The 230,686-nt window shown below is 41.9% G+C and carries 224 protein-coding genes, 25 tRNA genes, 12 rRNA genes, 1 other RNA gene, 1 riboswitch and 4 other annotated features (1 of these 267 cut by a window edge); of the genes, 227 read left to right on the forward strand and 35 right to left on the reverse strand.

What is annotated here, in order from left to right; all coding sequences use genetic code 11:
• From dnaA to ACYX4O_RS00040, 8 genes are all read left to right on the forward strand, one after another.
• A complete protein-coding gene (gene dnaA, locus ACYX4O_RS00005; RefSeq protein WP_476353594.1) occupies positions 1–1,353 on the forward strand; it encodes a chromosomal replication initiator protein DnaA in 1,353 nt (450 codons plus the stop codon).
• A gap of 184 nt (positions 1,354–1,537) precedes the next feature.
• Positions 1,538–2,680, forward strand: a complete 1,143-nt coding sequence (dnaN, locus tag ACYX4O_RS00010) for a DNA polymerase III subunit beta (RefSeq protein WP_476353596.1) — start codon at positions 1,538–1,540, stop codon at positions 2,678–2,680.
• Positions 2,681–2,793: 113 nt separating this feature from the next.
• Positions 2,794–3,015, forward strand: a complete 222-nt coding sequence (yaaA, locus tag ACYX4O_RS00015; RefSeq protein ID WP_188651053.1) for a S4 domain-containing protein YaaA — start codon at positions 2,794–2,796, stop codon at positions 3,013–3,015.
• A 29-nt stretch (positions 3,016–3,044) separates the two neighbouring features.
• Positions 3,045–4,163 carry a DNA replication/repair protein RecF gene (recF, locus tag ACYX4O_RS00020; protein WP_476353598.1) on the forward strand — a complete coding sequence of 373 codons (1,119 nt, stop codon included), beginning with the start codon at positions 3,045–3,047 and terminating at the stop codon, positions 4,161–4,163.
• Positions 4,164–4,172: 9 nt separating this feature from the next.
• Positions 4,173–4,445: an extracellular matrix regulator RemB gene (gene remB / locus ACYX4O_RS00025; RefSeq protein WP_476353600.1), complete on the forward strand. Its 273-nt coding sequence runs from the start codon at positions 4,173–4,175 to the stop codon at positions 4,443–4,445.
• Positions 4,446–4,501: 56 nt separating this feature from the next.
• Positions 4,502–6,424 (forward strand): DNA topoisomerase (ATP-hydrolyzing) subunit B, encoded by a 1,923-nt coding sequence (gene gyrB, locus ACYX4O_RS00030; RefSeq protein ID WP_476357220.1) that lies wholly within the window; start codon positions 4,502–4,504, stop codon positions 6,422–6,424.
• Between the two features lie 149 nt (positions 6,425–6,573).
• Positions 6,574–9,114 carry a DNA gyrase subunit A gene (gene gyrA / locus ACYX4O_RS00035; RefSeq protein WP_476353602.1) on the forward strand — a complete coding sequence of 847 codons (2,541 nt, stop codon included), beginning with the start codon at positions 6,574–6,576 and terminating at the stop codon, positions 9,112–9,114.
• 78 nt (positions 9,115–9,192) lie between these two features.
• Positions 9,193–10,281, forward strand: coding sequence for an HD-GYP domain-containing protein (locus tag ACYX4O_RS00040; RefSeq protein WP_476353604.1), 1,089 nt, complete (start codon positions 9,193–9,195; stop codon positions 10,279–10,281).
• Positions 10,282–10,314: 33 nt separating this feature from the next.
• On the opposite strand, the gene ACYX4O_RS00045 is transcribed toward ACYX4O_RS00040, so the two are convergent.
• On the reverse strand, positions 10,315–11,277 hold the full coding sequence (locus ACYX4O_RS00045; RefSeq protein WP_476353606.1) for a YaaC family protein: 963 nt from the start codon (positions 11,275–11,277) through the stop codon (positions 10,315–10,317).
• Between the two features lie 136 nt (positions 11,278–11,413).
• Here ACYX4O_RS00045 and guaB point away from each other — a divergent pair, with 136 nt between their 5' ends.
• From guaB to ACYX4O_RS00075, 6 genes are all read left to right on the forward strand, one after another.
• A complete protein-coding gene (gene guaB / locus ACYX4O_RS00050; RefSeq protein ID WP_476353608.1) occupies positions 11,414–12,883 on the forward strand; it encodes an IMP dehydrogenase in 1,470 nt (489 codons plus the stop codon).
• A gap of 322 nt (positions 12,884–13,205) precedes the next feature.
• A complete protein-coding gene (locus ACYX4O_RS00055) occupies positions 13,206–14,507 on the forward strand; it encodes a serine hydrolase (RefSeq protein ID WP_476353610.1) in 1,302 nt (433 codons plus the stop codon).
• Between the two features lie 106 nt (positions 14,508–14,613).
• The gene (gene pdxS / locus ACYX4O_RS00060) at positions 14,614–15,498 is read left to right on the forward strand and encodes a pyridoxal 5'-phosphate synthase lyase subunit PdxS (protein ID WP_476353612.1); all 885 of its coding nucleotides are present in this window, start codon (positions 14,614–14,616) and stop codon (positions 15,496–15,498) included.
• A gap of 21 nt (positions 15,499–15,519) precedes the next feature.
• On the forward strand, positions 15,520–16,110 hold the full coding sequence (pdxT, locus tag ACYX4O_RS00065) for a pyridoxal 5'-phosphate synthase glutaminase subunit PdxT (protein WP_476353614.1): 591 nt from the start codon (positions 15,520–15,522) through the stop codon (positions 16,108–16,110).
• 38 nt (positions 16,111–16,148) lie between these two features.
• Positions 16,149–16,374, forward strand: a binding site (T-box leader).
• Between the two features lie 61 nt (positions 16,375–16,435).
• Positions 16,436–17,710: a serine--tRNA ligase gene (gene serS, locus ACYX4O_RS00070; protein ID WP_476353616.1), complete on the forward strand. Its 1,275-nt coding sequence runs from the start codon at positions 16,436–16,438 to the stop codon at positions 17,708–17,710.
• A 274-nt stretch (positions 17,711–17,984) separates the two neighbouring features.
• Positions 17,985–18,077, forward strand: a tRNA-Ser gene (locus tag ACYX4O_RS00075).
• A gap of 280 nt (positions 18,078–18,357) precedes the next feature.
• Here the strand turns inward: ACYX4O_RS00075 and ACYX4O_RS00080 are convergent.
• Positions 18,358–19,038, reverse strand: coding sequence for a deoxynucleoside kinase (locus tag ACYX4O_RS00080; protein ID WP_036780606.1), 681 nt, complete (start codon positions 19,036–19,038; stop codon positions 18,358–18,360).
• Positions 19,038–19,676 carry a deoxynucleoside kinase gene (locus ACYX4O_RS00085; protein ID WP_476353618.1) on the reverse strand — a complete coding sequence of 213 codons (639 nt, stop codon included), beginning with the start codon at positions 19,674–19,676 and terminating at the stop codon, positions 19,038–19,040. The genes ACYX4O_RS00080 and ACYX4O_RS00085 overlap by 1 nt, the downstream gene beginning before the upstream one ends.
• A gap of 211 nt (positions 19,677–19,887) precedes the next feature.
• Between ACYX4O_RS00085 and ACYX4O_RS00090 the strand changes: the two genes are divergently transcribed.
• A tRNA-Arg gene (locus ACYX4O_RS00090) sits at positions 19,888–19,960 on the forward strand.
• A 140-nt stretch (positions 19,961–20,100) separates the two neighbouring features.
• On the forward strand, positions 20,101–20,613 hold the full coding sequence (locus tag ACYX4O_RS00095; RefSeq protein WP_476353620.1) for a site-2 protease family protein: 513 nt from the start codon (positions 20,101–20,103) through the stop codon (positions 20,611–20,613).
• Here the strand turns inward: ACYX4O_RS00095 and ACYX4O_RS00100 are convergent, their stop codons facing one another.
• Positions 20,614–21,213 (reverse strand): hypothetical protein, encoded by a 600-nt coding sequence (locus ACYX4O_RS00100; RefSeq protein WP_476353622.1) that lies wholly within the window; start codon positions 21,211–21,213, stop codon positions 20,614–20,616. It abuts the gene before it with no gap.
• A gap of 173 nt (positions 21,214–21,386) precedes the next feature.
• On the opposite strand from ACYX4O_RS00100, the gene ACYX4O_RS00105 reads away from it, so the two are divergent.
• From ACYX4O_RS00105 to ACYX4O_RS00115, 3 genes are read left to right on the forward strand one after another with little or no spacing between them, the layout of a single operon-like run.
• Positions 21,387–22,133, forward strand: coding sequence for a gluconate 2-dehydrogenase subunit 3 family protein (locus ACYX4O_RS00105; RefSeq protein WP_476353624.1), 747 nt, complete (start codon positions 21,387–21,389; stop codon positions 22,131–22,133).
• 15 nt (positions 22,134–22,148) lie between these two features.
• Positions 22,149–23,861 carry a GMC family oxidoreductase gene (locus ACYX4O_RS00110; RefSeq protein WP_476353626.1) on the forward strand — a complete coding sequence of 571 codons (1,713 nt, stop codon included), beginning with the start codon at positions 22,149–22,151 and terminating at the stop codon, positions 23,859–23,861.
• Between the two features lie 25 nt (positions 23,862–23,886).
• Positions 23,887–24,078 (forward strand): twin-arginine translocase TatA/TatE family subunit, encoded by a 192-nt coding sequence (locus ACYX4O_RS00115; protein ID WP_476353628.1) that lies wholly within the window; start codon positions 23,887–23,889, stop codon positions 24,076–24,078.
• Between the two features lie 363 nt (positions 24,079–24,441).
• Here the strand turns inward: ACYX4O_RS00115 and queF are convergent, their stop codons facing one another.
• The gene (gene queF / locus ACYX4O_RS00120; RefSeq protein ID WP_476353630.1) at positions 24,442–24,939 is read right to left on the reverse strand and encodes a preQ(1) synthase; all 498 of its coding nucleotides are present in this window, start codon (positions 24,937–24,939) and stop codon (positions 24,442–24,444) included.
• Positions 24,940–25,005: 66 nt separating this feature from the next.
• Positions 25,006–25,050, reverse strand: a riboswitch (PreQ1 riboswitch).
• A gap of 141 nt (positions 25,051–25,191) precedes the next feature.
• Here queF and aldA point away from each other — a divergent pair.
• The 6 genes from aldA (at position 25,192) to ACYX4O_RS00150 (ending at position 32,398) form a co-directional block, all read left to right on the forward strand.
• Entirely contained in the window at positions 25,192–26,640 is a 1,449-nt protein-coding gene (aldA, locus tag ACYX4O_RS00125; RefSeq protein ID WP_476353632.1) for an aldehyde dehydrogenase, read from the forward strand.
• A 224-nt stretch (positions 26,641–26,864) separates the two neighbouring features.
• Positions 26,865–28,580 (forward strand): acetate--CoA ligase, encoded by a 1,716-nt coding sequence (gene acsA / locus ACYX4O_RS00130; RefSeq protein ID WP_476353634.1) that lies wholly within the window; start codon positions 26,865–26,867, stop codon positions 28,578–28,580.
• Positions 28,581–28,997: 417 nt separating this feature from the next.
• A complete protein-coding gene (locus ACYX4O_RS00135; protein WP_476353635.1) occupies positions 28,998–29,438 on the forward strand; it encodes an RrF2 family transcriptional regulator in 441 nt (146 codons plus the stop codon).
• A 204-nt stretch (positions 29,439–29,642) separates the two neighbouring features.
• On the forward strand, positions 29,643–30,959 hold the full coding sequence (locus ACYX4O_RS00140) for a lysine N(6)-hydroxylase/L-ornithine N(5)-oxygenase family protein (RefSeq protein WP_476353637.1): 1,317 nt from the start codon (positions 29,643–29,645) through the stop codon (positions 30,957–30,959).
• Between the two features lie 72 nt (positions 30,960–31,031).
• Positions 31,032–31,547 (forward strand): type 1 glutamine amidotransferase domain-containing protein, encoded by a 516-nt coding sequence (locus ACYX4O_RS00145; RefSeq protein ID WP_476356954.1) that lies wholly within the window; start codon positions 31,032–31,034, stop codon positions 31,545–31,547.
• Positions 31,548–31,639: 92 nt separating this feature from the next.
• Positions 31,640–32,398, forward strand: coding sequence for a DUF3891 family protein (locus ACYX4O_RS00150; RefSeq protein ID WP_476353639.1), 759 nt, complete (start codon positions 31,640–31,642; stop codon positions 32,396–32,398).
• A gap of 3 nt (positions 32,399–32,401) precedes the next feature.
• Here the strand turns inward: ACYX4O_RS00150 and ACYX4O_RS00155 are convergent, their stop codons facing one another.
• The 3 genes from ACYX4O_RS00155 to ACYX4O_RS00165 all read right to left on the reverse strand — a co-directional run bounded on the left by ACYX4O_RS00155 (position 32,402) and on the right by ACYX4O_RS00165 (position 35,059).
• A complete protein-coding gene (locus tag ACYX4O_RS00155; RefSeq protein WP_476353641.1) occupies positions 32,402–32,983 on the reverse strand; it encodes a DUF421 domain-containing protein in 582 nt (193 codons plus the stop codon).
• A gap of 186 nt (positions 32,984–33,169) precedes the next feature.
• Entirely contained in the window at positions 33,170–34,456 is a 1,287-nt protein-coding gene (locus tag ACYX4O_RS00160) for a glycosyl hydrolase family 18 protein (RefSeq protein WP_476353643.1), read from the reverse strand.
• Between the two features lie 69 nt (positions 34,457–34,525).
• A complete protein-coding gene (locus ACYX4O_RS00165) occupies positions 34,526–35,059 on the reverse strand; it encodes a cysteine hydrolase family protein (RefSeq protein WP_476353645.1) in 534 nt (177 codons plus the stop codon).
• A 74-nt stretch (positions 35,060–35,133) separates the two neighbouring features.
• On the opposite strand from ACYX4O_RS00165, the gene tadA reads away from it, so the two are divergent.
• From tadA to rsmI, 21 genes are all read left to right on the forward strand, one after another.
• On the forward strand, positions 35,134–35,613 hold the full coding sequence (gene tadA, locus ACYX4O_RS00170; protein WP_476353647.1) for a tRNA adenosine(34) deaminase TadA: 480 nt from the start codon (positions 35,134–35,136) through the stop codon (positions 35,611–35,613).
• 107 nt (positions 35,614–35,720) lie between these two features.
• Positions 35,721–35,986, forward strand: an RNA gene (gene ffs, locus ACYX4O_RS00175) — signal recognition particle sRNA large type.
• Between the two features lie 156 nt (positions 35,987–36,142).
• Positions 36,143–37,843, forward strand: coding sequence for a DNA polymerase III subunit gamma/tau (gene dnaX / locus ACYX4O_RS00180; protein ID WP_476353648.1), 1,701 nt, complete (start codon positions 36,143–36,145; stop codon positions 37,841–37,843).
• Between the two features lie 13 nt (positions 37,844–37,856).
• Entirely contained in the window at positions 37,857–38,171 is a 315-nt protein-coding gene (locus ACYX4O_RS00185; RefSeq protein ID WP_036780665.1) for a YbaB/EbfC family nucleoid-associated protein, read from the forward strand.
• 11 nt (positions 38,172–38,182) lie between these two features.
• A complete protein-coding gene (gene recR / locus ACYX4O_RS00190; protein ID WP_188651093.1) occupies positions 38,183–38,779 on the forward strand; it encodes a recombination mediator RecR in 597 nt (198 codons plus the stop codon).
• A 13-nt stretch (positions 38,780–38,792) separates the two neighbouring features.
• Positions 38,793–39,008 (forward strand): YaaL family protein, encoded by a 216-nt coding sequence (locus ACYX4O_RS00195; protein WP_476353651.1) that lies wholly within the window; start codon positions 38,793–38,795, stop codon positions 39,006–39,008.
• Between the two features lie 67 nt (positions 39,009–39,075).
• Entirely contained in the window at positions 39,076–39,339 is a 264-nt protein-coding gene (locus ACYX4O_RS00200) for a pro-sigmaK processing inhibitor BofA family protein (RefSeq protein ID WP_476353653.1), read from the forward strand.
• Positions 39,340–39,790: 451 nt separating this feature from the next.
• Positions 39,791–41,353 (forward strand): 16S ribosomal RNA (locus ACYX4O_RS00205).
• Positions 41,354–41,566: 213 nt separating this feature from the next.
• Positions 41,567–44,481, forward strand: a 23S ribosomal RNA gene (locus ACYX4O_RS00210).
• Between the two features lie 199 nt (positions 44,482–44,680).
• A 5S ribosomal RNA gene (gene rrf, locus ACYX4O_RS00215) occupies positions 44,681–44,796 on the forward strand.
• The 16S, 23S and 5S rRNA genes sit together here, the layout of an rRNA operon.
• 132 nt (positions 44,797–44,928) lie before the next feature.
• Positions 44,929–45,156, forward strand: a complete 228-nt coding sequence (locus ACYX4O_RS00220) for a sigma factor G inhibitor Gin (protein WP_476353655.1) — start codon at positions 44,929–44,931, stop codon at positions 45,154–45,156.
• Between the two features lie 81 nt (positions 45,157–45,237).
• Entirely contained in the window at positions 45,238–46,689 is a 1,452-nt protein-coding gene (locus ACYX4O_RS00225; RefSeq protein ID WP_476353657.1) for an aminotransferase class I/II-fold pyridoxal phosphate-dependent enzyme, read from the forward strand.
• Positions 46,690–46,701: 12 nt separating this feature from the next.
• Positions 46,702–47,325, forward strand: coding sequence for a dTMP kinase (gene tmk / locus ACYX4O_RS00230; protein WP_476356956.1), 624 nt, complete (start codon positions 46,702–46,704; stop codon positions 47,323–47,325).
• A 74-nt stretch (positions 47,326–47,399) separates the two neighbouring features.
• Positions 47,400–47,729, forward strand: a complete 330-nt coding sequence (locus ACYX4O_RS00235; RefSeq protein WP_188656084.1) for a cyclic-di-AMP receptor — start codon at positions 47,400–47,402, stop codon at positions 47,727–47,729.
• Between the two features lie 17 nt (positions 47,730–47,746).
• Positions 47,747–48,187: a YaaR family protein gene (locus ACYX4O_RS00240; protein WP_476353659.1), complete on the forward strand. Its 441-nt coding sequence runs from the start codon at positions 47,747–47,749 to the stop codon at positions 48,185–48,187.
• 13 nt (positions 48,188–48,200) lie between these two features.
• The gene (gene holB, locus ACYX4O_RS00245; RefSeq protein WP_476353661.1) at positions 48,201–49,187 is read left to right on the forward strand and encodes a DNA polymerase III subunit delta'; all 987 of its coding nucleotides are present in this window, start codon (positions 48,201–48,203) and stop codon (positions 49,185–49,187) included.
• 4 nt (positions 49,188–49,191) lie between these two features.
• Positions 49,192–50,019 carry a PSP1 domain-containing protein gene (locus tag ACYX4O_RS00250; protein ID WP_188656081.1) on the forward strand — a complete coding sequence of 276 codons (828 nt, stop codon included), beginning with the start codon at positions 49,192–49,194 and terminating at the stop codon, positions 50,017–50,019.
• 16 nt (positions 50,020–50,035) lie between these two features.
• On the forward strand, positions 50,036–50,383 hold the full coding sequence (gene yabA / locus ACYX4O_RS00255; RefSeq protein ID WP_036787251.1) for a DNA replication initiation control protein YabA: 348 nt from the start codon (positions 50,036–50,038) through the stop codon (positions 50,381–50,383).
• A 71-nt stretch (positions 50,384–50,454) separates the two neighbouring features.
• Positions 50,455–51,198 (forward strand): tRNA1(Val) (adenine(37)-N6)-methyltransferase, encoded by a 744-nt coding sequence (locus ACYX4O_RS00260; RefSeq protein ID WP_476353663.1) that lies wholly within the window; start codon positions 50,455–50,457, stop codon positions 51,196–51,198.
• Complete coding sequence (locus ACYX4O_RS00265; protein ID WP_476353665.1) at positions 51,188–51,490, forward strand: GIY-YIG nuclease family protein; 303 nt, start codon at positions 51,188–51,190, stop codon at positions 51,488–51,490. Before ACYX4O_RS00260 ends, ACYX4O_RS00265 begins: the two co-directional genes overlap by 11 nt.
• A complete protein-coding gene (gene rsmI, locus ACYX4O_RS00270; RefSeq protein ID WP_476353667.1) occupies positions 51,459–52,331 on the forward strand; it encodes a 16S rRNA (cytidine(1402)-2'-O)-methyltransferase in 873 nt (290 codons plus the stop codon). Before ACYX4O_RS00265 ends, rsmI begins: the two co-directional genes overlap by 32 nt.
• Before the next feature lie 54 nt (positions 52,332–52,385).
• On the opposite strand, the gene ACYX4O_RS00275 is transcribed toward rsmI, so the two are convergent.
• Positions 52,386–52,673 carry an AbrB/MazE/SpoVT family DNA-binding domain-containing protein gene (locus tag ACYX4O_RS00275; RefSeq protein WP_476353669.1) on the reverse strand — a complete coding sequence of 96 codons (288 nt, stop codon included), beginning with the start codon at positions 52,671–52,673 and terminating at the stop codon, positions 52,386–52,388.
• Positions 52,674–53,268: 595 nt separating this feature from the next.
• Here ACYX4O_RS00275 and metG point away from each other — a divergent pair.
• From metG to ytvA, 26 genes are all read left to right on the forward strand, one after another.
• Complete coding sequence (gene metG / locus ACYX4O_RS00280) at positions 53,269–55,227, forward strand: methionine--tRNA ligase (protein ID WP_476353670.1); 1,959 nt, start codon at positions 53,269–53,271, stop codon at positions 55,225–55,227.
• 271 nt (positions 55,228–55,498) lie between these two features.
• Entirely contained in the window at positions 55,499–56,269 is a 771-nt protein-coding gene (locus tag ACYX4O_RS00285) for a TatD family hydrolase (protein WP_476353672.1), read from the forward strand.
• A 208-nt stretch (positions 56,270–56,477) separates the two neighbouring features.
• Complete coding sequence (locus ACYX4O_RS00290) at positions 56,478–57,689, forward strand: ubiquitin-like domain-containing protein (protein ID WP_476353674.1); 1,212 nt, start codon at positions 56,478–56,480, stop codon at positions 57,687–57,689.
• 234 nt (positions 57,690–57,923) lie between these two features.
• On the forward strand, positions 57,924–58,481 hold the full coding sequence (gene rnmV / locus ACYX4O_RS00295) for a ribonuclease M5 (protein ID WP_476353676.1): 558 nt from the start codon (positions 57,924–57,926) through the stop codon (positions 58,479–58,481).
• Complete coding sequence (gene rsmA, locus ACYX4O_RS00300) at positions 58,478–59,356, forward strand: 16S rRNA (adenine(1518)-N(6)/adenine(1519)-N(6))-dimethyltransferase RsmA (protein WP_476353678.1); 879 nt, start codon at positions 58,478–58,480, stop codon at positions 59,354–59,356. Before rnmV ends, rsmA begins: the two co-directional genes overlap by 4 nt.
• A gap of 65 nt (positions 59,357–59,421) precedes the next feature.
• Positions 59,422–60,318: a sporulation peptidase YabG gene (gene yabG / locus ACYX4O_RS00305; RefSeq protein ID WP_476353680.1), complete on the forward strand. Its 897-nt coding sequence runs from the start codon at positions 59,422–59,424 to the stop codon at positions 60,316–60,318.
• A 323-nt stretch (positions 60,319–60,641) separates the two neighbouring features.
• Positions 60,642–60,908: a biofilm formation stimulator Veg gene (veg, locus tag ACYX4O_RS00310; protein WP_036787229.1), complete on the forward strand. Its 267-nt coding sequence runs from the start codon at positions 60,642–60,644 to the stop codon at positions 60,906–60,908.
• 175 nt (positions 60,909–61,083) lie between these two features.
• Entirely contained in the window at positions 61,084–61,263 is a 180-nt protein-coding gene (locus tag ACYX4O_RS00315; RefSeq protein ID WP_188656071.1) for a small, acid-soluble spore protein, alpha/beta type, read from the forward strand.
• A gap of 865 nt (positions 61,264–62,128) precedes the next feature.
• On the forward strand, positions 62,129–62,998 hold the full coding sequence (gene ispE / locus ACYX4O_RS00320; protein ID WP_476353683.1) for a 4-(cytidine 5'-diphospho)-2-C-methyl-D-erythritol kinase: 870 nt from the start codon (positions 62,129–62,131) through the stop codon (positions 62,996–62,998).
• Between the two features lie 54 nt (positions 62,999–63,052).
• The gene (gene purR, locus ACYX4O_RS00325) at positions 63,053–63,868 is read left to right on the forward strand and encodes a pur operon repressor (protein ID WP_476356957.1); all 816 of its coding nucleotides are present in this window, start codon (positions 63,053–63,055) and stop codon (positions 63,866–63,868) included.
• 215 nt (positions 63,869–64,083) lie between these two features.
• Entirely contained in the window at positions 64,084–64,380 is a 297-nt protein-coding gene (spoVG, locus tag ACYX4O_RS00330; RefSeq protein WP_036787219.1) for a septation regulator SpoVG, read from the forward strand.
• A 235-nt stretch (positions 64,381–64,615) separates the two neighbouring features.
• The gene (glmU, locus tag ACYX4O_RS00335; protein WP_476353685.1) at positions 64,616–65,995 is read left to right on the forward strand and encodes a bifunctional UDP-N-acetylglucosamine diphosphorylase/glucosamine-1-phosphate N-acetyltransferase GlmU; all 1,380 of its coding nucleotides are present in this window, start codon (positions 64,616–64,618) and stop codon (positions 65,993–65,995) included.
• A 16-nt stretch (positions 65,996–66,011) separates the two neighbouring features.
• Complete coding sequence (locus tag ACYX4O_RS00340) at positions 66,012–66,968, forward strand: ribose-phosphate diphosphokinase (protein ID WP_188656067.1); 957 nt, start codon at positions 66,012–66,014, stop codon at positions 66,966–66,968.
• Between the two features lie 92 nt (positions 66,969–67,060).
• Positions 67,061–67,714, forward strand: coding sequence for a 50S ribosomal protein L25/general stress protein Ctc (locus ACYX4O_RS00345; RefSeq protein WP_476353687.1), 654 nt, complete (start codon positions 67,061–67,063; stop codon positions 67,712–67,714).
• 177 nt (positions 67,715–67,891) lie between these two features.
• Positions 67,892–68,452, forward strand: coding sequence for an aminoacyl-tRNA hydrolase (pth, locus tag ACYX4O_RS00350; protein WP_476353689.1), 561 nt, complete (start codon positions 67,892–67,894; stop codon positions 68,450–68,452).
• Between the two features lie 88 nt (positions 68,453–68,540).
• Positions 68,541–68,771: an anti-sigma-F factor Fin gene (locus ACYX4O_RS00355; protein WP_476353691.1), complete on the forward strand. Its 231-nt coding sequence runs from the start codon at positions 68,541–68,543 to the stop codon at positions 68,769–68,771.
• 73 nt (positions 68,772–68,844) lie between these two features.
• Positions 68,845–72,372: a transcription-repair coupling factor gene (mfd, locus tag ACYX4O_RS00360; RefSeq protein WP_476353693.1), complete on the forward strand. Its 3,528-nt coding sequence runs from the start codon at positions 68,845–68,847 to the stop codon at positions 72,370–72,372.
• Between the two features lie 213 nt (positions 72,373–72,585).
• Positions 72,586–73,122: a stage V sporulation protein T gene (gene spoVT, locus ACYX4O_RS00365; RefSeq protein WP_036787266.1), complete on the forward strand. Its 537-nt coding sequence runs from the start codon at positions 72,586–72,588 to the stop codon at positions 73,120–73,122.
• Positions 73,123–73,211: 89 nt separating this feature from the next.
• Positions 73,212–74,804 carry a putative polysaccharide biosynthesis protein gene (locus ACYX4O_RS00370; RefSeq protein WP_476353695.1) on the forward strand — a complete coding sequence of 531 codons (1,593 nt, stop codon included), beginning with the start codon at positions 73,212–73,214 and terminating at the stop codon, positions 74,802–74,804.
• Positions 74,805–74,806: 2 nt separating this feature from the next.
• Positions 74,807–76,276 (forward strand): bifunctional methyltransferase/pyrophosphohydrolase YabN, encoded by a 1,470-nt coding sequence (gene yabN, locus ACYX4O_RS00375; protein ID WP_476353697.1) that lies wholly within the window; start codon positions 74,807–74,809, stop codon positions 76,274–76,276.
• Position 76,277: 1 nt separating this feature from the next.
• Positions 76,278–76,532 (forward strand): RNA-binding S4 domain-containing protein, encoded by a 255-nt coding sequence (locus ACYX4O_RS00380; RefSeq protein ID WP_036787192.1) that lies wholly within the window; start codon positions 76,278–76,280, stop codon positions 76,530–76,532.
• Between the two features lie 240 nt (positions 76,533–76,772).
• Complete coding sequence (gene yabP / locus ACYX4O_RS00385; protein WP_036787189.1) at positions 76,773–77,081, forward strand: sporulation protein YabP; 309 nt, start codon at positions 76,773–76,775, stop codon at positions 77,079–77,081.
• Complete coding sequence (gene yabQ, locus ACYX4O_RS00390) at positions 77,078–77,677, forward strand: spore cortex biosynthesis protein YabQ (protein WP_476353700.1); 600 nt, start codon at positions 77,078–77,080, stop codon at positions 77,675–77,677. The genes yabP and yabQ overlap by 4 nt, the downstream gene beginning before the upstream one ends.
• Before the next feature lie 9 nt (positions 77,678–77,686).
• Positions 77,687–78,067, forward strand: coding sequence for an FtsB family cell division protein (locus ACYX4O_RS00395; protein ID WP_476353702.1), 381 nt, complete (start codon positions 77,687–77,689; stop codon positions 78,065–78,067).
• Positions 78,068–78,141: 74 nt separating this feature from the next.
• Positions 78,142–78,582 carry a S1 domain-containing RNA-binding protein gene (locus ACYX4O_RS00400; protein WP_345244231.1) on the forward strand — a complete coding sequence of 147 codons (441 nt, stop codon included), beginning with the start codon at positions 78,142–78,144 and terminating at the stop codon, positions 78,580–78,582.
• A gap of 682 nt (positions 78,583–79,264) precedes the next feature.
• A complete protein-coding gene (gene ytvA, locus ACYX4O_RS00405) occupies positions 79,265–80,050 on the forward strand; it encodes a YtvA family blue-light photoreceptor (RefSeq protein ID WP_476353704.1) in 786 nt (261 codons plus the stop codon).
• Positions 80,051–80,153: 103 nt separating this feature from the next.
• Here ytvA and ACYX4O_RS00410 read toward each other — a convergent pair.
• Positions 80,154–80,225, reverse strand: a tRNA-Glu gene (locus ACYX4O_RS00410).
• Between the two features lie 24 nt (positions 80,226–80,249).
• Positions 80,250–80,326: transfer RNA gene (locus ACYX4O_RS00415), tRNA-Met, on the reverse strand.
• Positions 80,327–80,658: 332 nt separating this feature from the next.
• Here ACYX4O_RS00415 and spoIIE point away from each other — a divergent pair.
• The 100 genes from spoIIE (at position 80,659) to ACYX4O_RS00915 (ending at position 164,043) form a co-directional block, all read left to right on the forward strand.
• The gene (gene spoIIE / locus ACYX4O_RS00420) at positions 80,659–83,109 is read left to right on the forward strand and encodes a stage II sporulation protein E (protein WP_476353706.1); all 2,451 of its coding nucleotides are present in this window, start codon (positions 80,659–80,661) and stop codon (positions 83,107–83,109) included.
• 140 nt (positions 83,110–83,249) lie between these two features.
• Complete coding sequence (locus ACYX4O_RS00425; protein WP_476353708.1) at positions 83,250–83,990, forward strand: VWA domain-containing protein; 741 nt, start codon at positions 83,250–83,252, stop codon at positions 83,988–83,990.
• Positions 83,968–84,957 carry a serine/threonine protein kinase gene (locus ACYX4O_RS00430; RefSeq protein WP_476353710.1) on the forward strand — a complete coding sequence of 330 codons (990 nt, stop codon included), beginning with the start codon at positions 83,968–83,970 and terminating at the stop codon, positions 84,955–84,957. Before ACYX4O_RS00425 ends, ACYX4O_RS00430 begins: the two co-directional genes overlap by 23 nt.
• 82 nt (positions 84,958–85,039) lie before the next feature.
• Positions 85,040–86,440 carry a tRNA lysidine(34) synthetase TilS gene (gene tilS, locus ACYX4O_RS00435; protein ID WP_476353712.1) on the forward strand — a complete coding sequence of 467 codons (1,401 nt, stop codon included), beginning with the start codon at positions 85,040–85,042 and terminating at the stop codon, positions 86,438–86,440.
• A gap of 11 nt (positions 86,441–86,451) precedes the next feature.
• Positions 86,452–86,997: a hypoxanthine phosphoribosyltransferase gene (hpt, locus tag ACYX4O_RS00440; protein ID WP_476353714.1), complete on the forward strand. Its 546-nt coding sequence runs from the start codon at positions 86,452–86,454 to the stop codon at positions 86,995–86,997.
• 166 nt (positions 86,998–87,163) lie between these two features.
• Complete coding sequence (gene ftsH / locus ACYX4O_RS00445) at positions 87,164–89,188, forward strand: ATP-dependent zinc metalloprotease FtsH (RefSeq protein WP_476353716.1); 2,025 nt, start codon at positions 87,164–87,166, stop codon at positions 89,186–89,188.
• 265 nt (positions 89,189–89,453) lie between these two features.
• Positions 89,454–90,326 (forward strand): Hsp33 family molecular chaperone HslO, encoded by an 873-nt coding sequence (gene hslO / locus ACYX4O_RS00450; protein ID WP_476353718.1) that lies wholly within the window; start codon positions 89,454–89,456, stop codon positions 90,324–90,326.
• Between the two features lie 28 nt (positions 90,327–90,354).
• Positions 90,355–91,269: a peptidylprolyl isomerase gene (locus ACYX4O_RS00455; protein ID WP_476353720.1), complete on the forward strand. Its 915-nt coding sequence runs from the start codon at positions 90,355–90,357 to the stop codon at positions 91,267–91,269.
• A 124-nt stretch (positions 91,270–91,393) separates the two neighbouring features.
• Positions 91,394–92,323, forward strand: a complete 930-nt coding sequence (cysK, locus tag ACYX4O_RS00460; RefSeq protein ID WP_476353722.1) for a cysteine synthase A — start codon at positions 91,394–91,396, stop codon at positions 92,321–92,323.
• A 168-nt stretch (positions 92,324–92,491) separates the two neighbouring features.
• Positions 92,492–93,289 carry a dihydropteroate synthase gene (folP, locus tag ACYX4O_RS00465; RefSeq protein ID WP_476356959.1) on the forward strand — a complete coding sequence of 266 codons (798 nt, stop codon included), beginning with the start codon at positions 92,492–92,494 and terminating at the stop codon, positions 93,287–93,289.
• Entirely contained in the window at positions 93,282–93,650 is a 369-nt protein-coding gene (gene folB / locus ACYX4O_RS00470) for a dihydroneopterin aldolase (RefSeq protein WP_476356961.1), read from the forward strand. Before folP ends, folB begins: the two co-directional genes overlap by 8 nt.
• Positions 93,647–94,159 carry a 2-amino-4-hydroxy-6-hydroxymethyldihydropteridine diphosphokinase gene (gene folK / locus ACYX4O_RS00475; protein ID WP_476353724.1) on the forward strand — a complete coding sequence of 171 codons (513 nt, stop codon included), beginning with the start codon at positions 93,647–93,649 and terminating at the stop codon, positions 94,157–94,159. Before folB ends, folK begins: the two co-directional genes overlap by 4 nt.
• The gene (locus tag ACYX4O_RS00480) at positions 94,129–94,335 is read left to right on the forward strand and encodes a helix-turn-helix domain-containing protein (protein WP_476353725.1); all 207 of its coding nucleotides are present in this window, start codon (positions 94,129–94,131) and stop codon (positions 94,333–94,335) included. The genes folK and ACYX4O_RS00480 overlap by 31 nt, the downstream gene beginning before the upstream one ends.
• 233 nt (positions 94,336–94,568) lie before the next feature.
• Positions 94,569–96,053, forward strand: a complete 1,485-nt coding sequence (gene lysS / locus ACYX4O_RS00485) for a lysine--tRNA ligase (protein ID WP_476356962.1) — start codon at positions 94,569–94,571, stop codon at positions 96,051–96,053.
• A 667-nt stretch (positions 96,054–96,720) separates the two neighbouring features.
• Positions 96,721–98,283 (forward strand): 16S ribosomal RNA (locus ACYX4O_RS00490).
• A 213-nt stretch (positions 98,284–98,496) separates the two neighbouring features.
• Positions 98,497–101,411 (forward strand): 23S ribosomal RNA (locus ACYX4O_RS00495).
• Between the two features lie 134 nt (positions 101,412–101,545).
• Positions 101,546–101,661, forward strand: a 5S ribosomal RNA gene (rrf, locus tag ACYX4O_RS00500).
• A gap of 12 nt (positions 101,662–101,673) precedes the next feature.
• A tRNA-Val gene (locus ACYX4O_RS00505) sits at positions 101,674–101,749 on the forward strand.
• Positions 101,750–101,776: 27 nt separating this feature from the next.
• Positions 101,777–101,853 (forward strand) — tRNA-Thr (locus tag ACYX4O_RS00510).
• Between the two features lie 34 nt (positions 101,854–101,887).
• A tRNA-Lys gene (locus ACYX4O_RS00515) sits at positions 101,888–101,963 on the forward strand.
• A gap of 18 nt (positions 101,964–101,981) precedes the next feature.
• Positions 101,982–102,066, forward strand: a tRNA-Leu gene (locus ACYX4O_RS00520).
• A gap of 11 nt (positions 102,067–102,077) precedes the next feature.
• Positions 102,078–102,152: transfer RNA gene (locus ACYX4O_RS00525), tRNA-Gly, on the forward strand.
• Between the two features lie 12 nt (positions 102,153–102,164).
• Positions 102,165–102,253: transfer RNA gene (locus ACYX4O_RS00530), tRNA-Leu, on the forward strand.
• 13 nt (positions 102,254–102,266) lie between these two features.
• A tRNA-Arg gene (locus ACYX4O_RS00535) sits at positions 102,267–102,343 on the forward strand.
• A 10-nt stretch (positions 102,344–102,353) separates the two neighbouring features.
• A tRNA-Pro gene (locus tag ACYX4O_RS00540) sits at positions 102,354–102,430 on the forward strand.
• Positions 102,431–102,443: 13 nt separating this feature from the next.
• A tRNA-Ala gene (locus ACYX4O_RS00545) sits at positions 102,444–102,519 on the forward strand.
• Between the two features lie 108 nt (positions 102,520–102,627).
• Positions 102,628–104,190 (forward strand): 16S ribosomal RNA (locus ACYX4O_RS00550).
• Between the two features lie 213 nt (positions 104,191–104,403).
• Positions 104,404–107,318, forward strand: a 23S ribosomal RNA gene (locus ACYX4O_RS00555).
• Between the two features lie 69 nt (positions 107,319–107,387).
• Positions 107,388–107,503 (forward strand): 5S ribosomal RNA (rrf, locus tag ACYX4O_RS00560).
• 204 nt (positions 107,504–107,707) lie between these two features.
• Positions 107,708–108,397, forward strand: coding sequence for an MgtC/SapB family protein (locus ACYX4O_RS00565; RefSeq protein WP_476353727.1), 690 nt, complete (start codon positions 107,708–107,710; stop codon positions 108,395–108,397).
• A 155-nt stretch (positions 108,398–108,552) separates the two neighbouring features.
• A complete protein-coding gene (locus ACYX4O_RS00570) occupies positions 108,553–109,017 on the forward strand; it encodes a CtsR family transcriptional regulator (protein WP_476353729.1) in 465 nt (154 codons plus the stop codon).
• Between the two features lie 16 nt (positions 109,018–109,033).
• Positions 109,034–109,588, forward strand: coding sequence for a UvrB/UvrC motif-containing protein (locus ACYX4O_RS00575; RefSeq protein WP_476353731.1), 555 nt, complete (start codon positions 109,034–109,036; stop codon positions 109,586–109,588).
• Positions 109,588–110,652, forward strand: a complete 1,065-nt coding sequence (locus ACYX4O_RS00580) for a protein arginine kinase (RefSeq protein ID WP_476353733.1) — start codon at positions 109,588–109,590, stop codon at positions 110,650–110,652. Before ACYX4O_RS00575 ends, ACYX4O_RS00580 begins: the two co-directional genes overlap by 1 nt.
• Positions 110,653–110,673: 21 nt before the next feature.
• Positions 110,674–113,109: an ATP-dependent protease ATP-binding subunit ClpC gene (clpC, locus tag ACYX4O_RS00585; RefSeq protein WP_476353735.1), complete on the forward strand. Its 2,436-nt coding sequence runs from the start codon at positions 110,674–110,676 to the stop codon at positions 113,107–113,109.
• A 279-nt stretch (positions 113,110–113,388) separates the two neighbouring features.
• A complete protein-coding gene (gene radA / locus ACYX4O_RS00590) occupies positions 113,389–114,771 on the forward strand; it encodes a DNA repair protein RadA (RefSeq protein ID WP_188655941.1) in 1,383 nt (460 codons plus the stop codon).
• Complete coding sequence (gene disA / locus ACYX4O_RS00595) at positions 114,772–115,845, forward strand: DNA integrity scanning diadenylate cyclase DisA (protein ID WP_476353737.1); 1,074 nt, start codon at positions 114,772–114,774, stop codon at positions 115,843–115,845.
• 161 nt (positions 115,846–116,006) lie between these two features.
• Positions 116,007–117,119 (forward strand): PIN/TRAM domain-containing protein, encoded by a 1,113-nt coding sequence (locus tag ACYX4O_RS00600; RefSeq protein WP_476353739.1) that lies wholly within the window; start codon positions 116,007–116,009, stop codon positions 117,117–117,119.
• A 102-nt stretch (positions 117,120–117,221) separates the two neighbouring features.
• Positions 117,222–118,415, forward strand: coding sequence for a bifunctional 2-C-methyl-D-erythritol 4-phosphate cytidylyltransferase/2-C-methyl-D-erythritol 2,4-cyclodiphosphate synthase (locus ACYX4O_RS00605; RefSeq protein ID WP_476353741.1), 1,194 nt, complete (start codon positions 117,222–117,224; stop codon positions 118,413–118,415).
• Between the two features lie 97 nt (positions 118,416–118,512).
• Positions 118,513–119,982, forward strand: coding sequence for a glutamate--tRNA ligase (gene gltX / locus ACYX4O_RS00610; protein ID WP_476353743.1), 1,470 nt, complete (start codon positions 118,513–118,515; stop codon positions 119,980–119,982).
• Between the two features lie 43 nt (positions 119,983–120,025).
• Positions 120,026–120,244 (forward strand) — a binding site (T-box leader).
• Between the two features lie 94 nt (positions 120,245–120,338).
• Positions 120,339–121,010: a serine O-acetyltransferase gene (gene cysE / locus ACYX4O_RS00615; RefSeq protein ID WP_188655936.1), complete on the forward strand. Its 672-nt coding sequence runs from the start codon at positions 120,339–120,341 to the stop codon at positions 121,008–121,010.
• Positions 120,991–122,391, forward strand: coding sequence for a cysteine--tRNA ligase (gene cysS / locus ACYX4O_RS00620; protein WP_476353745.1), 1,401 nt, complete (start codon positions 120,991–120,993; stop codon positions 122,389–122,391). The genes cysE and cysS overlap by 20 nt, the downstream gene beginning before the upstream one ends.
• 1 nt (position 122,392) lies before the next feature.
• The gene (locus ACYX4O_RS00625; protein WP_476353747.1) at positions 122,393–122,806 is read left to right on the forward strand and encodes a Mini-ribonuclease 3; all 414 of its coding nucleotides are present in this window, start codon (positions 122,393–122,395) and stop codon (positions 122,804–122,806) included.
• On the forward strand, positions 122,803–123,546 hold the full coding sequence (rlmB, locus tag ACYX4O_RS00630; RefSeq protein ID WP_476353749.1) for a 23S rRNA (guanosine(2251)-2'-O)-methyltransferase RlmB: 744 nt from the start codon (positions 122,803–122,805) through the stop codon (positions 123,544–123,546). The genes ACYX4O_RS00625 and rlmB overlap by 4 nt, the downstream gene beginning before the upstream one ends.
• A 2-nt stretch (positions 123,547–123,548) precedes the next feature.
• On the forward strand, positions 123,549–124,058 hold the full coding sequence (locus ACYX4O_RS00635; RefSeq protein WP_476353751.1) for an NYN domain-containing protein: 510 nt from the start codon (positions 123,549–123,551) through the stop codon (positions 124,056–124,058).
• Between the two features lie 134 nt (positions 124,059–124,192).
• Complete coding sequence (gene sigH, locus ACYX4O_RS00640; RefSeq protein WP_229721305.1) at positions 124,193–124,798, forward strand: RNA polymerase sporulation sigma factor SigH; 606 nt, start codon at positions 124,193–124,195, stop codon at positions 124,796–124,798.
• Between the two features lie 60 nt (positions 124,799–124,858).
• Complete coding sequence (gene rpmG, locus ACYX4O_RS00645) at positions 124,859–125,023, forward strand: 50S ribosomal protein L33 (protein WP_476353753.1); 165 nt, start codon at positions 124,859–124,861, stop codon at positions 125,021–125,023.
• A gap of 38 nt (positions 125,024–125,061) precedes the next feature.
• On the forward strand, positions 125,062–125,235 hold the full coding sequence (gene secE / locus ACYX4O_RS00650) for a preprotein translocase subunit SecE (protein ID WP_036787619.1): 174 nt from the start codon (positions 125,062–125,064) through the stop codon (positions 125,233–125,235).
• A gap of 135 nt (positions 125,236–125,370) precedes the next feature.
• Positions 125,371–125,904, forward strand: coding sequence for a transcription termination/antitermination protein NusG (gene nusG / locus ACYX4O_RS00655; RefSeq protein WP_036787617.1), 534 nt, complete (start codon positions 125,371–125,373; stop codon positions 125,902–125,904).
• A gap of 144 nt (positions 125,905–126,048) precedes the next feature.
• Positions 126,049–126,474, forward strand: a complete 426-nt coding sequence (rplK, locus tag ACYX4O_RS00660) for a 50S ribosomal protein L11 (RefSeq protein WP_476353756.1) — start codon at positions 126,049–126,051, stop codon at positions 126,472–126,474.
• 112 nt (positions 126,475–126,586) lie between these two features.
• Positions 126,587–127,282 carry a 50S ribosomal protein L1 gene (gene rplA, locus ACYX4O_RS00665; RefSeq protein ID WP_207528825.1) on the forward strand — a complete coding sequence of 232 codons (696 nt, stop codon included), beginning with the start codon at positions 126,587–126,589 and terminating at the stop codon, positions 127,280–127,282.
• 48 nt (positions 127,283–127,330) lie between these two features.
• Positions 127,331–127,482 (forward strand) — a sequence feature (ribosomal protein L10 leader region).
• A 67-nt stretch (positions 127,483–127,549) separates the two neighbouring features.
• Positions 127,550–128,050, forward strand: a complete 501-nt coding sequence (gene rplJ / locus ACYX4O_RS00670; protein WP_476353758.1) for a 50S ribosomal protein L10 — start codon at positions 127,550–127,552, stop codon at positions 128,048–128,050.
• Positions 128,051–128,101: 51 nt separating this feature from the next.
• Positions 128,102–128,461, forward strand: a complete 360-nt coding sequence (rplL, locus tag ACYX4O_RS00675; protein ID WP_476353760.1) for a 50S ribosomal protein L7/L12 — start codon at positions 128,102–128,104, stop codon at positions 128,459–128,461.
• Between the two features lie 122 nt (positions 128,462–128,583).
• On the forward strand, positions 128,584–129,198 hold the full coding sequence (locus ACYX4O_RS00680) for a class I SAM-dependent methyltransferase (RefSeq protein ID WP_476353762.1): 615 nt from the start codon (positions 128,584–128,586) through the stop codon (positions 129,196–129,198).
• A gap of 323 nt (positions 129,199–129,521) precedes the next feature.
• The gene (rpoB, locus tag ACYX4O_RS00685; RefSeq protein ID WP_476353764.1) at positions 129,522–133,070 is read left to right on the forward strand and encodes a DNA-directed RNA polymerase subunit beta; all 3,549 of its coding nucleotides are present in this window, start codon (positions 129,522–129,524) and stop codon (positions 133,068–133,070) included.
• A gap of 64 nt (positions 133,071–133,134) precedes the next feature.
• Positions 133,135–136,752, forward strand: coding sequence for a DNA-directed RNA polymerase subunit beta' (rpoC, locus tag ACYX4O_RS00690; RefSeq protein WP_476353766.1), 3,618 nt, complete (start codon positions 133,135–133,137; stop codon positions 136,750–136,752).
• Positions 136,753–136,898: 146 nt separating this feature from the next.
• The gene (locus ACYX4O_RS00695) at positions 136,899–137,150 is read left to right on the forward strand and encodes a 50S ribosomal protein L7ae-like protein (protein ID WP_476353768.1); all 252 of its coding nucleotides are present in this window, start codon (positions 136,899–136,901) and stop codon (positions 137,148–137,150) included.
• A 107-nt stretch (positions 137,151–137,257) separates the two neighbouring features.
• Positions 137,258–137,671, forward strand: a complete 414-nt coding sequence (rpsL, locus tag ACYX4O_RS00700) for a 30S ribosomal protein S12 (protein ID WP_036787595.1) — start codon at positions 137,258–137,260, stop codon at positions 137,669–137,671.
• Between the two features lie 55 nt (positions 137,672–137,726).
• Positions 137,727–138,197: a 30S ribosomal protein S7 gene (gene rpsG, locus ACYX4O_RS00705; RefSeq protein WP_188655924.1), complete on the forward strand. Its 471-nt coding sequence runs from the start codon at positions 137,727–137,729 to the stop codon at positions 138,195–138,197.
• A 45-nt stretch (positions 138,198–138,242) separates the two neighbouring features.
• Positions 138,243–140,321 carry an elongation factor G gene (gene fusA / locus ACYX4O_RS00710; protein WP_036787786.1) on the forward strand — a complete coding sequence of 693 codons (2,079 nt, stop codon included), beginning with the start codon at positions 138,243–138,245 and terminating at the stop codon, positions 140,319–140,321.
• Positions 140,322–140,454: 133 nt separating this feature from the next.
• On the forward strand, positions 140,455–141,645 hold the full coding sequence (gene tuf, locus ACYX4O_RS00715; RefSeq protein ID WP_476353771.1) for an elongation factor Tu: 1,191 nt from the start codon (positions 140,455–140,457) through the stop codon (positions 141,643–141,645).
• Positions 141,646–142,055: 410 nt separating this feature from the next.
• Entirely contained in the window at positions 142,056–142,364 is a 309-nt protein-coding gene (rpsJ, locus tag ACYX4O_RS00720; protein WP_036787781.1) for a 30S ribosomal protein S10, read from the forward strand.
• A 30-nt stretch (positions 142,365–142,394) separates the two neighbouring features.
• Entirely contained in the window at positions 142,395–143,024 is a 630-nt protein-coding gene (gene rplC, locus ACYX4O_RS00725; RefSeq protein ID WP_188655923.1) for a 50S ribosomal protein L3, read from the forward strand.
• A 24-nt stretch (positions 143,025–143,048) separates the two neighbouring features.
• A complete protein-coding gene (rplD, locus tag ACYX4O_RS00730) occupies positions 143,049–143,669 on the forward strand; it encodes a 50S ribosomal protein L4 (RefSeq protein ID WP_476353774.1) in 621 nt (206 codons plus the stop codon).
• Positions 143,669–143,959, forward strand: a complete 291-nt coding sequence (gene rplW / locus ACYX4O_RS00735) for a 50S ribosomal protein L23 (protein ID WP_188655921.1) — start codon at positions 143,669–143,671, stop codon at positions 143,957–143,959. Before rplD ends, rplW begins: the two co-directional genes overlap by 1 nt.
• A 34-nt stretch (positions 143,960–143,993) precedes the next feature.
• The gene (rplB, locus tag ACYX4O_RS00740) at positions 143,994–144,824 is read left to right on the forward strand and encodes a 50S ribosomal protein L2 (RefSeq protein WP_476353776.1); all 831 of its coding nucleotides are present in this window, start codon (positions 143,994–143,996) and stop codon (positions 144,822–144,824) included.
• Between the two features lie 57 nt (positions 144,825–144,881).
• Positions 144,882–145,160: a 30S ribosomal protein S19 gene (rpsS, locus tag ACYX4O_RS00745; protein WP_036787770.1), complete on the forward strand. Its 279-nt coding sequence runs from the start codon at positions 144,882–144,884 to the stop codon at positions 145,158–145,160.
• 19 nt (positions 145,161–145,179) lie between these two features.
• Positions 145,180–145,521 carry a 50S ribosomal protein L22 gene (gene rplV, locus ACYX4O_RS00750; RefSeq protein WP_476353778.1) on the forward strand — a complete coding sequence of 114 codons (342 nt, stop codon included), beginning with the start codon at positions 145,180–145,182 and terminating at the stop codon, positions 145,519–145,521.
• A 3-nt stretch (positions 145,522–145,524) separates the two neighbouring features.
• A complete protein-coding gene (gene rpsC, locus ACYX4O_RS00755) occupies positions 145,525–146,163 on the forward strand; it encodes a 30S ribosomal protein S3 (RefSeq protein WP_476353780.1) in 639 nt (212 codons plus the stop codon).
• An 18-nt stretch (positions 146,164–146,181) separates the two neighbouring features.
• Positions 146,182–146,616 (forward strand): 50S ribosomal protein L16, encoded by a 435-nt coding sequence (gene rplP / locus ACYX4O_RS00760; protein ID WP_036787764.1) that lies wholly within the window; start codon positions 146,182–146,184, stop codon positions 146,614–146,616.
• Complete coding sequence (gene rpmC, locus ACYX4O_RS00765) at positions 146,606–146,803, forward strand: 50S ribosomal protein L29 (protein ID WP_036787762.1); 198 nt, start codon at positions 146,606–146,608, stop codon at positions 146,801–146,803. Before rplP ends, rpmC begins: the two co-directional genes overlap by 11 nt.
• A gap of 28 nt (positions 146,804–146,831) precedes the next feature.
• Complete coding sequence (rpsQ, locus tag ACYX4O_RS00770; RefSeq protein WP_036787760.1) at positions 146,832–147,095, forward strand: 30S ribosomal protein S17; 264 nt, start codon at positions 146,832–146,834, stop codon at positions 147,093–147,095.
• 43 nt (positions 147,096–147,138) lie between these two features.
• Positions 147,139–147,507, forward strand: coding sequence for a 50S ribosomal protein L14 (rplN, locus tag ACYX4O_RS00775; RefSeq protein ID WP_036787758.1), 369 nt, complete (start codon positions 147,139–147,141; stop codon positions 147,505–147,507).
• Positions 147,508–147,545: 38 nt separating this feature from the next.
• A complete protein-coding gene (rplX, locus tag ACYX4O_RS00780; RefSeq protein WP_476353784.1) occupies positions 147,546–147,857 on the forward strand; it encodes a 50S ribosomal protein L24 in 312 nt (103 codons plus the stop codon).
• A gap of 25 nt (positions 147,858–147,882) precedes the next feature.
• Entirely contained in the window at positions 147,883–148,422 is a 540-nt protein-coding gene (rplE, locus tag ACYX4O_RS00785; RefSeq protein ID WP_036787754.1) for a 50S ribosomal protein L5, read from the forward strand.
• 31 nt (positions 148,423–148,453) lie between these two features.
• Positions 148,454–148,639: a 30S ribosomal protein S14 gene (rpsN, locus tag ACYX4O_RS00790; protein WP_036787751.1), complete on the forward strand. Its 186-nt coding sequence runs from the start codon at positions 148,454–148,456 to the stop codon at positions 148,637–148,639.
• Between the two features lie 29 nt (positions 148,640–148,668).
• On the forward strand, positions 148,669–149,067 hold the full coding sequence (gene rpsH / locus ACYX4O_RS00795) for a 30S ribosomal protein S8 (protein WP_036787748.1): 399 nt from the start codon (positions 148,669–148,671) through the stop codon (positions 149,065–149,067).
• Positions 149,068–149,097: 30 nt separating this feature from the next.
• A complete protein-coding gene (gene rplF / locus ACYX4O_RS00800) occupies positions 149,098–149,634 on the forward strand; it encodes a 50S ribosomal protein L6 (protein ID WP_476353787.1) in 537 nt (178 codons plus the stop codon).
• A 32-nt stretch (positions 149,635–149,666) separates the two neighbouring features.
• On the forward strand, positions 149,667–150,029 hold the full coding sequence (gene rplR, locus ACYX4O_RS00805; RefSeq protein ID WP_036787742.1) for a 50S ribosomal protein L18: 363 nt from the start codon (positions 149,667–149,669) through the stop codon (positions 150,027–150,029).
• A gap of 20 nt (positions 150,030–150,049) precedes the next feature.
• Complete coding sequence (gene rpsE, locus ACYX4O_RS00810) at positions 150,050–150,556, forward strand: 30S ribosomal protein S5 (protein ID WP_036787740.1); 507 nt, start codon at positions 150,050–150,052, stop codon at positions 150,554–150,556.
• A 13-nt stretch (positions 150,557–150,569) separates the two neighbouring features.
• Positions 150,570–150,752: a 50S ribosomal protein L30 gene (gene rpmD, locus ACYX4O_RS00815; RefSeq protein ID WP_036787738.1), complete on the forward strand. Its 183-nt coding sequence runs from the start codon at positions 150,570–150,572 to the stop codon at positions 150,750–150,752.
• 32 nt (positions 150,753–150,784) lie between these two features.
• The gene (rplO, locus tag ACYX4O_RS00820) at positions 150,785–151,225 is read left to right on the forward strand and encodes a 50S ribosomal protein L15 (RefSeq protein ID WP_036787735.1); all 441 of its coding nucleotides are present in this window, start codon (positions 150,785–150,787) and stop codon (positions 151,223–151,225) included.
• Positions 151,225–152,517 (forward strand): preprotein translocase subunit SecY, encoded by a 1,293-nt coding sequence (secY, locus tag ACYX4O_RS00825; RefSeq protein ID WP_188655919.1) that lies wholly within the window; start codon positions 151,225–151,227, stop codon positions 152,515–152,517. The genes rplO and secY overlap by 1 nt, the downstream gene beginning before the upstream one ends.
• Positions 152,518–152,560: 43 nt before the next feature.
• Positions 152,561–153,214 carry an adenylate kinase gene (locus tag ACYX4O_RS00830; protein WP_476353790.1) on the forward strand — a complete coding sequence of 218 codons (654 nt, stop codon included), beginning with the start codon at positions 152,561–152,563 and terminating at the stop codon, positions 153,212–153,214.
• Entirely contained in the window at positions 153,211–153,957 is a 747-nt protein-coding gene (gene map / locus ACYX4O_RS00835) for a type I methionyl aminopeptidase (protein WP_476353792.1), read from the forward strand. Before ACYX4O_RS00830 ends, map begins: the two co-directional genes overlap by 4 nt.
• Positions 153,958–153,973: 16 nt before the next feature.
• The gene (locus ACYX4O_RS00840) at positions 153,974–154,309 is read left to right on the forward strand and encodes a KOW domain-containing RNA-binding protein (protein ID WP_476353794.1); all 336 of its coding nucleotides are present in this window, start codon (positions 153,974–153,976) and stop codon (positions 154,307–154,309) included.
• Positions 154,287–154,505 (forward strand): translation initiation factor IF-1, encoded by a 219-nt coding sequence (gene infA, locus ACYX4O_RS00845; protein WP_036787719.1) that lies wholly within the window; start codon positions 154,287–154,289, stop codon positions 154,503–154,505. Before ACYX4O_RS00840 ends, infA begins: the two co-directional genes overlap by 23 nt.
• 39 nt (positions 154,506–154,544) lie before the next feature.
• On the forward strand, positions 154,545–154,658 hold the full coding sequence (gene rpmJ, locus ACYX4O_RS00850; RefSeq protein WP_036787716.1) for a 50S ribosomal protein L36: 114 nt from the start codon (positions 154,545–154,547) through the stop codon (positions 154,656–154,658).
• A 24-nt stretch (positions 154,659–154,682) separates the two neighbouring features.
• The gene (rpsM, locus tag ACYX4O_RS00855) at positions 154,683–155,048 is read left to right on the forward strand and encodes a 30S ribosomal protein S13 (RefSeq protein ID WP_036787713.1); all 366 of its coding nucleotides are present in this window, start codon (positions 154,683–154,685) and stop codon (positions 155,046–155,048) included.
• Positions 155,049–155,073: 25 nt separating this feature from the next.
• On the forward strand, positions 155,074–155,463 hold the full coding sequence (gene rpsK / locus ACYX4O_RS00860; RefSeq protein WP_036787710.1) for a 30S ribosomal protein S11: 390 nt from the start codon (positions 155,074–155,076) through the stop codon (positions 155,461–155,463).
• Positions 155,464–155,645: 182 nt separating this feature from the next.
• Positions 155,646–156,590: a DNA-directed RNA polymerase subunit alpha gene (locus ACYX4O_RS00865; protein WP_036787707.1), complete on the forward strand. Its 945-nt coding sequence runs from the start codon at positions 155,646–155,648 to the stop codon at positions 156,588–156,590.
• A gap of 44 nt (positions 156,591–156,634) precedes the next feature.
• A complete protein-coding gene (rplQ, locus tag ACYX4O_RS00870; protein ID WP_036787704.1) occupies positions 156,635–156,994 on the forward strand; it encodes a 50S ribosomal protein L17 in 360 nt (119 codons plus the stop codon).
• A 174-nt stretch (positions 156,995–157,168) separates the two neighbouring features.
• The gene (locus tag ACYX4O_RS00875) at positions 157,169–158,008 is read left to right on the forward strand and encodes an energy-coupling factor ABC transporter ATP-binding protein (RefSeq protein ID WP_476353798.1); all 840 of its coding nucleotides are present in this window, start codon (positions 157,169–157,171) and stop codon (positions 158,006–158,008) included.
• Complete coding sequence (locus tag ACYX4O_RS00880) at positions 157,984–158,850, forward strand: energy-coupling factor ABC transporter ATP-binding protein (protein ID WP_476353800.1); 867 nt, start codon at positions 157,984–157,986, stop codon at positions 158,848–158,850. The genes ACYX4O_RS00875 and ACYX4O_RS00880 overlap by 25 nt, the downstream gene beginning before the upstream one ends.
• Positions 158,847–159,644, forward strand: a complete 798-nt coding sequence (locus ACYX4O_RS00885) for an energy-coupling factor transporter transmembrane component T family protein (RefSeq protein WP_476353802.1) — start codon at positions 158,847–158,849, stop codon at positions 159,642–159,644. The genes ACYX4O_RS00880 and ACYX4O_RS00885 overlap by 4 nt, the downstream gene beginning before the upstream one ends.
• 13 nt (positions 159,645–159,657) lie before the next feature.
• A complete protein-coding gene (truA, locus tag ACYX4O_RS00890) occupies positions 159,658–160,401 on the forward strand; it encodes a tRNA pseudouridine(38-40) synthase TruA (protein WP_476353804.1) in 744 nt (247 codons plus the stop codon).
• Positions 160,402–160,564: 163 nt separating this feature from the next.
• Positions 160,565–161,002: a 50S ribosomal protein L13 gene (gene rplM / locus ACYX4O_RS00895; RefSeq protein WP_036787689.1), complete on the forward strand. Its 438-nt coding sequence runs from the start codon at positions 160,565–160,567 to the stop codon at positions 161,000–161,002.
• A gap of 22 nt (positions 161,003–161,024) precedes the next feature.
• A complete protein-coding gene (gene rpsI, locus ACYX4O_RS00900; RefSeq protein WP_036787686.1) occupies positions 161,025–161,417 on the forward strand; it encodes a 30S ribosomal protein S9 in 393 nt (130 codons plus the stop codon).
• Between the two features lie 256 nt (positions 161,418–161,673).
• Positions 161,674–162,117 (forward strand): DUF2521 family protein, encoded by a 444-nt coding sequence (locus ACYX4O_RS00905; protein WP_476353807.1) that lies wholly within the window; start codon positions 161,674–161,676, stop codon positions 162,115–162,117.
• A gap of 63 nt (positions 162,118–162,180) precedes the next feature.
• A complete protein-coding gene (gene cwlD, locus ACYX4O_RS00910) occupies positions 162,181–162,894 on the forward strand; it encodes an N-acetylmuramoyl-L-alanine amidase CwlD (RefSeq protein ID WP_476353809.1) in 714 nt (237 codons plus the stop codon).
• Positions 162,895–162,993: 99 nt separating this feature from the next.
• Positions 162,994–164,043 carry an Mrp/NBP35 family ATP-binding protein gene (locus tag ACYX4O_RS00915; RefSeq protein ID WP_476353811.1) on the forward strand — a complete coding sequence of 350 codons (1,050 nt, stop codon included), beginning with the start codon at positions 162,994–162,996 and terminating at the stop codon, positions 164,041–164,043.
• Positions 164,044–164,084: 41 nt separating this feature from the next.
• Here the strand turns inward: ACYX4O_RS00915 and gerD are convergent, their stop codons facing one another.
• Positions 164,085–164,741 carry a spore germination lipoprotein GerD gene (gerD, locus tag ACYX4O_RS00920; protein WP_476353813.1) on the reverse strand — a complete coding sequence of 219 codons (657 nt, stop codon included), beginning with the start codon at positions 164,739–164,741 and terminating at the stop codon, positions 164,085–164,087.
• 145 nt (positions 164,742–164,886) lie between these two features.
• On the opposite strand from gerD, the gene ACYX4O_RS00925 reads away from it, so the two are divergent.
• Entirely contained in the window at positions 164,887–165,561 is a 675-nt protein-coding gene (locus tag ACYX4O_RS00925) for a KinB-signaling pathway activation protein (RefSeq protein WP_476353815.1), read from the forward strand.
• 14 nt (positions 165,562–165,575) lie between these two features.
• Here the strand turns inward: ACYX4O_RS00925 and pdaB are convergent, their stop codons facing one another.
• Positions 165,576–166,337: a polysaccharide deacetylase family sporulation protein PdaB gene (gene pdaB, locus ACYX4O_RS00930; protein WP_476353817.1), complete on the reverse strand. Its 762-nt coding sequence runs from the start codon at positions 166,335–166,337 to the stop codon at positions 165,576–165,578.
• Between the two features lie 147 nt (positions 166,338–166,484).
• Between pdaB and ACYX4O_RS00935 the strand changes: the two genes are divergently transcribed.
• The 18 genes from ACYX4O_RS00935 (at position 166,485) to rocF (ending at position 175,111) form a co-directional block, all read left to right on the forward strand.
• Complete coding sequence (locus ACYX4O_RS00935) at positions 166,485–166,706, forward strand: hypothetical protein (RefSeq protein WP_036787668.1); 222 nt, start codon at positions 166,485–166,487, stop codon at positions 166,704–166,706.
• A gap of 65 nt (positions 166,707–166,771) precedes the next feature.
• Entirely contained in the window at positions 166,772–167,428 is a 657-nt protein-coding gene (pgmB, locus tag ACYX4O_RS00940; RefSeq protein WP_476353820.1) for a beta-phosphoglucomutase, read from the forward strand.
• Between the two features lie 326 nt (positions 167,429–167,754).
• Positions 167,755–169,317, forward strand: a 16S ribosomal RNA gene (locus ACYX4O_RS00945).
• A 197-nt stretch (positions 169,318–169,514) separates the two neighbouring features.
• Positions 169,515–169,591: transfer RNA gene (locus tag ACYX4O_RS00950), tRNA-Ile, on the forward strand.
• A gap of 18 nt (positions 169,592–169,609) precedes the next feature.
• A tRNA-Ala gene (locus ACYX4O_RS00955) sits at positions 169,610–169,685 on the forward strand.
• 104 nt (positions 169,686–169,789) lie between these two features.
• A 23S ribosomal RNA gene (locus tag ACYX4O_RS00960) occupies positions 169,790–172,704 on the forward strand.
• A gap of 199 nt (positions 172,705–172,903) precedes the next feature.
• Positions 172,904–173,019, forward strand: a 5S ribosomal RNA gene (gene rrf, locus ACYX4O_RS00965).
• Positions 173,020–173,080: 61 nt separating this feature from the next.
• Positions 173,081–173,155, forward strand: a tRNA-Asn gene (locus ACYX4O_RS00970).
• Between the two features lie 4 nt (positions 173,156–173,159).
• Positions 173,160–173,232, forward strand: a tRNA-Thr gene (locus ACYX4O_RS00975).
• A gap of 21 nt (positions 173,233–173,253) precedes the next feature.
• Positions 173,254–173,328 (forward strand) — tRNA-Glu (locus ACYX4O_RS00980).
• Between the two features lie 15 nt (positions 173,329–173,343).
• Positions 173,344–173,419, forward strand: a tRNA-Val gene (locus ACYX4O_RS00985).
• Between the two features lie 16 nt (positions 173,420–173,435).
• Positions 173,436–173,512 (forward strand) — tRNA-Thr (locus ACYX4O_RS00990).
• Positions 173,513–173,582: 70 nt separating this feature from the next.
• A tRNA-Tyr gene (locus ACYX4O_RS00995) sits at positions 173,583–173,668 on the forward strand.
• Between the two features lie 5 nt (positions 173,669–173,673).
• Positions 173,674–173,748, forward strand: a tRNA-Gln gene (locus ACYX4O_RS01000).
• A 9-nt stretch (positions 173,749–173,757) separates the two neighbouring features.
• Positions 173,758–173,833, forward strand: a tRNA-Lys gene (locus tag ACYX4O_RS01005).
• A gap of 36 nt (positions 173,834–173,869) precedes the next feature.
• A tRNA-Gly gene (locus tag ACYX4O_RS01010) sits at positions 173,870–173,944 on the forward strand.
• A 5-nt stretch (positions 173,945–173,949) separates the two neighbouring features.
• Positions 173,950–174,022 (forward strand) — tRNA-Ala (locus ACYX4O_RS01015).
• Positions 174,023–174,211: 189 nt separating this feature from the next.
• Positions 174,212–175,111 (forward strand): arginase, encoded by a 900-nt coding sequence (gene rocF / locus ACYX4O_RS01020; RefSeq protein WP_476353822.1) that lies wholly within the window; start codon positions 174,212–174,214, stop codon positions 175,109–175,111.
• Between the two features lie 56 nt (positions 175,112–175,167).
• On the opposite strand, the gene ACYX4O_RS01025 is transcribed toward rocF, so the two are convergent.
• Entirely contained in the window at positions 175,168–175,320 is a 153-nt protein-coding gene (locus ACYX4O_RS01025) for an aspartyl-phosphate phosphatase Spo0E family protein (RefSeq protein WP_084599698.1), read from the reverse strand.
• Between the two features lie 208 nt (positions 175,321–175,528).
• Here ACYX4O_RS01025 and sigW point away from each other — a divergent pair, with 208 nt between their 5' ends.
• From sigW to glmS, 6 genes are all read left to right on the forward strand, one after another.
• On the forward strand, positions 175,529–176,092 hold the full coding sequence (sigW, locus tag ACYX4O_RS01030; RefSeq protein ID WP_188656201.1) for an RNA polymerase sigma factor SigW: 564 nt from the start codon (positions 175,529–175,531) through the stop codon (positions 176,090–176,092).
• A 14-nt stretch (positions 176,093–176,106) separates the two neighbouring features.
• Positions 176,107–176,718, forward strand: a complete 612-nt coding sequence (locus tag ACYX4O_RS01035) for a zf-HC2 domain-containing protein (protein WP_476353825.1) — start codon at positions 176,107–176,109, stop codon at positions 176,716–176,718.
• 164 nt (positions 176,719–176,882) lie between these two features.
• On the forward strand, positions 176,883–177,716 hold the full coding sequence (cdaA, locus tag ACYX4O_RS01040) for a diadenylate cyclase CdaA (protein WP_476353827.1): 834 nt from the start codon (positions 176,883–176,885) through the stop codon (positions 177,714–177,716).
• On the forward strand, positions 177,709–178,938 hold the full coding sequence (locus ACYX4O_RS01045) for a CdaR family protein (RefSeq protein WP_476353829.1): 1,230 nt from the start codon (positions 177,709–177,711) through the stop codon (positions 178,936–178,938). Before cdaA ends, ACYX4O_RS01045 begins: the two co-directional genes overlap by 8 nt.
• A gap of 39 nt (positions 178,939–178,977) precedes the next feature.
• The gene (gene glmM, locus ACYX4O_RS01050; protein WP_476353831.1) at positions 178,978–180,330 is read left to right on the forward strand and encodes a phosphoglucosamine mutase; all 1,353 of its coding nucleotides are present in this window, start codon (positions 178,978–178,980) and stop codon (positions 180,328–180,330) included.
• A gap of 509 nt (positions 180,331–180,839) precedes the next feature.
• Complete coding sequence (glmS, locus tag ACYX4O_RS01055) at positions 180,840–182,645, forward strand: glutamine--fructose-6-phosphate transaminase (isomerizing) (protein WP_476353833.1); 1,806 nt, start codon at positions 180,840–180,842, stop codon at positions 182,643–182,645.
• A 725-nt stretch (positions 182,646–183,370) separates the two neighbouring features.
• Here glmS and thiD read toward each other — a convergent pair.
• Complete coding sequence (gene thiD / locus ACYX4O_RS01060) at positions 183,371–184,195, reverse strand: bifunctional hydroxymethylpyrimidine kinase/phosphomethylpyrimidine kinase (RefSeq protein ID WP_476353835.1); 825 nt, start codon at positions 184,193–184,195, stop codon at positions 183,371–183,373.
• Positions 184,196–184,317: 122 nt separating this feature from the next.
• Here thiD and ACYX4O_RS01065 point away from each other — a divergent pair, with 122 nt between their 5' ends.
• The gene (locus tag ACYX4O_RS01065; protein WP_476353837.1) at positions 184,318–184,836 is read left to right on the forward strand and encodes a methyl-accepting chemotaxis protein; all 519 of its coding nucleotides are present in this window, start codon (positions 184,318–184,320) and stop codon (positions 184,834–184,836) included.
• Between the two features lie 41 nt (positions 184,837–184,877).
• Here ACYX4O_RS01065 and ACYX4O_RS01070 read toward each other — a convergent pair whose 3' ends face one another.
• From ACYX4O_RS01070 to ACYX4O_RS01080, 3 genes are all read right to left on the reverse strand, one after another.
• Complete coding sequence (locus tag ACYX4O_RS01070) at positions 184,878–185,885, reverse strand: S8 family peptidase (protein WP_476353839.1); 1,008 nt, start codon at positions 185,883–185,885, stop codon at positions 184,878–184,880.
• Positions 185,886–186,080: 195 nt separating this feature from the next.
• Positions 186,081–186,563, reverse strand: coding sequence for a sunset domain-containing protein (locus ACYX4O_RS01075; RefSeq protein WP_476353841.1), 483 nt, complete (start codon positions 186,561–186,563; stop codon positions 186,081–186,083).
• Positions 186,564–186,819: 256 nt separating this feature from the next.
• Positions 186,820–187,045 (reverse strand) — a binding site (T-box leader).
• 132 nt (positions 187,046–187,177) lie between these two features.
• Positions 187,178–187,813: a uracil-DNA glycosylase gene (locus ACYX4O_RS01080; RefSeq protein WP_476353843.1), complete on the reverse strand. Its 636-nt coding sequence runs from the start codon at positions 187,811–187,813 to the stop codon at positions 187,178–187,180.
• 113 nt (positions 187,814–187,926) lie between these two features.
• Here ACYX4O_RS01080 and ACYX4O_RS01085 point away from each other — a divergent pair, with 113 nt between their 5' ends.
• From ACYX4O_RS01085 to ACYX4O_RS01095, 3 genes are all read left to right on the forward strand, one after another.
• Positions 187,927–188,481 (forward strand): LOG family protein, encoded by a 555-nt coding sequence (locus tag ACYX4O_RS01085; protein ID WP_476353845.1) that lies wholly within the window; start codon positions 187,927–187,929, stop codon positions 188,479–188,481.
• Between the two features lie 155 nt (positions 188,482–188,636).
• Positions 188,637–189,035 (forward strand): DoxX family protein, encoded by a 399-nt coding sequence (locus ACYX4O_RS01090; RefSeq protein WP_476353847.1) that lies wholly within the window; start codon positions 188,637–188,639, stop codon positions 189,033–189,035.
• A gap of 128 nt (positions 189,036–189,163) precedes the next feature.
• The gene (locus tag ACYX4O_RS01095) at positions 189,164–190,180 is read left to right on the forward strand and encodes a cation diffusion facilitator family transporter (protein ID WP_476353848.1); all 1,017 of its coding nucleotides are present in this window, start codon (positions 189,164–189,166) and stop codon (positions 190,178–190,180) included.
• Between the two features lie 132 nt (positions 190,181–190,312).
• Here the strand turns inward: ACYX4O_RS01095 and ACYX4O_RS01100 are convergent, their stop codons facing one another.
• A complete protein-coding gene (locus tag ACYX4O_RS01100; RefSeq protein WP_476353850.1) occupies positions 190,313–191,746 on the reverse strand; it encodes a DUF2254 domain-containing protein in 1,434 nt (477 codons plus the stop codon).
• A 139-nt stretch (positions 191,747–191,885) separates the two neighbouring features.
• On the opposite strand from ACYX4O_RS01100, the gene ACYX4O_RS01105 reads away from it, so the two are divergent.
• The 6 genes from ACYX4O_RS01105 (at position 191,886) to ACYX4O_RS01130 (ending at position 197,594) form a co-directional block, all read left to right on the forward strand.
• Positions 191,886–192,338, forward strand: a complete 453-nt coding sequence (locus ACYX4O_RS01105) for a GNAT family N-acetyltransferase (protein WP_476353852.1) — start codon at positions 191,886–191,888, stop codon at positions 192,336–192,338.
• Between the two features lie 433 nt (positions 192,339–192,771).
• On the forward strand, positions 192,772–193,062 hold the full coding sequence (locus ACYX4O_RS01110; RefSeq protein ID WP_476353854.1) for a YkvA family protein: 291 nt from the start codon (positions 192,772–192,774) through the stop codon (positions 193,060–193,062).
• Positions 193,063–193,213: 151 nt separating this feature from the next.
• On the forward strand, positions 193,214–194,197 hold the full coding sequence (locus ACYX4O_RS01115; RefSeq protein ID WP_476353856.1) for an NAD-dependent epimerase/dehydratase family protein: 984 nt from the start codon (positions 193,214–193,216) through the stop codon (positions 194,195–194,197).
• A gap of 366 nt (positions 194,198–194,563) precedes the next feature.
• A complete protein-coding gene (locus ACYX4O_RS01120) occupies positions 194,564–195,373 on the forward strand; it encodes a ZIP family metal transporter (protein ID WP_476356965.1) in 810 nt (269 codons plus the stop codon).
• A gap of 91 nt (positions 195,374–195,464) precedes the next feature.
• Positions 195,465–196,775 carry a DUF2254 domain-containing protein gene (locus ACYX4O_RS01125; protein ID WP_476353858.1) on the forward strand — a complete coding sequence of 437 codons (1,311 nt, stop codon included), beginning with the start codon at positions 195,465–195,467 and terminating at the stop codon, positions 196,773–196,775.
• A gap of 15 nt (positions 196,776–196,790) precedes the next feature.
• Positions 196,791–197,594, forward strand: coding sequence for a DUF368 domain-containing protein (locus tag ACYX4O_RS01130; RefSeq protein WP_476353860.1), 804 nt, complete (start codon positions 196,791–196,793; stop codon positions 197,592–197,594).
• 425 nt (positions 197,595–198,019) lie between these two features.
• Here the strand turns inward: ACYX4O_RS01130 and ACYX4O_RS01135 are convergent, their stop codons facing one another.
• The 10 genes from ACYX4O_RS01135 to ACYX4O_RS01180 form a co-directional block, all read right to left on the reverse strand.
• Complete coding sequence (locus ACYX4O_RS01135; RefSeq protein ID WP_084599704.1) at positions 198,020–198,151, reverse strand: YjcZ family sporulation protein; 132 nt, start codon at positions 198,149–198,151, stop codon at positions 198,020–198,022.
• 52 nt (positions 198,152–198,203) lie between these two features.
• Positions 198,204–198,311: a YjcZ family sporulation protein gene (locus ACYX4O_RS01140; RefSeq protein ID WP_084599696.1), complete on the reverse strand. Its 108-nt coding sequence runs from the start codon at positions 198,309–198,311 to the stop codon at positions 198,204–198,206.
• 168 nt (positions 198,312–198,479) lie between these two features.
• Positions 198,480–198,917 (reverse strand): OsmC family protein, encoded by a 438-nt coding sequence (locus ACYX4O_RS01145; protein ID WP_476353863.1) that lies wholly within the window; start codon positions 198,915–198,917, stop codon positions 198,480–198,482.
• A 182-nt stretch (positions 198,918–199,099) separates the two neighbouring features.
• A complete protein-coding gene (locus ACYX4O_RS01150) occupies positions 199,100–200,527 on the reverse strand; it encodes a dihydrolipoyl dehydrogenase family protein (protein WP_476353865.1) in 1,428 nt (475 codons plus the stop codon).
• Between the two features lie 15 nt (positions 200,528–200,542).
• The gene (locus tag ACYX4O_RS01155) at positions 200,543–201,124 is read right to left on the reverse strand and encodes a CDP-alcohol phosphatidyltransferase family protein (protein WP_476353867.1); all 582 of its coding nucleotides are present in this window, start codon (positions 201,122–201,124) and stop codon (positions 200,543–200,545) included.
• Between the two features lie 20 nt (positions 201,125–201,144).
• Positions 201,145–201,798, reverse strand: coding sequence for a TVP38/TMEM64 family protein (locus ACYX4O_RS01160; RefSeq protein WP_476353869.1), 654 nt, complete (start codon positions 201,796–201,798; stop codon positions 201,145–201,147).
• Between the two features lies 1 nt (position 201,799).
• A complete protein-coding gene (locus tag ACYX4O_RS01165) occupies positions 201,800–202,786 on the reverse strand; it encodes an ABC transporter ATP-binding protein (protein WP_476353871.1) in 987 nt (328 codons plus the stop codon).
• Positions 202,783–203,592 carry an ABC transporter permease gene (locus ACYX4O_RS01170; RefSeq protein ID WP_476353873.1) on the reverse strand — a complete coding sequence of 270 codons (810 nt, stop codon included), beginning with the start codon at positions 203,590–203,592 and terminating at the stop codon, positions 202,783–202,785. The genes ACYX4O_RS01165 and ACYX4O_RS01170 overlap by 4 nt, the downstream gene beginning before the upstream one ends.
• 1 nt (position 203,593) lies before the next feature.
• Positions 203,594–204,454: an ABC transporter permease gene (locus ACYX4O_RS01175; RefSeq protein WP_476353875.1), complete on the reverse strand. Its 861-nt coding sequence runs from the start codon at positions 204,452–204,454 to the stop codon at positions 203,594–203,596.
• Positions 204,432–205,670, reverse strand: coding sequence for an ABC transporter substrate-binding protein (locus ACYX4O_RS01180; RefSeq protein ID WP_476353877.1), 1,239 nt, complete (start codon positions 205,668–205,670; stop codon positions 204,432–204,434). Before ACYX4O_RS01180 ends, ACYX4O_RS01175 begins: the two co-directional genes overlap by 23 nt.
• A gap of 424 nt (positions 205,671–206,094) precedes the next feature.
• On the opposite strand from ACYX4O_RS01180, the gene ACYX4O_RS01185 reads away from it, so the two are divergent.
• Positions 206,095–206,397, forward strand: a complete 303-nt coding sequence (locus tag ACYX4O_RS01185) for a thioredoxin family protein (RefSeq protein WP_476356967.1) — start codon at positions 206,095–206,097, stop codon at positions 206,395–206,397.
• A gap of 98 nt (positions 206,398–206,495) precedes the next feature.
• On the forward strand, positions 206,496–206,984 hold the full coding sequence (locus tag ACYX4O_RS01190; RefSeq protein ID WP_476353879.1) for a hypothetical protein: 489 nt from the start codon (positions 206,496–206,498) through the stop codon (positions 206,982–206,984).
• A 61-nt stretch (positions 206,985–207,045) separates the two neighbouring features.
• Here the strand turns inward: ACYX4O_RS01190 and ACYX4O_RS01195 are convergent, their stop codons facing one another.
• On the reverse strand, positions 207,046–207,669 hold the full coding sequence (locus ACYX4O_RS01195) for a Bax inhibitor-1/YccA family protein (RefSeq protein WP_476353881.1): 624 nt from the start codon (positions 207,667–207,669) through the stop codon (positions 207,046–207,048).
• 122 nt (positions 207,670–207,791) lie between these two features.
• Entirely contained in the window at positions 207,792–208,466 is a 675-nt protein-coding gene (locus tag ACYX4O_RS01200; RefSeq protein ID WP_476353882.1) for an SIMPL domain-containing protein, read from the reverse strand.
• Positions 208,467–208,581: 115 nt separating this feature from the next.
• Between ACYX4O_RS01200 and ACYX4O_RS01205 the strand changes: the two genes are divergently transcribed.
• On the forward strand, positions 208,582–209,253 hold the full coding sequence (locus tag ACYX4O_RS01205) for a class I SAM-dependent methyltransferase (protein ID WP_476353884.1): 672 nt from the start codon (positions 208,582–208,584) through the stop codon (positions 209,251–209,253).
• 14 nt (positions 209,254–209,267) lie between these two features.
• Positions 209,268–209,522 (forward strand): DUF2164 domain-containing protein, encoded by a 255-nt coding sequence (locus ACYX4O_RS01210; protein WP_476353886.1) that lies wholly within the window; start codon positions 209,268–209,270, stop codon positions 209,520–209,522.
• A gap of 77 nt (positions 209,523–209,599) precedes the next feature.
• Here the strand turns inward: ACYX4O_RS01210 and ACYX4O_RS01215 are convergent, their stop codons facing one another.
• Positions 209,600–211,249 (reverse strand): methyl-accepting chemotaxis protein, encoded by a 1,650-nt coding sequence (locus tag ACYX4O_RS01215; protein WP_476353888.1) that lies wholly within the window; start codon positions 211,247–211,249, stop codon positions 209,600–209,602.
• A 1-nt stretch (position 211,250) separates the two neighbouring features.
• A complete protein-coding gene (locus ACYX4O_RS01220; RefSeq protein ID WP_476353890.1) occupies positions 211,251–212,210 on the reverse strand; it encodes a BMP family lipoprotein in 960 nt (319 codons plus the stop codon).
• A 122-nt stretch (positions 212,211–212,332) separates the two neighbouring features.
• Here ACYX4O_RS01220 and ACYX4O_RS01225 point away from each other — a divergent pair, with 122 nt between their 5' ends.
• A complete protein-coding gene (locus tag ACYX4O_RS01225) occupies positions 212,333–212,842 on the forward strand; it encodes an N-acetyltransferase family protein (RefSeq protein WP_476353892.1) in 510 nt (169 codons plus the stop codon).
• Positions 212,843–212,882: 40 nt separating this feature from the next.
• On the opposite strand, the gene ACYX4O_RS01230 is transcribed toward ACYX4O_RS01225, so the two are convergent.
• Positions 212,883–213,872, reverse strand: coding sequence for an LLM class flavin-dependent oxidoreductase (locus ACYX4O_RS01230; RefSeq protein ID WP_476356969.1), 990 nt, complete (start codon positions 213,870–213,872; stop codon positions 212,883–212,885).
• A 208-nt stretch (positions 213,873–214,080) separates the two neighbouring features.
• On the opposite strand from ACYX4O_RS01230, the gene ACYX4O_RS01235 reads away from it, so the two are divergent.
• The 14 genes from ACYX4O_RS01235 to ACYX4O_RS01300 all read left to right on the forward strand — a co-directional run bounded on the left by ACYX4O_RS01235 (position 214,081) and on the right by ACYX4O_RS01300 (position 229,391).
• Entirely contained in the window at positions 214,081–217,326 is a 3,246-nt protein-coding gene (locus ACYX4O_RS01235; RefSeq protein WP_476353894.1) for a winged helix-turn-helix domain-containing protein, read from the forward strand.
• Positions 217,327–217,469: 143 nt separating this feature from the next.
• The gene (locus tag ACYX4O_RS01240; protein WP_476353896.1) at positions 217,470–218,726 is read left to right on the forward strand and encodes a substrate-binding domain-containing protein; all 1,257 of its coding nucleotides are present in this window, start codon (positions 217,470–217,472) and stop codon (positions 218,724–218,726) included.
• Positions 218,727–218,798: 72 nt separating this feature from the next.
• Positions 218,799–219,566, forward strand: coding sequence for an ABC transporter ATP-binding protein (locus ACYX4O_RS01245; protein ID WP_476353898.1), 768 nt, complete (start codon positions 218,799–218,801; stop codon positions 219,564–219,566).
• Positions 219,550–220,257, forward strand: a complete 708-nt coding sequence (locus tag ACYX4O_RS01250) for an ABC transporter ATP-binding protein (RefSeq protein ID WP_476353900.1) — start codon at positions 219,550–219,552, stop codon at positions 220,255–220,257. Before ACYX4O_RS01245 ends, ACYX4O_RS01250 begins: the two co-directional genes overlap by 17 nt.
• A gap of 15 nt (positions 220,258–220,272) precedes the next feature.
• A complete protein-coding gene (locus tag ACYX4O_RS01255) occupies positions 220,273–221,133 on the forward strand; it encodes a branched-chain amino acid ABC transporter permease (RefSeq protein WP_476353902.1) in 861 nt (286 codons plus the stop codon).
• A gap of 6 nt (positions 221,134–221,139) precedes the next feature.
• The gene (locus ACYX4O_RS01260; protein ID WP_476353904.1) at positions 221,140–222,141 is read left to right on the forward strand and encodes a branched-chain amino acid ABC transporter permease; all 1,002 of its coding nucleotides are present in this window, start codon (positions 221,140–221,142) and stop codon (positions 222,139–222,141) included.
• A gap of 13 nt (positions 222,142–222,154) precedes the next feature.
• Positions 222,155–222,349, forward strand: coding sequence for a hypothetical protein (locus ACYX4O_RS01265; RefSeq protein ID WP_476353906.1), 195 nt, complete (start codon positions 222,155–222,157; stop codon positions 222,347–222,349).
• Positions 222,350–222,352: 3 nt separating this feature from the next.
• Entirely contained in the window at positions 222,353–223,369 is a 1,017-nt protein-coding gene (locus ACYX4O_RS01270; protein WP_476353908.1) for a 3-oxoacyl-ACP synthase, read from the forward strand.
• A gap of 17 nt (positions 223,370–223,386) precedes the next feature.
• The gene (gene phaZ, locus ACYX4O_RS01275; RefSeq protein ID WP_476353910.1) at positions 223,387–224,286 is read left to right on the forward strand and encodes an intracellular short-chain-length polyhydroxyalkanoate depolymerase; all 900 of its coding nucleotides are present in this window, start codon (positions 223,387–223,389) and stop codon (positions 224,284–224,286) included.
• Positions 224,283–225,023, forward strand: a complete 741-nt coding sequence (gene fabG, locus ACYX4O_RS01280) for a 3-oxoacyl-ACP reductase FabG (protein ID WP_476353912.1) — start codon at positions 224,283–224,285, stop codon at positions 225,021–225,023. Before phaZ ends, fabG begins: the two co-directional genes overlap by 4 nt.
• Before the next feature lie 169 nt (positions 225,024–225,192).
• Positions 225,193–226,689, forward strand: a complete 1,497-nt coding sequence (locus ACYX4O_RS01285) for an acyl-CoA synthetase (RefSeq protein ID WP_476353914.1) — start codon at positions 225,193–225,195, stop codon at positions 226,687–226,689.
• 100 nt (positions 226,690–226,789) lie between these two features.
• A complete protein-coding gene (locus ACYX4O_RS01290; protein WP_476353915.1) occupies positions 226,790–227,896 on the forward strand; it encodes a hypothetical protein in 1,107 nt (368 codons plus the stop codon).
• A gap of 170 nt (positions 227,897–228,066) precedes the next feature.
• The gene (locus ACYX4O_RS01295) at positions 228,067–228,975 is read left to right on the forward strand and encodes a YegS/Rv2252/BmrU family lipid kinase (protein WP_476353917.1); all 909 of its coding nucleotides are present in this window, start codon (positions 228,067–228,069) and stop codon (positions 228,973–228,975) included.
• A gap of 11 nt (positions 228,976–228,986) precedes the next feature.
• The gene (locus ACYX4O_RS01300) at positions 228,987–229,391 is read left to right on the forward strand and encodes a FixH family protein (RefSeq protein ID WP_476353919.1); all 405 of its coding nucleotides are present in this window, start codon (positions 228,987–228,989) and stop codon (positions 229,389–229,391) included.
• Between the two features lie 99 nt (positions 229,392–229,490).
• On the opposite strand, the gene ACYX4O_RS01305 is transcribed toward ACYX4O_RS01300, so the two are convergent.
• Positions 229,491–230,108: a class I SAM-dependent methyltransferase gene (locus ACYX4O_RS01305; protein WP_476356971.1), complete on the reverse strand. Its 618-nt coding sequence runs from the start codon at positions 230,106–230,108 to the stop codon at positions 229,491–229,493.
• A 179-nt stretch (positions 230,109–230,287) separates the two neighbouring features.
• On the opposite strand from ACYX4O_RS01305, the gene ACYX4O_RS01310 reads away from it, so the two are divergent.
• Positions 230,288–230,686: the 5' portion of a MarR family winged helix-turn-helix transcriptional regulator gene (locus ACYX4O_RS01310; RefSeq protein WP_476353921.1), read on the forward strand. 60 nt of this gene lie beyond the right edge of the window; only the first 399 of its 459 coding nucleotides appear in the window; the start codon lies at positions 230,288–230,290; its stop codon lies off the right edge, out of view.

The following is a 230,686-nucleotide window of genomic DNA, read 5'->3' on the forward strand; positions in this document are numbered from 1 at the left end:
TTGGAAAATATCAACGAGCTTTGGGATAATACGCTCGCGAAAATAGAAGAAAAGATAAGTAAACCCAGCTTTGAGACATGGTTAAAAAGTACAAAAGCTGACTCTCTTAAAGATGATACACTCATAATCGTGGCACCCAATGAATTTGCTAGAGATTGGCTCGAAAGTCGCTATTCTAAACTAATATCTGATGCTTTATTTGAAGTTACAGGAGCTCAACTGCAAACGAAGTTTATTATTCCAGAGGCTAAAGATGTAACTCCTGATGATGTGAAACCAGCGATGAAACAAGTGCAAAATATGCAGCAAAATGAGCAAGAGGAATCTCCTCAAAGTATGCTCAATTCTAAATATACTTTTGACACTTTCGTAATTGGTTCAGGGAATCGCTTTGCCCATGCGGCCTCATTAGCTGTAGCTGAAGCACCAGCTAAAGCATATAATCCACTGTTTATTTATGGAGGTGTGGGGTTAGGAAAAACACACTTAATGCATGCTATTGGTCATTATGTTCTTGATCATAACCCTTCAGCCAAAGTCGTTTATCTTTCTTCAGAGAAATTCACAAATGAATTCATTAATTCTATTAGAGACAATAAAGCAGTTAACTTTCGTAACAAGTACCGGAATGTAGACGTGCTACTAATCGATGATATTCAATTCCTAGCTGGAAAAGAACAAACACAAGAGGAATTCTTCCACACTTTTAATACACTTCATGAAGAAAACAAACAAATTGTCATATCTAGTGACCGACCACCTAAAGAGATTCCGACTTTAGAGGACCGTTTGCGTTCTCGATTTGAATGGGGACTCATTACTGATATTACCCCGCCAGATTTAGAAACACGTATCGCTATTTTGCGTAAAAAGGCCAAAGCAGAAGGTCTAGATATTCCAAATGAGGTAATGCTTTATATTGCGAATCAAATAGATACAAATATCCGGGAATTAGAAGGAGCTCTCATACGTGTTGTAGCGTACTCTTCTCTCATTAATCGAGATATTGATGCTTCATTAGCAGCTGAAGCTTTGAAAGACATTATTCCAAGCTCTAAGCCAAAAATAATTACAATTCAGTCTATACAAGAAGTTGTAGCTGAAAAGTACAGTATTAAACTAGATGACTTTGCAGCTAAAAAGCGAACCAAAACAATAGCTTATCCAAGACAAATCGCCATGTACCTATCAAGGGAAATGACTGATTACTCACTACCTAAAATTGGTGAAGAGTTTGGAGGGCGTGATCATACGACAGTGATTCATGCTCATGAGAAAATTTCTAAGATGCTTAGCCAAGATCAACAACTACAAAAAGACTTAGAAGAGTTAAAAGAAACACTAAAATCGTAAAAATGAGCTGTGGATAGTCTTATAAGTTGTTCTTGAAGTTACACACAATCTATCCACATGTGAATAACCCCAGTTTCATGGGTTCAGTTACACTTATGCACATATTCACAGCCCTTACGACTACTACGACCTTTTTTATAATATAAATATAACTAATGGAATTCCATTTAGGAGGATTTGATTCATGAGATTTACAATACAACGCGATCAATTAATGAATAGCGTCCAAGATGTTATGAAAGCCATCTCTTCTAGAACGACTATTCCTATTCTTACAGGAATGAAAGTAGAAGCGACAGAATACGGAGTTAAACTGACAGGAAGCGACTCTGATGTAACCATTGAGTCCTTTATTCCAGTAGAGGAAGATGGGATCGTACTAGTTGAAAACATCGAACCTGGTAGCATTGTTTTACAAGCTAAGTATTTCCCAGATATCGTAAAAAAGTTACCTCAACAAACAGTTGAAATAGAAGTAGATGATCACTTTAACGTAAACATTCGATCAGGTAGTGCGGAATTTCACTTAAATGGCCAAGACGCAGAAGAATACCCACATTTACCGCAAATTCAAACGAACCAAAGTTTTGAAGTTCCCATTGATTTATTAAAAGACTTAATTCGACAAACTGTTTTCGCAGTGTCCACCTCAGAAACACGACCCATCTTGACAGGTGTAAACATGAAGGTGGAAAGTGATGACCTTTACTTTATTGCTACAGATAGTCATCGTCTTGCTTCAAGGAAAATCCCTATGGGGAATAATATTCAGCCATTATCATTTGAAAATGTTGTCATACCGGGTAAGAGTTTGACAGAACTTAATAAAATTCTTGATGATTCACAAGAAACCATAGAAATTAGTGTTACAGAGAATCAAATTTTATTCCGTACGAAGCACCTTTATTTCCTTTCACGCTTATTGGATGGCAATTATCCTGAAACATCACGCTTAATTCCAGATGAAGTAAAAACAACGGTTTACATTGATACTAAAGAGTTACTACAATCCATTGACCGTGCTTCTCTCTTAGCTAAAGAGAATCGTAATAGTGTGGTTAAACTTTCAACCAAAGAAAATAATCGAGTGGAAATTACAAGTAATTCTCCTGAGGTAGGTAATGTTGTGGAAGAAGTAACAGCTGAATCTTTAGAAGGGGAAGATCTTAAGATCTCCTTTAGTGCAAAATATATGATGGATGCACTGAAAGTAGTCGACTGTGAAAAAGTAAATATTCAATTTACTGGAGCTATGCGCCCATTTTTAATTCGCCCGAATGAAAATGATCAAATATTGCAATTGATTTTACCGGTTAGAACTTACTAATTTCTATTGATTTTAGAAATAAAAAGCAAGGGATGTCATCCCTTGCTTTTCTTATGGACAAATCTTTAGTAAAATAGGTAGAAGGTCAAGTCTGGAATTAGGGTGAAAAATACATGTATGAATCAATTGAAATAGAAACTGATATGATTCCTTTAGGGAAATTTTTACAGATTGCAAACGTCATTGAAACTGGTGGAATGGCAAAATGGTTTTTGTCTGAGTACCCAGTTTTTGTTAATGGAGAAAGAGAAGATCGTCGTGGTAAAAAATTATCTTTTGGAGATCTTGTAGAAGTTGAAGGTGTAGGTACCTTTAAGGTTGTATCAGAATCTTAATTTCCCAATTAAGTTGAAGGGGACTCCCTATGCATTTAGAACAACTAACTTTAAAACACTACCGTAATTATGAGCATTTAGATATAACGTTCGATGATAAGGTAAACGTTATTATCGGTGAGAATGCTCAAGGTAAAACAAACCTTATGGAAGCTATATACGTTTTGGCTTTTGCGAAATCCCATCGAACCCCACGTGATAAAGAACTTATCATGTGGGACCAAGAATATGCTAAAATTAAAGGGAGTGTGTTTAAGCGGAAGCGGCATTTTCCTTTAGAGATTGTAACGTCTACAAAAGGGAAAAAGGCAAAGCTTAACCATCTCGAGCAAAAACGATTAAGCGATTATATAGGCGCATTAAATATTGTCATGTTTGCACCTGAAGATCTAAACCTTGTAAAAGGGAATCCTCAGGTTCGTCGTCGTTTTATAGACATGGAAATTGGACAGATTCAGCCTGCTTATATTTATCATTTGGGACAGTATCAAAAGATTTTAAAGCAACGAAATCATTTATTGAAGGAATACCAGCGCAAGCAAAATCCTGATTTAACGATGTTGAGAATCTTAACGGACCAACTTGTAGAGCACGCTGCAACAATTGTTCAAAGACGATTTAAGTTTTTAAGTCTCCTCAGAGATTGGGCCATGCCAATACATGAAGGAATTAGTCGACAGCTAGAAAAGCTTGAAATTGAGTATAATCCTACAGCAGAAGTATCAAAAGATATGGATTTGTCTATGCTTGTAAGGGTATTTCAAGATAAATTTCAAGATATTGAAAAGCGGGAATTAGAGCGAGGTACTACTTTAATTGGTCCGCACCGTGATGATTTAATTTTTTATGTAAATGGTAAAGACGTTCAAACTTATGGTTCTCAGGGTCAGCAACGGACAACAGCTCTTTCTCTAAAACTTGCTGAAATTGAGTTGATCCATAGTGAAGTTGGAGAATACCCAATTTTGCTGTTAGATGATGTTTTAAGTGAATTAGATGATTATAGACAATCCCATCTATTGCATACCATTCAAGGAAAAGTCCAAACGTTTGTATCTACAACGAGCGTGGATGGCATTGAGCACGAAACACTACGAAAAGCGGACGTTTTTTACGTTCAAGAAGGTAGCGTAACTAGGCCGAATTGAGGTGGAACTTTGTTTATTCATATTGGTGAAGATCATGTCATTGAATCAGGAGACGTTATTTCGATAATTGACTATGAGTTGCTGAATTCGTCTTCTATTGTTGAAGAAATGATTCAGAATCAGCGACTGAACCAAAGAGTCTTTGAATCTCCAAATGCAGAGGCAAAGTCAATTGTCGTAACGAAAGACTATATTTACTTCAGTCCACTTTCTGTCTTTACTCTTAAGAAACGTGCCAACATGACTTCAACATTGAACAATATCGAAGACTTTGCAGAATGATCCATGGGAACGAAAGAATATAACCTAGGGAAAGAAATGTAGGTGAATGACTGATGATGGAAGAAAATCTACCAAACCAACAAGCGTATGATGAAAGTCAGATTCAGGTGCTTGAAGGATTAGAAGCTGTTCGTAAGCGTCCAGGAATGTATATTGGTTCTACAAATGAAAAAGGACTTCATCACCTTGTGTGGGAAATTGTTGATAACAGTATTGATGAAGCGCTAGCTGGGTATTGCGATCACATTACTGTAACAATCGAGAAAGATAACAGTATTACCGTAACAGACAACGGACGTGGAATTCCTGTTGGTATGCATAAAAAAGCGAATCGTCCAGCGGTTGAGGTAATTTTAACGGTGCTACACGCAGGAGGTAAATTCGGCGGTGGCGGTTATAAGGTTTCAGGTGGTCTTCATGGGGTTGGTGCATCTGTAGTAAATGCTCTGTCTAGCAGCTTGGAAGTATATGTGCACTTAGATGGCAAAATTCACTACCAACAGTATCGTCGTGGAGTACCGCAAGAAGATCTTAAAGTCATTGGCGAAACAGATGTAACAGGTACACGTATTCATTTTATGCCTGATGACGAGATTTTCAATGAAACAAAAGAATATAACTTTGATACGTTAGCGAACCGTCTTCGTGAGTTAGCGTTTTTAAATAAAGGGATTCGCATTACGATTGATGACAAACGTAATGAAGAACAAGAGGCGAAAGATTTTCTTTACGAAGGTGGAATTGTTTCATATGTGGAGCATTTAAACCGAACACGTGAAGGATTGCATGAGCCTTTCTATGTTGAGAATGAAAGTGAAGAAATTAGTGTAGAAGTTGCCTTACAGTATAACGATGGCTTTGTAAGTAACATTTACTCCTTTGCCAATAACATCAATACCTATGAGGGTGGTACGCATGAATCAGGTTTTAAAACCGCGCTTACAAGAGCTATAAATGATTATGCTCGCCGAAATCAAATGTTCAAAGAGAATGATCCCAATTTAACAGGTGATGATGTTCGTGAAGGTCTCACAGCTATTATTTCCATTAAACACCCAGATCCTCAATTTGAGGGACAAACAAAGACGAAACTAGGGAATAGTGAAGCTCGTACAGTGACGGATAATATCTTCAATGAGTACTTCTCTAAGTTTTTATTTGAAAACCCTGACTCAGCGAAAATGATTGTTGAAAAGGGCTTAATGGCTTCAAGAGCACGTTCAGCGGCCAAGAAGGCACGTGAATTAACAAGACGTAAAAGTGCATTAGAAATATCTAATTTACCAGGTAAGTTAGCTGATTGTTCTTCTAAGGATGCAAAAATCAGTGAATTATATGTGGTAGAGGGTGACTCAGCAGGAGGATCTGCCAAACAGGGACGAGATCGTCATTACCAAGCTATCCTTCCTCTTCGAGGTAAAATTATTAACGTTGAAAAAGCTCGTTTAGATAAGATCTTATCAAACAATGAGGTTCGTTCCATTATTACAGCGCTCGGCACTGGTATTGGCGAAGAGTTTGATATTTCTAAAGCAAGATACCATAAGATTGTTATTATGACAGATGCGGATGTTGACGGTGCGCATATTAGAACGCTTCTATTAACGTTCTTCTATCGCTACATGCGCCCACTCCTCGAATACGGATATATTTATATAGCTCAACCACCTCTATATAAAATTCAGCAAGGAAAAGCTATTCATTATGCCTTTAATGAAAAAGAGATGGAAGCTACATTGGCCCAGTTATCGAAACAGCCTAAGCCTAGCTTACAACGCTACAAGGGTCTAGGCGAGATGAACTCTGAACAATTGTGGGAAACGACAATGGATCCTGAAACGCGTACAATGCTTCAGGTTAGCTTGCAGGATGCAATGGAAGCTGATGAAGTATTTGAGATATTAATGGGAGATAAAGTAGAACCTCGTCGTAACTTTATTCAAGATAATGCCCAGTACGTGAAGAATTTAGACGTTTAAAATAAATAACAGCTTAGAACAACATACAAGCCGAACCCTTTTTCAAGGTGGTTCGGCTTGTAAGCTTAACATGAAATATGAGAACCAGTTGAATGAACTCCAAGAGATATTAAAGATCTCTTTTTCCTCATTGAATAGGAGGTATCACGATGGCGGATCAACAACGCCCGAACGTAAAAGAAATCAATATTAGCCAAGAAATGCGTACATCCTTTATGGATTACGCAATGAGTGTTATTGTTTCCCGTGCTTTACCAGACGTAAGAGATGGGTTAAAGCCTGTACACCGACGTATTCTATATGCAATGCATGACTTAGGCATGCATGCAGATAAAGCGTATAAAAAGTCTGCACGTATTGTAGGAGACGTTATTGGTAAGTACCACCCACATGGTGATTCTGCCGTTTACGACTCCATGGTCCGTATGGCGCAAGATTTTAACTACCGTGCTATGTTAGTAGATGGTCATGGTAACTTTGGTTCTGTTGATGGAGATGCAGCAGCAGCGATGCGTTATACAGAAGCCAGAATGTCAAAGATTTCAATGGAGCTTTTACGAGATATTAATAAAGATACCATTGATTACGCGGATAACTATGACGGTACTGAAAAGGAGCCTATTGTGCTTCCTGCTCGTTTCCCGAACTTGCTTGTCAATGGAGCAAGTGGTATTGCTGTTGGAATGGCTACCAATATTCCTCCCCATCACTTAGGTGAAGTAATTGATGGTGTATTGGCTGTAAGCCGCAATAGTGAAATTACAATCGATGAGCTTATGTCAGAACATATTTACGGTCCTGACTTTCCTACATCTGGTCAAATTTTAGGCAGAAGTGGGATTAGAAAAGCTTATGAGACAGGGAAAGGTTCTATTACCATCCGTGCGAAAGTAGACATCGAGGAAATGAAAAACGGGAAATCCCGTCTTCTAGTTTCAGAGCTTCCTTTCCAGGTTAATAAAGCCAAACTAGTGGAAAAAGTAGCAGAACTAGTACGAGATAAGAAAATAGAAGGAATTACAGATTTACGAGATGAATCTGACCGTGAAGGGATGCGTGTGGTTATTGAGCTTCGTAAAGATGTGAATCCTAACGTAGTTTTAAATAACTTATATAAACAAACTGCCCTTCAAACATCCTTTGGAATTAATATGCTTGCACTAGTAGATGGACAGCCTAAAGTTTTAAATCTAAAGCAATGCTTAGAGCATTACTTAGAACACCAAAAGGTCGTCATTCGTCGCCGAACAGAGTATGAGCTGCGTAAAGCAGAAGCGCGCGCTCATATTTTAGAGGGTCTTCGCATTGCACTAGATCATATTGATGAAATCATTGCGTTAATTCGTGAATCAGAAACAACAGACATTGCACGTGAAAATCTAATGACGAAATTTGAGCTTTCTGAAAAGCAGGCTCAGGCAATCTTAGACATGCGTTTGCAACGCCTAACTGGATTAGAGCGCGATAAAATTGAAAAAGAATATGAAGAACTTGTGCAGCTGATTGCTGAACTGAAAGCCATTTTAGCTGACGATGAAAAGGTTCTTGAGATTATACGAGAAGAATTAACTGAGGTAAAAGAACGCTTCACTGATGAACGCCGTACTGAGATTATAGCAGGAGGAACAGACTTTATTGAAGATGAGGACCTGATTCCTGAAGAAACAGTCATTGTTACATTGACTCATCAAGGGTATATTAAACGCCTTCCTGCAACTACGTATCGTTCTCAAAGACGTGGCGGACGTGGAGTTCAAAGTATGGGGACAAACGAAAATGATTTCGTTGAGCACCTCCTTTCAACTTCAACCCACAATACGTTACTGTTCTTCTCAAATAAGGGGAAAGTATACCGGGCAAAAGGGTATGAAGTACCTGAATTCAGTCGTACAGCTAAAGGGATCCCAATCATCAACATGCTAGAAATTGAAAAAGATGAGTGGATTAATGCTGTTATTTCCGTCGAAGACTTTGCGGACGATTGGTATCTATTCTTCACCACTAAACAAGGGGTATCTAAGCGTACCACACTTTCTGCTTTTGCTAATATTCGTCGTGGTGGACTAATTGCCTTGAATTTAAGAGAAGATGACGAGCTCATTTCAGTTCGTATGACTGATGGCGATAAACACATTATGATTGGTACTAAAGGCGGTTACCTCATTCGTTTCCCAGAAGAAGATGTTCGAACTATGGGACGTACAGCGGCCGGAGTTAAGGGAATTTCCTTACGTGAAGATGATGAAGTTGTTTCAATGGAAATCATCGAAGACGGCCTTCAGGTTCTCAACGTAACGACTAAAGGTTTCGGAAAACGAACACCGGCAGACGAGTATCGTATTACTGGACGCGGTGGTAAAGGTATTCGTACTTGCAATATTACAGAGAAAAATGGAGAAGTTGTAGCTGTTAAAGCTGTGACGGGGGAAGAAGACGTTATGATTATCACAGAAGCAGGTGTGCTAATTAGAATGGCTGTAGAAAGTATCTCCCAGACCGGTCGTAACACACAAGGTGTACGTCTAATTCGCCTTCAAGAGGGTGAAGAAGTAGCGACAGTAGCACGGATCCAAACTGAAGAGCAAGAAGATACGCTCGAAGAACCTAGTGAACAAGCCGAGGATCATGAGCAATTACCTACTGAGCAAGAAGAAATCATCGAAGAAAATCCAACATCAGAAGAAGAGTAGTCAAAGAAAAGGAGATGTACAAACATCTCCTTTTTCTTACATTAAATACTTTAAATGTCCAAATGGGAGGGGAAAAGCATGCGTATACACCCTGGACAGCTGACTCCTGGTTGTATTGTTATGAGTGATGTTATGGGAAAGACAAATAGCCCAATTGTACCGAAAAATACTGTTGTAAAGCCCATTCATATTACAATTTTACATAAGTTTTTAATTGAAGAAGTCGAGGTAGGACAGAAACTGTCAAACGGGAAGCCATTTTTACCTCATAAAGTTCAAAAAGAGCCTGAAGAACATGTGACTGTTCAAGAAATGACAGCCCCAGATTTTAAAGATCAGTATTTGTATGCAGTGCATTCCTATAAAAAAATGTTTCACCAATGGCAGTCAGGACTTGGAATTGATATTAGTGCTGTTCGACAAGTGATCGTACCCCTTATTGAACAAGTTTCCGATTATAAAAACGAAGTTTACTCACTACACCATTATACGAGCAAGGATGACTACTTTTACCATCATGCTGTAGCTGTTGCCTTACTATCAGCCCTTCTAGCTGAGCAGCTTCACTATTCAAAAGGTGATCAAATTCAAGTTGGGATCGCTGGTTTCTTAAGCGACTGTGGAATGTCTAAAATTAATGAGAAAATCACATCAAAAAAAGGCCCCTTAACTTCCTATGAATACAATGAAGTGAAAAAGCATCCAACCCTTTCTTATAGATTAGTCGAAAAAGTTCCTGCTCTAAAAAATGAGGTTAGACTTGGAGTTCTGCAACATCATGAGCGATTAGATGGAAGCGGGTATCCTTTAGGGGTTTCAAGCGGTAAGTTGCATACATTCGGTAAAATTATTGCTGTAGCAGATCTATACCATGCCATGACATCAGAAAGGGTTTATAGATCTAAACAATCTCCATTTAAGGTTTTAGAAGAATTATTACAGCAACAGTTTGGTAAATTTGATCCTACAATTATTCAAACGCTTGTACAAAGTATGACAAGCCTCTCATCAGGGATGAAAGTGCGATTGTCTGATAACCAAATGGCTGAGATTGTATTTATAGAATCTAAACACCCCACCAGACCTATGATTCGTTTGCATCATAGTGATGAAATTATCCATTTGAAGTACTACCGAGATCTTTATATTGAAGAGATTATTTCATAAATAAACGTCACCCATTCATTGAAGTGGGTGACGTTAGTTTTTAGTGACATGAGAAGCGAGGAAATCCGCTATTAACCAAGGTATTTTCGTTTTACTAATCTCTAAGAAAGTACGAATATAAACAAGATCTTCACTCGTGTATGAATGGAGAATGTCCCCCCACCATTCTGTTTCATAGCGAGAAAGCATACTTAGGTTATATAAAATTAAGTAGTGAGAAAGCAGTTCAGGTAATGGGTATTGTAACGATCGTTGATTTGGAATAAACAATTGTTCATCCTCATGGTTAACGTATAGGTAAGGATTGTGAATAGCAGCGATAGGCGATGTTAAAAAGACCTTTATAGAATTTTGTTCTATTTTTATTTCTTCACACTCCGGGAGAATGGAATGGATATGCTGTTTGAAATAATTCTCACTCCAATGATAATCATCAAGGATTGATATTGGTATTGTAAGTACTCTGCCTTCTTTTTGTCCTATATGATAACCGTTAGCGGGAGTATCTAAAAAACCATAGGTCTCTTTCATCTCAGGGATTCTTCTCAGCAGCTCATCCATAGTAAATTTTTCTTTAGGAAAATGTTCCATGTGAAACATATGCTCTGAAACGTATGAGAAAAGCCCTTTATTCTGTATTTTTACCTCGTCTTGTAGAAATGAGTAATTTTGCTTTTTTCTTTTTCTGCTCGTAACGCCATGTGCTAGTACGCTTGTGGATTCTGGATAATCTGGGCGCTTTGTTAAAATGGCTGCTTTAAGGAACTGCGCCATCCCATAAAAGTAAAGGATAGGCTGGACTGATAATGGAGACTGTTCTGCCTGCTTATAAAAGGTCTGGCCATGCTCTAAGTAATAGATCAGTCGATACGTATTATCATAGCTCTTACGTTCAGCGTCGACGTCGAGACTTTCATAACATTTTTGTAAGTATTGCTGTGAAAGTGGAGAAGATTGAAGTTTTGTATAAATGGACAGAATATTTCGGATATTCAATATAGAGACCTCACTTTCTTAAAAACAGTTGAAAATCCCCTTTTAATAACGTATTGTAATCTACAATATAACAACTTATAGGTTTTAGTTTGTCCTAATGAGCAGAAAACATGAATACTTGTCAGGAGGGTAATCAATGCGTGAAGATAAGTTTGCTAAAGAAAGTTTGACCTTTGATGATGTGCTTTTAATACCAGGGAAATCTGATGTTCTTCCAAGGAATGTTGAAGTGAAAACGGAGTTGTCTTCCACCTTGAAGCTTAACATACCACTAATGAGTGCAGGTATGGATACGGTGACAGAAGCAGAAATGGCTATTGCAATGGCTCGCCAAGGTGGAATTGGTGTCATTCACAAAAATATGTCCATTGAAGAACAAGCTGAACAAGTTGACCGTGTAAAGCGAAGTGAAAGTGGCGTTATTTCAAATCCCTTCTTTCTAACACCTGAACATCAAGTTTACGATGCTGAGTATCTAATGGGTAAGTATCGTATATCCGGTGTTCCGATTGTGAATAACGAACAAGAGCAACAATTAACAGGAATTATTACAAACAGAGACCTGCGATTTATTCAAGATTACTCTATTCAGATCTCCGAAGTTATGACAAGTGATAATCTTGTTACAGCTTCAGTTGGGACAACTTTAGATGAGGCTGAAAAGATTCTTCAAACTTATAAAATAGAAAAACTACCATTAGTAGACGATAATCGCGTACTAAAGGGACTCATTACAATTAAAGATATCGAAAAAGTCATCGAGTTTCCAAACTCAGCTAAAGATGAATTTGGTCGCTTATTAGCTGGTGCTGCAGTAGGAGTCACCGCAGATAGTGATACTCGCATTCAGAAACTGGTTGATGCCGGAGTTGATATGATTGTAATTGATACAGCGCACGGTCACTCTCAAGGTGTTATTGATCAAGTAACTTCTGTTCGTAACCTTTACCCTCATTTAAATATTGTTGCAGGAAACGTAGGCACTCCAGAAGCAACGCGCGATTTAATTGAAGCTGGGGCAAATATTATTAAAGTCGGAATTGGACCAGGTTCTATTTGCACCACACGTGTAGTTGCAGGTGTAGGTGTTCCTCAGATCTCTGCTGTATACGAATGCGCATTAGAAGCTAAGCAACATGGTGTACCTGTTATTGCAGATGGTGGCATCAAGTATTCAGGAGATATAGCTAAAGCTCTTGCTGCTGGTGCACATGCTGTTATGATTGGTAGTATGTTTGCTGGTGTATCAGAGAGCCCTGGAGAAACAGTCATTTTCCAAGGACGTCAGTTTAAGGTTTATCGTGGTATGGGCTCAGTAGATGCTATGAAGTCAGGATCTAAAGACCGATATTTCCAAGAATCCTCAGAAGCCAATAAATTAGTACCAGAAGGTATAGAAGGACGAGTACCATATAAGGGACCACTCGCTGACACAGTCCATCAATTAATTGGTGGTTTACGCTCAAGCATGGGTTACTGTGGAACTTCTGATTTAACAGCATTCCGTCAGAATTCACGCTTTACGCGAATTACCAATGCAGGATTACGGGAAAGCCACCCTCATGATGTTCAAATTACAAAAGAAGCTCCTAACTACTCTGTCTGATCAAGTCTTGGAATACAATGATAAGGAGCATATGTAGTGAATGAAGCTCAGATTATAATAATCTGAGCTTCATTCTTTTAATAAATTCCCCCTAGTTTTATCATTACTTAACTAGATGATTCCTATTACATATACCTTGGTCTAAAGTGAATGGGTAAGGAATGCTTGTTCAAACATATGACGTATAGTAGCCAGATTCCGCCATAACGGGCGGAAAGTCTGTTTCTCTATTAAGTCGTCCTATGATAAAATAGCGTCATATGTAAACTATCTTTTTGGAGGTTGAAGGACGTTGAAAACTAGATTAAAAGTACCCTTTATCATGCTAATAATGGTACTTGTATCATTTACTTCTATGCTAACGAAACCGATTACAACTTCGGCAGCTGTAGATGTGCAAGCTAAAACAGCCATTCTAGTAGACGCGGAAACTGGTAAAATACTATTTGAGAAAGACGCAGATGTAGCATTACCACCCGCAAGTATGACAAAAATGATGACCGAATACTTAGTATTAGAAGCCATTAAAGAAGGAAAGATTAGCTGGGATACGACGACGCAGATTACCGACTATCCATACAGCATTTCAGCTGACCCGGCTTTCTCTGGTGTTGGGTTAAAGCAGAATAAGGATTATACAGTCAGGGAGCTTTATGAAGCAATGGCGATTAATTCTGATAATGCAACGACGATTGCGTTAGCAGAACTTGTGGCAGGTTCAGAAGGCGACTTTGTTAAAATGATGAATGATAAGGCAGACGAGTTGGGACTCCCAGACGCAACGTTTGTTAACTCAACGGGATTGTCCAACACAGACTTAGGTGAAAATGTTCCAAAAGGGACGGACCCAGATGCCGACAACCTAATGTCAGCTCGTTCTGCAGCATTGTTAGCCTACCGTTTAATTAACGATCACCCAGATGCTCTTGAAGTCTCTAGTATGACGACTACCGAGTTCGAAGGAGATCGAATTGAGAACTTAAACTGGATGCTTCCTGAGATGCCTGGGTACTTATCCCAATATGGATACGATGGCATGGACGGATTGAAGACAGGATGGACGGACTTAGCAGGATACTGCTTTACAGGAACTGCTGAAAGAGACGGTCAACGATTAATTTCAGTAGTTATGAAAACCGATAGCAAGGAAGCTCGTTTTGAAGAAACGAGAAAACTAATGGACTATGGTTTCAACCAATTTGAAAAGAAAGAACTATATCCTAAGGGATATCAAATTGAAGATAACAAGACAGTCCCTGTAACAAAAGGGAAAGAAGATACGGTTCAAATTGCTTCAAATGCGCCCCTTACGACCATGATTGAAAAAGGTACAGAGGATCAATATAGTGTAGAGTACAAACTTGATCAATCTGCTTTAAACGATAAGGGTGAATTAACGGCTCCTATTGAAAAAGGGCAAAAAGTAGGTTCTGTTACATTGGTGAATAGTGAAAACAATAATGGGTATATTACTGCCGATGGAGAACAGAACGAAAGTGTTGATCTTGTAACAACAGATAAAGTAGAAAAATCCAATTGGTTTATGCTCATGATCGGAGCTATTACAGGTTTCTTTGCTGATATTTTCACAAGCGTAGTGGACACTGTAAAAGGTTGGTTCTAAAACTAGTAAATTTGTAGGCTTTTAGAGTGGTTTGTTATACAATATTTTTAGAAGAGTTTAGTTCTTTTAATAACTATGATGCACATTCGGAGCAGGAGGAATAAACATGTCAAGAACTGGTACAGATCGTGTTAAAAGAGGTATGGCAGAAATGCAAAAAGGTGGCGTCATTATGGACGTTGTCAATGCAGAGCAAGCTAAGATTGCAGAAGAAGCTGGCGCTGTTGCAGTTATGGCACTTGAGCGTGTACCGGCAGATATCCGCGCAGCTGGCGGAGTAGCCCGTATGGCTGACCCAACTATCGTTGAAGAGGTAATGAACGCTGTATCGATCCCGGTAATGGCAAAGGCTCGTATTGGCCATGTGGTAGAAGCTCGTGTATTAGAGTCTATGGGCGTGGACTATATTGATGAGAGCGAAGTATTAACACCAGCAGATGAAGTATTTCATATTAAGAAGAATGATTATACTGTACCATTTGTTTGTGGCTGCCGTAATCTTGGTGAAGCAACTCGCCGTATTGGTGAGGGAGCATCTATGCTTCGTACAAAAGGTGAACCTGGAACAGGTAATATCGTCGAAGCCGTTCGTCACATGCGTGAAGTTCAATCTCAAATTCGCCAAGTTATCAGCATGAATGAAGATGAGCTAATGACTTATGCTAAAAATATTGGAGCACCTTATGAACTTCTTCTTCAGATTAAAGAAGAAGGACGTCTTCCTGTTGTGAACTTCGCTGCTGGTGGTATCGCAACACCTGCTGATGCAGCTTTAATGATGCAACTAGGTGCAGATGGTGTGTTCGTTGGTTCTGGTATCTTCAAATCCAACAATCCAGAAAAATTTGCTCGTGCCATAGTAGAAGCAACAACTCACTACGATGACTATAAACGAATTGGAGAGCTTTCTAAAGGTCTTGGAACTGCTATGAAAGGGATGGAGATGTCTACGCTTCAACCTTCCGATCGAATGCAAGATCGCAGCATGTAATTGATAAAAGGGGAATGCATCATGACTGTAATTGGTGTTTTAGGTTTACAAGGAGCTGTTCGTGAGCACGTACGTTCAATAGAAGCAAGCGGAGCTCAAGCTGTAATTGTGAAGCGCATATCTCAACTCAATGATATTGATGGTTTAATCCTACCCGGCGGAGAGAGCACAACCATGCGCCGTTTAATCGATAAATATGACTTTTTTGAGCCTTTACAACAGTTTGGAAGAAGTGGAAAGCCGATCTTTGGAACATGCGCTGGCTTAATTTTATTAGCCGAAAAAATTCAGGGACAAGATCAAACGCACCTTGGTTTAATGAACATAATGGTCGAACGAAATGCGTTTGGACGCCAAAGAGAGAGTTTTGAGGCGTTCATAGATATTAAGGGCGTTGCGAAGGAGTATGAAGCTGTTTTTATCCGGGCACCATATATTGTAGAAGTGGGCGAGGAAGCAGAAGTTCTAGCCAAGCAAGGTGATAAAATCGTTGCGGCTCAGGACGGTCATTATCTCGCGTGCGCTTTTCATCCGGAGTTGACAGATGACCATCGCTTAACCCACCATTTTGTAAAAATGGTGGAAGAATCGAAGAAAACACTTGCATCTTAGTAAGAAATTCGCTATTCTTCTTCATAACAACAAATATACGAAACGTGATGATAGGAAGTAGTAACAACGTGGCCTTGTCCAGAGAGCTGGTGGTGGGTGAAAACCAGTGAAGGAGCGTTGCCAATCCATCCTTGAGCAGATATGCCGAAAGGATAAGTAAGCATATCCGGTGCTGACGCATCGTTACTAGAAAGTAAGCCGGAAGGTGATTTATACCTTCAATAAGGGTGGCATCGCGGGAATATACAAACTCTCGTCCCTAATCGATTGATTAAGGGGCGGGAGTTTTTTTGTATGCAGTATACATCTATAAGGAGGAAATAACATGTTAGATTTAAAATACTTACGTACCAATTTTGATGAAGTAAAAAGTAAACTTCAAAATCGTGGGGAAGACCTTTCAGATTTAGATACATTTGGGGAACTTGATGAGCGTCGTCGTGAGTTAATTCGCGAAACGGAAGAACTAAAGGCAAAGCGTAATGAGGTATCTAAAGATATTTCTGCATTAAAGAAGGAAAAGAAAGATGCAGATCATCTAATTACAGAAATGCGTGAAGTAGGGGAACGTATTAAAGAATTAGATACAGAACTAAAGGAAGTAGAAGAACGTCTGGAAACACTTCTTCTTTCCATTCCAAATATTCCTCACGAAAGCGTACCAGTTGGAAGCGATGAGGACGATAACCAAGTTGCTCGTGAGTGGGGAGAACTTCCTGAATTTTCGTTTGAGCCTAAAGCACACTGGGACGTGGCGGATCAATTAGACATTTTAGACTTTGAGCGAGCATCTAAAGTAACAGGGAGTCGGTTTACTTTCTATAAAAAGTTGGGCGCCCGCTTAGAGCGTGCTCTAATGAGCTTTATGATGGACCTACATGCAGAAGAGCATGATTATGAGGAAATGCTACCTCCATACATGATTAATCGCACAAGCATGACAGGTACAGGGCAACTTCCTAAATTTGAAGAGGATGCTTTTAAAGTAGAGGACTGGGACTATTTCTTAGCCCCTACAGCAGAAGTTCCTGTTACGAACTATCATCGTGAAGAAATCTTGTCTATTGAAGACCTACCTCGTAAATATGTGGCATTCAGTGCTTGTTTCCGTTCTGAAGCGGGTTCTGCTGGTCGTGACACGCGTGGTTTAATTCGCCAGCATCAATTTAATAAAGTAGAGCTTGTGCAATTTGTGAAACCTGAAGAGTCATATGATGCACTTGAGCAGCTAACAGGTCATGCCGAGAAGGTTCTGCAGCTATTGAACCTACCGTATCGTGTCATGGACATGTGTACAGGCGACCTTGGCTTTACTGCAGCAAAGAAATATGACATCGAGGTTTGGCTACCTAGTTATAATACGTATCGTGAAATCTCATCATGTTCTAATTTTGGAGATTTCCAGGCACGTCGTGCAGGCATTCGTTTCCGTCGTGATCAAAAAGGAAAGCCTGAATTTGTGCATACACTAAACGGTTCTGGACTAGCTCTTGGACGCACAGTAGCAGCAATATTGGAGAATTACCAGCAAGAAGATGGTTCCGTAGTAGTTCCGGACGTACTTCGTCCTTACATGGGTGGTAAAGACGTTATTCAATAAACTGTATGTATATGGTTAAGAATCGCACCTGTTATCAGAGAGAGGCTTATAATCTAAGCCTCTCTCTTTTTTTCAATAGAGAGGTGATTCATATTTCTATTAAAAATTTTAATAAAGTCCTTGTATTATTTCCTTAATTCAGGTAGAATTATTTTTGTTGTTGTTTCGAGCACATTTCAGTGCAATCGACATCATTCAACATTTTATAAAAAAATTGTTGAAAATCGTTGACTTTAATAACATATAATGTTATATTATTAATTGTCGCCAACACGGAGGAGTACCCAAGTTCGGCTGAAGGGAGCGGTCTTGAAAACCGCCAGGGGGTTAACGCCCCGCGGGGGTTCGAATCCCTCCTCCTCCGCCATTTTTTATGCGCGTAAAAATTGGAGATTGAAAAATCACAAACGATATAGATAAACCTCAGTGAGTAATCACTGAGGTTTTTTTGATGGTCTATTATAATATTCTTGGTCAAGCGTAAGGTAGCAGCCTCTTAGCATGAGGGAATGTTAAGAGCTGCTTTTGTGTAGAGAACGGTAGTCCTTTATCTAGACCAAGCGCTTTTAAAGTAACGGATCTGCAGATCTCAAAGGTCATAAAAAAAGTGTGAGCTTTCCTATCTAAAGGAAAAGCTCACACTTTTTTTACGTTAGTTGGCGAGAGCGCCATTTACGGGATTGTTGGATGAAATGACCGATCTTTTCTAAGATAGGTTCAATGGAATTCTCATCATTTACAACGTCATAATCTGCAATATTAAGCCGCAGCACAGGGCATGCATTGAAGTTATCGATCCAGTTCTCATAACGACCGAACATTTCTTCCCAGTATTCCACAGGAGTTTGTTGCTCCATAGGACGTCCCCGTTCTTTAATACGGCCTACTACATCATCAAATGAACCTTCTAGGTATATGAGAAGGTCCGGATGTGGAAAGTAAGGTGTCATGACCATAGCATCAAACAAGTTTGTATACGTATTATAGTCTACTTCATTCATTGTACCTTTTTCATAGTGCATTTTAGCGAATATGCCCGTGTCTTCATAAATCGAGCGGTCCTGTATGAAGCCACCGCCATATTCGAAAATTTTCTTCTGTTCTTTAAATCGTTCAGCTAAGAAATATATTTGTAAATGAAAACTCCAACGTTCAAAGTCATTGTAAAACTTATCCAAATATGGATTGGTGTCTACCTTCTCAAATGACGTTCGAAAATTTAAGGCACTGGCTAGAGCGTTTGTCATCGTGGACTTTCCAACGCCGACGGTGCCCGCAATGGTAATGACGGCGTCATGTGGAATGCCATATTGGTTGCGTGCATTCATTATATAACTTCCCCTTTTTTAAAGTGATTCTCTATTGTTTGAATCATATAATCTAAATCATCCTGGTGCTTAACAAAATCGAGATTATCTCCGTTGAAGCGGATCACTGGTATATCTGGGTGCTCACGTTCGAATTTCTCCATAAATAAATCATAATCTCGGAGTAACTGCTCTAAATAACTCGCTTGAATATTTTGTTCCACCTCACGCCCTCGCATTCTAATACGTTCGAGCAGCTTATCCAGGCTAGCGTGTAAATAAATGATCATATTTGGTCGTGGCATATCATTAGTAAGAATATCGTATATTTGAACATACTTATTGTATTGATCTTCTTTTAACGTTCTTTCAGCAAAGATTAAGTTCTTAGAAATGTGATAATCAGAAATAACAGGTTTGTTCTGATTCAAATAATACGTTTCAATATCTTCTAGTTGTTTAAATCGATTACACAGGAAGAACATTTCTGTTTGAAAACTCCACTCTTCAATGTTGTCATAGAATTTACCTAAGAATGGATTTTCTTCTACGATTTCTTTCAACAGTGTATATTCAAATTGGGAAGCCAATTTTTGAGCTAATGATGTTTTTCCTACCCCAATTGGTCCTTCTACTGCAATAAAGGGAGTATTCCCCATCTCTCCTCCTCCTTCGCCAACAGTATTACTCTATACGTTCAGACAGACAAACTACATTTTATCATAATCACCCGGCGTAAGTAACGGTCATTACCTCTAAAATTCATTCCATATGTAGGTTGCGCGATTTCCTTATATACCATGTATTGAGCTGAAAACTGAAACTTTTCAAAACCCTAACTTTTCTATATAATAGATTATATATTCTTATGGCTCCGTAGCTCAGGGGATAGAGCATAGGTTTCCTAAACCTTGTGTCGCAGGTTCGAATCCTGCCGGGGTCATCTCATACAAAAAAGCTGTCCAACTTGGACAGCTTTTTCTTTATATTTCCTATTTTAGGATAGTGTTCCTAGTTTAACTTCTTCTTTGAAAAGGAATTCAACCCACATGACTACTTTTACCGCATGGGGAGGCAATTAGAATGTTTGGGTTGTACGATATTTTATATCTGATGGTTTCAATATTTATTATACTACCCATAGTGTCCATGATTCATGAGATTGGGCACTTATTCTTTGCGGTGCTTTTTAAAGCGAGAAATCAAACGTTAGATATTGGTTGCGGTAAACCCATATTGCAAATTGGAAGACTGTGCTTTCGAAAGTATTACTTCTTCTATAGCTGGTGTCAGTTTGAACGCCTTGAAAAGAACTCGCGTATCCATTATATCCTCGTATACGCTGGTCCGATGATTTTTAACATTATGGCAGCCATAGGAGTTAATGCACTGATTTATTATGATCTGATTGAAGGACAGAAGTTTTGGAATCTTTTTGTGTATTATTCCATTTATTTTGTTATGTTCGATGCGATCCCTATGCGTTATCCGGATGGACAACCAAGCAATGGGCTAGTTGTATTTGAGATGTTGAGAGATGGAAAAAGAGCCACATTTCAGAAGGAGCAGTGGGCAGAAGAGGATGTAAACTGTTAACTATTCTTCTGGTTCAACAAAGACTGTTCTCATAGGTACGCCTGCCGCTTCTATGTACGCATATATCTTGTTTCTGTAATCGAAGAAATCTCTATCATTTTGAACGGTAAAATGAGAGCCATCTTTTCCGATAAACTCGTGTTCTTTCAATGTTACTGTGTTGTTCTCGCGGGTGGTGACTTTAACAACTTCTTTTATATCTGACCATTCCATATCTGTCCGTTCTAACGTGAATGCTTCATTAAAATGTAGACCTTTAGGATCAAAATAGAAGTAACTATTTATCCCTAATATGCAAGTGAAGATAACAGCAGGAACCCCTAAGAAAAACATCCATGGCCTAGGCTTTAAATTCTTGTGTTCTCTTCTTGAGTTGTAAAGTAAATCTAAAAGCATCGTCCCGGCCATTAACATCGAGGCTATAAAGAATAATACATAAGCAGACAGCAATGGTTGGAAGTAGATATGATCTCTAGAAAAGAAAAAGATATCTTGGAAGAAAATCACTAAAAAAAGTGGAAAGAAAAAGCTTCCAATAACAAATATAACAATCATACCAACCTTAATGGGCTTTGTATCTTGCCCGATCATAGCCTTCAATTAAACTCCCCCCTCTGGCCTTCTCTCTATTATATGAACAGTTATCTAACATAGAAAATTTTAACATATTTTTCTTGGTGCTTAATAATTTTAAGCATCTTTTTTGTGTTGGAAAGTATAACCGTTTTTTCTAGAGGGATACTAGAGACAAAATATGTAAGGGAGGCCTACACATGAGCGAGCAAGAGAAGTATAGTCGCCGGGACTTTTTAAAGAAAAGTGGTTATGCAGCAGGTGGTGTAGTCGGTGGAGGGTTAATTGCTAGTTTAATTACAATGCAAGTTATGGAAGATGACCCGAAAACTAAAAATCAATCAAATGGTGGAAGTGAAGATCAATTTAATGATGCCTTTATGTTCTTCACAAATCGTGATGACTTTCGAGTGCTAGCTTCTAGCTGTGAGAGAGTATTTCCAGAGGATGAGAATGGTCCAGGAGCTATTAAGCTAGGAGTTCCATTCTTTATTGATCATCAACTCGCAGGTCCGTGGGGCAATAATACTAAAGAATATATGCAGGGGCCTTTCTATAAAGGTGAACCCACTCAAGGATATCAGTCTCGTATGAATCGTGGTGAGATCTTCCGTATGGGAATTAAGAAATTAAAAGAAAAGAGTCAATCTGATTACGAGAAGAGTTTTCAAGAGTTAAGTGCGGAAGAACAAGACGAGATCTTAACAGCTTTTGAAAATGATGAGGTGAAGATGACGGGAACAACTTCTGCTGAGTTCTTTGAACTTATGCGTGCAGCTACTATTGAAGGAGTTTACGCAGATCCAATGTACAGTGGTAATCGCAATATGGAAGGTTGGAAGATGAAACAGTTCCCAGGAGCCCAAATGTCTTATATCGGTAAAATTGAGAGCGATAAATTCGAAGATATAGAGCCGCAAAGTTTGCATTCTATGTTGAATAAATAGAAAGGCGGAGATCATATGGCAAAGACGTTGCCAAAAGTGGATGTAGTGACAGTAGGAGTAGGTTGGACAGGCGGTATTTTAGCAGCTGAACTAGCTAAAGATGGTATGAAAGTAGTGGGGCTTGAACGAGGGAAAGAACGATCAACAGAGGATTACTTGCACGGGCACGATGAGTTACGTTATGCACTCCGATATGAATTGATGCAAGATACTTCAAAAGAAACACTTACGTTTCGAAATAATCGCAAACAACGTGCTCTGCCTATGCGTCAATTAGGTTCGTTTCTGTTGGGGGAAAACCTTGGCGGAGCGGGTGTGCACTGGAACGGGCAAACGTACCGCTTCTTCCCGTATGATTTCGAAATTAAATCGATGACAGAGAAAAAGTATGGAAAAGGAAAAATTAAAGACGGCTACTTTGTACAGGATTGGGGCATTACATACGATGAGTTGGAGCCCTACTATGATCAATTTGAGAAAGCCTGTGGAATATCAGGTGAAGAGAATCCTATGGCAGGTAAACGGAGTAACCCTTATCCAACACCACCTATGAAAAGTACCCGTTCACTTGATAAGTTTGCAGAAGCTACAAAGGAGTTAGGGTACAAGCCTTATAGAATTCCTTCAGCTAACCTTTCTGAACCCTATAAAAATCAGTATGGTATGCAAATTAATGCATGTCAGTATTGTGCATTCTGTGAGCGTTTCGGGTGTGAATATGGAGCTAAGTCGGATCCGGTGATCTCGGTTATTCCAGCTGCGAAGGAATCTGGAAACTATGAAATCCGTTACCATTCCAACGTAACTGAAGTTATTTATGATGGAAGTAAGGTTACCGGGGTTAAGTATGTAGACGTTCAAAGTGGCGAGGAATTTATCCAACCTGCTGAAGTCGTTGCCCTCACGTCTTACGTTATGAATAATGTGAAATTCTTATTGATGTCTGATATAGGTCAAAAATATGATCCTAAAACGGGCCAAGGCGTCGTAGGTCGCAGTTATTGCTATCAAATCCTTCCTGGAGCTACAGGTTTTTATGAAGAAGAACAATTTAATACCTTTATGGGAGCCGGTGCACTTGGTACTTCTATCAATGATTTCTATGGGGATAACTTTGACCATTCTGATTTGGATTTCATTCATGGAGGCGTTATTTCCATTACTCAAACTGGGAAACGCCCTATTGCCAACAACCCAACTCCTCCGGATACTCCAAGGTGGGGGAAAGAGTTTAAAAGCAACTCAATTAAGTATTATACCCGTACATTAACGATCGGGTCACAGGGTGCATCTCTACCTTATAAGGAGAACTTCTTAGATCTTGATCCGACGTACAAAGATGCATATGGACTTCCGTTGTTGCGCATGACCTATAACTTTACCGATCAGGATAAGAAGCTTCAAAAATATATTACTAAAAAAACAGCAGAAATCTCAGAGAAAATGGGAGCTTCTAAAACAGTTCCAAACCCTGAATTAACAGATTACAGTATTGTACCTTACCAAACGACACATAATACAGGTGGAGCCATTATGGGGGCAGATCCAAATAGCTCTGTTGTAAATAGCTACTTACAGCATTGGAATGCTGATAACTTATTTGTTGTAGGAGCTTCAGCCTTTGCTCATAATGGTGGTGTGAACCCGACGGATACAGTTGGCGCACTAGCTTATCGTGCTGCTGAAGGTATTAAAAAATATCGTAAAAATGGTGGTTCTCTCGTTTAATTTTAAACAGAAGGAGTGAAGCCTTATGCTTCCTCAAATCGGAATCCCGGGTTTAGTGCTAATTTTAATTCTATCCCTCATCTTATTTGGTCCAAAGAAGCTACCAGAGATTGGTGCAGCCTTTGGGAAAACCTTAGCTGAATTTAAGCAATCTACGAGGGAATTATTAGATGATGATGAAGAGCCTAAAGCAGTGAAGGAACCTAAAAAAGAATAGTAAAAAGCCAAGTACTTTTTGTACTTGGCTTTTTTGTGTCTAGCTCCGGCCCCACAGGATGTGGGGTCGCTCGACGTTGGCTATTGACGTGGCGATTTTAGTCGAGCTTCCGATTCAACCCTGGGCGCCCCGCCTGTGCTTTTCTAGTGTCTAGCTCCGGCTCCTAGCCCCTAGCGTCATAAGCAAGCTAACTCCAGTGGCCTTCTGCCACTTCCTATTAAGCTGAACAGTCGCCTGCGCTTTTCTGATGTCCAGCTCCGGCGGGGAGGGCCTAGCGTGATAAGCAATCTACCTGCAGTGGCTAAACGCCACTTCCGGCAGCTTGCTTATCCGTACGGCCCTGGGCACCCCGCCTGTGCTTTTCTATCTATTATCAATAGTTTCCGGATACATATCATGATTCATCAGGCGGTGTTCGGCGATTTTTTCGTATTTGGTGTTGGGTTTTCCGTAGTTGCAGTATGGGTCGATGGATATGCCGCCTCTTGGGGTGAATTTGCCCCATACTTCGATGTAACGGGGGTCCATGAGGTTGATCAGGTCGTTCATGATAATGTTCATGCTGTCTTCATGGAAGTCTCCGTGGTTACGGAAGCTGAATAGGTAGAGTTTTAAGGATTTGCTTTCTACCATCTTTTCACCTGGAATGTAGCTAATATAGATGGTTGCAAAGTCAGGTTGGCCTGTTTTAGGGCATAGTGTTGTAAATTCAGGGCAATTAAATTTTACGAAATAATCACGCTGTGGATGTTTGTTATCAAATGATTCTAATACTTCAGGGTCGTAGTCAAAAGAGTAACTTGTGCCTTGGTTGCCAAGTAACGTAACTCCTTCTAATTCTTCATCTTTTCTTCCTGCCATAGTCGGTCACCACTTTCTCAAAGAACAAAAAAAGAGGATGACTCCTTTTATAGAAGACCCACCTCTTGTTCTTTAGTTTTTTATAGAGGGTTTAGCTAGAACCTCTCCCTATACGGAATGTCCTATACTGTTCATACCAAGTATATAAGCGGCAGATAACGGTGTCAACGAACCGCTACAGCCTACTCAAAAGTTTTGATAGTTAGATTCTGAGGTAAATTTACTGGGAACACTCATTTAAGGAGGATTCTCATGCAAACCCATAAATTATACATTAACGGCGAATATGTTGAGTCTACAGGTAGTGAGTATATTGATATCATAAACCCCTCAACGGAAGAAGTCATTTCAAGAACCCCTAAGGGAACTGAAGAAGATGTAAATAAAGCTGTTGAAGCAGCATTTAATGCCCAGAAGGATTGGGAGCTAACTCCAGCTGTTAAGCGTGGCGAAGCGGTACGTAAGATGGGCGATAAAATTGCTGAAAAACGCGAAACATTTATTCAATTATTGCAAGAAGAACAAGGAAAAGCTTATGAACTAGCAAGTGGAGAAGTAGACCTTGCGATAGACTACTTCCGTTACATGTCCGAATGGGCGCGTAGAATTGAAGGTGAGATTGTACCAAGCGACCGTCCTAATGAAAACATTATGGTTTATAAGAAGCCTATCGGTGTTGTTGCAGGTATTGTCCCTTGGAACTTCCCTGTATTTATCTTAGCTCGAAAAGTAGCAACCTCTCTTGTCACAGGTTGTTCTATTGTATTGAAACCAAGTCAACAAACCCCAAATACAGCAGCGGAATTTACAAAGATCATTGATGAAATGGATCTGCCAAATGGAATTTATAACTATATTACCGGAACGGGTGGAACATTAGGGAATGCGATGGCTACTCATGAAAAGGTTCATATGATCTCTATGACTGGTAGTGTTGGAGCAGGCACGAAGGTTATGGAAGCTGCAGCGCAGAACATTACTAAAGTAAATCTTGAATTAGGTGGTAAAGCACCTGCTATTGTAACTGCCAACGCGGATCTCGATGTAGCCGTTGAAAACGTGACGCAGTCTCGTTTAATTAATAACGGGCAGGCTTGTACAAATGCTGAAAGGGTGTATGTACATGAGAGCATTGCAGAGGAATTCATCAATCGTCTTCAAAAATCCTTTGAAGGTAAAACGTTAGGTAACCCACTTCAGGATAAAAATGCTGATGTAGGTCCGTTAATTAGTGAAGACCGTATACAAGAGGTTGAGAAGATGGTAGAGAGTGCTGTAAATGAAGGTGCGCGTATTGTAACAGGCGGGAAACGTGGAGATCAGGCATCAGGGTTCTTCTATGAACCAACTATTTTAGCTGATGTCACACATGATATGACTGTTATCCAAGAAGAAATCTTTGGGCCTGTTATTCCAGTTTCGACTTTCTCTACAATAGATGAAGCTATTGAAAAAGGGAACGATACAGACTATGGCCTCTCTTCTTCTGTTTATACAGAAGATCTAAGTGAAGCGATGCGTATCGTAAATGAATTGAAGTTCGGTGAAACCTATGTAAACCGTGAGAATATGGAAGCTGTTCAAGGTTACCACCAAGGTATTCGTAAATCCGGTATAGGTGGTGCAGATGGTAAGCACGGTTTAGAAGACTTCCTTGTTACTCAGGTTGTTTATATGGATTATAACTCAAAGAAAAAATAAAAAATTGTCATGTTAAAAGTCCTGTAGGGTGAGCCTTACAGGGCTTTTTTTCTGAATGAATTAGGTAATTCCAATTATTGTGAGGGTTATGGCTTTAAATTTACAAATGAATCACATACAATAGAAGTAATTAACGGAATTTTTAAATAGTTTAAGTTTAAAGCGATACTCTCTTTTTTTAATGAGATCTGTAATCGTTTACAAAATGGGGACGAGGTGATTGGATGAACATGCAACGTATTGAGACCAAAAGTGGAAAATTCAACATGAACAACTATGGAGAAACGTATCAGAATTTTAATTGGGATGAAGCTAAATCCAATTTTAGCTGGCATACGACAGGTAAAGTAAATATTGCGTATGAAGCCATTGACCGTCATGCTGAAAACCCAGATAAAGCGGATCAAATTGCACTTATTTATTCTGCTCCTGATCGAGAAGAGAAGCTAACTTTTACTGATTTAAAACAATCAAGCAATCAATTTGCTAACGTACTGAAGAAACATGGGGTGGAGAAAGAAGATCGAGTTTTTTTGTTCATGCCCCGTAGTCCGGAATTTTATGCGGCATTCCTTGGAATTCTGAAAGTTGGAGCCATTGCTGGTCCTCTATTTGAGGCATTTATGGAACAAGCGGTTCGTGACCGGTTAGAAGATAGTGAAGCTTCTATGCTAGTCACTACTCCTGAATTATTAGAGCGTGTCCCTTTTAATGATTTGCCTCATCTGAAAAAGGTAGTCTTAGTTGGCGAATCAGATCAAAAAGGGGAAGCTTATATTGACTATCATGCTGAGATGAAAGAGGCTTCTAAGAGCTTTGATGTAGAATGGGTTGATTTAGAAGATGGAATGCTTCTTCATTATACATCCGGTTCAACAGGGAAGCCAAAAGGAGTTTATCATGTTCACAACGCTATGCTCCAACATTATCAAACAGGTAAATGGGTGCTTGATTTAAAAGAAGACGATATCTACTGGTGTACAGCTGATCCAGGTTGGGTAACGGGTACGAGTTATGGGATTTTCGCTCCTTGGCTTAACGGTGTGACAAACTTAGTCCGTGGGGGGCGCTTTAGTCCTGAACAATGGTACGAGACGTTGCAAGAAAAAGAAGTTACCGTTTGGTATTCAGCTCCTACAGCGTTCCGTAAATTAATGAGTGCCGGGGAAGATATTGTGAAGGAATATAACTTAACGAATCTCCGTCATGTTTTAAGTGTTGGGGAGCCTTTAAACCCTGAAGTTATTGCCTGGGGAATGAGTGCATTGGAGCTTCGCATTCATGATACGTGGTGGATGACTGAAACTGGGGCGCAATTAATCTGTAATTTCCCTGCTCTTGATATGAAACCAGGATCAATGGGGAAACCTTTCCCAGGTATTGTTGCTTCTATCATAGATAATGAAGGGAACGAACTTCCTCCAAATCAGATGGGGAATTTAGCCATTAAGGCACCATGGCCATCCATGATGCGTGCAATATGGAAGCGACCTGAGAAATATGAGAGCTACTTCTTAAATGGCTGGTATATATCAGGAGATAGTGCCTACAAGGATGAAGAGGGGTACTTTTGGTTCCAGGGGCGATTAGACGATGTTATTAATACTTCTGGGGAGCGAGTTGGCCCATTTGAAGTAGAAAGTAAACTAATTGAACATCCTGCTGTATCAGAGGCTGGAGTTATTGGTAAACCAGACCCCGAGCGAGGAGAAATTATTAAAGCGTTTATTACATTAAATGATGGATACACTGAGTCGGAAGAGTTACTTGAGGATATTCGTCAGTTTGTTAAGAAAGGGCTAAGTGCCCATGCGGCCCCTCGTGAACTAGAAGTAAAAGATACAATTCCTAAGACCCGAAGTGGTAAGATTATGAGAAGACTATTGAAATCATGGGAGCTAGGCTTACCTACAGGGGATGTTTCAACTTTAGAAGAATAACCAAAAAAGCTGTTCCATTTGGAACAGCTTTTTTACTTGTTTTTAAGTTTAGCTATAAGGATCGCTTTTTTCTCTGAAGCTACCTTTTTAAAAGTTAGACTCTTTATAGAACTAATCCTTATATTTCTCATATCCCCACTTGTGCAAAATGGAGCTCAAAAAAGGGCATGAGTAATATGTTTGTTTTATAGTATATTTAATGTAATATAATAAATTTACACTAAAAAACATTCTTTAAGGTAGTTTTAATTTAAGGTTTATGCAGTTTATATAACAGTAATACCCCCTTTTCGTGATTGATACACCAGTATTTATAAAGAGATGAAGGTGAAAAAACTCTTTTTTTCTGTTCGTTTGTACTAGTTTTTTTGCTATAATAATATAATAAAAGCAGACGGCAATAAAGGAGCAAAATGCATGCGTCTAAAAAAGTACACGGATTACTCTCTAAGGGTTCTTGTTTATGTAGGTTCTAAAGAACAAGATCATCTATCATCAATTAAAGAAATTTCTCAAGCATTTGATATCTCCCAAAACCACTTAAGCAAAGTGGTTTTTCACCTTGGAAAGTTAGAATTAATTCAAACAGTCAGAGGCAGGTCGGGTGGGATTAAGCTATTAGAAAGGCCAGAGAATATCAATTTAGGAGACGTCATTCGAAAAATGGAGAGTGATTTTGTCCTAATTGATTATGGTCAGACTGATTCTAAAGAGAGAGCTTTAAAACCATCAGAGCAGCTAAAATATGCTTTAGAAGAGGCTCTACAGTCTTTTTTCTATGTTTTAAATCAATACACATTAAAGGATCTTCTTCGTGAGAATGAAGAAGTAAGTAATATTCTCCATTACGAAGCATAACGATATAGACAATTAGTATAGAAAGAGTACCTATGGTGATGGCATGTACTATACCATACAAAGAGTTATCCCCTCTCACTATCTTTTACCTATTGGATGTATACAAAAAGAGTAACCTCTATATGCTAGAGGTTACTCTTTTTGTTTTATTTTCCTGATATTGAGGGAAAATAAAGAAGACTCTCTACTAAAGGTGGATTTAGAATGTCAAAACAACTATATGATGTAATCGGTGTTGGGGTAGGCCCCTTTAATTTAGGATTAGCAGCACTATTAGAACCAGTGGAAGATTTAAATGGATTGTTCTTCGAGCAAACAGACCAATTGGAATGGCACCCGGGAATGTTAATCAAAGGGACAAATATGCAGGTACCATTTCTTGCTGACTTAGTAACATTTGCAGATCCGACGAATCGCTTTTCTTTCGTCAATTATTTACATAAGCAGAATCGTTTGTACCCATTTTTCTTTTTCCAAGAACTTCAGGCTCCGCGCGAAGAGTACAATGAGTATTTGCAATGGGTAGCAGGTCAACTTGATCATTTGCATTTTAGTAAAAAAGTTGTAGATGTTGAGGAAGCTCAAAGTGAGGAGTCTCGTTACTATAAAGTCATAGTAGAAGATATGAATACGGGCGAAAGGGAATGCTATAGCGCTAAACATATCGTGATGGGGACAGGTAGTTCTCCTCTCATACTAGATGGAATGGAAGGGTTACCTAAAGAGGACGTTGTGCATACGAGTCGCTATTTATATAAGAAAGATGAAGTCGTGAAAGGGGATAGTGTAACTGTAATAGGTTCAGGTCAAAGTGCCGCTGAGATTGTTGAAGATCTTTTGGCAGAACAAGGGCATTATGGTTATGAGATAACTTGGCTAACACGTTCACCTGGCCTTTTTCAGCTAGATACAGCTAAATTACCACAAGAATTCTTTTCTCCTGATTATGTGAGTTATTTCCACTCCTTAACGTACAATCAAAGGAAAGACACCTTGTCTGATCTGGACTCTTTACAAAATGGAGTTGATCCTTCGACTCTTAGTAATATTTATAACTGGCTTTACCATCGTTCGATCGGTTCAAACCAAAACAACGTTACAATCCAGCCTTTGACTGAAGTGAATTCAATTGAGACTAGTGAAAAAGGTTATATGCTTCATTGTCATCAATGGCAATCAGATCAAGCCTTCACTTATAACACAGACAAAGTGATTTTGGCGACCGGGTATAAGCCTAATATTCCCGACTGGTTTAACAATCGTTTCGCTCAAGGGGTTGTCTACGAAGATGAGAACCTATTTAAAGTCGCTCGTAACTGTGAAATCGTATTTAAACAAAAGCGCGATCATAAGATATTTGTTACGACAAACATCAGTCATTCTCATGGGACGGGTGCTAATAATTTAGGTCTCTCTGTCAGTAGAAATATAAAAATGATTAACACGATTGCCGGCAGAACGGTTTACCCAGAGGGAGAAGGAGCTATCTTTCAGCAGTTTCAAATGAGTGATAGCCAATAACCAGTTGAGTGGTTTAAAGAATTACTGTGAGGGAAATATAGGAAATGTAATCAAAGCCAAAGAAAGGAGATCATCATGAGTAAAATTGCATGTGTCGTAACAGAACTTTTTGAAGACGTAGAATACACAGATCCGGTTAAGGCATTTAAAGAAGCTGGTCATGAAGTTGTAACTATTGAGAAACAACAAGGGAAGACGGTTACTGGTAAGCAAGGTAATGAAACAGTAACAATCGACAAGAGCATTGATGATGTGAAACCAGAAGACTTTGACGCTTTACTTATTCCGGGAGGCTTTTCCCCTGATCAATTGCGTGCAGATGAACGCTTCGTGAAGTTTGCTAAGCATTTTATGGATGAGAAAAAGCCCGTATTTGCCATTTGCCATGGTCCTCAGTTGCTTATTACAGCTAAATCATTAGAGGGACGTAAAGCTACTGGCTTTACATCTATTGCTGTAGACATGGAATATGCAGGTGTCGATTACAAAGATGAAGAAGTTGTAGTATGCGGTAATCAGCTTGTTACAAGTCGTCAGCCTGATGATATCCCTGCATTTAACCGAGAATCGCTTAAACTATTGGCGTAAAGGTAAGAAAGTAACTTATAGATATATATAAATCCTGCAACTGACTAGGTTGCAGGATTTTATCTAGCTATCTAGAGGAAGAGGGGATAAATGTGATCGTCGTAAATGAACCTAATCAAATGCTATTATTTCAGCAGCACCACCACGCTCTTGTATCAGGGGTTATGATGAAGAATTGGAAGGAATCTGGTTTTTCAGGGGAAGAACTTAGAGGTGATGTGGAATATGCTGTTGCCTTTCATGACCGTGCTTGGATTCCTTTAGACCAGAAACCTCGGTGGAATGATCATAAAAAGCAACCATATTCATTCATTGATTTCCCGGAAGAAGACAAGGTGAATGCGTATCGCCGAGGGATTGATGAGGTTGAAGAATACTATTCTTATGCGGCTGTATTATGTAGTATGCATTATGCTTCCTTTTATTCAAAAGATGATACATTATCTGAAGCGGTAAGAAAGTTCTTACATAATGAAGAAATGAGAAGAGAACGTCTCACTCCTTTACTTTCCAAAGAGTCTTCTAACCTGAAGGAGCATTTAGACCTTCTTCAATTTTGTGATGACCTTTCCCTATATTGTTGTATGAATTCACCTGGAGTGAAAAAAGAGGACGAGTTATCTTGGTTTCGGGATGGATTCCCTCAAACTTTCTCAATGGCTCCAGAAGGTTTAGAGGCTGAATGGCGTGATGAAACACATATTGCGGTTAGGCCTTTTCCGTTTAAAAGTCCTTTTACAGTATCTATTCCTTATAAAAGAGTAAGTGACTCCATATCGGCTGACTTATTGCAGGATGCCTATGCATCAGCGGATTGCCATCTGAGAACCATTACATTTATAGAAGGATAAAAGCTATTTTAGCTTTGGATTTGAATGAGGTTCTTTGTTAGCCATTTCTTTAAAAATATTGTTAGTTGATTGGGGAGTTGGGTTTGGCGCTTGTTTAAGCATAGAAGGATGTATGAGTCGCTTAAATTCCCCGATTGTTAATGGCTTCTCTTCCTCTTTCAACTCGTAACCTAGCTGACCATTAGGTTCAATTGTAGCTGTTTGAATAGAAGACAGCGTCGTAATGCCTTGTTGTCGTACGAGCATTTCTAACTGGTCGACTGATAAGCGAAGTTTTTTTAATTCTTTCACTTGAAGCTCTCCGTTTTGAATCACAACTCGTGATTTTCCGGTTACTAACTTTTCCAGAGGGTTAAATTTCAGTTGTAAGAATTCAAGGATAATAAGAAACAGCACAAACACAAAGGCCGCTGTTATAGTACGCCAAACGCTTGTTTCAATTATGGGTTGAATAATGATTGAACCTATTGAAATCATAATAACGGTTTGGGCTAAAGACATTTGCGAAATAGACTTTCTTCCTGCGAACCTCAGTAAACATACACCAGCTGTTATCATAAGAATAGATTTTAAAATCACAGTCATTACATTCCGCTCCTTTCGCACAGTGATAGCATGTGGCAAAGGAGCGCTTTTTACTACAAGAAGAGAAAATAAACGCCTGTGTTTGTTAATGACGCAACACTTACGGGTTACTTGTAAAGTACAATTAAAACAGGGAGCGCAACTAGAGCGCTCCCTGTTTTTGAATGGCTTTTTCGTTTAGGTATTTTATCGTTTAACCACATCAAATTGACTTTCGATTAACTGCCAGTTTTGGGGGAAAGGAAGACCCAACTTCCAGTAACTCACACCCTTTAACCCTAACTCCTTTACAAGGTCAAACTTAGCTTGGATCGACCGAGCATCCTCAAACCACACTTCGTGCTTATTTCCGTCAGCGTCCTTATACGTATAAAATGGAGCTTTGGCTTCTTCGTCAAATTGAATTTCTACATTATTCTCTCTTGCCCTTCGAATAGCTTTTTGAGGGGATAGGGCTTCAGCGGGGTCATTCCCTTTTTTATATGGGAGAGTCCAGTCATATCCATAAAGGTTCTGCCCGAGGAAGATCTTTTCAGCTGGCATAACACTTAAAGCATAGTCGACTACATCTCGAACTGGGTTGATAGGAGATACGGGCATAGGTGGCCCCCCGCTATATCCCCACTCATACGTCATAAGCACTACAAAATCCGCAATTTCCCCATGTGCTTTATAATCATGTGCGCCATACCAAGCTCCTGTTTGTTCAGCGCTTTTTTTAGGAGCCAATGCTGTTGACATTTGTAGTCCTTCTGCGGAGAGACGTTTCTTTGCTTTTCGAAGGAAATTATTATAATCTTCTTTTGTCTCTGGTGGAAGGAACTCAAAATCAAAATGAACATCTCCAAACCCTTTATCTTTAGCTGTTTGGATGAGATTATCGAGCAATGTATCTTGTAATTTTGTATCTGTTACAATCAGGCGACCTAATTCTTTGCTGAAACCACCTTCTTCAATATTATTAACAACAAGCATCATTTCCAAGTTGTTCTCTTTGGCGATTGCAAAGTAGTCGTTAAGTGGAGGTTCTACGAGTGAACCATCACGGTTAATCTCATAACTGAAAGGCGCTAAGTACGTAAGAGATTTAGCGTGCTCCCTCACATATTCCTCTAATTCTGGTGATACTTCTTCACCATAAGTTTCGGCATAACCATTAAAGGCCGCTTTTACTTTCGGTTGTGGAGGGATATAAAGACGTAAATTTAATGGAAGAGGTTTATCGACAGGGATATTATTGATAGTTGCTAGCTCCTGTGCTGTTAAACCATACTGTTTCGCAATGGAATATAATGAATCGCCTTTTTTTACGAAGTAGTACTCGCCTCGATCTGGAATGACTAATGCTTGCCCAACGACTAGATTGTTTGGTGCATCTAACTCATTTGCTGTTACAATCTCCTCCATCGGAACGCTATACTGATTCGCTATACTATACAGACTTTCGCCTGAAGACACGACATGTATCTGCACACCATTGCCCCCTTTTTAAATGCTTAACTAATTAAGATTTATGTGAGAAGGGGGAGAAGTATGAATAGATCATTTTTTGTGAATGGGCGAAATATCCGCTTTTAAGACGTTTTTCATCATCTTTAAAGCGTAGATATTATCTTCTACGTCATTTGAGGCAATGCAGTCAGACGGGACGTGTAGGGTGTATTCTCGCATATAGGCATCATTTGCAGTGAATAACACACAAATATTCCCCGCAACCCCGCTTATAATAAGATGGTTTACGTTTAACTCAACGAGAAGAGCTTGTAGAGCTGTTTGGTGAAAAGCGGAATGCTTCGGTTTAATAAGGAAGTAATCTGATTCAGTTGGAGCTATTTGTTCGAGAAAAGCTTTGTTTTGGTCAGTTGTACATTGATTTATAATTCGATTTAAATCTGCTTGCCACAGTTTGTAATGGTCATTTATGTAGATAATAGGAAGGTTGTGCTTGTTGGCGTAAGCTTTTAATCGTAAAATATTTGGTAGCATAGTGTAACATTCTTTTAAAAGTGATGGTCCGTGCTGGAACTCAAAATCATTAATGAGATCAATGAAGAGAATAGCGGTCTTTTTGGTCATACTAGATGAACCTCCCTTTTACTGTTATTCTTTCTAGAGTTTTGAGAATTAAACAAGTAAAGTGAAGTGATAACATGAACGACGTGGCATTTATGGAAATAGCAATAGAAGAAGCCAAGAAAGCAGAACAAAAGGGTGAGGTACCAATTGGTGCTGTAGTTGTTAAAAATGGAGAAGTGATCGCCAGAGGACACAACGTTCGAGAAACAGAGCAATTAGCTTCTTCTCATGCTGAGTTTATAGCTATTGAGAAAGCTAACCAAGTGGTGGGGAGTTGGCGCCTTGAAGAATGTACGTTATATGTCACTCTAGAGCCTTGCCCAATGTGTGCAGGAGCAATATTGCAATCTAGAATACCACGTGTTATCTTTGGGGCATATGATCCGAAAGCAGGTTGTGTAGGTTCATTAATGAACTTACTCGAAGATAACCGTTTTAATCATACATGTGAAGTAGTATCTGAAGTGCTTCAACCTTCATGCAGTCGTCTTCTGACTGATTTCTTTCGTGAGCTAAGGGCAAAAAAGAAACGCCTAAAAAAAGATATACAATAACTTACAGAACACAAACGCTATTTTTGTTTGCATTTTAAATTAAAAATAGATATACTAATTAGTGCGCACTTAAAGAAGAGCGCACGAACAAATTGATAACAAGTTTGCCGTGCTAAGCGGGAAGGTAGCGGTGTCCTGTACTCGCAATCCGCTATAGCGAGGCCGAATTCCCACCCAAGGTGGGGCGGTTTCAAGGTCTGCCTTGAGGGATTGGTGTTGACACCCGGGTCCCGCACAACGGGAACCCGTAAACCCTGTCAGGTCCGGAAGGAAGCAGCAGTAAGCGGTCATTCCCGTGTGTTGCGGGACAGCCCGGGTCGAGCCATGAACTCAAGTAACGCTTGGGGCCGCCTCATCGACGGTGGGTGCACGGCGCCAATACATAAACTCAACTCACCTTATATTAGGGTGAGTTTTTTATTATAAAAAATGAATAGTAAACATCTAGGTTGGAGAGGGAAATAACTTTTGAAATGCCCCTCTTCAATTAGGTATAATGAGGAAGAAACGATAAAGGAGATTGGGAACAATGAGTTATCAGGCTTTATACCGGGTATGGCGTCCGAAAAACTTTTCTGATGTCGTTGGACAAACACATATTACACGCACATTGCAAAATGCGACTGTCCAGAATAAGTTTTCCCACGCTTATTTGTTCTCAGGACCTCGAGGAACAGGGAAAACCAGTGCAGCTAAGATCTTCGCTAAAACGGTAAACTGTGAACGTTCTCCCGTTAAAGAGCCATGCAATGAGTGTTCAGCTTGTTTAGGCATAATGGATGGATCTGTTTCAGATGTTATTGAAATTGATGCAGCCTCTAATAACGGAGTAGAACAAATACGGGATATACGTGATAAGGTGAAATATGCACCAAGTTCTGTTCCTTACAAAGTGTACATTGTGGATGAGGTACACATGCTTTCCATCGGAGCATTTAATGCCTTGTTAAAAACGTTAGAAGAACCACCCAAACATGTCATCTTTATACTAGCAACTACAGAACCTCATAAAATTCCTTTAACCATCATATCCAGGTGCCAACGATTTGATTTCAAGCGTATCTCACAGGGAGCCCTTGTGGAGCGAATGGAGCATATTGTGCATCAGGAACAAATTGATGTAACAAGAGAAGCATTAGAAGCCGTAGCTCTTTCAGCTGAAGGTGGTATGCGTGATGCACTTAGCCTTCTCGATCAGGCCATTTCATACAGTGAAGCACAAGTAGGTATAGATGATGTGCTGGCCGTAACAGGGTCCGTTTCTCAACAAAAACTAGCTACAATTGTACAAACCCTGCAACAGAATGAAGTGAAGGAAACCTTACAGCAGGTGGATTCGCTTATTCAAGAGGGGAAAGACCCCGGGCGTTTTATATTTGATCTTATCTACTATTTAAGAGATCTGCTTCTTTATCAAAGTGCGCCAGGACTTGAAGATATTCTAGAACGTGCTATACCAGATGAAGCGTTTAAACAGTTAAGTGGCGGTATTACCTCTGACTGGATTCAACAAACCATATCTGTCCTGAATCAGTGCCAGCAAGAGATGAAGTGGACAAATAGCCCTAAGGTTTTTATTGAGATTGCTATGTTGAATATTTGTGATATCCAGGGTGTAGCTAAATCTGTAGCTCAACCACAATCTTCAATTGAACCAGAATCTGTTCAAAAGCTTCAACAACAAGTTGAGGCGTTGGAAAAGCGGTTAGCAAATGTTCAGCAACAACCGGCAGCATCTCCTTCTCCTGCGGAACAAAAACGCCCGCAGCAAAAGTCCAATAGAAAAAATGCTTATAAGATTCCGTTCGAACGAATTCGACATGTTATGAATGAGGCTTCTAAACAAGATTTACAAACGATTAAAAACCAGTGGGCTAACTTTATGGATTCTCTAAGACAGACGAGTCCGCCTGCTCATGCAAGGTTAATGAATAGTACACCAAGAGCTGCATCCGACAATGCGATTGTCTTGTCCTTTAAATATGAAATTCACTGCTCACTCGCTCTTGAAAATCAAGCCATTATCCAACAACAGTTGCTTGAATTTATGGGGAAAGAAATTACCATTATTCCAATCCCCGAAACGAACTGGCAAGAGATGCGTGAGGAGTATGTCCAGAAGCAACGTCAACAAGATCAACCAGAAGAGGAATCTCAACAGGAAGATCCACTTATAGCAGAAGCGCGTAAGTTAGTTGGCGATGATTTATTAGATATTCAAGAAGACTAAAGGAGGTATTACCATGAAAGGTAATATGAACAATATGATGAAGCAAATGCAGAAGATGCAAAAGAAAATGATGAAAGCTCAAGAGGAACTACACGAAATGAGCTTTGAAGCTACCGCTGGTGGCGGTGTTGTTAAAGTAGTAGCTAATGGGAAAAAGGAAATTACGGATGTAGAAATCCAAGAAGATGTAGTAGACCCTGATGATGTTGATATGTTACAAGATTTGATCCTTGCAGCTACAAATGATGTATTAAAGCAAGTAGATGATAAAACAAACGATACAATGGGGCAATTTACTAAAGGAATGAATATGCCTGGAATGTTCTAGGAGGAATTGAGATGTATTATCCGGAACCCATCTCCAAATTGATCGATAGTTTTACGAAATTGCCAGGGATTGGGCCCAAGACGGCTGCGCGCCTGGCTTTTTTCGTATTAGAAATGCAAGAGGATGATGTTTTAGATTTTGCTAAAGCATTAGTGAGTGCCAAAAGGGAGCTAACTCACTGTTCCACGTGTGGACATATTACGGATCAGGATCCTTGTGCCATTTGTCAGGATGAGCAGAGAGATTCTAGTGTAATCTGTGTAGTTCAAGACCCTAAAGACGTCATTGCAATGGAAAAAATGAAAGAGTTTGGTGGCAGGTATCATGTATTGAATGGAGCTATATCTCCTATGGATGGGATTGGCCCCGAGGATATTAATATTTCGAGCCTAATTAACCGCCTTCAAGATGAAGGGGTACAAGAACTCATTATTGCTACAAACCCCAATATTGAGGGAGAAGCAACAGCGATGTACATTTCACGCTTAGTGAAACCAGCTGGTATTCGCACGACGAGGATTGCCCATGGTCTACCTGTGGGCGGCGATCTTGAATATGCCGATGAAGTTACATTATCCAAGGCATTAGAAGGAAGAAGAGAACTGTAAAAGAGGGGACATCATGTTTAGACGTAAAAGGATCAAGAAAAAAGAGTGTGATCAACAGCTTCTAGATCAAATCCAACGTCTCAAGCAAGAATGGGAATCTCTTGAGCGAATAATGGAGCACAGCATTGATGCCAGTGAGAAAGGTATAATGGATTTACATTTAGCAGAAGCGAAGTACTTCTATTTATTAAAAGAAGCAAGGAAAAGAGAAATAAGAGCCATGAATTAATGATTCTGTCATTTCCCTCTGAGTCTGTTCATACATTAAATGTAGGACAGGCAAAGGGGGATTTATTTTGAATACTACAGTCATTATTATAAGCGTAGTTATGATGATCGGTGTCTTGCTGTTAGCAGGAGCTCCTTTAAAACCATTGCGTTTTTTAGGGAGTGGAGCAATTAAGGTTGTGATCGGTGTTCTATTCTTGTTCTTTTTTAATGTATTTGGTGCTTCTGTGGGAATTCATATCCCTATAAATGTATTCACAGCTTTCGTGTCAGGATTTTTAGGACTCCCAGGTCTAGCATCTCTCGCTGCAATTCAGTTGTTTGTTGTTTAATAGTAAATAATACTAAAGAAAGAAAAACCCGCTATAAGCGGGTTTTTCTTGTTTATATGTACTTTTTTAATAAAAAAACCAAAAAAATATAGAAAAACCATTGCACAATATAATGTACCGTGGTATATTTATTTATGTCGCATTGAGAGCGGCAAAACAAAACGATTTCGAAACACGCAAGTTTCTTATTATACTAGAAACAGAACGTAACTTCTATAAGAAGTTCGAAATCAGGTTGAAAACGAGTTAAAAAACTTCAAAAAAGTTATTGACTCAAAAACAACCGCGTGTTATGATGATTAAGTCGCTGTTAAACGGCGGACAAGTTATGCAAACACTTTAAAGAAACATTTGATCTTTGAAAACTGAACGAAACAACATGTAACGTCAATGTCTTTAAATTATTTTTTAAAGCCAGTAATCATTTATTTGATGCTAGGCAAACTCTAACTTTATGGAGAGTTTGATCTTGGCTCAGGACGAACGCTGGCGGCGTGCCTAATACATGCAAGTCGAGCGCGTGAATCAACATGATCCCTTCGGGGTGATTGTTGTGGATCGAGCGGCGGACGGGTGAGTAACACGTGGGCAACCTACCCATGAGATCGGGATAACTCCGGGAAACCGGAGCTAATACCGAATAACCCAGTGAACTGCATGGTTCACTGGTAAAAGGCGGTTTCGGCCGTCACTCATGGATGGGCCCGCGGCGCATTAGCTAGTTGGTAAGGTAACGGCTTACCAAGGCGACGATGCGTAGCCGACCTGAGAGGGTGATCGGCCACACTGGGACTGAGACACGGCCCAGACTCCTACGGGAGGCAGCAGTAGGGAATCTTCCGCAATGGACGAAAGTCTGACGGAGCAACGCCGCGTGAACGATGAAGGTCTTCGGATCGTAAAGTTCTGTTGTTAGGGAAGAACAAGTGCCAGAGGAAATGCTGGTACCTTGACGGTACCTAACCAGAAAGCCACGGCTAACTACGTGCCAGCAGCCGCGGTAATACGTAGGTGGCAAGCGTTGTCCGGAATTATTGGGCGTAAAGCGCGCGCAGGCGGTTTCTTAAGTCTGATGTGAAAGCCCACAGCTCAACTGTGGAGGGCCATTGGAAACTGGGGAACTTGAGTACAGAAGAGGAGAGTGGAATTCCACGTGTAGCGGTGAAATGCGTAGATATGTGGAGGAACACCAGTGGCGAAGGCGACTCTCTGGTCTGTAACTGACGCTGAGGCGCGAAAGCGTGGGTAGCAAACAGGATTAGATACCCTGGTAGTCCACGCCGTAAACGTTGAGTGCTAGGTGTTAGGGGGTTTCCGCCCCTTAGTGCTGAAGTTAACGCATTAAGCACTCCGCCTGGGGAGTACGGCCGCAAGGCTGAAACTCAAAAGAATTGACGGGGGCCCGCACAAGCGGTGGAGCATGTGGTTTAATTCGAAGCAACGCGAAGAACCTTACCAGGTCTTGACATCTTCCGCTATCCCTAGAGATAGGGAGTTCCCTTCGGGGACGGAATGACAGGTGGTGCATGGTTGTCGTCAGCTCGTGTCGTGAGATGTTGGGTTAAGTCCCGCAACGAGCGCAACCCCTAATCTTAGTTGCCAGCATTCAGTTGGGCACTCTAAGGTGACTGCCGGTGACAAACCGGAGGAAGGCGGGGATGACGTCAAATCATCATGCCCCTTATGACCTGGGCTACACACGTGCTACAATGGATGGTACAGAGGGCCGCGAGACCGCGAGGTCAAGCAAATCTCAAAAAACCATTCTCAGTTCGGATTGCAGGCTGCAACTCGCCTGTATGAAGCCGGAATCGCTAGTAATCGCAGGTCAGCATACTGCGGTGAATACGTTCCCGGGCCTTGTACACACCGCCCGTCACACCACGAGAGTTGGCAACACCCGAAGTCGGTGAGGTAACCTTTTTGGAGCCAGCCGCCGAAGGTGGGGCCAATGATTGGGGTGAAGTCGTAACAAGGTAGCCGTATCGGAAGGTGCGGCTGGATCACCTCCTTTCTAAGGATATTACGGAACTAGCGAGTCCTTCGGGACTTGCTAGCAGGCACACATTGTGCCATTAAACCATTGACCATGTTTGTTTCGTTCGGTTTTGGAAGCTCAAATGCTTTCAAACAGTACCTTGAAAACTAGATAAGAATTAGACATCAAACCAACGTTAGATTTAACGTAAGCATCATTATGATGCGTCTTTTCACATTGATTTTAGATAGTTAAGTGAATAAGGGCGCACGGTGGATGCCTTGGCACTAGGAGCCGATGAAGGACGGGACTAACACCGATATGCTTCGGGGAGCCGTAAGTAGGCTATGATCCGGAGATTTCCGAATGGGGAAACCCACTACCCGTAATGGGGTAGGATCCTTAACTGAATACATAGGTTAAGGAAGGTAGACTCGGGGAACTGAAACATCTCAGTACCCGAAGGAAGAGAAAGCAAACGCGATTTCCTGAGTAGCGGCGAGCGAAACGGAATCAGCCCAAACCAGAGAGCTTGCTCTCTGGGGTTGTAGGACACTCCTTTGGAGTTATCAAGAAACAAGATAGATGAATGATCTGGAACGGTCAGCCGAAGAAGGTAACGGCCCTGTAGTCAAAATCTTGTTTCCTCCGGAGTGGATCCTGAGTACGGCGGAACACGAGGAATTCCGTCGGAATCCGGGAGGACCATCTCCCAAGGCTAAATACTCCCTAGTGACCGATAGTGAACCAGTACCGTGAGGGAAAGGTGAAAAGCACCCCGGGAGGGGAGTGAAATAGAACCTGAAACCGTGTGCCTACAAGTAGTTGGAGCCCGTTAATGGGTGACAGCGTACCTTTTGTAGAATGGACCGGCGAGTTACGATCCCATGCAAGGTTAAGATGAAAAATCGGAGCCGCAGCGAAAGCGAGTCTGAATAGGGCGAAATAGTATGTGGTCGTAGACCCGAAACCGTGTGATCTACCCATGTCCAGGGTGAAGGCCAGGTAACACTGGCTGGAGGCCCGAACCCACGCACGTTGAAAAGTGCGGGGATGAGGTGTGGGTAGCGGTGAAATGCCAATCGAACACGGAGATAGCTGGTTCTCTCCGAAATAGCTTTAGGGCTAGCCTCAAGGTAAGAGTCTTGGAGGTAGAGCACTGATTGGACTAGGGGCCCTCATCGGGTTACCGAATTCAGTCAAACTCCGAATGCCAACGACTCATCCTTGGGAGTCAGACTGCGAGTGATAAGGTCCGTAGTCGAGAGGGGAACAGCCCAGACCACCAGCTAAGGTCCCTAAGTTTATGTTAAGTGGAAAAGGATGTGGAGTTGCTCAGACAACCAGGATGTTGGCTTAGAAGCAGCCATCATTTAAAGAGTGCGTAATAGCTCACTGGTCGAGTGACTCTGCGCCGAAAATGTACCGGGGCTAAACATAACACCGAAGCTGTGGATTGTTCTTACGAACAATGGTAGGAGAGCGTTCTAAGTGCAGTGAAGTCAGACCGTAAGGACTGGTGGAGCGCTTAGAAGTGAGAATGCCGGTATGAGTAGCGAAAGAAGAGTGAGAATCTCTTCCACCGTAAGTCTAAGGTTTCCTGAGGAAGGCTCGTCCGCTCAGGGTTAGTCGGGACCTAAGCCGAGGCCGAAAGGCGTAGGCGATGGATAACAGGTTGATATTCCTGTACCACCTCCTTTCCGTTTGAATGACGGGGGGACGCAGTAGGATAGGGAATCCGCTCCACTGGATGTGAGCGGCCAAGCAGTGAGTGAGATGCATAGGCAAATCCGTGCATCAATCACAAGCTGTGATGGGGAGGGAACTATAGTACCGAAGTTCCTGATTTCACACTGCCAAGAAAAGCCTCTAATGAGGAAAGAGGTGCCCGTACCGCAAACCGACACAGGTAGACGAGGAGAGTATCCTAAGGTGATCGGGAGAACTCTTGTTAAGGAACTCGGCAAAATGACCCCGTAACTTCGGGAGAAGGGGTGCTCCTTCATAGGAGGAGCCGCAGTGAAAAGGCCCAATCGACTGTTTAGCAAAAACACAGGTCTCTGCGAAACCGAAAGGTGAAGTATAGGGGCTGACACCTGCCCGGTGCTGGAAGGTTAAGGGGATGAGTTAGCTTAGGCGAAGCTTTGAACCGAAGCCCCAGTAAACGGCGGCCGTAACTATAACGGTCCTAAGGTAGCGAAATTCCTTGTCGGGTAAGTTCCGACCCGCACGAAAGGTGCAACGAATTGGGCACTGTCTCAACAAGAGACCCGGTGAAATTATACTATGCGTGAAGATGCGCATTACCCGCGACAGGACGGAAAGACCCCGTGGAGCTTTACTGTAGCCTGATATTGAATGTTGGTACAGCTTGTACAGGATAGGTGGGAGCCGTCGATACCGGAGCGCTAGCTTCGGTGGAGGCATCCGTGGGATACCACCCTGGCTGTATTGACATTCTAACCCAGGACCGTAATCCGGTCCGGAGACAGTGTCAGGTGGGCAGTTTGACTGGGGCGGTCGCCTCCCAAAAAGTAACGGAGGCGCCCAAAGGTTCCCTCAGAATGGTTGGAAATCATTCGCAGAGTGCAAAGGCACAAGGGAGCTTGACTGCGAGACCTACAAGTCGAGCAGGGACGAAAGTCGGGCTTAGTGATCCGGCGGTACCGCATGGAAGGGCCGTCGCTCAACGGATAAAAGCTACCCCGGGGATAACAGGCTTATCTCCCCCAAGAGTCCACATCGACGGGGAGGTTTGGCACCTCGATGTCGGCTCATCGCATCCTGGGGCTGTAGTCGGTCCCAAGGGTTGGGCTGTTCGCCCATTAAAGCGGTACGCGAGCTGGGTTCAGAACGTCGTGAGACAGTTCGGTCCCTATCCGTCGTGGGCGTTGGAAATTTGAGGAGAGCTGTCCTTAGTACGAGAGGACCGGGATGGACGCACCGCTGGTGCACCAGTTGTTCCGCCAGGAGCACAGCTGGGTAGCTACGTGCGGAAGGGATAAGTGCTGAAAGCATCTAAGCATGAAGCCCACTTCAAGATGAGATTTCCCATCACTTCGAGTGAGTAAGATTCCTTGTAGACGACAAGGTTGATAGGTCGGAGGTGGAAGCGTGGTGACACGTGCAGCTGACCGATACTAATAAATCGAGGGCTTATCTATCTAAAGCGCAAACGACCGCTTAGACCCGTACGGATAAGACAGATTTTCGGAAAAGGCGATTAGCCTTTGTAGAAAAGATGACTTATACGCTAGGGTCTGGGAGTTGGAGCTGGAAGTCAGCTCAAGCGCAAACACGTGATCAGGCACGATGTCGTAATTCTTACCTAGTTTTGAAGGTACTCCTTCAACAAAACAATAGTATGGCGGTTTTGGCGAAGAGGTCACACCTGTTCCCATGCCGAACACAGAAGTTAAGCTCTTCAGCGCCGATGGTAGTCGGGGTTTCACCCCCGCAAGAGTAGGACGCCGCCATGCAATGTTACCTCAAAGGATATAATCCTTTGAGGTTTTTTTGTGTAAAAGAAATGTGAACGTACAAACACAAAAAATTCTCATCTATCGTACATTATTAAACACATAGTTTTTACTTTGTATAAAAAAAGGTACATGGGAAACAATACTAGTACGGAGGTGGAGAATGTGAGGGAAGAACAATCAATCTATGAAACTTGTGGAGTGTGTGATTGCAAAAGAAAACATGGGATCCACTTATACAACCTATATATTTGTAGGGATTGTGAAAAGGAAATTATACAAACAGCACCGGAAGATCAGCAATATCATTATTTCTTAAAGAAACTAAAGAATATAACCCAAACGAAGCAATTTTCATAGTATAGTAATAGAAAGGTGTTTAAAAAGGAATCTAGCTTCCTTTTTAGCACCTTTTTTTATACATATAATAGGAGGATCATTATGTCGCAAACGCAAACCCCTTTATACTCAGCATTAGTAGAAATGGCTAAAAAACCTCATTATTCTATGCATGTTCCAGGTCATAAGAATGGAACTGTATTTCCACCTCCGGGAAAGCAGTTGTTTAAGGACATCTTGTCTATAGATATGACAGAGATTACAGGACTTGATGATCTTCATCAACCGGCAGGGATTATTGATAGCGCACAACAATTAGCTACTGAGTGGTTTAGAACTAGAGCTTCCTATTTCTTAGTTGGGGGCAGTACTTCTGGGAATCTCGCTATGATTCTAGCTGCCCAAAAGAAAGGGAAGCCTTTTTTAGTGCAACGAAACAGTCATAAATCCGTTATTCATGCATTAGAATTGTCAGGGTCTAAACCCATATTTATTTCTCCTCAGTATGAAGAGAAATATGAACGCTTTACAGGTGTTCATAAAGAAGATATAAAGAAGGCGCTTAACATGCATCCTAGTGTTTCTGGCATCATATTAACGTATCCTGATTACTATGGACATACGACTGATATGAAAGAAATTATTGATCTTGCACATTCTTATAATGTACCCGTTTTAGTTGATGAGGCTCATGGTGTACACTTTTCATTATCTTATCCTTTCATACCTAAATCCTCTCTTGATTTGGGTGCAGATGTAGTGGTGCAATCCGCTCATAAAATGGCACCAGCTTTGACAATGGGAGCGTATCTGCATTTAAATTCCGATCGGGTTGAGCGAAGTCAAATCAGTCACTACTTGCAGGTTTTTCAATCAAGCAGCCCCTCGTATCCCATATTAGCTTCATTAGATTTAGCAAGATATTTTATGGCTCACTATTCTAAGGAGGATCTTCAAACAAGTGTAGATTGGATTGCTAAACTGCGTTCATCTTTATCTGATGGCGTGTTATGGACACTTGTTCCTTTAGAAGAGGGAATAGATGATCCATTTAAGTTAACGCTTCGTATTCATGATGATGTCGATCCCCAAACTGTAGCTTCCTACTTAGAGAAAGAGGGACTCTATCCTGAATTAGTAGACAACCAACATATCCTATTCACGTTAGCACTAACACCTAATTACTCAACAGATCAATTGACAAGTATATTTAGAAAAGTAGAGTCTAAATTAAAAACCAAGTCAGAATTTAACCGTGCTACAATGGAGAGAGTCACTTCTCCTATTTTGGACAGGGTTCAATCGAATCCTTATTCTTATCATGAACTAGCTAACATGAACCAAGAATTTGTGCACTGGCAAGATAGTATTGGACGAGTAGCAAGCGCTTCTGTTACTCCTTATCCCCCTGGGATTCCATTAATCATGAAGGGAGAGCGCATTCAACAAGAGCACATAGATCGGATTGTCAGTCTAGTGAGGCAAGATAAACATATTCAAACGAATGAACCTTTCTATCGGAAAGGGATGCACGTTTATATAGAAAGAAGATAAAGGAGAATGAGTGTGGAAGGAACATTTATTACATTTGAAGGTGGAGAGGGAGCTGGCAAATCAACAGTATTGAAAGCCGTAGGTGAACGCCTCCTTAAAGAAGGACATGACGTTGTGATGACCAGAGAACCAGGAGGCATTGATATTGCTGAAAAGATTCGCCAAGTCATACTCAACCCGACACACACCTCGATGGATGGACGAACAGAAGCTTTATTATATGCAGCTGCTAGAAGACAGCATCTTGTAGAAAAGGTTATACCAGCCTTGGAAGAAGGCAAGATTGTACTTTGTGATCGTTTTATTGATAGCAGCCTAGCTTACCAAGGCCATGCAAGAGGATTAGGGATGGAAGAAGTTCTACGTATCAATGAATTTGCTATCGAGGGGTACATGCCTCATTTGACGTTATTTTTTGATATTTCACCTGAAAGAGGATTAGAGCGGATTGATCATAATAAAGGTAGAGAACAAAACCGTTTAGATTTAGAGCACATCAAATTCCATCATACGGTCTATGAAGCTTACCAGTGGCTACTTCATAAGTTTCCGAATCGAATTCAAACTATAGATGCAGACCATACGTTAGAGGTCGTTATAGAAGATGCATTTCGAAAAGTTTCTTCCGCTATTTAACAGATGGTCTTCGTAACTTGATAAATTCTTGTTATAATAAGGTACAAATGGGTTTTAATAAGGAGGACATCGTCATGAAAATGATTGTGGCGGTTATACAAGATAAAGATAGCAATCGGTTAACGAACGCATTAGCTGATCATCAGTATAAAACGACCAAATTATCTACCACGGGCGGCTTTCTAAAAGAAGGCAATACAACTTTAATGATTGGTTGCGAGGACCATCATGTTGATGGCGTTCTAGATATTATTCGTGATAATTGTAGTCAACGTGAACAAATGGTTGCACCTATTTCCCCTATGGGGGGGAATGCAGATTCCTATATACCGAAGCCTGTTAAGGTGGAAGTAGGAGGAGCTACTGTTTTCGTGCTACCTGTGGAATCTTTCTTTCAATTCTAGCATAGGGGGATGATGGTATGAAGATCGGTCAAGACTTAAGGTCACAGCTTGATTCATCTCAAAAGAATATAAGGCCGAATTCTACTGGCCCCCAGGGTTTTGGTCAGATGGTGCAATCTGAATCACAAAAGATGCGCCAGCAGGAATTGCATCGCCTTATGGGAGATATTACGAAACAGGGAGAGAAAGTTGCTAGGTTTCGTTCTTTCAAAGATTTAGCCAAGTATAAGCGACTTGTAAAATCATTTGTCCAAGAATCTGTTCAGTATGGGATGGACTTAAAACAATCCCATAGTTGGGGTATGGATGGTCAGAGTCGAAAACTAACAATTGTGCAGTCTGTAGATGATAAGTTAGCTGAATTAACCGATGAAGTCATGAATCAAGAAAAGAAGTCCATTGATGTTTTAGGTATTATTGGAGAAATAAAAGGACTATTAGTGAACTTATATATGTAAGGTAGTGACAGTAATGAACAAGTGGGCCGATATGATCGAAATCCAGCCTATGGTTACAAAAATGTTAACCAATAGTATTCAAAAAGATCGCATCTCTCACGCTTATTTATTCCAAGGCTCAAAGGGGACGGGGAAGCTAGCAATGAGTTTATTATTTGCAAAGAGCTTCTTCTGTCGCTTTCGGGAAGGCGTGGAACCTTGCCAGACCTGTAAAGATTGTATCCGAATTGACTCTGGTAATCATCCTGATGTACACGTGATTCAGCCAGAAGGCCAATCAATAAAGAAAGAACAAATTCTTCATTTACAAAAAGAGTTCACCTATACTGGTTTAGAGTCAAATCAAAAGGTATACATTGTAGAAGATGCAGATAAAATGACAGCTAATGCCTCTAATAGATTATTGAAGTTTCTAGAAGAACCAAACCGTCAAACGGTGGCAATGCTTTTAACAGAGAACGGGCAAGCGCTTCTAGACACCATTCGCTCTAGGTGTCAGATTATGGCGTTTCAGCCACTCAATGCAGAAAATGTGACAAAGCGCTTGATCGAAGAAGGTGTTTCGGAGTCTTCAGCTCGTTTATTAAGTGCCTTGACGAACAATATAGATGATGCGCTCGAGATGAATCGTGATGACTGGTTTGCGAACGCGAGAAAGTTAGTGATACAATTAATTGAAGTCCTTCAGGAAAAACCCAGTGAGGCTTTATTATTCGTGAACAATCAATGGATGCCTCATTTTAAAGACCGAGATGCTTTGAACCAAGGTTTAGATCTTCTTTCCTTATGGTTTAAGGATTTAGTGTACGAACATGTCGGTATGGAGTCATCTATTGTTTTTATTACAGAAAGGGAGCGCATTCGTACTAGCTCCTATACATGGTCCAAGCAATTTGCGACAAATGCTCTGACCACTATTTTAGAGGCAAAACGTAAGCTAATCTCAAATGTTCACCCAACCCTGGTGATGGAACAACTCACGCTTCAAATACAGAGGTGATTGAATGGTTGAAGTAGTTGGTGTACGTTTCAAACAGGCGGGAAAGATTTATTATTTCGATCCGGATACTTACCAAATTACAGACGACGATTATGTAATAGTTGAAACCGTACGAGGAATTGAGTTCGGTAAAGTTGTGATTTCGAGTAAACAAGTCGATGAAGAAGATATTGTCTTACCGCTTAAGAAAGTCATTCGAATTGCGGATGAGAAAGATAAGTTAGTTGTAACAGAGAACAAACAGAATGCAAAAGAAGCATTTAACGTTTGTTCTGATAAGATTATACAACATAAGCTAGATATGAAGCTTGTTGACGTGGAATATACATTTGATCGAAATAAAGTAATCTTCTATTTTACGGCTGACGGTCGTGTAGACTTCCGTAATCTTGTTAAAGATCTGGCATCTGTGTTTAAAACACGGATTGAGTTGCGTCAAATCGGCGTACGTGACGAGGCGAAAATGTTAGGTGGCATAGGTCCATGTGGCCGAATGTTGTGTTGTTCTACCTTTTTGGGGGATTTTGAACCGGTTTCCATAAAGATGGCTAAAGATCAAAATCTATCGCTTAATCCTGCGAAAATTTCAGGCTTATGTGGTCGCCTTATGTGCTGTTTGAAGTATGAGAATGATGATTATGAAACAGCCAAAAAAGAACTTCCGGATATTGGAGAAGATATCAGGACACCACAAGGCCCCGGCAAGGTCGTTGGCTTAAACATCCTTGAACGTGTCATTCAAATAGAAATCCCTGATCAAGAACGAGTTATTGAATATACACTAGAAGAACTCATTCAAGAAGGTGCAGTACCAACGCAAGCCACAGAATAATGGGGTGGATGTAAGCGTGAATAAAAAAGAAATTTTTGAACAAGTATCACATATGGAAGAGCAAATCGGACAACTCTATCAACAATTAGGGGATCTTAAAAAGCAACTGGTGGAGCTGTTGGAAGAGAATCAACATCTATCCGTAGAGAACCACCACCTAAGGCAACGTCTTGAGCAAGATCATGAACATTCTGAACAAAGCGAGTCAAAACAATCCGAAGCAAAGGGAGCTTTGGTGGGTGAAGGATATGATAATCTCGCTCGTTTGTACGAAGAGGGATTCCATATCTGCAACCTCCATTTTGGGAGTCCCAGGGACGAAGATTGCTTATTTTGCCTATCATTTTTAAATAAAAAGAAGTAATGTTAGAGGCTGTTCAAATATGGACAGCCTCTCTATTTATCTTTACGGATGAATGAGGGAGTGAATAATCCATGGTGGAATTACATGGAGATGAGAGAATTGACTATTTATTAGCGGAAGAGAATTTACGTATTATCCAAAGTCCAAGTGTTTTCGCCTTTTCATTGGATGCTGTTTTACTAGCTAAATTTACGTATGTCCCTATTAAAAAGGGGAATATATTGGATTTATGTACAGGGAACGGTGTTATCCCATTCTTTCTGAGTAATCGTTCAGGAGCTACTATTACAGGCGTGGAATTACAAGAACGTTTATATGATATGGCTCTTCGAAATACAAGGTTGAATGAATTAGAAGATCAAGTTCATTTTATTCATGGGGATCTAAAAGACATGCCGAAGACGCTTGGGAATGGCAAGTTTGATTTAGTTACTTGTAATCCTCCATATTTCCCCACCCCGAAAGAGGATTACAAGAATGAGAATGAACACTTAGCGATTGCTCGTCATGAAATTTATTGTACATTAGAGGATGTCGTATGGTCATGCAGCCGCTTAACGAAATCAGGTGGGAAGGTATCGATGGTGCATCGTCCGGGACGGCTCCCTGATCTGATTACTCTGTTTCGAAAATACCAAATAGAACCGAAGCGCATACAGTTAGTGTACCCAAAGCCTGGTAAGGAGGCGAATATGGTATTGATAGAAGGGGCACGAGATGGGAAGCCAGACTTGAAAGTCCTCCCTCCTCTTTATATTTATCAAGAAAATGGGCTGTACTCAGATGAGATGAGGACGCTTCTTTATGGGAGCTGATGGACATGTGGTATATATGCTTCGGTGCAACGATGCTACAATCTATACAGGGTACACGAATGACTTAGCGAAACGATTAAAGGTGCATGAATCTGGAAAAGGAGCAAAATATACAAGAGGTAGAGGTCCGTTTACTCTCGCTTATTGTGCTTATTATTCAACCAAACGTGAAGCAATGCAAGAAGAATATCGAATTAAAAGACTGACACGCTCTCAAAAGGAGCGTCTAATTCATTCAGGTCAGAAAGGTATGGCAAATCATGAAGATTCAAAAGAGCTTCCAAACTCGTGAAGATCATCAGGGCGAGTTGTACATTGTCCCGACACCGATTGGAAATTTAGAAGACATTACTTATAGGGCTTTACGCATTTTAAGTGAAGTAGATGAAATAGCAGCAGAAGATACAAGACAGACGAAGAAGTTATTAACGCACTTTGATTTGCATACGCCGCTTACAAGTTATCATGAACATAATAAATACAATCGTGAAGAGTACCTCTTAGATGCTTTACAAAGCGGAAAGAAAATAGCTATTGTGAGTGATGCAGGTATGCCAGGGGTTTCTGATCCTGGTTTTGAAATTGTAAAGCGTGCTATTGAAGAAGACATTTCAGTCATTGTGCTCCCTGGTGCTAATGCTGCGCTATGTGCACTAGTTGGCTCTGGATTAGACACGGCGCAGTTCTCCTTCTATGGCTTCTTGCCTCGTAAGAAGAAAGAACGAAAAGAAGAACTGGAGAGGTTAAGTAAGAATGATGCCACATTGGTATTTTACGAATCTCCTCATCGGTTAAAGGAAATGCTAAAGGCTTTACATGAAGGTTTTGGAGAGCGGCAAGTTGTATTAGCCCGTGAACTAACAAAGAAGTATGAGGAATACATTCGGGGCACCGCTTCAGAGGTATTAGAATGGGCACATACAGATCAGGTGCGAGGAGAATTTTGTATCATAGTAGAAGGCAGGCAGAGTGAAGAGGTAGAGAGTGAATCGAACTGGTGGGATGAGCTATCCCTTATAGAGCATGTAGAGCACTATATTGAACGAGGCCAATCGTCAAAGGAAGCTATTAAGCAAGTTTCTGTTGATCGAAAGATATCTAAAAGAGAGGTTTACCAAGCCTATCATACGTAATAAAAAAACCCCCGCTTATTGCGGGGGTTTGTCGTCTCTTTTTTTATCTCTTTATTAGTCTACTTTGTTATTTAAGCTATTTTGAATTTCGCTCATTAATTCTTTGGCGCCTTCTGGGCTAAGAACTAATTTGCCATTTGCAAGGCTCATGTTGTTCTCAGAAACCTCACCTGTAACATGACAAGTCATGTTTGGCTTATATTTCTTTAGTACGATGCGGTCGTCATCTACATAGATTTCTAGAGCATCTTTTTCATTGATTCCAAGAGTACGGCGTAATTCGATTGGAATTACTACGCGTCCCAGTTCGTCTACCTTACGTACAATACCAGTTGATTTCATGTGTATTGCTCCTCTCACTCAAAATATTTTTTATCTTCGTCATGTTTCGACATTCTATACCTCATATAGTACCAGTGTTTCCCATGGATGTCAATTCTTTTATTTGCCATATCCAACAAAAAATTAACAAATATAGAGCGAGTGAATGCTGGTTCAGGAGAATTTTCTTAAAGCTGTTATTGTATCTTAACTTTTTTCAATTAATAGGAAATACTTTCGCATACAGCTACTACATTCTTTCGACATTATCCGACCTTTTTAGGGGGTGAAATAAAAAAGATTTATCTAGCTACGATTCACCTCCTTTATTAAATGAATGTGTAAGATTATAGAATATATTTTCAAGCGGAGGTTCCTTTATTTAGGTGATACTGAATAACTATAGGCTATGTGCGAACTACTGTTTCATCTGATTCCTACGATTTAAGTCTATCTCTTGATTTAATAAGCATTGATTTGTATAGTTTTTTGTTAGGAATGGAAATAATGCTTATGAACCGATAAAATAGAGGGTATGCATGAACTAGTTTATTTAAAGTGATTTCTCTCGTTAGTTTGAGAGTTGTATTACATATATTTAATAGGAGGGAATTCCATGACGGAAGAAAACAAGACCTTTTATATCACCACGCCGATCTACTATCCTAGTGGGAATCTGCACATTGGTCACGCCTACACTACAGTAGCAGGTGATGCGATTGCACGTTATAAACGATTACAAGGTTACGATGTTATGTACTTAACAGGTACGGATGAACATGGACAGAAAATTCAACGGAAAGCTGACGAACAAGGAGTGACTCCTCAAGCTTACGTAGACAATATTGTGAGTGGGATTCAGAGTTTATGGGATAAGATGGACATCTCTATTGATGATTTCATTCGTACAACAGAGAAACGTCATACAGATGTGGTTGAGAAGATTTTCAACCGACTTCTTGAAAAAGGTGACATCTACCTTGATGAATATGAGGGCTGGTATTGTACATCCTGTGAATCATTCTTTACAGAGCGTCAGTTAGATGATGGGCATTGTCCTGATTGTGGTAATAAAGTCGAGAAAGTAAAAGAAGAATCTTATTTCTTCAAGATGAGTAAGTACGTTGATGACCTATTAAAATTTTACGAAGATAACCCTCATTTCATTCAGCCTGAGAGTAGAAAGAATGAGATGATTAATAACTTTATTAAGCCAGGTCTTGAAGACTTAGCGATTTCTCGTACAACCTTCGACTGGGGGGTTAAAGTACCTGGTGATCCAAAACACGTTATTTATGTTTGGATTGATGCTTTAAGTAACTATATTACGGCATTAGGATACGGGACAGATCATGATCAACGCTACCAAAAATACTGGCCAGCTAATGTCCATTTAATGAGTAAGGAAATTGTTCGTTTCCACACCATTTATTGGCCAATTATGTTAATGGCTCTTGATTTACCATTACCAAAGCAGGTATTCGCTCATGGTTGGATCCTTATGAAGGATGGGAAGATGTCTAAATCAAAAGGGAACGTAGTAGACCCTGTTGATTTAATTGATCGCTATGGTTTAGATTCCCTACGTTACTATTTGCTTCGTGAAGTGCCATTTGGTTCGGACGGCGTCTTCACTCCAGAAGGATTCGTGGAACGCACAAACTATGATTTAGCAAATGACCTTGGTAACCTTCTGAACCGTACAGTTGCTATGATTAGTAAGTACTTTGATGGAGAGATTCCAGCTTTCCGCGCCGGAGAAGAAGATGTTGACGTTGAGTTAGAGACTTTCGCTAAAGAAACAAGAGAGAAAGTTGAACATGCGATGGATCATATGGAGTTCTCCGTTGCCCTTTCAAACCTTTGGGCGTTTATAAGTCGTACGAATAAGTACATTGATGAGACAACACCTTGGGTCCTTGCTAAAGATGAGGCTAAGAAAGAACGTTTAGGTAACGTGATGGCTCATTTAGCCGAAGCTCTGCGCCACATTGCAGTTATGCTACAACCGTTTATGACTAGAACGCCTAAGCTTATGTTTGAGCAACTAGGTATTGAAGGTGACCGCTACGCAGAATGGGGAAGTCTGGATACTGTGGGCATGATTCCTGCAGGTACAAAAGTGCAAAAAGGTCAGCCAATCTTCCCTCGTCTTGAGACAGAAGAAGAAACGCAGATTATTAAAGATATGATGAAAGGCGGCACTCCTGCTCCTGAAGAGGAAGCGGAAGAGAAAGAAGAAGAAGCCGAAGAAATTGGAATAGATGACTTCTTAAAGGTTGATTTACGAGTCGCTGAAGTTGTAGAGGCGGATAAGCATCCTAAAGCAGACAAACTACTTCGTTTACAGCTTGATCTAGGCAATGAGCAACGCCAAGTAGTTTCTGGGATAGCAAAGCATTATGCTCCTGAAGATTTAATCGGAAGAAAGGTGATCTGTGTAACGAACCTTAAGCCTGTAAAGTTACGTGGAGAACTATCTCAGGGTATGGTATTAGCTGGAGAAGACGAAAAAGGAACTCTATCACTCGCTTCAGTAGATCAAAACCTTCCAAACGGAACACAAGTTAAATAAAATGAAGGGTACTCTATGGTATAGAGTACCCTTTTTATTTATAGGGAAGACTTGAAGCTGAAATATAAAGGTGGAGAAAGGTTTCCGTCAGCTTTCATGGAGCGGAAGGTGGGCGAGTTGTCCCCAAGCATGCCTATCCACTTTTCTGGTAACGGACCTATCCTGAACATACCCCAGTAATTAAATATGAATAGTGAAGTGTGATAATTTTGAACACATATGGACTGGTGTTACAATACAACTAAAAGATCGAAATAAAGGAGTCAGTGACATGCTGTTTGATACACACGTACATTTAAATGCTAGACAATTTGATGAAGACCGAGAAGAAGTCATTAAACGAGCCCGTGAAGCTGGGGTTGAGTATATGGTCGTTGTAGGGTTCGACCGGGAAACGATTCCATTAGCTATCGAAATTGCTGAATCTCATGACAATATTTATGCTGCTGTTGGTTGGCACCCTGTAGATGCGATTGACATGGAGGAATCGGATTTAGACTGGATTGAAGAACTTTCTGCACATCCAAAAGTAGTTGCGATTGGTGAGATGGGGTTAGATTATCATTGGGACAAATCTCCGGTGGATGTACAAAAAGAGGTGTTTCGAAAGCAAATCGAACTTGCTAAAAAAGTTCAAATGCCTATCATTATTCATAACCGTGAAGCCACACAAGATATCGTTGATATTCTAAAAGAAGAGAATGCAGGAGACGTTGGAGGCATCATGCACTGTTACAGCGGTTCTGTTGAAATCGCAAGAGAGTGTATAGAAATGAACTTCTATATTTCTTTAGGTGGTCCGGTTACTTTTAAGAATGCTAAGAAACCAAAAGAAGTAGCACAAGCTATTGACCTTGACCACTTGTTAGTAGAAACAGACTGTCCTTTCCTTGCCCCTCATCCGAACCGCGGGACTCGTAACGAACCATCTTACGTTAAACTTGTGGCTGAACAAGTGGCTGAATTAAAAGGTATTTCGCTCGAAGAAGTTGGACAAACAACGACAAGAAATGCCTTTAAACTATTTAAACTTGACCAATAAAATGGAAAAGCATTAAATATACGGAAAAATCGTGGCAGATTTTGTACCCATCTGTCGCGATTTTTCCGTTTCTTTTTGAAAATGGAGCAGGTATAGTAAAAGAAGCCAAGGTGGTTATATGGGTCCTTTTACCATTCTGCTGCTAATGATTTGACAGATGTTGGTGCGGTGGATATAATACACTGCGTAGAAAAAAGGAGGCAGAAGCGTGAAAAAAATAATCGCGTTGGTCGCAAGTGCCGTTATGTTTTTTGCCTTACTTGGGAGCTTAGGGTTTGAATCCACAAAGGCGGAAGTACAATTGAGCACAGAAAAAGAGACGGAAACTGTGCGTACTCATGCTAGTACAGTGGAAGACCTTTTGAATGACCAAGGAATAAAAGTGGAACCACATGATGATTTATCACACAACCTTGACGATACAATTACTACAGGAATGCAAATAGACTATCAATCTGCTAAACAAGTAACTGTTAAAGTAGATGATAACACTCAACAATATTACACTACAGTAGATACAGTCCAGCAACTATTCAAAGCAAAAGGCATCTCTATTAAAGAACGAGATGAAGTGTCTCATGAACAGGCATCCTCTATTCAAGATGGCATGGAGATTCAGATTCAAAAGGCGTTTCAGGTCGCTTTAAATGATGGTGGTGAAACGTCTGAAGTCTGGACGACGGCAAACACCGTAAGTGATTTCTTAAAGCAGCAGGAGATCTCTCTTAATGAGCTTGATCGATTAGAACAAGAAGATGCGGCTTCGTTGTCAAACGAGCAAAATGAAGTCACGATCACTCGTGTGGAGAAGGTTACAGATGTTATAGAAGAACAGGTGGACTATGCAGTCGTCAAACGTAACGACAAATCCTTGGCTAAGGGGAAAGAAAAGGTCGTTCAAGACGGTGAAGAGGGCCAAGTTGTTAAGCACTACGAAGTTACATTAGAAAATGGCGAAGAAGTAGACCGAAAACTAATAAAAGAAGAAAATCAGAAAGATAGCAAAGATAAAATTGTTGCTGTTGGGACTAAAGTCCAAAAAGTACAGCAGGCTCAACCATCGCAACAAGCGCAATCTCAACAAACACAATCTCAACCTTCCCGTAGTAACAGCTCATCAGGGGTACAGAAAACGTTATATATGCAAGCAACAGCATATACAGCTCACTGCACAGGGTGCAGTGGTGTAACGTCAACAGGAATCAACCTTCGTGCTAACCCAAATCAAAAGGTTATTGCCGTTGACCCTAATGTAATTCCGTTAGGATCAAAGGTTTGGGTTGAAGGGTATGGATATGCAATAGCGGGAGACCAAGGCTCAGCAATCAAGGGAAATCGCATTGATCTATTTATGTCTAATAAGAGTGCTGCCTTAGGTTATGGTCGCCGAAGTGTGCAAGTTAAAGTATATGGTAAGTAAAGCAGAGGATGATACCTCTGCTTTTTTTATTGAAATGCTTAGTATGTACGTATCCATATTATATGCTGCTTATTCTTCTTTTCTCCTTTTGTCGAACAAAAAAATTAAAGTATTCTAAAAATTGTTTCACGTGAATCATTTTGTCTAAACATGGAAGAGGACAAACAGATTGTGTTTTATTTTAATGGATGGACGTGTTATAACTAGAAAAGATACCGTAATCGGGAGGATACAATGATTATAAAAGAAGTAATTGTGGTTGAAGGAAGAGATGATACCGTCAACATAAAGCGAGCAGTAGAAGCGGATACCATTGAAACCAATGGTTCAGCTGTTAACGAAGATACAATAACAAAGATTCGCCATGCTAAAGAAAAACGAGGAGTTATTATCTTCACAGATCCCGACTCCCCTGGAGAGCGAATTCGGACAATTGTTTCTCAGTCTGTACCGGGATGTAAGCATGCTTTCTTACCGAAAGAACAGGCATTAGCTAAACATAGTAAAGGGGTTGGTGTGGAGCATGCCACACCTGAGGATATTCGAGAAGCCTTAAAGAGTGTTTATAGTGTTACGGATACCTATGAAACGACTATAGAACAAGCGGATCTGGTTCGTTATGGACTACTTGGCGGTAAGGGTGCTAAGGCGAGACGCGAACAGTTAGGGAAAAGTCTAAAGATTGGTTACACAAATGGAAAGCAGCTGTATAAACGTCTTGTTATGTTTCAAATTACAAGAGAAGAATTTATTGCAGCAATGGAAGTTATTATTCAGGAGGAAGAAGAATGAGTGATTACAAAGCTATAGCAACACCTATCCGGACGAAAGCTATTTTAGAGAAATATGGGTTTTCCTTTAAAAAGAGCCTGGGTCAAAACTTCTTAATTGATGCGAATACGTTGGAAAATATCGTTGACCATGCAGGTGTCACAAGAGAAAGTGGTGCGATTGAAATCGGACCGGGGATCGGTGCTTTAACAGAACAGTTGGCTCGTAAAGCGGATAAGGTACTGGCGTTTGAAATTGATCAGCGTCTTTTACCGATCTTAGATGATACATTACATGACTATGACAATGTATCTGTCATTCACCAAGATATTTTGCAGGCTAATGTTCAAGAGACGATTCGCGACTATTTCAAGGAAGGTCAGCCTGTTCATGTGGTAGCCAATTTGCCATACTACATTACCACGCCCATATTGATGAACTTACTAATGGAGCGGTTACCGATTGAGAGTATAACGGTTATGATTCAAAAGGAGGTAGCGGATCGTATGGCAGCTTCCCCAAATAGTAAGGCTTATGGTTCCTTATCCATTGCTGTTCAATACTATACGGAAGCTAAAGTAGTTATGGATGTTCCAAGAACAGTATTTATGCCTCAACCTAATGTTGGCTCAGCTGTTCTACGTTTAGCGATGAGAGAAGAACCACCTGTTTTGGTAGACAATGAGCCATTCTTCTTTGATCTGGTCCGGGCGTCGTTTGGCCAGCGCCGAAAGACAATTATGAATAATTTAAGTCGTCACTTTAAAGATCGATTCAGCAAAGATGATATTCGAGACGTCTTAGAGAAAAGTGAGATTGAAGAAAGACGTAGAGGTGAATCTCTATCTATAGAGGAGTTTGCTCGCTTAGCAAATACGTTTTATAGAGCCTTGTAATCGGGCACATTTCCTTCGTTTCCACATAGGCTATTTTAGAATGGTTTGTGTGAGGAGGCAGGAGAATGATAAACAGGGGAGATTTAGTTACACGAACCTCCTACAAACATGATGTTTTATTTCGTGTTCAGGATATTCAAGAGAATAGAGTGCTTTTGTTCGGGGAAGAAATTCGTCTTGAAGCTGATGCTCCGCTGTCTGATTTAGTAAAAGTGAAATCAGATGACTTAAAGCGTCGTAAGAAGGAAGCAAAAGAAAAGGAAGACTATTCCTATCGTTTATTTCGGCAAGATTATCAGTTAATGCGCCAGAAGCGGGACTATGAAGCCACTGGAGGATACCAGCACCAAAATGCGTATTTTCAACTTCCTTCGCGAGTTCTTCACCTAGATGGAGATCGTCTTTATCTAAAGAAGTGTATTGATTTATACCAACAGCTGGGCTTACAGGTTCATGGTGTTCATTTAAGTGAGAAAGATATGGCACATGAAATTGGAGATTTAATCGATAAGATCAATCCAGATATTGTTGTCATTACGGGGCATGATTCATATTCGAAAAGTAAAGGGAATAAGCATGATTTACGGGCTTATAGAAATTCAAAATATTACGCAGAAGCAGTGAGGGAGGCAAGAAGGAAGGTGCCTCACCTTGATCAGTTGGTGATCTTTGCAGGTGCTTGTCAGTCTCATTTTGAATCCTTAATAAGAGCAGGAGCAAACTTTGCTAGTTCTCCTTCCCGTATTAATATTCACGCCCTTGACCCTGTTTATATTGTTGCTAAGATCAGTTACACCCCTTTTATGGATAAGGTGAATGTGTGGGATGTCATCCGAAATACATTAACGGGTGAAAAAGGCCTTGGTGGAGTGGACACAAAGGGACTAATGAGAACAGGTATGCCGTATGACTCTGAAGATGAAGAAGAACAAGATAACCCGCTTCAACACCCATTATCGTAATGGGTGTTTTTATTTTGCTTTGTGGGTTGAAAATAACGGACCTACTTATGAACAAACATAAATATAAACGCTGAATGTTTAAAGGTCTTTGAGCTATTTTTAGTCTCATTAAAATAGCGTAACAAAGAGGGCGAGGAAGGGGGATTGAGTCGAATGTTGGCATTTTCATACATAATTTTGTCAGATCCAAGAAACACTACAAATAGATGAAAAGAAAAGTTCGTATTTCATTGACATTAAAAATAACATACTGCTATAATATAAAGTTTTATTGACTGAAAAGACAAGCGTGTGTTATAGTATAATTAGTGAGGTGGAGTGTAGTGGCAAAAACGTTAGCAGAAATCAAACAGTCTCTCGATGGGCAAATTGGGAAACGGTTAACATTGAAAGCTAATGGTGGTAGACGTAAAACCATCGAACGAAGTGGTGTATTAGCTGAAACATATCCTTCTGTTTTTATTGTAGAACTTGACCAAGAAGAGAACGCTTATGAACGCGTTTCTTATAGCTATGCTGATGTACTTACTGAAACAGTAGAGCTAAACTTTGGTGAAGATTTAAGCAGAATGATGTTAGGGGAGCAGTAAACCTTGGTTTACTGCTTTTTACTTGCCCTAAAAGAGAGTCTAACGTAACCTTTTCTTTAATGGTTCGAGGGGATAGCAAAGATTGTTTTGATTGCCATTATTCCTCTAGACTACACCATCGGATTATACATAAGCTAAACGTGTCGTACAAACATAATGAAGGGAGCTGTTTTCCTTGGGTAAACGTCGAGGCTACATGTCTGACAAGCTTAAAGAGGAAATCGCAAAAGAGTTAGGTTTTTACGACACGGTTGAGAAGGAAGGCTGGGGTGGAATTACAGCACGAGATGCTGGTAACATCACCAAACGCGCCATCCAAAAGGCACAAGAACAAATGATGAGGGACAAGTCCTAACGACAGGGGCTTGTCCCCCTTTTGTTGTGGAGTGGACGTTTGGGGATCGAGGTTGATCTGTGACTTTTTAAAGCTTTTTGTATACAAAAGGTCATAGATAAAGAAACTCTGTGACCTTTTCAAGAAGTTTATCGAGCGAAAGGTAACAGATAAAAGGTATCTATGACCTTTTCGCGGCCTTTGTTATATAAAGGGTCACAGATAAAGGAGCTCTGTGACCTTTTAGAGATATTTTTCAAGTGAAACGTCACAGATAATGGTTTTTGCAGTCGCCTGTGCTTTTCGAGGGTTTCGCTCCGGCCCCACACGAGGTGGGGGCGTTGGACGTTGGTTATTGACGTGACCGGTTTTAGTTGAACTTCCTCTTTTCTTGACCGACCCGCCTGCGCTTTTCATGATCCAGCTCCGGCGGGTAGGGCCTAGCGCGATAAGCAAGCTACCTGCAGTGGCTGATCGCCACTTCCGGCATTTTGCTTATCCGTACGCCTCTGACCAACCCGCCTGCGCTTTTCTGGATCTAGCTCCGGCTCCTAGCCCCTAGCGTCATAAGCAATCTAACTCCAGTGGCCTTCTGCCACTTCCGTTAGCTTGCTTATGCGGGCCTGCAGGATGCAGGTCAGTTCGGTGTTGGCACAGGACGTGCCGGTTTTAACCGAACTTCCTCTTTTGCTGAACAGTCGCCTGCGCTTTTCTGTGGTGTCCAGCTCCGGCGGGTAGAGGCTAGCGCGATAAGCAAACTACCTGCAGTGGCTAACGCCACTTCCGGCATTTTGCTTATCCGTACGCCTCTGACCAACCCGCCTGCGCTTTTCGTTTAATTATGATACAATTTATCCATAATTAATGCGAAGAAGCAGGTGATGGTATGCGTTTTTTGGAGAAGGCGCCGGCTAAGATTAATTTAGCGTTGGATGTTTTGTATAAGCGTCCGGATCAGTATCATGAGGTGGATATGATTATGACGACGATTGATTTGTCTGATCGCATTGAGTTAAGTCCTTTGAGAACTGATGAGATTCTGATTGTTTCGGAGAATCGGTTTGTTCCGAGTGATCATCGTAATCTTGCTTTTCAGGCTGCTCAAGTATTGAAAGATAGGTTTGGCATTAGGGAAGGTGTAGAGATTTATATTGAAAAACAGATTCCTGTAGCTGCTGGTCTTGCGGGTGGTAGTAGTGATGCTGCGGCGGTTTTGAGAGGGTTGAACCGGTTGTGGCAGTTGGGATTAAGTCTTGAAGAATTAGCGGATATTGGAGCTCGTATTGGTTCTGATGTTTCTTTTTGTGTTCATGGAGGCACAGCAAGGGCGACAGGGAGAGGTGAGAAGATCGAGAAGTTACCTGCTCCGCCGGCTTGCTGGGTTGTATTAGCCAAGCCAACTATTGGTGTTTCTACTCAAGCCATTTACGAAAATTTAAACTTAGATGAAGCAAGTCACCCTGATATCCCTGCAATGATTGAGGCAATAAAGCGGGAGGATTACGAGGGAATCTGTGATCGAGTTGGTAATGTGTTAGAACCTGTTACAGTTCAATTGCACAGTGATGTTCAACAGATTAAAGAACATATGCATGAGTTTGGGGCAGATGCGGTTTTGATGAGCGGAAGTGGACCGACGGTGTTTGGATTGGTTCAACACGAATCTCGTGCTCAGCGTATTTACAATGGGTTGAGAGGATTTTGTGATGAAGTGTACGTTGTTCGTATGCTTGGTGGGCGAGTTCCCCTTGATTAAACCCGTATAAAACTGTTATATTAAATAAAAATATTCGGTTTTTGAGGTGTGGAAATGAAAAGAAGTGAACGATTGGTCGGAATGACATATTACTTATTGGAACATCCCCAACAGCTTGTATCTTTGCCCTTTTTTACAGAGGCTTATGATGTTGCGAAATCATCTGTAAGTGAGGATTTGGGCATTATTAATCAGATGTTTCAAAAGCAAGGCATAGGTGAGTTGCAAACCGTAGCTGGTGCTGCGGGAGGAGTGAAATTCATCCCATTTAACTCTAAGGAAAATAGCGAAAGTTTTGCAGATTTATTGGCAAAGCAATTAGAAGATCCTGAGCGTTTATTACCAGGTGGGTACTTATTTATGAGCGATCTCTTAGGTGACCCGGAAACGATTCGAAACATTGGTCGCTTGTTTGCCACTCATTTTTCGAGTGAAAATGTGGATGTTATTATGACAGTGGCGACAAAAGGAATCCCTCTAGCTTATGCTGTTGCATCATTCCTGAATGTGCCTGTGGTCATTGTACGACGTGACCCGAAAGTTACAGAAGGTTCAACAGTGAGCATCAATTATGTATCGGGCTCTTCAAGAAAGATTCAAACGATGGTATTGCCTAAGCGTAGCCTTCAAAAGGGTTCTAATGTCTTAATTATTGATGACTTTATGAAAGCTGGAGGCACAATAGACGGTATGAAGAGCTTATTAGCTGAATTTGAAGCAAACGTAGCGGGGATTGGTGTTCTAGCTGAAGCAGAAGATGAAGACGAGGAACGGGTCGTACAGGATTATGTTTCTTTACTTCAGATAAATAACGTAGATATTAAAGAGAAGAAGATCGAAGTACACAGAGGTACAATGTTTCAATCGTAATAAAAAGAAGAATGCACATCGTGCATTCTTCTTTTTGTATAATCGACCGATTTCTCTTAGAGAATGGACAAGCACGGACTATAAGAACGCATAAAGAGTTTGCTATTTTGGATATTGTTAGAAAAACTTAAATTTTTTTATATTTTAGAAGGAATTCAAGTAGTTTTGTTGAATATTGGTAAATAAGTTCCTATGGAAAAAGGTGGTGACAAATAATGGAAGTAACTGACGTGAGACTACGACGCGTTAATACTGAAGGAAGAATGCGAGCAATTGCTTCTATTACGTTGGATGGTGAATTTGTTGTTCACGACATTCGAGTAATTGATGGCAACAATGGTTTGTTTGTGGCGATGCCTAGCAAACGTACTCCAGATGGAGAATTTCGTGATATTGCCCATCCAATTAACTCTGGCACACGTGGAAAGATTCAAGACGCTGTGTTAGAAGAGTATCATCGAGCGGGACAAGTTGAAGAAGAAGTGGAGTATGAAGAAGCTGGAGCTTCCTAATGCTTTGCAAGAAAAATCAGGAGTCTAATCATAGATTAGGCTTCTTTTTTTATGATAACCCCCTATTTAGGGAATTTATTACATATATGTAGGGGATATAGGAGGGTGGCTGTTTCGAGCCCTATAAAAGTCCTGCATAATAAGCTGTGAAGCCGTTCTCATAATCTTTTCTTTGTTGAAAATAGTACGGTTTTAAGATATATTCGTAATGGATAAAAAGGATGGAGGTTTCTTCATGAATAATCGCTATGCTATTGTATTGGCAGCCGGACAAGGGACACGTATGAAATCGTCTCTAACGAAAGTATTGCATCCTGTATGCGGTAAGCCTATGGTGCAACATGTAATAGATCAATTATCGTCTCTTCAACTAGATGAAATTATAACAGTAGTTGGGCGTAGTGCTGATGAGGTTCGAAACCAAATCGGTACGGATAGCCAATTTGTTGTTCAAGAGGAGCAGCTAGGGACAGGACATGCTGTTCAACAAGCTGAACCAATCCTTGGAGCCAATAAAGGTACAACACTTGTTGTAGCGGCCGACACCCCACTACTTACGGCTGAAACACTTGAGTCAGTGTTCGAATACCATGAACAAGAGCAAGCTAAGGTAACCGTTCTAACAGCTCATGCAGAAGACCCAACTGGTTACGGACGAGTAATCCGTAATGAACATGGTGATGTTTCTCGTATTGTTGAACATAAAGATGCTTCTGTAGAAGAACAAGAGGTTCAGGAGATTAATACAGCTATCTATTGTTTTGATAACGAAGCCCTATTTGAATCGCTGCAAAACGTTTCGAATGATAATGCTCAGGGAGAGTACTATTTACCTGATGTTATTGAAATCTTAAAGAACAAAGATGAGAAGATCGCGGCCTATCAATCAAAGAACTTCAATGAAACGCTAGGCGTAAATGATCGAGTTGCTTTATCTCGTGCTGAGAAAGCTATGCAACGTCGTATTAACGAGAGCCACATGAAGAATGGTGTAACTCTAATAGATCCTGATCACACGTATATTGGACTAGATGTTAAAATAGAACAAGACGCTATTCTTTACCCTGGTAGTGTACTTAAAGGAAGCACCTATATTGCTACAGGAGCAGAGATTGGCCCTCACACTGAAATTATTAATTGTACAGTTGGACAAGATACAATTATTAAGCAAAGTGTGGCTCATGAAAGTCAAATTGGCAATCGTGTAACCATTGGCCCTTACGCTCATATTCGTCCAGCATCCACTCTTTCTGATGATGTTAAAGTTGGAAACTTTGTAGAGTTAAAGAAAGTTTCCTTTGGTGAAGGTAGTAAAGCCTCTCACCTTAGCTACATTGGTGATGCAGAGGTTGGCAGTGGTGTGAATATTGGCTGTGGGACAATCACAGTAAATTATGATGGTCAGAACAAACATTTAACGACCATTCAAGATGATGCGTTTATTGGTTGTAATTCTAATTTGGTAGCACCTGTTACTGTAGGTCACGGTGCTTATGTAGCAGCAGGTTCCACAATCACAGATGATGTACCGGACCGTGCTTTATCCATTGCTCGCTCTCGTCAGACGAACAAGGATGGCTACGCAGATAAAATAAATCAATCGAAAAAAGATTAATGGAGGTTTTTTAGCGATGGCTACTTCTCAATATAAAGATCCAGCTTTAAAGGTTTTTTCTCTTAATTCAAATCCAACTCTTGCTCAAGAAATTGCAGAGAATATTGGTACAGAATTAGGAAAGTGTACGGTCACAAGTTTTAGTGATGGAGAAGTACAAATTAATATTGAAGAAAGTGTACGTGGTTGTGACGTATACGTCATTCAATCAACTTCAGAGCCTGTAAACCAACATATTATGGAGTTACTTATTATGATTGATGCATTGAAGCGTGCTTCTGCTCGTTCAATCAACATCGTAATGCCATACTATGGTTATGCGCGTCAGGACCGTAAAGCGCGCTCTCGTGAGCCAATTACATCCAAGCTAGTCGCGAACCTTCTTCAAACTGCTGGAGCAAGCCGAGTCATTATGCTAGACTTACACGCTCCTCAAATCCAAGGTTTCTTCGATGTTCCAATTGATCATCTAGTTGGTGTGCCACTTCTTTCTGACTACTTTGAAGAGAAGAACTTCGAAGATGTTGTCATTGTTTCCCCTGACCATGGTGGTGTGACACGTGCGCGTAAGATGGCAGACCGCTTGAAAGCTCCAATTGCGATTATTGATAAGCGTCGTCCTCGTCCAAACGTTTCTGAAGTCATGAACATTGTTGGTAACATTGAAGGAAAAACAGCGATCTTAATTGATGACATTATTGATACAGCAGGTACGATTACGCTAGCTGCTAATGCTCTTATTGAAAATGGAGCAAAAGAAGTTTATGCATGTTGTACACACCCTGTCCTTTCTGGACCGGCTATTGAGCGAATCGACAATTCTAAGATTAAAGAGCTTGTTGTTACAAATACAATTCCTCTTAAAGATGAAAAACGTATCGATAAGATTACCGAACTTTCTGTTGGTGAACTAATTAGTGAAGCCATCACTCGCGTTCACGAACGTAAATCAATCAGTGTATTATTTGATTAATTTACCTTTTTTCTAAAAATAAGGTTTATGCCCTCCTGAAAAGGGAATTATAAATCATTAGAAGCTTTATAATTCTTTGGAGGGTGATAAACGTGGCAGTAACAGTTAAAGCGAATACGAGAAATGATTTCAAACGTTCGACTAAAAATGAGCTTCGTAAGTCCGGACTGGTTCCAGCAGTTGTTTATGGAAAAGACAAAGAGCCAATTGCGGTATCGGTGAACAGCTTAGAATTATTAATGACAGTACGTGATGAAGGGAAAAACGCTATTATTTCTCTTGATATAGAAGGCAAAAAACCAGTAGACGTAATGTTACATGATTATCAAATTGAGCCGATTCGTAACGAGCTATACCATGCTGACTTCTATATGGTTGATATGAGTCAAGAAATGGATGTAGAGGTAGCGATTCACTTAGAAGGAGATGCACAGGGCGTGAAAGACGGTGGGATTCTATCTCAACCACTTCATGAACTTGCCATTCGCGCTAAGCCGAATCAAATCCCTGAAGAAATTACTCTAGACGTATCAAACCTGGAAGTAGGCGACAGTCTTCTTGTAAGTGATGTGAAAGCTGGTAAAAACTACGAAATCACACAAGATGAGACGACAACAATTGTTACCATTCTGCCTCCACAAACTGAAGAGATCGTCGAGCCAGGCGAAACTCAAGATGGAGATGCTGAACCAGAAGTCATTAATCAAAAAGATGATGACAAAGCGGAAGAGAGCGAAGAAGCCTAACTTTCTTCGGTTGGAAATGAGACGTAACCCAAAAGGTTACGTCTCTTTTTACACGTAAAGAAGGAATCTATGAGAGAATTGAAGAAGTAAAAGAGCAACGCTTTAGACTCTTCTTTTTCGATTATAATAAGATGTGAATAGAACGAATTAAGATGTATCAAAGAAGAGAGTGATTAGATGAAGTGTATTATTGGACTTGGGAATCCAGGACCTAAATTTGAAGAAACGCGACACAATATTGGTTTTATGGTCATCGATGAATTGTTAAGTCGACATAATTGGAAATTAGATAAAGAAAAATACAAAGGACAGCATACAGTCGAACGACTTGGTGGTGAGAAGGTTATGCTCTTAAAACCTCTTACTTACATGAATCTATCCGGGGAATCGATTCGTCCTTTAATGGAGTACTATGATCTGAACCCAGAAGATATAGTCGTCATCTATGATGATCTAGATTTACCTCCTGGTAAGGTTCGTTTACGTCAAAAAGGTGGTCACGGAGGCCATAACGGCATTCGATCTACCATTGATCAATTAGATACAAAAGAATTCCCGCGCATAAGAATTGGGGTTGGGCGTCCTAGTAGCCCTATGCCAGTCCCTGATTATGTTTTAGGGAAATTCCAAGGGGAAGATTTAGCTGCGGCTAAAGAGAGTATTCAAAAAGCTGCTGATGCGTGTGAAGCTTGGATGGAGAAAAGCTTTTTAGAGGTTATGAATGAGTTTAATAAATAATCTTTAGCTACAAGGCTTCTGGAAATCGTATATCGCCATTATATTTCGGACAAACTAGTGGCAAACAGCTAGTTTTAGGAGGATATAAATGGCCGTTAAATACCAATGTCGTCATTGTAAGAAAGAACTCGGAGAGCTGTCACAAGACGTGCTTGATTCCGTTGAACTTGGGCTTACTTCTCTAAATGAGGAGGAGCTTTTAGATATGGTGAGCTATCACGAGAACGGTGATGTGATGGTGCGCACTATATGTGAAGATTGCCAAGAATCATTAGAAGAAAATCCTCACTATCATGAACTTGATTTCTTTATTCATTAAGTTTACATGTTCGCTTTGGTAAATGAGCCAAAGCATTTTTGTATGGAGTGTGAGGATTAAGGGGGGGAACAGATTGCAAGGACTTAAGCAATTTCTAACACAACAAGATGATATCCACTCCATTCTATCGGGGTTTTCATCAGGTATGAAAGAACAGTTTGTTTCAGGGCTGTCAGGTTCTTCGCGAGGAGTGTTAATTTCACTCCTCGAAGAATCGGCTAAACGCCCTGTTTTAGTTGTGACTCATCAGCTTATGCAAGCCCAGCAGTTATACGAAGACTTACTAGGCTTAACCGATGCTGATCAAGTTCACTTATATCCAGTAAATGAGTTGATTGCTTCAGAGATCGCAGTGGCTAGTCCTGAGCTTAGAAGTGAACGAATTGAGGCGTTAAATCATTGGTCTCAAAGTAAGTCAGGAATTCTAATTGCCCCTGTTGCGGCACTTAAACGAATTTTGCCTCCAACGTATTATTGGGAAAACTACCAACTCCCGTTTAAAGTGGGCGGCGTCATTGAGATAGAAACATACATGAAGCAACTAATTGATATGGGTTATGAGCGCGCTGATATGGTATCTGCCCCAGGGGAGTTTAGCATGCGTGGTGGCATTATGGACATTTATCCATTAACCCAACCGAACCCATTGCGGATTGAACTTTTCGATGATGAAGTAGATTCCATTCGATACTTCGATTCTGAGAGCCAGCGCTCGTTAGAGAAGGTGAATCATGTAACGATCGGTCCGGCTAGTGAACTTTTGTTAACAGATGAAGATTTAGCAAGAGCTGCTCAAAATCTCGAGGGAGCTTTTACAGATACCCTTAAGAATCTTAAATCTCCTGAGCTTAAGGAAACACTATCTGAGAATATTGAAAGAGATATTGAAAGACTGAAGCAACGTGAGCGTTTTCAGGAAATGTATAAGTACATTTCTCTTTACTATGAGGAGTCTGCTAGTTTACTAGATTATTTACCGGATAATGGGTTGATGGTCTTTGATGAAATGAGCAGAATCCAAGAAACCGCTACACGTTTAGATGAAGAAGAAGCTGAATGGTATAGCAGTCTGTTGGAATCAGGGCAAATGGTTAGGGATTTATCAATCTCTTACAATTGGTCTGATGTTTGGCATTCTATCCATCATCCTCGGCTTTATATGTCTGTATTCTTACGTCATATCCCTAATACTCAACCCGAAAATATCGTGAACATTTCCTGTAGAGCTATGCAACAATTCCATGGACAAATGAATTTATTGCAAACGGAGATGGACCGATGGCAAAAAGGGGACTATTCTGTTTTGGTGGTGGCGCCAAATGAAAGTCGGGCTGAGAAAATTCAAGCAGTATTAGAAGACTATGATATGGAGGTCGCTGTTTCTGAGAAAGAGCCTTCTTTACCTTTAACGCATGCAACCATTGTAGTTGGGCACTTAACTACAGGGTTTGAGCTGCCCATGCATAAGGTAGCCGTATTGACAGAAAACGAACTGTTTAAGAAGCGTTCTACACGACCTAAGAGAAAGAAAAAGATTTCAAACGCTGAACGTATTAAAAGTTATCAAGACTTAAAAGTGGGCGACTATGTTGTTCACGCTCACCACGGTATAGGAAAGTACTTAGGGATTGAAACGCTTGAGTTAAACGGGCTACATAAAGACTATATGCTCGTGAAATACTCAGGAGATGATAAACTATATGTTCCTATAGACCAAATCGACCTGGTGCAGAAATATGTGGGTTCTGAAAGTAAGGAGCCTAAACTTTACAAACTGGGCGGAAGCGAATGGAAAAAGGTAAAAAGTCGCGTCCAATCTTCTGTTGAAGATATCGCAGATGACTTAATAAAGCTGTATGCAGAACGAGAAGCAACTAAAGGGTATGCTTTTGGAGAAGACACAGAGATGCAGCGAGAATTTGAAGCAGCGTTCCCTTACCAAGAAACAGAAGACCAAATTCGCTGTATTGAAGAAATTAAAACCGACATGGAAAAAGTACGTCCGATGGACCGACTTCTATGTGGAGACGTTGGGTACGGGAAAACAGAAGTTGCTATTCGTGCAGCGTTCAAGGCGATCGCAGATGGTAAGCAAGTCGTTATACTAGTTCCGACAACAATACTAGCTCAACAGCACTATGAAACAATCCGTGAACGATTTCAGGATTTCCCGATTGAGATTGGTTTGTTAAGTCGATTCCGGACACGTAAGCAGCAAAAAGAAACGACAGAAGGCTTAGAAAATGGCACTGTTGATCTTGTGGTCGGAACGCACCGAATTTTATCTAAAGATATTAAAGTGAAAGAATTAGGGTTATTGATTGTCGATGAAGAACAGCGCTTCGGAGTGAAGCATAAGGAGAAAATTAAGCAAATGAAGACAAATGTCGATGTCTTAACACTCACAGCCACTCCGATTCCAAGAACGCTCCATATGTCGATGTTAGGCGTGCGTGATTTATCCGTTATCGAAACCCCTCCTGAGAACCGTTTCCCGATCCAAACGTATGTACTAGAATACAATCATGTATTTATTCGGGAAGCTATAGAACGGGAGTTAGCGCGTGGTGGACAAGTCTTTTTCTTATACAACCGTGTAGAAAACATTGAGCGGATGGCAGAAGAAATTTCAGCGTTAGTTGATGAAGCGCGTGTGACGTATGCACATGGTCAAATGAATGAATCAGAGCTTGAAAATGTTATGTTCAGTTTCCTTGAAGGTGAGTCAGATGTGCTTGTATCTACCACTATTATTGAAACAGGAGTAGACATCCCGAATACAAACACGTTAATTGTGTATGATGCAGATCGCATGGGGCTTAGTCAGCTTTATCAATTGAGAGGACGTGTGGGTCGTTCAAATCGTGTGGCCTACGCTTACTTTACTTATCAAAAAGATAAAGTCTTATCAGAAGTGGCAGAGAAACGACTCCAGGCCATTAAGGAATTCACAGAGCTAGGTTCAGGCTTTAAGATTGCAATGCGGGACTTATCCATACGCGGAGCCGGAAACCTACTTGGTTCACAGCAGCACGGATTTATTGATTCAGTCGGATTTGATATGTACTCTCAAATGCTCAATGATGCAATCGAAGCAAAACAGCAAGGGAAAGAAGTGGAGGAAACGAAACCATTCGAACCTGAGCTTACTCTTAATTTAGATGCATATATTCCAGACTCTTACATCTCAGATGAGAAACAAAAGATTGACATGTACAAACGATTCCAATCGATAGAATCTCAAGAAGATCTCCATGATCTGCGTGAAGAAATGATTGATCGTTTTAGCGATTACCCTGAGCAGGTCGAGAATTTATACCAAGTAGCCGTATTGAAGCTTGCTGCTAAAAAAGAGCGTGTAGAGTCGATTAGTGAGAAGAAGCAAAAGATTGAACTGCTTATGGAAGCTGATGCGAGTCAGCGAATTGATGGTGCTAAATTATTTGAGCTGGCGAATCAATATGGCCGTATGATTCAACTTGGTACAGAGGGTCAGCAGTTGAAAGTGACCTTTAAATGGGATCGTAATACAGCACATCAACGCTATAAGACAATAGAAGAATTCCTCCAACAATTACCAGAATCTAAACATTCAGCGTGATGAAATTGTAAAGCAATATACCTGTTTTTGCTGTATAAATTAAGCCTCACTTTGAAGATTTTGATGTTTTCTACTACAAATATGAAGGAAAAATGTATAGTTCTGGCTTTGAGAAAAATACTATACCCATCAAATGGTGATTTTTGTTCTTTACAGGAAGCGATAACACATCACCAAGAGAATAATCATCAGATGAAAGTGAGGCTTCATGGAATGAAAGCAACTGGTATCGTAAGACGTATTGATGATTTAGGTCGGGTTGTAATCCCGAAAGAAATTCGTAGAACCCTACGTATTAGAGAAGGGGATCCTTTAGAAATCTTTGTAGATCGTGAAGGTGAAGTTATTTTAAAGAAGTATTCACCCATTAGCGAACTCGGTGATTTTGCAAAGGAATATGCTGATGCACTATTTGACTCACTTGGTCATCCTGTCCTTATTTGTGATCGTGACGAATTTATTGCTGTTTCAGGCGGCTCGAGAAAAGAGTATCTGAATAAAAGCATAGGGCAAAAAGTTGAACAAGCCATTCAAGACCGCGTTGTCTTAACAGAATCAAATGAATCAACCATTGAAATTGCAGATGGTATTGATGAGACAATCTCCTCTTACGTAATAGGTCCTATTATCTCTGGTGGAGATCCAATTGGATGCGTAATGATTCTTTCGAAAGAAGGAGAAGCGTTAACCAATGTTGAACAGAAAGCGGTTGAAACAGCCGCAAGTTTTCTGGCAAAACAAATGGAATAGAATGAAAGCGAGGAGCCTCATTTGCGTAGGCTCCTTTTTTCATACATACTTATATCATGAGAATGGAAAGGTTTAGAAAGGATATATTCATGGCAGTACATAATAAGCAACAACGATTGATGAGAGGGGCACTCTTGTTAACTTTAGCTGGTTTATTTGGAAAGGTATTAAGCGCTGGCTATCGTATCCCGCTTCAAAATATAGCGGGGGATATAGGGTTTTATATTTACCAACAAGTTTATCCGATATTAGGGATGGCTTGGATGATTTCGATATATGGGTTTCCGGTGGCAATATCCTCTCTTATAGCGAGAGCCCGGGCACGTGGGGAATCTCTTTCGGTTCGGGGCTTCTATACGCCTGTTTTTATCGTTATGGTAGGGATTAGCATTGTGCTATTTTCCGTTTTTTACTTTGGTTCCTCCGCTATTGCCTCATTTATGGGAGATCCAAGATTGCGTATGCCTCTCGAGGTGACAGCCACTGTGTTTTTGCTCCTTCCGTTTACTTCAATAGGAAGGGGTGTCTTTCAAGGGATAGATGAAATGACGCCGACAGCTGTGTCCCAAATGGTAGAACAGGTGGTAAGAGTTCTTGTCATTATTTCAGCTACGTTGTTCTTCGTGGGCAATGGATATAGCTACTATTACGTAGGATCTGGCGCAGCTTTTGGTTCCATTTTAGGTGGGCTTGCGGCATGTCTGGTATTATCTTTATATATTACAAAGCATAGATCTTTACTCCTCAATCCTTCTACTTCTTTTATTCCTATTCGCGAAATTTTAAAGATGATGGTTCTATCAGGCTTGTTTCTCTGTGTGAATTATATGATGCTGTTGCTAATGCAATTTGCGGATGCATTCACCATGGTTTCCTCCTTGAAGGGGTATGGACTTTTGTTAGAGGAAGCGCAAGAGATGAAGGGAGTCTTTGATCGGGGATATCCGCTTTTGCAATTAGGAACCGTTCTTGCATCCTCCCTAGCTCTTGCCATTGTTCCCTCCGTCACTAAGAAGCGCTTGGAGAACAAAACAACGGAGGTCAAAGAAAATGCAGGACAAGCGATGAAGCTGTCTTTTCTGATTTCTATTGCAGCTTCAGTTGGTTTATTTTTAGTGCTACCTGAAGTAAACATTTTGCTCTTTAAAAGCAGTGAAGGGGTTATTGCTCTCCGGGTGTTGTCCCTTGTCATTGTTTTTGCATCTATGACTTTAACACTATCTTCGTTATTGCAAGGGTTTGGGATTGTTTTCTTGCCAGCCTTTGCTGTAGCAATAGGAATGATTGTGAAAGTGATGTTAAACATTCTACTTATCCCAGAAGTGGGCCTTGCAGGGAGCGGTCTTGCAACGTTAATTAGTATTTGTGTCGTTTTCTTGAGTAATATACTGGTCTTTAAAAAACGAATTCCTTTCTCTTTAAGAGCTTACATACCTTGGAGGGCTACGTTTTTCTCATTAGGGATAATGACGGTGACTATATTCATTACAGGAGAAGCGTATAGGTATTTCATAGAGATGCAACAAAGACAGGATTATATAGGATATTGCATCCTTACGATTGGATTAGGTGCTGTAAGTTACGGTGTAAGTTTACTTAAAACAGGCGCTTTTACTGATAAAGAATTAAGTTACTTTCCGAAATCAACTAAATTAAAACGACTCAATAAAAGGAGGTCATGATGATGGCAAATCATATTAAAGTTATGGGTCTTGGTGCAGGTGACCTTGATCAGCTGCCATTAGGTGTATACAGAACACTTTTAAAAGGTGAGGGGTCTCGATATGCACGTACCCTTGATCACCCGGTTATTAAGGCATTAGAAAGTGAAGGGGTTACCTTCGAATCGTTCGATCGTGTGTATGAAGAAGAGGAGCAGTTTGGGGACGTATATGAAACGATCGTGGAACAGCTGATTCGTGAAGCGGAAAGTCGCGATCTTATATATGTGGTCCCAGGCCACCCTATGCTTGCGGAGAAAACCGTCCAGCTATTATTAACAGCTGAAAGAAAAGGACGTGTTTCAGTGTCGGTTGAGGGTGGACAAAGCTATTTAGATGACTTGTTTACAAGTTTACAAATTGACCCTATTGAGGGGTTTCAGTTTATTGATGCTACAGGCTTCCAAAGAAGCATGGTAGAACATCGCCAACATACCGTCTTTTGTCAGGTGTATGATGAAATGATCGCCTCAGAGGTGAAGGTATCACTGCTTGAAGATCTACCTCCTGAGTTCCCTGTTTATATTGTAGATGCTGTAGGAAGTAAACAGGAACGAATAGAACAAGTACCTCTATGCGAACTTGATCATCAAGTAGAACTGAGCAATTTAACAAGTGTATATGTTCCACCCGTTTCAGAAGAACAGCTCGCCCATCAATTCTTCCGGGTTCGTGACGTAATCGCAGCCCTTCGCGCACCAGATGGGTGTCCTTGGGATCGTAAGCAAACACATGAAAGTTTACGACCTTATTTACTCGAGGAATCCTATGAGCTTATACAAGCTATTGATGACCAAGATGATGAGGGGATTATAGAAGAACTAGGAGATGTACTTTTACAGGTCCTCTTACACAGTCAAATTGGCGAAGATGAAGGATTTTTCACAATCGATGACGTAATTCTATCTTTAACGGATAAAATGATCCGTCGTCACCCGCATGTTTTTTCGGATCGACAAGCAGATGATGTTGAACAGGTTATGAAGAATTGGGATGAAATCAAGAACGATGAAAAAGGTATGGAAAGACCCTCGGTGTTAGATGGAGTAGTAGAAGCATTACCTGGGCTTATGAGAGCTCAAGAATTACAGAAAAAGGCGAAGAAAGTAGGATTCGACTGGGATGATCCACAACCAATGTGGGAAAAGGTGAAAGAAGAAATGGGTGAGTTTCAAGAAAGTTTACGGTCTGAGACCTTTACTGATCAAGAATTAGAGTATGGAGACATCTTATTTGCGTTTGTAAATCTTGCTCGTTACTATAAAATCAATCCAGAACTTGCGATCCAAAGAACCAATGATAAATTTGAACGACGCTTTAAAGAAATGGAAGCAGTGATTTCTTCCGAAGGTCAAGTTATGCAAGATATGGCGTTAGACCAGTTAGACGGTTACTGGGTTCAAGCGAAGAATAGAGAGAAGGGAGAGCAATAACATGAGACTAGATAAATTTCTTAAGATATCCCGTTTGATCAAACGACGTACATTAGCAAAAGAAGTAGCTGATCAAGGTCGTATCCAACTAAACGGTAATACGGCGAAGGCTTCTACAGATGTGTCTGTTGGAGACGAGCTTTCCATCCGTTTTGGACAAAAGCAATTAACGCTAGAGGTCACATCTCTACGCGAAAACGTAAAGAAAGATGAAGCATCCTCTTTATATAAAATCATTAGTGAACAAGAAGTGTAGTCATGTAATTTTAAAATGAGAGCGAAAAAGACGCTTTCACTCCTCTGGTGGAGTGAAAGCGTCTTTTTTATGTAATGATAGCGGTTATATACTTTATTTAGTGAGCCTTTTATTAGGGTGTTTACAAATGAGAACCGCTTCTTTAGAAAATAGTCTACTCTGAACATTTTTTAAGGGATTGTACATATTTGAAATCTCTCACTCATAGATTGGTATCGATAAGGGGAGGGGTGGATATATATGGAGTACTATGAAAAAGATGTACAGGGGACGGGGACTAGAGGACAAGGTGATCATCATGTGAAGATGAATAATAGACGCAACTTAGAGATTACCGGGGTGAAAGAGGTAGATAGTTTCGATGCTGAGGAGTTTTTATTACAAACAAATATGGGGTATTTAGTCGTTCGAGGGCAGAATCTTCAAATGAAAAATTTAGATGTGGAGCAAGGGATCGTATCGATTAAAGGAAAGGTGTATGAGCTCTCCTATTTAGACGAACAGCAACAGGAGAAAGCTAAAGGATTCTTTAGCAAAATGTTTAAATGAGTTTAGATACGCAGTTCTTCACAATGGTCATTATGTTTAGTAGTGGCGTATATTTGGGTATGGTAATGGATACATTTAAAAGATTTGAGCCCTTATGGAAGTCTAATCTAATCATGAGGTATTCCTTCGAGATTTTGTTTTGGATTCTTCAAGGGCTGGTTTTGTTTTATTTTCTATTTTTAGCGAATCAGGGAGAATTACGTCTTTATATTGTATTGGCTGTGGTGTGTGGTTATGCTGCATACCAAGCCTTGTTTAGGACAACCTATAAAAAAGTATTAGAGAAGTTAATTAAGATTATTTCAGGACTCATTCGCTTTTTTACCCGGGTTGTTACGGTGTTTATTGTTCAACCAATTCGTTTTATAGTGGTTACAGTAACAAAGCTAATTCTCCTTTTATGGACAACCTTACTAGCCATAATTCTATTCCTGTTGAAAATTTTGCTATACCCATTCCAGTTGATAGGGCGCATAACATGGAAGCTGATGCCGAAAAATGTGAAAAAATACTTACTAGACGTAGCAGGGTTTTATAGTAAAATGAAGAATATAATACTAAAATGGTGGGGAATTATCCAGCAAAAAAGGAGGTAGCTTATCATCGTGCAGGATCAACGTGATTCGGTTGCAAAGATAGATTCGGGATATGTGAAGCAGTACGATGCATACGTAGAGCGTCAGCATAAAAAGAAAAAGCGGCTCATTCGCCGATTAGCTTTGTTTACAATCGCATCCCTTCTTTTATTGGGTGGATTACTGACTTACCATATTCAACAACGGAATCTTTATGCTCAAAAGCAAGCGAAATATGAAGAGTTGCAAGAGGAAATGGATCTCTTAGAGAAGCGGGAAAAAGATTTTAAAGAAGAAATTAAGCTCTTAAATGACGAAGAATATGTCTTGCAGATCGCGAGAACCAATTATTTCTTCTCAAAAGAAGGCGAAATTATCTTTAAAATCCCTGATAATGGTCCCTCATATTGACACTCTTTTTAAGGCTTATATATAATATATAAGAATGATACTTTTTGAAATTCATAAGGAGGAGCAATTTTTTTATGTCAATTGAAGTAGGCAGCAAGTTGCAGGGCAAGGTAACAGGTATCACTAATTTCGGAGCATTCGTTGAACTACCTAATGGTTCAACAGGTTTGGTTCACATTAGTGAGGTTGCTGATAATTATGTAAAAGACATTAATGATCACTTAAGTGAAGGCGACCAAGTAGAAGTAAAAGTGATTAATGTGGAGAAAGACGGTAAGATCGGTTTGTCTATTAAGAAAGCTAAAGACAACTACAAAGGTGACCGTGAGCGTCGCAACAATAACCATAACAAAGGCGGCGGAAAAGGCAAAGGCAACGGCAACAAAGGTAACCAGCGCCCTGAGAATTTTGATTCGTTAATGAATCGTTTCCTTAAAGATAGTGACGAAAAGCTTGCGTCTTTAAGAAAGCACACGGAATCAAAACGTGGAGGTCGAGGTGCTAAACGAGGCTAACTTGCTGTCTATGAGCAACCATTATGAATTGAACGTTCTTATATAAAGGAAGTGACCAGCTCATTAGAGTTGGTCACTTTTTATTGTCTATAAAAGGGTTGTTCAAGAAGAGGGCAGGATTGTTGAAGACTCGAAGTTGAGAGAATGTTTCCGTTAACGTTAGTGTTGAGTAAGGAGGTCCGGGAAACTACTCGCTTTCCGCGGGCGAGCTGTCGAGCCTCCTCACTCACTTCGTTCGCTCCGGGGTCTCGTCTACCTCTTTCTCCCGCAGGAGTCTCGCAGTTTCCCGGCCCACCTTTGCCAAATACGAAGGAACGGTAACATGCCATTTAGAGAGAAGTGACCTTTCCTTATCCCATATGGGGGCCGTTCACCTCTTTAAAGCCAGGGCTTGCTCGGGGACTGCGAGACTCCCGCGGGAAAAGGAGCCTAGGGAAGACCCCACAGAGAGCGAAAGCGAACGAGGAGGCTTCCCAGCTCCTCGCAGGAAAGCGAGTTGTCCCCGAGCAAGCCCAAGCACTCATAAACGCTGGCGGCCCTATCCGCACAAAAGTATCTCAACTTCAAGTTTTCCATATAAGGGAGCTTATATGGAAAAGGGAAAGAGAATGTTTATTTGGTTCCTGATGCAAAGTTTTGATACTATTAAGATACATAAAACGATGAGAGGGAGGTTTTACAAGTGGAAGACATAGTAGAAGACCATATATTCAATAAGCTGTTAGAAAACGCAGTTGATCATACACGTGTTGGTGTTACCATCACAGACCCTGGCCAGCCTGATAATCCTATTATTTATGCTAATAAAGGCTTTGAAAATATAACAGGTTATCATAGAAGCGAGATCTTAGGGCGTAACTGCAGGTTTCTTCAGGGAGAGAGGACGCAGGAAGAACAGGTTACTCAATTAAAACAAGCTATTTCTAATGAAGAGTCTGTTGCTGTTACTATCTTAAACCATAGGAAAAACGGAGATGCTTTTTGGAATGAGCTACATATAGACCCAATCTATGTAGAAGAGAAAGGTAGATATTACTTTATAGGAATTCAAAAAGACGTCTCTGATAAGAAAAAAGCAGAAGAAGATCTAACGAAATCAATGAATGAGGTTATAGCGCTCTCTACGCCTATTGTCCCTCTTACAGATGATATATCCGTTTTGCCTCTTATAGGGAACATGGATCGAGATCGAATTGCCTTAATTTCTAACCATATAGCTGATAAGATGACGGCGTTAAAACATAAGAAGTTAATTGTAGAGTTATCTGGACTCATTGATTTTGATGAAGAAGTCATTCGGGGGATTTACAGACTAAACGACTTGTTGCAATTACTCGGAACAGAACTTATTATTGCCGGAATTTCGCCTGAGTTTGCTATGAGGTCCGCTCGTATGCAAGTTAACCTTGACTCCATCAAATCCTTTTCATCCGTGAAAGATGCTCTTGAGAAAATTCAACAAACATAAAAAAAGCTGCTTCTTAAAGAAGAAGCAGCTTTTTCTGTCATCCTATTTCACATAAATGTAAAAAAATCCACACGGCTGTGTGGTAGGACAAGAATTCGGATGATGACCCGTACGGGATTCGAACCCGTGTTACCGCCGTGAAAGGGCGGTGTCTTAACCACTTGACCAACGGGCCGTTGGTTTATACAGTAAAAAAATATGGTAGCGGCGGAGGGGATCGAACCCCCGACCTCACGGGTATGAACCGTACGCTCTCGCCAGCTGAGCTACACCGCCATGTTTTTTACTATGTAGTAAAGAGTGTTTTCTGTGTTCCTTCGATATGTTTATCCCGAAGTCACAAGCAATATATTACACGACGATTGTCGAAGTGTCAACGGATTTTATTAATGTCATTATTTTTTGAATATTTATTGCTTCTTTTTGAAATAAGATAAGCGATTCCGACAGGGGAATAAGGAAGGTTGTGAGAAAGGATAAAACAATTTGCCGAAACAGGCCCGCTTGTATAGAAAGCCGTCGAAACATTTATTCACTTCTTTCTGATGTTTTGACAAAAAAAAGCTAGTCCCTTGTGATTAAATAAATCACTAAGGGGGAGTGTTTAAATGGAGATCTTACCAAAACGGGCAGTCAAGGAAATGAGTGGGATGGGGTTAGCCACTTTAGAAAATTGGAAGCGGAGGATGGGGGAGCAGGCGAAAATCTTCATGATCGAGCGTGGCTGGCTTTTATGGATTGTTGGCTTCTTATTAGGACGAGCAATTGTCCTTTCGTCAGTATCGCCTTTTGCCCTTTCTTTTCTCGCTTCTGTATGGCTAATGAGAAAAGATAAGTCGTTAAAAGTGATGACCGCTGTTCTTTGCGGATCACTCACCTATCATTGGCAACACAGCCTGTATGTATTTGCTGCTATGCTAAGCTTCTTTTTGCTAGCCTTTGTGCTCCAGCGAATGAAGAAGCAACAAGAGGTTCTACCGTTTGTTGTGTTTATGGCAAGTCTAGCTCCAAGAGTCGTGGCGTACACCGTTATTCAACCGGCCGAACCATATGACTGGATGTTAGCAATCGTAGAGGCAAGCCTGAGTGCCATCTTAGTACTTATCTTTATGCAAAGCATTCCATTGTTATCACCGAAACGATATAAACAATCGTTAAAAAACGAAGAAATTGTTTGCATGATCATTTTATTAGCTTCTGTACTTACTGGAACTATTGGTTGGCAAATATACAATATTTCACTTGAACAGACTTTATCCAGGTATCTCGTCCTTTGGTTAGCGTATATAGGAGGAGCAGCTATTGGTTCCACTGTTGGTGTGGTAACCGGTTTAATCTTGAGTCTTGCCAATGTAGCGAGTTTATATCAAATGAGTTTATTAGCTTTTTCAGGATTATTAGGGGGCTTGTTGAAAGACGGGAAAAAAATCGGAGTGGGGGTTGGCTTATTTGTTGGTACGATGCTTATTGGTATCTATGGAGAAGGGTTAGGATCCCTTGCTCCGTCGATGCTTGAATCCTCTGTAGCTGTTCTCCTCTTTTTTGTAACGCCTGAAAAATGGATTCGTAATTTAGCCAGGTATATCCCTGGTACGAATGAACATTCGCAAGAACAAGAGCAATACTTACAGAAGATCCGTAACGTAACGGCCAATCGAGTGGAGCAATTCTCGAGTGTATTTCAGGCGCTTTCGAAGAGCTTTGCACAAGTCCAGCACCATATGGATGAAGAACAAGAGAGCAAGGAAACCGATTATTTCCTGAGCAATGTTACGGAGAAAACGTGCCAATCGTGTTTCAAAAAGGATAAATGCTGGGCGCAGCAGTTTGACCAGACATATGGGTATATGAAGGAGATGATGACAGAATTAGATGCAGGAACGTTCCAACACAAACGAAAACTTCAAGCAGATTTTGAGAAGCACTGTGTGAAGTCTAAAAAAGTCATAGAAACGATGAACCATGAATTATCATTCTTCCAGGCCAATCAGCGTTTGAAGAAACAAGTATTAGAAAGCAGGAGGTTTGTTGCAGACCAGCTTAATGGCGTGTCGGAAGTCATGGGAGATTTCGCGAAAGAAATTTTGAAAGAACGGGAAAACCATGAGTTACAGGAAGAAGAAATTGTCCAAGCTTTAAAAGGGATGGGGTTCGAAATTGAACAGCTTGAGATTTATAGCTTAGAGGCGGGCAATATTGACATTGATATGACTCTTTCCTTCTATGATTATAAAGGGGAGGGAGCGAAGATTATAGCTCCGGTGTTATCCGAAATCTTAAATGAAACCATTATGGTTAAGCATGAGGAGATCTCACCTTTCCCTAATGGGTATGGAGCATTTTCGTTTGGTTCAACCAAGAAATTTGTCATTGATACTGGGGTGGCTCACGCTGCTAAAGACGGTGGTTTAGTTTCTGGAGACAGTTACTCAACTATGGAGCTTGGAGCGGGTAAATATGCTGTAGCTATTAGTGATGGGATGGGCAACGGAGAAAGGGCTCATGTAGAAAGTATGGAAACGTTGCGGCTCCTTCAGCAAATTTTACAATCTGGAATTGAGGAGAAGGTAGCGATTAAATCTATTAATTCGATCCTTTCTCTCCGAACAACTGATGAAATATTTTCTACTTTAGACCTAGCGGTTATTGATCTCCAAGATGCTGCTGTAAAGTTTCTGAAGATCGGATCAACACCTAGTTTTATTAAGAGAGGAGATCAGTTGAGCAAAATAGAAGCCAGTAATCTACCTATGGGAATAATACAAGAATTCGATGTGGAGGTTGTTAGTGATCAACTGAAGCCAGGTGATTTACTCATTATGATGAGTGATGGAATTTTTGAAGGGCCTAAACACGTGGAGAATATAGATATGTGGTTAAAACGAAAAATTAGAGATATGGAAACTGAAGATCCTCAGGATGTAGCTGATCTGTTACTAGAAGAAGTGGTCAGGACTCGCTCTGGTGCTATTGAGGACGATATGACAGTCGTGGTTGCAAAAATAAATCATAATGTTCCCAAATGGGCTAACATCCCTGTAATGGGCCGGGCGCAATAAATGAAAAAGAGTACCTTTTGGGAAGAGGTACTCTTTTTTGGCCTGGGGGCCCCATGGTGTTGCCGCTTTTGTAAATTACTAGTATAAAAGCAATGAATCTAGTCGAAGATGGTAGTAGTTTATGGAGGAGGAGATATCTCATGAATAAAGGAACATTGAAGCAAATTCTTTTGATAACTGATGGGTGTTCGAATCAGGGTGAAGATCCGGCTGCTGTGGCAACTTTGGCTTATCAGCAAGGGGTGACAGTGAATGTAATTGGTATTTTAGAGGATCAGCAATCTGAGCAACCAGATGGGTTAGAAGAGGTCGAGGAAATAGCCATGAGCGGAGGAGGCGTAAGCCAAATTGTATATGCAAAGTCTTTGTCTCAGACCGTTCAAATGGTAACTAAACAAGCTATGACCCAGACTCTTCAAGGAGTTGTAAATCAAGAATTGCAGCAAATCCTTGGTGCGAAACAAGAGATTGAAGATCTCCCTCCTGAAAAGCGCGGAGAAATCATGGAAGTTGTAGAAGATTTAGGTGAAACATGTGATTTAGAAGTGTTGGTGTTAGTTGATACAAGTGCGAGTATGCATAATAAACTGCCGACGGTTCGAGATTCATTGTTTGATCTATCGCTTAGCTTAAACGCTCGGATGGGGAAGAATCGTTTCTCAATTTATACATTCCCAGGTAAACGTAAAGAGATGGATAAGATTATGGATTGGACGCCTAAGCTTGATTCGATCTCCTCAGTCTTTCCGAAACTGACAAGCGGAGGGATTACACCCACTGGCCCGGCCTTAAGAGAAGCCATGCAACAATTCACGAAGAAGAGAAGTCTTCGTAACTTAATAGGTCGTGAAGATACCAATGTGGAAGAGTCAGGGTATTAATTTATCCCCTGGAACTGTCGTTAAAGGAAAATGGCATTATCGCTCGTATACCATTGTAAAGAAATTAGGTTCCGGGGCTATGGGTACTGTTTATTTAGCTACTGAGAACGGCCAATCGGTAGCGATTAAATTCGGACACAATAGTTCTTCTATTACGACTGAAGTAAATGTATTACGTACATTACAAAAGGTTCAAGATCATAAACTTGGACCTTCTTTGTTAGATGTGGATGACTGGGTTCTAAAAGATGGGTCTCAAGTATCTTTCTATGCCATGGAATACCTTAAAGGTAAAGAACTAAATCGTTTTGTTCAGGAACATGGATTTGAGTGGGTGGGCATTCTTGCAGTTCAACTATTAGAAGACTTAGAGCGTCTCCATCAATTGGGATGGGTGTTTGGCGATTTAAAAACTGATAATCTTCTGGTCACGTTTCCACCAGCGAGGATGCGCTGGTTAGATGTTGGAGGCACAACCCAAGTAGGAAGAGCCATTAAAGAATATACCGAGTTTTATGATAGAGGGTATTGGGGGATGGGGTCGAGGAAAGCTGACCCTCAATATGATTTGTTCGCATTTGCCATGGTTATTCTACAAATTGATTATCCATCTCGTTTTGAAAGAGGAGCCCATCCTGAGCGAACATTATTTATGAAATTAAAGCAGGCGAATAACATCGCTCCATATCAGGAGATACTTGGGAAGGCACTACGTTCGGAGTACAAATCTGCTGCAGAAATGAAAGATGCGTTAACATCCTTGTTATTAGCTTCTCCAACCCAAAGCAAGCGAAGTACCAGAGCAGGCAGGAAACAATCTCAATCTGTTCAAGGATCCCGGAAGAGCCCAACTGCAACGGTTCCTTACTCAGGTGCTTCATCATCAGCCCATAAGTGGGAGATCGTTGGAATCGTCATGACAGTTTGCTTATTTTATATGATGTATGTAGTGATGCAGTGGATTTAAATCAACGAATCTTACGTTTTGCAGTAGTTGAATCATAAATGGTAGGATAGAAATGGCATATTAAAGTACAAATAGAACGGAGTTGGGGCAATTGTTTAGCCAAAAGGTCGATCAATTTGTCCAAAGGCATCAGCTGTTTTCATTGAATTCTACCGTATTAGTAGCTGTATCTGGAGGGCCTGATTCCATGGCTCTTCTGCATTATTTAAAAAGCAGAATGGATCGCTTTGGGTTTCATATTGTAGTTTTAACGATTGATCATTCTTTGAGAGGGGTAGACTCGAAGGAGGATGTTCATTATGTAACTTCAATCTGTAAGAAGTGGAATATCGAATGTGAGTCAGTTACGTTAGATGTGCCAGCATATAAAGAGCAATACGGGGTTGGAACACAAGAAGCGGCAAGGAAGCTGAGGTATCAGTATTTTAAAGATCAAATGACTAAGCATAATGCTTCGTATCTTGCCATGGGGCACCATGGCGACGATCAAGTAGAGACGGTCCTGATGGAAATGACACGGGGAGCCGAGCCAAGTAGCATCCGCGGAATTCCTGTTTACCGACCGTTTAGCGGAGGTCAGATTGTTCGACCGCTTTTGTGTGTGACGAAAGAAGAAATTGAGTCCTACTGTGAGGAAAACGGTATTAGCCCTCGTATAGATGAGTCGAATAAAACGACAGCTTATACTAGGAACTCATTCCGAGCGCACGTGTTACCCGTGCTCAAGTCTCACAACCCGAAGGTTCATGAACATATGCAGTATTTTCAAGAATACCAGCGTGATGATGAGGCATATTTGATGCAGGAAGCTAAGAAGATTTTTGACTCATCTCTTATTCATAAAAAAAATCAGGAGATCAAGTTTAATCGAAGTGGTTTTTTAAACATTCCTTCACCTTTACAAAGGAGAACCTTTCACTTAATATTAAACTATCTGTATCAAGAACCCTCTTTTGATGTAACTTATCATCATTGGGAGCAATACATACGAATAGTTAAAGATAAGACCCCGCAGGCAATGATGCATTTGCCGAGAGGTCTGTCTGTTGTTCGTTCTTATGAGAATATCGCTTTTACATTTAAGAAGCAGGAAGCGGTCCCTTTTCATTATTTGCTAAACGTGCCAGGGGAATTGGTTTTGCCTGATGGAGCTTATATTTATGCCGATTATGACGACCATAACAGGGGTCAAGAAAGCCATCATTTTGCTTGTGATATAAGTAACGTAACCTTACCTCTCATCGTTCGGACGAGAAAGCCGGGCGATAAATTTATTCCTAAAGGAATGAAAGGGCGTAAAAAGGTGAAAGACTTATTTATTGATGAAAAGATCCCTCATGAACAACGCAGCAATTGGCCGATTGTTACAGATGCGAATGGTCAAATTCTGTGGGTCGTTTCATTACAAGAAGCAAACATTCCAGTTAATCAACAACACCCGATCTGGTTACATCTTACTTATGAGAATCACAAGAACTTCTAGGAGGATGGAAAATGCATAATGATATCGAAAAAGTCTTAATTTCCGAGGAGGAACTACAATCAAAAGTTAAAGAACTCTCAACACAACTGTCTGAAGATTATGAAGGCAAGTTCCCTCTAGCAATTGGTGTTCTAAAAGGTGCCATGCCATTTATGTCTGACCTATTAAAGCGTATGGACACATACTTGGAAATGGACTTTATGGATGTATCTAGTTATAACGGTACAATGCAGTCATCAGGTGAAGTGAAAATTGTTAAAGATTTAGACACACAGGTAGAAGGAAGGGACCTTCTCATTATCGAAGATATTATCGATAGTGGCTTAACTTTAAGCTACCTTGTTGATTTGTTTAAATACCGTAAAGCCAAGTCCATCAAGATTGTAACTCTTCTTGATAAACCATCTGGGCGTAAGGGTGATGTTAAAGCGGATCTTGCAGGATTTGAGGTACCTGATGAATTTGTAGTAGGTTATGGGTTAGACTACCAAGAGAGGTATCGTAACCTGCCATACATTGGTGTCTTGAAGCCAGCTGTTTACGGTGGAGATCAGTAAGAATAAACCTTTGTTTTATTCATATAATGCACCAAACTGGGTTGATCCTTGATTAAAGGATGACAATCTGTTGACAACGTTTACTCTGTAAGGGTAATTAGTTGTGTAAGTTCTTTCACATATGGTACTATTTACTATAGTTTTCTCGCCTGGGAGGAGGTAGGCAATGAACCGAATATTTCGTAATACCATCTTCTATGCGCTAATCTTTTTAGTGGTAATAGGAGTTGTTGGTCTATTCAGAGGAGATACTTCTCAAGATGAACAATTAAAATACAGTCAATTTGTTCAGCAGCTTAACGATGGTCAAATTGAGACCATGAACATTCAATATACGAACCATGCTTACAAGGTAACTGGTGACTTGGTTTCGTCTGGCGATGAGGAAAAGCAAAGCTATACAGCTACAATTCCGGATAACGAACAAATCGTTAACCGAGTTACAGATGCTGCACAGCAACAAGGAATTGAAACAGTTGATTTTGAGAAAGCGGAAGAGCCTAGTGGATGGGTGACATTCTTCACTTCCATTATTCCGTTTGTAATTATCTTCATTTTATTCTTCTTCTTACTGAACCAAGCTCAAGGTGGCGGAAGCAAAGTAATGAACTTTGGTAAAAGTAAGGCTAAATTATTTAATGAAGAGAAGAAGAAAGTACGTTTTAAAGATGTAGCCGGAGCAGATGAGGAGAAACAAGAACTTGTTGAAGTTGTTGATTTCCTAAAAGACCCTCGTAAATTTGCCTCCATTGGTGCACGTATTCCAAAAGGTGTTCTACTAGTAGGACCGCCAGGAACAGGTAAAACGTTACTAGCACGCGCTGTAGCAGGGGAAGCGGGCGTACCGTTCTTCTCAATCAGTGGTTCAGACTTCGTAGAAATGTTCGTTGGTGTTGGTGCTTCTCGTGTACGTGATCTTTTCGAAAACGCGAAGAAGAACGCACCATGTATTATCTTTATCGATGAAATTGATGCTGTGGGTCGTCAACGTGGAGCTGGCTTAGGCGGAGGTCACGATGAACGTGAACAAACGCTTAACCAATTACTCGTTGAAATGGATGGTTTCGGCGCAAATGAAGGTATTATTATCATATCTGCGACAAACCGACCTGATATTCTTGACCCAGCCTTACTCCGTCCAGGACGTTTCGACCGTCAAATTACCGTAAACCGTCCGGACTTAAAAGGACGCGAAGAAGTACTACAAGTACATGCTCGTAATAAGCCGCTTGATGAGGAATCAATTGATCTTCATACAATCGCCATGCGTACTCCAGGATTCTCTGGGGCGGATCTTGAGAACTTGTTAAACGAAGCTGCATTAGTAGCTGCTCGTGCCGACAAAGAAAAGATTGACATGATATCAGTAGACGAAGCAATTGACCGTGTCATTGCGGGTCCTGCTAAGAAGAGCCGTGTGGTCTCTGAAAAAGAACGTAACATTGTTGCTCACCACGAAAGTGGACACACCATTATTGGTATGGTGTTAGATGAGGCCGATATGGTACACAAAGTAACGATTGTGCCTCGCGGTCAAGCTGGTGGTTATGCAGTTATGCTTCCTAAGGAAGATCGCTTCATGATGACGCAACCTGAGCTTCTAGATAAGATCGCAGGTCTACTCGGCGGACGTGTCGCAGAGGAAATCATGTTTGGTGAAGTAAGTACTGGTGCTTCAAACGACTTCCAACGTGCGACAAGTATTGCGCGCAAAATGGTTACTGAATACGGTATGAGCTCTAAGCTTGGACCGCTTCAATTCGGAGGAGGCGGCGGAGGACAAGTGTTCTTAGGCCGTGACATCCAGAATGAGCAGAATTACAGTGACAAGATTGCGTATGAGATTGATCAGGAAGTTCAACGTATTATTAAAGAACAATATGAACGTGCTAAAGGCATCCTAACAGAACACAAGGAGCAGCTTGATGTAATTGCTAAGACGCTTCTTGAGGTTGAAACGTTAGATGCAGCACAAATCCGTTCTCTATTTGATAAAGGCGTTTTACCAGAAGGTTATGATGACCCAACTTATTCTTCTAAATCGGAGTCTGGAGAAGACGTAAAAGTCAACATTCAGTCTAAAGAAGAGGAAGAGCCTAAAGTGGATCTTAACAAGAAACAACCAACTGACTTAAGTAAATCTGAACCATCTGAAACGGATGAGGAAGATAACGATAAGAAGAACGACTAATCAATTATAAGCTGCTTCAGCCTCCTATGGCTGAAGCAGCTTTTGTGTGTTGTGAAGTAATTGGGTGGTAGAATCGCTATAAGTGACTAAGTTCTTTCCCTTCGTTTACAATAGTAGTGAGTACGTTTGTTGAAATGAATGATCAATATCGTTTATTTTAAATAAATAATGATAAACCATTTATAGAATCGTACATATCTGTTTAGGGTATGTGGTTTTACTGCATGAAGCAGGATAACGAAAATGAAAAGGAGAATGAAATAATATGAGTGATTATTTAATCCGAGCAACCGCCTATAATGGTATGGTTCGTGCATATGGAATACAATCAACGGAAACAGTAGGGGAAGCGGTACGTCGTCAAGATACGTATGCAACAGCTTCAGCTGCACTTGGACGCACCTTAACGATCTCAGCAATGATGGGTTCAATGATGAAAGGTGACGATAAGCTTACAATTAAAGTAGAAGGTGGAGGACCGATTGGTGCAATCATTGCTGATGCTACAGCTCATGGTGATGTACGTGGATATGTGTCCAACCCTCATGTAGATTTTGATTTAAATGATAGCGGAAAGCTCGATGTACGTAGTGCGGTAGGTACAACAGGAACATTAAGTGTTGTAAAAGATTTAGGTCTAAAAAATAACTTTACAGGGGAAGTACCGATTGTATCTGGGGAAATTGGGGAAGACTTTACCTATTACTTCGCTAATTCTGAACAAGTTCCATCTGCAGTAGGTGCGGGTGTATTAGTGAACCCGGATCAAACGATCAAAGCTTCTGGCGGTTTCATTATTCAGATCATGCCAGGTGCTGATGATGAAACCATTTCAAATATTGAGCAAAAGATTAATGAACTGCCTCAGGTTTCGCGCTTAATCGATGAAGGACATACACCAGAAGAGATGCTAGAAAAACTTCTAGATGGTGGCGAGATGAAGATATTAAGTAAATCACCAGTTCAATTTAAATGTCAGTGTTCACGTGAACGTCTAGAGCATGCTCTTCAAGGACTAGGTAATGATGAACTTCAAGCTATGATTGAAGAAGATCATGGGGCAGAAGCGCATTGTCATTTCTGTAATGAAGCTTATTATTTCACAGAGGATCAACTCCGCGAACTTATAACTCAATAAGGTAGACAACTAGGGAAAGGTGGTTGGGATGACGAGAAAGCTTTTGTGGGGAATTATTGTAGTTCTATTTATCACAAATTTAACATCATTGTTGGTTTGGGTTAGTACGAAGGAACAAAGCTTAACAAGCTCCACGAATAAGCTGACTCCGGTTGTAGAGGCAACAGAAGAACCGGTAGCTCTTGTTGGGAAAGAAAAGGTTCATCATGGAGAGTGGATGGCTGCTCTCCAAGAGGAGCATGGTAAAGATATATTGATGAATATGATCGACAAACAAGTGGTTTTTAATCTTGCCAATGAATATGAGATAGAGATTTCAAGCAAGCTCATTCAACGTGAGCTTGCGTTAATGGAGATGATGCTTCCTGTAATGGAAGATAAAGAAATAGAAGAAAAGCGAAAGCGGTGGGAAGAAGATGTTCGCTATCGCTATTATTTAGAAGATCTCTTAACAAAAGACATTGGGATTAGCGAAAAAGAAGTCAAAACGTTTTATGAAGATCATAAGGATCAATATGAATTCCGTACCACTTATCAACTTTCGCACATTGTTGTCCCTTCAGAGGATGTGGCAATGAAAATAAAAGGAGAACTTGATAATGGGGCGAAATTTAGCATGTTAGCCCGAGAATATACCGAGGATACGTTTACGAGAGATAAGGGAGGTTATCTTGGCTATTTTTCAGATGAGAGCCAGTACTTACCTTCTTTATATTATGATCATGCGGAAAGCTTGTCCCCCGGGTCTTTAAGTGAACCATTCCGTACGCACCAGGGTTATGTTTTGTTGCAACTACACCGAACTCTCCCTTCCATCACCTTCACCTATGAAGAAATAAAAGAACAGATAAAAAGAGAAATTGCTCTTGATTACGTGAGTGATTCGTTATCGGCGCGTCCCCTCTGGAAAGAAGTTGGAGTGGATTGGATATTTGGCGATTAACGAATCGCTTCTTTTTTTTAGGTAGATCGATATACTTTATAGAGATCCTTTTTGTTTGACTTTTTAGAAAAATATTCTTAAATTAATTGTAAGCCTATATTATTACTTGGGATTGGGAGTGTTAATGATGAGAATAGGAAATTCAGTAGCGGATCTTATAGGAAAGACGCCTATTGTAAAGTTGAATCGTATCACGGATGAAGACAGTGCGGATATTTACGTTAAGTTGGAGTACATGAATCCTGGAAGCTCTGTGAAAGATCGTATCGCACTTGCGATGATTGAAGCAGCAGAACAAGAGGGGGGCTTAAAGGAAGGTGATACGATTATTGAGCCTACTAGCGGCAATACTGGTATTGGTCTTGCCATGGTAGCAGCTGCTAAGGGGTATCGATCGATTCTTGTAATGCCTGATACGATGAGTGAGGAACGAAGAAACCTTTTAAAAGCCTATGGAGCAGAGTTAGTTTTGACACCAGGCAGTGAAGGTATGAAAGGCGCTATTCAGAAGGCTGAGGAGTTACAGAAAGAGCACGGCTATTTTATGCCTCAGCAGTTTAATAATGACGCTAATCCTAGGGTGCACGAGAAAACAACAGGCCCTGAAATTGTAGAACAAATGGGAGAGCAGTTAGACGCGTTTATTGCAGGTATTGGAACAGGTGGCACGATCACAGGAGCTGGAAAGGTATTAAAGGATGCGTATAAAGGTATTCAAATATATGCTGTAGAACCAGATAGCTCACCTGTATTATCAGGGGGTTCACCGGGTCCTCATAAAATCCAAGGAATTGGGGCTGGTTTTGTCCCTAAGGTGTTGAATACAGACGTATACGATCACATTATTCAGGTAACAAACGACCAAGCCTATGAAACAGCTAGAGAAGTAGCTAAAACCGAAGGGGTGCTTGGTGGTGTTTCTACCGGAGCGGCTATCTTTGCAGCGAAAGAAGTAGCTAAAAAACTAGGCAAAGGTAAGAAAGTGCTCGCTATTGTGCCGAGTAACGGAGAGCGCTATTTGTCGACACCTTTATATCAGTTTGATCAATCTTAATAGTACTGTCCCCCTTTCCTTTTGTAGGAAGGGGGATTTTTGTGTGGTTCAATTTTATCAGTGTGATTATCTTGCTTAGATTGTGTACAATAGAATAGAAATCAAGAACCGGAATAAAAGGAGTTATGAAAAGTGACCATACTTCGCACAAAAGAGAAGACGTATGATATGAAGAAAGAAACGCTTGTCATGGGGATCTTAAATGCTACCCCTGACTCTTTTTCGGATGGTGGGCAGTATGATGAAGTAGAGGCTGCAGTGCAGCAAGCCATACAAATGCAAGAAGACGGGGCTCACATTATAGATATTGGCGGCGAATCTACAAGGCCAGGGCACGATCCAGTAACTGAAAGCGAAGAGTTGAGAAGGGTGATCCCTGTCATTCAAGCGCTACAGAAGGAAGTTACTATACCAATATCAATTGATACGTATAAAGCAGAAGTAGCCAGGCAAGCAATAGAAGCTGGGGCTTCTATTATTAACGACGTATGGGGGGCTAAGAAGGATCGGCAAATGGCTCGAGTTGCCTCAGAACACCAAGTGCCTATTATTCTTATGCACAACCGGGAAGATCGCAACTATACAAATGTAATAGAAGATATGAAAAAAGACCTGAAAGATAGTGTTGAGTTAGTTAAGAGAGCTGGGGTGAAGGAAGAAAACATCCTATTAGACCCAGGTGTAGGATTTGCGAAGACTCCTGATCAAAACCTATTTGTTATGAACCGCTTAAGTGAAATCACATCGCTTGGATATCCTGTTCTACTTGGGACTTCAAGAAAGTCCTTTATTGGTCAAGCTCTTGATCTACCTGTTGAGGAAAGGATGGAAGGTACAGGGGCAACGGTTTGTTATGGTATCACTCAAGGTATTAAACTTGTTAGAGTTCATGATGTGAAATCAATTGCAAGAATGACGAAGATGATGGATAAAATGCTTGAGAAGGGGAGAAGCGATGATGGATAAGATACTTATAAAGCAGATGTCGTTTTACGGTTACCATGGTTTATTTCCGGAAGAGAATAAGTTGGGACAGCGCTTTAAGGTAGATCTTGCTTTAGAGTTAGATTTAAAAGAAGCGGGTCAAACGGATGATATGGAAAAGAGTATTAATTATGGTCACATTTACGAAGTCACAAGAGATGTAGTTGAAGGGGAAGCCAAGCAATTGGTTGAAACGGTGGCTGAAACCATTGCTTCAGAATTGCTTTCACGTTTTGAGAAGCTTCAAGCATGTAAGGTTACGGTAATTAAGCCTGACCCACCTATTCCTGGTCACTATGATTCTGTGGCGATCGAAATTTATAGGGAGCGGACAACTAGATGAAGGAAGCCTATATTGCACTTGGGTCGAACATTCCCCCTAAAGCTGATTACCTTAAAAAATCAATAAGCAGATTGGAAGCCCAAGGGGATATTGAAGTTTTACAAGCTTCTCCTATTTATGAAACAGTTCCTGTGGGTTATACTGAACAAAGTGATTTTCTAAATATGGTAGCTCATATTCAAACTTCATTATCTGCTTTTAAACTATTGGAAGTATGCCAGGAGATTGAACAGGAACTTGGTCGTGAACGGACGATTAAATGGGGGCCTCGTACAATCGACCTTGACATTTTATTATATAATCAAGAGAATATTGAAACAGAACAATTAGTTATACCACATCCTAGATTACATGAACGAGCCTTTGTACTCGTACCAATGGCAGAGCTTGCTCCAAATTTAATCGTTCCTGTTATCAATAAATCTGTTTCGGATTTACTAGCTGCGTTAGCGGCTGAGGAGAAAGAAGGAATCGCAAAATGGAAGCCGAAAAATGGGGTAAACGAATAAGAGCCTATAGGAAGTTGAAAGGTTATACTCAAGCTGGCTTTGCTAAGACGTTGGGAATATCGGTATCTGTGTTAGGTGAAATTGAAAGAGGAGATCGATTACCAAACGAAAGAGTTATCAACAAAGTTTCAATCGAACTTAAGATTCCTCTGCAAGAATTAGCGCCTAGGGATTAACTAGATATGAAGATCTAACAAGAGAGGAAATGTTCATAACCGTATAAATGAACGATTTCCCGCTGACAGCTTTTCGCTATCCTTAACAAATATGTGGAAGATCTAAGAAGCATGAATGATAGGTTCGTTATGTTACAAAGAGGGAGTATACCATCCGTTACCTTAGTTTATATATGAAGCTTATGGATGATTATGCTTTTTGTTTAGACAAGCTATTAATTGGAGTGATAAACATGACAGAAGAATTGAATGACCATATGCGAGTACGTCGCGAGAAACTAGCCTCATATGCTGAACAAGGGATTGATCCTTTCGGTGATAAGTATGAACGCACGCACTTATCAGAAGACTTAAAAGAATCATACGATCAGTTTTCTAAAGAAGAATTGGAAGAGAAAGCGATCGAAGTAACTATAGCCGGTCGTATTATGACTAAACGCGGAAAAGGGAAAGCTGGTTTCGCTCACTTGCAAGATCTGAAAGGGCAGATTCAAATTTATGTTCGCAAAGATACAGTAGGCGAAGAACGATATGAACTTTTCGGTACGGCAGACATGGGAGATATTGTAGGGGTTACGGGTAAGATGTTTAAAACCAAAGTAGGCGAACTTTCTGTTAAAGCAACGGAATTTCATATGCTTACTAAATCTTTGCGTCCGTTACCTGAGAAATTCCATGGACTGAAAGACGTAGAACAACGTTATCGTCAACGCTATTTAGATTTAATCACAAACCCAACAAGCCGTGATACGTTTGTTACCCGCAGTAAAATTATTCAGTCTATGCGTCGTTACTTCGATGACCTAGGCTTCTTAGAAGTTGAAACACCAACCATGCATGCTATTCCTGGCGGAGCATCTGCTCGTCCGTTTATTACACACCATAATGCGTTAGACATGCCGTTATATATGCGTATTGCTATTGAGTTGCACCTAAAACGTTTAATCGTTGGTGGTATGGAGAAAGTCTATGAGATCGGTCGCGTTTTCCGTAATGAAGGTGTATCGACAAGGCACAATCCTGAATTTACAATGTTGGAGTTATATGAAGCGTATGCTGACTTCCATGATGTGATGGCTCTTACAGAAGAAGTTATTGCTCACATTGCCAAGGATGTCTTGGGAACAACAACAGTCCAATATGGTGATTATGAAGTAAACCTTGAGCCGAAATGGACTCGTCTTCATATGGTAGATGCTATTAAGGATTATACGGGAGTAGACTTCTGGCAGGAGATGACTGATGAAGAAGCAAAAGCTCTTGCTAAAGAAAATGGCATTGATATCGAAGACAACATGTCTTACGGGCACATTGTTAATGAATTCTTCGAGCAAAGGGTAGAAGATAAGTTAATCCAACCGACATTTGTGTATGGACATCCGCTTGAGATTTCTCCTTTAGCGAAGAAGAATAAAGATGACGGCCGTTTCACGGATCGCTTTGAACTGTTTATAGTAGGCCGTGAGCATGCGAACGCATTTTCTGAGCTTAATGATCCTATTGATCAACGCCAGCGTTTCGAAGCGCAAGTTAAAGAAAGAGAAGAAGGTAACGATGAAGCTCACCTAATGGATGAAGACTTCTTAGAAGCTCTTGAGTATGGTTTACCACCAACAGGAGGCTTGGGGATTGGTATTGATCGCCTTGTAATGCTCCTGACGAATTCTCCATCTATTCGTGATGTGCTGCTATTCCCACAAATGAGAAACCGTGACTAATGATATGAAACTCCCTCCTGCGCATGTACAGGAGGGAGTTTTTATTAAGTGCAAGTCATTAGGTGACCGGTAGATATAACAGCCGTAACACCGCCACATCACCGTGCATCACAAATGTCAGATTCGTTTGAATTAACTTTAAAATAAAAAGTTATTAAAAATCCTTGCGTAAATAAAGACTGCCGTGGTACATTATTAAACGTTGCGTTAACAACAACGCAAACAACAAAATGATCTTGAGGTCGTGGTTACCAACCATATCGCCTCCGTAATGAATAGGGAAGAGATCGGGTTGAGAAAAGAGTTTAAAAAACTTCAAAAAAGTTATTGACTCAAAAATAACCACATGTTAAGATATTTAAGTCGCTGTTAAACGACGCGAACAAAAACGATCTTAAGACGGTGTTCACCAAACACAACGCCATCCTAATTAAAAGGAAGGGGATCGGGTTGAGAAAGAGATAAAAAAACTTCAAAAAAGTTATTGACTCAAAATCAACCACATGATACAATGTTTAAGTCGCTGTTAAACGGCGAACAAGTTATACAATCGCTTTAAAGAAACATTTGATCTTTGAAAACTGAACGAAACAACATGTAACGTCAATGTCTTTAAATTATTTTTTAAAGCCAGTAATCATTTATTTGATGCTAGGCAAACTCAACTTTTATGGAGAGTTTGATCTTGGCTCAGGACGAACGCTGGCGGCGTGCCTAATACATGCAAGTCGAGCGCGTGAATCAACATGATCCCTTCGGGGTGATTGTTGTGGATCGAGCGGCGGACGGGTGAGTAACACGTGGGCAACCTACCCATGAGATCGGGATAACTCCGGGAAACCGGAGCTAATACCGAATAACCCAGTGAACTGCATGGTTCACTGGTAAAAGGCGGTTTCGGCCGTCACTCATGGATGGGCCCGCGGCGCATTAGCTAGTTGGTAAGGTAACGGCTTACCAAGGCGACGATGCGTAGCCGACCTGAGAGGGTGATCGGCCACACTGGGACTGAGACACGGCCCAGACTCCTACGGGAGGCAGCAGTAGGGAATCTTCCGCAATGGACGAAAGTCTGACGGAGCAACGCCGCGTGAACGATGAAGGTCTTCGGATCGTAAAGTTCTGTTGTTAGGGAAGAACAAGTGCCAGAGGAAATGCTGGTACCTTGACGGTACCTAACCAGAAAGCCACGGCTAACTACGTGCCAGCAGCCGCGGTAATACGTAGGTGGCAAGCGTTGTCCGGAATTATTGGGCGTAAAGCGCGCGCAGGCGGTTTCTTAAGTCTGATGTGAAAGCCCACAGCTCAACTGTGGAGGGCCATTGGAAACTGGGGAACTTGAGTACAGAAGAGGAGAGTGGAATTCCACGTGTAGCGGTGAAATGCGTAGATATGTGGAGGAACACCAGTGGCGAAGGCGACTCTCTGGTCTGTAACTGACGCTGAGGCGCGAAAGCGTGGGTAGCAAACAGGATTAGATACCCTGGTAGTCCACGCCGTAAACGTTGAGTGCTAGGTGTTAGGGGGTTTCCGCCCCTTAGTGCTGAAGTTAACGCATTAAGCACTCCGCCTGGGGAGTACGGCCGCAAGGCTGAAACTCAAAAGAATTGACGGGGGCCCGCACAAGCGGTGGAGCATGTGGTTTAATTCGAAGCAACGCGAAGAACCTTACCAGGTCTTGACATCTTCCGCTATCCCTAGAGATAGGGAGTTCCCTTCGGGGACGGAATGACAGGTGGTGCATGGTTGTCGTCAGCTCGTGTCGTGAGATGTTGGGTTAAGTCCCGCAACGAGCGCAACCCCTAATCTTAGTTGCCAGCATTCAGTTGGGCACTCTAAGGTGACTGCCGGTGACAAACCGGAGGAAGGCGGGGATGACGTCAAATCATCATGCCCCTTATGACCTGGGCTACACACGTGCTACAATGGATGGTACAGAGGGCCGCGAGACCGCGAGGTCAAGCAAATCTCAAAAAACCATTCTCAGTTCGGATTGCAGGCTGCAACTCGCCTGTATGAAGCCGGAATCGCTAGTAATCGCAGGTCAGCATACTGCGGTGAATACGTTCCCGGGCCTTGTACACACCGCCCGTCACACCACGAGAGTTGGCAACACCCGAAGTCGGTGAGGTAACCTTTTTGGAGCCAGCCGCCGAAGGTGGGGCCAATGATTGGGGTGAAGTCGTAACAAGGTAGCCGTATCGGAAGGTGCGGCTGGATCACCTCCTTTCTAAGGATATTACGGAACTAGCGAGTCCTTCGGGACTTGCTAGCAGGCACACATTGTGCCATTAAACCATTGACCATGTTTGTTTCGTTCGGTTTTGGAAGCTCAAATGCTTTCAAACAGTACCTTGAAAACTAGATAAGAATTAGACATCAAACCAACGTTAGATTTAACGTAAGCATCATTATGATGCGTCTTTTCACATTGATTTTAGATAGTTAAGTGAATAAGGGCGCACGGTGGATGCCTTGGCACTAGGAGCCGATGAAGGACGGGACTAACACCGATATGCTTCGGGGAGCCGTAAGTAGGCTATGATCCGGAGATTTCCGAATGGGGAAACCCACTGCCCGTAATGGGGTAGGATCCTTAACTGAATACATAGGTTATGGAAGGTAGACTCGGGGAACTGAAACATCTCAGTACCCGAAGGAAGAGAAAGCAAACGCGATTTCCTGAGTAGCGGCGAGCGAAACGGAATCAGCCCAAACCAGAGAGCTTGCTCTCTGGGGTTGTAGGACACTCCTTTGGAGTTATCAAGAAACAAGATAGATGAATGATCTGGAACGGTCAGCCGAAGAAGGTAACGGCCCTGTAGTCAAAATCTTGTTTCCTCCGGAGTGGATCCTGAGTACGGCGGAACACGAGGAATTCCGTCGGAATCCGGGAGGACCATCTCCCAAGGCTAAATACTCCCTAGTGACCGATAGTGAACCAGTACCGTGAGGGAAAGGTGAAAAGCACCCCGGGAGGGGAGTGAAATAGAACCTGAAACCGTGTGCCTACAAGTAGTTGGAGCCCGTTAATGGGTGACAGCGTACCTTTTGTAGAATGGACCGGCGAGTTACGATCCCATGCAAGGTTAAGATGAAAAATCGGAGCCGCAGCGAAAGCGAGTCTGAATAGGGCGAAATAGTATGTGGTCGTAGACCCGAAACCGTGTGATCTACCCATGTCCAGGGTGAAGGCCAGGTAACACTGGCTGGAGGCCCGAACCCACGCACGTTGAAAAGTGCGGGGATGAGGTGTGGGTAGCGGTGAAATGCCAATCGAACACGGAGATAGCTGGTTCTCTCCGAAATAGCTTTAGGGCTAGCCTCAAGGTAAGAGTCTTGGAGGTAGAGCACTGATTGGACTAGGGGCCCTCATCGGGTTACCGAATTCAGTCAAACTCCGAATGCCAACGACTCATCCTTGGGAGTCAGACTGCGAGTGATAAGGTCCGTAGTCGAGAGGGGAACAGCCCAGACCACCAGCTAAGGTCCCTAAGTTTATGTTAAGTGGAAAAGGATGTGGAGTTGCTCAGACAACCAGGATGTTGGCTTAGAAGCAGCCATCATTTAAAGAGTGCGTAATAGCTCACTGGTCGAGTGACTCTGCGCCGAAAATGTACCGGGGCTAAACATAACACCGAAGCTGTGGATTGTTCTTACGAACAATGGTAGGAGAGCGTTCTAAGTGCAGTGAAGTCAGACCGTAAGGACTGGTGGAGCGCTTAGAAGTGAGAATGCCGGTATGAGTAGCGAAAGAAGAGTGAGAATCTCTTCCACCGTAAGTCTAAGGTTTCCTGAGGAAGGCTCGTCCGCTCAGGGTTAGTCGGGACCTAAGCCGAGGCCGAAAGGCGTAGGCGATGGATAACAGGTTGATATTCCTGTACCACCTCCTTTCCGTTTGAATGACGGGGGGACGCAGTAGGATAGGGAATCCGCTCCACTGGATGTGAGCGGCCAAGCAGTGAGTGAGATGCATAGGCAAATCCGTGCATCAATCACAAGCTGTGATGGGGAGGGAACTATAGTACCGAAGTTCCTGATTTCACACTGCCAAGAAAAGCCTCTAATGAGGAAAGAGGTGCCCGTACCGCAAACCGACACAGGTAGACGAGGAGAGTATCCTAAGGTGATCGGGAGAACTCTTGTTAAGGAACTCGGCAAAATGACCCCGTAACTTCGGGAGAAGGGGTGCTCCTTCATAGGAGGAGCCGCAGTGAAAAGGCCCAATCGACTGTTTAGCAAAAACACAGGTCTCTGCGAAACCGAAAGGTGAAGTATAGGGGCTGACACCTGCCCGGTGCTGGAAGGTTAAGGGGATGAGTTAGCTTAGGCGAAGCTTTGAACCGAAGCCCCAGTAAACGGCGGCCGTAACTATAACGGTCCTAAGGTAGCGAAATTCCTTGTCGGGTAAGTTCCGACCCGCACGAAAGGTGCAACGAATTGGGCACTGTCTCAACAAGAGACCCGGTGAAATTATACTATGCGTGAAGATGCGCATTACCCGCGACAGGACGGAAAGACCCCGTGGAGCTTTACTGTAGCCTGATATTGAATGTTGGTACAGCTTGTACAGGATAGGTGGGAGCCGTCGATACCGGAGCGCTAGCTTCGGTGGAGGCATCCGTGGGATACCACCCTGGCTGTATTGACATTCTAACCCAGGACCGTAATCCGGTCCGGAGACAGTGTCAGGTGGGCAGTTTGACTGGGGCGGTCGCCTCCCAAAAAGTAACGGAGGCGCCCAAAGGTTCCCTCAGAATGGTTGGAAATCATTCGCAGAGTGCAAAGGCACAAGGGAGCTTGACTGCGAGACCTACAAGTCGAGCAGGGACGAAAGTCGGGCTTAGTGATCCGGCGGTACCGCATGGAAGGGCCGTCGCTCAACGGATAAAAGCTACCCCGGGGATAACAGGCTTATCTCCCCCAAGAGTCCACATCGACGGGGAGGTTTGGCACCTCGATGTCGGCTCATCGCATCCTGGGGCTGTAGTCGGTCCCAAGGGTTGGGCTGTTCGCCCATTAAAGCGGTACGCGAGCTGGGTTCAGAACGTCGTGAGACAGTTCGGTCCCTATCCGTCGTGGGCGTTGGAAATTTGAGGAGAGCTGTCCTTAGTACGAGAGGACCGGGATGGACGCACCGCTGGTGCACCAGTTGTTCCGCCAGGAGCACAGCTGGGTAGCTACGTGCGGAAGGGATAAGTGCTGAAAGCATCTAAGCATGAAGCCCACTTCAAGATGAGATTTCCCATCACTTCGAGTGAGTAAGATTCCTTGTAGACGACAAGGTTGATAGGTCGGAGGTGGAAGCGTGGTGACACGTGCAGCTGACCGATACTAATAAATCGAGGGCTTATCTAACTAAAGTGAAAAATGGTTATGTCTTAATTCTTACCTAGTTTTGAAGGTACTTAGAAAAATCTAAAATACCTGTTGACTTTGCTGGATAGATAAAGTAAAATATATCTTGTCCTTGCAAAAAAGGATCAATAAGGTCTGGCGGTTTTGGCGAAGAGGTCACACCTGTTCCCATGCCGAACACAGAAGTTAAGCTCTTCAGCGCCGATGGTAGTCGGGGTTTCACCCCCGCGAGAGTAGGACGCCGCCAGGCTTTATAAAATTCGGAGGATTAGCTCAGCTGGGAGAGCACCTGCCTTACAAGCAGGGGGTCGGTGGTTCGAGCCCGCCATCCTCCACCATTTCTTTTTAAAACTAAAGATCGTTTAGCCGACCTAGCTCAATCTGGCAGAGCAACTGACTTGTAATCAGTAGGTTGGGGGTTCGAGTCCCTCGGTCGGCACCATTTCGATTTTAATACGTCTGATATAGATTAGTAAGAGCCATTAGCTCAGTTGGTAGAGCATCTGACTTTTAATCAGAGGGTCGGAGGTTCGAATCCTCCATGGCTCACCATTGTTTTTTTCACACCGTGCGGGTGTGGCGGAATTGGCAGACGCGCTAGACTTAGGATCTAGTGTCTCTTGACGTGGGGGTTCAAGTCCCTCCACCCGCACCATAACTTCATACGCGGAAGTAGTTCAGTGGTAGAACACCACCTTGCCAAGGTGGGGGTCGCGGGTTCGAATCCCGTCTTCCGCTCCATTATAAAGTCCTGCCGGGGTGGCGGAATTGGCAGACGCACAGGACTTAAAATCCTGCGGTAGGTAACTACCGTGCCGGTTCGAGTCCGGCCCTCGGTACCATTGCAAATACTAAGCGCCCGTAGCTCAATTGGATAGAGCGTTTGACTACGGATCAAGAGGTTAGGGGTTCGACTCCTCTCGGGCGCGCCATTTTCTATTACGGGAAGTAGCTCAGCTTGGTAGAGCACATGGTTTGGGACCATGGGGTCGCAGGTTCGAATCCTGTCTTCCCGACCATTTCCTTAAATATGGGGCCTTAGCTCAGCTGGGAGAGCGCCTGCTTTGCACGCAGGAGGTCAGCGGTTCGATCCCGCTAGGCTCCACCATTAAACATTTGATCTTTGAAAACTGAACGAAACAACATGTAACGTCAATGTCTTTAAATTATTTTTTAAAGCCAGTAATCATTTATTTGATGCTAGGCAAACTCAACTTTTATGGAGAGTTTGATCTTGGCTCAGGACGAACGCTGGCGGCGTGCCTAATACATGCAAGTCGAGCGCGTGAATCAACATGATCCCTTCGGGGTGATTGTTGTGGATCGAGCGGCGGACGGGTGAGTAACACGTGGGCAACCTACCCATGAGATCGGGATAACTCCGGGAAACCGGAGCTAATACCGAATAACCCAGTGAACTGCATGGTTCACTGGTAAAAGGCGGTTTCGGCCGTCACTCATGGATGGGCCCGCGGCGCATTAGCTAGTTGGTAAGGTAACGGCTTACCAAGGCGACGATGCGTAGCCGACCTGAGAGGGTGATCGGCCACACTGGGACTGAGACACGGCCCAGACTCCTACGGGAGGCAGCAGTAGGGAATCTTCCGCAATGGACGAAAGTCTGACGGAGCAACGCCGCGTGAACGATGAAGGTCTTCGGATCGTAAAGTTCTGTTGTTAGGGAAGAACAAGTGCCAGAGGAAATGCTGGTACCTTGACGGTACCTAACCAGAAAGCCACGGCTAACTACGTGCCAGCAGCCGCGGTAATACGTAGGTGGCAAGCGTTGTCCGGAATTATTGGGCGTAAAGCGCGCGCAGGCGGTTTCTTAAGTCTGATGTGAAAGCCCACAGCTCAACTGTGGAGGGCCATTGGAAACTGGGGAACTTGAGTACAGAAGAGGAGAGTGGAATTCCACGTGTAGCGGTGAAATGCGTAGATATGTGGAGGAACACCAGTGGCGAAGGCGACTCTCTGGTCTGTAACTGACGCTGAGGCGCGAAAGCGTGGGTAGCAAACAGGATTAGATACCCTGGTAGTCCACGCCGTAAACGTTGAGTGCTAGGTGTTAGGGGGTTTCCGCCCCTTAGTGCTGAAGTTAACGCATTAAGCACTCCGCCTGGGGAGTACGGCCGCAAGGCTGAAACTCAAAAGAATTGACGGGGGCCCGCACAAGCGGTGGAGCATGTGGTTTAATTCGAAGCAACGCGAAGAACCTTACCAGGTCTTGACATCTTCCGCTATCCCTAGAGATAGGGAGTTCCCTTCGGGGACGGAATGACAGGTGGTGCATGGTTGTCGTCAGCTCGTGTCGTGAGATGTTGGGTTAAGTCCCGCAACGAGCGCAACCCCTAATCTTAGTTGCCAGCATTCAGTTGGGCACTCTAAGGTGACTGCCGGTGACAAACCGGAGGAAGGCGGGGATGACGTCAAATCATCATGCCCCTTATGACCTGGGCTACACACGTGCTACAATGGATGGTACAGAGGGCCGCGAGACCGCGAGGTCAAGCAAATCTCAAAAAACCATTCTCAGTTCGGATTGCAGGCTGCAACTCGCCTGTATGAAGCCGGAATCGCTAGTAATCGCAGGTCAGCATACTGCGGTGAATACGTTCCCGGGCCTTGTACACACCGCCCGTCACACCACGAGAGTTGGCAACACCCGAAGTCGGTGAGGTAACCTTTTTGGAGCCAGCCGCCGAAGGTGGGGCCAATGATTGGGGTGAAGTCGTAACAAGGTAGCCGTATCGGAAGGTGCGGCTGGATCACCTCCTTTCTAAGGATATTACGGAACTAGCGAGTCCTTCGGGACTTGCTAGCAGGCACACATTGTGCCATTAAACCATTGACCATGTTTGTTTCGTTCGGTTTTGGAAGCTCAAATGCTTTCAAACAGTACCTTGAAAACTAGATAAGAATTAGACATCAAACCAACGTTAGATTTAACGTAAGCATCATTATGATGCGTCTTTTCACATTGATTTTAGATAGTTAAGTGAATAAGGGCGCACGGTGGATGCCTTGGCACTAGGAGCCGATGAAGGACGGGACTAACACCGATATGCTTCGGGGAGCCGTAAGTAGGCTATGATCCGGAGATTTCCGAATGGGGAAACCCACTGCCCGTAATGGGGTAGGATCCTTAACTGAATACATAGGTTATGGAAGGTAGACTCGGGGAACTGAAACATCTCAGTACCCGAAGGAAGAGAAAGCAAACGCGATTTCCTGAGTAGCGGCGAGCGAAACGGAATCAGCCCAAACCAGAGAGCTTGCTCTCTGGGGTTGTAGGACACTCCTTTGGAGTTATCAAGAAACAAGATAGATGAATGATCTGGAACGGTCAGCCGAAGAAGGTAACGGCCCTGTAGTCAAAATCTTGTTTCCTCCGGAGTGGATCCTGAGTACGGCGGAACACGAGGAATTCCGTCGGAATCCGGGAGGACCATCTCCCAAGGCTAAATACTCCCTAGTGACCGATAGTGAACCAGTACCGTGAGGGAAAGGTGAAAAGCACCCCGGGAGGGGAGTGAAATAGAACCTGAAACCGTGTGCCTACAAGTAGTTGGAGCCCGTTAATGGGTGACAGCGTACCTTTTGTAGAATGGACCGGCGAGTTACGATCCCATGCAAGGTTAAGATGAAAAATCGGAGCCGCAGCGAAAGCGAGTCTGAATAGGGCGAAATAGTATGTGGTCGTAGACCCGAAACCGTGTGATCTACCCATGTCCAGGGTGAAGGCCAGGTAACACTGGCTGGAGGCCCGAACCCACGCACGTTGAAAAGTGCGGGGATGAGGTGTGGGTAGCGGTGAAATGCCAATCGAACACGGAGATAGCTGGTTCTCTCCGAAATAGCTTTAGGGCTAGCCTCAAGGTAAGAGTCTTGGAGGTAGAGCACTGATTGGACTAGGGGCCCTCATCGGGTTACCGAATTCAGTCAAACTCCGAATGCCAACGACTCATCCTTGGGAGTCAGACTGCGAGTGATAAGGTCCGTAGTCGAGAGGGGAACAGCCCAGACCACCAGCTAAGGTCCCTAAGTTTATGTTAAGTGGAAAAGGATGTGGAGTTGCTCAGACAACCAGGATGTTGGCTTAGAAGCAGCCATCATTTAAAGAGTGCGTAATAGCTCACTGGTCGAGTGACTCTGCGCCGAAAATGTACCGGGGCTAAACATAACACCGAAGCTGTGGATTGTTCTTACGAACAATGGTAGGAGAGCGTTCTAAGTGCAGTGAAGTCAGACCGTAAGGACTGGTGGAGCGCTTAGAAGTGAGAATGCCGGTATGAGTAGCGAAAGAAGAGTGAGAATCTCTTCCACCGTAAGTCTAAGGTTTCCTGAGGAAGGCTCGTCCGCTCAGGGTTAGTCGGGACCTAAGCCGAGGCCGAAAGGCGTAGGCGATGGATAACAGGTTGATATTCCTGTACCACCTCCTTTCCGTTTGAATGACGGGGGGACGCAGTAGGATAGGGAATCCGCTCCACTGGATGTGAGCGGCCAAGCAGTGAGTGAGATGCATAGGCAAATCCGTGCATCAATCACAAGCTGTGATGGGGAGGGAACTATAGTACCGAAGTTCCTGATTTCACACTGCCAAGAAAAGCCTCTAATGAGGAAAGAGGTGCCCGTACCGCAAACCGACACAGGTAGACGAGGAGAGTATCCTAAGGTGATCGGGAGAACTCTTGTTAAGGAACTCGGCAAAATGACCCCGTAACTTCGGGAGAAGGGGTGCTCCTTCATAGGAGGAGCCGCAGTGAAAAGGCCCAATCGACTGTTTAGCAAAAACACAGGTCTCTGCGAAACCGAAAGGTGAAGTATAGGGGCTGACACCTGCCCGGTGCTGGAAGGTTAAGGGGATGAGTTAGCTTAGGCGAAGCTTTGAACCGAAGCCCCAGTAAACGGCGGCCGTAACTATAACGGTCCTAAGGTAGCGAAATTCCTTGTCGGGTAAGTTCCGACCCGCACGAAAGGTGCAACGAATTGGGCACTGTCTCAACAAGAGACCCGGTGAAATTATACTATGCGTGAAGATGCGCATTACCCGCGACAGGACGGAAAGACCCCGTGGAGCTTTACTGTAGCCTGATATTGAATGTTGGTACAGCTTGTACAGGATAGGTGGGAGCCGTCGATACCGGAGCGCTAGCTTCGGTGGAGGCATCCGTGGGATACCACCCTGGCTGTATTGACATTCTAACCCAGGACCGTAATCCGGTCCGGAGACAGTGTCAGGTGGGCAGTTTGACTGGGGCGGTCGCCTCCCAAAAAGTAACGGAGGCGCCCAAAGGTTCCCTCAGAATGGTTGGAAATCATTCGCAGAGTGCAAAGGCACAAGGGAGCTTGACTGCGAGACCTACAAGTCGAGCAGGGACGAAAGTCGGGCTTAGTGATCCGGCGGTACCGCATGGAAGGGCCGTCGCTCAACGGATAAAAGCTACCCCGGGGATAACAGGCTTATCTCCCCCAAGAGTCCACATCGACGGGGAGGTTTGGCACCTCGATGTCGGCTCATCGCATCCTGGGGCTGTAGTCGGTCCCAAGGGTTGGGCTGTTCGCCCATTAAAGCGGTACGCGAGCTGGGTTCAGAACGTCGTGAGACAGTTCGGTCCCTATCCGTCGTGGGCGTTGGAAATTTGAGGAGAGCTGTCCTTAGTACGAGAGGACCGGGATGGACGCACCGCTGGTGCACCAGTTGTTCCGCCAGGAGCACAGCTGGGTAGCTACGTGCGGAAGGGATAAGTGCTGAAAGCATCTAAGCATGAAGCCCACTTCAAGATGAGATTTCCCATCACTTCGAGTGAGTAAGATTCCTTGTAGACGACAAGGTTGATAGGTCGGAGGTGGAAGCGTGGTGACACGTGCAGCTGACCGATACTAATAAATCGAGGGCTTATCTAACTAAAGTGAAAAATGGTTATGTCTTAATTCTTACCTAGTTTTGAAGGTACTCCTTCAACAAAACAATAGTATGGCGGTTTTGGCGAAGAGGTCACACCTGTTCCCATGCCGAACACAGAAGTTAAGCTCTTCAGCGCCGATGGTAGTCGGGGTTTCACCCCCGCAAGAGTAGGACGCCGCCATGCAACGTTACCTCAAAGGATATAATCCTTTGAGGTTTTTTGTGTTTAATTTGTATTAAATTCTTCGTCTCATATTAGATTAATCTAGTATGAAAAAGGGTAAATGGTAAAGATCCTCCTTTTGACTAAATATAATTTAGCCGTGGTTTACTCATAACCTAGAAGCATATCTACGTATATTAGTTATAAGAACAACGGAGGGATTTGATGTCGATGGAGACCTTCTTTAATGATTACTTATTGTTAATGACAGTTCGGCTCGTAACCGCTGTTGTACTATGTGGTTTAATCGGGTTTGAAAGAGAGATTAAAAACCATTCAGCAGGCTTTCGGACTCATATTCTAGTGGGTGTGGGGGCATGCGTGATGATGTTACTTTCTTTATATGGCTTTGATCCTTACTTAAATAAACATGATGGAATTCGTTTTGATCCTGCTCGTATTCCCTCCTATGTTATTAGTGGTATTGGCTTTCTTGGTGCAGGTACAATCATGGTCCATGGTGTGACGATTCGAGGCTTAACCACCGCTGCATCTATTTGGGTAGTAGCAGGGCTAGGGCTTGTAATTGGAGCTGGTATGTATGGACCTGCAATACTTACGACTGTCGTGGTACTAATCAGTTTAATTGTACTTAATAATACAGAACGTATCTTCAAACGGAAACATAAACATCACATTCAGATTGTTGTGTTCGAAGAGTTAGAAATATCGAAGGTGATGGAAGCTTTCGAGGCTTTTGAACTGGATATAAATCATATTCAAATTGAAAATGAAATGAATGGTCAAAGAAATATACTAATTGAACTCGCTCATAATGCTCAAATTAACGAAATGGAGCTATTTGATCGCCTTTCTACTGTTCCACATGTGAAATGCGTGTACCAGCGTAAGTAAACTCAGAAAATGTAGAAGTTTGTTAGTCATAAAGTTGTCTTGATCTGGCAAGAATGTTTATAGTGCATTATAGTTGCAAACTACATTTAAATTTGTATAATGTAAGTATAGTCAAAGATAGTCAAAGTCAAAAAAGATTATTGAGGAGGGGGGCTATGCGGAATATATCCGATATCATTGAAGCACATTTGAAAAAAATAATTGAGAATAGTAATCACAATGTTATCGAGATTAAGCGTAGTGAAATAGCTGAATCATTTCAATGTGTTCCCTCGCAGATTAATTACGTGATTAAAACACGCTTTACAGTGGAAAAAGGTTATATAGTAGAGAGTAAACGTGGTGGTGGCGGTTATATCCGAATAAGTCGCGTACAGCACCACGATAAAATGAAATTGCTAAACGAACTAATTTTACTTATTCAACCACGTGTCACTCAACAAGGAGCCATTGATGTTATAGAACGTTTGTTAGAAGAGGAATTAATTTCTGAACGTGAGGCTAGACTGATGGTAAGTGCTATTTCAAAAGAAGTGTTAGCCGTTCCGATTACTCTTCGTGATGAACTTAGATCTAGGATACTATCTTCTATGATATCGATCGTTAAGTACAAAGATTAAAAGGAGGGGACGGAAAATGGAGTGTCAAGAGTGCCATGAGCGTCCTGCATCTTTGCATTTTACCCAAGTGGTAAATGGACATAAAACAGAAGTTTATGTTTGTGAGAAATGTGCTTATGACTTGGGTTATATGTCACAAGAGCAAGACTCACTTTCTTTGCATAACCTGTTATCTGGATTATTTAACTTTGATTCTTTTCAATTATCTGATTCAAAATCACATTCAGCCTCACACAGAGAGCCTCAAACATTAAAGTGTGATCATTGTGGTTTGACTTACGATGAATTTAAGCGTGTTGGTAAGTTTGGTTGTGCCAAGTGTTATAAGACCTTTGATGAGAGATTAAACCCTATATTTAGGAGGGTTCACAGTGGTAACACCATCCACAGTGGCAAAGTTCCAAAACGAAAAGGTGGACAGTTGCATGTACAAAGAGAAATGGAACAAAAGCGTTCTGAACTGCAAGCTTTAATTCACCAAGAAGAATTTGAAGAAGCCGCTAAGGTTCGAGATCAAATTCGCACCCTTGAAAGACAGTTGGATTCAGAACAAGGGGAGGGTGATCAGTAGTGTCTCTCGAGCAGTTTATGAATGAAGCCATTAGTCCTTGGTTGAAAGAAGAAGGACCTGATAGTGATATCGTATTGAGTAGTCGGATTCGGTTAGCCAGAAACTTCGACCATATCCCATTCCCGATACTTGCTGATCAGGAAGAATTAGAACAAGTGGTTGAATTCTTTAAAGAGGAATATGAGGATTATTCTTTTGGTCCATATAAAGACTTTGAATTTATTCATATGAGTAAACTGAATCCTACTGAGAAGAGAGTGTTGGTAGAGAAACACTTAATTAGTCCTCACTTATCTGACCACGCTAAGAATGGGGCAGCATTAATATCTCAAAACGAGCAGGTATCTGTCATGGTTAATGAAGAAGATCATATCCGTGTACAGCTCTATTTCCCGGGATTTCAGTTAGAGAAGGCTTTAGAGCAAGCATCTGATTTCGATGACTGGCTAGAAGAAAAGATTAACTTTGCATTTGACGAAAAACGTGGCTATCTAACTAGTTGTCCTACAAATGTAGGCACAGGGTTAAGGGCTTCCGTTATGATGCATCTACCCGCGCTAACGATTACTCAACAAATGAGTCGGTTAATTCCAGCTATCAATCAATTAGGTTTAGTGGTTAGAGGAATTTACGGTGAAGGTAGCGAAGCAATAGGTAACATCTTTCAAATCTCCAATCAGATTACATTAGGTAAATCTGAGAGAGATATAGTAGATGACCTAAAAAGTGTGGTTGAACAATTAATTGAGCAAGAAAGAAATGCTCGCCAACAAATTATTCAACAGAACGGCATACAATTAGAAGATAAGATCTTTCGTTCATATGGAGTATTGGCTAACAGTCGCGTTATAGAGTCTAAAGAAGCAGCTAAATGCCTCTCTGATGTGCGATTAGGAATAGACCTAGGGTATATTAACAGCTTATCTAAAACCATCCTGAATGAATTAATGATCTTAACTCAGCCTGGATTTTTACAACAGTATGCACAGCAAAATTTATCTCCTGATGAAAGGGATGTTCGGAGAGCAGCCTTGATTCGGGAAAGACTAAACTTAGAAATATAATTAGACTAGGAGGGGTGCCCGATGATGTTTGGGCGTTTTACTGAAAGAGCACAGAAAGTATTAGCACTAGCTCAAGAAGAAGCCGTACGACTTGGTCATAATAATATTGGAACAGAACATATTCTACTTGGTTTAGTTCGAGAAGGCGAAGGAATTGCAGCTAAAGCACTAGGTGCATTAGGTCTTGCAGCCGATAAGATCCAAGAAGAAGTGGAACAGTTAATTGGAACAGGAGATAAGGTATCGCAAACGATTCACTATACTCCTCGGGCTAAAAAGGTTATTGAATTATCAATGGATGAAGCACGTAAATTAGGTCATTCATATGTAGGTACAGAACATATTCTACTCGGTCTCATTAGAGAAGGGGAAGGCGTTGCTGCACGTGTACTAAACAACTTGGGCGTTAGTCTTAACAAAGCACGCCAGCAAGTTCTGCAGTTGCTTGGAAGCAATGAATCTACCTCTAATGGTCAAGGTGGTAGCCGCCAGTCTGCTAGCGCTAATACCCCAACCCTTGATTCCCTTGCGCGTGACTTAACAACCGTAGCGAAAGAAGGGAATATTGATCCGGTAATTGGACGTGGCAAAGAAATTGAGCGTGTCATTCAAGTACTGAGTCGACGCACAAAGAATAATCCCGTTCTTATTGGTGAACCAGGTGTAGGTAAAACTGCGATTGCAGAGGGATTAGCACAGCAAATCATTAACAATGAGGTTCCGGAAATCTTACGTGATAAGCGAGTTATGACACTCGATATGGGTACAGTAGTAGCAGGTACAAAATACCGTGGTGAATTTGAAGATCGTCTGAAGAAAGTCATGGAAGAGATTCGCCAAGCAGGCAATATTATTCTGTTTATTGATGAACTTCATACACTAATTGGAGCTGGTGGTGCAGAAGGTGCGATCGACGCGTCTAACATCTTGAAACCATCTCTAGCTCGAGGTGACTTACAGTGTATCGGTGCCACAACTTTAGAAGAGTACCGTAAGTATATTGAAAAAGATGCTGCGCTAGAGCGTCGCTTCCAACCAATTCAAGTTGATGAACCGAATCTAGAAGAATCTGAGCAAATCCTTGAAGGACTTCGTGATCGCTATGAAGCTCACCACCGTGTGACCATCACTGACGAAGCAATTAAGGCAGCTGTTAAGTTTTCAGATCGTTATATTCAAGATCGTTTCTTACCAGATAAAGCGATTGACCTTATTGATGAAGCAGCTTCGAAAGTCCGTTTACGTTCTTATACAGCTCCACCAAACCTGAAAGAACTTGAACAAAAATTAGAAGAAGTTCGTAAAGAAAAAGACGCAGCTGTACAAAGTCAAGAGTTCGAGAAAGCCGCTTCATTACGAGATAATGAACAGAAATTGCGAGAAGAATTAGATAAGACTAAGGATGAATGGAAAGAAAAACAAGGACAAGAAAACTCTGAAGTAACAGTAGAGGATATTGCCTCTGTTGTGTCTATTTGGACCGGAGTCCCTGTTTCTAAGCTTGCTAAAGACGAGAGTGAGCGTCTATTAAACATGGAAGATGTCTTGCATAACCGTGTTATTGGGCAGTCTGAAGCTGTGAAATCTATTTCTAAAGCCATTCGACGTGCTCGCGCAGGATTGAAAGATCCAAAACGTCCAATTGGCTCATTTATCTTCTTAGGACCAACTGGTGTTGGTAAAACAGAATTAGCTCGAGCAGTAGCTGAATCTATGTTTGGTGAAGAAGATGCTATGATTCGAATCGACATGTCTGAATATATGGAGAAACACTCTACTTCTCGTCTGGTTGGTTCACCTCCTGGATATGTTGGGTATGAAGAAGGAGGACAATTAACAGAAAAAGTTCGCCAAAAGCCTTATTCTGTTATTCTGTTAGATGAGATTGAAAAAGCTCACCCAGATGTTTTCAACACTCTTTTACAAGTCCTTGAAGACGGGCGGTTAACGGACTCTAAAGGCCGCACAGTAGACTTCCGTAATACAGTTATCATTATGACTTCAAACGTTGGGGCTACTGAACTGAAGACGAACAAATATGCTGGTTTTACAATGGGAGATGCAAGTCAAGATTATAAAGATATGAAATCTAAAGTGATGGAAGAAATGAAACGTGCTTTCAGACCTGAGTTCTTGAACCGTATTGATGAAATCATTGTCTTCCATTCTCTAGAGAAGAAACACATGAAGGAAATTGTCACTTTAATGGTTAATCAGTTACAGAAACGTCTTACTGAATTAGAAGTTGACTTTACCCTTACAGATAAAGCTCTTGATAAAATTGCGGATGAAGGATTCGATCCTGAATATGGTGCTCGTCCATTACGCCGCTCTCTTCAGAAGAACGTTGAAGATCTTCTATCAGAAGAGCTATTAAGAGAGAATATTGCGATGGGCCAGAATGTTGTGATCGATGTCGATCATAACGGTGAATTTACTGTTTCAACACAATCGTAATTCAAAACGATAGATCATGAATAAATAATCATTTAAAATCGGAAGGTGAGAGCCTTCCGATTTTTTTAGTATAGGGTTTTGAGCTTGTCTCAAAAAGGTGAGGGTTGATTTAAATGGATAAAGCAGAAGCAAATGAGAGAAGAATAATCTATATACGTAAGGGTATGAGGTAAAATACGTAATGGTATTGTAAAAACATTGTAACTGATAAATGAATAAAACGTATGAGATAATAAGAAGAGTTACTATACTCTTCTTTGGAATAAGGGAGAGATCTTTTTGGCAAAACAGAAGTCGAAGTTTGTGTGTCAAGAATGTGGGTATGAAACCGCTAAGTGGATGGGGAAATGTCCTAGTTGTCATCAATGGAATACACTTGTTGAGGAACGAGTGGCATCGAAATCTACTGGAAGGCATACATTTGTAACAAGTGATGCACAAACTAGCAAGAAACCAGAAAAAATAACAGCAATCGAAACTAAGGAAGAACCTCGAATAAAAACAGGTATGCCAGAAGTGAATCGGGTCTTAGGTGGTGGCATTGTACCAGGTTCTCTTGTCTTAATTGGCGGTGACCCCGGAATAGGGAAATCGACCTTGTTGCTACAGGTGTCTTCTCAACTTGCTCATACAAAGGATGTAAGCGTCCTTTATATATCAGGAGAGGAATCGACAAGACAGACGAAATTAAGAGCAGACCGTTTAGGTGTATTGTCTGATGATCTTTATGTTCTAGCAGAAACGAATATGATGGATGTGGCTCATCATATTGATCAGATTCAACCTTCCTTTGTTGTTATTGATTCCATACAAACTATATATAAAGAAGAAGTAAATTCTGCACCTGGCAGTGTGTCGCAAGTTCGTGAATGTACAAGTGAGCTAATGCGCATAGCTAAGAACAAAGGGATTCCAATCTTCATTGTTGGACACGTCACGAAAGAAGGATCGATTGCAGGTCCAAGATTGCTCGAACACATGGTAGACGCTGTACTTTATTTTGAAGGGGAGCGTCACCACACTTTTCGGATTCTACGCAGCGTGAAGAACCGATTTGGTAGTACACATGAGATGGGCATTTTCGAGATGAAGGAAGAAGGACTAAGAGAAGTAGCCAACCCCTCAGAAATCTTTCTAGAAGAGAGGTCTCAAGGGGCAGCAGGGTCTACCGTTGTTGCTTCTATGGAGGGGACGCGCCCTGTATTGGTTGAGATTCAGTCACTTATATCTCCTACGAGTTATGGGAATCCAAGGAGGATGGCTACTGGTTTAGATCATAACCGTGTACCTCTACTAATGGCTGTTTTAGAGAAGCGTGTAGGTTTGCTCTTACAGAACCAGGATGCATATGTGAAAGTAGCAGGTGGAGTAAAGCTTGATGAACCAGCTATTGACCTTGCAGTGGCTGTAAGTATTGCCTCAAGTTTTCAAGATCGTCCTTCTAAGCCTGACGATGTATTAGTTGGAGAAGTGGGGCTTACAGGAGAGATTCGCCGTGTTGCCCGTATAGAACAACGTGTACAGGAAGCGGCTAAATTAGGGTTCAAACGTGCAATTGTTCCTAAGAAAAATTTAAGCGGTTGGACCCTCCCTGACGACATCGAGATTATTGGAGTTAACTCAGTTCAAGAAGCTTTAAAAGCCACGTTGGGAGGCGCTTAGATGGAATGGGTTGAAGGAAGAGAATCCATGATAGGAGACATATTAAAATTTGTAGCCCCAGGTACGCCTTTACGTGAAGGTATAGATAATGTTCTTCGCGCCAACACAGGGGGACTTATTGTTCTAGGCTATAATGATAAAGTGCAACAACTTGTAGATGGTGGCTTTCATATTCAGTCATCGTTTACGCCTGCACATTTGTACGAACTGGCGAAAATGGATGGAGCCCTTATCTTAAATGAGAAAGCTTCTGAAATACTTTTTGCTAATGCGCAGTTAATTCCTGACCCGTCAATCTCTTCAACAGAAACAGGAATGCGACATAGAACTGCAGAGCGAGTTGCTAAACAAACTGGTGAACTTGTCATTGCTATTTCTCAAAGGCGAAATGTTATTACGCTTTATAAAAGCAATTTAAAGTACTCCTTAAAAGATATAGGAGTTATTCTTACAAAGGCCAATCAAGCTATGCAAACGTTGGAGAAATACAAAAACGTACTGGATCAAGGTGTTACAAACTTAGGGGCTTTAGAATTTGAAGAAATGGTGACCTTTTCAGAGGTATTGCAAGTGATCCATCGCATAGAGATGGTTTTACGCATAAAAAACGAAATTCTAGGGTATGTAAATGAACTAGGTACTGAAGGACGTTTGATACAGTTACAGCTAACAGAGCTAGTATCTAATATTGAGAATGAAGCGCGTCTGTTGTTGAAGGATTATAGTAAGTATGGAGATTATGAACCCCATTATATATTGAAGAAACTACAAGAAGTTAGCAATACAGAACTAATGGAAGATGCAAAGGTCTTGAAACTGCTCGGATATCCTTCTTCTACAAAAGTAGATGATCCGGTGACTCCTAGGGGATATAGAATCCTGGATAAAATACCTCGTTTACCTTTCTTAATTGTTGAATCCATGGTGGAAGAGTTTGGAACATTAAACGATGTCGTTAAGGCTTCTGCGAAGGAACTTGTGAAAGTAGATGGTATTGGTGAGGTCAGGGCTGGTAAGATCAAAGAGGGGTTAAACCGCATCCAAGAGCAATTGTTTATAGACCGCCATATTTAGTCACACAATTGACACATTTATTGATGTCTGCTATGATATAACGTTCATCAATTGACTATATTTGTAAGGTGTGATACGGTTTCGACTATATAGACGGATTTTATTCTTTTATTATATTTTTTAGAAAACTTGGTAATACTGCATGTTAGGAGGTGACCGTGGTGCTTAAGAGAGTGGTCCAATTATTTATTGTTATCGCAGGTGGTACTATAGGATTTTTGTTTATACCGGACCTGATTGTTGGTCTGTCAGATGTGCCGCAAGAATCCTGGATGGCCAATGAGTACATCGGGATGGTGTTAGGAGCCATAATATTATATTTATTAACATTTTGGTTTGTCGATTATATCGTCAATTTCTTTATGTGGGTAGAAGAAACGCTTGTTAAAGTTCCTGTGGCAGATCTGTTGTTTGGGAGTTTAGGTCTTATTGTAGGGTTAATCGTAGCATTTTTGGTTAATATCCCTCTTCAGGATAACCCTATATTAGTAGTGTCGCAGGTGTTGCCGATCTTCCTAACGGTTATTTTAGGTTATTTAGGCTTCCAAGTAGGTTTTAAACGACGAGATGAATTCAATAATCTCCTTTCATTAGCGAACAAAAAGGAAAAAGAAAAAGATCGTAAGAAATCAACGGATCAGGATGATGAGGAGTCAGATCTTGCTCCTAAGACAAAGATCTTAGACACAAGTGTTATTATTGATGGCCGAATCGCTGATATTTGCCAAACTCATTTTCTTGAGGGGACGATTTTAATTCCGCAGTTCGTTTTAGAAGAATTGCAGCATATTGCAGATTCTTCAGATGTTCTGAAGCGGAATAGAGGCCGTAGAGGCTTGGATGTTCTTAACCGAATGCAAAAGGAACTTCCAGTTAATGTGGAAATCTACGAAGGTGATTTTGAAGATGTTCAAGAAGTGGATAGTAAGCTCGTGAAATTAGCGAAACTCATTAATGGTATAGTGGTTACCAATGACTTTAACTTAAATAAAGTTTGCGAGTTTCAAAATGTTCAAGTCCTGAATATAAATGATTTAGCTAATGCCGTTAAGCCAGTAGTGTTACCTGGTGAAGAACTTACGGTTCAGGTTATTAAAGACGGAAAAGAACAGAATCAGGGTGTGGCTTACCTCGATGACGGAACGATGATCGTTGTAGAAGAAGGTAAAGATTATATTGGACGTACGATTGAAGTTCTTGTTACAAGTGTACTTCAGACCTCTGCTGGTCGAATGATTTTTGCCAAGCCTAAACTACTTGAAAAAGCCTTGTAAGTAGAGTATAAACGAAATAGAGTTTCTCAAAAGTGATAACAGTACTGTTATCGCTTTTGTTTTGTTTAAAGCATTTATTATTACACATTTAGGATGGGATCTATGAGTTCGTATCAAGTTATAATACTAGCTGCTGGCCAGGGGAAGCGGATGAAGGTTGGGCAGAATAAACAGTTTTTATCCATACACGGAAAACCGCTTCTCATTCATACAATTGAAGCTTTTACGCAAGATCTTTCATGCGAACAACGTATTGTAGTCATTAACCCAAACGAACGGACGCAGATAGAACGTTTATTAGAAAGGTATGGCTATTTAAATCAGGTTACGCTTATTGATGGAGGCGAAGAACGCCAAGATAGTGTGTACGCTGGTCTTCAGGCTATAAATGGAGACTCTATCGTTCTGATCCATGATGGAGCGAGACCTTTTGTTAAGAGGGAATCAATACGGGAGCTGGTAAATGAGGCCGGGGACCATGGTGCGGCTCTTTTGGCTGTACCAGTAACGGATACGATTAAACAATATCAATCGGGAAGCCTTAAAACGTTGAAACGAGATGAGCTTTATGCGGCTCAAACACCGCAAGCTTTTCGTTATGAATTAATTCTTTCAGCTCATGAGCAGGCAAAAGAAGAACATTACCTTGGGACAGATGATGCTTCTTTGGTTGAAAGGCTTGGGCAGAACGTCGAAGTAGTACAAGGAAGTTATGATAATATTAAGCTTACAACGCCTGAAGATATAGAAAAAGCTGAAACGATTATAAATAAGCGTACTGCTGGGATAGAAGCGAAGGAGGAAAAGGAAATGTTTCGTGTAGGGCAAGGATTTGATGTTCACCAGTTAGTAGAAGGTAGACCTTGTATCATTGGGGGAGTTGAGATCCCTTATGAAAAAGGTCTGCTCGGTCATTCTGATGCCGATGTTTTATTACATACGGTGGCAGATGCTTGTTTAGGAGCTATTGGAGAAGGTGATATTGGAAAGCACTTTCCGGATACAGATCCTGAGTTTAAGGATGCCGACTCTGTGAAGCTGCTTGAACATGTATGGGGGATTGTAAAAGAAAAAGGGTATGAACTAGGGAATATAGATTGTACCATCATCGCACAAGCACCAAAGATGTCACCTCATACAACAGCCATGCAAACCAATATTGCGCGCATACTAGAGGCAGAAACGTCACAAATTAACGTTAAAGCCACAACTACGGAAAAACTCGGTTTTCCTGGTCGTAAAGAAGGAGTAGCAGCACAAGCCACGGTTTTACTTACACGCTCAAAATCGCTATAATGAGCAAGGTAAATAACAAAATTCGTTTATCAAGCACGTGCTTGAGATGATAAAATGAAAGTAGACTATCATTCGCTAGAAAGAAGGGGAATTATTCATGACAAATGAAATTCGCGTGCGTTATGCGCCTAGTCCGACAGGTCATTTACATATCGGAAATGCGCGTACAGCACTTTTCAATTATTTATATGCACGTCACCATGGCGGTAAATTTATTATTCGTATTGAGGATACGGATGAGAAGCGTAACGTTGCTGGTGGAGAACAGAGCCAGATGGAATTCTTAAAATGGCTGGGAATCGATTGGGATGAGAGCGTTGATGTCGGTGGAGACTACGGTCCTTATCGTCAAATGGAACGTTTAGACCTGTACCAGCAGTACATTGATGAACTATTGGACAAGAATCTTGCATATAAATGTTATGTGACAGAAGAAGAATTAGAAGCAGAGCGTGAAGCTCAGCGTGCTCGAGGCGAGGTACCGAAGTATTCAGGTGCACATCGTGACCTTACAGAAGAGCAGATCAAACAATTTGAAGCTGAAGGCCGTCAGCCTAGTATTCGTATTAGAGTTCCAGAAGGGGTTACGTATAAGTTCAATGACCTTGTTCGTGGAGAGATTACGTTTGAATCAAATGACTTTGGAGATTGGGTTATTGCGAAGAAAAATGGCACGCCAACGTATAATTTCGCAGTAGCAGTTGACGATTATCTTATGAAGATTACAGATGTCCTACGTGGAGAAGAGCATATTTCCAATACGCCAAAACAAATGATGGTTTATGATGCTCTTGGTTGGGAAGCACCTCGCTTTGGTCATATGGCTTTAATCTTAAATGAACAACGCAAGAAGTTAAGTAAACGCGATGAGCATATTCTTCAGTTTATTGGTCAGTATGAGAAATTGGGCTATCTACCTGAAGCCTTATTCAATTTCATTACATTGCTTGGTTGGTCTCCGGTAGGGGAGGAAGAAATCTTTACCGCTGAACAACTTATAGAAATCTTTGACCCTTCACGTTTATCATCTTCACCAGCAGTATTTGATCCTCAGAAGTTAAAGTGGATTAACAACCAATATGTTAAAGCATCAAGTTTAGATCGTATTGTAGACCTTGCACTTCCTCACCTTGTGGAAGCGGGACGACTTTCTGAAGATATGAGTGAAGATCAACGTGCATGGGCACGCGAGCTAATTTCCTTATATCAAGAACAACTAAACTATGCAGCTGAGATTGTGGAGCTGACTGAACTATTCTTCAAAGAGGAAATTGACTATGACGAAGAAGCTATGGCTGTCTTAAAAGAAGAGCAAGTACCAGAAGTGCTTGAGACTTATAGTGCCAAACTTGATGAATTAGAAGCTTTTGAGCCAGATGCCATTAAAAAAGCGGTTAAAGCTGTTCAAAAAGAAACAGGGCATAAAGGGAAGAAGCTTTTCATGCCAATACGTGTGGCGACAACTGGTCAGACTCATGGGCCTGAATTACCGAACGCCATCCATTTGCTTGGAAAAGAGACGGTTCAAAAACGCTTAAAAAATGCTGTAGAGCAGCTTCAAGCATAGAAGTTCACATTTTCCGAGAAATATAATATATTAGCATTAATAACCTAGAACGTTGAAGAGGAGAAGTAAAGGGATCGCTCCTTTCTTGCAGAGACAATCACCGAGGCTGAAAGTGGTTGAAGGAGCTCCTTTGAAATGCACCTCTGAGTCTCTTGTTGAATTTTAGTAAACAAGAGCGGTACTCTCCCGTTATGAGAGGCGAGTTGGAGATAAGTACGTTTTGTCTCAAACAGAGTGGAACCGCGCATGAAGCGTCTCTGTGTTTTTATAAGCACAGAGGCGCTTTTTTTCTGTCTCGCATAAGGGTTTACCGCCTGCTCACCTTTTTCTCATGATGATGTAATGGAGGGATATGAATGGGACTTTTCCAAATGCTCAAGGAAGATGTTGATGTTGTATTTGATCAAGACCCGGCTGCTAGAAGTCGTTTTGAAGTAATCTTAACCTATTCAGGTTTACATGCAATATGGGGGCATCGACTTGCACATGCCTGCTATATTAAAAAGTTTTTCTTTTTAGCAAGAGTCATCTCGCAACTAAGTCGTTTTTTCACAGGAATTGAAATCCATCCAGGTGCCAAGATTGGTCGTCGATTCTTTATTGATCACGGCATGGGTGTTGTCATTGGGGAGACGTGTGAAATCGGAGATAACGTGACCATATTCCAAGGCGTTACGTTAGGTGGAACGGGGAAAGAGAAGGGCAAACGTCACCCAACTCTTAAGGATCATGCCCTTGTGGCTACCGGAGCAAAAGTGCTTGGTTCGATTACGATCGGAGAGAATTCAAAAGTAGGAGCGGGATCTGTTGTACTTAACGATGTACCCGATCACTCAACTGTTGTAGGAATCCCAGGAACCATAGTTATACGAAATGGGAAGAAAGTACGTAAAGACTTAGATCACCATAAAATGCCTGACCCAGTCGCTGATCGTTTTAAAAAGATGGATGAAGAAATTACTCGCTTACAAAAACAAATAGAAGATATGAAACAAGGAGTGAACAATAATGGGGATTCAGATTTATAACACCCTTACACGTCAAAAAGAAGCGTTTCAACCAATTGAAGAAGGAAAGGTACGTATGTATGTGTGTGGTCCAACGGTTTACAACTACATTCATATAGGGAATGCGCGACCTGCTATTGTATTTGATACGGTTCGTAAATATTTTCAGTATCAGAATTACGACGTACATTACGTTTTAAACTTTACAGATGTAGATGACAAATTAATTAAAGCGGCTAACGAATTAGGCTCTGATGTGCCAGAAATTGCAGAGCGATTCATCGAAGCCTATAAAGAGGATGTAGGAGCATTCGGTGTAGAAGAAGCAATAGATCATCCTCGGGTAACTGAAAACATGGCTGAGATTATAGAATTTATCAATACATTAGTGGAGAAAGGTCATGCGTATGAATCAGGGGGAGACGTTTACTTCCGAACTCGCTCCTTTGATTCTTATGGCAAGCTATCTCAACAATCCATTGATGAACTTAGAACGGGGGCACGAATTGAAGTGGGGGAGAAGAAAGAAGACCCACTTGATTTCACCTTATGGAAAACAACAAAAGATGGAGAAATTGCTTGGGAAAGCCCTTGGGGAGAAGGACGACCTGGTTGGCATATAGAGTGTTCCGCTATGGCAAAGAAATACCTTGGGGACACGATTGACATTCACGCAGGGGGGCAAGACTTAACGTTTCCTCACCACGAAAATGAAATTGCCCAATCTGAGGCGTGTAACGGTAAGCAGTTTGCAAACTACTGGATGCACAACGGATATATCAAGATAGAGAACGAGAAAATGTCTAAATCTCTCGGAAATTTTGTACTTGTTCATGATATCATTAAGCATCACGACCCTCAGGTTATTCGATTCTTTATGCTTAGCGTTCATTACCGTCACCCAATCAACTTCAGTGAAGCATTGCTTGAGGGGGCTAAGAACAGCTTAGACCGTATAAAGAATGCTTATGAAAACCTAGAGCACCGTAAACAGTCAGCTACAAATCAAACAGATGATGACGAACAGTGGATCCAAAAGGTAGAAGCTTACAAGAACACATTTATTGAAGAGATGAATGATGATTTTAATACAGCTAACGCTATTTCTGTACTGTTTGATCTCACTAAAGATGCAAACGTGTATTTACAATCCACTCACACATCGGAAAACGTTATTGCCACATTCCAACATACATTGTCTGAATTAGCAGAAGTGTTAGGAATTCGCGTAGCGGGGGAAGATGAGTTGCTTGATGAAGAAGTTGACGCCTTAATTCAAGAGCGAATTGATGCAAGGAAGAATCGTAATTTCCAAAGAGCTGATGAAATACGAGATGACTTAAAAGACCGCGGCATCATTTTAGAGGATACACCTCAAGGTACACGCTGGAAGAGAGGTTAATATGAATCATCAAACAGTAGATGTTAGACAGATGAAGAGTCTAACCCTCGCCTACATGGGTGATGTAGTATATGAACAGTTTGTCAGGGAGCATTTAATTCGGAGCGGGAGTGTGAAGCCGCAGCAATTGCACCAAGCTGCGGTACGCTTTGTCTCCGCTAAATCTCAGGCTGCTGTCATTCGCTATTGGTTAGATGAACAGCTGTTAACAGAAGCAGAAGAAGGAATCGCTAGAAGGGGAAGGAACGCGAAAAGCGGTTCGACTCCTAAGAATACAGATGTACAAACCTATCGTTATAGCACAGCGTTTGAAGCGCTGTTAGGGTATCTGTATTTCATGCAACAAAGAGACCGACTATATGAGTTGGTTGATCTTGCTATACAATACGTAGAAGAAAGGAGCGCGACATCATGAAAGAAGAATGGATTATAGGAAAAAATGCCGTTTCAGAAGCATTAAAATCAGGACGATCGATTAATAAAGTCATGATTTCTGATCAACTTCAGCATAAGGCGACTCAATCTCTTCAAAAGGTCGCTAAAGAAAACGGTGTCCAAGTCCAAAAAGTACCCAAGAAAAAAATAGATCAATTGGTAGAAGGTAGCCACCAGGGTGTTATAGCATCCGTAGCGGCGTATAGCTACAGTGAGCTAGATGATCTGTTTGATCACGCGCACCGTAAAGGGGAGTCCCCTTTCTTCTTAATTCTTGATGAAATAGAGGATCCTCATAATTTAGGTTCCATCCTTCGCACAGCAGATGCCGCGGGTGTACATGGGGTCATTATTCCAAAAAGACGTTCCGTAGGATTAACGGCTACTGTAGCGAAGACATCCACAGGAGCAATAGAGTACATTCCAGTTGTGCGTGTGACGAATTTAGCGCGAACAATTGAAGATTTGAAGAAAGAACATGTATGGGTGGTAGGAACAGATGCTAAAGGAGAAGAGGACTACCGACAACTAAAAGGGGACATGCCAATTGCGCTTGTCATTGGGAGTGAAGGAAAAGGGATTAGTCGATTAGTAAAAGAAAAATGCGACTGGTCTGTTCGCCTGCCAATGGTTGGTCAAGTAACCTCTCTTAATGCTTCTGTTTCGGCTAGTTTGCTTATGTATGAAATACACAGGAAGCGCCACCCATTGGATGAGTAATAATGGTAGTTCTCATTGTAGATGGATACAACATTATAGGGGCCTGGCCGGAACTTCAATCCTTAAAAGATCATGACCTTGGCCAAGCCCGTGATCTATTAATTGAAAAGATGGCCGAATATCGAGCTTTTTCCAAATACAGAGTAATCGTGGTCTTTGATGCATACTATGTTCAAGGTATAGAGAAAAAGCGAAAAGATTATGACGTAGAAATTGTTTTTACAAGAGAAAATGAAACAGCAGATGAGCGAATAGAAAAGCTGGTTCAGGAAGTTAAAAACATTCGAACCCAAGTGTATGTGGCAACATCTGACTACACCGAACAACGAACGATATTTGCACAAGGCGCTCTGCGCTTATCAGCAAGAGAACTTCATATTGAGATGAAAAATATAGAAAAAGAGATTCAAAACGAGGTAAAGTCTTATAATCAGGTTCAAAACAAGTCTAAAATACCGATAAAAAAAGAAGTGTTAGATGTGTTTGAAAAGTGGAGGAGAGGCGAAAAGTAATGCCAGGTTGTGTTGACGCTTTTGAAACGCTTACTGTATAATATTTCTATATCGAGTGTAGTACGGTCGGGGGGAATCCTTACGTGATCATCGGACAAGTGGAGAAGGACATCAAGGATTTGGATTTTGAGCAAATGTCAGACGAAGATGTCGTTGTTTATGTGCATAAAGGAGATAGTCGAGCTTTAGAACATTTGATTAATAAGTATAAAAATTTTGTACGTGCTAAAGCCCGCACATATTTTCTAATTGGCGCAGACCGAGAAGATATTGTGCAGGAAGGAATGATCGGATTGTATAAAGCAATTCGAGATTACCAAGAGGACAAACTTTCCTCGTTTAAAGCCTTCGCAGAATTATGTGTAACTCGCCAAATTATAACTGCCATTAAAACTGCCACTAGACAGAAACATATACCTCTTAACTCATATGTTTCTTTAGACAAACCCATCTATGATGAAGAGTCCGATCGAACATTGTTGGACGTAATAGCCGGTGCAAAAGCTTTAGATCCCGAAGAATTGGTTATAAACCAAGAACGGTTTGGTGACATGGAATATAAAATGTCAGAATTATTAAGTGATTTAGAAAGAAAGGTTCTGAGTTTATATTTAGATGGCAGATCTTATCAGGAGATCTCGGTAGATTTAAACCGCCATGTTAAGTCCATCGATAATGCGCTACAACGGGTAAAGAGAAAGCTCGAGCGATACCTTGAAATCAGCGAAATTACGCTCTGACGCTACGTTGACAGCCTTATAATCCCATGGTACATTAATGGAAGTGACTAAAACCCTGGAATGGGGCGGAGAAAAATGCGAAATAAGGTAGTCTTAGCGTGTGTTGAATGTGCAAGTCGTAACTACTCAACAAATAAGAACTCGAGCATCAATCCTGAGCGACTTGAAGCACGAAAGTATTGTAAGAATTGCGGCAAACACACCCTGCACCGGGAGACAAAATAACGAGGAAGCCTTACGGGTGAAAGTTTGGGGGTACTAGCATGTTCAAGTTTTTCAAAAACGTTTCTCGAGAAATGCAAAAAGTCAGTTGGCCTAAAGGGAAAGAACTTTCTAAATACACTGTAACGGTTATTTCAACCGTGGCTTTTGTTGCTGTCTTCTTTGCAGTAGTAGACTTAGGGATTTCGTGGATTCTTGAATTGATTACCGAATAAAGCACTTATGTTTATGTTATAATGTTATTAATACGTTTCTTGCTCAAAAAACCCGTTTAACGGGTTTTTTCATGTTGATCAAAAAACGAAACTTAACAATGAGGGAGGGAAGGGCAAACCGTTTGTCCTGAAACTATGGAAAAAAGATGGTATGTTGTACACACTTATTCTGGTTACGAGAATAAAGTGAAAACAAATTTAGAGAAACGTGTGGACTCTATGGGGATGGAAGATAAAATCTTCCGTGTAATTGTCCCTGAAGATGAAGAAACGGAAATTAAGAACGGTAAACGCAAGACCGTAAAAAAGAAGACTTTCCCCGGCTATGTGTTAGCGGAAATGGTAATGACAGATGATTCTTGGTATGTTGTGCGCAACACACCAGGAGTAACAGGTTTCGTTGGATCTACTGGTTCAGGTTCGAAGCCTACCCCTCTCTTGGAAGAAGAAATGGAAACAGTTCTTAAGCGAATGGGGATGGATGAGCCGCTTCAAGATATTGGTTTTGAAGTGAAAGAGAGTGTCCGAGTAACAGAAGGGCCTTTCGCAAACTTTACTGGTTCTATTGAATCCATTGATTTGGACAAGCAAAAGGTCAAAGTACACGTTAATATGTTCGGGCGCGAAACCCCGGTTGAGCTTGAGTTCTCTCAAATTGAAAAATTATAATGGGGGACCCCTTGCATTCTTTCTGGAAAAATGCTAGAATTTTTATGTTCTTAATGCCTCGAGAAAGAGGATTTATGTGTATATGATTGAGTGGGAGGGGGATACCCCCTGTAACCACATCACGGACTTAAGGAGGTGTGTCTCGTGGCTAAAAAAGTTATTAAAGTTGTAAAACTACAGATTCCTGCAGGTAAAGCCAACCCGGCTCCACCAGTTGGACCAGCACTAGGTCAAGCAGGTGTTAACATCATGGGTTTCTGTAAGGAATTTAACGCACGTACAGCAGATCAAGCTGGTATGATCATTCCGGTTGAAATTACGGTGTTTGAAGACCGTTCATTTACATTCGTCACTAAAACTCCGCCTGCTGCCGTTCTTCTTAAAGATGCGGCTGGCATTAAATCCGGATCAGGCGAACCGAACCGCAATAAAGTTGCAACAATTAAGCGCGACAAAGTACGCGAAATTGCTGAAACAAAAATGCCTGACCTAAATGCTGCTAACGTGGATGCAGCTATGCGCATGGTTGAAGGTACAGCGCGTAGCATGGGACTTGTTATCGAGGACTAATCCCACAGCGGCTCTGGATTGAGTAAGGTTGCGAGGTGGGGGATTTCCGCATTTCGCAACCTTTATTCGTGGGAGGTAAAACCGTTAAAACCACAACGAGGAGGAAAATGAAATGGCTAAAAGAAGCAAAAGATACCAAGAAGCTTTAAAATTAGTAGATAAATCAAAAGCTTACGACTCTCAAGAAGCAGTCAAGCTTGTTAAAGAAACATCAAAAGCAAACTTTGATGAAACAGTTGAGGCAGCTTTCCGTCTAGGGGTAGACCCTAAGAAAGCAGACCAACAAATCCGTGGCGCTATGGTACTACCACACGGAACTGGTAAATCCCAGCGTGTTCTAGTTTTCGCTAAAGGTGATAAAGCGAAAGAAGCAGAAGCGGCGGGTGCAGACTTCGTAGGTGAACAAGACCTAATCAACCAAATCAACCAAGGTTGGTTTGAATTTGATGTAGTTGTAGCAACTCCAGACATGATGGCTGAAGTTGGTAAACTAGGTCGCGTACTTGGACCAAAAGGTCTAATGCCTAACCCTAAAACAGGAACTGTAACATTCGATGTTGAAAAAGCTGTTAACGAAATCAAAGCAGGTAAAGTTGAATACCGCGTTGATAAAGCAGGAAACATCCATGTGCCAATTGGTAAAGTTTCCTTTGAAAATGACAAATTAGTTGAGAACTTCACAGCGATCACTGAAACGCTAATGAAGGCGAAGCCTCAGGCTGCTAAAGGAACTTACATGCGTAACGCATCAGTAGCTTCCACTATGGGACCTGGTGTACGCGTAGACATTTCTTCTTTCAAAAGCTAATTTGGCATTGACTTTTCAATAGCGCTTAGCTATAATATTCAATGTTGCAAATATGAATACGTTATACCGTAGACAGTAGGTGCGCTTGTCGCTTAATTTCCTACCGAGGTGTGTTGATATACGTGATAGTTGTTCGCCGATAGCTATCATCAACTCATGTGCCTTCTCGTCTACCTTGAAGGCACATTTTTTATGACTTATATCGCGAGCCTTTTATGAACCTTGGCACCCTAACGGTATGATGAAAAGTCAATAGGAGGTGGAACGATGAGCAGAATTATTGAACACAAGAAACAGCTTGTTTCTGAAATTGCTGATAAACTTCAGAACAGTAAATCTACAGTACTTGTAGATTACCGCGGGCTAGACGTTGATACGGTAACGAATCTTCGTGAACAACTTCGTGAAGCTGGCGTAGACTTCAAAGTGTATAAAAACACAATGACTCGCCGTGCGACAGCAGAAGCAAACTTAACTGAGCTTGATGAGGTATTAGTTGGACCAACAGCACTTGCATTTAGCGAGGACGACGCTGTATCCCCTGCTAAAATCATCAACGGCTTCGTTAAAGAAAACGACGCTCTTGAAATCAAAGGCGGCGTGATCGAAGGTAGTGTCGCAAGCGTTGAGCAAATCAAAGAACTTGCAGAACTACCAGACGCAAACGGACTTGTATCTATGCTACTTTCTGTACTACAAGCTCCAATGCGCAACTTCGCACTTGCAACAAAAGCAGTTGCAGACCAAAAAGAAGAACAAGGCGCTTAATAGCCTGATAGGCACGTCTAATAATTATATTTATTACAAGGAGGATATATCATGACTAAAGAACAAATTATCGACGCGATCAAAGAAATGAACGTTCTTGAACTTAATGATTTAGTAAAAGCAATTGAAGAAGAATTTGGAGTAACTGCTGCAGCACCTGTAGCTGTAGGTGGCGGCGCTGAAGAAGCTGCTGAAGAGCAAACTGAATTTGACGTTGTTCTTGAAGACGCTGGTTCTTCTAAGATCAAAGTAGTTAAAGCAGTTCGCGAAATCACTGGACTTGGACTTAAAGATGCTAAAGACTTAGTAGATAACGCTCCAAAACCAGTTAAAGAAGGCATCGCTAAAGAAGAAGCTGAAGAAATGAAAGCTAAGCTTGAAGAAACAGGCGCTAAGATCGAACTTAAGTAAGAGAAAGCACAAAAAGCTCGCTGGATAACGGCGAGCTTTGCTTTTGTTATACATTAGGTTTTTAGCCTTTTACTAAAAAGAATCTTATGTAAAACATAGTGCAAGATGGGTAGGTGTTATGGATGGCAGAACACTATTATTCAAGAAATCCTGAATCTAAGAGTGCTCCAAAGTCATGGACGTTCAACTTACGAGGAAGAACGCTTAACTTTAGCACAGATCAAGGAGTATTTTCTAAAGACGAAGTAGATTTTGGGTCTAGAACCTTAATAGAAACGTTTGCTGAACCAGAGATCAATGGAGAATTTCTTGATCTGGGCTGTGGATATGGCCCCATAGGTCTTTCCCTCGCTCTGGATTTCCCAGATCGTAAAGTTGTTATGGTAGATGTTAACGAGCGAGCGACTCAATTAGCTCAAGACAACGCAGCAAAGAATAACGTAAAGAATGCAGATATATTACAAAGTGACCAATTTTCTGCTATACAACATCAGAGCTTTGCGGCAATCGTAACGAATCCACCAATTAGAGCAGGAAAGAAAGTTGTTCATTCCATGTTCGATCAAAGTCACCAGGCTCTTCTGCCAGGAGGCGAATTGTGGGTTGTCATTCAAAAAAAGCAAGGTGCTCCATCTGCTAAGCAACATTTAGAAGAGTTATTCGACCAGGTAACTATTGAAAAGAAGGCAAAAGGTTACTTTATTCTCAAGGCTAAAAAGTTTGACTCGGAAATTTAGTTGTGATAGTATTGAAAAATGCCAATATATAAGTTTCTATGTCAAGAGTTTTTTTAAACTTTTTGCGTATAAATGCCTTCCGTTAGGCAAGACTGGTAAAATCGAATAAACAAATCGTATATTGTGGTTTTCTTATAGAAACCCTTTTTTCTTTTGTCTAACGCTAAGGAAAACGGAATTGTTCAATTACACTTGTCTTGTACGAGTGTAACTATAGATTAACCTGGTGCAGGAGTGATCCTTCTGTGCTAGCTAGTTCGGCATGCCATTTTTGCCGGACAATTTTTTCTTTATTAAAATGCTTGATTTGAGGGGTGAATCAGTTGACAGGTCAACTAGTTCAGTATGGACGACACCGCCAGCGCAGAAGTTATGCGCGTATCAGCGAAGTTCTCGAATTACCAAATTTAATTGAAATTCAAACCGCTTCTTATGATTGGTTCTTAGAAGAAGGTTTGAGGGAGATGTTCCAAGACATTTCACCAATTGAGGACTTTACAGGTAATCTTTCACTAGAGTTCGTAGATTACACTCTAGGAGAGCCAAAGTATCCTGTAGATGAATCAAAAGATCGGGATGTCACATATTCAGCTCCTCTTCGCGTTAAAGTACGCTTGCTCAATAAAGAAACTGGCGAAGTTAAAGAGCAGGAAGTGTTTATGGGTGATTTCCCACTAATGACTGGTACAGGTACTTTCGTCATTAATGGTGCAGAGCGTGTAATCGTATCTCAGTTAGTTCGTTCTCCAAGCGTCTACTTTAATCCTAAAGTTGATAAGAACGGTAAGAGAGGGTATACAGCTACTGTAATCCCAAACCGTGGTGCTTGGTTAGAATTTGAAACAGATGCAAAAGACGTAGTTCACGTACGTATTGATCGTACCCGTAAACTTCCGATTACAGTCTTATTGCGTGCATTAGGCTTTGGTACAGACCAAGAGATTATCGATCTAATTGGTGAAAACCAATACCTGAAGAATACGCTTGAGAAAGATAATACGGAAAACAGTGAAAAAGCTCTTTTAGAAATTTATGAGCGTCTTCGCCCTGGTGAACCACCAACAGTAGAAAATGCGAAGAGTTTACTTGTTTCACGCTTCTTTGATCCTAAGAGATATGATCTTGCACACGTTGGTCGTTACAAGATTAATAAGAAGTTGCACATCAAGAATCGCCTATTTAACCAAGTGTTAGCTGAGTCATTGGCTGATCCGGAAACAGGTGAAATCCTTGCAAACAAAGGGGATAAACTAGATCGTCGCCTATTGGATAAGATTCTACCATATCTTGAAGGTTCCGAAGAGAATCTTGGAGATGAATACGTAGAGCCCCATGATGGTGTGCTAGATGACCCTATGAAGATTCAAAACGTTAAGATTGTAGATCCTACAGACCCTGAAGGAGAGAGAACTCTTAACGTAATCAGTAACGCAAATGTTGATGACAGTACAAAGAACATCACGCCGTCTGACATTCTATCTGCAGTAAGTTACTTCTTTAACTTACTTCATGATGTAGGTGGCACGGACGATATTGACCACTTAGGTAACCGTCGTCTTCGTTCGGTTGGTGAGCTTCTGCAGAACCAATTCCGTATTGGTCTATCTCGTATGGAGCGTGTAGTACGTGAGCGTATGTCGATTCAAGATACTGCTTCTATTACACCACAACAACTGATTAACATTCGCCCAGTTATTGCATCTATTAAAGAGTTCTTTGGTAGCTCTCAGTTGTCTCAGTTCATGGACCAAACGAACCCGCTAGCAGAATTAACGCACAAACGCCGTCTTTCTGCATTAGGACCTGGTGGTTTAACACGTGAGCGTGCAGGTTTTGAAGTACGTGACGTACACTACTCTCACTATGGACGTATGTGTCCGATCGAAACGCCAGAGGGACCAAACATTGGTCTAATCAACTCACTTTCATCTTATGCGAAAGTAAATAAATTTGGGTTTATCGAAACACCATATCGTCGTGTTGACCCTGAAACAGGGAAAGTAACAGCCCGAATAGATTACTTGACTGCTGATGAAGAGGACAACTATGTAGTTGCTCAGGCAAACGCTAAGCTAGAAGAAGATGGATCGTTCCAAGACGAGGAAGTAATTGCTCGTTTCCGTGGTGAGAACACTGCAGTTAAGCGCGAACGTATTGACTACATGGACGTATCGCCGAAGCAGGTTGTTTCTGCAGCGACAGCATGTATTCCTTTCTTAGAAAACGATGACTCCAACCGTTCCCTAATGGGTGCGAACATGCAACGTCAAGCTGTACCTTTGATGGAACCTGAATCACCACTAGTTGGTACAGGTATGGAATATGTATCTGGTAAAGATTCTGGTGCTGCTGTTGTAGCTCACCATGAAGGTATCGTAGAACGTGTAGATGCTAAGGAAGTTCTGGTTCGTCGTATCTCAGTAGTAGACGGGAAGGAAGTTGAAGGCGACCTAGATCGTTATCGCTTCCAGAAATTTATCCGTTCAAACCAAGGTACTTGTTATAACCAGAAACCAATCGTTAGCGCTGGGGATCGTGTTGAAAAAGGAGAAATTCTTGCTGATGGTCCTTCCATGGAAAAAGGTGAGCTCGCATTAGGTAAAAACCCTCTTGTTGCCTTTATGACATGGGATGGTTATAACTATGAGGATGCGATTATCATGAGTGAACGCCTTGTCAAAGATGACGTTTACACTTCTATTCATATTGAAGAGTATGAATCAGAAGCTCGTGATACGAAATTAGGACCAGAAGAAATCACGCGTGATATCCCGAACGTGGGTGAAGATGCACTTAAAGATCTAGACGATCGCGGTATCATCCGTGTTGGTGCTGAAGTAAGTGATAGCGATCTGTTAGTAGGTAAAGTTACGCCTAAAGGTGTTACAGAGCTTTCAGCAGAAGAGCGTTTATTACATGCAATCTTTGGTGAGAAGGCACGTGAAGTACGTGATACTTCCCTGCGTGTACCACACGGAGCTGGCGGTATTGTACTTGACGTTAAAATCTTCAATCGTGAAGATGGAGACGAGCTTCCTCCTGGTGTAAACCAGTTGGTTCGCGTTTACATTGTACAAAAGCGTAAGATTTCTGAAGGTGACAAGATGGCCGGTCGTCACGGTAACAAAGGTGTAATCTCAAAGATCCTTCCTGAGGAAGATATGCCTTACCTACCAGACGGCACACCAGTTGATGTCATGTTAAACCCATTAGGTGTACCATCACGTATGAACATTGGTCAGGTACTCGAGTTACACTTAGGAATGGCTTCTCGCCTACTAGGTGTCCGTATGGCTACGCCAGTATTTGACGGTGCTCGTGAGGAAGACGTATGGGAAACGTTACAAGAAGCTGGTATGGCAAGAGATGCGAAAACAATTCTTTATGATGGACGTACTGGTGAACCGTTCGACAACCGTGTATCTGTAGGTGTCATGTACATGATTAAACTTGCACACATGGTTGATGACAAACTTCACGCGCGTTCTACTGGACCTTACTCCCTCGTTACGCAACAACCATTGGGTGGTAAAGCTCAATTTGGTGGTCAGCGTTTCGGTGAGATGGAAGTATGGGCACTTGAAGCATACGGTGCTGCATATACGCTACAAGAGATCTTAACTGTTAAGTCTGATGACGTTGTTGGACGTGTTAAAACGTATGAATCAATTGTCAAAGGTTCTAATGTACCTGAACCAGGCGTACCAGAATCATTTAAAGTATTGATCAAAGAGCTACAAAGTTTAGGTATGGACGTTAAGATGTTAACAGCAGATGAATCTGAAATTGATTTACGCGATATTGAAGAAGAAGAAGCGCAATCAGCAGAAAAGCTGAACGTTGAAGGCGATCCTAAAGACGAAATAGAGTAAGAGCTTATGACACTGGACTCTAAGCTTAGGGTAAAACCTGGAGATTATAAGGGAGGTAGGCCCCTTGCTAGATGTAAACAACTTTGAATATATGAAGATAGGTTTAGCTTCGCCTGATAAGATTCGTTCTTGGTCATTTGGTGAAGTGAAGAAACCAGAAACCATTAACTATCGTACGTTAAAGCCGGAGAAAGACGGCTTGTTCTGTGAACGTATTTTCGGTCCTACAAAAGACTGGGAATGTCATTGTGGTAAGTACAAACGTGTTCGTTACAAAGGAATCGTTTGTGATCGTTGTGGCGTAGAAGTAACCAAAGCGAAAGTACGTCGTGAGCGTATGGGGCACTTAGAATTAGCTGCCCCTGTCTCTCACATTTGGTACTTCAAAGGAATCCCAAGTCGTATGGGACTTGTTCTTGATATGTCACCTCGTGCTTTAGAAGAAGTGATTTATTTCGCGGCATATGTGGTAACAGATCAAGGGGATACAGCCCTTGAGAGAAAACAGTTGCTTTCTGAGAAAGAATACCGTACGTATCGTGAGAAGTACGGGAAGTCCTTCCAAGCTCTAATGGGTGCTGAAGCGATCCGTAAATTGCTTCAAGATATCGATTTAGAGAAAGAAGTAGAAACTCTTAAAGAAGAATTGAAAACGGCTCAAGGTCAGCGTCGTACTCGTGCTATTAAACGTTTAGAAGTACTTGAGGCTTTCCGTGGCTCAGGTAACGATCCATCTTGGATGATCTTAGATGTTCTTCCTGTAATCCCACCGGAAATTCGTCCGATGGTACAACTTGACGGTGGACGTTTTGCGACCTCCGATTTAAACGACCTATATCGTCGTGTGATTAACCGTAATAACCGTTTGAAGCGTCTATTAGATCTTGGAGCTCCTACAATTATCGTCCAAAACGAGAAACGTATGCTACAAGAAGCTGTAGATGCCTTGATTGATAACGGCCGACGTGGCCGTCCGGTTACTGGACCAGGGAATCGTCCTCTTAAGTCCCTTTCTCATATGCTAAAGGGTAAACAAGGTCGTTTCCGTCAGAACTTGCTAGGTAAACGTGTAGACTACTCTGGTCGTTCTGTAATCGTCGTTGGACCTAGTCTGAAGATGTATCAGTGTGGTTTACCAAAAGAAATGGCACTAGAACTATTTAAGCCTTTTGTAATGCGCGAACTAGTTGATCGCGGACTTGCACACAACATTAAGTCTGCTAAACGTAAAATTGAACGCATTCACCCAGAGGTTTGGGATGTTCTAGAAGAAGTGATTAAAGAGCACCCTGTTCTTCTAAACCGTGCCCCTACACTTCACCGCCTTGGTATCCAAGCGTTCGAACCTACTCTTGTAGAGGGACGTGCAATTCGCCTGCACCCACTAGTATGTACAGCGTATAACGCTGACTTTGATGGTGACCAAATGGCTGTTCACGTACCACTTTCTGCAGAGGCACAAGCAGAAGCTCGTATCTTAATGCTTGCTGCGCAGAACATCTTGAATCCTAAGGATGGAAAGCCAGTTGTTACTCCTTCACAGGATATGGTTTTAGGTAACTATTATCTAACACTAGAGCGCGAAGACGCAGTGGGTGAAGGGAAAGTATTTAAAGATACAAACGAAGCTCTAATTGCTTATCAGAATGGATATGTTCACTTACACACTCGTGTAGCTGTGCATGCTCGTTCATTAAATAACGGTACATTCACTGAAGAACAAAACACCCAGCTATTATTAACAACAGTTGGTAAGTTAATCTTCAACGAAATTCTACCTGAATCTTTCCCTTACATTAACGAACCAACTCAAAGTAACCTTGAAGGCAAAACGCCGGAAATGTACTTCATTGAGAAGGGGACAGATGTTAAAGAGGAAATTAAGAAACGTGATTTAGTTTCTCCATTCAAGAAGAAAATTCTTGGGAACATTATCGCAGAAGTCTTTAAACGCTTTAAGATTAGTGAAACATCTAAAATGCTTGACCGCATGAAAGATCTAGGTTTCGCTTACTCAACTAAAGCTGGTATCACTGTTGGTGTTTCTGACATCGTGGTACTTCCAGAGAAACAAACCATCCTTGAGGAAGCTCAAGGTAAAGTAGACAAAGTTATGAAGCAGTTCCGTCGTGGTTTGATTACAGATGATGAGCGTTATGATCGTGTTATCGCTATTTGGTCAGCGGCCAAAGATGATATTCAAGATCGACTAATGCATACACTTGATCCTGCCAACCCTATCTTCATGATGAGTGATTCCGGAGCTCGTGGTAACGCATCTAACTTCACGCAGTTAGCTGGTATGCGTGGTCTTATGGCCAACCCGGCTGGTAAGATCATCGAACTTCCAATCAAATCAAGTTTCCGTGAAGGTCTGACGGTTCTAGAGTACTTTATCTCTACACACGGTGCTCGTAAAGGTCTTGCCGATACAGCACTGAAAACAGCCGACTCAGGTTACCTTACTCGTCGTCTAGTTGACGTAGCACAAGATGTTATCGTTCGTGAAGACGATTGTGGCACTGATCGTGGCTTAGAAGTAGCTTCCCTTACTGAAGGTACGGAAATGATCGAACCACTTATTGATCGCCTGATTGGACGTACTGCGTTCAAGACGGTCCATCACCCAGAAACAGGCGAGGTAATGGCCACTCGTGATCAAATTATTACTGAAGACATGGCACGTTTAATTGTAGATGCGGGTGTTGAAAAAGTAACAATCCGTTCAGCATTTACATGTAACACACGCCATGGTGTATGTAAGAAATGTTACGGCCGTAACTTAGCAACAGGCTCAGAAGTAGAAGTGGGAGAAGCTGTTGGTATTATCGCTGCACAATCGATCGGTGAACCGGGTACACAGCTTACAATGCGTACCTTCCACACTGGTGGTGTTGCAGGGGATGATATCACACAAGGTCTTCCTCGTATCCAGGAGTTATTTGAAGCTCGTAACCCTAAAGGTCAAGCTGTAATCAGTGAGATCCATGGTACAGTAGAAGAAGTGAATGAAGTAAAAGAAAAACTTGAAATTACAGTTCAAGGCGAAGTCGAAAAGCGTAGCTATACAGCCCCATATGGTGCTCGCATGAAGGTTACGGTTGGAGACACTGTTCAAGCTGGTGAAGAGCTGACAGAAGGTTCTGTAGATCCAAAAGAATTACTGAAAATTCAAGGTGTAGAAGGCGTTGAAATGTATCTTCTACGTGAAGTTCAGAAAGTTTACCGTATGCAGGGTGTTGAAATCGGCGATAAGCACGTTGAAGTAATGGTGCGCCAGATGCTTCGCAAAGTTCGTGTACTTGACGCTGGTGATACGGATGTTCTTCCTGGTTCACTACTTGAGATCCACCAATTCCGTGAGGCAAACCGTGACGCACTTGTAGAAGGAAGCCAACCAGCGGTAGGTCGTCCTGTACTACTTGGAATCACGAAAGCATCGCTCGAAACAGATTCCTTCTTATCTGCTGCATCCTTCCAGGAAACAACTCGTGTCCTAACTGATGCTGCAATTAAAGGAAAACGTGACGAATTGCTAGGACTTAAAGAAAATGTTATTATTGGTAAGTTGGTTCCGGCCGGTACGGGTATGCCTCGCTATCGTTCAGTACAACCAGCATCCGATGAATTAACAGAAGATATGATTAAAGCTGAAGAGCCTGAAGAGATCACACAGTCTTAATTTAGAAATAGTAAGCTGATGAAGCAAGTGATAATCTAGGAGGCATCTAGAAAAAATATTCTAACCACGTTGACATTATTAGATGCGGGTGATACTATATTCTAGGTGCTTCCATTTATCCTTGTTACTTTGGAGGATATAGTTAAATGTCTTATGAAAAAGTAGCACAGGCTAAGTCGAATGTAGTAATTGGAACAAAGCAAACCATGAAAGCTATAAAACATGGTCAAGTCCAAGAAGTTATTGTTGCTGATGATGCTGATCAGCATGTAACGGCTAAAGTACTGCGACTCGCAGAAGAGTGTGGAACTCCTTTCCAACGAGTGGATTCAATGAATAAATTGGGTAAAGCTTGTGGGATTGATGTGGGAGCAGCTGTAGTTGCGATAAAGCATTAAAGTTTTGGCGTAAAGGCAAACTTTCGCGAAAGCTTTGTTTTTTGCTTATTTATGAACCACCTGGATGTGTGGTATTACAAAAGTGAATTTGAAGGGAGGATAATCACATGCCTACTATTAATCAATTAGTACGTAAAGGTCGCGTTTCTAAAAAGAAAATGTCAGACTCTCCAGCGCTTAACAAAGGCTATAACAGCTACAAGAAGAAGTTCACAGATCAGTCTTCTCCACAAAAGCGTGGTGTTTGTACACGTGTTGGTACGCTAACGCCAAAGAAACCGAACTCTGCACTTCGTAAATATGCTCGTGTTCGTTTAACGAACAGCATCGAAGTAACTGCGTATATTCCTGGTATCGGCCACAACCTACAAGAGCACAGTGTTGTTCTTATCCGTGGTGGACGTGTAAAAGACTTACCGGGTGTACGTTACCACATTGTACGTGGTGCTCTTGACACTGCTGGTGTTGAAGGCCGCATGCAAGGACGTTCTAAATACGGAACGAAAAAACCTAAAAAATAAGGCAAGTTAACTTGCACTTAATAAAACTTTAGTAAGATTGAAAGGAGGGGACCGTATGCCACGTAAAGGACCAGTACCAAAGCGTGATGTATTGCCAGACCCAATGTACAACTCTAAGCTTGTAACTCGCCTGATCAACCAAATCATGGTGGATGGTAAACGCGGTAAAGCACAAAAAATTCTTTATAAAGCATTCGAACTAGTACAAGAGCGTAGTGGAAACGACGCTATGGAAACTTTCGAACAAGCTCTTAAGAATGTAATGCCAGTACTAGAGGTTAGAGCACGTCGTGTAGGTGGATCTAACTACCAAGTACCAGTTGAAGTACGTCCAGAGCGCCGTCAAGCACTTGGACTTCGTTGGGTTGTTAACTATTCTCGTCTTCGCGGTGAGAAAACAATGGAAGAACGTCTAGCTAACGAAATCCTAGATGCAGCAAATAACACTGGTGCTTCTGTTAAGAAGCGCGAAGATGTTCACAAAATGGCTGAAGCAAACAAAGCATTTGCTCACTACCGTTGGTAATAACGAACATCAAACTATATCACCCAATAGGGAGGAGAAGAACGCATGCCTAGAGAGTTCTCCTTGGAAAAGACACGTAATATCGGTATCATGGCTCACATCGATGCTGGTAAAACCACTGCTACAGAACGTATCTTGTTCTATACAGGTCGTATCCACAAGCTAGGTGAAACGCACGAAGGTGCGTCTCAAATGGACTGGATGGAGCAGGAACAAGACCGTGGTATCACAATCACTTCTGCAGCAACAACTGCACAGTGGAAAGACCACCGCATCAATATCATTGATACACCTGGACACGTAGACTTCACAGTAGAAGTTGAACGTTCTCTACGTGTACTTGATGGTTCTGTGGCTGTACTAGATGCTCAGTCTGGTGTAGAACCACAAACAGAAACAGTATGGCGTCAGGCTACTACTTACGGTGTTCCTCGTATTGTTTTCATTAACAAGATGGACAAAGTAGGAGCTGACTTCCTATACTCTACTGGTACACTTCAAGATCGCCTTGGCGCGAACGCTCATCCTATCCAATTACCAATTGGTGCAGAAGATGAGTTTGAAGGTATTATCGATCTAATCGGTATGCAAGCTTATTTCTATGAAGATGACTTAGGTACACGTCTTGAAGCACGTGAAATTCCTGAGGAATACAAGGAACAAGCTGAAGAGTACCGTGGTAAGCTAATTGAAGCTGTTGCGGAATCTGATGAAGAATTAATGATGAGATACCTTGAGGGTGAAGAATTCACAAATGAAGAGCTTATGACTGCAATTCGTCAAGCTACTCTAAATGTTGATTTCTACCCAGTTCTATGCGGTTCTGCATTTAAGAACAAAGGTGTTCAGTTGTTAATCGATGCTGTACTTGACTACCTTCCATCTCCACTGGACGTACCTCCAATCGAAGGTTTCGTTCCACGTACTGAGGAACAAGTAGTTCGTAAGGCAGACGACAAAGAGCCATTCTCTGCTCTTGCCTTTAAGGTAATGACAGACCCATACGTTGGTAAGTTAACATTCTTCCGCGTATACTCTGGTGTATTATCTTCTGGTTCATACGTTAAGAACTCTACTAAAGATAAGCGTGAGCGCGTAGGTCGTATCCTGCAAATGCACGCAAACTCTCGTGAAGAGATCTCTGAAGTATACACAGGAGATATTGCAGCTGGTGTTGGTCTTAAAGATACAGCTACAGGTGACACTCTATGTGATGAAAAGAACCTTGTTATCTTAGAATCCATGGAATTCCCTGAGCCGGTAATCTCTGTTGCGATCGAACCGAAGTCTAAAGCTGACCAAGATAAGATGTCTATCGCGCTTGGTAAGTTGGCTGAAGAAGATCCAACGTTCAAGACGGAAACAAACGTTGAGACTGGTCAAACGATCATCTCTGGTATGGGTGAATTACACCTAGACATCATCGTGGACCGTCTTCGTCGTGAGTTCAAAGTAGAAGCAAACATTGGTAACCCACAGGTTGCTTACCGTGAAACGTTCCGCGGTTCTGCAAACGTTGAAGGTAAGTTCGTACGTCAGTCTGGTGGTCGTGGACAATACGGTCACGTATGGATGACATTCGAGCCTAACGAAGAAGGCGCTGGCTTTGAATTCCAAAACAAAATTGTTGGTGGTGTAATTCCTCGTGAATACATCGCATCAGTACAACAAGGTGTCGAAGAAGCTATGGAAAACGGTGTTGTTGCCGGATATCCACTAATCGACATTAAAGCAACGCTATTCGATGGTTCTTACCACGATGTAGACTCCAACGAAATGGCTTATAAAGTTGCCGCTTCAATGGCACTTAAAGAAGCGAAAAATAAATGTAAACCAGTTCTTCTTGAACCAATGATGAAAGTTGAGATCGTAATCCCAGAAGAGTACATGGGAGACATCATGGGTGACGTAACTTCCCGTCGTGGACGTGTAGAAGGTATGGATACTCGTGGTACTGCTCAACTTGTTAAAGCATTCGTACCTCTTTCTGAAATGTTCGGTTATGCAACAAGCCTACGTTCTAACACGCAAGGTCGCGGAACGTACACGATGCACTTCTCTCATTATGAAGAAGTACCGAAGAGCATTTCTGAAGAGATTATCAAGAAAAATTCTGGTCAGTAATTGATTTTTTCGTAAATCTCAAGTATAACTTGTATTGTACGTATAGGAGCTAGTTGTCATTTGGCAGTTAGCTCTTGTACAACAAATATATTTACAATAACATTTTCTTATATTTAAAGGAGGAAGTTTTAGAATGGGTAAAGAGAAATTTGACCGTTCCAAGTCCCACGTTAACATCGGGACTATTGGACACGTTGACCATGGTAAAACTACATTAACTGCAGCAATCACTACTTGCTTACACCAGCGTTCTGGTTCTGGTACAGCAATGGCGTACGATCAAATTGATGGTGCTCCAGAAGAGCGCGAGCGCGGTATTACAATCGCAACAGCTCACGTTGAGTATGAAACAGAAAACCGCCACTATGCACACGTTGACTGCCCAGGTCACGCTGACTACGTTAAGAACATGATCACTGGTGCGGCACAAATGGACGGCGCGATCCTAGTTGTTTCTGCAGCTGACGGTCCAATGCCACAAACTCGTGAGCACATCCTACTTTCTCGTCAGGTTGGTGTACCTGCGATCGTAGTATTCCTTAACAAGTGCGACATGGTAGACGACGAAGAGCTACTTGAACTAGTAGAAATGGAAGTACGTGACCTTCTTGGCGAATACGACTTCCCTGGTGACGATGTACCAGTAGTTAAAGGTTCTGCTCTTAAAGCTCTTGAAGGTGAAGAGCAATACGTTAACGCAATCTACGAACTAATGGATGCTGTTGACGAGTATATCCCAACTCCAGAGCGTGACAACGACAAGCCATTCATGATGCCAGTTGAGGACGTATTCTCAATCACTGGCCGTGGTACAGTTGCTACTGGTCGTGTTGAGCGTGGTTCTGTTAAAGTTGGAGATGAAATTGAAATCATCGGTATGGCAGAGGAAGCATTCAAGACTACAGTAACTGGTGTTGAAATGTTCCGTAAGCTTCTTGACTACGCTGAAGCTGGTGACAACATCGGTGCACTACTTCGTGGTGTTAACCGTGACGACATCAACCGCGGTCAAGTACTAGCAAAGCCTGGTTCAATCACTCCTCACCATAAGTACAAAGCAGAAGTTTATGTACTTTCTAAAGAAGAAGGTGGACGTCATACTCCATTCTTCAACAACTACCGCCCACAGTTCTACTTCCGTACTACGGACGTAACTGGCGTTATCCAACTTCCTGAAGGCGTAGAAATGGTTATGCCTGGGGACAACGTAGAAATGGAAGTTGAACTTATTTCTAAAATCGCTATCGAAGATGGAACTAAGTTCTCTATCCGTGAAGGTGGCCGTACAGTAGGCGCTGGCGTTGTATCAACTATCATTGAATAGTCTTATTTAATAAAAAAGCAGTGAGCTAAAAAGCTCGCTGCTTTTTTTGTTTTATAATATGAAGTTAAAACGAGTTTCTTCTATATAAATATGACGATCAAACATGATATATACTACGATACTCTAGTGTTTTGGAAGATAAATTACAAAGAAACCTAATAAATAAGGTATGTCCCCTTGAAAACAAGGAAATACCTTTGTATAATAATAAAAGTGCAATCACATACGGAAAAAATAATTTGTTATTGCATTTGTGCCCATTATTTATTATAATAAATAATGTTGGTCATAAAAGGCGATGAAGCGAAAGGTTGCTGAAACACCCGGCCCCTTTGCCATGGCGGGTACTTCAGGTTAAATTTTCGTGGAGAATGTCTGTTACTAAAATAGGCGAAAAAGGAGGGAAAATAATGGCAAAAGAGAAGATTCGTATTCGTTTAAAGGCGTATGATCACCGTATTCTAGATCAATCCGCTGAAAAGATCGTGGACACTGCGAAGCGTTCAGGAGCTAATGTTTCTGGTCCAATCCCGCTTCCGACAGAGCGTTCAATCTACACAGTGCTTCGTGCGGTACACAAATACAAAGATGCTCGTGAGCAATTTGAAATGCGTACACACAAACGTCTAATCGATATCGTGAATCCAACACCACAAACGGTTGACTCGCTAATGCGTTTAGATTTACCATCTGGTGTGGACATCGAAATTAAATTATAAAACTATATGAATAAATAGGAGGTGTGACGGATGACGAAAGGAATCTTAGGTCGTAAAGTCGGTATGACACAGCTTTTTGATGAAACTGGCGAATTAGTACCAGTAACAGTTGTTCAAGCTGATCAAAACGTTGTACTTCAGAAGAAAACTTCTGAAAATGACGGTTATGAAGCAGTTCAAATCGGTTTTGCGGACAAACGAGATAAATTAGCTAACAAAGCTGAGAAAGGCCATGCTGGTAAAGCTGAGGCTGCTCCTAAGCGCTTCGTTCGTGAATTCCGTGATGCAAACCTTGAAGACTTCGAATTAGGTCAAGAGGTTTCTGTTAACGTATTTGCAGCTGGTGATGTTATCAACGTTACTGGTATTTCGAAGGGTAAAGGTTTCCAAGGTGCTATTAAGCGCCACAATCAAGGTCGCGGACCTGAAACTCACGGTTCTCGTTACCACCGTCGTCCAGGTTCTATGGGACAAATGGACCCGGGACACGTATTCAAAGGTATGAACCTTCCAGGTCAAATGGGTGGCGAACAAGTCACAATCCAAAACCTTGAAGTAGTTAAAGTTGATGAAGAACGTAACCTACTTCTTATCAAAGGTAACGTACCAGGTGCGAAGAAGTCTTACGTGAAAATCACAAGTGCAAATAAGGCTAACTAATACAATACGAAGGGAGGATATGTCATGCCTAAAGTAGCACTATTTAACCAAAGCGGTTCTCAAGTAGGCGATGTTGAGTTGAATGAGTCCGTTTTCGGTATTGAGCCAAACACACATGTAATGAACGAAGCTGTACTAATGCAACGCGCTTCATTACGTCAAGGTACTCATTTAGTTAAAAATCGCTCTGAAGTAAGTGGCGGAGGACGCAAACCATGGCGTCAAAAAGGAACTGGACGTGCACGTCAAGGTTCAATCCGTTCACCACAGTGGGTAGGCGGAGGAACTGTATTCGGTCCAACTCCTCGTAGCTATAGCTACAAACTACCTAAAAAAGTTCGTCGTTTAGCTTTAAAATCTGCTCTTTCTCAAAAAGCTGCTGACAACGATTTAATCGTTCTAGAGAGCCTTTCTCTTGAAGCTCCTAAAACTAAAGAAGTTGTTAACATGCTTAAAGAGCTAGACACTAAAGAAGCGATCATTGTTACAGCTAACACTGAAGAAAACGTAGTACTATCAGCTAATAACATCCAAGATGTTAAAGTACTAACTGTTGAACAAGTTAACGTACTTGACTTGTTAACGCATGACAAGCTGATCTTAACTAAAGATGCAGCTGAAAAAGCAGGGGAGGTGCTTGCATAATGAAGAACCCACGTGATATTATTAAGCGCCCTGTAATTACAGAAAGATCTGCTGATCTAATGGCTGAGAAAAAATACACGTTTGAAGTTAGCCCAAAAGCTAATAAAACTGAAATCAAAGAAGCTATTGAAGTGATCTTTGGCGTTAAAGTTGAAAAAGTAAACACAATGAACCTTAATGGTAAATTTAAGCGTATGGGACGTTATGGAGGTTACCGTGCCGACCGCAAAAAAGCAGTCGTTAAGCTAACTCCAGACAGCCAAGAGCTTGAATTCTTCGAAGGTGCATAAATAAAAAATTGATAAATAAAGGAGGGAAATAAAGATGGCGATTAAAAAGTTTAGACCAACTACAAACGGTCGTCGCAGCATGTCAGGTTCTGATTTCGCTGAGATCACTACTGATCAACCAGAAAAATCCTTGCTAACTCCACTACACGGAAAAGGTGGACGTAACAACCAAGGTCGGTTAACAGTTCGTCATCAAGGCGGCGGTCATAAGCGTCAATATCGTATGATCGACTTCAAACGCGACAAAGATGGAATACCAGGACGCGTTGCTACAGTTGAGTACGATCCAAACCGTTCCGCTAACATTGCTCTAATCAACTATGTGGATGGTGAAAAACGCTACATCCTAGCTCCTAAAGGTCTTAAAGTTGGAACTGAAATTATTTCTGGTTCTGATGCAGACATCAAGGTAGGTAACGCGTTAACACTTCAAGATATCCCAGTTGGTACAACAGTTCACAACATTGAACTTAAACCAGGACGCGGTGGACAAATCGCACGTTCAGCTGGTGCATCTGCACAAATTCTTGGACGTGAAGGTAAGTACACTCTAGTACGTCTTAAATCTGGTGAAGTTCGCCTAGTTCTAGGTACTTGCCGCGCTACAGTAGGTCAAGTAGGGAACCTTGAGCATGAACTTATCAACGTAGGTAAAGCTGGACGTTCTCGTTGGAAAGGTATCCGCCCAACAGTTCGTGGTTCTGTTATGAACCCAGTAGATCACCCACACGGTGGTGGTGAAGGACGTGCACCAATCGGTCTTCCATCTCCAATGTCACCATGGGGCAAACCTACACTTGGAAAGAAAACACGCAAACGCAACAAGTCGTCTGATAAATATATCGTACGTCGTCGTAAAAAATAATCGGGATAGACGTCGGGTGAGTTAACTCGACTGTCAATCACGAAGGGAGGTTTATGCATGGGTCGTAGCCTAAAAAAGGGACCTTTCGTTGATGATCATTTAATGAAAAAAGTTGAAGGTTTGAATGAGAGCGGGCAACATCAGGTTATTAAAACTTGGTCTCGTCGTTCTACAATCTTCCCTAACTTTGTGGGTCATACTATCGCAATTTATGATGGACGCAAACATGTACCTGTATATGTTACAGAAGACATGGTAGGCCACAAACTTGGTGAGTTCGCACCAACACGTACGTTCAAAGGCCATAGTGGCGATGATAAGAAAACAAAACGCTAAATGAGAGGAGGCACACAAGATGCAAGCCAAAGCCGTTGCGAAATCCGTTCGTATTGCTCCTCGTAAAGCTCGTTTGGTTATTGATTTAATTCGAGGAAAAAAGGTTGGGGAAGCAATTGCAATTCTGCGTCACACAGAGCGTGGAGCTTCACCAGAGATTGAAAAAGTACTAAACTCTGCTATTGCAAATGCGGAGCATAACTATGAAATGGACCCGGATAGTCTAGTAGTATCTGAAGCTTTTGTTAACGAAGGCGTAACTCTTAAACGTTTCCGTCCACGTGCGATGGGACGCGCAAGTCAGATCAACAAACGTACTAGTCATATCACGGTCACTGTATCAGAAAAGAAGGAGGGATAATCAGTGGGTCAAAAAGTTAATCCAGTAGGTCTGCGTATTGGTGTCATTCGTGACTGGGAGTCAAAATGGTACGCTGGCAAAGACTATGCAGATTTACTTCATGAAGACATTAAGATTCGTGAATATGTAGAACAACGTCTACAAGATGCTTCTGTATCTACTATTGAAATCGAACGTGCTGCGAACCGCGTTAACGTTACTATCCACACTGCGAAGCCAGGTATGGTAATTGGTAAAGGTGGTTCTGAGGTTGAAGCACTTCGTAAATCTCTAAATGATCTATCTGGCAAACGTGTTCACATCAACATCGTTGAAGTGAAAAAAGCTGATTTAGATGCATCATTAGTTGCTGAGAATATTGCTCGTCAACTAGAAAACCGTGTATCATTCCGTCGCGCTCAGAAACAAACTATCCAACGTGCTATGCGTGGAGGAGCGAAAGGAATTCGTACTCAGGTATCTGGTCGTCTAGGCGGAGCTGACATTGCTCGCGCAGAATCTTACAGTGAAGGTACTGTACCACTACACACACTTCGCGCAGACATCGATTACGGTACTGCAGAAGCTGACACTACTTACGGTAAACTAGGTGTCAAAGTGTGGATCTACCGTGGAGAAGTCCTTCCATCAAAACGAAACTAAGGAAGGGGGAAAAGCATAATGTTAATGCCAAAACGCGTAAAATATCGTAAGCAACACCGTGATAGTTTAGCTGGCCGTGCTAAAGGCGGTACAACAGTAGCATTCGGTGAATTTGGACTACAAGCTGTTGAACCAGCACGTATTACAAGCCGTCAAATCGAGGCTGCACGTATTGCAATGACTCGTTACATGAAACGTGGCGGTAAAGTATGGATTAAAATCTTCCCAGATAAGCCTTACACAGCGAAGCCCCTAGAAGTACGTATGGGTTCCGGTAAAGGTGCACCTGAAGGTTGGGTAGCAGTTACGAAACCAGGCAAGATCATGTTTGAAGTTGCTGGAGTTTCAGAAGAAGTAGCACGTGAAGCATTACGTCTTGCTTCTCACAAACTGCCGATCAAAACGAAGTTTGTAAAACGTGAAGAAATTGGTGGTGAGATCAATGAAGGCTAATGAAATCAGAGAACTAACCACTGCCGAAATTGAACAAAAAGTTACGTCTCTTAAAGAAGAGCTATTTAACCTACGCTTCCAGCTAGCAACTGGTCAACTTGAAAACACTGCTCGCATCCGTCAAGTACGTAAGTCAATCGCGAGTATGAAAACCGTTGTTCGTGAAAGAGAGCTAGGCGCTAAGTAATCGATAATCGAGAGGAGGTTAGCCTCAAATGAGTGAACGCAATAATCGTAAGGTTTACACTGGACGTGTTGTTTCAGACAAAATGGACAAAACGATTACTGTACTAGTTGAAACGTATAAGTTCCACCAACTATATGGTAAGCGTGTAAAATACTCTAAGAAATTCAAAACTCACGACGAGCAAAATGCTGCAAAACTTGGCGATGTCGTTAAAATTATGGAAACTCGTCCGCTATCCGCTAGCAAACGTTTCCGTTTAGTTGAAATCGTTGAAGAATCAGTTATTATCTAATAATGTTCGTAGGGGATGAAACCCGAAGGGAGGTAACAACGGTATGATTCAACAGGAAACTTCTTTAAAAGTTGCAGACAACTCTGGTGCACGTGAAGTTCAAACCATTAAAGTACTAGGTGGATCTGGCCGTAAGACTGCCAATATTGGTGATATTATTGTTTGTTCAGTGAAACAAGCAACACCAGGAGGCGTTGTCAAAAAAGGTGAAGTAGTACGCGCGGTTATCGTACGTACAAAGAGCGGTGTTCGCCGTAAAGATGGATCTTATATCCGTTTCGATGAAAATGCTGCAGTAATCATCCGTGACGACAAAGGCCCACGTGGTACTCGTATTTTCGGACCTGTTGCACGTGAACTTCGTGACAAGAAATTCATGAAGATTGTATCACTTGCGCCAGAAGTATTATAAATACTCGAACTATTGCCTTGTAAGGAGGTGCCACAACAATGCATGTAAAAAAAGGTGACAAAGTCATGGTGATCACTGGTAAGGATAAAGGCAAGCAGGGAACGATCCTAGAAGCTTACCCGAAAAAAGAGCGTGTCCTTGTTGAAGGCGTAAATGTTGTTAAAAAACATGCGAAGCCATCACAAGACAACCCTCAGGGCGGTATCCTAAGCCAAGAAGCACCGATTCATGTGTCGAACGTTTTACCAGTTGACCCTAAATCAGGGAATGCTACACGCGTCGGTTATGAAGCGCGTGATGGAAAGAAAGTTCGTATCGCTAAAAAATCAGGTGAATCTTTAGATAAATAAATAGCGATGAAAGGAGGGCTACGTGATGAATCAACTTAAACAACAATATCAAGATGAGATCGTATCAAGCTTGATGAACAAATTCGAATATGACTCTGTTATGGAAGTACCAAAGGTCGAAAAGATCATCATCAACATGGGTGTTGGTGACGCTGTACAAAACGCAAAAGCGTTAGATAACGCTGTTGAAGAGTTAGAATTAATCTCTGGTCAAAAACCACTAATCACAAAAGCGAAGAAATCAATTGCTGGTTTCCGTCTACGTGAAGGAATGCCGATCGGCGCGAAAGTAACCCTTCGTGGTGAGCGCATGTATCAATTCCTACAAAAATTAATCGCTGTTTCTTTACCACGTGTACGTGACTTCCGCGGTATCTCAAACAAAGCGTTTGACGGTCGCGGTAACTACACTCTAGGTGTTAAAGAGCAATTAATTTTCCCGGAGATCAACTATGATAAAGTAAGCAAAGTACGCGGAATGGACATTGTTATTGTTACAACTGCTAACAATGACGAAGAAGCGAGCGAATTATTAACTCAATTCGGTATGCCTTTCCAGAAATAAGCTACTCAAGCTTTAATAAGGAGGGAAAATTGTGGCTAAAAAATCAATGATCGCGAAACAACAGCGTAAACAAAAGTTTAAAGTACAAGAGTACACACGTTGCGAACGTTGTGGTCGCCCACATTCTGTACTACGTAAGTTTAAGCTTTGCCGTATTTGTTTCCGTGAACTTGCATACAAAGGTCAAATTCCTGGTGTCAAAAAAGCAAGCTGGTAATCCCCAATTAGGGAAGGAGGTAATCACAAATGGTCATGACAGATCCAATTGCAGATATGCTAACTCGCATTCGTAATGCGAACATGGTACGTCACGAAAAGCTTGAAGTACCTGCTTCTAAGCTTAAAAAAGAAGTTGCGGACATTCTTAAACGTGAAGGCTTCGTTCGCGATTACGAAATGGTCGAAGATGATAAACAAGGAATCTTACGTATTTTCCTTAAATACGGTGCTAACAACGAGCGTGTTATCACTGGATTAAAACGAATCAGTAAACCTGGTCTTCGTGTGTACGCAAAAGCTGATGAGCTTCCACGCGTATTAAACGGTCTTGGAGTAGCAGTCGTATCTACTTCAAATGGTGTTTTAACGGACAAGGAAGCACGCCAACAAGCTATTGGCGGCGAAGTGCTTGCTTACGTTTGGTAATAAACAATTGAATGACAGGAGGTGCACAGTATGTCCCGCGTAGGTTTAAAACAACTACAAATCCCTGAGGGTGTTGAAATCATCATGAATGGGGACGAAGTTACAGTTAAGGGCCCTAAAGGTGAGTTAACTCGTAATTTCCATCCAGACATGACGATCAATATTGAAGACAATATTTTAACCGTTGCTCGCCCAAGCGATAATAAAGAACACCGTTCTTTACACGGTACTACCCGTAGCCTTATCGGAAACATGGTTGAAGGTGTTTCTAAAGGTTTCGAGAAAAGCCTTGAAATTCAAGGTGTAGGTTACCGTGCGCAAAAGCAAGGTGAAAAGATCATCATTAACGCTGGTTACTCTCACCCAGTTGAGGTAGAACAGCGTGAAGGTATCGAAATCGAAGTACCATCTAACGCGAAATTAACTATTAGAGGTATCGATAAAGAACTAGTTGGCGCTGTTGCAGCGAACATCCGCGCAATCCGCCCACCAGAGCCTTACAAAGGTAAAGGTATTCGTTACGAAGGCGAACATGTTCGTCGTAAAGAAGGTAAAACTGCTAAATAAGTCTCGTTAGGGAAGAGAAAGGAGTGACCTGAATGATCACAAAAGCTGACAAAAATGCTGTGCGTAAGAGAAGACATGCACGCGTGCGTAAAAAAGTAGCTGGTACTCCGGAACGTCCACGTTTAAACGTTTATCGTTCAAACAAACACATTTACGCTCAAATCATTGACGATGTAAATGGTGTTACACTAGCTAGCGCTTCTACAGTAGATAACGAGTTTAACCTTGATACTACTGGAAACGTTGAAGCTGCAACAAAAGTTGGTCAGATGGTAGCTGATCGTGCGAAGAATAATGGCGTTTCTGCTATTGTATTCGACCGCGGAGGTTATTTATATCACGGACGAGTGAAAGCTCTAGCTGACGCTGCTCGCGAAGCAGGACTAGAATTTTAATAGAAAAAGGAGGGACAGAAATGAGTACAAACGTAGTAGATCCTAACAAATTAGATCTAGAAGAACGCGTTGTTACTGTCAACCGTGTTGCAAAGGTTGTTAAAGGTGGACGCCGCTTCCGTTTTGCTGCATTGGTTGTAGTAGGAGACAAAAATGGTCATGTTGGATTCGGTACTGGTAAAGCCCAAGAGGTTCCAGAAGCGATTCGTAAAGCAATTGAAGATGCGAAGAAAAATCTAATCACTGTACCAACAGTTGGTACTACAATTCCACACGAAATCATCGGACGTTTCGGTGCTGGAAACATCCTTATGAAACCTGCTGCAGAAGGTACTGGAGTTATCGCAGGTGGTCCCGTACGTGCGGTACTAGAACTTGCAGGTGTAGGTGACATCCTATCTAAATCATTAGGTTCAAACACACCAATTAACATGGTACGTGCTACACTAAGCGGACTTAGCGAACTTAAGCGTGCGGAAGACGTTGCGAAACTTCGTGGAAAGTCTGTAGAAGAACTGTTAGGATAAGGAGGGAAATAGTATGTCTAAAAAATTAGAAATTACCCTCACTCGCAGTGTGATTGGCAGACCAGAACCACAGCGTGCTACTGTTAAGGCGCTTGGTCTTAAGAAAATTCGCCAAACCGTAGTTCACGAAGATACTCCAGCTGTACGTGGTATGGCGAACAAAGTATCTCACCTAGTGACGGTAAAAGAAGTATAACGATCGAATAACGTAAAAGAGGAGGTGCTACAATGAAACTTCATGAACTGAAGTCAACAGAAGGTACTCGTAAAACACGTAATCGTGTAGGCCGTGGTATGGCTACTGGTAACGGTAAAACTTCTGGACGTGGTCATAAAGGACAAAAAGCTCGTTCCGGTGGCGGTGTACGCCCAGGTTTCGAGGGAGGTCAAATGCCTCTATTCCAACGCCTACCAAAGCGTGGTTTCACAAACATTCACCGCAAAGAGTTTGCAGTTGTAAACCTTGACGCGTTGAATCGTTTCGAAGAAGGAACAGAAGTCACTCCTGAGCTTTTGCTTGAAACAGGCGTGGTTAGCAAACTTAATTCTGGCATCAAGGTACTTGGTAAAGGTAACATTGAGAAGAAACTAACTGTAAAAGCTCATAAGTTCTCTGCTTCCGCGAAAGAAGCTATCGAAGCAGCGGGCGGTCAAACTGAGGTGATTTAATGTTCCGGACAATCTCCAATTTTATGCGCGTGAGTGATATACGACAAAAGATCATCTTCACTCTTTTAATGTTAGTCGTATTCCGACTTGGGACATTTATACCTGTTCCATTTACTGATAAGAACGCCATTAACTTTATGAATGAAAATAATGTTTTTGGCTTCTTAAATACGTTTGGGGGCGGAGCCCTTCAACAGTTCTCCATTTTTGCAATGGGAATTATGCCGTACATTACGGCCAGCATCATTATGCAGCTATTGCAAATGGATGTTGTTCCTAAGTTTACAGAATGGAAGAAACAAGGTGAAGTTGGCCGTCGTAAATTAGCTCAGTTTACCCGCTATGGAACGGTCGTTCTAGCTTTTATCCAAGCAATTGGTATGTCAGTCGGCTTTAATGCTATGACTGGCGGGCAATTAATTTTAGATCCGGGTGCGATGAAGTTCATTGTAATTGCACTCGTACTAACAAGTGGAACAACGTTCTTAATGTGGTTAGGTGAACAAATCACAGCACATGGCGTAGGTAATGGAATTTCCATCTTAATCTTTGCAGGTATTGCTGCTGGTATTCCAGGTGGAGTGAACCAGTTATATGAGAAATATATTTCCGGAGCAGGAGATCAACTATTTCTCAATATCGTAATTGTTGCATTGATTGCACTTGTAACAGTTGGAATTGTCGTTGGAGTTATATTCATTCAACAAGCGTTGCGTAAAATTCCTATCCAATATGCGAAACGGTTAGTTAACCGTTCTCCAGTGGGTGGTCATTCTACGCACCTTCCGATAAAAGTAAATGCTGCAGGGGTTATCCCGGTAATCTTCGCAATTTCATTTATCGTCGCTCCGCGTACTGTCGCAGGGTTCTTCGGTGATAGTGAAGTGGCTTCCACAATCCAGTATATCTTTGATTATCAAAACTGGACTGGAATGATTATCTATGTAGCTTTAATAATTGCTTTCACGTATTTCTACACATTTGTTCAGGTTAATCCAGAGCAAATGGCGGAGAACTTGAAGAAGCAAGGTGGATATATCCCAGGAATTCGTCCTGGTAAAAACACCGAAACTTATTTGACTCGTGTACTTTACCGTTTAACGTTTGTGGGTTCTATTTTCCTAGCAGTAATTGCTGTATTGCCGATTATCCTAGGGAATTTTGCCGGACTTCCACAAAGTGTTCAAATTGGTGGTACTAGTCTACTCATCGTAGTTGGTGTTGCACTAGAAACGATGAAACAATTAGAAAGTCAATTAGTGAAACGTCACTACAAAGGCTTCATTAAATAAAAGGATTAGGTGCTAATCCACCAATGAGAGCGAGGGGAACATTTTGAACTTAATCTTAATGGGTTTACCAGGTGCTGGTAAAGGTACCCAGGCAGAGAAGATCGTTGAAAAATACCAAATCCCTCATATCTCAACAGGAGATATGTTTCGTGCTGCGATTAAGGAAGGAACCGATCTAGGAAAAGAAGCTAAATCCTATATGGATCAAGGTGCACTTGTACCAGATGAAGTAACCATCGGTATTGTGCGCGAGCGTCTTGGTAAAGAAGATGCTACTGAAGGCTTTCTTTTAGACGGCTTTCCAAGAACAATCGCACAAGCAGAAGCGCTTGAAACAGTTCTATCTGACTTAGGCTCTACATTAGACTATGTTCTTCATATCGATGTAGACCAAGATCAGCTTGTCGAGCGTTTGACTGGACGTAGAATATGTCCTACATGTGGTGCTACGTACCATGTCACATTCAACCCTCCTAAAGTAGAAGGGAAATGCGACAATGATGGTAGCGAACTCATTCAACGTGATGACGACAAACCAGAAACCGTGCGCAAGCGTGTTGAAGTAAACCTTGAAAACACTAAACCACTATTAGACTTCTATGAAGGTAAAGGATATTTAGTTTCGATCAATGGAGATCAAGAAATTGATCAAGTATTCCAAGATATCGATCAAAAGCTCGGAGGCTTATCTAAATGATTATTACAAAGACGCCACGCGAATTAGATATTATGCGTGAAGCCGGCAGGATTGTCGCACTTACGCACCAGGAACTAGCAAAGCATATTGAACCTGGTATCACTACCAATAAACTTGATGAGATTGCAGAAGAATTCATACTCAGTATGGATGCATTTCCTTCTTTCAAAGGTTATAATGGATTCCGTGGCAGTATTTGTGTATCTGTCAATGAAGAGCTGGTACATGGAATTCCAGGTGATCGCCAATTGAATAACGGAGATATTATCTCTATAGATATTGGCGCTAAATATAAAGGCTATCATGGAGATTCTGCCTGGACTTACCCAGTAGGGGAAATCGATGAAGCAACAAAGGAACTACTTGAGGTAACTGAAGAGTCCTTGTTTAAAGGCCTGGAAGAAGCAAAGCCGGGCGTTCGCTTATCAAATATTTCTCATGCTATTCAATCATTCGTAGAACCTAAAGGTTTTTCTATTGTTAGAGAATATGTAGGCCACGGAGTTGGGCAAGAACTTCATGAAGACCCACAAATTCCTCACTATGGTCCTCCAAATAAAGGACCGCGACTTAGACCAGGCATGGTTTTAGCCGTTGAACCAATGGTTAACGCTGGCGAACGTTATGTACGTACGCTGGCTGATAATTGGACAGTAGTTACGGAAGATGGTAAGATGTGTGCCCACTTCGAGCATACTATTGCAATAACGGATGAAGGTTTTGAGATTTTAACTAAAGCCTAAGTGAAGGTGATCGTTTTTGAACGAAGCGGATTCGAGTCCACGAATAGGTCAGGTTGTTCGTGTTTTGCAAGGACGCGAGGTAGAACAGTATATGATTATCATCGGATTTGTTGATGATCGTTTTGTGATGCTCGCAGACGGAGAAAAACGAAAGTACGACAGGCCGAAGAAGAAGAATATTCAACACATTGAATGTACTGAGTATATCTCTCCTGAGGTCGAAAATAGCCTTCTAGAAACTGGTCGCGTAACGAATGGCAAACTTCGTTTTGCCTTATCAAAATTTGTAGATGAAGCAGTGACTGATTTGAAGAAGGGAGATCAACTCGATGGCGAAAGAAGATGTAATTGAAGTAGAAGGAACAATCGTTGACACATTGCCCAATGCAATGTTTAAAGTTGAGTTAGAGAACGGGCATACCGTACTTGCTCACGTCTCCGGAAAGATTCGTATGCATTTCATTCGTATTCTTCCAGGAGATAAAGTAACGGTTGAACTTTCTCCATATGATTTAAGTAGAGGACGTATTACCTACCGCTACAAATAATAATGCGGGAATGCTCCGATCTAAAAGGAGGTATGGATGATGAAGGTAAGACCATCTGTAAAACCAATTTGCGAAAAGTGCAAAGTTATCCGCCGTAAAGGTAAAGTAATGGTAATTTGCGATAATCCTAAGCATAAACAAAAACAAGGATAAGTACAAAAGGAGGTGCACTGCTGAATGGCACGTATTGCTGGTATTGACATTCCACGTGACAAACGTATTGTCATTTCATTAACGTATGTATACGGCATTGGACACACAACTGCTAAATCAGTTTTAGCGGATGCAGGCGTATCTGAGGATACTCGTGTTCGTGACCTAACAGAAGATGAATTAGCTAAGATTCGTACAGCTCTTGAGAACTACACTGTTGAAGGTGATCTTCGTCGTGAGAACTCTCTTAACGTGAAGCGCCTGATCGAGATCGGTTCCTACCGTGGAATCCGTCACCGTCGTAGTCTTCCACTACGTGGACAGAAAACTAAAAACAACTCTCGTACGCGTAAAGGTCCACGTCGTACAGTTGCAAACAAGAAAAAATAAGGTATAAAGGAGGTAAGCTAACCCTATGGCTCGTAAAACAAACACTCGTAAGCGCCGTGTGAAAAAGAATATTGACACGGGTGTCGCACACATCCGTTCTACGTTTAACAACACTATCGTTACGATTACTGACGTTCAAGGTAACGCAGTATCTTGGAGTAGTGCTGGTGCACTTGGTTTCAAAGGTTCTCGTAAATCTACTCCATTCGCTGCACAAATGTGCTCTGAAGCAGCTGCAAAAGCTGGTATGGAACACGGACTTAAATCCGTAGAAGTAACGGTTAAAGGCCCAGGTGCTGGCCGTGAAGCTGCGATTCGCGCACTTCAAGCAGCAGGACTAGAAGTTACAGCCATTGTTGATGTAACTCCAGTACCTCACAATGGTTGCCGCCCACCAAAACGTCGTCGTGTGTAATTTACCTGTATAGAATTTGTCACCCTGTCTATAATGGGTTATGATAGCTAAAAAAAGCAGTATAAAAGCATTTTAGCTTATGAACGAATAAACTATGTATAAACGGGGACTGCCTACCTGAGGAATTTCGGTTAGACTTTGTCTAACCGGGGTTTCGACGTTTTGAAGGAGGGTTTTAATTAATGATCGAAATTGAAAAGCCAAAAATTGAACTGGTTGAGATCAGCGATGATGCAACGTTTGGTAAGTTGGTCGTCGAACCGCTTGAACGTGGATATGGTACAACACTAGGGAACTCCTTACGTCGTATTCTACTATCCTCATTACCGGGCTCTGCTGTAACCTCTGTCCAGATTGAAGGCGCACTTCATGAATTCTCAACAGTTGATGGTGTCGTCGAAGACGTAACAACGATCGTCCTAAATCTTAAGCAATTAGCTCTTAAGATTTACTCTGAAGAGACTAAAACTTTAGAGATTGATGTGTCAGGACAAGGAGCAGTAACAGCTGCAGACATCACGCATGATTCAGATGTGGAGATCTTAAACCCTGAGATCCACATTGCTACGTTACAATCTAATGCAAATCTGCGTATGAAAATTACTGCAGAAAAAGGACGCGGCTATCGTCCTGCAGAAGCGAACAAATTTGATGAACAGCCTATCGGCGTCATCCCAGTTGATTCTATCTTCACTCCAATTTCACGTGTTACCTACCAAGTGGAAAACACTCGTGTAGGCCAGGTGACAAATTTTGATAAGCTTACGTTAGACATTTGGACTGACGGAAGCATTCGACCAGAAGAAGCCGTTTCATTAGGTGCTAAAATCTATATGGAACACTTAAACATTTTCGTTGGACTCACTGATGAGGCGCAAAACGCTGAAATCATGGTTGAGAAAGAAGAAGACCAGAAAGAAAAAGTCCTTGAGATGACAATCGAAGAACTTGATTTATCCGTGCGTTCTTATAACTGCCTCAAGCGTGCAGGTATCAACACGGTACAAGAACTTGCACAAAAATCGGAAGAGGATATGATGAAAGTTCGTAACCTTGGACGTAAATCCCTTGAGGAAGTTAAGCATAAGCTCGAAGAACTTGGCTTAGGCTTACGTAAAGACGATTAATCATTCGTTGATAGAGAGAAACTCTGCAAAGGAGGGGAACTGACATGGCTAGAAAACTAGGTCGTACAACTGACGTACGTATGGCATTGCTACGCAACTTAGCAACTGACCTAATTATTCATGAACGTATCGAAACTACTGAAGCGAAAGCGAAAGAGCTTCGTTCTGTTGTGGAGAAAATGATTACACTTGGTAAGCGTGGAGATCTTCATGCTCGTCGCCAAGCTGAATCATTCCTATACAAAGCACAAGCTGATGATGAGAGCGGTCAAACTGCACTTCAGAAGCTATTTACAGACATCGGTCCACGTTACGAAGACCGTCAAGGCGGTTACACTCGCATCATGAAACTTGGTGCCCGTAAAGGTGACGGTGCAAAAACTGCGATTATCGAATTAGTATAATCCCACTTGGAAAAAGGGCAGGACAGAATCTCTTTAGAGGTTATCCCAGCCCTTTTTTTATACGTTTATAACAAATTCCGGTGGATATCCTAATTCGACATTATGTGAAAATGATGTTGTGTTAATTTGTCATATTTCCCCGGAAATATGAGAGTAGAGCAGAGGAGGTAAGAGATGGAGCAGAGTTTCTTAGAATTTCAAAACGTCTCTTTCCAGTATCGAGATGACAGTCCTGTTGTGTTGGATGATGTCTCTATTCAAGTGAGCCAAAATGAATGGGTAGCTGTCATAGGCCATAATGGTTCAGGTAAATCAACCATGGCAAAACTTATGAACGGATTGCTTTTCCCAAATGAAGGCCACGTGTACGTAGACGGCTTAAAGCTTTCTGATGAGAATATATGGGAGATCCGTCGTAAAGTCGGAATGGTATTCCAAAATCCAGATAACCAGTTTGTGGGGACAACGGTTAAAGACGATGTGGCATTTGGGCTTGAAAACCACGGGATCCCTCGCGAAGAGATGATAAAAAGAATTGCCCATAGTTTAAAAGCTGTTGGGATGCAAGAGTATGAAGATCATGAGCCGCACCGGCTTTCAGGTGGCCAGAAACAACGTGTCGCCATTGCGAGTGTGTTGGCTGTAGCTCCATCTATGATCATTCTGGACGAAGCTACAGCCATGTTAGACCCTAAGGGAAGAAAAGAGATTATGCATACGGTGAATCAAGTTAGACAGGAACGTGATGTTTCAGTTGTAACAATTACACATGACTTGAATGAGGTAACGCTCGCTGATCGGGTAATTGTGATGAATAAAGGGAACGTTTGGTTTGAGGGCACTCCAAGAGAGCTGTTTGAACAAAAAGGGGACCTTCAATCCATTGGATTAGATATTCCGCTTGTGTCAAAGTTCGCTCACGAATTAAAAGAGCTTGGCCTTAATGTGAATAAACAACCCTTAAATCATGAAGAATTGATGGATGAATTATGGACATTACATTCGACAATGTAAGTTATATCTATCAACCCAATAGCCCGTTCGAACACCGAGCTCTCGAAAACCTCTCTTTTCAAATTCCATCTGGTTCCTTTGTCGCTGTTATTGGACACACTGGATCTGGAAAGTCTACACTCATTCAACACCTAAATGGTTTGCTAGCTCCTACCCACGGGAGTGTGACGATTGGTGACGTCACGTTGCAAGCTGGGTCTAAACCGAAAAACTTAAAAGCACTTCGAGAACAAGTAGGCGTCGTTTTTCAATACCCAGAACACCAATTATTCGAAGAAACAATTGAAAAAGATATTTCATTTGGACCTCTAAATTTTGGGGTGCAAGAAGAAGAGATTAAACAAAGAGTACAAGAAACAATAGAAGCTGTAGGGTTGTCATCAGATATGTTAGAGCGTTCTCCATTTGATTTGAGTGGTGGACAAATGCGCCGTGTTGCTATTGCGGGAGTACTTGCTATGAATCCTCAAGTGCTAGTATTAGATGAACCTACCGCTGGCTTAGACCCTAAAGGACAACGTGAGATTATGGATATGTTTTATAAACTTCATCATGAGAAAAATCTCACAACGGTTCATGTTACGCACAGTATGGAGGATGCTCTTGCTTATGCTGATTACGTTATTGTGATGCACAATGGCCATATGTATATGCAGGGGAAACCACTAGAAGTGTTTAAAGAGAAGGAAGCTTTGAATAAAGTGGGATTAGATGTACCCGAAATAATTGAATTAACTACTAAGATGAATAAGCGTTTTGGTTTATCCTTGGAATACAAAAAGCAATCTATTGAAGAATTGGCTGCAGAAGCTGCTCAGAAGTTAAAGGGGGGCTCTGTATGAACAGTTCTATGGTAATCGGGCAATATGTACCTGGAGACTCTCCTGTACACCATATGGACCCGAGAGCAAAGATTACAATCATCTTCTTCTTTGTCATTGTGGTCTTTTTTGCTAACTCTGTAGCGAGTTATGGGCTCCTCGCCTTATTTGCTTTATTAAGCGTTGGGGTTACGAAGATCCCGCCTCGCTTTATTGCAAAGGGATTAAAGCCTGTTTGGTTTTTGATTATATTTACGTTTATTCTTCACCTTGTCGTTACGAAAGAAGGAAATGTCCTTTTTTCCGTACTAGGTTTTGACGTTTATTCAGGAGCCCTTATTCAAGGTGTGTCTATTTCTTTAAGATTCTTTTTATTGATTCTTATTACATCATTGCTTACTTTGACAACCACACCTATCGCGATTACTGATGCTATTGAGAGTCTCCTTCATCCCTTAAAAAGGGTTAAGTTTCCTGTACATGAGCTAGCGTTAATGATGTCGATCTCTCTGCGTTTTATCCCTACGCTTATGCAAGAGACAGAGAAGATCTCAAAGGCCCAAGCCTCACGAGGAGTTGATTTCAGAACAGGGCCTATTAAAGAACGATTAAAAGCTATTGTCCCATTATTAGTACCTCTCTTTGTGAGTGCGTTTAAGCGTGCTGAAGAGCTGGCTATGGCTATGGAGGCTAGAGGCTATCAAGGTGGCGAAGGACGGACTAAGCTCCGTGAGCTTGCGTTACGTAAAATTGACTATACGGTTCTTGTTCTGTTCACCTTTGTGATAATCGCTGTATTTTTAACTAGAGCATAGAGGTGTCTACACTATGGTTCGTATTGCTTGTGTGGTAAGCTACGATGGTACTCATTTTTCTGGATTTCAAGTTCAACCAAATGGACGAACTGTTCAGGAAGAAATTGAGAAGGCGTTGAAGAAAATTCATAAAGGGAAAGAAGTACGTTTACATCCTTCTGGAAGGACGGATGCAGGTGTTCACGCACGTGGACAAGTCCTTCATTTCGATTCTAATTTAGATCATCCTGATATGGATTGGAGAAAGGCCCTGCAATCTTTAATGCCGGATGATGTGGTCATACAACGTGCTCATCCTGTATCTGATGATTTTCATTCACGCTATAGTACGAAAAAGAAAGAATATCGGTACCGTGTCTTAAACCGTGACATCCCCGATGTTTTCCGGAGAGGCGTCACCTTTCACTATCCTTATAAATTAAATATAGAGGCCATACAAGAGGCATGCGCTCTAGTAGAAGGCACGCATGATTTTACGTCCTTTTGTTCAAAGAAAACCACGATGAAAGGCGATTATGTGCGTACTCTATATTCTGTCCGCTGCGACGTAGTTGAGGATGAGTTGGTATTTACGTTTATCGGGAGCGGTTTTCTTTATAATATGGTTCGTATTCTAATCGGAACGTTCCTTGAGATCGGTTCTGGAAGAAAAGACGTATCAGACTTAAAAGAAATATTGGCAGCTAAAGATCGAGACCGGGCTGGCAAAACGGCGCCACCACAAGGGTTGTTTCTGTGGAATGTAGATTATTTGTAAAAACAACGTCCCCAGGTGTAACATACCCTTGACATTAAATAGTAAAGTATTATAATATGATCTATGGCATTTTATTTCTATACCACGATTGGCCCCGGAATCTAATTGTGTTGAGAATAAAATATACGTTAACGAGATAACGAAAATCAGGAGGGAACTGACCATGCGCACAACTTTTATGGCAAACGAAAACAACGTTGAACGCAAATGGTATGTTGTTGATGCTGAAGGCCAAACACTAGGTCGTTTGGCTAGTGAAGTTGCAGCAATCCTTCGCGGTAAGCATAAAGCAACTTACACTCCTCACGTTGATACTGGCGATCATGTCATTATCGTAAACGCTGAGAAGATCCAACTTACAGGTAAAAAACTGACGGACAAGATGTACTACCGTCACACAAATTATGTTGGTGGACTTAAAGAACGTAACGCTCTAGAAATGCGTACGAACTATCCACAACAAATGCTCGAGCTAGCCGTTAAAGGTATGCTACCAAACGGAAGCCTAGGACGCAAAATGGGCAAAAAGCTACATGTTTATGCAGGTCCTGAACACAAGCACCAAGCACAAAAACCAGAAGCATACGAGCTTCGCGGTTAATTAATAAGGAGGTTGACTACAGATGGCACAAGTACAATACAACGGTACCGGACGTCGTAAAACTTCTGTAGCGCGTGTACGTTTAGTTCCAGGTACAGGCCGTATCGTTATTAACAAACGTGACTCAGAAGATTATTTCCCATATGAAACGCTACGTGTGATCACTAAACAACCTTTAGCTGTGACTGAAAACGAAGGCAACTACGACGTTTATGTAAACGTTGATGGTGGTGGCTTCACAGGTCAAGCTGGTGCAATCCGTCACGGAATTGCACGCGCGTTGTTAGAAGCAGATCCAGAATACCGTACGACTCTTAAGCGTGCAGGTCTACTTACACGTGACCCTCGTAAGAAAGAGCGTAAGAAATACGGTCTTAAAGCTGCTCGTCGTGCTCCACAATTCTCAAAACGTTAATTTTATATTTTCGTTTTTCAAAACCCCTGGTCCTTGGACTGGGGGTTTTTTGTCGTTTAATTAATCATAATTTTACTATGTTCTCCTGTGTAACTTAACGTAAGTCGTTCCATACTATTCAATTAGAGCCCACCGCTCTCCTGTTGGTGGGCTTTTTTATGTGTACGTATTTTTTCCAGTCAAGGGAAGTGTTATAGCTCAGAATGATTGAGCTTCATACCGAATACACTAATAAGCAATATGGAGGTGATTCGGTATGTCGGTTGTATCAATAGATCGGCTCCGTTTAAATAAACAGCTAGCTTTTGAGCGAAATTTATTGCGTGAGTTAACATTCACAGAAGTTCAAAACGATGTGGCTATGAGGTTTAAACGCTTCTTCCACTCGTTTCAAGTGTATGAGTCCGCTATTAAGGAAGAAGCGGTTGAGCAAGCAATGGAAGCATACTTATTAGGGGCAGAGGCGAGTCAATTTATACTAATGGGAGAGAGTATGGAGGAAATTCAAAAACGGTATGAATCTGAACTTGGTACCATCACACTAGATTTCTTTGATTACCTGGAATATTGGCAGCAAGCCTCAGGTATAAATGGATGGTTTGTTGTAAAGGCAGAAAAGAGCTGTGAGGATTTTATAGATGCATGGTGGAAGATTGGTTTAGAACGAGGGGAACGACGTAGACGCCTAAGGCTTGATTGATACGCATAATCTCCATCCTTGTCCCATATATTGAGAAGTAGCTAGGACGAGGAGGAGACAAGGATGGGGAAAGCTTTTAAAATTTCAAGTTGGTTTATTGGTTTAGTGATCCTTATTGTACTTATACGTTATCCGATCGAAACAAATGATTCGTGGCAAACATGGTCCCTTCCCCTTGCTGGTAAGGTTATTGTCATTGACCCTGGCCATGGTGGGGTTGATGGTGGAGCGGTGGGGAGTGATGAAACGCTTGAGAAGGAAATAACACTTGATGTTTCTAAAAAACTTCGGGACTATTTACAACAAGCTGGGGCTCTTGTTTATATGACGAGGGAAAGAGATGTTGATTTGGCTTATGAGGATGAAAAAAGCATTTCTAAGCGAAAATCCCAGGATTTAAAGAGGCGTGTTGAATTCATCAATGATAAAGAAGCTGATTTCTATGTAAGTGTTCACTTAAATGCTATTCCCTCACCAAAATGGCACGGGGCTCAATCTTTTTATAATGCATCTTCGCCAGAAAGTGAACAACTTGCGAAACTGATTCAAAGTGAAATTAAGCGGAATTTAGAAAATACGAATCGTAGTGCATTAGCTATTAGTAACATGTACTTGCTTCGCAACACGGAATCCCCTGGAGCGCTTGTAGAAATTGGCTTTTTGTCCAACGCTCATGAACGTGAGTTATTGAAAACAGAAGAGTATCAAAACAAAGTTGCTGCCTCCGTATATGAAGGGATGTTGCGCTACGTTACAGAGGATGCGATACCGGAGTGACCTTACTGAAAATTTGTAATAATCAAGCACTGTACCCAAGCTTTCTGCCTTTTTATGTTATACTACAACATAGACACTATAGAAGGTTGGTGACAGAATATGATTACAAAAGAACAAGTGGTGGATCTGCTGCATCCCTTGCAAGATCCTCATTTACATAGAACATTAGAAGAAACAGGCGGAATAGAAGAGATTAAAATTAAAGAAGAGAAGAATCATGTAAGTGTTAAGATCGCTATAGCCCAACCCAATACAGCTGAGCAAATGCAATTTCAACAAGAAATTGTAAACGTTTTAAAAGGTGCTGGTGTGGCTACAGTAGGATTAAGGTTCAACCAGTTATCTGATGAGGTTATTCAACAGTATGCGGGTGCTAGTCATGAAAGTGAATCAATATTAGAAGGAAATACAGGGACAACATTCATTGGAATCGCTAGCGGTAAAGGTGGAGTAGGGAAATCCACTGTAACGGTAAACCTAGCCACCTCTTTAGCGCGCTTAGGTAAAAAAGTAGGAATTATTGATGCCGATATATACGGGTTTAGTGTGCCGGATATGATGGGGATTGAAGAGCGACCGGTTGTACGTGGTGAGCAGATTATCCCTGTAGAACGATTTGGGGTGAAAGTTATTTCTATGGGCTTTTTCGTTGAGGATAATTCTCCAATTATCTGGAGAGGTCCAATGCTAGGTAAGATGCTAACAAGCTTCTTTAAAGAAGTAGAGTGGGGAGACTTAGATTATTTACTTATTGACCTCCCGCCAGGTACAGGTGACGTAGCGTTAGATCTTCATTCCATGCTCCCATCCTGTAAAGAAGTGATCGTCACTACGCCTCACCCAACGGCTGCGTTTGTAGCGGCGCGTGCTGGCCAAATGGCTATTAAAACAGAGCATGAAATATTAGGAGTAATCGAAAACATGGCGTACTTCCAAAGTGCGTTAACGGGTCAAAAGGAATTTGTGTTTGGTCAAGGCGGAGGTCCGAAACTGGCTGAACAACTTCAGACAGAAGTTCTTGGACAACTCCCTCTTCAACAACCTTATGAAGAAGAGGATATTTTTGCTCCTGGTGTGTACCAAGCAGACCACCCGACAGGAAAGATCTTTTTATCCATTGCGAACAAAATGATAAAAAAGATGAGTTAAGCGTAATGAAAAGGGTGCCCTATAAAAGGGCACCCTTTTTGTCATTCACTTCCGCTACCAGATTGTTGTTCTTGTTTAGAACCATCGCCTCCACTTGAGCTCTTCTCACCCTGTGAATCGCCACCACCCTCTGATTGAGATTGTCCTGATTTCATCTCCTCAGCAGCTTTTAGAACGATTTCGCTCATTTTAGCCTTGAACATAGGGGTTTCCATGGTTTCTTGTATCGTCTTTTCCAAGTCTTCACGGAATTGCTGACTTTTCATGACTGTAAGCATTTGTTGTTCCATTTCAGGATTTTGTAAAAGCTCTAACATGCTTTTTTGGTATTGAGAATCTTTCATGAGAGACTGCATAATCTTCTTTTGTTCTTCAGATAGTGATTCAGCGAATTTTTTAGAGAACTGAGGGTTTTGGAATAATTCTTCCCAAAATTTCTTCCCTTCATCAGACATAATGGTTTCTTCAATGCTTGTTTTGACAACATCTGATTCTAAGATAACTTGTTGTTTCATTTCCTTATCGGATAAAACTTCTGTGATTGCCTTTTTTCCATCATCGGTTTTCAATATATCTACAACCATTTTCTTGGTTTTATCATAATCAGCTTGTTCTCCGCCAGATGAGGAGTTACCAGAACAAGCTGTCAATACGGTCATTAGTACGAGTAGGATTGCTAAACCCTTCATCCTATTCATGAGAACGCTCCTTTCAATCACCTTACATATACTTAATATGAGATAATTGAAAGAAAATATACACAAGTTTTGGAGTGAAAACGCTTGTTTTTATGGTAAAATACCATAGGATTGATTTACGGCAATGAAAGTAGGGGGATCCAACGTGACAAGTCGCAAATGGGTGAATTTATTTCTGACGACTTTATTGTGGGGAGGACTTATAACCCTCGTCGTTAGTTTTTTTGTGCAGAATGAACATTATGTAACAGCTTTTAATCCTTTTAGTATATGGGAAGTCATTATATTAATGCTCATGTATTTAGGATTAGGTTTTATCTTTAGTGTAATTAGTCAGATGGCGTTCTTTGCTTATCTAACGGTTCACCAATTTGGTTTAGGGATGTTTAGAAAGCTGTGGGCACCCATCCAGGTTGTTCTGATTTTGTTTACTTTGTTTGATTTGGTGTACTTCCGCTATAAGTCTGTATCAGGAGAAGCGGGCGTAGCTTCATTTTTTGTATTGCCAGCGGCGCTTCTTTTATTTGGTTGGGCAGTAGCGTATCTGAAGGCTAAAGAAACGAACTCAAAAGCATTTATCCCAGCTCTGTTCTTTATGGTCGTTATAACTTCAGTAGAGCTCGTACCAGCTTTCCAGGCTGATGACTCTGATTGGATTATGCTCATGCTACCTGCCATTCTTTTCTGTAATACTTATCAGCTATTGGTTCTTCATCGCTTGAATGATGGAGAAACAAAGGCAGAAGCGGTACCTGCATCTAATACGTCCAAAACAGTCCAGAAGAAAAAGAAGAACAAAAAGAAAAAAAGCAAACGTTAATACGTTTGCTTTTTTTATTTCACAGCAGACGACTTTGCATCTGTTTTTGAAATCATCTCAGATATGGAGACAAATTCGTACCCCTTCTGTTTTAATCCTGGAAGGACAGTCTTTAATGCTTCGTTTGTTTGCTTTACAGAGTCAGAAGCATGTAAAACAATAATGTCTCCGCCTGAAGTTTCTTTCATGATTTCGTCTACAATGGTTTGCGTTCCGGGGTTCTTATAGTCTTCAGGGTTTATGCTCCATTGTACGACCTTAAAACCGAGATCTTCTGCAAGCGTTAGTACTTCTTTATTGAAGTGTCCATGTGGAGGTCTTAGAAGGTCCATCTCTTCATACCCCAGTTTCTTAAACACTTCTTTTGCATACAGAAGGTCTTTCTTTACTTGAGCAATGTCTTGTTTAGCATAACTTTTATAACGATATCCCATCATTCCTAAATCATGTTTGCTTTCAGTAATTTCTTTTAGAATATCCGGGTGCTTTTCAGCCCATTCTCCGCTAACAAAGAATGTAGCCTTTACATTGTTTTTCTTTAATGATTCGAGAATAGGAAAGACCTCTTCTTGCCCCCAGCTAATATTAAATGTAATAGCTATATCCTTGCCCTTCGTGTTACTGCTAATAAGTGCCCTCGGCCCTTTGTCGGTTGAAAAGACAGAGAAGGCATTGTCTCTTTCTACCCATAGAAAAATTGAGCAGAATAGAGCGGCAATAACAACTAGTCCCCACTTTTTTATTCGGTGTCCGTTCCATGCATAAAAGTGTTGCATCATACACCTCTCCTTATCCATTCAGAAATTCCCTGCTTAGTACAACTTATGAACGGAGTGGACAAATATGAACAAGCAGATGTTTCATTTCATAAATTGGATATAAATGGACATGATAGAAGGGAACAATTATAAAGAGGTGAGTACATGCTAGGACTTTTATTAAAAGATATGGAACAAAAAGAAATAGAATATCTATTGAAGCGGGAGATGGATGAACTTTTAATGGACTTAGAAGACCACCGGATTGATCACGTTGTAAAAAGAGCTATGGAAGAACGCTATAAGATCCTGTATCAATTGTTCAAAAGATTAGCAAGCAAACATGATTGTATTCGATATGTACTGCCAAAGCGTAAACATCAATAGTTAGATTTCTCCTATGTATGATATAGTGTATATATGAAATCGCTTTTACATAGGGGTGAAGATGAATGAGGGAAATAGGAGCCATTATATTTGATTTAGATGGTGTGATTACGGATACGGCTGAATATCATTATTTAGCTTGGAAACAACTTGCAGTAGAATTGGGAGTACATTTCGATCGTACGTTTAACGAACGGTTAAAAGGTGTAAGTCGAATGGACTCCTTACATATGATTTTACAGCATGGAGGCATTGTGCTTTCTGAAGAAGAAATCAATAAGTTAGCTCATAAAAAGAATGAACATTATAAAACCTTTATACAGCAAATTACTCCAGATGATCTTCTGCCCGGAATACTACCGTTCTTAAATGAGATAAGAGCAGCGGAAATTCCAACAGCCCTAGCTTCCGCTAGTAAGAATGCCCGCCCTGTTATTCGACAGCTTAGAATTGAACCCTATTTAGATACAATAGTAGACGCAGCTACCGTTAAGAATGGTAAGCCTGATCCGGAGATCTTTTTAAAGGCAGCGGAGCAGTTAGCGGTTAACCCTGATGAATGTGTAGGAGTAGAAGATGCTGAAGCCGGAGTGGATTCCATTAAAGCTGCTGGAATGTATGCGGTAGGCGTGGGGAGTAAAAGAGCTATGGCAAAAGCAGATTGGATTATAGAACACCCATCACAACTCACGTTAAAAGCGTTAAGAGGGCATTACGGGTAAGATCTCATGATCCCTTTAATAGAATTTTTAAAGGGATTTTAATTTTTTTATCAAAAACTATTGCCAAAGTCATAAATACCATGGTAAGATATTTTTTGTTGTCAGCGAGATAAGCACTTCAAAATAAAAGTTAAAGAAAAACAAAATTAACTTTTTCAAAAAAGTGATTGACGAAATTAAAAAGAAATGTTATATTAGTTTCTGTCGCTGAAACACAGCGAAACAATTTGATCTTTGAAAACTGAACGAAACAACATGTAACGTCAATGTCTTTAAATTATTTTTAAAGCCAGTAATCATTTATTTGATGCTAGGCAAACTCTAACTTTATGGAGAGTTTGATCTTGGCTCAGGACGAACGCTGGCGGCGTGCCTAATACATGCAAGTCGAGCGCGTGAATCAACATGATCCCTTCGGGGTGATTGTTGTGGATCGAGCGGCGGACGGGTGAGTAACACGTGGGCAACCTACCCATGAGATCGGGATAACTCCGGGAAACCGGAGCTAATACCGAATAACCCAGTGAACTGCATGGTTCACTGGTAAAAGGCGGTTTCGGCCGTCACTCATGGATGGGCCCGCGGCGCATTAGCTAGTTGGTAAGGTAACGGCTTACCAAGGCGACGATGCGTAGCCGACCTGAGAGGGTGATCGGCCACACTGGGACTGAGACACGGCCCAGACTCCTACGGGAGGCAGCAGTAGGGAATCTTCCGCAATGGACGAAAGTCTGACGGAGCAACGCCGCGTGAACGATGAAGGTCTTCGGATCGTAAAGTTCTGTTGTTAGGGAAGAACAAGTGCCAGAGGAAATGCTGGTACCTTGACGGTACCTAACCAGAAAGCCACGGCTAACTACGTGCCAGCAGCCGCGGTAATACGTAGGTGGCAAGCGTTGTCCGGAATTATTGGGCGTAAAGCGCGCGCAGGCGGTTTCTTAAGTCTGATGTGAAAGCCCACAGCTCAACTGTGGAGGGCCATTGGAAACTGGGGAACTTGAGTACAGAAGAGGAGAGTGGAATTCCACGTGTAGCGGTGAAATGCGTAGATATGTGGAGGAACACCAGTGGCGAAGGCGACTCTCTGGTCTGTAACTGACGCTGAGGCGCGAAAGCGTGGGTAGCAAACAGGATTAGATACCCTGGTAGTCCACGCCGTAAACGTTGAGTGCTAGGTGTTAGGGGGTTTCCGCCCCTTAGTGCTGAAGTTAACGCATTAAGCACTCCGCCTGGGGAGTACGGCCGCAAGGCTGAAACTCAAAAGAATTGACGGGGGCCCGCACAAGCGGTGGAGCATGTGGTTTAATTCGAAGCAACGCGAAGAACCTTACCAGGTCTTGACATCTTCCGCTATCCCTAGAGATAGGGAGTTCCCTTCGGGGACGGAATGACAGGTGGTGCATGGTTGTCGTCAGCTCGTGTCGTGAGATGTTGGGTTAAGTCCCGCAACGAGCGCAACCCCTAATCTTAGTTGCCAGCATTCAGTTGGGCACTCTAAGGTGACTGCCGGTGACAAACCGGAGGAAGGCGGGGATGACGTCAAATCATCATGCCCCTTATGACCTGGGCTACACACGTGCTACAATGGATGGTACAGAGGGCCGCGAGACCGCGAGGTCAAGCAAATCTCAAAAAACCATTCTCAGTTCGGATTGCAGGCTGCAACTCGCCTGTATGAAGCCGGAATCGCTAGTAATCGCAGGTCAGCATACTGCGGTGAATACGTTCCCGGGCCTTGTACACACCGCCCGTCACACCACGAGAGTTGGCAACACCCGAAGTCGGTGAGGTAACCTTTTTGGAGCCAGCCGCCGAAGGTGGGGCCAATGATTGGGGTGAAGTCGTAACAAGGTAGCCGTATCGGAAGGTGCGGCTGGATCACCTCCTTTCTAAGGATAACACGGAAAGCGAAAGGCGGCTTGAACAGAGGCGTACGGATAAGTGAGCAAGCGAAAGTGGCGTTCGGTCACTGTAGCTTGATTGCTTATCTCGCTAGCCTCTAGCCGCCGGAGCTAGACACTAATATCGCGTTCATGTTTGTTTCGTTCGGTTTTGAAAGATTGATTGTATCAATTTCATAAGGAATGGGCCTGTAGCTCAGCTGGTTAGAGCGCACGCCTGATAAGCGTGAGGTCGGTGGTTCAAGTCCACTCAGGCCCACCATTCCTATTTCAAAAAAACGGGGCCTTAGCTCAGCTGGGAGAGCGCCTGCTTTGCACGCAGGAGGTCAGCGGTTCGATCCCGCTAGGCTCCACCAATTTCTATTAGTACCTTGAAAACTAGATAAGAATTAGACATCAAACCAACGTTAGATTTAACGTAAGCATCATTATGATGCGTCTTTTCACATTGATTTTAGATAGTTAAGTGAATAAGGGCGCACGGTGGATGCCTTGGCACTAGGAGCCGATGAAGGACGGGACTAACACCGATATGCTTCGGGGAGCCGTAAGTAGGCTATGATCCGGAGATTTCCGAATGGGGGAACCCACTACCCGTAATGGGGTAGGATCCTTAACTGAATACATAGGTTAAGGAAGGTAGACTCGGGGAACTGAAACATCTCAGTACCCGAAGGAAGAGAAAGCAAACGCGATTTCCTGAGTAGCGGCGAGCGAAACGGAATCAGCCCAAACCAGAGAGCTTGCTCTCTGGGGTTGTAGGACACTCCTTTGGAGTTATCAAGAAACAAGATAGATGAATGATCTGGAACGGTCAGCCGAAGAAGGTAACGGCCCTGTAGTCAAAATCTTGTTTCCTCCGGAGTGGATCCTGAGTACGGCGGAACACGAGGAATTCCGTCGGAATCCGGGAGGACCATCTCCCAAGGCTAAATACTCCCTAGTGACCGATAGTGAACCAGTACCGTGAGGGAAAGGTGAAAAGCACCCCGGGAGGGGAGTGAAATAGAACCTGAAACCGTGTGCCTACAAGTAGTTGGAGCCCGTTAATGGGTGACAGCGTACCTTTTGTAGAATGGACCGGCGAGTTACGATCCCATGCAAGGTTAAGATGAAAAATCGGAGCCGCAGCGAAAGCGAGTCTGAATAGGGCGAAATAGTATGTGGTCGTAGACCCGAAACCGTGTGATCTACCCATGTCCAGGGTGAAGGCCAGGTAACACTGGCTGGAGGCCCGAACCCACGCACGTTGAAAAGTGCGGGGATGAGGTGTGGGTAGCGGTGAAATGCCAATCGAACACGGAGATAGCTGGTTCTCTCCGAAATAGCTTTAGGGCTAGCCTCAAGGTAAGAGTCTTGGAGGTAGAGCACTGATTGGACTAGGGGCCCTCATCGGGTTACCGAATTCAGTCAAACTCCGAATGCCAACGACTCATCCTTGGGAGTCAGACTGCGAGTGATAAGGTCCGTAGTCGAGAGGGGAACAGCCCAGACCACCAGCTAAGGTCCCTAAGTTTATGTTAAGTGGAAAAGGATGTGGAGTTGCTCAGACAACCAGGATGTTGGCTTAGAAGCAGCCATCATTTAAAGAGTGCGTAATAGCTCACTGGTCGAGTGACTCTGCGCCGAAAATGTACCGGGGCTAAACATAACACCGAAGCTGTGGATTGTTCTTACGAACAATGGTAGGAGAGCGTTCTAAGTGCAGTGAAGTCAGACCGTAAGGACTGGTGGAGCGCTTAGAAGTGAGAATGCCGGTATGAGTAGCGAAAGAAGAGTGAGAATCTCTTCCACCGTAAGTCTAAGGTTTCCTGAGGAAGGCTCGTCCGCTCAGGGTTAGTCGGGACCTAAGCCGAGGCCGAAAGGCGTAGGCGATGGATAACAGGTTGATATTCCTGTACCACCTCCTTTCCGTTTGAATGACGGGGGGACGCAGTAGGATAGGGAATCCGCTCCACTGGATGTGAGCGGCCAAGCAGTGAGTGAGATGCATAGGCAAATCCGTGCATCAATCACAAGCTGTGATGGGGAGGGAACTATAGTACCGAAGTTCCTGATTTCACACTGCCAAGAAAAGCCTCTAATGAGGAAAGAGGTGCCCGTACCGCAAACCGACACAGGTAGACGAGGAGAGTATCCTAAGGTGATCGGGAGAACTCTTGTTAAGGAACTCGGCAAAATGACCCCGTAACTTCGGGAGAAGGGGTGCTCCTTCATAGGAGGAGCCGCAGTGAAAAGGCCCAATCGACTGTTTAGCAAAAACACAGGTCTCTGCGAAACCGAAAGGTGAAGTATAGGGGCTGACACCTGCCCGGTGCTGGAAGGTTAAGGGGATGAGTTAGCTTAGGCGAAGCTTTGAACCGAAGCCCCAGTAAACGGCGGCCGTAACTATAACGGTCCTAAGGTAGCGAAATTCCTTGTCGGGTAAGTTCCGACCCGCACGAAAGGTGCAACGAATTGGGCACTGTCTCAACAAGAGACCCGGTGAAATTATACTATGCGTGAAGATGCGCATTACCCGCGACAGGACGGAAAGACCCCGTGGAGCTTTACTGTAGCCTGATATTGAATGTTGGTACAGCTTGTACAGGATAGGTGGGAGCCGTCGATACCGGAGCGCTAGCTTCGGTGGAGGCATCCGTGGGATACCACCCTGGCTGTATTGACATTCTAACCCAGGACCGTAATCCGGTCCGGAGACAGTGTCAGGTGGGCAGTTTGACTGGGGCGGTCGCCTCCCAAAAAGTAACGGAGGCGCCCAAAGGTTCCCTCAGAATGGTTGGAAATCATTCGCAGAGTGCAAAGGCACAAGGGAGCTTGACTGCGAGACCTACAAGTCGAGCAGGGACGAAAGTCGGGCTTAGTGATCCGGCGGTACCGCATGGAAGGGCCGTCGCTCAACGGATAAAAGCTACCCCGGGGATAACAGGCTTATCTCCCCCAAGAGTCCACATCGACGGGGAGGTTTGGCACCTCGATGTCGGCTCATCGCATCCTGGGGCTGTAGTCGGTCCCAAGGGTTGGGCTGTTCGCCCATTAAAGCGGTACGCGAGCTGGGTTCAGAACGTCGTGAGACAGTTCGGTCCCTATCCGTCGTGGGCGTTGGAAATTTGAGGAGAGCTGTCCTTAGTACGAGAGGACCGGGATGGACGCACCGCTGGTGCACCAGTTGTTCCGCCAGGAGCACAGCTGGGTAGCTACGTGCGGAAGGGATAAGTGCTGAAAGCATCTAAGCATGAAGCCCACTTCAAGATGAGATTTCCCATCACTTCGAGTGAGTAAGATTCCTTGTAGACGACAAGGTTGATAGGTCGGAGGTGGAAGCGTGGTGACACGTGCAGCTGACCGATACTAATAAATCGAGGGCTTATCTATCTAAAGCGCAAACGACCGCTTAGACCCGTACGGATAAGACAGATTTTCGGAAAAGGCGATTAGCCTTTGGAGAAAAGATGACTTATACGCTAGGGTCTGGGAGTTGGAGCTGGAAGTCAGCTCAAGCGCAAATACGTGATCAGGCACGATGTCTTAATTCTTATCTAGTTTTGAAGGTACTCCTTCAACAAAACAATAGTATGGCGGTTTTGGCGAAGAGGTCACACCTGTTCCCATGCCGAACACAGAAGTTAAGCTCTTCAGCGCCGATGGTAGTCGGGGTTTCACCCCCGCAAGAGTAGGACGCCGCCATGCTTTGTTATCTTATAAAAGCTATCCAAGAGACTTCTTCTAGGACAGATGGATTTGACAATATTCCAACGTAGCTCAGTGGTAGAGCTATCGGCTGTTAACCGATCGGTCGCAGGTTCGAATCCTGCCGTTGGAGCCAATTTGCTTCCATAGCTCAGTCGGTAGAGCACTTCCATGGTAAGGAAGAGGTCGCCGGTTCAAGTCCGGCTGGAAGCTCTCTGTAAGAAAATTATATTTGGCCCGTTGGTCAAGTGGTTAAGACACCGCCCTTTCACGGCGGTAACACGGGTTCGAATCCCGTACGGGTCACCACTTATTTATAATCATGGAGGATTAGCTCAGCTGGGAGAGCACCTGCCTTACAAGCAGGGGGTCGGTGGTTCGAGCCCGCCATCCTCCACCATTTCATTTATTTATCTGCCGACCTAGCTCAATCTGGCAGAGCAACTGACTTGTAATCAGTAGGTTGGGGGTTCGAGTCCCTCGGTCGGCACCAGCAAGTTATGTTCAATTAAATAAATTCTTGCATAATAAAATGCAAGCATGGTATACTATTATTTGTGTTTGGAGGGGTAGCGAAGTTGGCCAAACGCGGCGGACTGTAAATCCGCTCCCTCTGGGTTCGCAGGTTCGAGTCCTGCCCCCTCCACCATTTATTGGCCCATAGCCAAGCGGTAAGGCAACGGTTTTTGGTACCGTCATGCGCTGGTTCGAATCCAGCTGGGCCAGCCACTTTATAAAGAGCCATTAGCTCAGTTGGTAGAGCATCTGACTTTTAATCAGAGGGTCGGAGGTTCGAATCCTCCATGGCTCACCACTTTTCACATTAACTTAGTTGATGTGTTTTTAGTTTGCGGAAGTAGTTCAGCGGTAGAACACCACCTTGCCAAGGTGGGGGTCGCGGGTTCGAATCCCGTCTTCCGCTCCATATATGGGGCCTTAGCTCAGCTGGGAGAGCGCCTGCTTTGCACGCAGGAGGTCAGCGGTTCGATCCCGCTAGGCTCCATTCTAAACCTTAAGTCTAATAAGACTTAAGGTTTTTTCGTATATCTAAAAAATTTAATGGCGGCTATTTATAAGAAAATTCTTTCAATACCGGGTGTTTTTCGTATATATATACAAATTTCTGTCCAGTTGAGTCATTGTCTCAACTATGGCTACAATGGGGGTAGAGTTAAAGGAGGAGGATGGGACAATGAATCGTAAACTTTCAATTATTGGAGCACCTATGGACTTAGGACAGAATCGCAGAGGTGTAGATATGGGGCCTAGTGCACTTCGTTATGCAGGGGTAATTGAGCGATTAGAACGTTTAGAGTATGATATAGAGGATCTTGGTGATGTTCATATTCCTCGGCCAAATAGAAAAGAAGAACAAGAGAGTCACTTGAGAAATTTAAAAGAAGTAGCAGTAGGAAATGAAAACCTGGCTGAGACAGTGGATCAGGTTGTGACATCAGGTAGATTCCCATTGATCATTGGCGGGGATCATAGTATTGCTATCGGATCTCTTGCTGGAATTGCGAAACATTATGACAATCTTGGTGTAATTTGGTATGATGCTCATGGGGATTTAAATACAGGAGATTCGTCCCCTTCTGGAAATATCCATGGTATGCCTTTAGCTGTGAGCTTAGGTATTGGTCATGAACGTTTGACGAACATTCATGGATATGAGCCAAAAATAAAACCAGAAAACATCGTTATTATAGGAGCGCGCTCTCTTGATGAGGGTGAAAAACAATTAATTAAAGAAAAGGGAATTAGGGTATATACGATGCATGAGATTGACCGCATGGGAATGCCAGGAGTCATTAAAGAATCTGTAGAATACTTAAAGGATCGGACGGATGGAGTGCACCTGAGTTTAGATTTGGATGGTTTGGATCCTAATGAGGCGCCTGGAGTTGGAACACCTGTTATGGGTGGAATGAGCTATAGGGAAAGCCACTTAGCAATGGAAATGTTTGCTGAGGCTAATTTTATTACTTCAGCGGAATTTGTTGAAGTGAATCCAATATTGGATGAGAAGAATAAAACTGCTACGGTAGCAGTTGGATTAATGGGATCATTATTTGGAGAAAATTTAAAATAGATTCATAGAGTAAAATAGGCGAAACAGCAGCTTATTCACATAAGTTGCTGTTTCCGTTATTTATTTTTTCTTTCTTCATATTCATTTAGTAATCCATCTAATTTTGAGCTTGCTTCAATGACCTCTTGAGATGATAAAGGTAAGCTAGAGCTCAGCTGAATCATTTCATTTCTACACATTTCAATTTCGTTCAGAAGTTCTTTACACATTCTATTTCCTCCCTACTAAAACCTTAGTACTATACTATAGTTTTATATATCCTTTCTACTTAAAGTTAAACCTCTTTATGTAAAGAAATCAAATGTATAACGTTTGTACATACAAAAAATTCTTTTTTATTTTTTTAATTGATTTTGAAACCTGATCGCAGGTATATTCGTATGTAGAATGACCGCAGATCTAGCGGAGGTATAGTGCATGGAAATATTCATAAAACAAAAGATTAAAAAAGTTAAAAAAGGTGATCACTCGGCCTTTGAAGATGTAGTGACGTTTTACCAAAACAAGGTGTACCAAATATGCTATCGTATGCTTGGTAATGCACATGAAGCAGAAGATATTGCCCAAGAAGCATTTATTCGAGCTTACACTAATATTCACTCTTATGATGAGAATCGCAAATTTTCTACTTGGTTATATAGAATTGCCACCAATTTATCTATTGATCGTATTCGAAAAAAGAAACCGGATTACTTTTTAGATGCTGAAGTAAGAGGTACAGAAGGCTTAACGATGTACTCACAAATTTCTGCAGATGAAGATTTACCTGAAGAAGAAGTGGAAAGCTTAGAACTGCAGGAATATATTCATCAAGAGATTCTCAAGCTTCCAGCCAAGTATAGATCTGTTATCGTACTACGATATATAGATGAACTCTCATTACAAGAGATTAGTGACATATTGGACATACCGGTTGGCACGGTTAAGACAAGGGTCCACCGGGGACGCGAAGCGCTTCGTAAGAAACTTCGTCACGTGTAAAGGAGTGATGGGAAATGAAGTGTGCAAATGAAGCCATTCAGTTAATGCATAAACATTTAGACGACGGGTTAAGCGAAGAAGAGAGAAAGCAATTAAAACAACATCTTCACCAATGTGATGATTGCCAGAACCATTTTCATGAACTGAAGAGGGCTGTAGCAATGGTCCAAAGTACAAGTGCAGTTCAAGCTCCCTCTGATTTTACTGCAAAAGTAATGGGAAGTCTGCCTAAAGAAAAGAAACGATCAGGTTATAAGCGATGGTTTAAAGCCCATCCTGTGGTAACTGCAGCTGCTATATTCTTTATTATGATGTTTAGTGGGATCTTTTCTACTTGGAGCCAAGATCAACAGTTAAGCGTCTCAAAACAAAGAGACCTTATTATTGAGGATAATACGGTCATTGTTCCTGAAGGAAAAACAGTAGAAGGCGATTTAGTAGTGAAAAATGGGAACTTAAAAGTAGAAGGTAAAGTAAATGGTGATGTAGTATTAATAAATGGTGATCATCTAAAAGCCTCTGCCGGTGAAGTGACAGGAGATCTGAATCAAGTGGACCAAGTCTTTGGTTGGATGTGGTACAATATTAAAAAAACAGCGACAGATATCTTTTCCTTTACCCAATAAGGGGTCCAAAAGTCACTTTTATAGTGGCTTTTTTTATTTTGTTTAGTTATAGCCTTTTAGTGTTATTTTCACTATAAAGAAGTATGCTATAATAAAACTATTGTGACTTTGATACATAAGATTAAAGCAATAGTTGAATTCAAGGATAAAAAGGAAGTGTACACATGCTTGATGGGGGATTGAATGTTCAATTAGATGGATTAAAGTACATTCGAATTATTATTGATGTTGCCCTTGTCTGGTTTGTTTTGTATAAATTAATCATGTTAATCCGTGGTACAAAAGCGGTTCAGTTGCTGAAAGGAATATTTGTGGTACTTGGAATATGGCTAGTTAGCTACTTTCTTCAACTTAGTACGTTAATGTGGTTGATGTCCAAAGCGATGACATGGGGTTTTCTAGGCGTAATTATCTTATTCCAACCTGAGCTCCGAAGAGCGTTAGAACAGCTAGGAAGAGGTAGTTTCTTTGCAAGAAATTCGAGCAGTGAAGAAGATTCGGTGAAACAAACAGTAGAGGCTATTATAAAGTCGTGTAATTATATGGCCAAGCGTCGAATTGGGGCCCTTATTACGATTGAACGAGAGACAGGTATGGGTGACTATGTCGAAACCGGCATACCTATTAGAGGAAGGTTATCGAGTGAACTGTTAACAAATATCTTCATCCCTAATACTCCTCTTCATGATGGAGCGGTTATTATTAAACAAGATGAGGTTACGGCTGCTGCTTGTTACCTCCCTTTATCTGAAAGCCCATTTATATCGAAAGAATTAGGGACGAGGCACCGTGCTGCTATGGGAATCAGTGAAGTCACGGATGCCCTTACAATCGTAGTCTCCGAAGAAACAGGAGGAATATCCTGTACGAGGAATGGAGAATTGCATAGGGGATTAGATGAACAAGCTCTTCGTGATATTTTGGAAAGAGAATTAGAACGAGCGACGAAAGCTCCTAGCTCAAAGAATTGGGATTGGAGGGGGAAAAAAGATGGATAAGTGGTTAAGAAGTCCATGGTTCATTCGAGCGATTTCTTTAATATTAGCACTCCTCTTGTATGCCTCTATAAACCTTGATGACGGGCAAACGAGTTCAGATTCTATCTTTCTTGAAGGTAATGATAAAATTGCAGCAATGAATAATATCCCTTTACAAGTAAAAATGAATGAGGAAAAATATGTAGTGAAAGAAGTGCCTTCGAGCGTCACTGTCACTGTAGAAGGACCGAATTCTATAGTGACTAGAACTGTTATGCAAAAACCATTCGAAGCGTTCATTGATTTAGAAGGGCTTGAACTTGGCTCTCAAACAGTTCCTATACAAACGCAAGGGATTTCAAATCAGTTATCAGTTTCTGTAGATCCTCAGGAAGTAACAGTGGTATTAGAGAAACGATCTTCAAAAGAGTTCCAGGTTGGTGCGGATTACATACACCGTGACACTATTAAAGAGGGCTACCAACTAGGCACACCAGAAGTTACGCCTAATCAGGTAGACATCATAGGCTCTGAAACAGAGGTTTCAAAAGTATCACTAGTCAAAGCAATTGTTGATGTGCAAAATGCTGAGAGTGATATTACAAAGAAAGAGTCGCCTGTAAAGGTATATGATGAACAGGGGAATGAACTAAATGTTGTGGTAGAACCAAGTGTGGTCAAAGTAACGGTGCCTCTATTACCTCCAAGTAAAGAAGTTCCTGTCGCGCTAAAGCCTAAGGGAGAGGTTGCCGAGGGGTATCGACTGGTATCTATTGAACCTTTACCAGATCAAGTAGCTGTGTATGGTTCACAAGATGCATTAAAAGGGGTTAGTGCTTTTGCCGATGTCGAAGTGGATATAACGGATCTTAAAGAAGACACCACTATTGAGATAGATCTCCCTTTGCCAGATGGAATCGAAACAATTAAGCCAAAAACGATTGAAGCAAAAGTCAATGTAGAGCAAATAACAGAAAAAACGATTAATGATGTAGAAATCGATGTAAATAACCTGGATTCAGGTAAAAACCTAACTTTTATTACACCAGAACAACAGGTCATTAACTTAACATTAATAGGTACAGAGCAGGAACTTGAGAGTATTACGAAAGAAGATTTCGAAGTCTTTATTGATGTTGAACAGCTCGTTAATGGTGAAGCAAATGTACCTATTCAAGTGAATGGACCTGAAAGTATTGAATGGCAAACAAGTAATGATGAAGCTCTAATTCGTATAGAGTAGTAACTACCTCATTTGCCTAGAATGAAGGAGCGATTGATAATGGGAAAATATTTTGGTACAGATGGTGTGCGTGGCGTAGCCAATCAGGAATTAACACCAGAACTAGCATTTAAAGTAGGAAGATATGGGGGCTATGTGTTAACGAAAGACACACCAAAGCCAAAGATATTAGTAGGCCGTGATCCACGGATTTCTGGTCAACTACTTGAGAACGCTTTAACAGCAGGATTAATGTCAATCGGTGCAGAGGTTATGCGCCTTGGGGTTCTTCCAACCCCAGGTGTAGCCTATTTAACAAAATCCATGGGAGCTGAAGCGGGAGTTATGATCTCTGCTTCTCATAACCCTGTTGAAGATAATGGTATTAAATTCTTTGGTCCTGATGGATTTAAATTAACAGACGAACAAGAGAATGAAATAGAAGCACTAATGGACCAAGAAACAGATGAACTTCCAAGGCCTACTGGAGCTGATGTAGGTGTTGTAAACGACTACTTCGAAGGTGGTCAAAAATATATGCAATATTTGAAGCAAACGATTGATTACGATTTTGATGGTGTACACGTTGCTTTAGATTGCGCACATGGTGCAACATCCTCTGTGGCCCCACATATTTTTGCGGATTTAGAGGCAGAGCTTTCAACAATGGGATCATCTCCAGATGGCTTGAACATTAACGATGATGTTGGTTCTACAAGCCCAGAAGCGCTACAAACCTTTGTAAAAGAAAAGGGAGCTCATATTGGATTAGCATTTGATGGTGATGGTGATCGTTTAATTGCCGTGGATGAAAAAGGTGAGATCGTTGATGGAGATCAAATTATGTTCATCTGCGCTAAGTATTTAAATGAGCAAGGCCGCCTTCGTCATCATACTGTTGTTTCAACTGTTATGAGTAATATTGGCTTCTATAAGGCTGTAGAAGCGAATGGTATGAAGAGTGATAAGACAAATGTAGGCGATCGCTATGTGTTAGAAGAAATGCGTCGTGGCAATTATAGCCTTGGTGGAGAACAGTCTGGACATATTATCTTCTTGGATTACAACACGACAGGAGATGGATTGCTCTCAGCGTTACAGCTAGTAAATGTCTTGAAAGAAACAGGGAAATCATTATCAGAATTAGCTGCTGAGATGAAGAAATATCCGCAAGTATTAAAGAACGTACGTGTGATCGATAAGAAGAAAGTAATGACTAATCCTCGTATAACTTCAGAAATTGAAGCGGTTGAAGAAGCTATGGGAGATGAAGGCCGTGTTCTTGTTCGTCCGTCTGGAACAGAGCCGCTTGTCCGTGTCATGGTTGAGGCACCGACAGAAGAAGATTGTGAGAAATATGTAGATCAAGTGGTCCAAGTCGTTCAGGCTGAACTAGGTATGAAGGAAGCATAATATAAATGCGCAGGTGGCACATTATGTGTCCCTGCGCATATTTTATATGGAACAGATTTAACAATTGTAATAAACATGTAATGCTTCAGATATTGACCTTGTCACACGAATTAGAGTAAAATGAAATTTGTTCCATGCAAATTTCACATAATATGTTTAAGGTGTATTCGTAAAGGGTAATATCATTAAGTCTGTGTGAATAAACTGCAACATGTTTGTGAAAACATAGGGACAAAGTTAAAATTTTTAGTACAACTAAAAGCGCCTGGACTATCTTCAGAACGGATAGAAGATAGTTGACGAGGAGGAGGTTCATCGAGTATCGGCGGATGCCTCCCGGTTGGAATTCACCTCAATCGTAAGCTTTTATTCTAAAACAAAGGGGTGACCCTTTGCACAAAGAATCGAAGCAAGGTGATCGAAAAATAAAATTCATGAGGAAGGGGCAGGTCAAGCCCCGAACATCGGTACGTTGATTTGCCCCTTACAGTTAGGGAGGAAACAACGATATGTGTGGAATTGTAGGATATATTGGAACACAAGATACAACAGAAATTTTATTACAAGGCTTAGAGAAGCTTGAATACCGTGGTTATGACTCAGCTGGTATTGCGGAGTTAAATGATGAAGGTGTTCATGTTACGAAAGTAAAAGGACGTATTGCTGCTCTTCGTTCAGAAGTAGAGAAGAAAGAGATCGAAGCAACAATGGGAATTGGTCATACCCGCTGGGCGACGCATGGCGCGCCAAGCTTTGAAAACGCTCACCCGCACCAAAGCGCGTCTGGCCGCTTTACTATTGTTCATAACGGTGTAATCGAAAACTACGAAGATGTTCAGCGTGAATACTTGGCAGATGTAGAGATGAATAGCGAAACGGACACGGAGATTATCGTACAGCTTGTTGAGAACCTTTATAATGAAATGGGCGATGTACAAGAGGCATTCCGTAAAGCGATTTCCTTGTTAAAAGGTTCTTATGCTGTTGGTATTATTGATGCTGAAAACCCTGACGTTATTTATGTAGCTAAGAATAAGAGCCCTCTTCTTGTTGGTTTAGGAGAAGGATTTAATGTTGTATCAAGTGACTCATTAGCAATGTTGAAGGTAACCGATCAATTTGTTGAATTAGAAGACAAAGAAATCGTACTTGTACGTCGTAATGAAGTAGAAATTCAGAAACTAGATGGTACACAAGTCAACCGCGAACCATTTACAGCTGAGCTCGACGCAAGTGATATTGAAAAGGGTACCTATCCACACTTCATGCTAAAAGAGATTGATGAACAACCATTTGTGATTCGTAAAATTATCCAAGAATATCAAAATGAAAATGATGAAATTAAATTAGACCCAGACGTTCGTCAGGCTATGATGGACTGTGACCGCGTGTACATTATTGCATGTGGAACAAGTTATCATGCTGGTTTAATCGGGAAGCAGTTCATTGAGAAACTAGCAAATGTACCAGTAGAGGTTCACGTAGCTAGTGAATTCTCTTATAACATGCCTCTTCTTTCTGACAAACCACTATTCGTATACATCTCTCAAAGTGGAGAGACTGCGGATAGTCGTGCGGTACTTGTTGAGACAAAGGCAAAAGGTCATCCGGCCCTTACGATTACGAACGTACCTGGTTCTACCCTTTCTCGTGAAGCGGATTACACGCTACACTTACATGCAGGACCTGAGATTGCTGTTGCTTCCACGAAAGCATACACCGCTCAGATGGCTGTATTAGCTATTCTTGCTGTTGACACAGCGAAAGCAAAAGGAATTGAGTTAGAATTTAACCCTATGAAAGAATTAGGGATTGCAGCGAACGCAATGGAAGCTCTTTGTGACCAAAAAGAAGAGCTTGAACAAATTGCTGCTGATTATTTATCAACAACAAGAAACTGCTTCTTTATCGGACGTAGCCAAGACTACTATGTTGGTTTAGAAGGCGCATTAAAACTAAAAGAAATATCTTACATTCAAGCGGAAGGATTCGCAGGTGGCGAATTGAAGCACGGTACGATGGCCCTCATTGAAGATGGCACTCCAGTTATGGCGCTTGCGACACAAGAGAATGTAAACTATTCAATTCGAGGTAACGTGAAAGAAGTAGCTGCACGTGGTGCAAAACCTTGTGTTATTAGTATGAAGGGGTTAGACCAAGAGAACGACGCATTTGTCATTCCGCAGGTGCACGAACTCTTAACACCTCTAGTATCAGTTGTTCCAATGCAGTTGATATCATACTACGCAGCCCTTCACCGTGACTGTGACGTGGATAAGCCGCGTAACCTTGCTAAGAGTGTAACCGTTGAATAAGTAACGATAACGCATGTGGTCTCAAATTGAGACTACATGCGTTTTTTGTATGCTTACTCAAGAATGAGGATTAATATGGAAGACTCGAAGTTGAGGGAATGTTTCCGTTTGCTTTATTTGAGTGTAAGGTGGGCCTGGAAACCACTCGCTTTCCTGTGGGGAGCTGGTGAGTCTCCTCAGCCGGCAAAGCCGAGCTCCGGGGTCTCACCTAGATTGAAAAGTGCAGGTGTGGTGCCTAGGACCGTACGGATAAGACAGCTTTTTGGAAAAGGCGACTAGCCTTTGTAAAAAAGATGACTTATCAAGCTAGGTCCTCCACGCCGGAACTAGACTGGCTCTTCTGCCCACGGGAGTCTAGCAGTTTCCAGGCCCACCTTTCCATATCAGTGTGAACGGAAACAAGCCACGTGAGGAGAAACAAGATTACTTGGGGTGATCACAGGGCCGCTAACCTAGTTAACGCAAGGGATTGCTCGGGGACTGCGAGACTCCCGCGGGGTAAGGAGCCTAGGGGAGACCCCACAGAGAGCGAAAGCGAACGAGGAGGCTTCCCAGCTCCCCGCAGGAAAGCGAGTTGTCCCCGAGCAAGCCCAAGCACTCATCAAACATAGCGGTCCCTTCCAGCTAATATACCTCAACTTCGAATCTTCCATAGAGACACAAGTTATAGTAAGAAAAAATAGAAAAAGAGCTTGAATCACCATTCAAGCTCTTTTTTAGTACCATTATTTCGTTGTGACGGAAACTTCGACAACACTAGAATCCCCTTTTTGATAAACAGGGCCTACATATTCGTTTATAGGGAAGCCTTCTTTTACTGCTGCTGTAATAAAGGCTTTCGCGGATTTAATAGCTTCGAATACTTCTTTTCCGTTTGCAAGTTCAGCGGTAATTGCTGCTGCGTAGGAACAACCTGCTCCGTGGACGTTTCCTGTATCAAACTGGTCAGTTTGGATATAGTGGAAGGCTTGTCCATCATATAGAAGGTCGGTTGCTTTTGTTTTGTCTACAAGCGTTCCGGCTTTGATTAGTACGTTCTGTGCACCTAGTTCATGAATGGTTTTCGCTGCACTTTCTAGTTCTTCTACTGTTTCAATTCGACGAAGACCTGCAAGTTTAGCAGCTTCGAAGAGGTTAGGTGTTGTTACTTTGGCACGAGGCACAAGAGTTTCACGAAGGCTTGTTAAATTCTCTGGATGAAGGACATCATCTGTTCCTTTACAAACCATAACCGGATCGATCACCACATCAGTGATCCCGTTTTGATCTACGACCTCCGCTGCATGTTCAATAATACCAGGTGAACCTAGCATACCTGTTTTTACTGCATCTATTCCTAAAGACGTCGCGGTCTTTAATTGTTCTTTCACTGTATTAAGTTCCATTGGAAATACGTTATGAGCCCAACCATTCTCCGGGTCCATAGCCACAATAGTGGTTAAAGAAGAAATGCCGTATACCCCGTGCTGGTGAAATGTTTTCAAATCAGCTTGGATTCCAGCTCCGCCGCTACTATCTGATCCTGCAATTGTAAGGACTTTTTTTCTCATCTGTTTATTCCCCTTCCACTCTAAGGTGTTTTCTTTATTTTAACGGTATTTGATGTATTTTTAAATCATTTCGTTTTTAATTGGGTACTTTCTTAACAAAAGTGGAATACCAGAATGAGAACATGGATAGCATGGAACAAGGGATGGAACGAATAACAGAGAATGCTCAAGGGTTAAAGGAAGTTTCCAAACGAATCACTGAAGTCATTGATATTGTAAGCGGAATTGCTGAGCAGACGAATTTGCTTGCTTTGAAGGCATCGATTGAATCAGCACGTGCAGGGGAATATGGAAAAGGGTTTGCGGTAGTAGCGGAGGAAATTCGTAAACTTTCAGAACAGACGAAACAATCAACATCAACCGTAGCAGATCTTATTAAAGACGTGAATCAGCAAAGTTCTCATGTTACAGAATCGATTGAATCGATTCGATCTTATGTAGAATTAGGAAAAGGGAGTATGAAAGAAACGACAGACTCCTTCGTAACCATTCTTACGTATATGAGAGAGACTGTGCAACATAATGAACGCATTGATCAGGAAATGAAACAATTGCTCGAAAACATCAAAGAAATGGATCAAGCTTCTGCAACGGTAGCGGCATCAGCAGATCGATTAACTCATATGACAGAGCAAATGTAAGGAAAAGACTTGTCCCGCGGAATAGGGGGACAAGTCTTTTTTTATACTTCTACTTTGTCAGTGTTTCGTTTGACCATATCGCTCCAGTCGATGGTATAGAGGTTTAAGAGGCTTTCAAGTTTCTGAACCAATCCAAGTGTGAGGAATCCGTTTCCTTGAGCTTGGGGTGAACTTCCGATCGGAGCGGTCCGTTTGATTAGTTGAGCATAAACTTCTGCCTCTGAAAGCTTTCTATTTAATTGCTTTTCAGCGAGGTGAATGAGCAGCGCCAAAGCACCTGATACGTGCGGAGTAGCCATAGAAGTACCTGATAAGCGAGCATAACGTCCTTCTGTATAAGTGGAAAGGATGCTAACGCCAGGGGCTACAAGATCTATTTCATCATTTGTATTGGTAAAGTCAGCAATATTTCGATTGAAATCTGAGGCACCTACTTGGATGACTTCGTTATAAGCTCCAGGATAGGCATATTCATTTGTATCCTCCCGGCCATCACCTTCATTTCCTGCCGCACAAACGACAGAAATCCCTGCTTCGACAGCTGTTTTTATGGCTTCATGTAGCTCTGGTACATCACTAGGTCCTCCAAGAGACATGGACATGACTCGGACACGTTCACCATCTGGACCTTCCCAGTTTGTAGCATAGTTAATGGCATCAATAATCCAGTCATAATTCCCACGTCCAGATCCGGTCAAAACCTTTAGAACAAGGAGTTGGCTTGCGGGAGCGACACCTACAACCCCAGTAGTCGTTTCTGCGGCTGCGATTGTGCCTGCTACGTGGGTCCCGTGGCCATTATTATCAGCGTAGTTGGTTTCGTCTCCTTCGTAATCTGTTGTGAAGTTACGCCCACCGATAATTTGCCCTTGTAGATTAGGATGATCAAGCTGACACCCTGTATCTATAACGGCGACAACGCTACCTTTTCCTTTTGATGTTTGCTCCCAGATTGCAGGTGCTTCAATCATGCGCACACCTTCTGGGATCATTGAGGTACTTTCGAATACATCTTCCGTTTGGTAAGGAATCAGATACATGTTCTCCATGGTAACCCCTCCTCAATATGATTACTTGAATCGTACACGAAAGAGGGGAGGAAATAAATTATAATATTCTAATTTTTGAAAAAATAACCAATTTGGCCTAGGTAAGATGGGACTATGGAAAGGGGAAATTTTGTAGAAATATGGGGGCGATCTATCAGCAAAAGAAAAAGGTTTGCTACCTATGGAAGCAAACCTTTAACGTCTGGACTTTCGATATCCTGCTTCTTCTGCTTCTGAAGGGGTGTTAAACACTTCGATCGCCTTTACGCGGTTGTAATATTGACCACCAGGCATGTGATAGATTTTTTCCCCTTTGGCATTTTGGTTACCTTTAATGGGTTGCGGGTTAAGGGAGCGTTCAATATCGCTCATCTCAACTATTGATCTCATCTCATCTCTTATGCTTTCTCTCGTCTCTTCAAACGTGTCTCTTTGATCTGAACTTGTCTCTACTAACTCATCTGTCTCTACTAAGCTCTTAAACTCTTCTTGCTCTGCAAACTCAACTAACTCTGTCTCTTTGTGACTTGGCTCTGTTTGAATCGTAGGGGCTTCTACAGTGTGAGGTGTGGAACGAATGCGCCCTTTGCGCTGAGACGGAGTGAACAAAAGCAGAGCAATCATCATTCCGCTTGCAATTACGGTTAAATAAGCTAGAACAACACCGAATTTTCTCATCATCCTCTCCTCCTTACACCTATTGTAGCCCCTCGACTCCCCATCGTCCAACCCACAACCCGCCAGCCCCCCAAATTCTTTAACCCATTACAGCAAAACACGGTGCCTGGCACCGTTTAGTGCTTCACTGCAATAGAGGGTGTCTGGCACGCTTCTTACCTCTAAAGTGGTAAAGGCTAGAGTGGTTACCTCAATGCTTAAACGCTTTTAAGCGTTAAAGTTGCGAGGTACAAAAAAACCTGCTAGCTTATATGCCAGCAGGGACGAACGGATTCATTCGCGGTACCACCCTGATTATAATCTCTATTCGAAAGAGATTATCTCTTCATCGTTGATAACGGAACAGACCCGTTGATGCGGTGCACATCACATCAAAGCTAAGGAAACGTAATTCGTAACGTCTTTATGTACTGGTTCGCAGCGACCACCAGTTCTCTGAAACAGGGAAAGAGTTACTACTTCAAATCCATCAACACTTTTATACTTTATTCGTACGATTACTTGCTTTATATCTTAAACGCTTAAAAGCACTAAAGTCAACTGTTTTTTTCTTGTTTTATATGTTCTTTATCGTGATAAAGGGTGTCTGGCACGCTTTATCATGGTAAAGGAATCTAGTGGTTTAATAGCTGCTTTAGGTTTTCGAAATCTTGATAAATGGTGTCTTTCAGTGAGCCATTATAGAGAACAGCTGCTGGATGGTACATGGGAAAGATTGTGTAGGTCTCTTCTGTGAGTTCATAGGATTCCTCTTCTTCACCTGTCCATTTATAAATCGGTTGGTTTAAAACTTTTCCATGTACGTCAGAGATTTTAAAGTCTTTTCCGATTAAGCGTCTTAACGCAATATTACCGAGTGTGACAAGAATTTTTGGTTTCATCTCATCGATTTGATAATCGAGAAGGGGAGCATGAGCGAGTATTTCCTTTTGGTTTGGGGTTCTATTGGGCGTTTTGGTTGTTGGATTCCCTTTTCGGTCTGTGGTTTCTACAACCTTGTAAGGGCGACTCCTCACTACACTTGTGATATACAATTCTTCTCGGTCTACTCCGATATGTTCAAAAAACTCAGTGAGTTTCTCTCCAGCCTGTCCAATAAAGGGAACGCCTTCTTTAACCTCATTTCTTCCAGGTGCTTCTCCAATCACCATAATATCTGGATACTTGGGGCCTTTACCAGGAACGAATCCCTCTGTTTGATAAGGCTCAATGCGCTTGTTACCGAGTTTACGTAAATGTTCTGGGAACATTGTATCGCCTCCTAGAGTCATTTATATATCTTTACATTTCCCTGCTTTTATTCATTTGAAAAATCCTCTATACTTTTAGTAATTTCATACTTATAAACTATCGAGGTGATTGGATGAAAAGGATTGCTGTGTTTTGCGGATCAAGTGAAGGCGCTTCTGTTGCATATAAAGAAGATGCCGTTCGTTTAGGGAGTCTTCTTGCCCAACAAGATATTACCCTTGTTTATGGAGGTTCAAGCGTCGGTCTGATGGGTGCTGTTGCGGATACAGTGCTTGCTGAAGGAGGCGAAGCAATTGGGGTGATTCCAAAGAAACTAGTTGAGCGAGAAATTGCCCATGCCAGCCTGACGGAACTGTACGTTGTGGATTCCATGCACGAAAGGAAAGCAAAAATGGCGGAGTTATCCGATGCATTTATCACCTTACCGGGTGGAGCAGGTACGCTTGAAGAGTTTTTTGAAGTGTACACCTGGGCTCAAATTGGAATCCATCAGAAACCATTTGGAATTCTGAACACGAACCAATACTATACACCTTTAATCTCTCTGTTTGATCATATGGTCGAACAGAAATTCTTAAAGAAAGACAACCGTGACATGGTAATGGTCGAAGAAAGTCCCGAATCCCTTCTTACAAACTTCCGATCCTTTATCTCTGCACAGAACTAAACGGTGCCAGACACCCTTTACTATGATAAAGGGTGTCTGGCACTTTTTTTGGCTTGCATAGAGATGATGGTTTATGAAATTAGCGAAGAGTCATGCTTTGATGGTGTAGAGTCAATCAAGTAAGATGAAAGACAGATGGGAAAGGAGTTCTAATCGTGAAGTCAATTGTAAAAATGATCGGTCTTGTTCTATTTAGTTTGTTTTTTATCGTTGCGGGTGTTGTGCACTTTACTCAAGTTGAAGGGTTCGCCAGTATGATTCCGGATATCATTCCTTTTCGAAATATGATTGTTTATGCTACAGGCATAATTGAATGGGTTTTGGCCATTTTATTACTTATCCCTTCGACTCGTAGACAAGCTGGGATTTGGACAGCTATTTACCTTGTACTCATCTTCCCGGCAAATATTTATGCTGCCATTGCCGGTATTCCAGCTCCTGGTTCAGATGAAGTAAATAAAACGCTTCTTTGGGTTCGTCTTTTGTTCCAACCATTACTAATTTGGTGGGTACTTGCTGTATCAAAGCCTAATCAACAGCGTACAAATAATTGAAAATGAATACTAAAAGCCAGTCGCCTACTGTTTATGGGCGACTGGCTTTTTTTGTTGCATTCATGAAATGCGCAGATCTCGGGATACTAGGAGTAGCTTAAGTATTTGTAAGGCAGGAGGTATAGGGTATGGCATCCCAATCATGGATTGATTTAATTAAAAAAGGCAATAAATCTTCAGCTTATGCTGCTTCAGGCAACTTAGTCATCGCAATTGCGAAGGCAATAGGGGCTACAGTGAGTGGCAGTGGGGCTATGCTTGCGTCCACGTTGCATTCATTTGCAGATTCCGTGAATCAGGGGTTTGTATTTGCCGGAAGTGTGTTAGCTGAGAAGGAACCGACGTCTCGTTTTCCAACGGGGTTTGGCAGGGTTATTAATATTTTCGTAATGATTGCTGTAATCATTGTTACGATATTAGGCTATGAATCGGTAAAAGAAGGGTGGCACTTAATTCAGCACCCGAAAGAATCAGGAAGTTTCTGGTTGAACGCAGGGATCCTTCTTTTGAACATTGCAATTGATGGGTGGATCCTGGTTAAAGCGATGAAGGAAATCAACAAAGAGGCGAAAGAAGAAGCTTCTGGGTGGAAGATCCCATCACAAGCGATTCAGAATCTCCCACAAGCTTCACCGCCTACCAGGCTTGTTTTTTTTGAAGACATTGTTGCTGTAACAGGTGCCTTATTAGCTCTCATTGCAGTAACGATTACGACGTTTACAAACTTTGCGATTCTAGATGGTGTAGTGACCCTTTTAATCGGACTATTGATGTTTGCTGTAGCGTTTCGGGTTGGGTACGAGAACATGATCGGCTTAATAGGCGTGGCGGCCCCTCGTGAGGTAGAGCGTGATGTGGCGGAGTCCATTTTAGAGCATGGGCAAGTCGTTGATATAAGAAGGATGCGCATCGTGAAGGAAGGGCGCACCTACCATGTTGAGGCAATGCTAGAGTTAGAAAAGGGTTTATCATTAGCGGAGGCAGATGATATTAAGTTTAAAGTATGGGATCGTTTATTAAAAAATGATGACATATCAGATGCCTCCTTAGGCATTATTGAAAGCAATGAGGAAAAAGACTGGGATCCCAAGAAGAACGAACGAAATAGCTCCTGGTCGCACCCGCAAGACACTGAAGAGGAATGATTACTTCACTTTACCTCTCTACAAGAAAATAGCGTGCCAGGCACCCTCTAGTGCTTTAGAGAAATGAAGGGTGTCTGGCACGCTTCTGTGCATTAGTGTCATAAAGGGAATGAGCAGGGGAAAAGCTGCCCGTTATTGATTTTGGGCAGCTTTTTGTTGGTTTTTATAAGGGTCGGCTGTTTGTTGATCAGCTTCAATGATCTGTTCACGAATTTCTTCGTATTTTTCTTCATGACCAGTGGTTTCACTTAAGTCTTTAAGGGTTTCTATAAGGTAATGCTGGTCTAGTTCATAAATGTGAAGAGACTGAAAACCGTAAACGGTGTTACGTGCAAATTCCCACAAAGTTTTGTGGTGAGCAGAATCAATTGATTTAGCTAATAAATCCAGCACACGTAGAATCTCCGTGATAATTTGAATGTTCCCTTCTGCATAGTGGCGAATGTAACCATATCCTTTATATAAATAAAACTCAAAGCTCTCACCTGGTATAATTAACCTCAGTTGTTTTTCGTTGTCGACGAGGTAAGGAGGGATGTTCATCATTTTTGAAATAGTTAGAAGTAACTCCCCTAATTGATGGATCACATTGCTTACTGTCTTTGGATCATTATTGCCAAGAGATTTAATGGCAATTTCCGATAACTTGTTAAGCCCGTGCTCCACATCCTGAATTTCAGTTTGTTTTTGTCCGACTTCCAACATGCTTAAGTATAAATGATGATCTATATCTTTAGGTTCCCCATTTCCACTCCAGTAAGATAGGATTGGATTTCCCTCTAATAAGAATGTCCCAACACTTGCTTCTAACTGAACGACAATACCATCTTTCTGTGCCTGATCAATAATTTGATCGAAGTTAATCAGCTGAATGTACCCAGACTGCTTTGTGAGGATCTTCTCTGGATGGTCAGGTTTTTTCTTAGCCTCTTGTTCATGATACAGCGTATCAGTACTTCGGTAAGGAGACATCTCGTTTGTAATCGACTGATTGAGAATTTGTTTAGAAATCGATTGCATATTGTAAGAAATGTTATGAACTTGCATCCAAGTTGTAGCGTGATTAATAAAATAAATAAAGGTGACTGCTGCAAATAATGCAACTAGGGTCGTCACTAAAGGAATAGCCACGAATGTTTGGTCTTCGTAATTCGTAATAAAAATAAAGAGCGTCAATACATAAACAAAACAAGCGTTAAAGATTCCAAGGACATGCTGTGTGCGATTATCTGAGACGAAGTTAAGTAACATCCTTGGTGAGAATTGCCCGCTAAATGTTGTAAGGACGACAAGGACGGAGTTTAACGTGTAGGCAGTGAGGGTTAACATGCCTCCTATTAACGTTGTAATCAGCATTCTTGAAACTGAAGCATTCGATTGCAGGAATTTAGGAACCCAATTTCCTAATTGAACGTTTAAATCGATTAATAAAATGATTGCTGCAAAGAAAAATGAGACTAATATGTAAATAGCAGGGGTGAACCATAAAGTAAGTTGCAGCTCATGTTTCCTTAACCTTTGTGACATTTCTAAGTATTTTCGAATTCCTGGTGGGATGATTTTCATGAGTCGATCGGGCCTCCTTCTAAGTATCCTCTTTCCCCTAGTTGTCCCTCCATAAAACCATTTCGATAACAATTAATACTTTTTTAGACTAAAGCTATTCCTTATAATGAAATAAACGTTTTAGAGGGGGATGTCTTACATGGAGTGGAAGCTAAAATCGTATGAAGAGTTAAGCAAAAGGGAGCTGCACGATATATTCAAGGAGCGGGTTCAGGTGTTTGTAGTAGAACAAAACTGTCCCTATCCTGAGGTAGATGGAGATGATGATCAAGCCGAGCACCTCTGGCTTGAAGACGATGGAGAAATAGTAGCCTATTGTCGATTATTTCCTTCTGGCATTAAATATAAAGAAGCGTCGATTGGGAGAATCTTCGTGAAAAAATCAAGAAGAGGCGAAGGTCATGCTCAACTGTTGCTAGACAAAGCGCTACATACCATTCTTCAAGCGTGGGGAGAACCGGCCATCAAAATTCAAGCCCAACACTATTTAAATGACTTCTACACATCACTTGGCTTCACCAATATTAGTCAAGTCTACCTTGAAGACGGCATCCCTCATGTAGACATGCTCTTAAACACTGCACAGCACTAAAGGGTGCCAGACACGCGTCACTTCGCTATTGCATCACCGCACCAAAGGGTGTCTGGCACCCTTTAATTAGATGAAGCATGAGTAATTTTAGGGTTTCGGTGCATTCTAAGGGGTGGAAGGGGCGATGAATGTGGCAGTGAAGAAGAGTAATGAAAAGAGTATTACTTTGCTGTGGAAGGTAATCTTTCTCATAATGGCTTTAATTATTCTAACGGCCATTTTTATCTTCATGGCTTATGCAAACTTTAATGATGAAGAAACAAGCTATAAATTCATTTCCAGCTCAACAATATATGCTAATTGTTTACTTTCAAATGCATGCTGATCCATCAGGCATGCATTTTTTATGGTGAAAAATGATACATATGAACGCGCAGCGGGTAAGGTTATACGAGGAGCCTATTAAAAGTATGAATGAAATGTGGGTGAAGGTATGCGTAAGATTTGGAGGAGAATACGCTTTTTGTTTAATGTTCGTAAATCTGTTCCGTTCTTGTGGGAGTTTTTTACGACCCGGCAAGTCCCCATTCAGAAAAAAATTCTGTCTGTGGGCTTTTTAATCTTATATATTGTTATTCCTTTTGATATTATCCCTGACTTCCTTGTGTTTTTCGGGGTGCTTGATGATGTGACGATTTTCACTTTTGTTCTGCAACAAATCGTAAAGATGGCCCCACCATCTCTACAGGATAAGTACGCCCTAGATGGTCAAGCAAGAACGTAAAGATCTCGGAGTTCCATCTATCCGAGATCTTTTTTTAATCATCTCCTTTAACACATCCAATGAAAGAGGAATTAAGCAGGTGCGTTTCGAATGTATAAGGAAAAGGAAAACCTTTTACATATTCTGATCATGAACTAAAGGGGGCGCTACTATGCGCATATTAATTTTAGGTGGCACGGTTTTTGTTGGGCGTCATTTAACAGAAGCGGCATTAGAAAACGGTCATGAGGTGACCTTGTTTAATCGTGGTCGTACGAACCAGGCTTTATTTCCGGATGTTGAAAAATTAATAGGGGACCGCTCTGATGATTTAGAGGCATTAAAGGGTCGAGAATGGGACGCGGTTATAGACGCCTCAGGTTATACACCTAGTCAGGCAACAGCTACAGCTGAATTATTAAAGGACTCCGTAAAGCGATATATCTTTATTTCTTCTATCTCAGCATACCGCGATTTTCACGAGAAATACGTAGACGAAACCTATCCTGTTGGAAAACTAGAGGACGAAACAACAGAAGAAGTAAATGCCGAAACCTATGGCCCGTTGAAGGCCTTAGCCGAGAAGAAGCTTGAAGAAGTTATGCCGGGCAAGGTCCTTAACATACGACCTGGCATCATCGTAGGTCCTCATGACCCAACTGATCGTTTCACCTATTGGGTCATGCGTTTTGGACGCGGAGGGGAAGTACTCGTTCCGGGGAAACAAAATCGTCCTATACAGTGGATTGATGCCCGTGACCTTTCAAAATGGATCATCCAAATGGCTGAACAGGAGGAAACCGGCACATACAATGCGGTCGGATATGATGAAGAACTAACAATGAAGAAGTTCGTCGACGCACTCATTAAACAAAATCCAAATGCGGAAGATCAGTGGATTAGTGATCAGTGCTTGTTAGATAACGACGCAAAACCATCCTCTGACCTCCCACTTTGGATTCCTGTCTCAGAAGATCATCCCCACGGCTTTATTCTTGCTTCGAACAAGAAAGCGAGAGAGAAAGGACTAACATTCCGAAAGTTAGAAGAAACAATCGAAGATACGAGGAAATGGTTTGAGTCCAGAGAAGATACAGATATGCGTGTTGGCATTGAACCAGATAAAGAAGCGACGATTGTAAGGCGCTGTAAGTAAGGTAAGGCAAAACCCATACTTCTATAAAGAAGTATGGGTTTTTTATGAGTTTTAATAGAAATTCACATATTTGTGTAATAAGATTCAATGATATCCGTCTAAACAGTAAGAGTATAAAGGGAAGTAGGTGGACGAGCGTGTTGTCATAGAAGAACAAATTGCAAGATTACTACCTGTAAAATGAAAATGAAAAGCAACCTGGGTATCCCGGGTTGTTTTTTTATATAGCTCTAACCCCTAAACGTTGACGATCTTTCATAAAACCATATAAAATGAATTCGACAATAAAATTTGCGTATGCGCAAATTTCGACAGGATATAGTAATAAAAAGAGGTGAAACAGACATGATTACAGCATTTGAAGCAATATATGAAGGATTTAAATCAATGGCTCCTGTTATGCAAGCTCTCATTGCTACCTTATTCACGTGGGGGATGACAGCAGCCGGCGCGGCTCTTGTTTTCTTCTCAAAAGGCACAAACCAGAAATTTATGGATAGTATGCTTGCCTTCGCCGGGGGCGTTATGATTGCAGCCAGCTATTGGTCTTTACTTGCTCCAGCAATAGAGATGGCATCAGACCAGGCAGTTCCCCAGTGGTTCCCTGCGGTTGTTGGTTTCCTGCTAGGTGGGTTCTTCTTACTATTAGTAGATAAATTGTTGCCAATGTTTAAGAATAACCCATACTTGCATGATATTGATACCAATGATACGAAACGACGGACGACCTTACTAGTCTTTTCGATGACGCTACACAATATTCCGGAAGGGTTAGCGGTCGGTGTGGCTTTTGGTGCGTTAGCTTCTTCCTTCTCAGAAGCTGCACTAGCTGGAGCTATTGCGCTTGGTATTGGGATTGGAATTCAGAACTTCCCAGAGGGCGTTGCTGTATCAATGCCGCTACGCCGGGAAGGGATGTCACGTAAGAAGAGCTTTTTCTTTGGGCAATTCTCTGGTATGGTTGAACCAATAAGCGCTTTAATTGGTGCAACAGCGGTTATTTACATCGAACCTCTTCTTCCCTACGCATTAAGCTTTGCGGCCGGTGCGATGATTTTTGTTGTGGCAAAAGAGATTATTCCAGGCTCGCAGGAAAAAGGGAATACTGAGCTCGCTTCGATTAGTCTTCTGATTGGCTTTGCCGTTATGATGACTTTAGATGTTGCATTAGGATAAATTCACCCCCCTGATCAAATGTAGATGCAGGGGGATTTTTTTAGGCTTCTAGTACAACAATATATTATTGGTAATAGAAAGGGGTTTACATATGAGAAATACGGCGTGGTGGTTACGTATACGAAATAGTTACTGGTTCCTGCCGAGTGTGTACAGCATTCTTTCAATTATAGCAGTTGGAGTAACAACGCTAGCTGACCTGTTTTTCGTTGAGGATTTTGCAAAAGTTATTCCATCTTTATTTCTGACCAATCGAAGTGTAGCTATGTCTTTATATACAGCTCTGATCACATCAATTTTAACGATGACGACTATTAGCTTCTCTTCCATCATGGTTGTATTAACGACGTACTCACAGCAATTCTCTCCAAGAACGTTACAAGATTTTATGAGTGACAGAACAACACAGCACGTGTTAGGTGTTTATGTGTTTGGGTTTATTTATACGCTATGCAACTTACTCCTTCTCACCAAAGATAAAGAACGCCTTCTTGCCAGCCCGTTCCTTACCGTTGTAGTAGCCATTACGACACTTGGGTTCTTTGTCGTCTTTATTCACCATTCAACTCGCTGGGTGCAGGTGAATAATTTAATAGGTAAAATTCAACATGAAACATATGATGTAATTGGGAGGACTTTTTCTGAGAAGCAGTATGATGTTTTTCAGGAGTGGGACCAAAAAGAAGTAGAACAAGTTCAATCTAACCTTAACCAAGTGGTATATGTGGAGCGTTCGGGTTATCTGCAGCATATTGAGTTTAAAGCATTTATACAATGGGCAAAGCAAAACGACATAACGGCGTGGATGCACGTACAAGTTGGCGATTACGTAGAGAAGGGAATTCCTTTATTTTCTTATCGAACAAACGAAGAAGAAGCGGACATAAATGAAAGTGCTGGTTTGAATTGTATGATTGTAGGGAAGGAACGAACGAGTCTACAGGATATTGAATTCTCGATACAAAAATTAGTGGAGATTGCCCTTAGGGCTATATCTCCTGGGATAAATGACCCTCACACGGCTATTAATTGCATTAACCGAATCGGGTCGTTATTAGCTGAACTAGGACATAAATACAAACCCTTTCGTTATTATACAGATAATGAGGAACGTTTAAGAATTGTACTCAACCCCAAGCCCTATAGTGAATATCTTTATAAAAGCTTTTACCAGATCCGTTTATACGGGAAAAATGATGTTTCTGTCATGAACGGAGTATTAGAAGCATTATATAAAACAGCTCTTGTAAATGAAGGTGAGATCATTGAGGATATTTGGAAATTTGCTGTTTATATAATTGATGGAATTAAAGATGAGGGGTATCATGAAGTAGACCTTAATGCAATACGAGACACTGCTTCTAAATTGGCCAAGCATTGTCAAAAGGAACCTGTGATTTAAAGGAGATAGAGATTTATGGAGTGGAGAAACATTTATAGAGGAATGATGATGGGAGCAAGTGACGTTGTCCCAGGTGTAAGTGGGGGAACAATCGCTGTCCTATTGGGGATTTATGACCGGTTAATTGAGGCGATTTCAGGTGTTTTTAGTCGGGAGTGGAAGAAGTATATAGGTTTTCTTGTTCCTTTGGGGATCGGAGTAGGGATCTCGATTGTTTCGTTGAGTAAATTGATTGAGTACTTGTTTGAACACCACGAACAAGCGACCCTTTACTTTTTTCTTGGACTAATTATCGGCGTTATCCCTTTCCTGTTACACCAAGCTAATTATAAAGAAAACTTTAAAGGGAGTCACATGGTCTTCCTGCTTGTTTTTGCTGCGCTCGTTGCGTCTATGGCATTTCTTGAGACAGGAGAGCCAGAAGCATGGGAAGGGAGCTTGTCCACCGGGCAAATGATCGCGTTATTCTTCTCAGGTTGGATGGCAAGTATGGCTATGATTTTACCAGGTATCAGTGGTTCTTTCCTCTTACTTTTAGTGGGAGTTTATGAAACGGCTATACAAGCTGTATCCCAGCTTCAAATCGGACGCATCGCTCTAATTGGAGCAGGTGTAGCTGTCGGTCTTCTAATAAGTAGTAAGGCAATCCGTTATTTGTTCAAACGTTTCCCATCTCATACGTACGCAACCGTAATCGGTCTTGTGATTGGATCTGTTTTTGTTGTTTTTCCGGGGTTTCCGGGTGATCTAATTCTTTGCTTGATTACGTTTATTGGTGGCTTGTTGGTTGCTTATTTATTAGGGAAAGTTGAGTATTAGGATCATTAGGATTCGTAGGGTTTCATATGAAAAAGAGGTCATCCTTTTGGGGATGACCTCTTTTTTATGGTAGTTGTGTGTGCTTTTCATAAGGCCCCACACGAGGTGGGGTCGTTCGACGTTGGCTATTGACGTGGCTCTTAGTCGAACTTCCTCTTTTTACAGGGCAAGCCCCCTGCGCTTTTCTTAGATCCAGCTCCGGAGGCTAGGGCCTAGCGCGATAAGCAAGCTACTTTCAGTCTGCTGCGCAGACTTACAGTAGCTTGCTTATCCGTACGGCCCTGGGCAAGCCCCCTGCGCTTTTCATTTGATCTAGCTCCGGCGGGGAGGGCCTAGCGTGATAAGCAATCTACCTCCAGTCTGCTGTGCAGACTTACAGTAGCTTGCTTATCCGTACGGCCCTGACCACCCCGCCTGCGCTTTTCTTAATACCTAAATGCTGTTGCGCCTACGATGATTAGTAGGATGAATAGTACAACGATGAGTGTGAATGTTCCTCCGTAGCCACCGCCGTAGCCGCCTCCGTAACAACAACCGTATCCACCATAACCGTACATAACATCTTCCTCCTTTAATGATCTTAAGAGATTCAATTATTTTTCATTAGACTTAGTAACCGTAGCCACCGTGTCCTCCAAATTGCGATGCTCCTACGATGATCAGTAGGATGAAAAGAACCACGACGAGCGCGAATCCTGTGCCGTATCCTTCACTCATTTGAATCCCTCCTTCAAGATCTGACTTCTCTACTACAATATGCAGATGACCCGGATTTGGTTGGGTTCTTCCGCGAATTCATTAAAAATGGACGTTTGCCTAGAGAAGGGGGAGGGGGGATGATTTATACAGAAAAAGCCGCCTTAAAAGGCGGCTTCCTGAGTTAGGTTAGGCTTTTTCCCAGTTAGGTGTTAGTTTAACCCCAGCGGCTTTTAGGGTCGTGTAAACGGGACAGCGTTTGTCTGTAATGCGTTGAAGTTCATTGATTCGTTCTTGTGTTTCGCTAGTATGAACCATTGCATGAACGTTAACCGTTTGGAAGTAAGGCTGTACGTTCTCATCACCCATTAATCCGCGGGGATCAAGGGAGCCGTCAATAGTAAATTCAATGCTTTCTAAATCAAAGTCGATTTCTTTTGCAACCATGTTTGCGACCACGGTTTCGCAACCTGCTAAGGAGCCAAGGAGGGTTGAAAGAGGGTCAGCTCCTTCATTTGTGCCTCCCATTTTTTGAGGTTCGTCTATAACAAAAGTGTGCTCGTCTGCTTTTATTTCAGTTTTCATACCTTTGGAGTTTGTGGTTACCTGAAATTTTTGTTCTGCCATGATTCAATTCCTCCTTTATTGTGATTCTCTTTCATCATAGCGGTTATACAAGTTTCAAGATGTAAGGTATATTACATTCTACTCGGGTAGTACCCTTTCCCATTAGGTTTAAACGAGATAGAAAACATGAGCTAAAAAAGCAAAAGAGCTGCTCGATGTGTAACCATCGGCAGCTCTTTTAGTTACCTGAACCACTTAATATATTTTTCAGTAATAGATGGGACCACTCCACTAAACAACTTACTTCTCCAGTATTCGTTGCTTGCTCTTTCAATGGCAGCTGTGTGGTTTGGATAAGGGTAAATCATACTTGAAAGTTCACCAATTTTCATCCCTTTCTCAACAGCCATAACAGCCACTTGCATCCAGTCACCAGCCCCTTTTCCGATTGCGTGTGCTCCTAGAATATGACCTTTTGTATCCGTAATAATCTTTATAAATCCTTCTGTTTTATGATCGGCAACGAAGCGGTCAACGTCCGCTAAGTCTGTATGGTAGAGAAGGACTCCATCATGTTTTTCTTGTGCTTCTTTTTGGGTTAAGCCAAGGTGGAATACTTCAGGTGTAATGTATGTGTTCCACGGTATTAAATCATAAGAAGCTTTTCGACTTAAGCCAAACACAGCATTTTGTACCACTGTTTTCCCTTCGTAACCAGCGACATGAGTAAATGGCGGTGTGCCGTTTACGTCACCGATTGCAAAGATGTGACCAATATTCGTGCGGAGGGTGTCATCAACATTTACAAATCCACGCTCATTCATTTCCACTCCGGCCTGATCAAGTTTTAGAGAGTCTGTATTTGGTTTGCGTCCTGTCGCGAGGAAGATTTGATCTGCCTCGATTTTATGTTCTTCGTCGTTAACCGAATAGTGAACATAATTCTGCTCATCTGAACGAGATGTTTTCTCTACATTTGCATTCGTGATGATCGTGAGTTCTCGCTCTAGAATCTCTTGGGCTTTCTGTTGAATATCTTGATCTTCCTTGCCAAGAACCCCTGGACCTGCTTCAAGGACGGTAACTTCAGATCCTAAGCGGGCGTATGCTTGTGCAATCTCCAGACCAATCGGGCCCCCGCCGATAAAGACCATTTTCTTCGGCAGTTGTTCAAGGTCAAAGACGGTTTCATTTGTAAGATAACCTGTTTCGTTCAACCCTTCGATTGGAGGGACGTTCGGTCTAGAGCCTGTTGCAATGACGATGCGTTTTCCAAAGAGAGGCTCCTCGTGGTGCTCGATCTCTACTTCATGGTCATTTCGAAACGAGGCGCCCCCTATATAGACATCAATTCCTAATTCTTCAAAGCGTTCGATGCTGTCATGTTCCTGGATATGAGAGATTGATTCTTTGACGCGTTGATTGATCGCTTTCAAATCAACGTCGCCTGAGGCGTGTACGCCGTACTTGGATACGCTTCGTGCGTGATGAATTTCGTTTGCGGCTTCAATAAGAGATTTAGAAGGCACACATCCGAAGTGTAGGCAGTCGCCTCCTAAGTCTTCGCGTTTTTCGATTAGGGCTACTTCGGCCCCTAAAGAAGCGGCTCCTGAAGCAACGGTAAGGCCACCTGCCCCGCCACCTATTATGATTAAGTCGTACTGTTTCATCGTACATCTCTCCTTTTATGACAAGATTCGTTTGGCTTCTATGAAGCGTTGCATAGCTGTAAAGACTTCAACGGCGAAAAAAGCGAGTGTCGTCCACATTAGGATAGAAGGAAATAGCATCATCACGCTGAAGAATATAAAACCTTCTGTACGCTCTGCTACGCCCGCTTGATAGTAAAAAGATTTAATTCCTTGCTTCTCTGACACAGCCCCAACTGTAAGGAAGATGGTCATGGAGAAGATGATGGAAACACTTAAGAGAAGAAGGGGCCACATTACCTCAGGGTGAAGATAAGCTATGCCTAAAATAATGCTGATTTCAACAATTCGGTCAAATGTGATATCCATGACTGTTCCGAATGAAGACGGTTTTGTCATTCTGGCCATCGTTCCGTCTACGGCATCTAAAAAGCCAGAAAGCCAAAGTGCCAGGACAGCAAGAATTGGAAAACCAAGGGCATAAATTCCGCCTGAAGCAATGCCGATAATAAACGCAATTGTCGTGACTTGATTGGCAGTTAAACCTAACTTAGTTAACCACTTCGATGTGTGCTCAATCGAAGGTTGAACATATTTTCTAGCGTGTGTGTCGAGCATGGTTACACCTCCTGCGCCCTCTATCCTGTAAAGCCAAGCCACCTTTTAATCCGTTCCCGAAACAGAAAGGTGATGGCCATTAGCGCAAGAAGAAGAGAGACAGCTAACATAATTTGTTTTATATTACCGGTACCAAGACTTGCTCCTAAATAGCTGTAAAGGAGCGTTCCTGGAAACATCCCGATCATAGATGCTGGAATGAAAGATCGGAATTTTACCCGGGTAATTCCTGCTACATAACTTAAGAGATCGAATCCAACAATTGGAGTAAGACGAAGGATGAGAACGTATAGAAACCCATTTTGATCGATCTTTGTAAATAATTGTTCAGACCATGAGAAGTTTTGTACTTTGACGAGTGAATCCCCAAAGAAGCGCCCCATTACGTATCCAGTCGCTGCAGCGCCGGTGGCTCCTAATAAAATATAGAGAAAGCCAGGCCACACTCCGTACACGAACCCTGCTACCAACGAAAGAATCGATGTTGGAAAGAAAACGATAGGGCCAAGCGCGTAAATGAGAAAGAATATAAATGGCGACCACCATCCAAAGGATTTTACAAATGCACTAATCTCATCTTTCCCTAAATTGAACTCAAACCGAACAATATATGCGGCTATACCAAATAGGATAAGTACAATCGCCGGTTTCATCCATTTTTTAAGTTGTGTCATATTACCCATTCCTTTGCTGTGAATTTATAAACGTTTGAACGGAATCAGGGTGTGCTGATACGTATGTTATTTCATCGGTATTGAGTCTTATTGAGCTGGAAACGGTGACGTGTTGGTGCAAGTCTTCTATGAAAATTTGATAAAGCGTGTGACCGTGAACGTGCAATTTGTTCTTCATAACGCCTTTCCAAACGGTATCTACTTGTTTTGGTTTTGTCTTTGATAGGAAAAGCGATTGAACAGGAATGAATGTTTCATCGTCCACAATTAAATGATCTCCAAAGAAATCTGCAACAAAGGCGTTAATGGGAGAATGATAGACGTGTTCTGGCTCACCAATTTGTTGGAACTGGCCATTCTCAAAGACACCTACATAATCTCCCATTTGCATCGCTTCTTCTTTATCATGTGTCACAAAGATTGCTGTAATCTCCTGGTCCTTCAAAAGTTGTCTTACCCAAGTTCGCATCTCATTTCTTAGGCGGACATCTAAGCTGCTAAAAGGCTCGTCGAGTAAGAGTAGATCTGGTGAGATTGCTAACGATCTAGCTAAGGATACGCGCTGTTGCTGGCCACCTGATAATTCATAGGGAAAACTCTTTTCATAACCGACAAGGCCAACTTGGTTGATTAACTCTTGTGCGAGACGCAACCGTTCCTTTTTCTTTTTTCCTTGAAAGGTTAAACCGTATGCTACATTCTCTTGAATGGTCATGTGCGGAAACAATAAAGGATGTTGGAAGACTAAGCTTACCGGACGTTTATTTGCTTCTAAAGTTGTTACGTCTTTGTTATTAATAACAAACGTGCCTGTTGAGAATGTCTCAAGACCCGCCAAACATCGAAGTAGGGTGGTCTTGCCGCTCCCTGAGGGTCCTACGATACTTAAAATGTCTCCTTTATTTAATGTGAAAGAGAGGTCTGAGAAAATCGCTTCTTTATGAAATGATTTCGATGTATGGTCTACAGTAATAAACGATGATGTCATAAACGAGTCCTCCAAGGATTTTGATACGGAAGGAGCGATAGTAAAAGCTCCATTGAAAGGTAGAATAAAATTGGAAGCAACGCAAACCAGGTTGAGAACGCTGCAAGTACCGTACTACCTGCTGAATTTAAGAAGGGGAAGTAGATCATGGCGAGCGTAACCACATTACCGCCTCCAATAATGGCTGTAATAACATACTGGCTAAGGCTGATGACAAAGATCAGAAAAACCGTACTTCTAATTGAGGGCATAAGGAGGGGCAACTCAACACTAAAGAAGCGATGCCACCTATTCGTACCGAGCACTTGAGCTTGTTGCAACATTCCAGCCCCCATTGAAGCGTAGCCACTTTGTAACATTTTGATGCTATATGGAATAGTAGGGACAAGGTGTATAAGTACGACGCCGATCCACGTATCTGAGAGTCCAATACGAATCATGGCGACGTGAATGCCCATCGCAATGGCCAATAAAGGAACAATTAAAGGCAGGAGGAAGAGCGATTCGATTACTGATTTCCCTTTAAATGAATAGAAGGCGAGCGCTTTTCCGGCTAAGAGGCCGATGCTTACATTTAGTAAAACGACAAGAGCTCCTATACCTAAAGAAACGAGGGTTGCGTGAATTAACTGACTCTCTGAGAAAAGCGTTTCCCAGCCTATAAAGGAAAATTCAATGTCTTCATTACGGCCAAAACCAAAATTCAACACGGTGCTCTTCAAAAATAAAAATGCGACAGGAAGGATGAAGAAGAGCAAGGTAAGCGCCCAAAACTGTATTTTTTTCTTTTTGCTAAGATGATTCATACTAATCCTGTCCTTTCGTAAGGAGCATCCGTTTTCGGTTCATAGCCGAAAAGGCGATAAAGCTAACGATCCCGATTAAAATACTAGTTATCATCATGGAAGCAAAAGCTAGAGGGCGTTCATTCCAATCTCCTGAATAAAACCAATCGTAGGTTAAGACGGAGATCATCTCAGGGAAGGTGGCTCCGAGTAAGAACGGTACCTCGTAGGCGCTTAAAATAAAGGCAAATAAGATAATACCCGCTTCAAGCAGAACCGGGAACACCCATGGCCATTCTGCATCTTTAAATGCAGCTAATTTCCCCCCACCTAAAGTCTGAACGAGATCTTTATATCCGGTTTGTTGTTTCGCGTAGATCGGCAGCAACATTAAGACAACAAATGGAGTTTCCTTTCCTACATAGGTAAGGATGATCCCGATCCCGTTTTGATCATTGGTCATAATAGGAAAAGATGATGTGCTGCTAATCAATCCCATTTCGACAAGGGTTTGGGAGATAAGACCGCTCTGCTCAAAAAGGAGGAGAACAATATATCCCCATACAAAATGAGGGAACATCATTGGGAGCCAAATGCTAAGTTTTCCTTTTGTACTCTGGATGATAGGGGTGAAGGCTCTTGTAAGAAGTAGCCCGAGTAATAAAGAGAGCACTGTTGCAATTAAGGTAATGCGAACACTATACCCAACAGACTCCCAAAACGCCTCTTGTTGGAAGAGTACTCTATAATGCTTGGTTGTGAATGAACCATTTTCATGTAAGCTAGTCCAAATGGCTGAAAATAAACCATAGGCTGGTAAACTGAGAAAAAGTAAGGCCGGAGTTAGGAGAATCCAAGCTTTATTTGTCTCTGATAACTTCATCTTTCCAATTCTCCTTTATCCACTCTACATATTGGGCATCGGCTTCTGGAAGGAAGCTTCTGTCTAATACTTCGTTTGATAGGACGCTCTCACCTCGGTCTAATGATTCAAAAGCTTGGCGGTCCTCAACTGATAATTTATCTAAGCTGATCGGTGTGTTATCACCCCAATAGGTAGGCTCAAGCTTTGCTGTTTGAGCTTCTGGGGATAATAAGAAGTTGATTGCTGTCATGGCCCCTGCTTTATTTGGGCTATTGTAAGGGATGGCTAGAAAATGAGTGTTTCCAATTGATCCTGAATCTAATACGAAACTACGAGTGGATTCTTTGAAAATTCCATCTTCAATCATATGTTCAGCGCGCGCCTCATTATATCCCATCGTCATCGACACCTCCCCCTTACTGTATAGTCGGTCTAATTCAGCTAAAGAAGCAGGATAGTGCTTCCCATCTCTCCACAAATCGGATTGAATATCATTCAAGTAAGACCACATGTAGGAGCCGGCTTCCTTTGCTAACTCTTTAGAAAATGGCTCTTCAATGAGTGTATCGGTATCTTCTGCCCCTTTATAGAGGAGGTGTCTTAAGAAAGCATTGCCTGAGAAGTCATCTGGATTGGGGTAGGTAAATTCTCCAGGGTTCTCACTAATCCATGTCTTAAGCTCCTCGAAGTTTTTAGGTGGTTGTTCGATCTTTTCTTGATCATATAAGAAAACGAATTGGACTTTACCCCATGGTGCTTCATAGCCTTCTGTTGGTGTACCGAAGTCGTAATCAAACGCAAGATTTTCTTGTTCGTAGTAATCTGTAAAGTTGGGCAATTGATCACGAAAAGGACCGTAGAGAAGTTCGTTTTCTTTCGCATTTTTAAAATTCTCCCCGTTTACCCAAATGACATCAATCGTGCCATCCTGTTTGCTTGCTTGTTTCTCGGAGTAAAGTTTCTGCAGGATGTTGCCTGTGTCCATCGGAGTCCGTTCTAAGTTGATGTTGTATTGGTCTTGTAAGCGAGGGGCGACCCATTCGTCTATATAGTTGTTAATCCCTTCATCGCCTCCCCACATATGTATGCGTACAGTGGTTTCTGAAGCTTGAGCCTCGATCTCTTCAAAAGAGGTGTCTTGTAAGGATTGGGTGTTTTTATTGTTCTTAGCCCCTTCATTGCCACAAGCTGTTAGAAGAAGCATGAATAGAAAAAGGCTTATAAATTTTTTCAAGTGTAATCCCCCTTGTTTCTTTGAAAATAGTTTTTGTCTAGTTGAGATTAGCAGTATTTAATTGGTTTGAGGTTAGGAATTGTTGTGGTAATCATAGATCGCCACTTCCGGCATTTTGCTTATCCGTACGCCCCTGGGCAAGCCCCCTGTGCTTTTCTAGTGTCTAGCTCCGGCGGGGAGGGCCTAGCGAGATAAGTCATCTTTTCTCCAAAGGCTAATCGCCTTTTCCGAAAAGCTGTCTTATCCGTACGGCCCTGGGCACCCCGCCTGTGCTTTTCTTTATTCCATTATACATTTATTATAAAAGTATTAACTGTAATCCAACTTACATGAATGTGCTCATTTGTTTCGATTCTGGTTGGGATATGTTTAAATAGGGTGAGAGTATTTCAAGGAGGTTGTTTTAGTGGAGTTTATTCGTGAGATGAATACGTTTCAAGATCTTATAAATGGAGAAGAGCCGGTGATTATTAAGTTCTCGGCGAATTGGTGTCCGGATTGTAAGCGTATGGACATGTTTATTGGTGATATTGTGGAAGAGTACAATGCTTATAAATGGTTCGAGATTAACAATGACGAGTTACCTGAGGTTGCTGAGAAGTATGAGGTTATGGGGATTCCTAGTATCCTTGTATTCCAGAATGGTCAGAAGATCGCTCATCTTCATAGTGCAGATGCGAAGACGCCTGAGGAAGTGCAAGGTTTCTTGGCTAGCACGTTTAAATAACTGAAAAGGTCGGTTTTCAAACACACAAATGTGGAGTAAAATGGAAAAAACTCCGCGTTTGTGTGTTTTTTTATGGGCAATTATAAGGGGGGATTGAGGTGTTAGGAATCTTTGAGAGGTATTATAAGTGGGTAAATGCTTTTGTTTTTCTAGGGATTGGGGTCTTGATGGCGGGAGCTTCATTTCTGTCACTATCCTTCTATACTTTGTATATAGGTATTCTCTTGTTAGCTCTTCTCCAGTTGGTAACGGATGCTTCAGTAGAAGCGTCCCTTTCGTCTTCAGAAGAAAGCGTGATGAAGCGGTTTGGGTGGAAGGTTGTGAAAGGATTCCCAGTCGCTTTTTTGTTTATGCTGATCATCATGAATGAAAAGCCGGGGGAAATACGGGTTGGAGGATCGCAGAGGTTCTTTCTATTAGGTACCATCTTTGTGGGTGGTTTATTTGCTCGACTGCGTAAAGATCCTAATACGTATCAAGATCCTGATCCTTTACGAGAGAGTCAGGTGAGATTGGCTGCTTTATTAGTAGCGATTGCTCTTGTATTCTTTGCTACTCTTTTCTGGGTCGGGGGTATGTTTGAATAACACAAGGAATAAATAACGAGCCGGCTACCTTTTAGGAGGTTTCCGGCTCGTTATTTTATATTTAGTCATCTTTTAAAATATTCACAAGACGTAGCAGGTCTAAGAATAGATTAATAAAATCTAAATACAAGTTCAGTGCAAGAAGTGGAACGTCTTTCTCGTTAAAGTGACCGTTCTTAATCTTGTTAATGTCGTAGATAATAAACCCTGAGAAGATAACAACACTAATCAACGTAATAACAAGTATAGCTGCGCTGCCTAAGTTAAAGAAAATGTGGATTAGCCATACAAGAATGAGGGCAAGTAGCGCACTCATGAGTATGCCGCCAAGGAAGCTTAGATCCCGTTTCGTCTTCCAGGCATAAAGGGACAATACAATGAAGATTACAGTTGTAACTCCAAGTACCATAAGGACGGTAGTAGCTCCAATGGAACTAATATAATAAGAAATGGCTGGGTACAACGTTAATCCTGATATAAATGTAAACAGAAACAGAAAGCCATACCCAATCTTCTTTGCTTTACGCAGAAAGAAAACAGAGATCAGTAAAATAAATTCTAAGATTACGAGTGGGAGAAACAATGCAGGTGGAACCCATTGCCCCATATACAAACCGACCGTTGCGACAAGCAGAGATAGCGCAAAGGTTCGGAGTACTTTGCTGAGTAGTTCATGTTTTTTCAAAAGTAGTCCCTCCAATAGTAGGTGCGGTGTTTAGTATAATCCTAACTTGAGCAAGCGTCTACCTGACTTGTGTGTTCCCTTTACACGTTACCGGTAACCACCTTGCTAAGCATCTATATTCTTTACGAAATGTATTGGTATTTGGTTTCAACTCGTGCTGTAATTTCTAACTGCCCTGGCTGCACAGGAGTACTTGTAGCTCCAAAAGCTTCAGATTTCACCATGGTCTGTGGTGTAGCTTGAGAAGGTGGAAGCTGTTCATCAATAGAGATCGGTGTCATGTCAATTTGGAGGTTCATCGTCTGTGCGATTGTCTGAGCTTTCGAGTTGGCATTTTTTAAAGCGGAGGCGAGCGCTTCCTGGTAATAAGACTCAGGGTCCTGAACGGTAAAAGAGATGTTTGAAACTCGGTTTGCCCCGTTAGCCACAGCCGTATCAATGACTTCACCTGTCTGTTCTAGATCTTCAATCGTCACGTTAATGAGATGAGTGACCTCATAGCCCCTGAACTGCTGCTTTCCATCAATGTAGTCATATTGCGGGAAAATAAAGTAGTCAACGGTTTGAATATTTTCTTCTGGAATGCCAATTTGAATGAGAGAATCAATCACTTGATCAAGTGTTTGGGCATTCGTTTGTTGAGCAGTTGTAAGTTCTTCATCTTGCGTTTCAACACCTAACTTAATAGTGGCGACATTTGGCTCAAGCTTGACTGAACCAATACCTGTAACGGTCAAGAAGCGGTTGGTGTTGCGTTGCCCGTCGCGATAAAGCGGTTGTGGTGATGGATAATACATAATGATTCCACCTTCCGTCTAGAATTAATCCTACTATTTAATTCATGAGGGATGGATGTGAAATATGCCATTTTGTCCTGCTAATGTGGAGAAAAGTTGTTAAAGAGGTATGGAAATGGGGGAATGGAAAGGGAGGAACTATAAAAAGGAGCGAACAAAAATGGGATTTTTATTCTCTCAGTTTTCAAAACCATCAGGATTTGTTGGCAAAGTAGTAGGTTGGATGATGTATAAGCAGAATGCTGATATCAATAAATGGGCCATGTCTTTCTTGGATGTTCAATCGACGGATCATGTGTTAGAGATTGGGTTTGGACCAGGGTATTGTGTGAAAGAGCTTTGTGACACGTATGAAGGAGTGCGTGTGAGTGGCTTTGATCCTTCTGAAACAATGGTCGAAGAGGCAAAGCGTCGCAATCAAAAAGGGGTCGAAAGAGGGCAAGTACAGTTAGTGAAAGGGTATGCAGAAGAAGTGACCCAACTACATGATACAATAGATAAAGTGCTGGCTATTAATAACATTACGTATTGGGAAGATCCGGTTGGGACGTTGAAAGCATTACGCAATCAGATGAGTGAAAAGGGCAGGATTTCTGTCGCACTACAGCCTCATGAGAAAGGAGCGAATGATCAGACAACGATCATCATAGGCGACCAAATTCGCTCATTTTTAGAGCAAGCAGGTTTTAAGCAAGTGCTTGTCCATCATAAGCCCGGTAACCCTACTAAAACCGCGTGTGTAGTCGGTTCAGTATCCTCTGATCCGCTAATAGCTAATGATTTTTAAAGGGGGATGAGCCCATGAAGCCATCATTAAAGAAAGAAGAACGGGAGCAAGTACTATCTAAGATTCAAGGATACTTTGAATTGGAAAGAGGAGAAGAGATTGGAACCATTGCAGCTGATCAGTTCTTTCAGTTCATTGAGAAAGAAATCTCTTCGCATTTCTACAACCAGGGAGTACAAGACGCAAAGAAAATGGTAGAAGAGAAAATGATGAACCTCGACGAAGATATCACCTCCCTTGAAAAACCTACTTACCCCACAAGAAGATAAACAAAAACGTGCCAGACACCCTTTAGCATGCTAAAGGGTGTCTGGCACGCGTTCTTTCTGTAGAGTGCTAAAGCGTGTTAGTGTTTGAATTGGTTGAGTTGTTCTTCTAGTTGGTTAATCATGGTCTGTAGTTGAACAGATTGTTGTTGTACGTTGGTGAATGTGCGTTGTTGTTCTTCAGTAGAAGCGGAGATCTCCTCAGTTCCTGCAGCCGTTTCTTCTGTAATAGCGCTTACGCTTTGCATGCTCGATGATACTTGCTCACTCCGATTGAGGGAGTCATCCATATTCTGTACGAGTTGGTGTAACTCCTTATGAATCATCGTGACATGTTCATGAATAGAAGTGAACGCTGTTCTAGACTCATTCATGGTCTCTTCTTGCTTCGTGGAAATAGATGTGGATCGGCTAGTATCCTCTTCTATCATTTGAATTCCATTTTGAATTTGCTCCACCATGCTGAAGATTTGTTCTGTTGCGTTTCTAGATTGGTCTGCGAGCTTACGAACTTCTTCAGCTACAACTGCAAAACCTTTTCCGTGTTCTCCCGCTCGGGCAGCTTCAATCGCTGCGTTAAGAGCAAGAAGGTTGGTTTGCTCAGAGAGATCATTAACAAGCTGAGATGTCTGGTGAATTTCATTTGTATACTGGACAAAGGATTGAACCGATTGTTCGATCGACCTTGTGGCTACAATGCTCTTATCTAGTAGGTCTTGTTGGTTCTCGATCGATCGTTGCCCGATTTCAACACTTTGGAGCGCGTTTTCACTTTGTGCGCTTGCGTTTCGGCTAGCTTCAACATTTGACTGAAATCCGTTATGCATTTCATCCATTAAGAATGAGGCATCCTGGATATCTGTTGAGATGGATTGGCTGCCTTGTGCTAGCTCATCGGTAGAGGTTGCCACTTGGATCGAGCTTTCTGATAGAGTATCAATGTTGCTTTTTAGTCCTAAACTGAACTCTTGTACTTCTTTCCCCATCGTTTCAATTGATTGGATGGTTTCCTTTAAATGGTCAACCATTTCTTTAAAGGAAGAGGCCAATTGTCCAATTTCATCCTTACGATTTGTCATAGCAACTTGCACAGTTAAATCGCCGCTTGCAATCGTTTGGGCTTTTTTAGCCAATTCTCGAATTGGGTTTGCTGTTTGAGCAGACATCCTCCAAGAAGACAATACGGAGAAGAGAATCAGTGCTCCGCTTGCAATTAAAGTGATAAGAATAAGTTGTTCAATTTCATCTTTTCGGCTTTGGATCTGACCCTCATGCCATTGGTTGGCTGTGTAATTAATCATATAAGCATCATTTAAAATACCTCCGGCTCTTGAAGCTTGGCGACTAATCTCATTTGTATCATTGGAGGCCAGATATTGTTCGGATTTGCTTTTTAAAGAAGCATACTTTGATTCAAGCTGGTCGAACCATTTCTGTTGTTCTTCGTTTTTTAGCTGATCCTTTAAAGCAACAATCTCGCTATTTACCGAATCTAATAAATCTGTTGACTCTAGTTTGCTGGCTTCTGATGGGTTGTTGGCAAAGTTATTTAATGATTGCTGAAGCGTCACAACACTTCCATTCAAATGTTCAGCATCAAGGAGAAGTTTAACCTCTTGAGTAGAAGACTCTTGTACTTGTACCATCTGTGTAATGACATAACCAATAAGGACTAAGCTTAATATGAGGGGGATGGAAGATAGTAATAAAATCCGTTTACGTAGAGACATCTTACTCGTTGCCCCCTTTCTGCATGACTTCCTCAAGGGTATCTCGTTGTGGGTTGGTCAGTTGTATAATACGAATGGGAGCTAAGCCCACTGCATCTTCTTCTAAACCTAGTTGAATATGCTTCCCTTGTTCGAAGGAACTTTCTTTAAGTTGCTTGGCAATATCAAACAAAGCAACATCAATGCGTTTCATCATTGATGTGACGATCGACTTTTCAGCTAAGAAGTATTGATCACTATCTACACCAAATGAGTAGATGCCTTGCTTTTGAGATTCTTTCAAAGCGCCGACACCTGCATACCCTGCTACAGGGAATATATGATCAGCTCCATCAGCAATTTGCTTATCTGCAAGCTCAGCCGCTTTATCATCATTGTCGAAATCACCTATGTAATCTACTGACACAGTAGCGTCTGGGTTTGCTTTTTGCACGCCTTCTTTGAACCCTTTCTCAAAATTCTTTACAACAGGAATGTCCATGCCCCCGATAAACCCAACGTGGTTTGACTCGGTACGCATACCAGCAATCAGACCGATTAAGTAACTTCCCTCATCTTCTTTGAATGTGAGAGAGGTAACGTTTGGTTGCGAGGATACAGCATCAATAAGCAGGAACTTCTGATCCGGGTATTTCTTAGCCATCTCTTCAACCGCTTCTTGTGACTCGAACCCTAATCCTACAATTAAGTCATGGCCTTCTTTGACGAGATCTTCTAAATAACCGACGTAATTCCCAGTGAGCGGCTCTTTATAATTGAAGAAAACACCTAACTCGTCACGCGCCCGCTCTAGCCCTTGAAGCGCCGAATCGCTAAATGAATTATCTCCAAGTCCGCTGTCCGTGACCAAGAGGCCAATTGTTTTCTTTTCTTCTGCCTTACTGGATTGACTTACTTGTGAACAAGCGCTTAATAACAACGACAATCCAATCATCCATAGAAAAAGTGTTTTTTTCTGCATGACATAACCCCTTTATTTCGTAATTTCACACATAGTCTATATATCGGTATATATAATGCTTGATTTAATACTCTGGAGGGGATTAAATAGTAAGAAACAAGAAATGAAGGAGAAATGTCACTGTGATTCGAAAAGCAACAAGAGAAGATTTAGAGCGCATCATGGAAATTGTAGAAGCTTCAAAGTTATTAATGGCAGCAACGGGTAGCGATCAGTGGGATAAAGCCTATCCTCTTTACTCCGACTATGAAAATGACGTTATACAGGGGCGATTATTTGTCTATGAAGAAGGAGGTTGTGTCTATGGAGTTGCTTGTTTTAATGAAGAAGAGCCTGGGCATTATTCGCACTTACCGTGGTCTAAGCCAGAAGAAGAGAGTGTACTGCTAACACAAAGGCTAGCGGTCGACCCAGTTGTGAGAGGGAAGGGAATTGCTGAATCTTTCTATAGCTACGTTGAACAATTAGCAAGTAAGAGAGGGATCCAATTTTTAAAGACCGATACGTATTCCTTGAACCCAGCTGCCCAACGAGTGTTCCAAAAAGCTGACTATACCTACATAGGGGAGTGGAGCACCCCAGAGCGCAAGGCACCATTTTACTTTTATGAGAAACATATAAAAGAGGGATAATAAAAAATTCCCCTTCACCAAAAGGGAAGGGGGGAATTTCTTATTGGTTGAAGGCCTTCGCGAGAAGTTCATAAGAGCGAAGTCGTTCTTCAAATGGATTGATAATGGTATTTACAATGATTTCGTTCACATTATAGGCGCGAGCAAGGTGCTCGATTCTTTCTTTTACTTGTTCAGGGTTGCCAACAATCATGCGTTGCCTGTTTTCGCGGACTCGCTCTTTTTCGAAGATCGAATAAGGATACTGACTGGCCTCTTCAGGAGAAGGGAAGCCTTCACGTTTGGCCCCTTGTTCAATTTTTAAAATCGATACATCTAAGGATGACGCTAAATACTCAGCCCGTTCCTCCGTTTCAGCACACACAACAAAAACAGATACGTTTCCTTGGGGCTCTTCTTGTTGAATCGATGGCGTGAAGTGGTTCGAATAGCGATCCATGGCTCGCGTGCCACCAAAGCCGTTAATGAAATGGGCAAATGAATAAGAAGCACCAAGGTCTGCGGCTAGTCTGGCACTTGTTCCACTTGAACCAAGCATCCAGATAGGCGGAGTGGTACCTGTTTGTGGAGTGGCACGCACGTCAAGGCTATAAGGGTCTTGGCCGTGTAAATAAGCCATTAATTCCCTTACTTGTTTAGGATACTCCTCAACATTCGGGTACGAACCGTCGTTTAAGGCATAATTGACGTTAGGCATCCCGCCTGGCGCACGGCCAATACCTAAATCAATTCGACCTGGATAGAGCGTTTCGAGCACCCTGAATGCTTCGGCTACTTTATAAGAACTGTAGTGAGGAAGCAGGACTCCTCCTGTACCCACTCGAATGTTTTCGGTGTTTGCTGCAAGGTGAGCTACTAATACCTCAGGAGCGGAACCAGCTAAGCTTTGTGTGCTGTGATGCTCCGATACCCAGTAGCGATGATACCCCAACTGATCGACATGTTTTGCAAGTTCTGTTGTTTGTTGAAAGGCGTCCGCTGGAGTTTGCCCGATTAGGACAGGTGATTGATCCAGTACGCTTAGTTTTATAGTCAAAGTGCACCATCCTCATAATTGTTCATCATCTTTATTTATTATCAGAGAAAACCCTTATCCCATGCAAAAATATTGCTTTCATGACACTGTCATCGCGATTTGTTTTACATCCTCGTCGAACGCTTGTCTATATTTTGACAAAATATCACAAACCCGTATGGTAAACTGAGGGAAAAGATAGAAAGAATAACGGGGTGAGCATGTGTCTTCAATTCCTATTATCCAAACGCAATTAAGACCACCTGTGGTCCAGGAGCGCTTTGTTCGAAGGGCATCTTTGCAAAAGAAGGTGGCTTCTATCACAAGATATCCATTAATCTGCATGCACGCTGGAGCGGGGTACGGAAAGAGCACGGCTCTAACACTATTTGTGCAGGACAGCGGTTTAAATATTGCCTGGTATAGCGTTTCATCAAACGATGATGATCTTATACCGTTTCTAACAAAGTGGATCTATTCTCTCCGGGTGCAGGAACCTTCGTTTGGCGAACGTATGCTGGATGAACTGAATAGTTTTCATCAAATTCACCATAAACATGAAATAGCAAGACTGGTTTCTCTAATCGTGAATGAGTTAAATCAGATACACCATCCAATCTACTCCATCATTGATGACTTTCACCATCTCCATCATTCTGCGAATATAAAAGAATGGATTGAACTATTCTTTGAACATCTACCACCACATGTACATATTATTTTGTCTAGTCGTGCAAGGATCCGCTGGAATATAGTGACCTCTTTAAAAGTAAAGGGGAATCTCATGGAACTGACTCAAGAAGACCTCCTATTATCAGAAGAAGAGATGGGACATATACTTGAGGATTTATACGACGTGCAAGTAAAGTCGGACGACCTACACGCCATTCATCGTACTACAGAAGGGTGGGCCATTGCGTTTGAAATGATTTTACAACAGCTTCAAGCCGGTGTGCCTGCGAAAAAGATCCTTCAAAATCGATCCGCTTCATTACACGACCTATTTGATTACTTAGCTCAGGAAGTGTTAGCGAAGCAGTCCCTCATGGTTCAGCAATTTTTGGAACAAACCTCTATTCTTGATGTGCTATCAGCTGAGGTTTGTGATGCTGTATTAGGCATAGCGGGATCAGAAAGTATGCTTGAACAGTTGGCAACTCAACACCTTTTTTTACAACGAATCGACGAAACCCACTACCGCTATCATGCACTAATTAAAATCTTCCTCCAAAACCGTATGAAACAAAAAGACATTCGCGCTTTTCGTCAACTGCATGCAGTAGCTACGAGCTTTCATGAAACTAAGGGAGATAGGGAAACGGCGCTCTATCATGCCAATCAATTAGAAGATGACGAACGAGTATCTGACATACTAGAAAAATACGGGAAGGTTATGATTTCATCAGGAAAGCTCCAAAGTCTCTATGATTCTCTGAAAGAATTATCAAGAGTTGTGAAAGAGCGACGTCCCATGCTTTGGTATTTTGAAGGCGAGGTGTTACGCTATCGTTCACTATATGAGCAATCAGAAACGTGTTACAAGAATCTTTATTATATTGGAAAGAGCCGATCAGATTCCTATATTACGAGTCTAGCTTTAGAAGGGAGGGCTCGCATTTATCTTGATACCATTCAACCTGAACAAGCAGAACGATTCTTGCAGCAAGCCATTGAATACAGAGAGAAGGCGGACGTAGACAAAGAAGAAATGGCCCAACTTTATCATCTTTTAGCCGAGAACTTATTAAATGCCGGACAAGCGCGTAAGGCAGAAAGCTGGTTTAACCGAGCGAAAGATCTTAATTTACCTCTTCAAGATGATAATTTCGAAGCGCGCCTTTACTTGCGCACAGGGCGACTGGAACAAGCGGAGAAGGTCTTGTTAACTCGAAAAAAAGAACAGCCTCTCCATGGAAATCAAGTTTTGCCTCGTTCCCACCGGGAAACCGATATTTTATTGTCGATTATAGCGGCCTTTATGGGCAAAGGAAATGTAAGTAAGAAACATGCCGAAGAAGGAATAAAGCAAGGGATTCAGGTACAGTCCCCTTTTGTGGAGGCATGTGGGTGGATGAGAATTGGGCATGCTGTTCAGTTGCTTAATCGTTATGAGCCTGACCTTGCTGAACGTTGCTATCAAACGTCTCTTGAAATGATGGAAACTCTTAATGTTTCAAGAGGGAAAGCAGAGCCATATATGGGACTTTGTGTACTATATGGAGTGCAAGGTGACTATGAGAAAGCGGTGGAAGCAGGGAGAAGCGGGCTTTATGAAACAGAGCTTGTCCGCGATGTGTGGCTTTCTTCATTAATTAAATTATGCATGGCAATCGCAGCTGTCTATAATCGCAAATATGAGAGGGCAGAAGAGGAACTTCAAATCATTGAAATGCAGTTTCAACAGTGCGGAGACCAATATGGACTGATGCTTACTTCGTATTGGAAAGCGTATATAGGTTGGGAAGTGGGGGATGAAGAATCATTTCAAATGGAAATGAGAACATTTCTTCAACGCGTTCAGACAGGGCATTATGAGTTTTTCTTATCTGAACGGACGACATTCGGCCCTATTGATTTGCAAAACACCGTCCCTCTTTTATTTGAAGCAAGAAGTCTGCACATTTATGAGGCGTTTGTCTCGATGATGATATCTAAGCTTGGCTATGGCCAACGTGATAACCACCCTGGATTCACCCTTCGGATTGAAACATTAGGCCCTTTGAAACTTCATATGGGTACAAACGTTATTCGAGAAGAAGACTGGCAACGAGGGAAAGCGAGGGAATTATTCGAACTTCTTATTACGAAACGGAAGCATTTAGTAAGGAAAGAAGAGATTTTAGCCGCTTTATGGCCTGATCAGGATGAAGAGAGTGCCAACCGTGGTTTTAAAGTAGCATTAAATGCGTTATTAAAAACAATAGAACCAAACCGGAAAGCCAGAGGAGCATCTTTTTTTATTAAGAAAGAAGGAAGCGCTTACGGGTTACATCCTGAATCGGGTTATGAATTAGATAGTGCATTATTTGAAGAATGGGTGGAAGCCGGCTTAAAAGAAAGCGAACCTGCTCAAGTGAAAGAGATTTTAGAACGAGGATTGTCTATGTATAAGGGGGATTACTTACCCGAAAGGCGTCTGACAGATTGGTGTTTACATGAACGAGAACGCCTTCAAGTATTATTCCTCCGAGGAGCTGAAAGGTTAGCGCAGCATTGTGTACGATTAGAAGAATATGATACGTGTATTCATTGGTGTGAAAGAATTTTAACAGTGGATGCGACGTGGGAAGAGGCTTATAGGTTAATGATGTTTAGTTACTATCAGCGCCACAACCGTCCTCAGGCGATTAAATGGTATCAGAAGTGTTGTCGTGTCCTTGAGAAAGAACTAAGTGTATCGCCAATGGAGTCCACGCAGGATATGTACCAGCTCATCCAAAATGAAAAGACCGTTCAAAGTTACATTTAAGGATAAGAGAAGCATGGAATGGGTTAACCCATTTCATGCTTTTTTCATAACAATAAGAATTTGTAACTATCTTGTAACTCTTGTTCTCTACCATCAAGTTATCAGTACAAATTATTTAAATGAGTTAAAGGGGGAAGGTTGAAATGATGGTAAAACGCGGGTTCAGTTTGTTGGTATTTTTAATGTTACTTGTATTTGTAGCGGCTTGTAGTAGCGATGACGCGTCTTCTGATGGTAATGAAGAAGAAGGGGAGACAGAAGAAACGACAGATACTAGTGGAGAAGAGGCTGCTTCAGGTGAGCCGATTAAGATTGGAGTATTAGCTTCCTTGTCAGGCGCTCTTGAATCATATGGAAAGCAAACGAAGCAAGGGTTTGAGCTGGGCATTGAATATGCAACAGAAGGTACAAACGAGATAGCAGGTCGCCCGATTGAAGTCGTCTATGCAGATACAGAAACAGATCCTAAAGTGGCTCGTCAAAAAGCCATTGGGCTATTAGAGGATGACAACGTTGATTTCCTCGTAGGCTCCTCAAGTTCAGGAGATACACTAGCTGTTTTGCCACTAGCAGAAGAATATCAGAAGATTATGGTCGTAGAGCCGGCTGTAGCGGATAGTATTACCGGGAAAGACTGGAATAAGTATGTCTTCCGTACAGCGCGTAACTCATCTCAAGATGCGGTGGCAGGAGCTGCGGCCATCGCTAAGGATGGGGTTAAAATCGCGACACTTGCTCCTGACTATTCATTTGGACGTGATGGGGTAGCAGCGTTTACCAAAGCGGCTAAAGATTTAGGAGCTGAGATTGTCCATGAAGAATACGCTGATCCAACAGCGACAGATTTTACAGCTAACATCCAAAAGATCATTCAATCTGAACCTGATTACTTATTTGTTATTTGGGCAGGAGCAAATTCCCCTTGGAACCAAATTTCTGACATGAAGCTTCAAGAAAAAGGAATCAAGATTTCTACTGGTGCGCCAGATATTGCTGCACTAAGTACAATGAAGGAACTCGTTGGCATGGAAGGGTTTACTGTGTATTATCATACTCTTCCTGATAATGAAGTTAACGATTGGTTGGTGGAGAAGCATCAGGAGAAATTCGGTTCTGTTCCTGATCTGTTTACACCAGGTGGCATGAGTGCAGCTTTATCGATTACAGAAGCTTTAAAACAAACGAATGGTGAAGTGAACGCAGATGAATTGATTACAACAATGGAAGGCATGAGCTTTGAAACTCCAAAAGGAACGATGACGTTCAGAGCTGAAGACCATCAGGCTCTGCAATCTCTATATAAGATCACACTACAAGAACAAGACGGCTTGGATTATCCGGTTCCAGTGTTAGAACGCGTGTTGACGCCTGAAGAAACGGCACCACCAGTACAGAACTAAATCATATAAACGAGAACTTCGGTGGGAAATCCATGCCGGAGTTCTTGTTTCATGAACAAGAGGAGGGAACCTATGACTTCTATATTGGAAACGAAAGATTTAACCATCGCTTTTGGTGGGCATGTGGCTGTTGATCATATATCCGTGCAAATTCCTGAGAAACAATTCACCTCTGTAATCGGGCCAAACGGCGCGGGGAAAACGACTTTTTTCAATCTACTAAGCGGTCAACTTCAGCCAACAGAAGGGGAGATCCTTCTACGGGGCGAATCCATTACAAAGCTTCGTCCCACAAAGAGAACTCGAAAAGGGATAGGTCGTTCGTTTCAAATGACGAATGTATTTCCGAACCTAACCGTATTGGAAAACGTCCGCTTAGCTGTTCAAGCACGTAATCGTGTTCGTTTTCAAATGCTTCGCCACTTCACAGGTTATAAAGATTTTCAAACCGAAGCGCATGAATGGTTAGAGCAGGTTCTTCTTCAGGATAAAGCCCAATCCTTAGCCAATAATCTGGCTCACGGGGAGAAACGAAAGCTTGAGATTGCCATGCTTCTTGCATTAGAAACAGAAATCCTTCTCCTAGATGAACCAACAGCAGGTATGTCGATTGAAGAAGTGCCAGCCATTTTAGATGTGATTCAATCGATTAAAGAAAGAGGCGATCGTACCATTGTCTTGATTGAGCACAAGATGGATATGATCTTAGACTTATCCGATCACGTTCTAGTTCTCTTTCACGGAGAGCTGCTAGCCCAAGGATCCCCTGAAGAGATAATGAAAAATTCGACCGTTCAGTCTGCGTACTTAGGAGGTCTGTATAATGGAGACTCTGCTTAACGTAAATGGGATTGAAACGACCATAGATCAGTTTCATATTCTTCATGATATTGAATTTGAGGTACCTAAAGGAGAGGTCACGGTTTTGCTAGGCCGAAACGGGGCCGGGAAAACAACGACACTCCGAACGATTATGGGACTGAATCCAGCTAGTCAGGGTGAAATCTTTTTTAAAGGAGAAGACATAACGAAGTTGCCTCCCTATAGGATTGCGAGAAAAGGTATTGGTTATGTCCCTGAGGATCAGGGCATTTTTAGCGGGTTAACAGTCGAAGAAAACATGAAAGTGTCTATGCAAAAAGAAGACCGTGCAACGCTTGAAAGGATGGAGTGGATTCTTGATTTATTTCCGGACTTGAAAAAGTTTTGGAAGAAGCCAGGTGGCCACTTGAGCGGTGGACAAAAACAAATGCTTTCTATAGCCAGAGCTTATGTAAATGAAAATGAGTTACTTTTGATTGATGAACCGAGTAAAGGTCTTGCTCCAATCATCGTTGAGAAGGTCATGGAGTCCATCCAACAGATGAAAGAGAAAACAACCATTGTACTCGTAGAGCAAAACTTCATGATGGCCAGTCAAATTGGGGATCGCTATTATATTTTAGATGATGGGCAGACCGTACATCAGGGCGGTATGAGTGAATTGAGCGAAGACGAAGGGCTAAGAAAGAAATACTTAGGAATTGCGTAGAGGGGAGGGGAAGATATGGATCTGCTACTCAGCTTAACCGTAAATGGTCTTGCTACAGGGATGTTGATTTTTCTTTTAGCCGCAGGGCTTACACTTATCTTTGGGTTAATGGACGTCTTAAATTTCGCTCATGGAGGTTTGTTTGCTTGGGGTGCCTATAGCGGAGTATGGGTATATGATTTAACTGGAAATTTCTTCGTAGCCATTATAGGGGCAATAGTAACGGGACTGTTGCTCGGAGTGCTAACAGAGTATCTCATTATTAGGCCAGTGTATGGGAATCACGTTCAGCAAATTCTTATTACGCTTGGATTTATGATCGTTTTATCTGAAATGCTAAAGGTTGTCTTTGGACCTGATCAAAAAGCAGCTCAACCCCCAGCCTTTATGGATGGTTCCTTTATGGTTGGAGATGTCATCCTTATTAAGTATCGTTTGTTTATCATTCTTATAGGGGCTTTGGTCTACGCGGTTACATTTTATATTTTACAGAAAACAAAGGTCGGCTTAATCGTAAGAGCCGGTGTTATGGATAAAGAAATGGTGCAGTCTCTCGGGATTAATATTCGTCTCGTATTTATGCTCGTATTTATGGTTGGATCAGCCCTTGCTGCCCTTGGGGGAGTATTACTCGCTCCTTATTCTGGTGTAATTTATGCTGAAATGGGCATGGAGTTTGCTATTTTAGCTTTTATCGTCGTTGTCATTGGCGGGATGGGAAGCTTTACAGGTTCTCTCTTAGCAGCTTTGTTAGTTGGATTGGCCCAATCATTTATGGCTTATTATTATTCAGACCTTTCGCTCGCTGTTAACATGCTTCTGATGGTAGCGGTTCTTGTATTCCGTCCGCAAGGTTTATTTACAGGAAAGGGGTGATGAAACGTGAGAGCGCTAAAAGTTGACCGTAGCACTGGAATCTATGCATTGCTGTTTTCCTTTCTTTTACTTGTTCCATTTTTCTACGATAACAGAACCATTTTATTTTTGATGACGCAAATCTTTATCTTTGGCATATTCGCGATGAGCTATGATTTGTTGCTTGGGTTTACAGGAATCGTATCATTTGGCCATGCCATGTTCTTTGGAATCGGGGCGTATAGTGTGTCTATCATGATTGATCGGAATGAGCCTACGATTCAGTATCTTCTGCTAGGAACGATTGTAGGGGTCGTCATCGCTGGTGTGGTCAGCCTTCTGGCCGGTCTTCTTACACTAAGATTAAAAAGTCATTTCTATGCGATGCTGACTCTTGCCTTAGCTGGGTTGTTCCTCGTGTTGGCTGAGAAATGGAGAGGGCTAACGGGTGGGAATGATGGTTTCACGATGCAAATACCAGAATTCTTTAAAGACCGGGATCATCTGTACTTAACTTGCCTTGTCTCTCTTATTATTCTATTTTTCCTTGTTCGAAGATTTACTCAGTCTCCAGCAGGGCGTGTGGTGATGGCAATCCGTGAAAATGAACAAAGGGTGGAATCGATTGGCTTTTCGATTATGTTTTATAAAGTAGCAGTGAGTGTGATCTCCGGTATTGTGGCTAGTGTGGCCGGGGTACTCTATATCCTGTCACTCCGATTTGTGGATACGAGTGTGTTTGCAACCGATGTTACGTTAGATGCGCTGTTAATGACTATTATCGGTGGAGTGGGAACGTTAATTGGTCCGTTAATTGGAGCTGGTCTTATTGAGGTAGCTCACCACTATCTATCTGAACTGGCTAGTGTTCACTGGATCTTCGAAAGATGGCTGATTTTATTCGGGATCGTTTACATCTTAGCCGTCATATTCTTCCCTAGAGGAATCGTAGGGAGTTTACAGTACATGTGGGTGAAGCGAAAGACAAAGAAAAAATCATCTTCAAAAGGGAAAGATATTGCAAGCTAAAGGAGGGGAAGAGATGAGCCAACCGGTCTCATCGTTTATTGTTCGGTTCCATACAGCTGCTATTGACCCAAATACGTTGGAGAAAATGTATCGAATTAAAGTTACGCATGTACAGACAGAGCACGAATGCACATTTGACTATCTTGAAGAAGCGTTCCGTTATATGAAGAGATCCGTTGAACAGGAAGGGAAGCGTGAGGGGGTGTAAGGAATGAGTACGATAGGTATGATTAGCACGGGGGTGTACCTCCCTTCTGGAAGAATAGAAGGCAGAGAGATTGCAAGGAAGGCAGGATTACCCGTTGAAGTTGTCGAACAAAAGTTAGGGATAAAGCAAAAAGCCGTTCCTGGCCCAAATGATCACACGTGCGAAATGGGGATTCGTGCAGCTAAAGAGGCGCTTAGAAAAGGGAACGTTGAGGCGAAAGATCTCGATTTAGTGATCTATATCGGAGAAGAGTATAAAGAATATCCTTTATGGACAGCGGGGATTAAGCTTCAAGAAGAGATTGGGGCTACGAATGCATGGGCTTTTGATGCAGCGATGAGATGTGGAACAACGATTATGGCGATAAAAGTGGCGAAAAGTATGATGCTTGGCGACCCATCTATACAAACGGTTCTGTTAGCTGGGGGCTATCGCAACGGTGACTTTATTCGATATACCAACCCAAGAACAAGATTCATGTATAACCTGGGGGCTGGAGGCGGAGCCCTTGTTTTAAAAAGGGGCGTTGAACAGAATATCATCTTAGAAACGTCTATAGTGAGTGACGGATCATTCTCTGAGGATGTTGTAGTAGTAGCGGGAGGGACGAAACATCCGTTAACTGCTGAGAATCTTACAGACTATCAGCTTGACGTATTGGACCCTGAAGGGATGAAGAAACGTTTAGAAGAGAAATCCATGGACAATTTTCTGTATGTCATTCGTGATGCCTTAAACAAGAGCGGCTATAAAGAGGAAGATATTGATTATGTAGCCATGCTTCATATGAAACGGTCTGCGCACGAATACGTGTTGAATGCGTTAGGCCTATCGCTTGATCAATCGGTGTATTTAGAGGATTATGGCCATATTGGTCAGATGGATCAAATTCTATCGCTTGAGTTAGCGGCTTCTCAAGGGAGAATAGAAGACGGAAGCCTTGTCGTTCTTGTTAGTGCTGGGATTGGGTATGCTTGGGGAGCAACGGTAATTCAGTGGGGTAACCATAAGGAGGCGTAATGATAATGAAGGTTCATATGAAAAAAATTCAACTTCAAAATGGTGAATCGTTAGGATACAGAGAACGAGAAGGGGGCGATGAAGTCGTCTTGTTGCTTCACGGGAATATGACCTCTTCTAAACACTGGGATCTAGTATTAGAGGAGATGGATGAGAAGTATAAAGTGTATGCTCTTGATTTAAGAGGGTTTGGAATGTCCACTTACCTAAAACCTATCAGAGAAATCGGTGACTTCGCCGAAGATGTGAAGTTATTTGTCGATGCATTAGGGCTACGTGATTTTGCGTGTGTGGGGTGGTCAACAGGTGGGGCCGTAGCGATGGACTTTTGCGCTCGTTTTCCTCATTATTGTAACCGCTTACTCCTTCTTGCTTCAGCGTCTACAAGAGGCTATCCGTTTTTCGGAACAGGTGAAAATGGATTGCCAGATCCATCTAAACGGTTAGAAACGATAGAAGAAGTAAGGAAGGACGCTGGAAAGACTATACCGATTCAACAAGCTTATGATGAAGGAAACAAAGCACTATTACAAGCCGTATGGAACACTCTTATTTATACACACAATAAGCCAAGTGAGGAACTGTATGAAGCTTATACGGAAGACATGATGACGCAACGGAATCTAGCTGAAGTCTATCAAGCTTTAAATCTATTCAATATTAGCACCCACCATAATGGACTAGTAATGGGGAACGGCGACGTTAATCGGATTGAAATCCCCGTACTCGTTATGCAAGGAGACCGTGATCAAGTCATTACAGAAAGAATGAATGAAGAGTTAGTAGAAGACATAGGAGATCGTGCTACATCTATCTCGCTTACAGATTGTGGTCACTCTCCTATGATCGATAATTTAGATTTGTTGGTGCAGACCATGGAACAATTTCTCGAGGAAAAGGAGAGACAACACCAATGAGGTTAGATGGAAAAGTGGCAATCATTACTGGAGCGGCTAACGGAATAGGACTAGAAGCCGCCAAGACATTCACGAAAGAAGGAGCAAGAGTGATTCTTGCTGATTACGATCAAGAAGCAGGTCTGCAACGTGAGAGAGAATTGAAGGACGAAGGGGCGGAAGTATTGTTTGTCCAAGTTAACGTAGCGGACCGTAGAAGCGTAGATGACTTAATCGAAAAGGCCGTTCAAACGTATGGCAGAATTGATATTCTAGTAAATAATGCAGGCATTACAAGAGACGCAATGTTGTCGAAAATGACGCCAGAGCAGTTTCAGCAAGTAATCGATGTTAACCTGACCGGTGTATTCCATTGCGCTCAGGCCGCGATGCCTCACATGGTCAAACAAGGCAAAGGCAAAATTATTAATACCTCTTCTGTTACAGGCACGTATGGGAATGTAGGACAGTCCAACTACGCTGCCGCTAAAGCAGGTTTAATTGGTTTAACCAAGACCTGGGCCAAAGAGCTTGGGAGAAAAGGGATTAATGTAAATGCAGTAGCACCAGGATTCACCGAAACGGCAATGGTCGAACAAGTCCCTGAAAAAGTAATCGACCAGATGAAGACAATGGTCCCCATGGGGCGTCTAGGAAAGCCGGAAGATATCGCCAATGCTTATTTGTATCTTGCTTCTGATGAATCCGACTATGTAAATGGACATACGCTTCATGTTGATGGTGGAATCATGATGTAATGTATCTCTAAAAAGCCCCGTGGTAGTGGGGCTTTTTTTATTTGGATTGTTGTTTTCTCCACTGTATCGAGGCTAAAGGGGGTAAACAAAGCCCAAATTGTAACTAGAATGTAACTCCTTCCTTCTACACTAAGACCATGAACTTACATTTGAACGAGGTGATTGCGTTGTGAAGTGTGGATTGGATTGGATTAAAAGTAGGGCATGTTTGTTTCCTGAAGATCGGGCGGTTGTTGATGCTTCTACAGGGAGAGAGTGGACGTTTGAGGATATAAATAGCCGAGCAGAGAGGCTAGCGGCATACTTTCGTAAACGTGGTATTAAAAGAGGGGACAGAGTTGCTTTGTTGTCTCCAAATGATATTAGTTATTTTGACTTTTTATTTGCTTGCATGAAAAGCGGAGTCATCTTTGTTCCGGTGAATTGGAGGTTGTCGGTGGAAGAGGTGAATTATATTCTGCAAGATGCTTCCCCTTCCTTAATTGGAGTCCATCACACCCAGACGTTAGTAAGAGAAGAGGGGGAAGGGTGTTTCGTTTTGCCGATTTTACATGATAGGTATGTCGAAGACTTGAATGCACCTTTAGAGACTTTAAATCAGGAGATTACAGAAGATTCTCCAATAGCCATGATTTATACAGGCGGTACCACTGGGAAACCAAAAGGCGCTGTTCTTACTTATGATTCTATTCGTTGGAACGGATTAAACACGATCGTTAGTTGGGACTTATGCAGAGAAGACACTACTCTTACTTGTTTACCTATGTTTCATACAGGAGGGCTCAATGCGCTTAGTGTGCCAGTGTTAATGGCTGGTGGAACGGTAGTACTATCGCCCTCATTTGAAGCGGAACATGCGGTGAACGATTTGATAAGGTATCACTGTACGATTGCTCTTTTTGTACCTACGATGTACCACATGATGATTCGAACAAAAGCGTTTAAAAAGGCTGCGTTTGATTCAATGAAGATGTTCCTATCTGGAGGCGCTCCATGCCCTATTTCTATTTATCAGGCCTTTCATAAAAAGGGATTAAACTTTAAAGAAGGTTACGGGTTAACAGAAGCGGGTCCGAATAACTTTTTTATTCATCCTGATGAAGCTGTGAAAAAGCCCGGTTCTGTAGGGCGAGCGATGATCTTTAATGATGTTAAGATTGTTAAAGACAATGGTGAAGACTCCTCAGTAGGTGAAGTAGGAGAATTGCTGGTACGAGGGCGACATGTTTTCAGCTTTTATTGGAATAACCCTCAAGCCACACAAGAGTCCCTTAAAGGGGGATGGCTTCATACAGGCGACCTGGCCCGCCAAGATCAAGAAGGATATGTCTATATAGTTGGCCGCAAGAAAGAAATGATTATCACCGGAGGAGAGAATGTATACCCTCTTGAAGTTGAACATTGGATTGCTTCCTTGGACGGGGTAAACGAAGTGGCGATTGTGGGGGTTCCTAATGAAAAATGGGGGGAAACCGTAACAGCTTTCGTGTCACTCCAACCGAAGAGTGTGTTAAATGAAGAAGATTTAAGGAAGCACTGTGCGCTGAAGTTATCACGATATAAAATTCCGAAAACCTTTCATATCATAGAGGAATTGCCGAAAACTCACGTAGGGAAGATTGATAAAAATGCTTTACAGAATCATTATACTACCAAAAAATTGTAATGGTTTCAGCACTCTCTTTTATAGGGAGTGCTTTTTCTATATGCATCTCATTTTTTCCAAATACTGATATACTATAATTACCAATGTAAGGAGGGGTCGTATGAGTGAAACGTTGCAGAAAAAGCCGTTTGCCTGGTTTCGATTTCTGTTTCTTACAGGACTGCTGTTACTCCCGAATCTTCTCGTTCAGAAATATGAGATAGTCGGCAAGGTAACAAGTTGGGCTGTGTGGGGAACGGCAGTCGATTTATTAGTTGTTTTCCCAATAGCGTGCTATTTCTTTGTGTTACGCAGGCGTCCTTCGTTGCTTGTTTTAGTCCCGATGATGTTTGCTGGGCTTCTTGCTTTAAACTGGATGGTACCTGACTATGCTAAAGAGCATTTATGGTTCATCAATCGCTCGGTGATTTTTCTTGAAGCCTCCATTGTTCTAATCGAACTCTTGTTGTTCTTATGGGTTATAAAACAATGGCCTATAATAAGACAGTCGATTCGGGCAGAGCGCTTTGCCTATTATCATTTATCGATAAGTGCCCACAAAGGGATAGAAAACGCGTTCGCTGGTATGAAAGGGAAGAAGAAATCGACCCAGAAAGTATTGAGTTTTCTGATTACGGATTTATCAGCTTTCTATTATGCGTTAGCAGGAAAGCGGGAGAACGTCCTTCGTTACACAAATGCACCAGTGTTTTCCTATCATAAGAACAGTGATTACCAGGGGATCTTTATCATATTGGTTCATGCTCTGCTGGTCGAAATCATTGGTCTACACTTTATCGTGTTGCAATGGAGCCATATCGCTGCTTGGATTGTAACTATTCTAGATATCTACGCTTTGTTATTCGTCATAGCCGATTACCAGGCTATGCGTAAATCCCCGATTGTACTTGATCAAAAAGGGGTTCATATCCAGAAAGGGTTGCGATTTTTCACCTATATCCCCTACCAAACGATTCGTCACATTGAGAAAGCGGCTGTTACAGCAAGGGAATATCAGAAGGATAAGAAGTCTGTTGCTGTCACATTACCCTCATTTGAAGCTCAACCCCCTCAATGGACGATTCATCTTGAGGAACCAGTAGACGCGTACCTTGTCTTTGGTCTATCAAAGAAGGTAGATAGAATTTACCTCACTGTAGATGACCCGGGTCGTTTTATAGAGGTATTAAAAGAAAAGATTCCTAGTCAGGTGGAAACAAAGGAGTAGTAGCAGTCCTATCCTCCTATATTTATGGATTCCCGAAAACCCATCGCAACAGAATGAAAGGATCGTGGATGATTCTTTCACTTTCGCCTATTACTGTCCGGGCGGGTTTCATTAGGCTTAGAAAAGGAAATGATATGTATAGAACATTGCTCATGATAGGGGGAAGGATAATGACTCAGTACGACAAAGGCCTTTTCTTATACAACGGGGATGCCGGGCCAAACCAAATGAACCAAAAGCTATCAGTAGCGCTACCGGTTTTATCACAGAACGTTGAGGAACTACGAGTGGTACAGACGAAGAGTCCTGATGATTTGAAGCGAAAATGTAAGGAGTACGGGGAAGAAGTAGATGTCATCTACATACTAGGCGGGGATGGCACCGTTCATGACAGTGTGAACGCCCTTGCTGAATTAGAGAATCGTCCAGTTGTAGGTGTACTTCCAGGCGGGACGTGTAATGACTTCACTAGAATGCTTGGAATGCCGCAAAATATAAAAGCAGCGGCTCAGGCTCTTGTAGACGGCCGTGTTGCGCCTGTCGATGTTGGGCACATTCAAGACGGGGGATATTTCTTAAACTTTTGGGGTGTAGGACTTGTAACAGATACATCTTTAAACATTGATCCAGATCAGAAGGATCGGTTTGGGGTATTGAGTTATTTCATTAGTGCCGTAAAAACGATGAATGCTTCAGAACCTTCCCATTATAAAATTACTATTGATCAGGACGAGGTATATGAAGAAGAAGGAGTCATGGCACTTGTGATGAATGGGCAATATATCGGGACTCGTTATATTCCTGTTCCATCATTACATGTGAATGATGGCAAGCTTGATGTTTTAATCGTGAAGAACTCAAACTTATCCACCTTCAAAGAATTAATCAATATGAACCAGCCTGGAAAAAGCACAGACGATTTACAAGGAATTTTCCATAAACAGGCCTCTGAAGTAAAAATCGAAACAGAAGAGGAACAAGACGTGGATACAGACGGCGAAATCTACTTAAAAACACCAGGAGACATTAAGGTACTCCCTAACCACCTTCGTATGATTTTCCATCAATCCCAACCATAAGGAGAACATTCATGAAGAACCAGTTACACATAAGCGGCTTCTTGCTTCTACTGATGTTCATAGTAGCTTGTGGGTCAGATGAGGAGGGACCGACAGCGAGCTCAGACGACCCGGTTCAAGCTCAAATTCTTACTGTTCCGGAAGAGTTAACGACAGAGCAGATCTCCACACTGCAAGTAAAAGTAACACAAGGAGATCAAAGGATAGATGAAGCTACTAAAGTAACCTTTGCATGGGGAAGGGAAGGAGAGGACCTAACTACTAACAAGCCCTCTCAAAAGCAAGGGAATGGGCTTTATTCCATTCAACATACGTTTGACGAGGCCGGTAGTTATGTGATTGCAGCTACCGTAGAGGCCGCTGGCCAGAAGAAGGAAGTAAAGAAAGAAGTTGAGGTAGAAGAGCCTGAAAATTAGCGAAGTGGTCGTTGATTATAGTAAAGTACTCCTATTTCGAAATCGCACCAACTTATTATCGGATGCTTCTTTTAATAGGAGTACTGCAATCTAGTGATTTTATTTTGCTTTCTTACACACAGCTATGCCTAAAGGGTAATGGACTTCTTCACGAGGGGGTTCAACCAGTACCCCTTTTTGATAATAGAATCGTACTTCCTCGTAATTTGTGAACAGTTGACGAAACTCTTCTGGCGTAATTTGGTGGACGTGAAACGGTGAATAACAGTCTACTCCCCGTCCTTCACCAAAAGGTGTAGAAACAATTAAAGTACCACCAGGATTTAGTAAACGTTCATAGTTTTGCAGAAGTTTCTCCTCTTCTTCTATATGTTCATAGGTTTCAAAGCTTACAATCGTATCAAAAGTACCAAGTTTCTCAGGTAATTCCGGATCTGTGGCGTCCGCTACTTGGAAGTTAGACTTTGGATGGTGGTAAGTCCCTTTCGCATATTGAATAATATCAGAATCTATATCCACACCGATCATTTCGGATACTTCGTTTTTTCGATCTTTAATCATCATGTGCGTCCCATAACCTGATCCGCATGATAAATCCAACACACGACCTGTTACATAAGGTAATGCAAATTGATAGCGTGCCATATGCTCAAGTAACATTCCATTTGATGGTTTCATATATTCTGGGATGACTCGTTCTCCCGTATCTTCTACCATTTTTTTATACACCGCTTTCTAAGAGTGTGATATAGTGCTACTAGCTTCATTCTTTCATTATGCCACAGATTTGTTAAGAGTAAAAAGGTCAAGAGAACCTACATAAGAAGGATTGACAATAAATTGAAATGGTCGCTATACTTTATACTAATGTACCATTAATAGAAAGGCTGAGTGAAATGGATCAATCACAGAACTATCAAGAGAAAAAAGAAGATCCATCGCTGAAATTGTTTGTTGTGCTCTCCAAAGCGGCTCGAGCGATTTCAGATCAAGTGAAAGAAGACATCCAAACTCATGGTTTAAACCCGACAGAGTTTGGTGTATTGGAGTTGCTTTACCATCAAGGAGACCAACCCCTACAAAAGATTGGTGACAAAATCTTATTAGCAAGCGGTAGCATTACCTATGTGGTCGATAAACTGCAACAAAAAGGACTACTAGAAAGAAAGCCTTGTCCAAAAGATCGTAGAATCACATATGCCGTGATTACAGAAGAAGGTCGCCAATTATTAAATGACATCTTCCCAAGCCACTGGAAACAAATCGAGAACATTACAGGTGGCCTAACTGACGAC

Source organism: Pontibacillus sp. ABV4_188 (genome assembly GCF_056311905.1).

Coding starts and splice junctions, on each gene's coding strand:
- dnaN (WP_476353596.1), top strand. CDS start 1,538: ATGAGATTTACAATACAACGCGATCAATTAATGAATAGCGTCCAAGAT.
- yaaA (WP_188651053.1), top strand. CDS start 2,794: ATGTATGAATCAATTGAAATAGAAACTGATATGATTCCTTTAGGGAAA.
- recF (WP_476353598.1), top strand. CDS start 3,045: ATGCATTTAGAACAACTAACTTTAAAACACTACCGTAATTATGAGCAT.
- gyrB (WP_476357220.1), top strand. CDS start 4,502: ATGGAAGAAAATCTACCAAACCAACAAGCGTATGATGAAAGTCAGATT.
- gyrA (WP_476353602.1), top strand. CDS start 6,574: ATGGCGGATCAACAACGCCCGAACGTAAAAGAAATCAATATTAGCCAA.
- ACYX4O_RS00040 (WP_476353604.1), top strand. CDS start 9,193: ATGCGTATACACCCTGGACAGCTGACTCCTGGTTGTATTGTTATGAGT.
- guaB (WP_476353608.1), top strand. CDS start 11,414: ATGCGTGAAGATAAGTTTGCTAAAGAAAGTTTGACCTTTGATGATGTG.
- ACYX4O_RS00055 (WP_476353610.1), top strand. CDS start 13,206: ATGCTAATAATGGTACTTGTATCATTTACTTCTATGCTAACGAAACCG.
- pdxS (WP_476353612.1), top strand. CDS start 14,614: ATGTCAAGAACTGGTACAGATCGTGTTAAAAGAGGTATGGCAGAAATG.
- pdxT (WP_476353614.1), top strand. CDS start 15,520: ATGACTGTAATTGGTGTTTTAGGTTTACAAGGAGCTGTTCGTGAGCAC.
- serS (WP_476353616.1), top strand. CDS start 16,436: ATGTTAGATTTAAAATACTTACGTACCAATTTTGATGAAGTAAAAAGT.
- ACYX4O_RS00080 (WP_036780606.1), bottom strand. CDS start 19,038: ATGAATGCACGCAACCAATATGGCATTCCACATGACGCCGTCATTACC.
- ACYX4O_RS00085 (WP_476353618.1), bottom strand. CDS start 19,676: ATGGGGAATACTCCCTTTATTGCAGTAGAAGGACCAATTGGGGTAGGA.
- ACYX4O_RS00095 (WP_476353620.1), top strand. CDS start 20,101: ATGTTTGGGTTGTACGATATTTTATATCTGATGGTTTCAATATTTATT.
- ACYX4O_RS00105 (WP_476353624.1), top strand. CDS start 21,387: ATGAGCGAGCAAGAGAAGTATAGTCGCCGGGACTTTTTAAAGAAAAGT.
- ACYX4O_RS00110 (WP_476353626.1), top strand. CDS start 22,149: ATGGCAAAGACGTTGCCAAAAGTGGATGTAGTGACAGTAGGAGTAGGT.
- ACYX4O_RS00115 (WP_476353628.1), top strand. CDS start 23,887: ATGCTTCCTCAAATCGGAATCCCGGGTTTAGTGCTAATTTTAATTCTA.
- queF (WP_476353630.1), bottom strand. CDS start 24,939: ATGGCAGGAAGAAAAGATGAAGAATTAGAAGGAGTTACGTTACTTGGC.
- aldA (WP_476353632.1), top strand. CDS start 25,192: ATGCAAACCCATAAATTATACATTAACGGCGAATATGTTGAGTCTACA.
- acsA (WP_476353634.1), top strand. CDS start 26,865: ATGAACATGCAACGTATTGAGACCAAAAGTGGAAAATTCAACATGAAC.
- ACYX4O_RS00135 (WP_476353635.1), top strand. CDS start 28,998: ATGCGTCTAAAAAAGTACACGGATTACTCTCTAAGGGTTCTTGTTTAT.
- ACYX4O_RS00140 (WP_476353637.1), top strand. CDS start 29,643: ATGTCAAAACAACTATATGATGTAATCGGTGTTGGGGTAGGCCCCTTT.
- ACYX4O_RS00155 (WP_476353641.1), bottom strand. CDS start 32,983: ATGACTGTGATTTTAAAATCTATTCTTATGATAACAGCTGGTGTATGT.
- ACYX4O_RS00165 (WP_476353645.1), bottom strand. CDS start 35,059: ATGACCAAAAAGACCGCTATTCTCTTCATTGATCTCATTAATGATTTT.
- tadA (WP_476353647.1), top strand. CDS start 35,134: ATGAACGACGTGGCATTTATGGAAATAGCAATAGAAGAAGCCAAGAAA.
- dnaX (WP_476353648.1), top strand. CDS start 36,143: ATGAGTTATCAGGCTTTATACCGGGTATGGCGTCCGAAAAACTTTTCT.
- ACYX4O_RS00185 (WP_036780665.1), top strand. CDS start 37,857: ATGAAAGGTAATATGAACAATATGATGAAGCAAATGCAGAAGATGCAA.
- recR (WP_188651093.1), top strand. CDS start 38,183: ATGTATTATCCGGAACCCATCTCCAAATTGATCGATAGTTTTACGAAA.
- ACYX4O_RS00195 (WP_476353651.1), top strand. CDS start 38,793: ATGTTTAGACGTAAAAGGATCAAGAAAAAAGAGTGTGATCAACAGCTT.
- ACYX4O_RS00220 (WP_476353655.1), top strand. CDS start 44,929: ATGGGAAACAATACTAGTACGGAGGTGGAGAATGTGAGGGAAGAACAA.
- ACYX4O_RS00225 (WP_476353657.1), top strand. CDS start 45,238: ATGTCGCAAACGCAAACCCCTTTATACTCAGCATTAGTAGAAATGGCT.
- ACYX4O_RS00235 (WP_188656084.1), top strand. CDS start 47,400: ATGAAAATGATTGTGGCGGTTATACAAGATAAAGATAGCAATCGGTTA.
- ACYX4O_RS00240 (WP_476353659.1), top strand. CDS start 47,747: ATGAAGATCGGTCAAGACTTAAGGTCACAGCTTGATTCATCTCAAAAG.
- holB (WP_476353661.1), top strand. CDS start 48,201: ATGAACAAGTGGGCCGATATGATCGAAATCCAGCCTATGGTTACAAAA.
- ACYX4O_RS00250 (WP_188656081.1), top strand. CDS start 49,192: ATGGTTGAAGTAGTTGGTGTACGTTTCAAACAGGCGGGAAAGATTTAT.
- ACYX4O_RS00260 (WP_476353663.1), top strand. CDS start 50,455: ATGGTGGAATTACATGGAGATGAGAGAATTGACTATTTATTAGCGGAA.
- ACYX4O_RS00265 (WP_476353665.1), top strand. CDS start 51,188: ATGGGAGCTGATGGACATGTGGTATATATGCTTCGGTGCAACGATGCT.
- rsmI (WP_476353667.1), top strand. CDS start 51,459: ATGAAGATTCAAAAGAGCTTCCAAACTCGTGAAGATCATCAGGGCGAG.
- ACYX4O_RS00275 (WP_476353669.1), bottom strand. CDS start 52,673: ATGAAATCAACTGGTATTGTACGTAAGGTAGACGAACTGGGACGCGTA.
- metG (WP_476353670.1), top strand. CDS start 53,269: ATGACGGAAGAAAACAAGACCTTTTATATCACCACGCCGATCTACTAT.
- ACYX4O_RS00285 (WP_476353672.1), top strand. CDS start 55,499: ATGCTGTTTGATACACACGTACATTTAAATGCTAGACAATTTGATGAA.
- rnmV (WP_476353676.1), top strand. CDS start 57,924: ATGATTATAAAAGAAGTAATTGTGGTTGAAGGAAGAGATGATACCGTC.
- rsmA (WP_476353678.1), top strand. CDS start 58,478: ATGAGTGATTACAAAGCTATAGCAACACCTATCCGGACGAAAGCTATT.
- yabG (WP_476353680.1), top strand. CDS start 59,422: ATGATAAACAGGGGAGATTTAGTTACACGAACCTCCTACAAACATGAT.
- ispE (WP_476353683.1), top strand. CDS start 62,129: ATGCGTTTTTTGGAGAAGGCGCCGGCTAAGATTAATTTAGCGTTGGAT.
- purR (WP_476356957.1), top strand. CDS start 63,053: ATGAAAAGAAGTGAACGATTGGTCGGAATGACATATTACTTATTGGAA.
- spoVG (WP_036787219.1), top strand. CDS start 64,084: ATGGAAGTAACTGACGTGAGACTACGACGCGTTAATACTGAAGGAAGA.
- glmU (WP_476353685.1), top strand. CDS start 64,616: ATGAATAATCGCTATGCTATTGTATTGGCAGCCGGACAAGGGACACGT.
- ACYX4O_RS00340 (WP_188656067.1), top strand. CDS start 66,012: ATGGCTACTTCTCAATATAAAGATCCAGCTTTAAAGGTTTTTTCTCTT.
- pth (WP_476353689.1), top strand. CDS start 67,892: ATGAAGTGTATTATTGGACTTGGGAATCCAGGACCTAAATTTGAAGAA.
- ACYX4O_RS00355 (WP_476353691.1), top strand. CDS start 68,541: ATGGCCGTTAAATACCAATGTCGTCATTGTAAGAAAGAACTCGGAGAG.
- spoVT (WP_036787266.1), top strand. CDS start 72,586: ATGAAAGCAACTGGTATCGTAAGACGTATTGATGATTTAGGTCGGGTT.
- ACYX4O_RS00370 (WP_476353695.1), top strand. CDS start 73,212: ATGGCAGTACATAATAAGCAACAACGATTGATGAGAGGGGCACTCTTG.
- yabN (WP_476353697.1), top strand. CDS start 74,807: ATGGCAAATCATATTAAAGTTATGGGTCTTGGTGCAGGTGACCTTGAT.
- ACYX4O_RS00380 (WP_036787192.1), top strand. CDS start 76,278: ATGAGACTAGATAAATTTCTTAAGATATCCCGTTTGATCAAACGACGT.
- yabP (WP_036787189.1), top strand. CDS start 76,773: ATGGAGTACTATGAAAAAGATGTACAGGGGACGGGGACTAGAGGACAA.
- yabQ (WP_476353700.1), top strand. CDS start 77,078: ATGAGTTTAGATACGCAGTTCTTCACAATGGTCATTATGTTTAGTAGT.
- ACYX4O_RS00400 (WP_345244231.1), top strand. CDS start 78,142: ATGTCAATTGAAGTAGGCAGCAAGTTGCAGGGCAAGGTAACAGGTATC.
- spoIIE (WP_476353706.1), top strand. CDS start 80,659: ATGGAGATCTTACCAAAACGGGCAGTCAAGGAAATGAGTGGGATGGGG.
- ACYX4O_RS00425 (WP_476353708.1), top strand. CDS start 83,250: ATGAATAAAGGAACATTGAAGCAAATTCTTTTGATAACTGATGGGTGT.
- ACYX4O_RS00430 (WP_476353710.1), top strand. CDS start 83,968: ATGTGGAAGAGTCAGGGTATTAATTTATCCCCTGGAACTGTCGTTAAA.
- hpt (WP_476353714.1), top strand. CDS start 86,452: ATGCATAATGATATCGAAAAAGTCTTAATTTCCGAGGAGGAACTACAA.
- ftsH (WP_476353716.1), top strand. CDS start 87,164: ATGAACCGAATATTTCGTAATACCATCTTCTATGCGCTAATCTTTTTA.
- hslO (WP_476353718.1), top strand. CDS start 89,454: ATGAGTGATTATTTAATCCGAGCAACCGCCTATAATGGTATGGTTCGT.
- ACYX4O_RS00455 (WP_476353720.1), top strand. CDS start 90,355: ATGACGAGAAAGCTTTTGTGGGGAATTATTGTAGTTCTATTTATCACA.
- cysK (WP_476353722.1), top strand. CDS start 91,394: ATGATGAGAATAGGAAATTCAGTAGCGGATCTTATAGGAAAGACGCCT.
- folP (WP_476356959.1), top strand. CDS start 92,492: ATGAAGAAAGAAACGCTTGTCATGGGGATCTTAAATGCTACCCCTGAC.
- folB (WP_476356961.1), top strand. CDS start 93,282: ATGGATAAGATACTTATAAAGCAGATGTCGTTTTACGGTTACCATGGT.
- folK (WP_476353724.1), top strand. CDS start 93,647: ATGAAGGAAGCCTATATTGCACTTGGGTCGAACATTCCCCCTAAAGCT.
- ACYX4O_RS00480 (WP_476353725.1), top strand. CDS start 94,129: ATGGAAGCCGAAAAATGGGGTAAACGAATAAGAGCCTATAGGAAGTTG.
- lysS (WP_476356962.1), top strand. CDS start 94,569: ATGACAGAAGAATTGAATGACCATATGCGAGTACGTCGCGAGAAACTA.
- ACYX4O_RS00565 (WP_476353727.1), top strand. CDS start 107,708: ATGTCGATGGAGACCTTCTTTAATGATTACTTATTGTTAATGACAGTT.
- ACYX4O_RS00570 (WP_476353729.1), top strand. CDS start 108,553: ATGCGGAATATATCCGATATCATTGAAGCACATTTGAAAAAAATAATT.
- ACYX4O_RS00575 (WP_476353731.1), top strand. CDS start 109,034: ATGGAGTGTCAAGAGTGCCATGAGCGTCCTGCATCTTTGCATTTTACC.
- clpC (WP_476353735.1), top strand. CDS start 110,674: ATGATGTTTGGGCGTTTTACTGAAAGAGCACAGAAAGTATTAGCACTA.
- disA (WP_476353737.1), top strand. CDS start 114,772: ATGGAATGGGTTGAAGGAAGAGAATCCATGATAGGAGACATATTAAAA.
- ACYX4O_RS00605 (WP_476353741.1), top strand. CDS start 117,222: ATGAGTTCGTATCAAGTTATAATACTAGCTGCTGGCCAGGGGAAGCGG.
- gltX (WP_476353743.1), top strand. CDS start 118,513: ATGACAAATGAAATTCGCGTGCGTTATGCGCCTAGTCCGACAGGTCAT.
- cysE (WP_188655936.1), top strand. CDS start 120,339: ATGGGACTTTTCCAAATGCTCAAGGAAGATGTTGATGTTGTATTTGAT.
- cysS (WP_476353745.1), top strand. CDS start 120,991: ATGGGGATTCAGATTTATAACACCCTTACACGTCAAAAAGAAGCGTTT.
- ACYX4O_RS00625 (WP_476353747.1), top strand. CDS start 122,393: ATGAATCATCAAACAGTAGATGTTAGACAGATGAAGAGTCTAACCCTC.
- rlmB (WP_476353749.1), top strand. CDS start 122,803: ATGAAAGAAGAATGGATTATAGGAAAAAATGCCGTTTCAGAAGCATTA.
- ACYX4O_RS00635 (WP_476353751.1), top strand. CDS start 123,549: ATGGTAGTTCTCATTGTAGATGGATACAACATTATAGGGGCCTGGCCG.
- sigH (WP_229721305.1), top strand. CDS start 124,193: ATGTCAGACGAAGATGTCGTTGTTTATGTGCATAAAGGAGATAGTCGA.
- rpmG (WP_476353753.1), top strand. CDS start 124,859: ATGGGGCGGAGAAAAATGCGAAATAAGGTAGTCTTAGCGTGTGTTGAA.
- secE (WP_036787619.1), top strand. CDS start 125,062: ATGTTCAAGTTTTTCAAAAACGTTTCTCGAGAAATGCAAAAAGTCAGT.
- nusG (WP_036787617.1), top strand. CDS start 125,371: ATGGAAAAAAGATGGTATGTTGTACACACTTATTCTGGTTACGAGAAT.
- rplA (WP_207528825.1), top strand. CDS start 126,587: ATGGCTAAAAGAAGCAAAAGATACCAAGAAGCTTTAAAATTAGTAGAT.
- rplJ (WP_476353758.1), top strand. CDS start 127,550: ATGAGCAGAATTATTGAACACAAGAAACAGCTTGTTTCTGAAATTGCT.
- rplL (WP_476353760.1), top strand. CDS start 128,102: ATGACTAAAGAACAAATTATCGACGCGATCAAAGAAATGAACGTTCTT.
- ACYX4O_RS00680 (WP_476353762.1), top strand. CDS start 128,584: ATGGCAGAACACTATTATTCAAGAAATCCTGAATCTAAGAGTGCTCCA.
- ACYX4O_RS00695 (WP_476353768.1), top strand. CDS start 136,899: ATGTCTTATGAAAAAGTAGCACAGGCTAAGTCGAATGTAGTAATTGGA.
- rpsL (WP_036787595.1), top strand. CDS start 137,258: ATGCCTACTATTAATCAATTAGTACGTAAAGGTCGCGTTTCTAAAAAG.
- rpsG (WP_188655924.1), top strand. CDS start 137,727: ATGCCACGTAAAGGACCAGTACCAAAGCGTGATGTATTGCCAGACCCA.
- fusA (WP_036787786.1), top strand. CDS start 138,243: ATGCCTAGAGAGTTCTCCTTGGAAAAGACACGTAATATCGGTATCATG.
- tuf (WP_476353771.1), top strand. CDS start 140,455: ATGGGTAAAGAGAAATTTGACCGTTCCAAGTCCCACGTTAACATCGGG.
- rpsJ (WP_036787781.1), top strand. CDS start 142,056: ATGGCAAAAGAGAAGATTCGTATTCGTTTAAAGGCGTATGATCACCGT.
- rplC (WP_188655923.1), top strand. CDS start 142,395: ATGACGAAAGGAATCTTAGGTCGTAAAGTCGGTATGACACAGCTTTTT.
- rplD (WP_476353774.1), top strand. CDS start 143,049: ATGCCTAAAGTAGCACTATTTAACCAAAGCGGTTCTCAAGTAGGCGAT.
- rplW (WP_188655921.1), top strand. CDS start 143,669: ATGAAGAACCCACGTGATATTATTAAGCGCCCTGTAATTACAGAAAGA.
- rplB (WP_476353776.1), top strand. CDS start 143,994: ATGGCGATTAAAAAGTTTAGACCAACTACAAACGGTCGTCGCAGCATG.
- rpsS (WP_036787770.1), top strand. CDS start 144,882: ATGGGTCGTAGCCTAAAAAAGGGACCTTTCGTTGATGATCATTTAATG.
- rplV (WP_476353778.1), top strand. CDS start 145,180: ATGCAAGCCAAAGCCGTTGCGAAATCCGTTCGTATTGCTCCTCGTAAA.
- rplP (WP_036787764.1), top strand. CDS start 146,182: ATGTTAATGCCAAAACGCGTAAAATATCGTAAGCAACACCGTGATAGT.
- rpmC (WP_036787762.1), top strand. CDS start 146,606: ATGAAGGCTAATGAAATCAGAGAACTAACCACTGCCGAAATTGAACAA.
- rpsQ (WP_036787760.1), top strand. CDS start 146,832: ATGAGTGAACGCAATAATCGTAAGGTTTACACTGGACGTGTTGTTTCA.
- rplN (WP_036787758.1), top strand. CDS start 147,139: ATGATTCAACAGGAAACTTCTTTAAAAGTTGCAGACAACTCTGGTGCA.
- rplX (WP_476353784.1), top strand. CDS start 147,546: ATGCATGTAAAAAAAGGTGACAAAGTCATGGTGATCACTGGTAAGGAT.
- rplE (WP_036787754.1), top strand. CDS start 147,883: ATGAATCAACTTAAACAACAATATCAAGATGAGATCGTATCAAGCTTG.
- rpsH (WP_036787748.1), top strand. CDS start 148,669: ATGGTCATGACAGATCCAATTGCAGATATGCTAACTCGCATTCGTAAT.
- rplF (WP_476353787.1), top strand. CDS start 149,098: ATGTCCCGCGTAGGTTTAAAACAACTACAAATCCCTGAGGGTGTTGAA.
- rplR (WP_036787742.1), top strand. CDS start 149,667: ATGATCACAAAAGCTGACAAAAATGCTGTGCGTAAGAGAAGACATGCA.
- rpsE (WP_036787740.1), top strand. CDS start 150,050: ATGAGTACAAACGTAGTAGATCCTAACAAATTAGATCTAGAAGAACGC.
- rpmD (WP_036787738.1), top strand. CDS start 150,570: ATGTCTAAAAAATTAGAAATTACCCTCACTCGCAGTGTGATTGGCAGA.
- rplO (WP_036787735.1), top strand. CDS start 150,785: ATGAAACTTCATGAACTGAAGTCAACAGAAGGTACTCGTAAAACACGT.
- secY (WP_188655919.1), top strand. CDS start 151,225: ATGTTCCGGACAATCTCCAATTTTATGCGCGTGAGTGATATACGACAA.
- map (WP_476353792.1), top strand. CDS start 153,211: ATGATTATTACAAAGACGCCACGCGAATTAGATATTATGCGTGAAGCC.
- infA (WP_036787719.1), top strand. CDS start 154,287: ATGGCGAAAGAAGATGTAATTGAAGTAGAAGGAACAATCGTTGACACA.
- rpmJ (WP_036787716.1), top strand. CDS start 154,545: ATGAAGGTAAGACCATCTGTAAAACCAATTTGCGAAAAGTGCAAAGTT.
- rpsM (WP_036787713.1), top strand. CDS start 154,683: ATGGCACGTATTGCTGGTATTGACATTCCACGTGACAAACGTATTGTC.
- rpsK (WP_036787710.1), top strand. CDS start 155,074: ATGGCTCGTAAAACAAACACTCGTAAGCGCCGTGTGAAAAAGAATATT.
- ACYX4O_RS00865 (WP_036787707.1), top strand. CDS start 155,646: ATGATCGAAATTGAAAAGCCAAAAATTGAACTGGTTGAGATCAGCGAT.
- rplQ (WP_036787704.1), top strand. CDS start 156,635: ATGGCTAGAAAACTAGGTCGTACAACTGACGTACGTATGGCATTGCTA.
- ACYX4O_RS00875 (WP_476353798.1), top strand. CDS start 157,169: ATGGAGCAGAGTTTCTTAGAATTTCAAAACGTCTCTTTCCAGTATCGA.
- ACYX4O_RS00880 (WP_476353800.1), top strand. CDS start 157,984: ATGGACATTACATTCGACAATGTAAGTTATATCTATCAACCCAATAGC.
- ACYX4O_RS00885 (WP_476353802.1), top strand. CDS start 158,847: ATGAACAGTTCTATGGTAATCGGGCAATATGTACCTGGAGACTCTCCT.
- truA (WP_476353804.1), top strand. CDS start 159,658: ATGGTTCGTATTGCTTGTGTGGTAAGCTACGATGGTACTCATTTTTCT.
- rplM (WP_036787689.1), top strand. CDS start 160,565: ATGCGCACAACTTTTATGGCAAACGAAAACAACGTTGAACGCAAATGG.
- rpsI (WP_036787686.1), top strand. CDS start 161,025: ATGGCACAAGTACAATACAACGGTACCGGACGTCGTAAAACTTCTGTA.
- ACYX4O_RS00905 (WP_476353807.1), top strand. CDS start 161,674: ATGTCGGTTGTATCAATAGATCGGCTCCGTTTAAATAAACAGCTAGCT.
- cwlD (WP_476353809.1), top strand. CDS start 162,181: ATGGGGAAAGCTTTTAAAATTTCAAGTTGGTTTATTGGTTTAGTGATC.
- ACYX4O_RS00915 (WP_476353811.1), top strand. CDS start 162,994: ATGATTACAAAAGAACAAGTGGTGGATCTGCTGCATCCCTTGCAAGAT.
- gerD (WP_476353813.1), bottom strand. CDS start 164,741: ATGAATAGGATGAAGGGTTTAGCAATCCTACTCGTACTAATGACCGTA.
- pdaB (WP_476353817.1), bottom strand. CDS start 166,337: ATGCAACACTTTTATGCATGGAACGGACACCGAATAAAAAAGTGGGGA.
- ACYX4O_RS00935 (WP_036787668.1), top strand. CDS start 166,485: ATGCTAGGACTTTTATTAAAAGATATGGAACAAAAAGAAATAGAATAT.
- pgmB (WP_476353820.1), top strand. CDS start 166,772: ATGAGGGAAATAGGAGCCATTATATTTGATTTAGATGGTGTGATTACG.
- rocF (WP_476353822.1), top strand. CDS start 174,212: ATGAATCGTAAACTTTCAATTATTGGAGCACCTATGGACTTAGGACAG.
- ACYX4O_RS01025 (WP_084599698.1), bottom strand. CDS start 175,320: ATGTGTAAAGAACTTCTGAACGAAATTGAAATGTGTAGAAATGAAATG.
- sigW (WP_188656201.1), top strand. CDS start 175,529: ATGGAAATATTCATAAAACAAAAGATTAAAAAAGTTAAAAAAGGTGAT.
- ACYX4O_RS01035 (WP_476353825.1), top strand. CDS start 176,107: ATGAAGTGTGCAAATGAAGCCATTCAGTTAATGCATAAACATTTAGAC.
- cdaA (WP_476353827.1), top strand. CDS start 176,883: ATGCTTGATGGGGGATTGAATGTTCAATTAGATGGATTAAAGTACATT.
- ACYX4O_RS01045 (WP_476353829.1), top strand. CDS start 177,709: ATGGATAAGTGGTTAAGAAGTCCATGGTTCATTCGAGCGATTTCTTTA.
- glmM (WP_476353831.1), top strand. CDS start 178,978: ATGGGAAAATATTTTGGTACAGATGGTGTGCGTGGCGTAGCCAATCAG.
- glmS (WP_476353833.1), top strand. CDS start 180,840: ATGTGTGGAATTGTAGGATATATTGGAACACAAGATACAACAGAAATT.
- thiD (WP_476353835.1), bottom strand. CDS start 184,195: ATGAGAAAAAAAGTCCTTACAATTGCAGGATCAGATAGTAGCGGCGGA.
- ACYX4O_RS01065 (WP_476353837.1), top strand. CDS start 184,318: ATGGATAGCATGGAACAAGGGATGGAACGAATAACAGAGAATGCTCAA.
- ACYX4O_RS01070 (WP_476353839.1), bottom strand. CDS start 185,885: ATGGAGAACATGTATCTGATTCCTTACCAAACGGAAGATGTATTCGAA.
- ACYX4O_RS01075 (WP_476353841.1), bottom strand. CDS start 186,563: ATGAGAAAATTCGGTGTTGTTCTAGCTTATTTAACCGTAATTGCAAGC.
- ACYX4O_RS01080 (WP_476353843.1), bottom strand. CDS start 187,813: ATGTTCCCAGAACATTTACGTAAACTCGGTAACAAGCGCATTGAGCCT.
- ACYX4O_RS01085 (WP_476353845.1), top strand. CDS start 187,927: ATGAAAAGGATTGCTGTGTTTTGCGGATCAAGTGAAGGCGCTTCTGTT.
- ACYX4O_RS01095 (WP_476353848.1), top strand. CDS start 189,164: ATGGCATCCCAATCATGGATTGATTTAATTAAAAAAGGCAATAAATCT.
- ACYX4O_RS01100 (WP_476353850.1), bottom strand. CDS start 191,746: ATGAAAATCATCCCACCAGGAATTCGAAAATACTTAGAAATGTCACAA.
- ACYX4O_RS01105 (WP_476353852.1), top strand. CDS start 191,886: ATGGAGTGGAAGCTAAAATCGTATGAAGAGTTAAGCAAAAGGGAGCTG.
- ACYX4O_RS01110 (WP_476353854.1), top strand. CDS start 192,772: ATGCGTAAGATTTGGAGGAGAATACGCTTTTTGTTTAATGTTCGTAAA.
- ACYX4O_RS01115 (WP_476353856.1), top strand. CDS start 193,214: ATGCGCATATTAATTTTAGGTGGCACGGTTTTTGTTGGGCGTCATTTA.
- ACYX4O_RS01125 (WP_476353858.1), top strand. CDS start 195,465: ATGAGAAATACGGCGTGGTGGTTACGTATACGAAATAGTTACTGGTTC.
- ACYX4O_RS01130 (WP_476353860.1), top strand. CDS start 196,791: ATGGAGTGGAGAAACATTTATAGAGGAATGATGATGGGAGCAAGTGAC.
- ACYX4O_RS01135 (WP_084599704.1), bottom strand. CDS start 198,151: ATGTACGGTTATGGTGGATACGGTTGTTGTTACGGAGGCGGCTACGGC.
- ACYX4O_RS01140 (WP_084599696.1), bottom strand. CDS start 198,311: ATGAGTGAAGGATACGGCACAGGATTCGCGCTCGTCGTGGTTCTTTTC.
- ACYX4O_RS01145 (WP_476353863.1), bottom strand. CDS start 198,917: ATGGCAGAACAAAAATTTCAGGTAACCACAAACTCCAAAGGTATGAAA.
- ACYX4O_RS01150 (WP_476353865.1), bottom strand. CDS start 200,527: ATGAAACAGTACGACTTAATCATAATAGGTGGCGGGGCAGGTGGCCTT.
- ACYX4O_RS01155 (WP_476353867.1), bottom strand. CDS start 201,124: ATGCTCGACACACACGCTAGAAAATATGTTCAACCTTCGATTGAGCAC.
- ACYX4O_RS01160 (WP_476353869.1), bottom strand. CDS start 201,798: ATGACACAACTTAAAAAATGGATGAAACCGGCGATTGTACTTATCCTA.
- ACYX4O_RS01165 (WP_476353871.1), bottom strand. CDS start 202,786: ATGACATCATCGTTTATTACTGTAGACCATACATCGAAATCATTTCAT.
- ACYX4O_RS01170 (WP_476353873.1), bottom strand. CDS start 203,592: ATGAATCATCTTAGCAAAAAGAAAAAAATACAGTTTTGGGCGCTTACC.
- ACYX4O_RS01175 (WP_476353875.1), bottom strand. CDS start 204,454: ATGAAGTTATCAGAGACAAATAAAGCTTGGATTCTCCTAACTCCGGCC.
- ACYX4O_RS01185 (WP_476356967.1), top strand. CDS start 206,095: ATGAATACGTTTCAAGATCTTATAAATGGAGAAGAGCCGGTGATTATT.
- ACYX4O_RS01200 (WP_476353882.1), bottom strand. CDS start 208,466: ATGTATTATCCATCACCACAACCGCTTTATCGCGACGGGCAACGCAAC.
- ACYX4O_RS01205 (WP_476353884.1), top strand. CDS start 208,582: ATGGGGGAATGGAAAGGGAGGAACTATAAAAAGGAGCGAACAAAAATG.
- ACYX4O_RS01210 (WP_476353886.1), top strand. CDS start 209,268: ATGAAGCCATCATTAAAGAAAGAAGAACGGGAGCAAGTACTATCTAAG.
- ACYX4O_RS01215 (WP_476353888.1), bottom strand. CDS start 211,249: ATGTCTCTACGTAAACGGATTTTATTACTATCTTCCATCCCCCTCATA.
- ACYX4O_RS01220 (WP_476353890.1), bottom strand. CDS start 212,210: ATGCAGAAAAAAACACTTTTTCTATGGATGATTGGATTGTCGTTGTTA.
- ACYX4O_RS01240 (WP_476353896.1), top strand. CDS start 217,470: ATGATGGTAAAACGCGGGTTCAGTTTGTTGGTATTTTTAATGTTACTT.
- ACYX4O_RS01245 (WP_476353898.1), top strand. CDS start 218,799: ATGACTTCTATATTGGAAACGAAAGATTTAACCATCGCTTTTGGTGGG.
- ACYX4O_RS01250 (WP_476353900.1), top strand. CDS start 219,550: ATGGAGACTCTGCTTAACGTAAATGGGATTGAAACGACCATAGATCAG.
- ACYX4O_RS01255 (WP_476353902.1), top strand. CDS start 220,273: ATGGATCTGCTACTCAGCTTAACCGTAAATGGTCTTGCTACAGGGATG.
- ACYX4O_RS01265 (WP_476353906.1), top strand. CDS start 222,155: ATGAGCCAACCGGTCTCATCGTTTATTGTTCGGTTCCATACAGCTGCT.
- ACYX4O_RS01270 (WP_476353908.1), top strand. CDS start 222,353: ATGAGTACGATAGGTATGATTAGCACGGGGGTGTACCTCCCTTCTGGA.
- phaZ (WP_476353910.1), top strand. CDS start 223,387: ATGAAAAAAATTCAACTTCAAAATGGTGAATCGTTAGGATACAGAGAA.
- fabG (WP_476353912.1), top strand. CDS start 224,283: ATGAGGTTAGATGGAAAAGTGGCAATCATTACTGGAGCGGCTAACGGA.
- ACYX4O_RS01290 (WP_476353915.1), top strand. CDS start 226,790: ATGAGTGAAACGTTGCAGAAAAAGCCGTTTGCCTGGTTTCGATTTCTG.
- ACYX4O_RS01295 (WP_476353917.1), top strand. CDS start 228,067: ATGACTCAGTACGACAAAGGCCTTTTCTTATACAACGGGGATGCCGGG.
- ACYX4O_RS01300 (WP_476353919.1), top strand. CDS start 228,987: ATGAAGAACCAGTTACACATAAGCGGCTTCTTGCTTCTACTGATGTTC.
- ACYX4O_RS01305 (WP_476356971.1), bottom strand. CDS start 230,108: ATGGTAGAAGATACGGGAGAACGAGTCATCCCAGAATATATGAAACCA.